Origin of the sequence: Streptomyces sp. NPDC012825 (assembly GCF_042900925.1) — a bacterium.
Classification (GTDB): Bacteria; Actinomycetota; Actinomycetes; order Streptomycetales; family Streptomycetaceae; genus Streptomyces.
Map to the genome: position 1 here is coordinate 55,884 of NZ_JBIBBZ010000010.1, position 185,156 is coordinate 241,039.

General features: G+C 73.6%; 182 protein-coding genes, 1 tRNA gene and 1 pseudogene (1 of these 184 only partly in view). 67 read left to right on the forward strand and 117 right to left on the reverse strand.

Annotated features, from left to right (window positions below; genetic code table 11):
- The 4 genes in view from ACFY7E_RS21200 to ACFY7E_RS21215 are tightly spaced (at most 60 nt apart) and all read right to left on the reverse strand, a layout consistent with a single transcriptional unit that may run on beyond the window.
- Positions 1 to 462 carry the start of a 3-hydroxyacyl-CoA dehydrogenase NAD-binding domain-containing protein gene (locus ACFY7E_RS21200; protein WP_389487016.1) on the reverse strand. 1,713 nt of this gene lie to the left of the window's left edge, so the window shows 462 of its 2,175 coding nt (coding positions 1-462); it begins with the start codon at positions 460 to 462; the stop codon falls past the left edge of the window.
- A 39-nt stretch (positions 463 to 501) separates the two neighbouring features.
- Positions 502 to 1,716, reverse strand: a complete 1,215-nt coding sequence (locus ACFY7E_RS21205) for an acetyl-CoA C-acetyltransferase (RefSeq protein WP_389487018.1) — start codon at positions 1,714 to 1,716, stop codon at positions 502 to 504.
- A gap of 60 nt (positions 1,717 to 1,776) precedes the next feature.
- The gene (locus ACFY7E_RS21210; RefSeq protein ID WP_062751281.1) at positions 1,777 to 2,919 is read right to left on the reverse strand and encodes an acyl-CoA dehydrogenase family protein; all 1,143 of its coding nucleotides are present in this window, start codon (positions 2,917 to 2,919) and stop codon (positions 1,777 to 1,779) included.
- Positions 2,916 to 4,064, reverse strand: a complete 1,149-nt coding sequence (locus ACFY7E_RS21215) for a CaiB/BaiF CoA transferase family protein (protein WP_389487021.1) — start codon at positions 4,062 to 4,064, stop codon at positions 2,916 to 2,918. The genes ACFY7E_RS21210 and ACFY7E_RS21215 overlap by 4 nt, the downstream gene beginning before the upstream one ends.
- Positions 4,065 to 4,278: 214 nt before the next feature.
- On the opposite strand from ACFY7E_RS21215, the gene ACFY7E_RS21220 reads away from it, so the two are divergent.
- Positions 4,279 to 5,502: a saccharopine dehydrogenase family protein gene (locus tag ACFY7E_RS21220; protein WP_389487023.1), complete on the forward strand. Its 1,224-nt coding sequence runs from the start codon at positions 4,279 to 4,281 to the stop codon at positions 5,500 to 5,502.
- A 76-nt stretch (positions 5,503 to 5,578) separates the two neighbouring features.
- On the opposite strand, the gene ACFY7E_RS21225 is transcribed toward ACFY7E_RS21220, so the two are convergent.
- The gene (locus tag ACFY7E_RS21225) at positions 5,579 to 6,292 is read right to left on the reverse strand and encodes an endonuclease V (protein ID WP_389487025.1); all 714 of its coding nucleotides are present in this window, start codon (positions 6,290 to 6,292) and stop codon (positions 5,579 to 5,581) included.
- Positions 6,293 to 6,383: 91 nt separating this feature from the next.
- On the opposite strand from ACFY7E_RS21225, the gene ACFY7E_RS21230 reads away from it, so the two are divergent.
- Positions 6,384 to 6,683, forward strand: coding sequence for a YciI family protein (locus tag ACFY7E_RS21230; protein WP_389487027.1), 300 nt, complete (start codon positions 6,384 to 6,386; stop codon positions 6,681 to 6,683).
- A 122-nt stretch (positions 6,684 to 6,805) separates the two neighbouring features.
- On the opposite strand, the gene ACFY7E_RS21235 is transcribed toward ACFY7E_RS21230, so the two are convergent.
- The 3 genes from ACFY7E_RS21235 to ACFY7E_RS21245 form a co-directional block, all read right to left on the reverse strand.
- Positions 6,806 to 8,215, reverse strand: coding sequence for an oxygenase MpaB family protein (locus ACFY7E_RS21235; RefSeq protein WP_389487320.1), 1,410 nt, complete (start codon positions 8,213 to 8,215; stop codon positions 6,806 to 6,808).
- 83 nt (positions 8,216 to 8,298) lie between these two features.
- Positions 8,299 to 9,081: a polyprenyl diphosphate synthase gene (gene uppS, locus ACFY7E_RS21240; RefSeq protein WP_389487322.1), complete on the reverse strand. Its 783-nt coding sequence runs from the start codon at positions 9,079 to 9,081 to the stop codon at positions 8,299 to 8,301.
- 224 nt (positions 9,082 to 9,305) lie between these two features.
- Entirely contained in the window at positions 9,306 to 10,514 is a 1,209-nt protein-coding gene (locus ACFY7E_RS21245; RefSeq protein WP_389487029.1) for a WD40/YVTN/BNR-like repeat-containing protein, read from the reverse strand.
- A gap of 430 nt (positions 10,515 to 10,944) precedes the next feature.
- Between ACFY7E_RS21245 and ACFY7E_RS21250 the strand changes: the two genes are divergently transcribed.
- The 3 genes from ACFY7E_RS21250 (at position 10,945) to ACFY7E_RS21260 (ending at position 14,661) form a co-directional block, all read left to right on the forward strand.
- Complete coding sequence (locus tag ACFY7E_RS21250; RefSeq protein ID WP_383441382.1) at positions 10,945 to 11,361, forward strand: SsgA family sporulation/cell division regulator; 417 nt, start codon at positions 10,945 to 10,947, stop codon at positions 11,359 to 11,361.
- A 304-nt stretch (positions 11,362 to 11,665) separates the two neighbouring features.
- The gene (locus tag ACFY7E_RS21255; RefSeq protein WP_389487032.1) at positions 11,666 to 13,309 is read left to right on the forward strand and encodes an ABC-F family ATP-binding cassette domain-containing protein; all 1,644 of its coding nucleotides are present in this window, start codon (positions 11,666 to 11,668) and stop codon (positions 13,307 to 13,309) included.
- Positions 13,310 to 13,686: 377 nt separating this feature from the next.
- Complete coding sequence (locus tag ACFY7E_RS21260; protein WP_389487034.1) at positions 13,687 to 14,661, forward strand: acyl-ACP desaturase; 975 nt, start codon at positions 13,687 to 13,689, stop codon at positions 14,659 to 14,661.
- Between the two features lie 57 nt (positions 14,662 to 14,718).
- Here the strand turns inward: ACFY7E_RS21260 and ACFY7E_RS21265 are convergent, their stop codons facing one another.
- Entirely contained in the window at positions 14,719 to 14,976 is a 258-nt protein-coding gene (locus tag ACFY7E_RS21265) for a WhiB family transcriptional regulator (RefSeq protein ID WP_389487036.1), read from the reverse strand.
- Between the two features lie 260 nt (positions 14,977 to 15,236).
- On the opposite strand from ACFY7E_RS21265, the gene ACFY7E_RS21270 reads away from it, so the two are divergent.
- From ACFY7E_RS21270 to ACFY7E_RS21280, 3 genes are all read left to right on the forward strand, one after another.
- A complete protein-coding gene (locus ACFY7E_RS21270; protein WP_389487038.1) occupies positions 15,237 to 16,076 on the forward strand; it encodes a hypothetical protein in 840 nt (279 codons plus the stop codon).
- 311 nt (positions 16,077 to 16,387) lie between these two features.
- Positions 16,388 to 17,179, forward strand: a complete 792-nt coding sequence (locus tag ACFY7E_RS21275; RefSeq protein WP_389487040.1) for an IclR family transcriptional regulator — start codon at positions 16,388 to 16,390, stop codon at positions 17,177 to 17,179.
- Between the two features lie 70 nt (positions 17,180 to 17,249).
- Complete coding sequence (locus tag ACFY7E_RS21280) at positions 17,250 to 17,915, forward strand: TetR/AcrR family transcriptional regulator (RefSeq protein ID WP_389487042.1); 666 nt, start codon at positions 17,250 to 17,252, stop codon at positions 17,913 to 17,915.
- A 33-nt stretch (positions 17,916 to 17,948) separates the two neighbouring features.
- Here ACFY7E_RS21280 and ACFY7E_RS21285 read toward each other — a convergent pair whose 3' ends face one another.
- On the reverse strand, positions 17,949 to 18,833 hold the full coding sequence (locus ACFY7E_RS21285) for an alpha/beta hydrolase (RefSeq protein WP_389487044.1): 885 nt from the start codon (positions 18,831 to 18,833) through the stop codon (positions 17,949 to 17,951).
- A 557-nt stretch (positions 18,834 to 19,390) separates the two neighbouring features.
- Here ACFY7E_RS21285 and ACFY7E_RS21290 point away from each other — a divergent pair.
- Both ACFY7E_RS21290 and ACFY7E_RS21295 read left to right on the forward strand, forming a co-directional pair.
- Entirely contained in the window at positions 19,391 to 19,585 is a 195-nt protein-coding gene (locus ACFY7E_RS21290; RefSeq protein WP_383441390.1) for a hypothetical protein, read from the forward strand.
- A 115-nt stretch (positions 19,586 to 19,700) separates the two neighbouring features.
- On the forward strand, positions 19,701 to 21,794 hold the full coding sequence (locus ACFY7E_RS21295) for an MDR family MFS transporter (protein ID WP_389487046.1): 2,094 nt from the start codon (positions 19,701 to 19,703) through the stop codon (positions 21,792 to 21,794).
- 77 nt (positions 21,795 to 21,871) lie between these two features.
- Here the strand turns inward: ACFY7E_RS21295 and ACFY7E_RS21300 are convergent, their stop codons facing one another.
- Entirely contained in the window at positions 21,872 to 22,321 is a 450-nt protein-coding gene (locus ACFY7E_RS21300) for a YchJ family protein (protein ID WP_389487048.1), read from the reverse strand.
- A gap of 89 nt (positions 22,322 to 22,410) precedes the next feature.
- On the opposite strand from ACFY7E_RS21300, the gene ACFY7E_RS21305 reads away from it, so the two are divergent.
- Complete coding sequence (locus ACFY7E_RS21305; protein WP_389487050.1) at positions 22,411 to 23,772, forward strand: 6-phospho-beta-glucosidase; 1,362 nt, start codon at positions 22,411 to 22,413, stop codon at positions 23,770 to 23,772.
- A 100-nt stretch (positions 23,773 to 23,872) separates the two neighbouring features.
- Here ACFY7E_RS21305 and ACFY7E_RS21310 read toward each other — a convergent pair whose 3' ends face one another.
- From ACFY7E_RS21310 to ACFY7E_RS21320, 3 genes are read right to left on the reverse strand one after another with little or no spacing between them, the layout of a single operon-like run.
- A complete protein-coding gene (locus tag ACFY7E_RS21310) occupies positions 23,873 to 24,691 on the reverse strand; it encodes an SAM-dependent methyltransferase (protein WP_389487052.1) in 819 nt (272 codons plus the stop codon).
- A 43-nt stretch (positions 24,692 to 24,734) separates the two neighbouring features.
- Positions 24,735 to 25,001 (reverse strand): DUF397 domain-containing protein, encoded by a 267-nt coding sequence (locus ACFY7E_RS21315; protein ID WP_383441360.1) that lies wholly within the window; start codon positions 24,999 to 25,001, stop codon positions 24,735 to 24,737.
- Positions 25,002 to 25,877: a helix-turn-helix transcriptional regulator gene (locus ACFY7E_RS21320; protein WP_389487054.1), complete on the reverse strand. Its 876-nt coding sequence runs from the start codon at positions 25,875 to 25,877 to the stop codon at positions 25,002 to 25,004. It lies immediately after the preceding gene.
- Positions 25,878 to 26,141: 264 nt separating this feature from the next.
- Here ACFY7E_RS21320 and ACFY7E_RS21325 point away from each other — a divergent pair, with 264 nt between their 5' ends.
- The 3 genes from ACFY7E_RS21325 to ACFY7E_RS21335 all read left to right on the forward strand — a co-directional run bounded on the left by ACFY7E_RS21325 (position 26,142) and on the right by ACFY7E_RS21335 (position 27,855).
- Positions 26,142 to 26,579: an ATP-binding protein gene (locus ACFY7E_RS21325; RefSeq protein ID WP_389487056.1), complete on the forward strand. Its 438-nt coding sequence runs from the start codon at positions 26,142 to 26,144 to the stop codon at positions 26,577 to 26,579.
- A gap of 77 nt (positions 26,580 to 26,656) precedes the next feature.
- The gene (locus ACFY7E_RS21330) at positions 26,657 to 27,109 is read left to right on the forward strand and encodes a hypothetical protein (RefSeq protein ID WP_389487324.1); all 453 of its coding nucleotides are present in this window, start codon (positions 26,657 to 26,659) and stop codon (positions 27,107 to 27,109) included.
- A gap of 35 nt (positions 27,110 to 27,144) precedes the next feature.
- Complete coding sequence (locus ACFY7E_RS21335) at positions 27,145 to 27,855, forward strand: class I SAM-dependent DNA methyltransferase (RefSeq protein WP_389487058.1); 711 nt, start codon at positions 27,145 to 27,147, stop codon at positions 27,853 to 27,855.
- A gap of 67 nt (positions 27,856 to 27,922) precedes the next feature.
- On the opposite strand, the gene ACFY7E_RS21340 is transcribed toward ACFY7E_RS21335, so the two are convergent.
- The 7 genes from ACFY7E_RS21340 to ACFY7E_RS21370 form a co-directional block, all read right to left on the reverse strand.
- A tRNA-Leu gene (locus ACFY7E_RS21340) sits at positions 27,923 to 28,007 on the reverse strand.
- 323 nt (positions 28,008 to 28,330) lie between these two features.
- Positions 28,331 to 28,987: a class F sortase gene (locus tag ACFY7E_RS21345; RefSeq protein ID WP_389487060.1), complete on the reverse strand. Its 657-nt coding sequence runs from the start codon at positions 28,985 to 28,987 to the stop codon at positions 28,331 to 28,333.
- A gap of 103 nt (positions 28,988 to 29,090) precedes the next feature.
- Positions 29,091 to 29,765 carry a hypothetical protein gene (locus ACFY7E_RS21350; RefSeq protein ID WP_389487062.1) on the reverse strand — a complete coding sequence of 225 codons (675 nt, stop codon included), beginning with the start codon at positions 29,763 to 29,765 and terminating at the stop codon, positions 29,091 to 29,093.
- Between the two features lie 157 nt (positions 29,766 to 29,922).
- Entirely contained in the window at positions 29,923 to 30,891 is a 969-nt protein-coding gene (locus tag ACFY7E_RS21355; protein ID WP_389487064.1) for a beta-ketoacyl-ACP synthase III, read from the reverse strand.
- Positions 30,892 to 31,128: 237 nt separating this feature from the next.
- The gene (locus ACFY7E_RS21360; RefSeq protein ID WP_389487066.1) at positions 31,129 to 31,512 is read right to left on the reverse strand and encodes a (2Fe-2S) ferredoxin domain-containing protein; all 384 of its coding nucleotides are present in this window, start codon (positions 31,510 to 31,512) and stop codon (positions 31,129 to 31,131) included.
- Entirely contained in the window at positions 31,509 to 32,030 is a 522-nt protein-coding gene (locus tag ACFY7E_RS21365; protein ID WP_389487068.1) for an isochorismatase family protein, read from the reverse strand. The genes ACFY7E_RS21360 and ACFY7E_RS21365 overlap by 4 nt, the downstream gene beginning before the upstream one ends.
- Positions 32,031 to 32,113: 83 nt before the next feature.
- Positions 32,114 to 33,154, reverse strand: a complete 1,041-nt coding sequence (locus ACFY7E_RS21370) for a bile acid:sodium symporter family protein (protein WP_389487070.1) — start codon at positions 33,152 to 33,154, stop codon at positions 32,114 to 32,116.
- 159 nt (positions 33,155 to 33,313) lie between these two features.
- Between ACFY7E_RS21370 and ACFY7E_RS21375 the strand changes: the two genes are divergently transcribed.
- From ACFY7E_RS21375 to ACFY7E_RS21385, 3 genes are all read left to right on the forward strand, one after another.
- Positions 33,314 to 34,180 carry a LysR substrate-binding domain-containing protein gene (locus ACFY7E_RS21375; RefSeq protein ID WP_389487072.1) on the forward strand — a complete coding sequence of 289 codons (867 nt, stop codon included), beginning with the start codon at positions 33,314 to 33,316 and terminating at the stop codon, positions 34,178 to 34,180.
- Between the two features lie 285 nt (positions 34,181 to 34,465).
- On the forward strand, positions 34,466 to 36,289 hold the full coding sequence (locus tag ACFY7E_RS21380) for an AMP-dependent synthetase/ligase (RefSeq protein ID WP_389487074.1): 1,824 nt from the start codon (positions 34,466 to 34,468) through the stop codon (positions 36,287 to 36,289).
- 159 nt (positions 36,290 to 36,448) lie between these two features.
- Positions 36,449 to 37,243 carry an aldo/keto reductase gene (locus tag ACFY7E_RS21385; RefSeq protein ID WP_389487326.1) on the forward strand — a complete coding sequence of 265 codons (795 nt, stop codon included), beginning with the start codon at positions 36,449 to 36,451 and terminating at the stop codon, positions 37,241 to 37,243.
- 85 nt (positions 37,244 to 37,328) lie between these two features.
- On the opposite strand, the gene ACFY7E_RS21390 is transcribed toward ACFY7E_RS21385, so the two are convergent.
- Positions 37,329 to 37,634, reverse strand: coding sequence for a 4a-hydroxytetrahydrobiopterin dehydratase (locus ACFY7E_RS21390; protein ID WP_383440901.1), 306 nt, complete (start codon positions 37,632 to 37,634; stop codon positions 37,329 to 37,331).
- Between the two features lie 102 nt (positions 37,635 to 37,736).
- On the opposite strand from ACFY7E_RS21390, the gene ACFY7E_RS21395 reads away from it, so the two are divergent.
- A complete protein-coding gene (locus ACFY7E_RS21395) occupies positions 37,737 to 38,561 on the forward strand; it encodes a helix-turn-helix domain-containing protein (protein WP_389487077.1) in 825 nt (274 codons plus the stop codon).
- On the opposite strand, the gene ACFY7E_RS21400 is transcribed toward ACFY7E_RS21395, so the two are convergent.
- The 6 genes from ACFY7E_RS21400 to ACFY7E_RS21425 form a co-directional block, all read right to left on the reverse strand.
- Positions 38,551 to 38,967, reverse strand: a complete 417-nt coding sequence (locus ACFY7E_RS21400; protein WP_389487079.1) for a hypothetical protein — start codon at positions 38,965 to 38,967, stop codon at positions 38,551 to 38,553. The genes ACFY7E_RS21395 and ACFY7E_RS21400 overlap by 11 nt on opposite strands.
- Positions 38,968 to 39,154: 187 nt before the next feature.
- The gene (locus ACFY7E_RS21405; protein ID WP_383440907.1) at positions 39,155 to 39,325 is read right to left on the reverse strand and encodes a hypothetical protein; all 171 of its coding nucleotides are present in this window, start codon (positions 39,323 to 39,325) and stop codon (positions 39,155 to 39,157) included.
- A 61-nt stretch (positions 39,326 to 39,386) separates the two neighbouring features.
- Complete coding sequence (locus tag ACFY7E_RS21410) at positions 39,387 to 39,767, reverse strand: hypothetical protein (protein ID WP_389487081.1); 381 nt, start codon at positions 39,765 to 39,767, stop codon at positions 39,387 to 39,389.
- Between the two features lie 508 nt (positions 39,768 to 40,275).
- A complete protein-coding gene (locus ACFY7E_RS21415; protein ID WP_389487083.1) occupies positions 40,276 to 41,745 on the reverse strand; it encodes an amino acid permease in 1,470 nt (489 codons plus the stop codon).
- Positions 41,746 to 41,812: 67 nt separating this feature from the next.
- Positions 41,813 to 43,966, reverse strand: coding sequence for an alkaline phosphatase family protein (locus tag ACFY7E_RS21420; protein ID WP_389487328.1), 2,154 nt, complete (start codon positions 43,964 to 43,966; stop codon positions 41,813 to 41,815).
- 274 nt (positions 43,967 to 44,240) lie between these two features.
- Positions 44,241 to 44,645, reverse strand: a complete 405-nt coding sequence (locus tag ACFY7E_RS21425; RefSeq protein ID WP_383440915.1) for a recombinase family protein — start codon at positions 44,643 to 44,645, stop codon at positions 44,241 to 44,243.
- 116 nt (positions 44,646 to 44,761) lie between these two features.
- Between ACFY7E_RS21425 and ACFY7E_RS21430 the strand changes: the two genes are divergently transcribed.
- Positions 44,762 to 45,541, forward strand: a complete 780-nt coding sequence (locus ACFY7E_RS21430) for an MBL fold metallo-hydrolase (protein ID WP_389487085.1) — start codon at positions 44,762 to 44,764, stop codon at positions 45,539 to 45,541.
- Positions 45,538 to 46,257: a DedA family protein gene (locus ACFY7E_RS21435; RefSeq protein ID WP_389487087.1), complete on the forward strand. Its 720-nt coding sequence runs from the start codon at positions 45,538 to 45,540 to the stop codon at positions 46,255 to 46,257. The genes ACFY7E_RS21430 and ACFY7E_RS21435 overlap by 4 nt, the downstream gene beginning before the upstream one ends.
- Here the strand turns inward: ACFY7E_RS21435 and ACFY7E_RS21440 are convergent.
- From ACFY7E_RS21440 to ACFY7E_RS21450, 3 genes are all read right to left on the reverse strand, one after another.
- Complete coding sequence (locus ACFY7E_RS21440) at positions 46,237 to 47,259, reverse strand: MBL fold metallo-hydrolase (RefSeq protein ID WP_389487089.1); 1,023 nt, start codon at positions 47,257 to 47,259, stop codon at positions 46,237 to 46,239. The genes ACFY7E_RS21435 and ACFY7E_RS21440 overlap by 21 nt on opposite strands.
- A gap of 64 nt (positions 47,260 to 47,323) precedes the next feature.
- Entirely contained in the window at positions 47,324 to 48,556 is a 1,233-nt protein-coding gene (locus tag ACFY7E_RS21445; protein ID WP_389487091.1) for an aminotransferase class I/II-fold pyridoxal phosphate-dependent enzyme, read from the reverse strand.
- Between the two features lie 128 nt (positions 48,557 to 48,684).
- Entirely contained in the window at positions 48,685 to 49,893 is a 1,209-nt protein-coding gene (locus ACFY7E_RS21450; RefSeq protein WP_389487093.1) for a sulfite oxidase, read from the reverse strand.
- A gap of 198 nt (positions 49,894 to 50,091) precedes the next feature.
- Here ACFY7E_RS21450 and ACFY7E_RS21455 point away from each other — a divergent pair, with 198 nt between their 5' ends.
- The 3 genes from ACFY7E_RS21455 to ACFY7E_RS21465 all read left to right on the forward strand — a co-directional run bounded on the left by ACFY7E_RS21455 (position 50,092) and on the right by ACFY7E_RS21465 (position 52,118).
- Entirely contained in the window at positions 50,092 to 50,709 is a 618-nt protein-coding gene (locus ACFY7E_RS21455; RefSeq protein ID WP_389487095.1) for a GNAT family N-acetyltransferase, read from the forward strand.
- Positions 50,710 to 50,798: 89 nt separating this feature from the next.
- Complete coding sequence (locus tag ACFY7E_RS21460) at positions 50,799 to 51,635, forward strand: methyltransferase domain-containing protein (protein WP_389487097.1); 837 nt, start codon at positions 50,799 to 50,801, stop codon at positions 51,633 to 51,635.
- Between the two features lie 150 nt (positions 51,636 to 51,785).
- A complete protein-coding gene (locus ACFY7E_RS21465) occupies positions 51,786 to 52,118 on the forward strand; it encodes a DUF6204 family protein (protein ID WP_389487099.1) in 333 nt (110 codons plus the stop codon).
- A gap of 135 nt (positions 52,119 to 52,253) precedes the next feature.
- On the opposite strand, the gene ACFY7E_RS21470 is transcribed toward ACFY7E_RS21465, so the two are convergent.
- Entirely contained in the window at positions 52,254 to 52,616 is a 363-nt protein-coding gene (locus tag ACFY7E_RS21470; protein WP_389487101.1) for a hypothetical protein, read from the reverse strand.
- Positions 52,617 to 52,871: 255 nt separating this feature from the next.
- Here ACFY7E_RS21470 and ACFY7E_RS21475 point away from each other — a divergent pair, with 255 nt between their 5' ends.
- The gene (locus ACFY7E_RS21475; RefSeq protein WP_383440935.1) at positions 52,872 to 53,627 is read left to right on the forward strand and encodes a GntR family transcriptional regulator; all 756 of its coding nucleotides are present in this window, start codon (positions 52,872 to 52,874) and stop codon (positions 53,625 to 53,627) included.
- 90 nt (positions 53,628 to 53,717) lie between these two features.
- On the forward strand, positions 53,718 to 54,818 hold the full coding sequence (locus tag ACFY7E_RS21480; RefSeq protein WP_389487103.1) for an adenosine deaminase: 1,101 nt from the start codon (positions 53,718 to 53,720) through the stop codon (positions 54,816 to 54,818).
- 99 nt (positions 54,819 to 54,917) lie between these two features.
- Here ACFY7E_RS21480 and ACFY7E_RS21485 read toward each other — a convergent pair whose 3' ends face one another.
- Positions 54,918 to 55,784, reverse strand: coding sequence for a D-alanyl-D-alanine carboxypeptidase family protein (locus tag ACFY7E_RS21485; RefSeq protein ID WP_389487330.1), 867 nt, complete (start codon positions 55,782 to 55,784; stop codon positions 54,918 to 54,920).
- A gap of 182 nt (positions 55,785 to 55,966) precedes the next feature.
- Positions 55,967 to 56,707, reverse strand: a complete 741-nt coding sequence (locus ACFY7E_RS21490; RefSeq protein WP_389487105.1) for a class I SAM-dependent methyltransferase — start codon at positions 56,705 to 56,707, stop codon at positions 55,967 to 55,969.
- 234 nt (positions 56,708 to 56,941) lie between these two features.
- Between ACFY7E_RS21490 and ACFY7E_RS21495 the strand changes: the two genes are divergently transcribed.
- Positions 56,942 to 57,211 (forward strand): hypothetical protein, encoded by a 270-nt coding sequence (locus ACFY7E_RS21495; RefSeq protein ID WP_389487107.1) that lies wholly within the window; start codon positions 56,942 to 56,944, stop codon positions 57,209 to 57,211.
- On the opposite strand, the gene ACFY7E_RS21500 is transcribed toward ACFY7E_RS21495, so the two are convergent.
- The 4 genes from ACFY7E_RS21500 to ACFY7E_RS21515 are packed head-to-tail and all read right to left on the reverse strand — an operon-like array spanning position 57,201 to position 62,410.
- Positions 57,201 to 58,202 carry an LD-carboxypeptidase gene (locus tag ACFY7E_RS21500; protein ID WP_389487109.1) on the reverse strand — a complete coding sequence of 334 codons (1,002 nt, stop codon included), beginning with the start codon at positions 58,200 to 58,202 and terminating at the stop codon, positions 57,201 to 57,203. The genes ACFY7E_RS21495 and ACFY7E_RS21500 overlap by 11 nt on opposite strands.
- Positions 58,199 to 60,196, reverse strand: coding sequence for an LpqB family beta-propeller domain-containing protein (locus ACFY7E_RS21505; protein WP_389487111.1), 1,998 nt, complete (start codon positions 60,194 to 60,196; stop codon positions 58,199 to 58,201). The genes ACFY7E_RS21500 and ACFY7E_RS21505 overlap by 4 nt, the downstream gene beginning before the upstream one ends.
- A gap of 53 nt (positions 60,197 to 60,249) precedes the next feature.
- The gene (locus ACFY7E_RS21510) at positions 60,250 to 61,584 is read right to left on the reverse strand and encodes a M20/M25/M40 family metallo-hydrolase (protein ID WP_389487113.1); all 1,335 of its coding nucleotides are present in this window, start codon (positions 61,582 to 61,584) and stop codon (positions 60,250 to 60,252) included.
- Positions 61,577 to 62,410 carry a M55 family metallopeptidase gene (locus tag ACFY7E_RS21515; protein WP_389487115.1) on the reverse strand — a complete coding sequence of 278 codons (834 nt, stop codon included), beginning with the start codon at positions 62,408 to 62,410 and terminating at the stop codon, positions 61,577 to 61,579. Before ACFY7E_RS21515 ends, ACFY7E_RS21510 begins: the two co-directional genes overlap by 8 nt.
- A gap of 181 nt (positions 62,411 to 62,591) precedes the next feature.
- Between ACFY7E_RS21515 and ACFY7E_RS21520 the strand changes: the two genes are divergently transcribed.
- Positions 62,592 to 63,752, forward strand: coding sequence for a hypothetical protein (locus ACFY7E_RS21520; RefSeq protein WP_389487117.1), 1,161 nt, complete (start codon positions 62,592 to 62,594; stop codon positions 63,750 to 63,752).
- A gap of 30 nt (positions 63,753 to 63,782) precedes the next feature.
- Here ACFY7E_RS21520 and ACFY7E_RS21525 read toward each other — a convergent pair whose 3' ends face one another.
- Together ACFY7E_RS21525 and ACFY7E_RS21530 are read right to left on the reverse strand one after the other, a co-directional pair.
- Positions 63,783 to 66,320, reverse strand: coding sequence for an MFS transporter (locus ACFY7E_RS21525; protein WP_389487119.1), 2,538 nt, complete (start codon positions 66,318 to 66,320; stop codon positions 63,783 to 63,785).
- Positions 66,321 to 66,520: 200 nt separating this feature from the next.
- Entirely contained in the window at positions 66,521 to 66,994 is a 474-nt protein-coding gene (locus ACFY7E_RS21530; RefSeq protein ID WP_389487121.1) for an SRPBCC family protein, read from the reverse strand.
- Between the two features lie 147 nt (positions 66,995 to 67,141).
- Between ACFY7E_RS21530 and ACFY7E_RS21535 the strand changes: the two genes are divergently transcribed.
- The gene (locus ACFY7E_RS21535; protein ID WP_389487123.1) at positions 67,142 to 68,182 is read left to right on the forward strand and encodes an Rv2578c family radical SAM protein; all 1,041 of its coding nucleotides are present in this window, start codon (positions 67,142 to 67,144) and stop codon (positions 68,180 to 68,182) included.
- A 189-nt stretch (positions 68,183 to 68,371) separates the two neighbouring features.
- Positions 68,372 to 70,000 (forward strand): alpha/beta hydrolase, encoded by a 1,629-nt coding sequence (locus ACFY7E_RS21540; protein ID WP_389487125.1) that lies wholly within the window; start codon positions 68,372 to 68,374, stop codon positions 69,998 to 70,000.
- Positions 70,001 to 70,080: 80 nt separating this feature from the next.
- Here ACFY7E_RS21540 and ACFY7E_RS21545 read toward each other — a convergent pair whose 3' ends face one another.
- Positions 70,081 to 70,719, reverse strand: coding sequence for a HEAT repeat domain-containing protein (locus ACFY7E_RS21545; protein ID WP_389487127.1), 639 nt, complete (start codon positions 70,717 to 70,719; stop codon positions 70,081 to 70,083).
- A 329-nt stretch (positions 70,720 to 71,048) separates the two neighbouring features.
- On the opposite strand from ACFY7E_RS21545, the gene ACFY7E_RS21550 reads away from it, so the two are divergent.
- The 9 genes from ACFY7E_RS21550 (at position 71,049) to pssA (ending at position 81,982) form a co-directional block, all read left to right on the forward strand.
- On the forward strand, positions 71,049 to 72,830 hold the full coding sequence (locus tag ACFY7E_RS21550; RefSeq protein ID WP_389487129.1) for a 3-hydroxyacyl-CoA dehydrogenase family protein: 1,782 nt from the start codon (positions 71,049 to 71,051) through the stop codon (positions 72,828 to 72,830).
- Positions 72,831 to 72,945: 115 nt separating this feature from the next.
- The gene (locus ACFY7E_RS21555; RefSeq protein ID WP_389487131.1) at positions 72,946 to 73,797 is read left to right on the forward strand and encodes a TetR family transcriptional regulator; all 852 of its coding nucleotides are present in this window, start codon (positions 72,946 to 72,948) and stop codon (positions 73,795 to 73,797) included.
- A gap of 429 nt (positions 73,798 to 74,226) precedes the next feature.
- Positions 74,227 to 75,564, forward strand: a complete 1,338-nt coding sequence (gene ccrA, locus ACFY7E_RS21560) for a crotonyl-CoA carboxylase/reductase (protein ID WP_383443376.1) — start codon at positions 74,227 to 74,229, stop codon at positions 75,562 to 75,564.
- 15 nt (positions 75,565 to 75,579) lie between these two features.
- On the forward strand, positions 75,580 to 77,592 hold the full coding sequence (locus ACFY7E_RS21565) for a protein meaA (protein WP_389487133.1): 2,013 nt from the start codon (positions 75,580 to 75,582) through the stop codon (positions 77,590 to 77,592).
- Positions 77,589 to 78,563 carry an HpcH/HpaI aldolase/citrate lyase family protein gene (locus ACFY7E_RS21570; RefSeq protein ID WP_383443382.1) on the forward strand — a complete coding sequence of 325 codons (975 nt, stop codon included), beginning with the start codon at positions 77,589 to 77,591 and terminating at the stop codon, positions 78,561 to 78,563. The genes ACFY7E_RS21565 and ACFY7E_RS21570 overlap by 4 nt, the downstream gene beginning before the upstream one ends.
- A 5-nt stretch (positions 78,564 to 78,568) precedes the next feature.
- The gene (locus ACFY7E_RS21575) at positions 78,569 to 79,093 is read left to right on the forward strand and encodes a MaoC family dehydratase (RefSeq protein ID WP_389487135.1); all 525 of its coding nucleotides are present in this window, start codon (positions 78,569 to 78,571) and stop codon (positions 79,091 to 79,093) included.
- 2 nt (positions 79,094 to 79,095) lie between these two features.
- A complete protein-coding gene (locus tag ACFY7E_RS21580) occupies positions 79,096 to 80,301 on the forward strand; it encodes an acyl-CoA dehydrogenase family protein (RefSeq protein WP_383159886.1) in 1,206 nt (401 codons plus the stop codon).
- A gap of 168 nt (positions 80,302 to 80,469) precedes the next feature.
- Entirely contained in the window at positions 80,470 to 81,126 is a 657-nt protein-coding gene (locus tag ACFY7E_RS21585) for a phosphatidylserine decarboxylase (RefSeq protein ID WP_389487138.1), read from the forward strand.
- Positions 81,119 to 81,982 carry a CDP-diacylglycerol--serine O-phosphatidyltransferase gene (gene pssA, locus ACFY7E_RS21590; RefSeq protein WP_389487140.1) on the forward strand — a complete coding sequence of 288 codons (864 nt, stop codon included), beginning with the start codon at positions 81,119 to 81,121 and terminating at the stop codon, positions 81,980 to 81,982. Before ACFY7E_RS21585 ends, pssA begins: the two co-directional genes overlap by 8 nt.
- Before the next feature lie 64 nt (positions 81,983 to 82,046).
- On the opposite strand, the gene ACFY7E_RS21595 is transcribed toward pssA, so the two are convergent.
- Together ACFY7E_RS21595 and ACFY7E_RS21600 are read right to left on the reverse strand one after the other, a co-directional pair.
- The gene (locus tag ACFY7E_RS21595; protein ID WP_389487332.1) at positions 82,047 to 82,538 is read right to left on the reverse strand and encodes a GNAT family N-acetyltransferase; all 492 of its coding nucleotides are present in this window, start codon (positions 82,536 to 82,538) and stop codon (positions 82,047 to 82,049) included.
- A 102-nt stretch (positions 82,539 to 82,640) separates the two neighbouring features.
- Positions 82,641 to 83,066: pseudogene (locus tag ACFY7E_RS21600) on the reverse strand (GNAT family N-acetyltransferase); the annotation flags it as partial.
- Positions 83,067 to 83,135: 69 nt separating this feature from the next.
- Between ACFY7E_RS21600 and ACFY7E_RS21605 the strand changes: the two are divergent.
- Complete coding sequence (locus ACFY7E_RS21605) at positions 83,136 to 83,969, forward strand: NAD-dependent epimerase/dehydratase family protein (protein WP_389487142.1); 834 nt, start codon at positions 83,136 to 83,138, stop codon at positions 83,967 to 83,969.
- A gap of 5 nt (positions 83,970 to 83,974) precedes the next feature.
- Here the strand turns inward: ACFY7E_RS21605 and ACFY7E_RS21610 are convergent, their stop codons facing one another.
- The 5 genes from ACFY7E_RS21610 to ACFY7E_RS21630 are packed head-to-tail and all read right to left on the reverse strand — an operon-like array spanning position 83,975 to position 88,946.
- Positions 83,975 to 85,240, reverse strand: a complete 1,266-nt coding sequence (locus ACFY7E_RS21610) for an ABC transporter substrate-binding protein (protein ID WP_389487144.1) — start codon at positions 85,238 to 85,240, stop codon at positions 83,975 to 83,977.
- Entirely contained in the window at positions 85,237 to 86,358 is a 1,122-nt protein-coding gene (locus ACFY7E_RS21615) for a branched-chain amino acid ABC transporter permease (protein ID WP_389487145.1), read from the reverse strand. The genes ACFY7E_RS21610 and ACFY7E_RS21615 overlap by 4 nt, the downstream gene beginning before the upstream one ends.
- Positions 86,351 to 87,241, reverse strand: a complete 891-nt coding sequence (locus ACFY7E_RS21620) for a branched-chain amino acid ABC transporter permease (protein WP_383441144.1) — start codon at positions 87,239 to 87,241, stop codon at positions 86,351 to 86,353. Before ACFY7E_RS21620 ends, ACFY7E_RS21615 begins: the two co-directional genes overlap by 8 nt.
- Positions 87,238 to 88,131 carry an ABC transporter ATP-binding protein gene (locus ACFY7E_RS21625; RefSeq protein ID WP_389487147.1) on the reverse strand — a complete coding sequence of 298 codons (894 nt, stop codon included), beginning with the start codon at positions 88,129 to 88,131 and terminating at the stop codon, positions 87,238 to 87,240. Before ACFY7E_RS21625 ends, ACFY7E_RS21620 begins: the two co-directional genes overlap by 4 nt.
- Positions 88,128 to 88,946, reverse strand: a complete 819-nt coding sequence (locus tag ACFY7E_RS21630; RefSeq protein ID WP_389487149.1) for an ABC transporter ATP-binding protein — start codon at positions 88,944 to 88,946, stop codon at positions 88,128 to 88,130. Before ACFY7E_RS21630 ends, ACFY7E_RS21625 begins: the two co-directional genes overlap by 4 nt.
- 198 nt (positions 88,947 to 89,144) lie before the next feature.
- On the opposite strand from ACFY7E_RS21630, the gene ACFY7E_RS21635 reads away from it, so the two are divergent.
- The gene (locus ACFY7E_RS21635) at positions 89,145 to 90,344 is read left to right on the forward strand and encodes a PucR family transcriptional regulator (RefSeq protein ID WP_389487151.1); all 1,200 of its coding nucleotides are present in this window, start codon (positions 89,145 to 89,147) and stop codon (positions 90,342 to 90,344) included.
- 241 nt (positions 90,345 to 90,585) lie between these two features.
- On the opposite strand, the gene ACFY7E_RS21640 is transcribed toward ACFY7E_RS21635, so the two are convergent.
- The 7 genes from ACFY7E_RS21640 to ACFY7E_RS21670 form a co-directional block, all read right to left on the reverse strand.
- The gene (locus ACFY7E_RS21640) at positions 90,586 to 91,734 is read right to left on the reverse strand and encodes a glycerate kinase (protein ID WP_389487153.1); all 1,149 of its coding nucleotides are present in this window, start codon (positions 91,732 to 91,734) and stop codon (positions 90,586 to 90,588) included.
- A 168-nt stretch (positions 91,735 to 91,902) separates the two neighbouring features.
- Positions 91,903 to 92,106 carry a type II toxin-antitoxin system VapB family antitoxin gene (locus ACFY7E_RS21645; RefSeq protein WP_389487155.1) on the reverse strand — a complete coding sequence of 68 codons (204 nt, stop codon included), beginning with the start codon at positions 92,104 to 92,106 and terminating at the stop codon, positions 91,903 to 91,905.
- Between the two features lie 40 nt (positions 92,107 to 92,146).
- On the reverse strand, positions 92,147 to 92,647 hold the full coding sequence (locus ACFY7E_RS21650; protein WP_389487157.1) for a methylated-DNA--[protein]-cysteine S-methyltransferase: 501 nt from the start codon (positions 92,645 to 92,647) through the stop codon (positions 92,147 to 92,149).
- A gap of 13 nt (positions 92,648 to 92,660) precedes the next feature.
- Positions 92,661 to 94,136, reverse strand: a complete 1,476-nt coding sequence (locus ACFY7E_RS21655; protein WP_389487159.1) for an AlkA N-terminal domain-containing protein — start codon at positions 94,134 to 94,136, stop codon at positions 92,661 to 92,663.
- Between the two features lie 77 nt (positions 94,137 to 94,213).
- Complete coding sequence (locus tag ACFY7E_RS21660) at positions 94,214 to 94,834, reverse strand: L-threonylcarbamoyladenylate synthase (protein ID WP_389487161.1); 621 nt, start codon at positions 94,832 to 94,834, stop codon at positions 94,214 to 94,216.
- 10 nt (positions 94,835 to 94,844) lie between these two features.
- Positions 94,845 to 96,263 carry a phytoene desaturase family protein gene (locus ACFY7E_RS21665; RefSeq protein ID WP_389487334.1) on the reverse strand — a complete coding sequence of 473 codons (1,419 nt, stop codon included), beginning with the start codon at positions 96,261 to 96,263 and terminating at the stop codon, positions 94,845 to 94,847.
- Positions 96,264 to 96,343: 80 nt separating this feature from the next.
- Positions 96,344 to 97,180, reverse strand: a complete 837-nt coding sequence (locus ACFY7E_RS21670; RefSeq protein WP_389487163.1) for an inositol monophosphatase family protein — start codon at positions 97,178 to 97,180, stop codon at positions 96,344 to 96,346.
- Positions 97,181 to 97,374: 194 nt separating this feature from the next.
- Between ACFY7E_RS21670 and ACFY7E_RS21675 the strand changes: the two genes are divergently transcribed.
- Complete coding sequence (locus tag ACFY7E_RS21675) at positions 97,375 to 97,671, forward strand: hypothetical protein (protein WP_389487165.1); 297 nt, start codon at positions 97,375 to 97,377, stop codon at positions 97,669 to 97,671.
- An 85-nt stretch (positions 97,672 to 97,756) separates the two neighbouring features.
- On the opposite strand, the gene ACFY7E_RS21680 is transcribed toward ACFY7E_RS21675, so the two are convergent.
- Positions 97,757 to 98,119, reverse strand: coding sequence for an STAS domain-containing protein (locus ACFY7E_RS21680; protein WP_383441166.1), 363 nt, complete (start codon positions 98,117 to 98,119; stop codon positions 97,757 to 97,759).
- A gap of 171 nt (positions 98,120 to 98,290) precedes the next feature.
- Here ACFY7E_RS21680 and ACFY7E_RS21685 point away from each other — a divergent pair, with 171 nt between their 5' ends.
- The 3 genes from ACFY7E_RS21685 (at position 98,291) to ACFY7E_RS21695 (ending at position 101,112) form a co-directional block, all read left to right on the forward strand.
- The gene (locus tag ACFY7E_RS21685; RefSeq protein ID WP_389487167.1) at positions 98,291 to 98,755 is read left to right on the forward strand and encodes an ATP-binding protein; all 465 of its coding nucleotides are present in this window, start codon (positions 98,291 to 98,293) and stop codon (positions 98,753 to 98,755) included.
- A gap of 372 nt (positions 98,756 to 99,127) precedes the next feature.
- Complete coding sequence (locus ACFY7E_RS21690) at positions 99,128 to 100,192, forward strand: lipoate--protein ligase family protein (protein ID WP_389487169.1); 1,065 nt, start codon at positions 99,128 to 99,130, stop codon at positions 100,190 to 100,192.
- A 176-nt stretch (positions 100,193 to 100,368) separates the two neighbouring features.
- The gene (locus ACFY7E_RS21695; protein ID WP_389487170.1) at positions 100,369 to 101,112 is read left to right on the forward strand and encodes a serine protease; all 744 of its coding nucleotides are present in this window, start codon (positions 100,369 to 100,371) and stop codon (positions 101,110 to 101,112) included.
- A 122-nt stretch (positions 101,113 to 101,234) separates the two neighbouring features.
- Here the strand turns inward: ACFY7E_RS21695 and ACFY7E_RS21700 are convergent, their stop codons facing one another.
- The 7 genes from ACFY7E_RS21700 to ACFY7E_RS21730 form a co-directional block, all read right to left on the reverse strand.
- Positions 101,235 to 102,236, reverse strand: a complete 1,002-nt coding sequence (locus ACFY7E_RS21700) for a TIGR03842 family LLM class F420-dependent oxidoreductase (RefSeq protein WP_389487172.1) — start codon at positions 102,234 to 102,236, stop codon at positions 101,235 to 101,237.
- Between the two features lie 11 nt (positions 102,237 to 102,247).
- On the reverse strand, positions 102,248 to 103,651 hold the full coding sequence (gene hydA, locus ACFY7E_RS21705; protein ID WP_389487174.1) for a dihydropyrimidinase: 1,404 nt from the start codon (positions 103,649 to 103,651) through the stop codon (positions 102,248 to 102,250).
- A 37-nt stretch (positions 103,652 to 103,688) separates the two neighbouring features.
- Entirely contained in the window at positions 103,689 to 104,969 is a 1,281-nt protein-coding gene (locus tag ACFY7E_RS21710; protein ID WP_389487176.1) for an aspartate aminotransferase family protein, read from the reverse strand.
- Positions 104,966 to 105,808: a nitrilase-related carbon-nitrogen hydrolase gene (locus ACFY7E_RS21715; RefSeq protein ID WP_389487178.1), complete on the reverse strand. Its 843-nt coding sequence runs from the start codon at positions 105,806 to 105,808 to the stop codon at positions 104,966 to 104,968. Before ACFY7E_RS21715 ends, ACFY7E_RS21710 begins: the two co-directional genes overlap by 4 nt.
- A 218-nt stretch (positions 105,809 to 106,026) precedes the next feature.
- On the reverse strand, positions 106,027 to 107,553 hold the full coding sequence (locus tag ACFY7E_RS21720) for a UL36 very large tegument protein (protein WP_389487180.1): 1,527 nt from the start codon (positions 107,551 to 107,553) through the stop codon (positions 106,027 to 106,029).
- Positions 107,554 to 107,666: 113 nt separating this feature from the next.
- Positions 107,667 to 108,050, reverse strand: a complete 384-nt coding sequence (locus tag ACFY7E_RS21725) for a PPOX class F420-dependent oxidoreductase (protein ID WP_389487182.1) — start codon at positions 108,048 to 108,050, stop codon at positions 107,667 to 107,669.
- Between the two features lie 32 nt (positions 108,051 to 108,082).
- On the reverse strand, positions 108,083 to 108,334 hold the full coding sequence (locus ACFY7E_RS21730; RefSeq protein ID WP_376236035.1) for a helix-turn-helix domain-containing protein: 252 nt from the start codon (positions 108,332 to 108,334) through the stop codon (positions 108,083 to 108,085).
- A 32-nt stretch (positions 108,335 to 108,366) separates the two neighbouring features.
- Between ACFY7E_RS21730 and map the strand changes: the two genes are divergently transcribed.
- A complete protein-coding gene (map, locus tag ACFY7E_RS21735) occupies positions 108,367 to 109,134 on the forward strand; it encodes a type I methionyl aminopeptidase (RefSeq protein WP_389487184.1) in 768 nt (255 codons plus the stop codon).
- A 7-nt stretch (positions 109,135 to 109,141) separates the two neighbouring features.
- Here the strand turns inward: map and ggt are convergent, their stop codons facing one another.
- The gene (ggt, locus tag ACFY7E_RS21740) at positions 109,142 to 110,965 is read right to left on the reverse strand and encodes a gamma-glutamyltransferase (RefSeq protein ID WP_389487186.1); all 1,824 of its coding nucleotides are present in this window, start codon (positions 110,963 to 110,965) and stop codon (positions 109,142 to 109,144) included.
- Between the two features lie 116 nt (positions 110,966 to 111,081).
- Between ggt and ACFY7E_RS21745 the strand changes: the two genes are divergently transcribed.
- The 3 genes from ACFY7E_RS21745 to ACFY7E_RS21755 all read left to right on the forward strand — a co-directional run bounded on the left by ACFY7E_RS21745 (position 111,082) and on the right by ACFY7E_RS21755 (position 114,913).
- Positions 111,082 to 111,834 (forward strand): hypothetical protein, encoded by a 753-nt coding sequence (locus ACFY7E_RS21745; RefSeq protein ID WP_389487188.1) that lies wholly within the window; start codon positions 111,082 to 111,084, stop codon positions 111,832 to 111,834.
- 145 nt (positions 111,835 to 111,979) lie between these two features.
- Entirely contained in the window at positions 111,980 to 113,239 is a 1,260-nt protein-coding gene (locus ACFY7E_RS21750; protein ID WP_389487190.1) for a hypothetical protein, read from the forward strand.
- 105 nt (positions 113,240 to 113,344) lie between these two features.
- Entirely contained in the window at positions 113,345 to 114,913 is a 1,569-nt protein-coding gene (locus ACFY7E_RS21755; protein WP_389487192.1) for an alpha/beta fold hydrolase, read from the forward strand.
- A gap of 37 nt (positions 114,914 to 114,950) precedes the next feature.
- Here ACFY7E_RS21755 and ACFY7E_RS21760 read toward each other — a convergent pair whose 3' ends face one another.
- The 18 genes from ACFY7E_RS21760 to ACFY7E_RS21845 form a co-directional block, all read right to left on the reverse strand.
- Positions 114,951 to 115,811, reverse strand: coding sequence for an amino acid ABC transporter permease (locus tag ACFY7E_RS21760; RefSeq protein ID WP_389487194.1), 861 nt, complete (start codon positions 115,809 to 115,811; stop codon positions 114,951 to 114,953).
- Positions 115,808 to 116,452 (reverse strand): amino acid ABC transporter permease, encoded by a 645-nt coding sequence (locus ACFY7E_RS21765; protein WP_389487196.1) that lies wholly within the window; start codon positions 116,450 to 116,452, stop codon positions 115,808 to 115,810. Before ACFY7E_RS21765 ends, ACFY7E_RS21760 begins: the two co-directional genes overlap by 4 nt.
- Positions 116,440 to 117,390 (reverse strand): glutamate ABC transporter substrate-binding protein, encoded by a 951-nt coding sequence (locus ACFY7E_RS21770; protein WP_389487198.1) that lies wholly within the window; start codon positions 117,388 to 117,390, stop codon positions 116,440 to 116,442. The genes ACFY7E_RS21765 and ACFY7E_RS21770 overlap by 13 nt, the downstream gene beginning before the upstream one ends.
- A 13-nt stretch (positions 117,391 to 117,403) precedes the next feature.
- Entirely contained in the window at positions 117,404 to 118,150 is a 747-nt protein-coding gene (locus ACFY7E_RS21775; protein ID WP_389487200.1) for an amino acid ABC transporter ATP-binding protein, read from the reverse strand.
- Between the two features lie 137 nt (positions 118,151 to 118,287).
- Positions 118,288 to 118,731, reverse strand: coding sequence for a DUF6278 family protein (locus ACFY7E_RS21780; protein WP_389487202.1), 444 nt, complete (start codon positions 118,729 to 118,731; stop codon positions 118,288 to 118,290).
- Positions 118,732 to 118,813: 82 nt separating this feature from the next.
- On the reverse strand, positions 118,814 to 119,593 hold the full coding sequence (locus tag ACFY7E_RS21785; RefSeq protein WP_383444481.1) for an exodeoxyribonuclease III: 780 nt from the start codon (positions 119,591 to 119,593) through the stop codon (positions 118,814 to 118,816).
- Between the two features lie 47 nt (positions 119,594 to 119,640).
- Entirely contained in the window at positions 119,641 to 120,273 is a 633-nt protein-coding gene (locus ACFY7E_RS21790) for an MBL fold metallo-hydrolase (RefSeq protein WP_389487204.1), read from the reverse strand.
- A 9-nt stretch (positions 120,274 to 120,282) separates the two neighbouring features.
- Positions 120,283 to 121,542: an alpha/beta fold hydrolase gene (locus tag ACFY7E_RS21795; protein WP_389487206.1), complete on the reverse strand. Its 1,260-nt coding sequence runs from the start codon at positions 121,540 to 121,542 to the stop codon at positions 120,283 to 120,285.
- 181 nt (positions 121,543 to 121,723) lie between these two features.
- Positions 121,724 to 123,631, reverse strand: coding sequence for an FG-GAP-like repeat-containing protein (locus ACFY7E_RS21800; protein WP_389487208.1), 1,908 nt, complete (start codon positions 123,629 to 123,631; stop codon positions 121,724 to 121,726).
- Positions 123,632 to 123,757: 126 nt separating this feature from the next.
- The gene (locus tag ACFY7E_RS21805; RefSeq protein WP_389487210.1) at positions 123,758 to 124,597 is read right to left on the reverse strand and encodes an alpha/beta fold hydrolase; all 840 of its coding nucleotides are present in this window, start codon (positions 124,595 to 124,597) and stop codon (positions 123,758 to 123,760) included.
- Between the two features lie 157 nt (positions 124,598 to 124,754).
- Complete coding sequence (locus ACFY7E_RS21810; RefSeq protein WP_389487212.1) at positions 124,755 to 125,786, reverse strand: DUF389 domain-containing protein; 1,032 nt, start codon at positions 125,784 to 125,786, stop codon at positions 124,755 to 124,757.
- Between the two features lie 80 nt (positions 125,787 to 125,866).
- Positions 125,867 to 126,220: an SHOCT domain-containing protein gene (locus ACFY7E_RS21815; RefSeq protein ID WP_389487214.1), complete on the reverse strand. Its 354-nt coding sequence runs from the start codon at positions 126,218 to 126,220 to the stop codon at positions 125,867 to 125,869.
- A 35-nt stretch (positions 126,221 to 126,255) separates the two neighbouring features.
- Positions 126,256 to 126,696: a DUF6325 family protein gene (locus ACFY7E_RS21820; RefSeq protein ID WP_389487216.1), complete on the reverse strand. Its 441-nt coding sequence runs from the start codon at positions 126,694 to 126,696 to the stop codon at positions 126,256 to 126,258.
- 94 nt (positions 126,697 to 126,790) lie between these two features.
- On the reverse strand, positions 126,791 to 127,681 hold the full coding sequence (locus tag ACFY7E_RS21825) for an aldo/keto reductase (RefSeq protein WP_389487218.1): 891 nt from the start codon (positions 127,679 to 127,681) through the stop codon (positions 126,791 to 126,793).
- 63 nt (positions 127,682 to 127,744) lie between these two features.
- Positions 127,745 to 128,152, reverse strand: a complete 408-nt coding sequence (locus tag ACFY7E_RS21830) for a PRC-barrel domain-containing protein (RefSeq protein WP_389487220.1) — start codon at positions 128,150 to 128,152, stop codon at positions 127,745 to 127,747.
- The gene (locus ACFY7E_RS21835; protein WP_389487222.1) at positions 128,139 to 128,585 is read right to left on the reverse strand and encodes a hypothetical protein; all 447 of its coding nucleotides are present in this window, start codon (positions 128,583 to 128,585) and stop codon (positions 128,139 to 128,141) included. The genes ACFY7E_RS21830 and ACFY7E_RS21835 overlap by 14 nt, the downstream gene beginning before the upstream one ends.
- Positions 128,585 to 129,598 carry a divalent metal cation transporter gene (locus ACFY7E_RS21840; RefSeq protein ID WP_389487224.1) on the reverse strand — a complete coding sequence of 338 codons (1,014 nt, stop codon included), beginning with the start codon at positions 129,596 to 129,598 and terminating at the stop codon, positions 128,585 to 128,587. The genes ACFY7E_RS21835 and ACFY7E_RS21840 overlap by 1 nt, the downstream gene beginning before the upstream one ends.
- Complete coding sequence (locus ACFY7E_RS21845) at positions 129,595 to 129,759, reverse strand: hypothetical protein (RefSeq protein ID WP_389487226.1); 165 nt, start codon at positions 129,757 to 129,759, stop codon at positions 129,595 to 129,597. Before ACFY7E_RS21845 ends, ACFY7E_RS21840 begins: the two co-directional genes overlap by 4 nt.
- A gap of 648 nt (positions 129,760 to 130,407) precedes the next feature.
- Here ACFY7E_RS21845 and ACFY7E_RS21850 point away from each other — a divergent pair.
- Entirely contained in the window at positions 130,408 to 130,734 is a 327-nt protein-coding gene (locus ACFY7E_RS21850) for a plasmid stabilization protein (RefSeq protein WP_389487228.1), read from the forward strand.
- A 175-nt stretch (positions 130,735 to 130,909) separates the two neighbouring features.
- Here ACFY7E_RS21850 and ACFY7E_RS21855 read toward each other — a convergent pair whose 3' ends face one another.
- Positions 130,910 to 131,110, reverse strand: a complete 201-nt coding sequence (locus tag ACFY7E_RS21855; RefSeq protein WP_389487230.1) for an antitoxin — start codon at positions 131,108 to 131,110, stop codon at positions 130,910 to 130,912.
- Positions 131,111 to 131,312: 202 nt separating this feature from the next.
- Between ACFY7E_RS21855 and ACFY7E_RS21860 the strand changes: the two genes are divergently transcribed.
- Entirely contained in the window at positions 131,313 to 131,582 is a 270-nt protein-coding gene (locus tag ACFY7E_RS21860; protein WP_389487232.1) for a GlsB/YeaQ/YmgE family stress response membrane protein, read from the forward strand.
- Positions 131,583 to 131,659: 77 nt separating this feature from the next.
- On the opposite strand, the gene ACFY7E_RS21865 is transcribed toward ACFY7E_RS21860, so the two are convergent.
- The 6 genes from ACFY7E_RS21865 to ACFY7E_RS21890 all read right to left on the reverse strand — a co-directional run bounded on the left by ACFY7E_RS21865 (position 131,660) and on the right by ACFY7E_RS21890 (position 137,157).
- A complete protein-coding gene (locus tag ACFY7E_RS21865; protein ID WP_389487234.1) occupies positions 131,660 to 132,262 on the reverse strand; it encodes a TIGR00730 family Rossman fold protein in 603 nt (200 codons plus the stop codon).
- 124 nt (positions 132,263 to 132,386) lie between these two features.
- Entirely contained in the window at positions 132,387 to 132,968 is a 582-nt protein-coding gene (locus ACFY7E_RS21870; protein WP_389487235.1) for a hypothetical protein, read from the reverse strand.
- Complete coding sequence (locus ACFY7E_RS21875; RefSeq protein WP_383444589.1) at positions 132,965 to 134,140, reverse strand: ROK family glucokinase; 1,176 nt, start codon at positions 134,138 to 134,140, stop codon at positions 132,965 to 132,967. The genes ACFY7E_RS21870 and ACFY7E_RS21875 overlap by 4 nt, the downstream gene beginning before the upstream one ends.
- Before the next feature lie 139 nt (positions 134,141 to 134,279).
- A complete protein-coding gene (locus tag ACFY7E_RS21880) occupies positions 134,280 to 135,092 on the reverse strand; it encodes an ATP-binding cassette domain-containing protein (protein ID WP_389487238.1) in 813 nt (270 codons plus the stop codon).
- On the reverse strand, positions 135,089 to 136,141 hold the full coding sequence (locus ACFY7E_RS21885; RefSeq protein WP_389487240.1) for an ABC transporter permease: 1,053 nt from the start codon (positions 136,139 to 136,141) through the stop codon (positions 135,089 to 135,091). Before ACFY7E_RS21885 ends, ACFY7E_RS21880 begins: the two co-directional genes overlap by 4 nt.
- Complete coding sequence (locus ACFY7E_RS21890) at positions 136,138 to 137,157, reverse strand: sugar ABC transporter substrate-binding protein (RefSeq protein WP_389487242.1); 1,020 nt, start codon at positions 137,155 to 137,157, stop codon at positions 136,138 to 136,140. The genes ACFY7E_RS21885 and ACFY7E_RS21890 overlap by 4 nt, the downstream gene beginning before the upstream one ends.
- A gap of 252 nt (positions 137,158 to 137,409) precedes the next feature.
- On the opposite strand from ACFY7E_RS21890, the gene ACFY7E_RS21895 reads away from it, so the two are divergent.
- Positions 137,410 to 138,405 carry a Gfo/Idh/MocA family oxidoreductase gene (locus ACFY7E_RS21895; RefSeq protein ID WP_389487244.1) on the forward strand — a complete coding sequence of 332 codons (996 nt, stop codon included), beginning with the start codon at positions 137,410 to 137,412 and terminating at the stop codon, positions 138,403 to 138,405.
- Between the two features lie 86 nt (positions 138,406 to 138,491).
- On the opposite strand, the gene ACFY7E_RS21900 is transcribed toward ACFY7E_RS21895, so the two are convergent.
- Positions 138,492 to 139,427: a DMT family transporter gene (locus ACFY7E_RS21900; RefSeq protein ID WP_389487246.1), complete on the reverse strand. Its 936-nt coding sequence runs from the start codon at positions 139,425 to 139,427 to the stop codon at positions 138,492 to 138,494.
- 234 nt (positions 139,428 to 139,661) lie between these two features.
- Here ACFY7E_RS21900 and ACFY7E_RS21905 point away from each other — a divergent pair, with 234 nt between their 5' ends.
- Positions 139,662 to 140,402, forward strand: a complete 741-nt coding sequence (locus ACFY7E_RS21905; RefSeq protein WP_389487248.1) for an SDR family NAD(P)-dependent oxidoreductase — start codon at positions 139,662 to 139,664, stop codon at positions 140,400 to 140,402.
- Between the two features lie 191 nt (positions 140,403 to 140,593).
- On the opposite strand, the gene alc is transcribed toward ACFY7E_RS21905, so the two are convergent.
- Both alc and allB read right to left on the reverse strand, forming a co-directional pair.
- A complete protein-coding gene (alc, locus tag ACFY7E_RS21910) occupies positions 140,594 to 141,712 on the reverse strand; it encodes an allantoicase (protein WP_351974168.1) in 1,119 nt (372 codons plus the stop codon).
- A gap of 3 nt (positions 141,713 to 141,715) precedes the next feature.
- Positions 141,716 to 143,050, reverse strand: coding sequence for an allantoinase AllB (gene allB / locus ACFY7E_RS21915; RefSeq protein WP_389487251.1), 1,335 nt, complete (start codon positions 143,048 to 143,050; stop codon positions 141,716 to 141,718).
- Positions 143,051 to 143,408: 358 nt separating this feature from the next.
- Here allB and ACFY7E_RS21920 point away from each other — a divergent pair, with 358 nt between their 5' ends.
- Positions 143,409 to 144,215, forward strand: coding sequence for an IclR family transcriptional regulator (locus tag ACFY7E_RS21920; RefSeq protein WP_383444611.1), 807 nt, complete (start codon positions 143,409 to 143,411; stop codon positions 144,213 to 144,215).
- 59 nt (positions 144,216 to 144,274) lie between these two features.
- Here ACFY7E_RS21920 and ACFY7E_RS21925 read toward each other — a convergent pair whose 3' ends face one another.
- Positions 144,275 to 144,955, reverse strand: coding sequence for an ABC transporter ATP-binding protein (locus tag ACFY7E_RS21925; RefSeq protein WP_389487253.1), 681 nt, complete (start codon positions 144,953 to 144,955; stop codon positions 144,275 to 144,277).
- Between the two features lie 35 nt (positions 144,956 to 144,990).
- A complete protein-coding gene (locus tag ACFY7E_RS21930) occupies positions 144,991 to 146,070 on the reverse strand; it encodes an ABC transporter permease (RefSeq protein ID WP_389487255.1) in 1,080 nt (359 codons plus the stop codon).
- A gap of 112 nt (positions 146,071 to 146,182) precedes the next feature.
- On the opposite strand from ACFY7E_RS21930, the gene ACFY7E_RS21935 reads away from it, so the two are divergent.
- Positions 146,183 to 147,409, forward strand: coding sequence for a histidine kinase (locus ACFY7E_RS21935; RefSeq protein WP_389487257.1), 1,227 nt, complete (start codon positions 146,183 to 146,185; stop codon positions 147,407 to 147,409).
- A complete protein-coding gene (locus tag ACFY7E_RS21940) occupies positions 147,406 to 148,032 on the forward strand; it encodes a response regulator (RefSeq protein WP_389487259.1) in 627 nt (208 codons plus the stop codon). The genes ACFY7E_RS21935 and ACFY7E_RS21940 overlap by 4 nt, the downstream gene beginning before the upstream one ends.
- Before the next feature lie 33 nt (positions 148,033 to 148,065).
- Here the strand turns inward: ACFY7E_RS21940 and ACFY7E_RS21945 are convergent, their stop codons facing one another.
- Positions 148,066 to 148,392 carry a DUF5955 family protein gene (locus ACFY7E_RS21945; protein ID WP_389487261.1) on the reverse strand — a complete coding sequence of 109 codons (327 nt, stop codon included), beginning with the start codon at positions 148,390 to 148,392 and terminating at the stop codon, positions 148,066 to 148,068.
- A 195-nt stretch (positions 148,393 to 148,587) separates the two neighbouring features.
- Here ACFY7E_RS21945 and ACFY7E_RS21950 point away from each other — a divergent pair, with 195 nt between their 5' ends.
- Both ACFY7E_RS21950 and aceB read left to right on the forward strand, forming a co-directional pair.
- Positions 148,588 to 149,226 (forward strand): NTP transferase domain-containing protein, encoded by a 639-nt coding sequence (locus tag ACFY7E_RS21950; protein ID WP_389487263.1) that lies wholly within the window; start codon positions 148,588 to 148,590, stop codon positions 149,224 to 149,226.
- A gap of 298 nt (positions 149,227 to 149,524) precedes the next feature.
- Positions 149,525 to 151,147, forward strand: a complete 1,623-nt coding sequence (gene aceB / locus ACFY7E_RS21955) for a malate synthase A (protein ID WP_389487265.1) — start codon at positions 149,525 to 149,527, stop codon at positions 151,145 to 151,147.
- Positions 151,148 to 151,339: 192 nt separating this feature from the next.
- Here the strand turns inward: aceB and ACFY7E_RS21960 are convergent, their stop codons facing one another.
- Positions 151,340 to 153,136: a hypothetical protein gene (locus tag ACFY7E_RS21960; protein WP_389487267.1), complete on the reverse strand. Its 1,797-nt coding sequence runs from the start codon at positions 153,134 to 153,136 to the stop codon at positions 151,340 to 151,342.
- A 112-nt stretch (positions 153,137 to 153,248) separates the two neighbouring features.
- Positions 153,249 to 154,220: a fibronectin type III domain-containing protein gene (locus tag ACFY7E_RS21965; protein WP_389487269.1), complete on the reverse strand. Its 972-nt coding sequence runs from the start codon at positions 154,218 to 154,220 to the stop codon at positions 153,249 to 153,251.
- Between the two features lie 192 nt (positions 154,221 to 154,412).
- On the opposite strand from ACFY7E_RS21965, the gene ACFY7E_RS21970 reads away from it, so the two are divergent.
- Positions 154,413 to 155,078: a hypothetical protein gene (locus ACFY7E_RS21970; protein WP_389487271.1), complete on the forward strand. Its 666-nt coding sequence runs from the start codon at positions 154,413 to 154,415 to the stop codon at positions 155,076 to 155,078.
- A gap of 85 nt (positions 155,079 to 155,163) precedes the next feature.
- On the opposite strand, the gene ACFY7E_RS21975 is transcribed toward ACFY7E_RS21970, so the two are convergent.
- The 9 genes from ACFY7E_RS21975 to ACFY7E_RS22015 form a co-directional block, all read right to left on the reverse strand.
- On the reverse strand, positions 155,164 to 155,805 hold the full coding sequence (locus tag ACFY7E_RS21975; RefSeq protein ID WP_389487336.1) for an aspartate/glutamate racemase family protein: 642 nt from the start codon (positions 155,803 to 155,805) through the stop codon (positions 155,164 to 155,166).
- Between the two features lie 131 nt (positions 155,806 to 155,936).
- A complete protein-coding gene (locus ACFY7E_RS21980; protein ID WP_389487338.1) occupies positions 155,937 to 157,286 on the reverse strand; it encodes a nucleobase:cation symporter-2 family protein in 1,350 nt (449 codons plus the stop codon).
- A 456-nt stretch (positions 157,287 to 157,742) separates the two neighbouring features.
- Positions 157,743 to 159,134, reverse strand: a complete 1,392-nt coding sequence (locus ACFY7E_RS21985; RefSeq protein WP_389487273.1) for an 8-oxoguanine deaminase — start codon at positions 159,132 to 159,134, stop codon at positions 157,743 to 157,745.
- 48 nt (positions 159,135 to 159,182) lie between these two features.
- A complete protein-coding gene (locus ACFY7E_RS21990) occupies positions 159,183 to 160,589 on the reverse strand; it encodes a nucleobase:cation symporter-2 family protein (protein ID WP_389487275.1) in 1,407 nt (468 codons plus the stop codon).
- A 74-nt stretch (positions 160,590 to 160,663) separates the two neighbouring features.
- Positions 160,664 to 161,587, reverse strand: coding sequence for a factor-independent urate hydroxylase (gene pucL, locus ACFY7E_RS21995; RefSeq protein ID WP_383443783.1), 924 nt, complete (start codon positions 161,585 to 161,587; stop codon positions 160,664 to 160,666).
- A 5-nt stretch (positions 161,588 to 161,592) separates the two neighbouring features.
- On the reverse strand, positions 161,593 to 161,997 hold the full coding sequence (gene uraH / locus ACFY7E_RS22000; protein ID WP_356548900.1) for a hydroxyisourate hydrolase: 405 nt from the start codon (positions 161,995 to 161,997) through the stop codon (positions 161,593 to 161,595).
- 80 nt (positions 161,998 to 162,077) lie between these two features.
- A complete protein-coding gene (gene uraD, locus ACFY7E_RS22005) occupies positions 162,078 to 162,584 on the reverse strand; it encodes a 2-oxo-4-hydroxy-4-carboxy-5-ureidoimidazoline decarboxylase (protein ID WP_389487278.1) in 507 nt (168 codons plus the stop codon).
- 155 nt (positions 162,585 to 162,739) lie between these two features.
- Entirely contained in the window at positions 162,740 to 163,078 is a 339-nt protein-coding gene (locus tag ACFY7E_RS22010; protein WP_389487340.1) for a helix-turn-helix domain-containing protein, read from the reverse strand.
- Between the two features lie 44 nt (positions 163,079 to 163,122).
- Entirely contained in the window at positions 163,123 to 163,374 is a 252-nt protein-coding gene (locus tag ACFY7E_RS22015) for a hypothetical protein (protein WP_062756771.1), read from the reverse strand.
- A gap of 142 nt (positions 163,375 to 163,516) precedes the next feature.
- Here ACFY7E_RS22015 and ACFY7E_RS22020 point away from each other — a divergent pair, with 142 nt between their 5' ends.
- The 3 genes from ACFY7E_RS22020 (at position 163,517) to ACFY7E_RS22030 (ending at position 166,935) form a co-directional block, all read left to right on the forward strand.
- Positions 163,517 to 164,350: a TIM barrel protein gene (locus ACFY7E_RS22020; protein WP_389487280.1), complete on the forward strand. Its 834-nt coding sequence runs from the start codon at positions 163,517 to 163,519 to the stop codon at positions 164,348 to 164,350.
- Between the two features lie 48 nt (positions 164,351 to 164,398).
- Positions 164,399 to 165,289 (forward strand): 2-hydroxy-3-oxopropionate reductase, encoded by an 891-nt coding sequence (locus ACFY7E_RS22025; protein ID WP_389487282.1) that lies wholly within the window; start codon positions 164,399 to 164,401, stop codon positions 165,287 to 165,289.
- Positions 165,290 to 165,480: 191 nt separating this feature from the next.
- Positions 165,481 to 166,935 carry a catalase gene (locus ACFY7E_RS22030; RefSeq protein ID WP_389487284.1) on the forward strand — a complete coding sequence of 485 codons (1,455 nt, stop codon included), beginning with the start codon at positions 165,481 to 165,483 and terminating at the stop codon, positions 166,933 to 166,935.
- A gap of 298 nt (positions 166,936 to 167,233) precedes the next feature.
- Here the strand turns inward: ACFY7E_RS22030 and ACFY7E_RS22035 are convergent, their stop codons facing one another.
- Positions 167,234 to 168,601 carry an MFS transporter gene (locus ACFY7E_RS22035; protein WP_389487286.1) on the reverse strand — a complete coding sequence of 456 codons (1,368 nt, stop codon included), beginning with the start codon at positions 168,599 to 168,601 and terminating at the stop codon, positions 167,234 to 167,236.
- Between the two features lie 95 nt (positions 168,602 to 168,696).
- Between ACFY7E_RS22035 and ACFY7E_RS22040 the strand changes: the two genes are divergently transcribed.
- Entirely contained in the window at positions 168,697 to 169,707 is a 1,011-nt protein-coding gene (locus tag ACFY7E_RS22040; RefSeq protein ID WP_389487288.1) for an ArsR family transcriptional regulator, read from the forward strand.
- A gap of 60 nt (positions 169,708 to 169,767) precedes the next feature.
- Here the strand turns inward: ACFY7E_RS22040 and gcl are convergent, their stop codons facing one another.
- Positions 169,768 to 171,555, reverse strand: a complete 1,788-nt coding sequence (gene gcl, locus ACFY7E_RS22045; protein WP_389487290.1) for a glyoxylate carboligase — start codon at positions 171,553 to 171,555, stop codon at positions 169,768 to 169,770.
- 276 nt (positions 171,556 to 171,831) lie between these two features.
- Here gcl and ACFY7E_RS22050 point away from each other — a divergent pair, with 276 nt between their 5' ends.
- Together ACFY7E_RS22050 and ACFY7E_RS22055 are read left to right on the forward strand one after the other, a co-directional pair.
- Entirely contained in the window at positions 171,832 to 172,674 is an 843-nt protein-coding gene (locus ACFY7E_RS22050) for a hypothetical protein (RefSeq protein ID WP_389487292.1), read from the forward strand.
- 174 nt (positions 172,675 to 172,848) lie between these two features.
- Complete coding sequence (locus ACFY7E_RS22055; RefSeq protein WP_389487294.1) at positions 172,849 to 173,637, forward strand: TIGR04222 domain-containing membrane protein; 789 nt, start codon at positions 172,849 to 172,851, stop codon at positions 173,635 to 173,637.
- 23 nt (positions 173,638 to 173,660) lie between these two features.
- Here the strand turns inward: ACFY7E_RS22055 and ACFY7E_RS22060 are convergent, their stop codons facing one another.
- Both ACFY7E_RS22060 and ACFY7E_RS22065 read right to left on the reverse strand, forming a co-directional pair.
- Complete coding sequence (locus ACFY7E_RS22060) at positions 173,661 to 175,286, reverse strand: AMP-binding protein (protein ID WP_389487296.1); 1,626 nt, start codon at positions 175,284 to 175,286, stop codon at positions 173,661 to 173,663.
- On the reverse strand, positions 175,283 to 176,968 hold the full coding sequence (locus ACFY7E_RS22065; RefSeq protein WP_389487298.1) for an AMP-binding protein: 1,686 nt from the start codon (positions 176,966 to 176,968) through the stop codon (positions 175,283 to 175,285). The genes ACFY7E_RS22060 and ACFY7E_RS22065 overlap by 4 nt, the downstream gene beginning before the upstream one ends.
- Positions 176,969 to 177,089: 121 nt before the next feature.
- On the opposite strand from ACFY7E_RS22065, the gene ACFY7E_RS22070 reads away from it, so the two are divergent.
- Positions 177,090 to 177,908, forward strand: coding sequence for a response regulator transcription factor (locus ACFY7E_RS22070; protein ID WP_389487300.1), 819 nt, complete (start codon positions 177,090 to 177,092; stop codon positions 177,906 to 177,908).
- Positions 177,909 to 177,936: 28 nt separating this feature from the next.
- Here the strand turns inward: ACFY7E_RS22070 and ACFY7E_RS22075 are convergent, their stop codons facing one another.
- The 3 genes from ACFY7E_RS22075 to ACFY7E_RS22085 all read right to left on the reverse strand — a co-directional run bounded on the left by ACFY7E_RS22075 (position 177,937) and on the right by ACFY7E_RS22085 (position 179,482).
- Positions 177,937 to 178,719: a TSUP family transporter gene (locus ACFY7E_RS22075; protein ID WP_389487302.1), complete on the reverse strand. Its 783-nt coding sequence runs from the start codon at positions 178,717 to 178,719 to the stop codon at positions 177,937 to 177,939.
- Between the two features lie 86 nt (positions 178,720 to 178,805).
- On the reverse strand, positions 178,806 to 179,192 hold the full coding sequence (locus tag ACFY7E_RS22080; RefSeq protein ID WP_062751568.1) for a VOC family protein: 387 nt from the start codon (positions 179,190 to 179,192) through the stop codon (positions 178,806 to 178,808).
- Positions 179,189 to 179,482 carry an ArsR/SmtB family transcription factor gene (locus tag ACFY7E_RS22085; protein ID WP_389487304.1) on the reverse strand — a complete coding sequence of 98 codons (294 nt, stop codon included), beginning with the start codon at positions 179,480 to 179,482 and terminating at the stop codon, positions 179,189 to 179,191. The genes ACFY7E_RS22080 and ACFY7E_RS22085 overlap by 4 nt, the downstream gene beginning before the upstream one ends.
- Before the next feature lie 174 nt (positions 179,483 to 179,656).
- On the opposite strand from ACFY7E_RS22085, the gene ACFY7E_RS22090 reads away from it, so the two are divergent.
- Entirely contained in the window at positions 179,657 to 180,943 is a 1,287-nt protein-coding gene (locus tag ACFY7E_RS22090; protein ID WP_389487342.1) for a radical SAM protein, read from the forward strand.
- A gap of 141 nt (positions 180,944 to 181,084) precedes the next feature.
- On the opposite strand, the gene ACFY7E_RS22095 is transcribed toward ACFY7E_RS22090, so the two are convergent.
- The 4 genes from ACFY7E_RS22095 to ACFY7E_RS22110 all read right to left on the reverse strand — a co-directional run bounded on the left by ACFY7E_RS22095 (position 181,085) and on the right by ACFY7E_RS22110 (position 184,111).
- Positions 181,085 to 181,291 carry a cold-shock protein gene (locus tag ACFY7E_RS22095; protein WP_389487306.1) on the reverse strand — a complete coding sequence of 69 codons (207 nt, stop codon included), beginning with the start codon at positions 181,289 to 181,291 and terminating at the stop codon, positions 181,085 to 181,087.
- Positions 181,292 to 181,501: 210 nt separating this feature from the next.
- A complete protein-coding gene (locus ACFY7E_RS22100; RefSeq protein ID WP_389487308.1) occupies positions 181,502 to 182,122 on the reverse strand; it encodes a TetR family transcriptional regulator in 621 nt (206 codons plus the stop codon).
- Positions 182,123 to 182,190: 68 nt separating this feature from the next.
- Entirely contained in the window at positions 182,191 to 183,147 is a 957-nt protein-coding gene (locus ACFY7E_RS22105) for an NAD-dependent epimerase/dehydratase family protein (protein WP_389487310.1), read from the reverse strand.
- 13 nt (positions 183,148 to 183,160) lie between these two features.
- A complete protein-coding gene (locus tag ACFY7E_RS22110) occupies positions 183,161 to 184,111 on the reverse strand; it encodes a ScbA/BarX family gamma-butyrolactone biosynthesis protein (protein ID WP_389487312.1) in 951 nt (316 codons plus the stop codon).
- Positions 184,112 to 184,240: 129 nt separating this feature from the next.
- On the opposite strand from ACFY7E_RS22110, the gene ACFY7E_RS22115 reads away from it, so the two are divergent.
- Positions 184,241 to 184,921 (forward strand): ScbR family autoregulator-binding transcription factor, encoded by a 681-nt coding sequence (locus ACFY7E_RS22115; protein ID WP_389487314.1) that lies wholly within the window; start codon positions 184,241 to 184,243, stop codon positions 184,919 to 184,921.
- Positions 184,922 to 185,156 lie beyond the last annotated feature (235 nt).

The window sequence follows — 185,156 nt, forward strand, 5'->3', positions numbered from 1 at the left end:
GACGCCGCCACCGCCCGGCAGCAGGCCGAGGGTGACCTCGGGCAGGCCGATCTTGGAGCCGGAGGCGTCGAGGGCGATCCGGTGGTGGGAGGCGAGGGCGATCTCGTAGCCGCCGCCGAGCGCGGCGCCGTTGATCGCGGCCACGACCGGCTTGCCGATCGTCTCGATGCGGCGCAGGGCGTTCTTCATCGCCAGGGCGCCCTCGAAGATGTCCCGGGCGTGCTCGGGGCCCGCCTGGATCATGTCCTTGAGGTCGCCGCCGGCGAAGAAGGTCTTCTTCGCGGAGGTGTAGACGATGCCCCGGATGGAGTCCTTCTCGGCCTCCACGCGGTCGGCGATGGCGGTGATGGAGGCCCGGAAGGCCTGGTTCATGGTGTTGGCGGACTGGTTCGGGTCGTCCAGGACGAGGGTGACGATCCCGGTCTCGTCCTGCTCCCAGCGGATGGTGGTGCTCTCGCTCATGCTGATGCTTCTCCGTAAGAAGGGGTTCGGACGGGACGGTCAGACGCGCTCGACGACGGTGGCGATGCCCATGCCGCCGCCCACGCACAGGGTGGCCATGCCGTAGCGCTTGTCCTGGCGCTCCAGCTCGTCGACGAGGGTGCCCAGGATCATCGCGCCGGTGGCGCCGAGCGGGTGGCCGAGCGCGATGGCGCCGCCGTTGACGTTGACCTTGTCCAGCGAGATGCCCATGTCCTTGACGAAGCGCAGGACGACGGCGGCGAAGGCCTCGTTGATCTCGACCAGGTCGATGTCGTCCATGGTCAGACCGGCCTTGGCGAGCGCCTTGCGGGCGGCCGGGGCCGGGCCGGTGAGCATGATGGTGGGCTCGGAGCCGGAGACGGCCACCGAGACGATCCGGGCGCGCGGCGTCAGCCCGTACCGCTCGCCGATCTCCTTCGAGCCGACGGCGACGAGGGCGGCGCCGTCGACGATGCCGGAGGAGTTGCCCGCGTGGTGGACGTGGTCGATCTCCTCGACCCAGTGGTACTTCTGCAGCGCCACCGCGTCGAAGCCGCCCAGCTCGCCGATGTCCGCGAAGGACGGCTTGAGCTTCGCCAGGGAGTCGGCGGTGGTGCCGGGGCGCAGGAACTCGTCGTGGTCGAGGACCGTGAGGCCCGCGCGGTCCCTGACGGGGACGACGGAGCGGGCGAACCGGCCGCTCTTCCACGCCTCGGCGGCGCGCTCCTGGGAGAGGGCCGCGTACTCGTCCACGTCGCGGCGGGAGAAGCCCTCGATGGTGGCGATGAGGTCGGCGCCGATGCCCTGGGGGACGAAGTTGGTCTCCAGGTTGGTCATCGGGTCGGCGAACCAGGCGCCGCCGTCGGAGCCCATCGGCACGCGGGACATGGACTCCACGCCGCCGGCCAGGACGAGGTCCTCCCAGCCGGAGCGGACCTTCATGGCGGCCATGTTGACCGCTTCGAGGCCCGAGGCGCAGAAGCGGTTCTCCTGGACGCCGGCGACGGTGTCGGGCAGTCCGGCGGCGACGGCCGCGGTGCGGGCGATGTCGGAGCCCTGGTCGCCGACCGGGGCGACGACGCCGAGGACGATGTCGTCGACGGCGGCCGGGTCGAGGCCGGGGTTGCGGCTCTGGATCTCCTTGATCAGGCCGACGACCAGGTCGATCGGCTTGGTGCCGTGCAGGGAGCCGGTGGCCTTGCCGCGACCGCGCGGGGTGCGGATCGCGTCGTACACGTACGCTTCGGTGCTCACGGGAAGCCTTTCGCGATGAGGGTGGGAGGGGTTGCGCCGGGGGTGTCGCGGAGGGGGAGGTCAGCCGAGGAGGGAACGGCCGATGATCTCCTTCATGATCTCGGTGGTGCCGCCGTAGATGGTCTGGATGCGGCCGTCGGTGTAGGCCCTGGCGACCGGGAATTCAGTCATGTAGCCGTACCCGCCGTGCAGTTGCAGACAGCGGTCGGCGACCTTCTTCTGGAGTTCGGTCGCCCACCACTTGGCCATCGAGGCGTCCACGGCGTCGAGCGCGCCGTTGGCGTGCTCCTCGATGCAGCGGTCCAGGAAGGCCCGGGTGACGGCGCACTCGGTGGCCATCTCCGCGATCTCGAAGCGGATGTGCTGGAGCCGGGAGAGCGGGCGGCCGAAGGCCTCGCGCTCCTTGACGTAGGTGGTGGTGATCTCCAGGAGGTGTTCGGCGGCGGCGATGCCGGCGACGGCGATGGCCATCCGCTCCTGGGCGAGGTTGGTCATCAGGTGGATGAAGGCGCCGTTGAGCTCGCCGAGCAGGTTCTCCTTGGGGACGCGGACGTCGTGGAAGAACAGCTCGGCGGTGTCCTGGGACTTCTGGCCGATCTTGTCGAGGTTCCGGCCGCGCTCGAAGCCCTCCGCGCCCCGCTCCACGACGAGGAGGGAGAGGCCGTGGGCGCCGCCCTCGGGGGTGGTGCGGGCGACGACGACCACGAGGTCGGCCAGGATGCCGTTGGAGATGAAGGTCTTGGAGCCGTTGAGGACCCAGTGGTCGCCGCGGTCCTCTGCGGTGGTGCGGATGCCCTGGAGGTCGGAGCCCGCGCCCGGCTCGGTCATGGCGATGGCGGTGATGGTCTCGCCGGAGCAGAAGCCGGGCAGCCAGCGCCGCTTCTGCTCGTCGGTGGCGAGGGAGGTGAGGTACGGGCCGATGATGTCGTTGTGCAGGCCGAGGGCGAGCCCGGGGGTGCCGGCCCGGGTGAACTCCTCGGCCAGGACGGCGCCGTAGCGGAAGTCGGGGTTGCCGCCGCCCCCGTACTCCTCGTCGACGGCGATGCCGAGCAGGCCCTGCCGTCCGGCGGCGAGCCAGGCCTCGCGGGAGACGATGCCGTCCTTCTCCCACTGCTCGTAGTGGGGCAGCACCTCCTTCTCCAGGAAGGTGCGCACGACCGCCCGGAAGGCTTCGTGGTCCTCGGTGTAGATCCGACGCTTCATGCGGAAGTCTCCTGGGGGTGCAGGGAGGGTACGGCCCAGTCGCGGGCGACCTCGGCGGTGTCGGCACCGGGCAGGGCGGGGCCCGTGCGCAGGGTGCCGGGGGTGACGGAGAAGCGGGGCGCGGGGGCCGGCTGTACCTGCCCGCCGTGCTCGGTGAAGGTGCCGCGGGCGGCCAGGTGCGGATGGGACGGGGCCTCGTCCAGGGAGAGGACGGGGGCCACGCAGGCGTCGGAGCCGTCGAAGACGTCGGTCCACTCCTGCCGGGTCCGGCTCAGGAACGCCTCGGCGACGGCCTCGCGCAGCTCGGGCCAGCGGGTGAGGTCGTAGCGGCCGGCGGCGGCCTCCTCGCCGATCCCGAGGAGGCGGACGAACTCGGCGTAGAACCGCTCCTCCAGGGCGCCGACCGCCATGTGGCCGCCGTCGGAGGTCGCGTAGACGCCGTAGAAGGGGCAGCCGCCGTCGAGCAGGTTGGTGCCGCGCCGGTCCTGCCAGCTCCCGGCGGCCAGCATGCCCCGGATCATGGTGGTGAGGTGGGCGGTGCCGTCGACGATCGCGGCGTCCACGACCTGGCCCTCGCCGTGGGCGCGGGCGTGCTGGAGCGCGGCGAGGACGCCGACGACCAGGTAGAGCGAGCCGCCCGCGTAGTCCCCGAGCAGGTTGGCGGGGACGGCCGGCGGGCCCTCCGGGTCCGGGCCGATCATGCCGAGCGCGCCGGTGATCGCGATGTAGCCGATGTCGTGGCCGGCGGTCGGGGCGAGCGGTCCGTCCTGGCCCCAGCCGGTCATCCGGCCGTAGACCAGGCGCGGGTTGCGGGCGAGGCAGGCGTCCGGGCCGACGCCGAGGCGCTCGGCCACGCCGGGACGGTAGCCCTCGATCAGCACGTCCGCGCGCTCGACCAGGTCGAGGACGGTCGCGGGGCCGTCCGCGGCCTTGAGGTCGACCAGGACCGAGCGCTTGTTGCGGTTGGTGAGGTCGCGGGCGGGGTCGATGCCGAGGCCGGGACCGCCGGGGCGGTCGATCCGGACCACGTCCGCGCCGAGGTCGGCGAGCAGCATCGCGGCGAAGGGGCCGGGGCCGATGCCGGCCAGTTCCACCACGCGCACCCCGGCGAGGGGGCCTGTGCGGGCGGTGTGCGTCGTGCTCATCGAACCCCCGGAAGTATGTGACACCAATGATGTAACACCAGTGATGCTAGGAACGTGTTCCACTCGGCACAAGCCCCCCGGCCGAGCAAGCGCTTGGAAAATCCGGAGGACGCCCCTCGGGCACGGGCCGGGGAGAGCGGGAGCGGGGCTTCCGCTATCCTCCGCCGACGACAACCGCGCACGGCGGCGCGGTCCGGCCGAAGCGAGGGGCTGCATGGACACAGGGGCGGGCGTGGGGAGCGGGGCGGCGACGGGCCCGGAGCGCGGGGGCAGGCCGTACGACGTGGTCCTCTTCGGGGCCACCGGGTTCGTGGGCGGGCTGACCGCGGAGTACCTGGCCGAGCACGCCCCCGCCGGGTGCCGCTGGGCACTCGCGGGACGCAGCCTCGGCAGGCTGGAGGCGCTGCGGGACCGGCTGGCCGCGGACCGGCCGCACCTGGCCGGCCTCCCGCTGGTCGTGGCGGACTCCGCCGATCCGGCCTCGCTGCGCGAACTGGCGGAATCCGCACGGGTGGTGGCGACGACGGTCGGCCCCTACGTCTGGTACGGCGAGGAGCTCGTCGCCGCCTGCGCGGAGGCCGGCACGGACTGTCTGGACCTGACGGGCGAGGCCGAGTTCGTGGACCTCGTGTACGTACGGCACGACGCGCGCGCCCGGGAGACCGGCGCCCGGATCGTGCACGCCTGCGGCTTCGACTCCGTCCCGCACGACCTGGGCGTGCACTTCACCGTGGGGCAGCTCCCGGAGGGCGTGCCGCTGCGGGTGGACGGCTTCGTGCGGGCCGGGGCCGCGTTCTCCGGCGGCACCTTCGCCTCCGCGCTGACCGCGCTCGGCCGGGGCCGGGAGGTCCTGCGGGCCGCGCGCGAACGGCGCCTGCACGAGCCCCGGTCGGTGGGCCGCCGGTCGCGCGCTCCGCTCGGCGGGCCCCGGTTCAGCCGGGAGACGGGCACGTGGGCGCTGCCGCTGCCGACGCTCGACCCGCAGGTCGTGGCGCGCTCGGCGGCGGCCCTCGACCGGTACGGGCCGGACTTCCGCTACCGGCACTACGCCTCCGTGAAGACGCTCCCGATGGCGCTCGGCGGCGTCGCCGCCGTCGGCGCGAGCGTGGTCGCCGCCCAACTCCCGCCCGTACGGAGCTGGCTGATGGAGCGTTACAGCGCCGGGGAGGGCCCGACGGCCGAGCGGCGCGCCCGCAGCTGGTTCTCCGTGCGGTTCGTGGGCGAAGGCGGCGGGCGACGGGTCTTCACCGAGGTGTCGGGCGGCGACCCGGGGTACGACGAGACGGCCAAGATGCTCGCCGAGTCGGCCCTCTGCCTCGCCTTCGACCCGCTGCCGAGGACCGCGGGCCAGGTGACGACGGCGACCGCGATGGGCGACGCCCTGACCGCCCGGCTGCGGGAGGCGGGCATCCGCTTCCGGGTGGCGCACCGGGGTTAGGGCGCGCGCCGGAGGCCCCGACAGCGCCCGGGGCCGTACGGGTGCGGATGGGGGTCGTCACCCCCCGTCCGTACCCCTACTCAGGCGGATCCGGGCGTTCCTCCCCGAGCGCCTCCCCCAGCGCGCGGCGGCAGAGGGCGTCGGCGCGGCGGGTGGTCTCCGGGAGCCGGTAGCGCGGGGTGAGGTGGAGGGTGTGGGCGCAGGCGCCGGTCAGGGAGATCCGGTGGCCGACGGAGACGAAGACCGGCTTGACCCCGGCCCGGGTCCGCACGGCCCGCCCCACCTCCTCCCCGTCGGCGAGCAGCGGGGACGAGTCGCCGCGCGCGGGGCCCGGCTGCTCGTACGCGAAGGTGAAGGGGTTCTTGGCGACGCCGACGGACGGCCGTCCGGTGAGTACGCCGAGGTGGCCGGCGAGGCCGAAGCGGCGGGGGTGGGCGAGGCCGTAGCCGTCGCAGACCAGGAGGCCGGGGTCGGCGGTCAGGGCGTCGAGCGCGGCGAGCACGGTCGGGATCTCCCGGAAGGCGAGGAGGCCGGGGACGTACGGGAACGAGACCCGGCCGACCGCCGTCGCCTCCTCCACGACCTCCAGGGAGCGCGCGTCGAGCACGACGGCCGCGGCGGCGACGAGGTCCCGCTCGTCGTCGTAGGCCACGTCGAGCCCCGTGACGTGGCCCTCGCCGACCGCCGGCCCCTCCTCGTCCCGCACCAGCCGCCCCCTCAGCTCGCGCTGGACGGCGAGGGCGGTGGTCTCGTCGGCGGGCCAGCCCGCCGGAATCTCGATGATCGTCATGATGCGGGCCACCCTACGGCCGGCCGGGTGTCCGTTCCGAAGGCCGGAACGGACACCCGGCCGGTCCCGCGGCGCCGGTAGCCTGGCGATCATGTTCGTACTGGAATTGACCTACACCGCACCCGTCGAGCGGGTGGACGCGCTGCTCGACGCCCACGTCGAGTGGCTCGACGCGCAGTACGCCGCCGGCGTGTTCCTCGCGTCCGGCCGGAAGAACCCCCGGGACGGCGGGGTGATCCTGGCCGCCGGGGTCGACCGCGCGGAGATCGAGAGGATCGCGGCGGCCGACCCGTTCAGCGCCGAGGGCGTGTGTGCGTACCGGATCACGGAGTTCTGCGCGACCAAGACGGTCGACGGGATCGCCGCGTACCGGGAGGAGCTGCCCTCCTGAGGCGTGTCCGGCCGGGCGCGTGGCTCCTCTCCCCCCGGAATCCCCCGGAATCGCCCGGGATCGCCCGGGATCGCCCGGGATCGCCCGGCCGGGCGGAGCCGTGGACCGCGCCGGCCGGGCGGTCACGCGTCGGCGAGGAGGGGGTCGTAGGGGGTGGTGCGGCGGCGGCCGGACATGAAGGACAGGAAGTCGTTGACGAAGGCGCTGCGGCCGTAGGTCCCGCCCGCGTCGGCGGCGTCGCGGTGGAAGGCCGTCCGGAACAGCGCCCGGTATTCGTCCGCGTCGATGGTCTGGTCACCGTTCTTGTCGGTGGCGTCGAAGAGGACCTCGGCGACCCTGATCAGCGCGGGTCCGGCCAGGGAGGGCACGGCGGCGGCGTACTCGTGGGCGCTGACGCGGCCGTCGCCGTCGGCGTCGAGGGCGCTCTGGAGCTCGCGCCACCAGCCGGCGTAGGCCTCGTAGAGCCTGGTCTCCTCGGGTTCGTCCAGGTCGAGACGGGTGGAGAGTTCGCGTGCCATGGCGGCGAGGTCGGGCCAGTCCAGATAGCCGTCCCCGGTCTGGTCGAGGACCTCGGTGAAGAACTCCCGCGCGCCGCGCTCCGTCCCGCCGCCCGGGGCGGGCTCGGGCTCCGGCGGCATCGGGGTGATGAGCCGGATGAGGGCGCCGGCCCGCTTCATCTGATCGCGCAGGGCGCCGACCGTCCGCGCGCGGGGGTCGTCGCTGTCCGGGGAGAGCGTGAGCAGCCCGAGGACGTCCTCGGCCCTGAGCCAGCCCTCGGGCAGGAACCGGGCCAGGCCGGCGGCGAGATAGGTGCCCTGCATGACGGTCTGCACCCCCGCGATCTCGGGCAGTCCGGCCCGTCGGCGGAACGGCTCCGGCAGGGAGGCCACGGTGATCGCTCCGACGACCGGCCCCGCGACGGCCCGGCCGGTCGCCCACAGGGCGGGAAAGCCGCTCAGGACGGGCGGCGCGGGGAGGTGGTCGAAGAGCTTGTAGAGGATGATGCGCATCGCCTCGGTGTTCTCCAGCTCCTCGGCGACCACCCGGTCGTAGTAGGGCCAGAACGCGTCGAGGGTGCTCGGCAGGTGGCTCGCGTCTTCTCCCATGGCGGCGTGGAAGGCCCGGAACTCGGCGTACAGCCGCTCCATGATCCTCTGTTCGAGGGGCTGTCCACTGAGCCGGCACATGGTGACGGTGCTTTCGAACAGGGTCGCCACCACCCAGGCGCGCGCGCCGGGATCCATGGCGTCGTAGGGCCGGTCGTGCGGGTCGGTGCCGTGCAGCCGTGCGTGCAGCCGGTTGAGGCGCGCCGCTTCCCGCTGCCGGGTGTGGTCGTCGGTCCCGAACATGCGCTGCAGGCTGGTGAGGGTGTTGCGGAGCCGCCGCCAGGGGTGGGCGACGAAGGTGGAGCTGTCGATCAGGGCGGCGCCCACCTGCGGGTGCGCGGCCTCCAGTACGGTGGCCCGGATCATGGCGAGGGCCCAGCGCGGGTCGTTGAAGAACCCGTGGAACTGCGAGCCGGGCCCGAACAGGGGCTCCTCCTCGGGGTCGCCGTTCCCGTCGTGACGGCCGCCGGTACCGGTGGTCGTCGTGGAGCGGTGGTCGTCTGCGGTCGTCACGATTCGGGTTCTCCGTTCCGGGACGGCGGCACGGCGCCGAAGCGGCGTTCGCGCTGCCGGTAGGCGTGCAGGCACCGGAGGAAGTCCGGTGCGCGGAAGTCGGGCCACAGCACCGGGGGGAAGACCCACTCGGCGTAGGCGACCTGCCAGAGCATGAAGTTGGAGATGCGCTGTTCCCCGGAGGTGCGGATGACCAGGTCCACGTCCGGGGTGTCGGGGAAGGGCAGGTGCGCGGCGAAGCTCTCCTCGGTCACGGCTCCGGCCGGCACGCCGCTGCGGATCAGCGACCGGGCGGCCTCGACGATGTCCTGGCGGCCGCCGTGGTCGAAGGCGACGGTCAGCGTCATCTGCCGGTTCCGGCCGGTCAGCGTCGTCAGGTCGGCGATGTCCCCGGCCAGGCCGGAGGGGATGCGGGGGTCGGTCATGCCGAGGAAGCGGCAGCGGATGCCCCGCGCGTGCAGCAGCGGGGCGTGTTTGCGCACCACCCGGCGCACCAGGTGCATCAGGAACTCGACCTCGGTGTCCGGGCGGCGCCAGTTCTCGGTGGAGAAGGCGAACAGGCTCAGCCAGCCCACCCCGGCCGAGCGCGCCGCCTCGATGACGTCGATCACCGTCGTCTCCGCGGCACGGTGACCCGACGTGCGCGGCAGGGACCGCTGCGCCGCCCACCGGCCGTTCCCGTCCATCACGCACGCGACGTGGTGCGGCACCTCGCCCCGCGCCCCGGACGGCCCAACGCCCCGGGGAGCGGCGAGAGGGAAGGCGGACCCCTCGTTCATGGACTGTCCTGTCGTCACGCCCACCCCTTCGGCGTCCGGGACGGACGCCGTCCCACGACGGAGGCCCCGGCTCCGCGGGGCCTCCGTGCAACGATCACCAACGGCAGACTGACAGCGCCCGGCCCCGGGCGCGCCGCACATCCGGCGGGTTCACCCTTGGCACTCGCGTCCGAACCCTCGTGAAGAACCTTCGGGTACGAAGCCCCGCGTCCGAACCGGAGCGTCTACGGCCGGTGGCGCGTCAGGTGCGCGACGCGGCCCTGCTCGCCGGAGGCCCAGCAGGAGCCGTCCGGGGCGCAGTCGACCGTGTCGTACGAGCCGGTGTCGACCGTGCGCCAGGTGCGGCCGCCGTCGGTGGTGAGGTCCGTGCCGGTGGGGCCCACGGCGAGCGCGGACGTCCTGGTGTGCGGGAGCCAGGCGACGCCCGAGCGGTAGGCGGGCGGCGGCGCGGCCGAGGGGCGCCAGGTGCGGCCTCCGTCGGCGGTGCCGGCGGCGGCCTCGGGGGACGGCTGGTCCTTGCGGTAGTCGCCGCCGACGGCGATGCCGTGCGCGCGGTCGCGGAAGGCGAGTCCGAAGACGCCCCTGGCCGGGTCACCGGCCGGGATCGGCGAGGCGGTGGCGGTCCAGGTCAGGCCCCGGTCGGCGGAGTGCAGCACGCGCGCCGTGGCCGCGCCGCCCGTCGCGAGCCACACGTCCCGGGGCCCGGCCGACACCAGGCACTGGCCGCTCGCCGCGAAGCCCGCCTCGCCGGGGAGCGCGTCCGGCATCCCCCGGTCCGGCAGGACCCGCCAGGACCGGCCGCCGTCGCGGGTCGAGAGGATGCGGTGCTTCCCGCCGACCGGGTCGCTCATCGCGAGGCCGTTGCGGCGATCGAAGAAGGTGATGCAGTCGTAGAAGGCGCGCGGGTCGGTGTTGCGGAAGGACTCGGTCCAGGTGGCGCCGCCGTCCTCGGTGCGCAGCACCCGCGAGGCCTCGCCCTCCCCGATGGCGAGGACGACGGCCCGGCGGGCGCCGAAGGCCTCCACATCGCGGAACTCCAGCTCGCCCGCGCCGGGCGGCGATACGTTTCGCCAGCTCCGGCCCCCGTCGGTGGTGCGCAGCACCGTGCCCCGGGAGCCCGCGACCCAGGCGGTGCGGCGGTCGACCGCCGCGAGCCCCCGGAAGCGGGCGTCGGTGCCGGTCGGCGCGAGCCGCCAGCCGAGCGCCGGCGCGGGCCGCCGGTCGGCGGTGGGCGTCGACTGCCGGTCGGTCGCCGGCACGGGCTGCCGACCGGTCTTCGGCACGTGCTGCCGGTCGCCCGCCGACGCGGTCCGTACGTCGGTCGCGGCCGTGGGGGTCTCCCCGGCCCGCGCCGGGACGGCCAGAGTCAGCGCGAGCGCCGCCCCGACCAGTCCCGCCGACATCGTTCGTCTCGTCTTCCCCATGGACGTCATGGCGCCGGAAGCTAGTGCCCCCGTCCGCCCGCCGTCCAGGGGGCGTCCCCGGCCGGGCCCTCCCGGGCCGGCGGCAGGGTCGGCCGCACGGACGGGCGTACGCCCGGGGGACGCGGACCGCTCGCCGGTCGGAGGCGCGCGGTGGGCGACGGACGGGCGTATGCCGGGGACGCGGCCGGGCCTCCGGATTCCCGCCGTACCGTGACCTTCCGGGCCCTCACGTCGAATCGCCCGGAGAATTTTCCGGACAGAGTTGGGGCACGGGCAAGAGGCCCCGACCTGCCCGGACGCCCTCCCGGCGGGCCCGGTGACGCAGCTCACGTGGATCCGGAGTGCACGTTCCGGCCGCCTCCCCCGTCTTGCCGGGTGTCAGGAGCCCCGCTGTCGGGGAGACGCACAGGATCCGAAACCCGCGCGAGAGGAGCCGGTCTTGTCCGCCGTCATCGAGCAGGCCGTCCAGGCCCGTCTGGTCGCATCCGCTCCCCGGATGGAGACCGTCCCCGCCACCCTGCGGTACGACCGCGAGGATCCGTACGCCGTCAGCATGGCCTTCCCCCCTCCCGCGACCCTCGAGGGCGTCGAGGTCTCCTGGGCCTTCGCGCGCGAGCTGCTCGTCCAGGGGGTCGAGCGCCCGGCCGGGGTCGGGGACGTACGGCTGCGCCCGTACGGGTACGACCGGACCGTGGTCGAGTTCCACGCCCCGGAGGGGGTCGCCATGGTCCACGTCCGGACCTCGGAGCTGCGCCGCTTCCTGGAGCGCTCGCAGCACCTGGTGCCGGAGGGACGCGAGCACCAGTACCTGGACTGGGACCAGCACCTGACGGAGCTGCTCCGCGAGCGCCCGTGACCCCTGCCGCCGGACCGCCCTCCGTCCCGTCGGCGGACCGTCCGCCGCCCCGCCGCCGCACCGCCCGTTAAATCGTTTGCCGCCCTCCCGGTCGGGCCCGTACCGTCGTCGTCGACCTTGTCGTCACCCGATCGGAGAAGGACGTTGCTCGTCTGAGGTTGCGAGACACCGCGCCGCGCGTGCCCTCTGTGCCGCGTGTGCCGTTCTCGACCTCGGCGTACGAGCCGTTCTCCCACAGCCCGCGCCCCGGTGTCTCCACGCGTTGCATCCCGTCACGCCCGCGCTCGCGCAACCGGAGGCCTTCATGGCGCATCACCCCACTTTCCTCACCTGTTCCTCGCTCTCCTTCTCCTGGCCGGACGGCACCGAGGTCTTCGACGACTTCCGGCTCGCGGTCGGCCCCGGCCGCACCGGGCTCGTCGGGCTCAACGGCTCCGGCAAGTCCACGCTCCTCAAGCTGCTCGCGGGCGAGCTGACGCCCTCCTCCGGCACGGTCCGGGTCACGGGCGAACTCGGCCACCTGCCGCAGAACCTGGTCCTGGACACCTCGCGCCGGGTCGACGAGATCCTCGGCATCGACGCGAAGCGGGCCGCCCTGCACGCCATCGAGGGGGGTGACCCGGCCGAGGAGCACTTCGCCGCCCTCGCCGACGACTGGGACGTCGAGGAGCGGGCCCGGGCCACCCTCGACCAGCTCGGGCTCGGCGGCATCGGCCTGGACCGGACCGTCGGCGAGATCTCGGGCGGCGAGTCCGTGCTGCTGCGCCTCGCCGCGCTGCTGCTCGCCCGGCCCGACGTCCTGCTGCTCGACGAGCCGACCAACAACCTGGACCTGCACGCCCGCGCGCGCCTCTACGAGGCGGTGGAGAAGTGGACCGGGGTCCTGGTCGTGGTCAGCCACGACCGCGAACTCCTGGAGCGGGTCGACCAGATCGCCGATCTGCGCGACGGCGAGGTCGCCTGGTACGGCGGCTCCTGGTCGGACTACGAGGCGGCGCTCGCCGCCGAACAGGAGGCGGCGGAGCGGATGGTACGGGTCGCCGAGGCCGACGTGCAGCGGCAGAAGCGGGAACTGGCCGACACCCGGGTGAAGTCGGCGCGCCGGAAGCGGTACGGGCAGAAGAGCTTCGAGAACAAGGTCGCCTCCAAACTGGTGGCGAACAGCCAGAAGCGCAGTGCCCAGGTCACGGCCGGCAAGCAGCACACGCTCCACAGCGAGCGCCTCTCGGAGGCCCGGGAGCGGCTCGACGCGGCCGTGGAGGCGGTGCGGGACGACGACGAGATCCGGGTCGAACTGCCGCGCACCTCGGTGCCGCCGGGCCGCGAGGTGCTGCACCTGCGGGACCTGGAGCTGCGGTACGGGGCCCGCGTCGAGGGCGCGTTCGAGCTGCGGGGTCCGGAGCGGATCGCCCTCGTGGGGCGGAACGGCGCCGGGAAGACGACGCTGCTCCGGACGATCGCCGGGGAGCTCGAACCGCCGGCCGGCGAGGTGGACGCGCGGGTGCCGCTGCGCTTCCTGCCGCAGCGGCTCGACGTCCTCGACGACGGGCTGAGCGTGGTGGAGAACGTGGCCCGCTTCGCGCCCGCCGCGACGGCGAACGCGATCAGGGCCCGGCTCGCCCGGTTCCTGTTCCGGGGGACGCGGGCCGACCGGGCCGTGGGCACCCTCTCGGGCGGGGAGCGGTTCCGGGCGACGCTCGCGGCGCTGCTCCTCGCGGAGCCGGCCCCGCAGCTGCTGATGCTGGACGAGCCGACGAACAACCTGGACATGGCGTCGGTGCGGAAGCTGACGGCGGCCCTCGACGCCTACGAGGGGGCGCTGGTCGTGGCGAGCCACGACGTGGCGTTCCTGGAGTCGATCGGGATCACCCGCTGGCTGCTGCTCGACGGCGAGCTGCGCCCGACGACCGCCGAGGAGGTCCGGGAAGCGGCCGGGGACAGGCCCTGACGGGCCCGCACACCGCAGACGCCGAAGCTTCCTGCCGCGTCGGACGCCCGGGGGCGCGCACGCCCTCGCCGCCGGGCGTCCCCTCGGCCGACCGTCCGCCCCGCGAGGCACCTCGTCGCCGGACAAACGGAATCGACACCCAGTGCGGCCGGACACTCACGACACGTAGTCGATCGGGTGTCCGGCAGATGCCGCACCTGACGTGACCTGCGTCTCCGACGCCTCACCCGAGCAGGGAGCATAACGGAACGTAACCGGACAACGCCGGGGACGGGGTTGGTGGACGCCTTACGGAGCCTTAACCTACGGTTTCGTAACCTACGAAGGCGTAGGTACATCCGTACGCCTTTCCGTCCCCTCCGTCCCCAGGAGTTCCCTTGACGCTCACCTCTCCCCACCTCGGCAGCTCGGCAGAGTGGACCGACGCGCGGCTCCTCCACGCCCTGGAAGAGGTCGTGGAGAAGGAGCTCAACCGGCACCTGAAGGTCACCAAGGACTGGATGCCGCACGAGTACGTGCCCTGGTCCGACGGCCGGAACTTCCCGGGCTTCTTCGAGGACGGCGAGGCCTGGGACCCGCAGCAGTCGAAGGTGACCGAGATCGGCCGGATCGCGCTCGTGGTCAACCTGCTCACCGAGGACAACCTGCCGAGCTACCACCACGAGATCGCCAGCCTCTTCGGCCGCGACGGCGCCTGGGGCACCTGGGTGCACCGCTGGACCGCCGAGGAGGGCCGGCACGGCATCGTGATGCGCGACTACCTGCTCGCCTCGCGCGCCGTCGACCCGGACAAGCTGGAGCAGTTCCGGATGGCGCACATGAGCGAGGGCTTCGAGTCCGACAACCGGCACTCGATGCTGCACTCCGTGGCGTACGTCGCCTTCCAGGAGCTCGCCACCCGCATCTCGCACCGCAACACCGGCCACCAGTCCGGCGACCCGGTCTGCGACCGGATGCTCGCCCGCATCGCCACCGACGAGAACCTGCACATGGTCTTCTACCGCAACCTCCTGGGCGCGGCCTTCGAACTCGCCCCGGACCTGACCATGCAGGCCGTGCGGGACGTCGTGATCAACTTCCGGATGCCCGGACACGGCATGCCCGGCTTCGAGCGGGCGGCGGCGCAGATGGCGATCGGCGAGATCTACAACATGCGCATCCACCACGACGACGTGCTCCAGCCCGTGCTGCGCTTCCTCAAGGTGCTCCAGATCGACGGCCTGGGGCCGGAGGGCCTGCGCGCCCAGGAGGAGCTGGGCCTGTACATGAACGGCCTGGACGGCGAGGCGAGCAAGTTCGACGAGAAGCTCGCGGCCCGCAAGGCCCGGCTCGCGGCCCGCGCGGCGGGCTGACGGCGGACCCGGCCGGCCGAGCCGCCGCGCGGCGGGCGGACGGTCCGCCGCGCGCGCTCAGGCCCGGTCGCGCTTCAGCCGGAACCGCTCCTTCTCCGAGAGCCCGCCCCACACGCCGAACCGCTCGTCGTGCGCGAGGGCGTACTCCAGGCAGGCCACCCGCCCCTCGCAGGCCCCGCAGAGCTGCTTCGCCTCGCGGGTGGAGGAGCCGGGGGCCGGGAAGAAGAACTCCGGGCCGGCCTGGGCGCACAGCGCGTTCTCCTGCCAGGTCATGTCGGGCTCCGGTGCGGTCAGTACGCTCGTGTGGGTCTGCATGCCGTACACGGTGCCGGAGCGTCGTAAACGAGCCATCAACGTTCGATCAATGCGGCGCGCCGAAAGGGTTCGTCAGGTGTCCCCGCAGGAGCGAGGATCACCGCATGACGACCAGAGAGGGCCATGCCGCGTAGGGCCTGTCCGACCCTGATCCACCGGACAGGCCCTAGGCCGCCCGCTCCGCTCTCCCGCGCTCGCGCGCCACCGGACCCCGCTCCCCCGCAGCGCCCGACCCCGCGACCGCCCATCGAGGAGAGCCCGTGCACGAGATCGCCCTCGTCCCCCACGCCCGTCTGCCCCGCGCGTACCACGACCGCCACGTCCTGGGCAGTACCGTCGACGCCTCCGGCGCCGCCTACTGGCTGCTCGCCGAGCGTGCCCCGGGGCGAGGGGCCGGCGCCGAACCCTACGACGCCCTGGTCGTGTCCGTGACCGACGGGGCCGTCGAGACCACGGAACTGAGCGGCGTACGAGCCCGGTGGCCCGAGCTGGACCGGCTGCCGGACGGCAGGTTCGTCGTCGCCTCCGCACGCTGCGACGGGGACGACGGAAGTCAGGTGCAGGTCTTCGACGGGCTCGGCCGTGAGTACGGGGCCTTCTCCGTCGGGGACGCGATCCAGCACCTGCTCGTGGACGAGGCCGGTGACCTCTGGGTCGGGCACTTCGACGAGAACCCCCTGGGCATCCGCCGCTGGAGCGCGACGGGGGAGCTCCTGTGGGCCTCCGAGGACGATCCCGGCGCCGGGTGGATCCTGGACTGCTACGCCCTGAACGTGTCCGGCACCGCCGTCTGGGCCTGTCCGTACGTCGACTTCCCGCTCCTCGAGATCAGGCCCGGCCAGGACGTGAGGAGACGGACCGGCATCGTCGGGGGAGCCGACTCCCTGGCCGTCCACGGGGAGCGGGTCGCCTTCCTGGACCACGGCCGGATCGTCCACGGGGGGATGACGGGGAGTTCCGTGGAACGGAGGGACGTCGCCCTGCTCACGCGCCCGGAGGGCGGCCCCGTCGGCCGCCGCCGGGTCGCCTCCCGGGGAAGCAGGATCTACGTCGGATACGGCCCCCTCGTCGAGTGGGGCGTGTTCGACCTCGGCGGATGACGCCCGTGGACGCGGGCCGGGTCGGTGCGGTGGGGTGCGGTGCGGTGGCGGCGGGTGAGCCCGAGCGGCACGGGGGCCGACGCGCGTGCGTCGCGTCGTACGGCGTCCGTTCGTCACGGATCCCGCTCCCTCCTGCTCGGCGCCGCGGCTGCGGGTGTCGGCCGGAACCTTGCCACGGAGCCCCTCCCCAACCTGCTTCCCACCACGTGGGATTGCTTGTGAACGGAGTGTTTCCGACCTTGCCGGACCGCTGATTCGGCTCCCGCCATGTGGGAGCGTGGGAGCCCGATCACCCAGGGGGAGCGAACCCTATGACGACCGAGGCCGGCATCGTCCGACCCCCGGCGGGCGCCCAGGCGGTCCGCCGCGCACTGGACGTGCTGCACTGCTTCCACGACAACGGGCCCGATCTGAGCGCCTCCGACCTCGCGCGACGGCTCGGGCTCTCCACCTCCACGGCGCACCGGCTCGCCCGGACGCTGCTCGGCGCGGGCTTCCTCGAACAGGACGCCGGGACGGCCCGCTACCGGCTCGGCCCGGCGATGACGGAGCTGGGCCGCCTCTCGTACCACCAGCGGGGGCTGCACCTGGCCGCGCCCGAGCTGTCCGACCTCGCCGAACGGACGGGCGCGACGGCCGACTTGGCGCTGCGCAGCGGTCCGCACGTCGTGGTCGTGGCGGGCGGTTCGGTGACCCCGAAGGCGGGTCTGCGCAGGCCGCTGCACTCGACGGCGCCCGGGAAGGTGCTCCTCGCGTGGCCGAGGGCGGGCGGGGTCGGGCCGCGTTCCCTGCCGCCGCTGTACGCGTCCACCGAGCGGACCGCCGTCGAACCGGCCGTGCTCGCGGCCGAGTTGGAGCGCGTACGGGAGGCGGGGTACGCGCTCGACGACGGCGAGTCGGCCCACGGGGTCCGGACCGTGGCCGTGCCGGTCCTGGAGCGTGCGGGTCACGCGCGGTTCGCGCTCGCGCTCCGGGGAGCCCCCGCGCTGATCACGGACGAGCGGCTCGACCGGTACCTGGCGCAGGCGCGGGCGACGGCGCGCGCCCTGGAGGTGCTGCTGCTCGCCCCGGCGGAGCGGCGCGGCCTCGACGAAGGAGCGTGAGGGACGGGACGGGGCGGGCCGGGGCGGTGACGAGAAGCCCGCACGGTCGTGCGTTCAGTACGATGGAGGCATGAGCGGCAGCACCGGCGGTACGGGGACGAAGACGGACGGGCGCGTCGAGCGCGGCAACCAGACCCGGCGCCTCGTGCTCGGCCGGACGATGGACATCGCCTCGGTCGAGGGCCTCGACGGTCTGTCCCTGGGCCGGATCGCGACCGAGCTGAAGCTGAGCAAGAGCGGTGTCTTCGCCCTCTTCGGCTCCAAGGAGGAGCTCCAGCTCGCCACCGTCAGGGCCGCCGTCTCCGTCTTCTCCCACCGGGTCGTCACCCCCCTGCGGGACGTGCCGCCGGGGATCGTGCGGGTGCGCGAGCTGTGCGGGAACTGGCTCGCCTACTCCTCGGAGCGGGTCTTCGCGGGCGGCTGCTTCTTCTACGCGGTCTCCGCCGAGTTCGACGCCCGTACGGGTCCGGTTCACGACGCCGTCGCCGGGGCCCGCCACGACTGGGCCGCGTACGTGGAGCGGACGCTGTCGGAGGCGTGCGCCACCGGGGAACTCGTGGCGGACCTGGACGCGGAGCAGGTGGCCTTCGAGGTGATCGCCCTGATGGAGGCGGCCAACGCGCACTCGGTGCTGTTCGACGACCCCCGGGCGTACGACCGCGCCGAGCGGGGGATCACGGCGCGGCTGCGCGCCGTGGCCACGGACCGGGGCCGGGAGGCCCTGGACGCCGCGTAGCCCCCCCGGAACCCGACCACCGGTCCGACCGGCTCAGCCGGTCGCCACCCGCTCCCCCGGCGCCTCGGCCACCGGTGCCGTCACGAACTCCACGGCCTCGGCGACGACGTCCGGGTCCTTCAGGATGCGCCGATGGCCGAGGCCCCGGGTGACGACGAGCCGGGCGCGGTCGCCGTGGGCGCGCACGAGCCGGCGCGACTGGGAGGGGGACACCATGTCGTCCTCCTCGTCGTGGAGGAGCAGGACGGGCGCGCCGAGCGTTCCGGGCTCGCGGTCGGCCTCCAGCTGGTGCCAGAGGCCGGGCTCGCCGGGTGCGAGCCGGCGCTCGACGTGGTCGCGCAGGGCCCGGACCACCCGCTCGTCCACACCGAGGCGGCTCCGGAAGCCCGCCGTGAGGTACGTGAAGGAGCCGACCGGGCCGATACCGACGAAGCGGGCCGTGCGCACGCCGTCCCGCAGGGCGAAGAGGGAGGCGAGGGCGCCGAAGGAGTGGGCGACGACGGCGTCGAAGTCGCCGTGCCGGGCGTGCAGCCGCCGGATGATCTCCCGGTACTCGACGACGTTCGACGCCCGGCCCGGGGAGTCGCCGTGGCCGGGCGCGTCGAAGGCGACCGGGCTGTAGCCGCGCGCGACCAGCGCCTCCGCGAAGGCGGCGAGACGGGAGGCGCGCGAGGACCAGCCGTGGACGAGCAGGACGGGCCGCCGGCCGTCGCCCCAGGTGTAGGTGACGACGTCCTTGCCCCGGACGTGGAGGCGCCCGACGCGGGCGGCGGCCATGACCGCCAGTTCCTCGGGCTTCGGCCGGGCCCGGCCGAGCGGGCGGACGAAGAGGTGGAAGGCCAGACGACCGGCCGGGCCGGGGGCGACGCGGGCGGTGGCGTTCAGGAAGGTGCGGACGAGCGGAGCCATCGGATGCATGCCGGATCTCCTCGGTGACCTGGGCATGAAAAAATGCTAGCACGACCGTTCGTGTTGTTTCATGGGCGTGTTGTTCCGTGGCTGCGGTGTTCCACGGACCGGAGAACGGACGGAAGAAGGGGACGGGGAGCGGGGGCGCGAGCACATACCCCACCCACTGCGAAAGAGTCCGGGCCGACGAGTGAGATCCTTCACATTGCGCCGGGAGTCGATCAACCTCCTCGCGCCTCTCCCGGCCCCCGCGTCCGGCGCACACGCCGCCGATACGCAGAGAAGGTGCGCAAACCGCCGTCGGCCACGGGCCCCCGCACCTGCGGGAACGCCCCGTGGAAGATCGTCCCCCGCGGCCGGTCCGCTCCCCCGCCGCCGGCACGCCCCGCCGGCGCCGCTCCCGGCCGTCGCGGTCCTGCGACGACTCCGTGCCCGAACCCCCGATGCCATCCGGTACGTATGGGGGAGAGACTCTTCCGTACGCTTCCCGGACCCACTAGGACTGACCCGTGATCACCTCGCCCTCGCGCCTCGTCCCCGTTCCGATCCCCGACCGCGTGGCCGCGATGATCGGCGCCTGTCTGCCGCTGCACGTCCTCCAGGCCGAGGTCGACGCGGACTCCGCGGCGCGCGAGGTGTACCGGTTCCGGGGGCCGCTCTGCGCGGAGGACCGGGCGGACCGCGAGCACGCCCTCGCGGCGCTCGCGCGGGCCAACAAGATCCTCGCCAAGCACCACCCCGAGCTGCCCGTCACCCCCTGACGGAGCCCCGAGGGGCCCTAGGGGCCCGGGGGGCCCCGGCCGGTCCGTGACGGGGCGACACCTGTCCGGCCGTCCCCCGCATGCGTGGGGGCGGGGCCGGTGTGACGCTGCGAGGGTGACCACGACCAGCGACGCAGCGCCCGCGCCCCCGGCCGCCACCGAACCGCCCGTGCTCGACGGACGCCGCCGCAACATCGTCTTCGGCACGATCATGCTGGGCGTCCTCCTCGCCGCTCTCGACCAGACGATCGTCGGCACCGCCCTGCCCACGATCGTCGCGGACCTGGGCGGCGCCGCCCACATGTCGTGGGTGGTCACCTCGTACCTGCTCGCCGAGACCGTCGCGACCGTCCTCGTCGGCAAGTTCGGCGACCTCTTCGGCCGCAAGGTGATCTTCCAGGTCTCCGCCGTCGTCTTCATCACCGGCTCGTTCCTCTGCGGACTCGCCACCAACATGACGCTCCTCATCGTCTGGCGCGGCCTCCAGGGCATCGGCGCCGGCGGTCTGATGGTCACCTCGATGGCGCTCATCGCGGACGTGATCCCGCTGCGCGAACGCGGCAAGTACCAGGGCGCGATCGGGGCCGTGTTCGGCGTCTCCACCGTCATCGGACCGCTGCTCGGCGGCCTGTTCACCGATCATCTCAGCTGGCGCTGGGCGTTCTACGTCAACGTCCCCGTCGCGATCCTGGTCGTGGTCGCCGCCGCCCGTACGATCCCCTCCGTCCGCTCGGCGAGCAAGCCGGTCATCGACTACGCCGGGATCGCGCTCGTCGCCGCCGGCTCCAGCGCCCTGATCCTGGCCACGAGCTGGGGCGGGAACGAGTACGCCTGGGGCTCCGGCGTCATCGTCGGGCTCTTCGCGGGCGGGATCGTCGCCCTGGCCCTGTTCTGCCTGGTGGAGACCCGGGCGGCCGAACCGATGCTGCCCATGCGCCTCTTCGGGAACCCCGTCTTCACGGTCTGCTCCGTGCTCAGCTTCGTGGTCGGCTTCGCCATGCTCGGCGCGATGACCTTCCTGCCGACCTACCTCCAGTACGTCGACGGGGACTCGGCGACCGTCTCCGGCATCCGCACCCTGCCCATGGTCGTCGGTCTGCTCATCGCGTCGGTCTTCAGCGGCAACGTGGTCAGCAAGACCGGCCACTACCGGGTCTTCCCCATCGCCGGCTGCCTGGTGATGGGCGTCGGGCTCTATCTGCTCTCGCTGATGGAGCCGGGGACGAGCACCTGGCTCGCGTCCCTCTACATGTTCGTCCTCGGCGTCGGCATCGGCCTGTGCATGCAGGTCCTGACCATCGTCGTGCAGAACACCGTCGACTACGCCGACCTGGGCACCGCCACCTCGGGCGTCACCTTCTTCCGTACGCTCGGCAGCTCCTTCGGCACGGCGGTCTTCGGCACGATCTACGCCAACTCGCTGGGCCCCCACCTCGCGGCCGGGGTCGGACAGGCCTCCGCCGTCGCCGGAGGCCTCGGGCTCGATCCGGCCGCCGTCGGGCGGGCCGCGCAGAGCCCGGCCGGGGTGCACGGCCTGCCGGACGCGGTCGCGGAGCCGATCGTGGACGCCTATGCCGACACCCTCCACACCGTCTTCCTGTGGACCGTGCCCGTCGCCGCCGTCGGCTTCCTCGTGGCGCTCTTCCTCAAGCAGGTGAAGCTGCGGGACTCGGCGCGCGCCGCCGCCCCCGACATGGGCGAGGGCTTCGCCTCCCCCACCACGTCCGGCGACTCGGCCAAGCTCCTCGAACTGTCCGTCGGGCGGATCCTGCGCCGCACCGGCCCGGACGCGGTCCGGCGGATCGTCGACGCGTCCGACACCCGGCTCGACCCGGCGGGCGCGTGGGCGGTGATGCAGGTCGAGCTGTTCACCCGGACCGTCGGGCACGCGAGCCTCGGCCTGGTCGCGGCCGGGCGGCGGGTGCCGCCCGAGGTGCTCCTGCCGGTCTTCGACCGGATGATCGAGGAGGGCTTCCTCACCCGCGACGGCAATCTGTTCTCCCACACCCCGGCGGGGAAGCGGGAGGCGGACGTCATCACGCACGCGTGGGGGTCCTGGCTCGCCGACCGCGTCGAGCGGGAGCGCGGCCGGCCCAGCGGACCCGAGCTGCGGGTGGCGACGGACGCCATCGCGAAGAAGATCGTCGCGGAGGACCTGGCGAGCGGCATCCCGCGCTCGGGGTCGCGCGTGGTGGCGGGGGCCCGCTGAGGCCCGCCGGGCACGGGGGGCCCGCCGGGCACGGGGCCGCGCGGTGTCCGCCCGGCGAGCGGTCGCCCGGTGGCCGGCTACTCGGCGACGTCCCCGTCCACGTACACCCACGCCCCCTCGTGACGGGCGAAACGGCTGCGCTCGCTCAGCGCGCCCGGCTCGCCGCCGTGGACGTAGCGGGCCGTGAAGGCGACGGTGCCGTGCCGGTGGAAGGCGGTGCCCTCGGTGGTCCCCTCGACGTCCAGACCGGTCCAGCGGAGCCCGGGGTCGAAGTCGACCTCGCCCGGCCGTGTCTCCGGTGCCCAGGTGCGCAGCAGATAGGCCTCGTCGCGGACGACGAAGGCGCTGTAGCGGGAGCGCATCAGGAGCTCGGCGGTGGGCGCCGTGCCGCCCGTACCCGTGTGGAAGCGGCCGCAGCACGCGCCGTACGCGGCGCCGAGGCCGCAGGGGCAGGGCGTCTCCGGGGTGACGGCGGGGGCGGTGGGAGCGGCCGGGGCGGTGCGGGGGCGGACCTTGCGTCGGGACATGGCGCCATTGTCCCCCGGCCGCCGTCCCCGCCCGCTCCCCGGCCCGTGTGCGGAGGCTTCCGGCGGGAGCGCCCGAGTAGCGTACGGGCATGAAACTGACGATTCTCGGAGGCGGCGGATTCCGGGTGCCGCTGGTGTACGGCGCCCTGCTCGGCGACCACGCCGAGGGGCGGGTCACCCGGGTCACCCTCCACGACCTCGACGAGGGGCGGCTCTCCGCCGTCGCCCGGGTCCTCGCGGACCAGGCCGAGGGGGTGCCGGACGCGCCGGAGGTGACGGCGACGACGGACCTGGACGAGGCGCTGCGCGGGGCGGACTTCGTGTTCTCGGCGATCCGGGTCGGCGGTCTGGAGGGCAGGGCGGCGGACGAGCGGATCGCGCTGGCCGAAGGGGTGCTCGGGCAGGAGACGGTGGGGGCGGGCGGGATCGCGTACGGTCTGCGGACCGTGCCCGTCGCGACGCACATCGCCCGGCGGGTCGCGGAACTCGCCCCGGACGCCTGGGTCATCAACTTCACCAACCCGGCGGGCCTGGTCACGGAGGCGATGTCCCGGGTCCTCGGCGACCGGGTCGTCGGCATCTGCGACTCCCCCGTGGGCCTGGGCCGGCGGGTCGCCCGGATCCTGGGCGCGGACCCGGACGAGGCCTGGATCGACTACGTGGGCCTCAACCACCTGGGCTGGCTGCGGGGGCTGCGGATCGGCGGCCGGGACGAGCTGCCGCGGCTGCTCGCCGACGAGGAGGCGCTCGGCTCCTTCGAGGAGGGGAGGCTCTTCGGCCCGGAGTGGCTGCGCTCGCTCGGCGCGGTTCCCAACGAGTACCTGCACTACTACTACTTCAACCGGGAGGCGGTGCACGCCTACCGGACCGCCGAACGGACGCGCGGCGCGTACCTGCGCGACCAGCAGGGCGCCTTCTACGAGGAGATGGGCAAGCCGGACACGCCCGCCCTGGCCGCCTGGCACCGCACGCTCGCGGACCGGGAGGCCACCTACATGGCCGCCAACCGGGAGGCCGCCGGGGTCGGGGAGCGCGACGAGGAGGACCTGGAGTCGGGCGGCTACGAGAAGGTGGCGCTGGCCCTCATGCGGGCGGTCGCGCGCGACGAGCGGACGACGCTGATCCTCGACGTGCGCAACGGCACGACGCTCTCCGCGCTCGACGCGGACGCGGTGATCGAGGTGCCCTGCCTGGTCGACGCGAACGGCGCCCGGCCGGTGGCGGTGGCCCCGCTGCCGTACCACGCCGTCGGTCTGGTGACGTCCGTGAAGGCGGTGGAGCGGGAGGTGCTCGCGGCGGCGGAGAGCGGCTCCTGGGAGACGGCGGTCAAGGCCTTCGCGCTGCACCCGCTGGTGGACTCGGTCGCGGTGGCCCGCCGGCTCGTGGAGGGGTACACGGCGGCGCACCCGGGGCTCGCGTACCTGCGGCGCCGGACCGGCCGTACCGCGTGAGCGGTGCCGGGCCGCCGCCACCGGAGGGCGGACACGGGTCGGCCCCGTGGACCGGTGGGGTCCGCGGGGCCGCCGTTCGCGCCGTTCGTGAGGCGTCGGGTCAGGGCTTGCGGGCCACGCCGGCCCAGCCCGGGATGGGCTCGTCGCCCTGGACGGGGACGGGCTCGCCCAGCTCCGGGTGCCATTCGGCGGTGAGCGCGACGCCCGGCTCGACGAACTCCAGGCCGTCGAAGAACGCGGCCAGCTCGTCGCGCGAGCGGGGCCGCAGGGTCAGCCCGCGCGCCTTGTACAGGGCGGCCGCCTGCGCCGCTCCCTCGGGGTTGAAGTCCCCGGTGACGTGGGAGAGGACGAGGTAGCTGCCCGGCGCGAGCTTGTCGACGAGCTTGGAGACCAGGTCGTACGCGCCGTCCCCGTCCCCGACGAAGTGCAGCAGGGCGAGCATCGACAGGGCGATGGGTCGGTCGAAGTCAAGGACCTTCCCGGCCCTTTCGAGGATGAGGTCGGGCTCGCGGGCGTCCGCCTGGATGTACTCGGTGGCCCCCTGGGGGGTCGAGCGCAGCAGGGCGGCCGCGTGCGCGAGCACGATCGGGTCGTTGTCGCAGTAGACGACGCGGGACTCCGGCGCGGCCTCCTGCGCGATCTGGTGCAGGTTGGGCTCGGTCGGGATGCCCGTGCCGATGTCCAGGTACTGGCGGACGCCGTGGGCGCTGAGCCAGCGGATGGCGCGGTGCATGAAGGCCCGGTTGACGCGGGCCATGTCCCGGCCCCGGGCGTCGACGGTGAGGAGCTGACGGGCCATCGCCTCGTCGACCGGGTAGTTGTCCTTGCCGCCCAGGAACCAGTCGTACATGCGTGCCGGATGCGGCTTGCTGGTGTCGATGCGTATCTCGGTCCGCGGGACTGCGGGGTCCTGGGTCATCGGCTCTCCTGGTCGGGATGAACGAGTGGCGCTACAGCAAGAGTTACGCGACGGTAGGGGCGGGAAGGAAGGGCTGGGCGAGCAGAAAGTCGGCCTGACCGGATTTCGCTCCCCGGATGAAGGCCTCGATCTCTCCGTGGGTGTAGATGAGCGCCGGTCCCTCAGGGTCTGCGGACTGTCGCACGGCGACCCTGCCGTCGGCCAGTCTCATGGCCTCCACGCAGTTGCCCCCGTTCCCGCCGCTCCAGGGCTTGTGCCATCCCTCGGCACCGAGCTCCGCGGCGGGCATGCCGTTGTATATGCGATCCATTCACAGCTCCTTGCGGAGATTCCGGAGAATCTCCTTCGTGCGTTGTGCAGTCGCGGCCTGAGCCGCCATGCGGTCCATGACCTCGAGGTGGGACGCCACCTCGGGACGCGCGTCGAGGTAGACGGCGCCGGTCAGGTACTCGCTGTAGACCATGTCCGGGAGTTCGGGCACGGCGAAGCGGAAGAGGACGAACGGTCCGTAGGTGCCGGGGTGGTGGCCGGACGCGAACTCCGCGATCTGCAGGGTGACGTTCGGCAGCTCGGACGCTTCGAGCAGCCGGTCGAGCTGGTCGCGCATCACCTCGGGCCCGTCACCGACCGGTCGGCGGAACACCGTCTCGTCCATGATCACCCAGAACTTGGGGGCGTCGTCCCTCAGCAGCAGGGACTGGCGCTCCATCCGCAGGGCCACATGCCGCTCGGTGTCCTCTTCCCCGACGGCGTCGCTGCCGCCTCCGACCGCCCCGCTGCGCAGAATGGCACGGGCGTACTCCGCGGTCTGGAGCAGACCGGGGACGAACTGGGGCTCGTACGCCCGGATGAGGCTCGCGGCCCCCTCCAGGCTGACGTACATGGAGAACCAGCCGGGCAGCACGTCGTGGAACCGCTGCCACCAGCCGGGAAGGTTGGCCTCCTCGGTGAGGGCGACGAAGCCCTCGGCCTCGGAGTCCGTGATCCCGTACTCCTTGAGCAGGAGCTGGACGTAGGGGATCTTCAGCGCGACCTCGGCGGTCTCCATCCGCCGGACGGTGGCCGGGGCCACCCGGAGGATCTTCGCGGCCTCTTCCCGCTTCATGCCGGCCCGCTCGCGCAGGTCCTGCAACCGCTTTCCGAGGACGACCTGTCCCACCGTGGGGGCGGACCGCGGCTCGCTCACTCCCAGACCTCCCCGACGCGCTGTTTTCGACGAGTGTGCCACGAAGCCGGGCAGGAGAGAACACGGCACTCTGCAATTTTCAGAGTGCCACTTGCCAAGTGTCCGAGGCAGGAGGACAGTGGTCCGGTGAACCAGTACACGCTGCCGTCGTGCGCCCCCGCGCCCCGGCGCCGGCGCCGTACGGCAAGTCCTGCCTACTGTTGTGAGGAACCGGTCGTGGCTTCTGGTAACGCGCAGCCTTCAGGTCTCATGAGTCCCCGCGTCATGGCCCAGCGCCCACAGCCCCAGACCGATACCGGCGCCGTGCGGCGCTTCGCCTTCGAGCTCCCGGCCCTCACGGCATCGGTCTCGCGGGCCCGGCGCCTCGCGGAGGAACGGCTCATCATCTGGGGCTGCGGCCCCGGGATACGCGACACCGTCTCCCTGATCGTCTCGGAGCTGGTCACCAACGCCGTCGTGCACACCGCCAGCGGCCGGTTCGTCTGCGAGCTCCGCGAGGGCGAGGAGAAGCTGCGGATAGCGGTGCGGGACGAGGGCGGCCCGGCGGGGCCGCGGATCCGCGACTGCGGCGAGGACGAGCGCGGCCGGGGACTGATCATCGTCGACGCGCTGTGCAGCGCCTGGGGCGCCGAGCGCACCGGCCACGGCACGTCGCAGACCGTCTGGGCCGAGCTGGACCACGGCACGGGGGAAGCGTGCTGAGGTCGATGGCGGACCGCATGCTGCCGCGGGCCCGCCGCCACTCCGGGCTCGGCCTGGTCCCGGCCGCCGGCCGCCCCCTGGAACTCCGGCTCGAACGGGACGGCCGCCGCGCCCCGGACGCCCCCTCCCGCGGGGTCCCGGCGGACCCCGCCCGCTCCCGCCGGCCGGACGCCACCACCCGGCTCGCCGTCCCCGCCGACCTGCGCCCCGGACTCGGCCGCGACGCCGTCGGGGTCCCGGCCCGCTTCGGCTTCAAGATCCTCTCCCGGCTGCCCGCCAACGGCTGCGTCTACGCCGACGCCGACTGGTGGTGGTGGCTCGTCCCGGCCGGCTCCGACCTGGACCTGGTCTGGCCGCTGCCCGCCTGCTACGCCCCGGGCGCGGTCATCCCGGACCGCCGGCCCCGGCTGATCCACCACCCCGACGGCACCTCGCCCTATACGCCGCCGATCCCCCTGTACCTGCTGACCTGCCAGCTGACGGGCATCGCCCCGGCCTGGTCGGCGGCCTCGGTGCGCAGCGCGCTCTGACGCGCACGGGCCGTGAAGCCATAGGGTCGGGGGTCATGTTCACTCCGCAGGGCCCCACTCTCCGCGAACTGACCGTCCAGGCGCTCTCCTCGGTCGAGCACGGCTACGACCTGCTCGCGGGCAAGTTCGACGCGACCCCCTTCCGCACCTCCGACCGGCTCCTGGACGCGGTGGCCCGCACCCTGGAACCCCTGGGCCCGTTCGACTCCGGCCTCGACGTCTGCTGCGGCACCGGCGCGGGACTCGGCGTCCTCCGCGCGGTCGGCGCGGGCCGGGTGACGGGGGTCGACTTCAGTACGGGCATGCTGGCCGAGGCCCGCCGCGCCCATCCCGACGCCGACCTGGTCCGCGCCGACGCCCTGGACCTGCCCTTCGGACCCGTCTTCGACCTGGCGGTGAGCTTCGGCGCCTTCGGCCACTTCCTGCCGGAGGAGCAGCGCGTCCTCTTCGGCCGGGTCCACGCCTCCCTCCGCCCGGGCGGGGTCTTCGCCTTCCCCCTTCCGGCCCCGCCGCGCGTCGGCTCGCGCCCCTACTGGACCCTGTGGGGCTTCGACACGGCGATGCGGGTCAGGAACGCCCTCCGGCGCCCGCCCTTCGTCATGTACTACCGCACCTTCCGCCTCGCGGACGTCCGCGCCCGGCTGGAGGCGGCCGGCTTCGACGTCACCCACCTCCCGGTCGAGCCCCTGGGCCGCCGGAAGGACGGCAGCCCGGTGTGCCGACTGGTGGTGGCGCGGAAAAGCTGAGGGGCCGGGGCACGGCCGCATACGAGAAGTGCCGGTCGATGCGAGATCGACCGGCACTTCTTCCGTGTGTCCGAGGGGGGACTTGAACCCCCACGCCCGATAAAGGGCACTAGCACCTCAAGCTAGCGCGTCTGCCATTCCGCCACCCGGACCGGGTGTTTGTCGTTCCGGGGTTTCCCCCGCGGCGACAGAGATAACTCTACCAGGGGTTTCAGGCGTCTTTCACCAGCGTTTTCCGTGGTCAGTGGGGTGTGGCGGCCCCGTCGACCCCGCTCCGGTCCGAGTTGTCCGGACATGCGCGCGGTGGGTGCTTCCGCCCGTACGGAGAGTGGTACGGGGATGTGGGAGCCCGACGCCCCCCGACGCCGGCTCCGTGGGAGCCACCTTGGCGACCGTCCGCGGTCCAGGCCAATGCCGCGGGGGCAGTCCGTCAGGTCGGTCCGGGCGCTCCTTGCGAGGGCGACGGCGACCGGGGTCAGCGGACTCCGGTCAGACGGGCCGAGACCACCACGTTGTCCTCGTAGCCGCCCTTCTCCGTGAAGGCGCCGCCGCAGGTGATCAGGCGCAGCTCGGGCCGGCCGGAGTCGGCGTAGACCCGCCGGGCGGGGAAGCCCTCCTTGGGGACGGCCTCGACCCCGTACACGGTGAAGACGGCGGTCCTGCCGTCGCGGCGGAGGACCTCGACGCGGCTGCCCCTGCCGACGGCGCCGAGGTCGTAGAAGACGGCCGGTCCCGCCGGGGTGTCGACGTGGCCGACGACGACGGCGGTGCCGCGCTCGCCGGGGGTGACCGCCCCGGTGAACCAGCCCGCGAGCCGGTCGTCCTCCGGCGGCGGGGCCTCGATCCAGCCGTCGGCGTCGAGGCCGACCCGCGTGACGGGCGCGTCGACGCGGACGGCCGGGACGCGGACGCGGACCGGGGGCGAGGCGGGCAGCGGGCCGGGTACGGACGCGGGGGCGAGGACGGCGGCTTCGGCGCGGGCGGCGCCGGGGGCGGCCGCGGCCGGGGGCTGCGGCGGTCCCGCCGCCCGCAGCTCCTCCGCACCGCCGCGCACGAGGTGCACCCCCACGAGGAGGACGACCGCGACGACGCCCCAGGCGCCGTGCCGGCCCGTACCGTCCGCTCGCCCCACGTCCGTTCTCCTCCACGACGGTCGCGCATGGCGCCCCTCCGCCCCGGTCCTCGTCACACCGGGGCGGAGGGGCCGTTCGGGCCCCCTTCTTCGGTACCGGCCGTCAGAGGCGGCCGTCGGCGGGGCGGCGGCGGGTCAGGACGACGGCGGAGCCGAGCGCGCCGACGATGAGCAGGACGCCCGTCACCACCTCGGCCGTGCCGAGCCCGCCGGTCTCCGCGCCGGAGGCGGCGGTCCCGTAACCGGCCTTCACGCCCTTCTGGGCGCCGGTGTGGGTGTCGGGGTGGGTATTGCCGCCGGAGTCGTGCCCGCCGGTGCCTCCGGCCTCGGTGGGGTCGACGGGTTCGACGGGTTCGACGGGTTCGACGGGTTCGACGGGTTCGACGGGAAGAGCGGGGTCGGCGGGGTCGGCGTCGTGTTGCCGGGTGCCGCCCCCGGCGACGGTCAGGGTGGTGGTGCCGCGTTCGCCCTTGCAGTCGAAGGTGATCTCGTACTGGGCGCCCGCCCTGGCCCCGGCGTCCACGGTCGCGGTGCCCGGGCGGCCCTCTTCGAGGGTCACGGTGTCGAACACGCCGGAGGTGACCGTCACGGACGGCTCCTCGCACCCCTCGGACGTGAGGGTGACGGTGCCGCCGGGGGCCACCGTCGCCGGGGTGGCGGAGAAGCCGAACGACGTGATGGTGCCGTCGTCCTCGACCGCCAGGGCCGCCGGGCCCGCCGTCATCACGGCGGCGGCGCCGAGCAGGGCGGCGGAAGCGGCACCACGTATCGCACGCATGACGTTCCTCCAGATCGCGGGAGGGCCCGGACGCGGAGCGGTTCCGCCTCCGGAAACACGACCCTCACCGCGTTCGAAGCTAGGTCCGCCTCCGGCCCGCCGCCACCGGGCTCCGCCGAACGGGGCACGCGCCCCGGAGCGCCGTTCGCGGGATCCGCTACGGGACCCGGATCACCTGGCCCGCGTACGAGAGGTTGCCGCCGAAGCCGAAGAGCAGGACCGGGGCCCCGGAGGGCAGCTCGCCGCGCTCGACCAGCTTGGACAGGGCCAGCGGGATGGAGGCGGCGGAGGTGTTGCCGGAGTCGACGACGTCCCGGGCCACGACCGCGTTGACGGCGCCGATCTTCGCGGCGAGCGGCTCGATGATGCGCAGGTTGGCCTGGTGCAGGACCACGCCCGCGAGCTCCTCGGGGGTGACGCCGGAGCGCTCGCAGGTCTTGCGGGCGAGGGCGGGGAGCTGCTGGGTGGCCCAGCGGTAGACGCTCTGGCCCTCCTGGGCGAAGCGGGGCGGGGTGCCCTCGATGCGGACGGCGTGGCCCATCTCCGGGACCGAGCCCCACAGGACGGGGCCGATGCCCGTGGCGGGCCCGTCCTCGTCCCCGCCGTCGGTGGGCTCGACGGCCTCGACGATCGCGGCGCCCGCGCCGTCGCCGACGAGGACGCAGGTGGTGCGGTCCGCCCAGTCGGTCACCTCGGTCATCTTGTCGGCGCCGATCACCAGGACGCGGCGGGCGCCGCCCGCCCGTACGGCGTGGTCGGCGGTGGCCAGGGCGTGGGTGAAGCCGGCGCAGACCACGTTGAGGTCGAGGGTGGCGGGCCCGGTCATGCCGAGGCGGGCGGCGACGCGGGCGGCCGTGTTCGGCGAGCGGTCGATCGCGGTGGAGGTGGCGACGAGGACCATGTCGACGTCGTCGGGGACGAGGCCGGCGGCGGCCAGGGCCTTGCCCGCGGCGTGCGCGGCGAGTTCGTCCACGGGCTCGTCGGGACCCGCGACGTGCCGGGTGCGGATGCCGACCCGGCTGGTGATCCACGCGTCGTCGGTGTCGACGAGTTCGGCGAGGTCGTGGTTGGTCAGCACCTTGGCGGGCTGGTAGTGCCCGAGCGCGGCAATGCGAGTGCCCGTCATGCTCAGGGTCCCCCTAGGTGGTTCGTTCGTCCGGCAGGACCACCCAGTCTTGCCAGCGACTGACGGGTAACCGGTGGCGTGAACCACCAACGTTCACCCGTACCGCTTGGCCGACCGTGACAAGGGCCCGTGGGGGGCACGGCTCGCGTCGCACCGCGCCCCCCACGGGTTTCCGTACGGGTTCCGTACGGGTTCCGTACGGGTTCCGTACGGGTTCCGCACGGGCCCGGGCGCGGCTCAGTTCTTCGGCGGGTCGACCAGGTGGAGGGCCAGGGTCGCCGGGAGCGGGGCGATGCCGGGGCCGCCGGCCTCCGCCCAGGCGAGGATGTCGTCGAGGCAGTCGTCGTCCAGGGTGAAGCCGACCCACGCGGCCCGTCCGCCGCGCCGCCGGCCCTCGGTGGAGGGCTGCACCACGACGATGTTGGCCTGGGCGCAGGGACCGAGGCAGTCGCTGGTGCGGACGGCCAGCCGGCCGCCGGAGGCCGCGGCGGCCTCGCGGAGTCGGGCGAGCTGGGCCTCGTGGTCGGTGCCGGGGTTCTTGCGGGCGTCGCCGCAGCAGCAGCCCCGGCAGACGACGAGGGAGCAGGGGCGGGCTCCGTACCGTATCGGCACCGGGGTCACTCCGGGCCGTCCAGGGTGATCGCGGCGACGGGGGCGACCGTGCCGAGGCGGGGGAAGTCGAGGGCGACGGAGGCGCGGTGCTCGTCGGCGGTGAGGGCGGACATGGCGTCCTCGGCGAAGACGAGGTCGTAGCCGAGGTCGCAGGCGGCGCGGGCGGTGGACTCGACGCCGAGGTTGGTGGCGATGCCGCCCAGGACGAGGGTGGTGGCGCCGAGGCCGGAGAGCAGTTCGTGGAGGCCGGTGTCCTGGAAGCCGCCGATGGTGCGCTTGACGACGACCGGGTCGCCGTCCCGGACGAGGTCGGGGACGAGTTCGCTGCCGGGTGGCTGGGCGGCGGTGTTCGGGCGCTCGACGCGGAGGTGGACGACGGGCGCGCCGGCGTCCCGGAACGTGTCGGCGAGCCGGGCGGAGGCGGCGAGGACGTCGCTGCCGGGGCGGGGGGCGAGGGGCAGTGCGACGATGCGCTCCATGAGGTCGACGAGGACGAGCGCGGTGCGGCCGGGATCGAGTGCGGGCATGGAAGCACCGTAGCGTCCCCGATGATCACCGGGGACGGCTCGGGGGTGTGATCCGGCCCCGGCCCCGGTCGGCCGGACGGGCCCTACGGGACCCGCTCGGCGGGGAGGGGGCGGACGGGGGGCTCCGGGGTGGCCGCCTCCCCGTCCCGGGCGCGGCGTTTCGCGACGACCGCGCAGACCATCAGCTGCATCTGGTGGAAGAGCATCAGCGGGAGGACGGCCAGGGAGGCCTGGGGGCCGAAGAGGACGCTGGCCATCGGGAGTCCGGCCGCCAGGCTCTTCTTCGAGCCGGCGAACTGGATCGCGATCCGGTCGGCCCGGTCGAAGCCGAGGCGCCCGGCCCCGTACCAGGTCGCCGTCAGCATCACCGCGAGCAGGACGGCCTCGACGGCGAGCAGCAGGCCGAGCCGGGCGGGGGTCACCAGGTGCCAGACGCCGGCGACCACGCCCTGGCTGAAGGCGGTGTAGACGACGAGCAGGATCGAGCACCGGTCCACGTGTCCGAGGACCTTCTTGCGGCGGACCAGGAAGCCGCCGACCCGGCGGCGCAGGAACTGGCCCGCGAGGAACGGCACGAGGAGCTGGAGGACGATCCTCAGGATCCCGTCGGCGGAGAGGCCGCCCGTACCGCCGCCGAGGAGCGCCGCCGCGAGCAGCGGCGTCAGGACGATGCCGGCGAGCGAGGAGAACGAGCCGGCGCAGATCGCGGCGGGCACGTTGCCGCGGGCGATGGAGGTGAAGGCGATGGAGGACTGGATGGTGGACGGCACCAGGCAGAGGAAGAGCAGCCCGCTGTAGAGCTGGGGCGTGAGCACGGCGGGGACGAGTCCGCGCGCGGCGAGGCCGAGGAGCGGGAAGAGCAGGAAGGTGCAGCCGAGGACGGTGAGGTGGAGCCGCCAGTGCCTCAGGCCGTCGAGGGCCTCGCGGGTGGAGAGCCGGGCCCCGTAGAGGAAGAAGAGGAGGGCCACGGCCCCGGTCGAGGCCCCTTCCACGACGGTCGCGGCGGTCCCGGAGGCGGGCAGGAGCGCGGCGAGGACGACCGTGCCGAGCAGCGCCAGGACGTACCCGTCGACGGGCGGCCGGGAGAGGAGGCGGAGGGCGCGGCCGGTGGTACGGGGGGTCATGGGCTCCACTGTCTGTGCGCTGCGGCGGACGGGGCGCGGGTACGCGTGCGGATGCGGGCGCGTACGCGTACGGGCGCGTCCATCCTGCTCCACGGCCCGGTGATCGGGAATCCCGTACAGCGCTCTGACTGTCATCGCGCATCGCGATAACCTCGGCCCGTGTACGAGCCCACCCAGCTGCGCACCTTCCTCGCCGTGGCCCAGACGCTGAGCTTCACGCGGGCCGCGGACCGGCTCGGGCTGCGCCAGTCGACCGTCAGCCAGCACGTGCGGCGCCTGGAGTCGGCGACCGGGCGGCCGCTCTTCACCCGGGACACGCACCGCGTGGAGCTGACCGAGGACGGCGAGGCGATGCTCGGCTTCGCGCGGACGATCCTCCAGGCGCACGAGCGGGCGGCGGCGTTCTTCGGCGGGACGCGGCTGCGCGGGCGGCTGCGGTTCGGGGCGTCGGAGGACTTCGTGACGACCCGGCTGCCGGAGATCCTGGAGTCCTTCCGGCGCGCGCACCCCGAGGTCGACCTGGAGCTGACGGTCGGGCTCTCGGGGACGCTCCAGGCCCGGCTGGCGGCCGGCCGGCTCGATCTGATCCTGGCCAAGCGGCGGGGCACGGAGAGCGGGGGCCGGCTGGTCTGGGAGGACTCCCTGGTCTGGATCGGCTCGCCGGGGCTGCGGCTCGAACCGGACCGGCCGGTGCCGCTCATCCTGTACCCGCCGCCGGGGATCACCCGGGCGCGCGCCCTGGAGGCCCTGGAGGCGCAGGGCCGGGCGTGGCGGATCGCCTGTACGAGTTCCAGTCTGAGCGCGAACGTGGCGGCGGCCCGGGCGGGGCTCGGGGTGATGGCGCACACCCGCGGCCTGGTGCCGCCGGGGCTCGTGCCGGTGCCGGCCCGGGCGGGTCTCCCGGACCTCGGCGAGGTGGGCTTCGTGCTGCGGAAGGGGCGCCGGGGCGGGGAGACGCAGGAGGCGGCCGACGCGCTCGCGGAGGCGATCCTGGCGGGCGGCGACCGGCTGCACCGCCCCCGCTGACGGTGCCGCCGGTTCCGTGCGGGCGCGCCGCGCGAGCGGTCCGCCGTGGGCGGCCCGTACAGATTCCGTGGAGATTGGCGCCCGGCGGGCGTACCGTCCGGTACGCAATCCCCCCACCGGACCTCCGACTTGACCCCTCCACCCATTCTGACCTGTGCGAACGGTGGATGTCCCGGCTTGGTGAAGGTCCTCCCGCCGGGCAGGCGGGTGGGGTACCGTCGCCCGCGCCGTACGGAGAGCGACCAACGGGCTTTTCCAGCCATCGAGCCGTCGAGGAGCAGGTCAGTGCGCGAGTTCACCGTGCCGCCCGTCGAGGCGGCGCCTCAGGTGGGTGGTCTGGCGGACGCCGTGTTCGCGCACGCCCTGGCCGACCCGGACAGGGTCGCTTTCGGCCGCAAGGGCCCGGACGGGGAGTGGCGGGACGTGACGGCGGCCCGGTTCCGGGACGAGGTCGTGGGCCTCGCGAAGGGGCTGGTCGCGGAGGGCGTGCGGTTCGGCGACCGGGTCGCGATCATGGCCCGCACCCGGTACGAGTGGACGCTCTTCGACTTCGCCCTGTGGACGCTGGGCGCGCAGCCCGTGCCGGTCTACCCCACCTCCTCCGCCGACCAGGTCCTCTGGATGCTGCACGACGCCGAGGTCACGGCGTGCGTGGTGGAGCACGAGGACCACGCCATGACGATCGGCTCGGTGATCGACCGGCTGCCCCTGCTGCGGCGGCTGTGGCAGCTGGACGCGGGCGCGGTGGCGGAGGTGACGGCGGCGGGGGCCGGCATCGACGAGGAGGTCGTGCACCGGCACCGGCGGGCGGTGACCCCCGAGACGGTGGCGACGGTCGTCTACACGTCGGGGACGACCGGCCGGCCCAAGGGCTGCGTGATCACCCACTCCCACCTCATGTTCGAGACGGACATGGTGACGGGCCGCTGGGAGCCGGTGTTCCGCTCCCGGCCGGGGGAACAGGCCTCGACGCTGCTGTTCCTGCCGCTGGCCCACGTCTTCGGGCGGATGGTGGAGGTCGCGGCGGTCCGGGGCGGGGTGAAGCTGGGGCACCAGCCCGTGATGGCGGCGGCCGACCTGCTCCCCGACCTGGCGGCCTTCCGGCCGAGTTTCGTCCTGGCCGTGCCGTACGTCTTCGAGAAGGTCTTCCACGCGGCCCGGCGCAGGGTGGAGAGCGAGGGCAGGGCGGGCCCCTTCGACAAGGCGGTGGAGGTGGCGGTGGCGTACGCGGAGGCGCTGGAGCAGAAGGCGTTCGGGCGCGGGCCGGGACCGTCGGCGGCGCTGCGCGTGCAGCACCGGTTCTTCGAGAGGACGGTGTACGGGAAGGTCCGCGGGGCCCTGGGCGGGCGGGTCCGGCACGCGATGTCGGGCGGTTCGGCCATGGACCGCCGGCTGGGCCTCTTCTTCGCGGGGGCGGGGGTCACGGTCTTCGAGGGGTACGGGCTCACCGAGTCCTCGGCGGCCGCCACGGCGAATCCGCCGGAGCGGATCAAGTACGGCACGGTCGGGCAGCCGGTGCCGGGGACGACCGTGCACATCGCGGAGGACGGGGAGGTGTGGCTGCGCGGCGGCCAGGTCTTCTCCGGCTACCTCAACGACCCGGAGGCGACCGCCGCCGTCCTCGACGACGGCTGGCTGGCCACCGGGGACATCGGCAGCCTCGACGAGGACGGCTATCTGACGATCACCGGGCGGAAGAAGGAGATCCTGGTGACCTCGGGCGGCAAGAGCGTCTCCCCCGGGGCCCTGGAGGAGCGGGTGCGGGCGCATCCGCTGATCGCCCAGTGCATCGTCGTCGGCGACGACCGGCCGTACGTCGCGGCCCTGGTGACGCTCGACCGGGAGGCGGTGGAGCACTGGCTCGCGATCCAGGGGCGGCCGCCGCTCTCCCCGGCCGAGCTGGTGCGCGACCCTGCCCTGGAGACGGAGATCCGGCGGGGCGTGGTCGCGGCGAACACGCTGGTCTCGCAGGCCGAGTCGATCCGGACCTTCCGCATCCTGGCGCACCCCTTCAGCGAGGAGCACGGGCTGCTCACCCCCTCCCTGAAGCTGAAGCGGAGGGCGATCGAGCGGGCGTACGCGACGGAGGTCGCGGCGCTGTACGGCTGAGGCGGGACCCCGGACGACCGGAACGCGCGTCGCGGAATGCGGGACGGCCCGTGATCGTTGACGCTGGGAGTACCCCGTACGACCACACGACGTAAGGATCTCCCTCACGTGAGCACGGACAGCAAGGTTCCCCAGGTCACCCTGAACAACGGCGTGTCGATGCCGCAGCTGGGCTTCGGCGTCTGGCAGGTGCCGGACGCCGAGGCGGAGAAGGCCGTGGCGACCGCCCTGGAGGCCGGCTACCGCTCGATCGACACCGCCGCGATCTACGAGAACGAGCGGGGCACCGGCCGCGCCGTCACCGCGTCCGGGATCGCCCGCGAGGACCTGTTCGTCACCACCAAGCTGTGGAACAGCGAGCAGGGTCACGACGCGACGCTGCGCGCCTTCGACGCCTCCCTCGACAAGCTGGGCCTCGACCACGTCGACCTGTACCTGATCCACTGGCCGGTGCCGGAGAAGGACGCGTACGTCGACACGTACCGGGCGTTCGAGAAGATCCTCGCGGACGGGCGCGCCAGGGCGATCGGCGTGTCGAACTTCCTCCCGGAGCACCTGGAGCGGCTGATCGGCGAGACGTCGGTCGTGCCCGCCGTCAATCAGATCGAGCTGCACCCGCAGCTCTCCCAGCGGGCCTCGCGCGAGGCGCACGCCCGGTACGGCATCGCGACCGAGGCGTGGTCGCCGCTCGGCCAGGGCAGGGGACTCCTGGAGGTCCCGGCGATCGTCGCGATCGCGCAGAAGCACGGCCGGACCCCGGCCCAGGTGGTGCTGCGCTGGCACCTCCAGCTGGGGAACGTGGTGATCCCCAAGTCGGTCACCCCCTCGCGCATCCGCGAGAACATCGACGTCTTCGGCTTCGAGCTGGACGACGAGGACCTGGCCGGGATCGCCGCCCTCGACGAGAACCGCCGCCTCGGCCCGGACCCGGCGGAGTTCAACGTCGGCGCCTGACCGTCCGTACGGAGGACACCGGGGGCGCCGGGGCCGTGTCGACGGCCCCGGCGCCCCCGGTGCGTAGGGCGGGGCGGGGGTCGGCTCAGCGGGCGCCGTGGCCGGGGGCGATCCGCTCGACGCGTTCGGCGAGTTCGAAGTCCTTCTCGGTGAGGGCGCCGCCCGCCGAGTGGGTGTGGACGGAGAGGGCGACGGAGTCGTAGCCGAGCGTCAGGTCGGAGTGGTGGTCCAGCTCCTGCTGGATCCGCGCCACGTGGACGACGAGGGCGGTCGCCGCGAAGTGGTCGCCGAGCCGGTAGGCGCGGGTGAGGCGGTCGCCTTCGACGGACCAGCCGGGGAGTTCCCTCAGACGGTCCTCGATCTCCTTCTGGGACAGCGGTTCCGTGGGCACGGCGGTGCTCCCTCCGGTGGGGTGGCGGGCGGGCGGTGGTGAAGGTGCGCGGGGGTTCCCGGGAAAGGTACCCGGCCCGCCCCTCTGGGATACCGTCTGGCCATGACGACCGTCGTGAACGACACGGGAGTGGGGCCGCTGCTGCGCGGATGGCGGGAGCGGCGCCGGTTGAGCCAGTTGGAACTGGCGCTGCGGGCGGGCTCGTCGGCGCGGCACATCTCGTTCGTGGAGACGGGGCGCTCCCGGCCGAGCGAGGAGATGGTCCTGCGGCTCGCCGAACACCTGGAGGTGCCGGTGCGGGAGCGGAACGCGCTGCTGCTGTCCGCCGGTTACGCCCCCCGGTACGCGGAGACGCCGCTCGACGCCCCGCGCCTGGAGGCGCTCCGGGAGGGCGTCGAGCGGCTGCTGCGGGGGTACGAGCCGTATCCGGCGCTCGTGGTGGACGGCTCGTACACGGTGGTGGCGGCCAACCGGGGCGTCGGGCTGCTGCTCGGCGGGCTGCCCGAGCACCTGCTGACCCCGCCGCTGAACACGATGCGGATCGCCCTGCACCCGGAGGGGCTGGCGTCCCGGATCAGGAACCTGCGGGAGTGGCGGGCCCATCTGCTGGCCCAGATGGAGCGTCAGATCGGGCTCGTCCGTTCGGAGTCGCTGCGCGCGCTGTACGAGGAGGTGGCGGCCTATCCGCCGCCCGCCGGCGCGGGGAGCGGGCCGGAGGAGGCGGAGGAGGAGTCGTATCCGTACTTCGCGCTGCCGATGCGGATCGAGCACGACGGGCGGGTGCTGTCGTTCGTGTCGTCGATCTCGACGTTCAACACCCCGATGGACGTGACGGTCGCCGAGCTGGCCATCGAGACGCTGATCCCGGCCGATCCGGAGACGGCCGCGTACCTGCGGTCGCTCGCGGAGGCGCCTTCTAGCGGCTGACGGCCCGCAGCGCGGTCCACTGGAGCACCGCGAACCCGGCGACGGTGACCGCCTGGAGCGGTGTCCACACCAGGCCGGCGGTGGTCGGCTCCAGCCGGGTGAGCAGGGCGACGAGGCTCAGGGCGGCCCACAGCAGGTTCGCGTCGACGACGAGCTTCACGGCGGGTGCCGGGGGCTGCGGGCGGCTCGCGAGCCAGGCGACCCCGGCGGCGAACACGCTCAGGAACAGGCCGAGTTCGAACAGCAGGTCCGCGTCGATCCCGAGGAGTTCGCCGAGGGGCCGGGAGGCGGCGGCATAGGCGACGCCGTTGGCCCCGGTGACGACGGCGTCGAGGGCGAGGAAGCGGCGCAGCGCCGTGTGGGGGCGGGTGGTGCGGGCGAGTCCGGCGAGCAGGGCCTGGGACATGGCGGATCACCTTCCGGGAGGCGTTCGTGCTGGTGGTGGGCCCGGAGCCCGGACGGAGTGCGCCGCCCGGGTTCCGGTGTCCACGAGCATGCCGGGCGGCGGGGGGCGGGTCGATGACGCGGGAGGTAATGCCGGGGGGCCGGGGGCTCCGGATCGGATCCCCCTTGAGCCCCGGGTCCCCCCGGACTCAGCGGACGGGTTCGTTCCGGGACGTGGGCGGTTCCGGGGCGGGGGCGGGTGCCGGTTCCGGGGCGGCGGCCGGAGCGCCGGTCTCGGGTGCGGCGCGGTCGGCACGCCGGGTACGGGAGGCCTCGGCGCGCAGCAGGGCGTGGAGGACGGCGAACGGGTCGACGGGCATGGCGGAGCTCCTCGCGGTGCGAAGGGTGATGTCGGAGGTACTGCCGGGAGGCGAGGGCCTCTCAGCAGCGCATCACCACGCACCGGAGCGGATCCCCGCGCGGAGCGGGTACGGAGGAGGGGACCGGGTTCCGGCGGCGGTCCCGGCGCCCGTGGGGCCCGCGCCGGGGTCCGGCGGGACGCGGGCGCGCGCGGCGCCGTCCCGTACGGGCGGGGAGCGCGGCCTCGGTGGCGGCCTGGTCGTGGGTCTCGCCGCCCGGGTCGGAGGCCGGGGCGGCGGCCGCGCGGGGCTGGGCGGCCCCGGGGAGCAGGGCCGCGGTCCCGGTCCCGAGCAGGGCGGCCAGGACGAGGAGGAGGACGACGAGCCGGCGGTGCCCGTCCGGGCGTGTCCGGCGCCCCGCGGGGGCGGCGGGCGCTGCGGACGGCTCGGGCGCGGGGCTCACGAAGATGCGTACTGCCCCGCCGCGGCCCCGGCGCGGCGCATCGGGCCCGAGATCCGCCCGGCCGGCCTAGGGCGTGTGTCGAAAGTCCCGTCTGCCCGAAGGGCAGGCCCGGCGGTGTCCGGTGCGTGCGATCGCAAGGCGGAGGGTCGCCCCGATACTGGTTGTACCGGGGCGACCCCGACGACGCGGCGAGCGTGCGTGCCGGGCGCCGCCGGGCAGGCGGGACTTTCGACACACGCCCTAGGGCCTGTCCGGTGGGTCAGGGTCGGGTAGGACGCGGCGTCTGGTGCATGGGGTCTCCCCAGGCCCGCAAGGGCCTGGGGGAAGCATCGCAAGGCGCCGGAGCGGCTCGATAGCGGAGCTGTCGGGACGTTTCGGCAACGCGGCGAGGTGCCGTGCCGGATGCCGCGGCCCCGGCCATGATCCACCGGACAGGCCCCAGGGGGTGCCTCGTCGATCACGCCGGATCGGGCAGCGGCGTCGGGCTCCGGGATTCACCGCCCGGCGGTCACGTCCCGGACGGGTCGTCGGCGGCCGCCGCGCGGTGTTCGCGGGCCGCCCTCCAGGCGTACACGAGGACGCCGGCGAAGAGGAAGAGGACGCCCTGGTAGACGGCGGCGTGGCCGGAGCCGGCGACCAGCCAGAGGGAGAAGCCGAAGGCGGCGAGGGTGAGGACGGCGTCGCGGACCAGACGGGGCCGGTTGACCCGGTCGGACCGCCCGGAGAGCAGGAAGTAGAGCTGCGCGGCGGTGGAGAGCAGGTAGGGCACGGTGGCGGTGAAGGTGGTGACGAGGACGAGGGTCTCGAAGACGCCGCCGGTGCCGGCCGTGTAGTTGTAGACGGTCAGGAGCGAGGCGAGGACGGCGGTCACGAGGACTCCGGCGGTCGGGACGCCGCGCCGCTTCCGGGCGAAGACCTTCGGGAAGAGTCCGTCGCGGGCCGCGGCGTACGGGGTCTGGGCGCTGAGCAGCGTCCAGCCGTTGAGGGCGCCGACCATGGAGACGAGGGCCATGCAGGCGACGGCGCTGCCGCCCCAGGAGCCGCCGAACACGAGGTTGACGGAGTCCGTGAAGGGGGCGGTGGAGGCGACCAGCCGCTCGTGCGGGACGGTGCCGAAGACGGACAGGGTGGTGAGGAGGTAGAGCGCGGCGGCGGCGAGGGTGCCGAGGACCGTGGCGCGGCCGACGTTGCGGCGCGGGTCGCGGACCTCGCCCGCGCTGACGGCGGCCGACTCGACGCCGAGGTAGCTGAAGAGCAGGATCGCGGCGGAGGCGGAGACGGCTCCGAGGGCGCCGTCCCCGCTCGCCCGGAAGGGGCCGAGGTTGGCGCTGTCGAAGGAGAGGAGGCCGCCGACGGCGACGAGGAGCAGCGGCAGGAACTTGAGCACGGTCGCCACGAGTTGGACGGCGCCCACGTAGCGGGTGCCGGCGAGGTTGGCGAGGGCCGGGAGCCACTGGAGGAGGAGCGCGGCGGCGATGGTGGCGGGCTTCGAGCCGTGGAGGGGGACCAGGACGTCGAGGTAGCCGACGGCGGCGACGGCGAGGGCGGCGTTGGAGACCCAGGTGGTGATCCAGTACGACCAGGCCGTCAGGAATCCGGCGAAGTCGCCGAAGGCCTCGCGGGCGTACACGTAGGGTCCGCCGGTCCTGGGGAGGCGGTGGGCGAGGCGGCCGAAGACGAGGGCGAGGGTGATCGCGCCGAGGGTGAGGACGCCGAAGGCGACCAGGCTGATGGTGCCGTAGGGAGCGACGGAGGCGGGGAGCAGGAAGATCCCGCCGCCGATGATGTTGCCCATGACCAGGGCGGTCGCGACCGGGAGGCCGAAACGCCGGGTGTGCTTGTCCGCGGGCGCGGCGCCGGTTCCGGGGGCGGAAGCGGTGCCGGGGGCGGGGACGGGGCTCGCCCCGGAGGCGGGGGCGGGACCGGTACCGGGGCCGGTCCGGGGTGGCCGCTGCGGAGTGGTGGGGGCCGTGCTCATGGGGGTGGTGCGCCTTCCGTCGTACAGATCCCGGACATGGTCCGGTAACGACGAACACGTGTCCAAATCAGCGCTTTTCGTCCTGTACGACCGGGTCACCAACCGGAAGATGTGGTTCCGATCGGTCCGGGAACGGCGAAATCTCCACCGGAACCTGTGGCCCCGAGGCCTCCCGCAGCCAGCGGCGCAGCACCCGGTGCACCTGCTCGGCTCCGACCAGCTCCTCCCCCTCCCCGACCGGCGGCGAGAGGTCCGGGGGCGACAGCAGGAAGGCTTCCGACTGCTCGCCGCCGAGGCCGCCGTGCGAGCCGATCTGCTCCTCGAAGGCGTGCACGGCGCCGGTCGCGGGGTCGTACATGGAGTTGACCATGATGTCCGCGACGTGCGGGAAGCCGTCCGTGCGCCGCACGGCCCGCGCCGCGCCCGGTCCGAACACGGCCAGCGGCCCGTCGTCGGTCAGGTCGGCGACCGGGACCTCGGTCCCGTCGCCGGCCAGGACCACCGAGCCGTGCTCGGCGCTCGCCACGAGGAGGAAGCCGACGCCCGGATGGTGGGCGAGGGTGCGGAGCAGGGCCGGGTGGCGCCGGTCCATCTCCTCCCGGGTCATCCGGTGCGGCACGTCGGGGAAGGAGACGAGACCGAGGTTGCCGGAGGCGAGGACCACCGGTTCGGAGGGCTTGGCGGGCAGCTCCCGCGCCGTCTCGTCGCTCTCGTCGACCGGCCGGTGCAGCGCGCTGCGCAGCGCGTCCCTGGCCGCGTCCCGCGCCTCCGAACCGCTGCGGGTGCGCCGCACCCGGCGCGGCACGGGCAGCCCGCACCCGGCCCTGACCAGGTCCTTGAGCGTCAGGCCGTACACCGACTCGAAGGTGTCGCCGGGGCTCTGCCCGTGGTCGGAGAGGAGCACGATCCGGTACGGGCGCGGGGCGTGCTCGGCGACGTCCGCGATCAGCGCGACCGCGCGGTCGAGGCTGCGCAGGACCTGGCGGGCGTCCCGGCCGTGCGGGCCGGAGTGGTGGGCCACCTCGTCGTACGCCACGAGGTCGGCGTAGACGGCGGTCCGGCCCGCCAGCATGTCCCCCATCACGGCCGCGACCACCACGTCCCGCTCCACGACCGTCGCGAAGGCGCGGACGAGGGGGTACGTGCCGCCGCGCGAGATCCTCGGCGTCTCGCGGCGCAGCCACGCCCGCGCCGACTGGCACGTCTCGCGGACGCACTCGGTGACGAACGACCCGGCGGTGCGGACCGCGTTGGCCGGGTCGGAGAAGTACGCGAAGTAGCCGGCCCGGGAGCGGTTGCGCCGGCCGCGCCGGGCGGCCACCGACAGGACGAGGGCGACCTGCTCGGCGCCGCCGCTGAAGAGGTTCCCCCGGGAGGCCCCGTCGAAGGCGAGGAGCCCGGCGTCGCCGGCGCGGCGCACCGCCCGCCGCTGGAGCTCGACGGCGCTCGCGGGGCGGTTCGACACCATGACCCGGCCGGTGTCCTTCTCGTACCAGCGGAAGGCGGGCACGTCCTCGTTGGAGCCGTGCAGGATGCCGAGCTGGCTGGCGCCGGTCTGGCTTGACCAGTCGGTGCGCCAGGGGGTGAGCCGGTGGCCGGCCTCCAGCAGGGCCGCGACGGTCGGCATGAGCCCGCCGGCGACGGCGTCGCGCAGCACGCGGTGGCCGACGCCGTCGAGCTGGAGGAAGACCGTGCCGGGGGTGGCCTCCGCCGAGTCGCCGGGGCCGCGGGGCCGGGTGCGGCCGGTGAGCCGGTAGAGGCGGCGCCGGTAGGCGTCGTCGTCGCGGACGGCGAGGGCCGTGGAGGTGCCGGAGGCGACGGCGGACAGGACGGCCGCGACCACGACGGCGGTCTCGGGGTCGGCGGCGGCGTCCCCCTCGGGGGTCAGCCGGAGCGCGACGAGCAGCAGCGAGCCGTTGAGGAAGAAGCCGAGCAGACCGAGGACGAGGGCCGGGACGAGCAGCAGGGCCCGGACGAGGAGCGGCCACACGAGCGCGCCGAGCAGACCGAAGGCGCCCGTCGCCCAGGCGGCGGTGATCGCGGTGCGGGTGAGGCTGTCCCCGTCGGGGGACTGGAGCTGGAAGTCGGGGAGCAGTCCCGCGAGGAGGAGCAGGGTGAGTGTGGACACCGCCCAGACCCCGATCACGCGCCCCAGCGCGCCCCCGGCGGCACGCCAGCCCCTCAGGGACCGCCAGTCCCGCAGGGGCCGCCGGCCCTTCATGGACGGCTGTCCCGTCCCGGACGGCTGTCCCGTCCCGGACCGCCGGTGGTCGGCGCCGCCCCCTCGCCCGTCACCCACGCACGCCTCGCCTTTCGTCCGCCTCGCCTTTCGGCCGTTTCCCGCCCCAAGCGTGTCACAACGCCCTTGGCGGGACCGGAGGAGGAGGGAGGAGGAGCGACGCCCCTCGGGAGCCGTCGTACCCGGCGGCGGGCGCCGGAACCAGGAGGCGGCGGAGGTCTGGATCAGGAGACGCCCGGATCAGGACGAGCCGGGATCAGGAGCCGTCGTACCCGGCGGTGGGCATCGAGAGCCGCCGGTGCACCCCGGCCTTGGCCGCCGTGTCGTACACCGGTTCGTCGCAGCGGACCGTCTCCAGGCGCACCCCGCGCCGCTCGCACTCGGCGCGGAAGCCGGGCACCGAGGTCAGCGCGCGGGCGAGGACCCGTTCGCTGGCCGCGACGAAGAGGTCGACCGCGCCGGCCTCCACGTCCGCCCACAGCGCCTCGTGGTCGGGCCGGATGCCGTAGAACAGCAGCTGGCGGGCGATCACATACCCCTTGTCCTCGGCCCAGCGCGCGCACACCGCGTGCTGGCCGCGCGTGTCGACGAGGAAGGGTTCGCTGTCGAGCTCTTCGAGCGGGGTGAGGCTGGCGATCGCCGCCACCCGAACGTCGTCCATGGAGGGACCCTACTGCGGGAAGCCGCGGTCGAACATCCTCCGGTGTCCGCTCCGGACATCTACCCTCGGTACGGGGGTACGGAGAGTCCGAAGGCGCGGAACGGACGGAAGGCGGCATGCCGGTGGAGGTCACCTGGTGGGGTCACGCGACCTGCACGGTCGAGGACTCCGGGGTCCGCTTCCTCACCGATCCGCTGTTCGCGCGGCGGCTCGCCCATCTGCGGCGCCGGCGCGGCGCCCCGCCGCCGCCCGGGGCCGCCGCCGCCGAGGCCGTCCTCGTCTCGCACCTGCACTCCGACCACCTCCACCTGCCGTCCCTCGCGCGGCTCGCGCCCGGGACGCGGCTCCTGGTGCCGCGCGGGGCCCCCGCCGCCGTGCCGGGCCTGCGCCGGCTCGCGCGCTCCGGGCTGCGGCTCACCGAGGTGGAGGCGGGCGACGCGGTGACGGTGGAGGGCGTGACGGTACGGGCCGTCCCCGCGCTCCACGACGGGCGGCGGCTGCCCGTGGGGCCGCACCGGGCGCCGGCGCTCGGCTACGTCGTCGAGGGCGAGGCGCGGACGTACTTCGCCGGGGACACCGGTCTCTTCGACGGCATGGCGGAGGCGGTGGGCCCGGTGGACGTGGCGCTGTTGCCGGTCGGCGGCTGGGGGCCGTACCTGGGGCCCGGTCACCTGGACGCGGGCCGCGCCGCCGAGGCGCTCGCGGAGCTGTCCCCGGCGGCGGCGGTGCCGGTGCACTACGGCACGTACTGGCCGATCGGGCTCGACGGGGTCCGGCCGCACGAGTTCCACTCCCCCGGGGACGAGTTCGTCCGGCACGCGGCGCGTCTGGCGCCGAAGGTGGCGGTGCACCTGCTCGGGCACGGCGAGCGGGTGCGGCCGGAGATCGCCCGGTGATCGACGGGATCGCCCGGTTCGTCGCGGTGGTGCGCGAGCTGCCGTCGGAGTCCACGCAGCAGGCGGTCGGCTATCCCTCGCTGTTCCTGCTCGTGGCGCTCGGCGCGCTGCTGCCGGTGGTGCCGACGGGCGCGATCGTCAGCTCGGCGGCGGTGGTGGCGTTCCACCGGACCTCGCCGCTGTCGCTGCTCCTCGTCTTCCTGGTGGCGGCGTCCGCCGCGTGCCTCGGGGACGCGGCGCTGTACTGGCTGGGGCGGCGCGGAGTGCACTCCGACAAGGGCTCGCGGTGGCTGGCCGCCCTGGAGAACCGGGTCACGCCGGAGCGGCTCGCGCACGCGCGGGAGCGGCTCGACACTCACCAGGTGTCGGTGCTCGTCCTGTCCCGGCTCGTGCCGGCGGGCCGGATCCCGGTGATGCTGGCGTGCCTGCTCGCGGAGATGCCGCTGCGCCGCTTCGTCCGGGGGGACGTGGCGGCCTGTCTGGCGTGGGCGGCGACGTACCAGCTGATCGGGATCCTGGGCGGTTCGCTCTTCCCGGAGCCGTGGCAGGGGGTCGTGGCGGCAGTGGTCCTGACGGTGCTGGTCAGCGCGGCCCCGGCGCTGTGGCGGCGGGTGCGGGGGGCGCGGCCCGGGTCCCCGGCGGCGGGCGGCGCGGGCCCGGGCTCCGGCACGGGGGTTCCCGAAGGGCCGGGCGGGTCACGGCACGAGCACCCGTGAGCCGCCGATCGGCAGGTCCCACAGGTCCTCGCGGGCGAGTCCGGCCCGCTGCCAGGCGGCTCTGACCCGGGTGAGCGGTTCGAGGACGGGCTCGGAGGAGAGGACGAAGGTGGCCCAGTGCATGGGCGCCATCCGCTTGGCCCCCAGGTCGCGGTGGGCCCGGACGGCCTCCTCGGGGTCGGTGTGGACGTCGCGGAGCCACCAGCGCGGTTCGTAGGCGCCGATCGGGAGCAGTGCCAGGTCGATGCCGGGGTGGCGGCGGCCGATCTCGGCGAACCAGTGGCCGTATCCGGTGTCCCCGGCGAAGTACACGCGGTGTCCGGAGCGGTCGGTGAGCACCCAGCCGCCCCACAGGGAGCGGCAGGTGTCCAGGAGGGTGCGCTTGGACCAGTGGTGGGCGGGGACGAAGTCGAAGCGCACGCCGTCGAGTTCGGCCGCCTCCCACCAGTCGAGTTCGGTGACCCGGCTGAACCGGCGGCGGGTGAACCAGCGGCCGAGGCCGGCCGGGACGAAGACGGGGGTGTCGCGGGGCAACCGCTTCAGGGTGGGGGCGTCGAGGTGGTCGAAGTGGTTGTGGCTGATGACGACGGCGTCGACGGGCGGCAGGTCCTCCCAGCGGACCCCGACGGGGGTGAGCCGGGCGGGGGTGCCGAGGATGCGGCGGGACCAGACCGGGTCGGTGAGGACGGTGAGGCCGCCGACGCGCACCACCCAGCTGGCGTGCCCGGCCCAGGTGACGGCGAGGGTGTCGGGTCCCGCGGGCGGCAGCGGGCCGGGTTCGAAGGGGAGCAGGGGGGTGTCGCGGAGGCCCTCGGGCCGGGGGCGCACGGCCCCTTCGCGGGCGAGGCGGGCCATGGCCAGGACGCCGGGCAGGGGCACGGTGAGCCGGTCGGCGAAGGTGCGGGGCCAGTCGTGCCGCAGCCGGCCGACGGGCTGGAGGGCGGGCGCGGGGGCCGTGGCGCGTTCGGTTTCGTACGGGGCGGCTGCCGTCCGTTCGGTCATCTGCGGGCTCCGTTCCGCTCGGCGCTTCATGGCGGGCTCGTGGGGCGTCGGCGCGCGGCCGGGGTCACCGGAGTTCCTCCAGCGCGGCGCCGAAGTCCGCGAGGGCCCGGGCCACCCGGGGAAGCTCCGGAGGGTCTTCGGCCCCGAGGGCCTCGGTCCGCTCCTCCCCCGTGGTTCCCAGGAACATGCGCGTGCCGAAGCGGACCCGCAGGGCGCCGAGTTCGTCGCCGAAGCGGTGGCCGCCGGCCGCCGGGGCGCCGAGCCGTCCGGTGAGGAGGGTCTCCAGTTCCAGGGAGTCGGTGACGCCCCGGGCGGCGAGGCCGGCCCGCAGCGGTCCGAGGTCGGCGTAGAGGTGGCGGCCGGCCTGCGGGGGCAGGGAGAGCGCCCCGGCGGCGAGGACCGCGTGGTGCGCGGCCCGGGCGAGACGCCCGTGGACGGCGGCGGCGCGGCGGGCCGGCGCGGTGACGTCCTCGGGTTCGTCGAGGGCGTGGGCGACGGCGGGGGCCAGGGGGCCGGGGACGACGGAGCCGAGGGCGGTGAGGACGTCGAGGACGCGGGCACGGGGGTCGGTCCAGCGGTCGGCGCGGGAGGGGTCGGTGGGCGGGAAGCGGGCGACGGCGCAGGGCCAGGCGGCGGGGGTGAGGGCGCCGCCGAGGTCGCTGAGGACGGTGACGTCGTCCGGGCACATCTCGGCGGGGCTGACGAGCACGGTGTCGTGCGGGTCGTGGCGGGTGTCGCGCCAGGTCTCGTCGCTGACGACGTGGAGGCCCTCGGCGACGGCGGCCTCGCAGGCCTCGCGGACGAGTTCGGGCGGGGCGACGGTGCCGGTGGGGTCGTCGGCGACGGAGAGCAGCAGGACGCGGGGGTGGCCGCCCTCGGCGCGGATCCGCCGGACGGTCTCCAGGAGGGCGTACGGGTCGGGGACGCCGCCGCACTCGGCGGGGGTGGGCACGTGGTACGCGGGGCGGCCGAGGAGCCGGGCCTGCGGGGCCCACCAGGCGGGGCAGGGCCGGGGCAGCAGGAGGTCGCCGCCGTGGGCGGCCATCAGGGCCAGGAGGAGGGCGGGGGCGCCGGGGGCGGCGACCACGTCCTCGGGGTGGGTGCGCAGGCCCCGGCGCCACCAGTGTCCGGCGGCGGCCTCGCGCAGGACGGGGCCGCCGCCGGGCGGCTCGGGGCCGGTGCGTCCGGCGGCGGCGGAGAGGAGGCCGGCGAGCACGGGCGGGACGGGCAGGCCGGTGTCGGGGGCGGGGGGACCGTAGCGCACCGGGCCGCGCCCTTCCGGAGCCTTCTGCGGCATGACCCGTACCTCCTGAGCGCACGGGGGCGCCGGGCACGGCACCCTCGTGCCCTTTATACGGAGTCTCGGGCGGTTCCGCCGCTTCTGGGGTCGGCCCGGAGGACGGTGCGGACGTCTCCCCGGGCGGCTCAGACGACGGTGACGGGGTGGCGCACGGCCGCGTCGAAGAGGTAGCCCTGGGTGTTGTGGACGGCCCGTTCGGGCTGGACGTTGCCGGCGGCGTCGGTGGTGCGGGAGAGCAGGGTGACCTGTCCGGCGCGGTGCGGGCGCCAGGGGGCGCTCCAGCGGACCCAGCCGTCGCGCCGGGGCGCGTCGTGGAGCTGGGCCGGACGCCAGCGGGCGCCGCCGTCGGTGGAGACCTCCACCTTCCGCACGGGGGCGAGGGCGGACCAGGCGCGGCCGGTGAGCCGGTGGACGCGGCCGGCCTCCAGGACGGCTCCGGAGGGGAGCTGGTAGCCGGACTTGAGGACCTGACGGCCGAGCGGGGCGCTGCCGCCCCCGGGGTGGGCGTCGCCGAAGAGCCGGTACCAGTCGGTGGACCAGGGCGAGGTCAGCGGGCGGGTGGAGACCTCGATGTCGCCGAGCCACTTGATGGAGGCGATGCCTATCCAGGAGGGCACGACGAGCCGGACGGGGTGTCCGTGGTCGTACGGGAGGGGCTCGCCGTTCATCTCGTACGCGAGGATCACGTCGTCCAGGGCCTTGGCGAGCGGCAGCGGGCGGCGCACCCGGCCGTAGTCGATGCCGCCGGAGACGTACGGGTCGTCGAGGCCGCGCGGCTGGACGGCGACGGCGTCGCGGGCGATCCCGGCGCGCCGGAGCACGTCGGCGAGGCGGACGCCGCGCCAGCGGGCGGCTCCGACGGCGCCCAGGGTCCAGGCGGTGCCGGTGACGGCCTCGCCCTGCTGGCTCGCGTAGAAGCTGCGGCCGTTGCCGGCGCATTCGACGAGGGCCGTCCGGGTGACGGACGGCAGGTCGCGCAGCTGCCCGTAGGTGAAGTGGACGGGGCGGCCGCCGTGGAGGCCGTCGCCCCAGAGCGTCAGGCGCCAGTCGCGGGCGTCGAGGACGGGGGTGGAGGTGTGGTTGCGGACGAAGAAGCGGTCGGCGGGGGTGAGGTGTCCGGTGTCCGCGAAGGCGTCGAACCGTGCCTCGGCGTTGGTGCCCCGGACGGTGAAGTGCTCGGCGGGGAGCGGCTTGACGATCCCGGGCGCGGTGGGACCCGCGGTCGCCGCCCGTGCGGGGGCCGCGGCGGCGAGGCCGCCGAGGGCGGACACCGCCGGGCTCGCGGCGAGCAGCTTCAGCAGGGAGCGTCGGGCGGGCGCGGGCGAGTACGGCACGGGTCTCCTCGGCGGACGGAAGGGGGGAACGGCCGAACGGGCGGCGCGCCGATCCTAGGGGCGCGGGGCGCGTTCGGACGGCCCGTTCACAGGCCTGTCACAGAGGCTTCGCGGGGCCTGGCAGACGTGAGGTCGCCCTCCGGTCGGAGCCGGAAAATGCGAGGCCGGCGGAAGGGTGCCCGGCGCAGAATGCACGGCATGCCGATACGTGAAGCGCTTCCCGGGGACGCGGCCGCCCTCGCCGCCGTACACGTGCTGTCCTGGCGGGCCGCCTACCGCGAACTGCTCCCCGGCCCGTACCTGGAGGGCCTGGACGTGGAGGAGCGCGCCGCCACCTGGCACGCCCGCCTGACGGCCCCGGACCGGCCCACCGTGCTGCTGGCGACGGACGGGGAGGGGGACGTCGGGGGCGGGGAGGGGGCTGCCGGGGACGGGGAGGGGGGCGTCGGGGGCGGGGAGGAGGCTGCCGGGGACGGGAAGAGGCGCGTCGGGGGCGGGCGGCCGGTCGCCTTCGCCTGCTTCCGTCCCTGGCCGGGCGAGGGGTTCGACCCCGCGCCCACGGCCGAGCTGGCGGCGCTGTACGCCCTGCCGGAGGTCTGGGGCACGGGGATCGGCCGGGCGCTCCTGTCCGTGACCACCGGGGCGCTCGTCGAGGCCGGTTTCCGTTCGGCGGCGCTGTGGGTGTTCGCGGGGAACGGGCGGGCCCGACGGTTCTACGAGGCGGCGGGCTGGCGGGCGGACGGCAAGGCCGTACGGGAGGAGACGGGCGGCCGGGTCCTGGAGGAACTCCGTTACCGAAGAGATCTGTTGAGGTAAGAGGATGTCCATATAGTAAGACACGGGTCTCACAGTTCGACATGGCGGCATACGGTGAGGGCACGCACCCACACCGAGGGAGTCGGTCCATGACGCACGCCTCCGCCCCGTCCACGGCCCACGAGACCGCCGTCTACACCCACGGCCACCACGAGTCGGTCCTGCGCTCGCACAGCTGGCGGACCGCCGCCAACTCCGCGGCCTACCTGCTGCCCGAACTGCGGGCGGGACTGGACGTCCTGGACGTGGGGTGCGGGCCCGGCACCATCACCGCCGACCTGGCCGCGCTGGTCGCACCGGGCCGCGTGACCGGGGTCGACGCCGCCGAGGACGTACTGACCGGGGCCCGCGCCGTCGCGGACGAACGCGGCCTGGACAACGTCCGGTTCGCCGTGGCCGACGTGCACGCCCTGGACTTCCCCGACGACTCCTTCGACGTCGTCCACGCCCACCAGGTGCTCCAGCACGTCGGGGACCCGGTCCGGGCGCTGCGCGAGATGCGGCGGGTGTGCCGCCCCGGCGGGATCGTCGCGGCCCGGGACAGCGACTACGGAGCCTTCGCCTGGTTCCCCGAAGTGCCCGTCCTGGACGGGTGGCTGGAGCTGTACCACCGGGTCGCGCGCGCCAACGGCGGCGAACCGGACGCGGGCCGGCGCCTGTACTCCTGGGCCCGGCGGGCCGGCTTCACGGACGTCACGGCGACCGCCGGCACCTGGTGCTTCGCCACCCCGGAGGAACGGGCCTGGTGGAGCGGCCTGTGGGCGGACCGCACGACCGCCTCCGGCTACGCCGCCCTGGCCGTCTCCGGCGGCCACGCGACCGCCGGCGAGCTGGCGGCGATCGGCGAGGCCTGGCGGGAGTGGGGCGGCCGGGAGGACGCCTGGTTCATGGTCCCTCACGGCGAGATCCTGTGCCGGGTGCCCTGACCGCCGCTCCGGGACCCGGGGCCGGAGGACGGCCAGGGGCCGGGCGGATATTCCGGGCGGCGCGGGTGCCCGGCGTCGTACGGTGACGGGTCGGCGCGCCGCCGTGGCGTGCCGGGAGCGGTGGCACCAGTGGCACAGGGAGTACGAGGAATGGGCACGCAGCACACCTACCGGGTCATCGTGCGCGGCACGTTCGACGGTCTGTCGGAGGAGAGCCGGTCCCGGCTGCTCGCCGAGGCGGACGACCACGGCCTGACGGCGATGCAGTTCACGGAGGAGGGCTCGCTGGCCTACGACCGGACGCTGAAGCACTTCTCGTACCGCCTGGTCGTCGTCTCGGCCGCCGAGGACGGCGAGGAGATGGCGGGCGCGCTCGCGGAGGAGCGGGTGGAGACGGCCCTCGGGGAGCTGGGCCACGGGTACAAGGGGCTGCGCTCGACCGTGACGGACCTCGACACGATGAAGATCAACTACAAGCGCTGAATCCCGGGCCGGGCGGAAGTCGCGGCCTCCGGGGCCGTGATCGGAGGTACGGGTCGGCGTCTCCGGAGGACGGGTGCGGGGCCGAGGGGCCCGGGTGCGGACCCGGCCCGAGTCCGGGTCCGGGTCCGGCACCCGTCAGCGCCGGGCCGTGCGGACGCGGAGCGGGCAGGTCTCGCCCCTGCGGACGACTCCGATCATGACGGTGGTCCGCCGGTCGAGGCCCGCGCCCGCCGCCGGGTACTGGGTGCAGACCTGCCGGCGCGAGGGCCGGAGCACCCGCCGGTCCCGTCCGCTCACGTCGTGGACGTCGAGCCGGGTCCGGCGGTCGAGACGGGTGAAGACCCGCCACAGGCCCAGGCCCAGGAAGTCCGGCACCGTCCGTTTCTCCGTGTCGTCCCCGGTCCCGGTCCCGGCCCGGGAGGTCTCCTCCGCCGAGGTCGCGGCGACGGCCGCGAGCGCGAGGAGCGCGCCCGCGCCGACGACGGCGGCCCGCCTCACTTCCGCCTCCGGGCGGGCACGGAGGCCCCGCCGGAGCGGGACGCTCCCGCGCCCGTCGCCGGCTCCCTGCCCTGGGGATCCTCGGGACTCATCGATTCAGGGCCTCTCCTCGTCGTACCGCCGTGCCGGGCGCCGCCGTGGGACCAGAATGAGGGGACGGGCGCCCCGCCGTGACGGTGGGAAGAGCCGTACGGGTGACTTGTCAGACAACGTAATCCGGTTACGGTGGTGCCGAGAACGGGAAGAGGAGGGGCCGTGGCGGTGAGCGGACAGCGGCGGCGGCCGGTCGTGGCGCTCTACGAGCGGATCGCGGACGCCGTCCACGACGGCACGTATCCCCCGGGCTCCACGCTCCCCTCCGAGCCGAAGCTCGCCGCCGAGCTGGGCGTGAGCCGGCCCGCCCTGCGCGAGGCGCTGCTGCTGCTCCAGGAGGACGGCGTCCTCACCGTGCGGCGCGGGGTCGGCCGGACCGTGAACGACCGCCCGCCCCGGCGCGGCTTCGAGCAGGTCCAGCCGCTGGAGGAGCTGATCGGCGGGGGCACCCCGCTCCGCGTGCGGGCGCTGCTGCGGACGGTCGAGGAGCCCACCGACTTCACCACCCAGCACCTGCTCGCCCCGGCCCGCGCCGAGCTGCGGTTCTGGGAGTCCGTGCTGTTCGGGGAGGGTGCGACGGCGGCCCTGAGCCACGAGTGGGCGGCGGCCGACGACCTCCTCGACCGGGTGCACCCCGACTTCGCACGGGCCCTGCGGGAGGCGGACGGCGACGGACGCCCCGCCGCCTCCATGCTCTCGGTCCTGCTCGGGGCCTCCCGCGAGACGGCCCTGAGCGCGCACAGCGGCATCACGGCGACGCTGCTCGGGCGGCGGCGCGGGGAGCAGCTGGGGCGTCCCGCCGACACCCCCGCCGTCCTGGTCACCCAGGTCGTACGGGTCGGCGAGGTCCCGGTCCTGGCCGCCAAGCACATGCTGCCGACGGGCGCGCCCGCGCTGCCGGTGCTCCAGTCCCACTGAGCGGCCCGCCGGCCCCGGCCGGGCTCCGCCGCGAGCCCTGTCGGCGGCGTCACAGCACGCCCCGCTCTCCGTGGCGTACACTTCCCCGCCATGCACTTGTCTGACAACCTCACCGCGTCCGTCGCCGCCTCCGTCGCCCCCTCCGTCTCCGACTGGATCCGGCGGGCCCCCAAGGCCGTCCTCCACGACCACCTCGACGGCGGGCTGCGTCCCGCGACCATCGTCGAGCTGGCGCGGGAGTGCGGATACACCGCGCTGCCGACCGAGGACCCGGCCGAGCTCGCGGTCTGGTTCCGGGACGCCGCCGACTCCGGCTCGCTGGAGCGGTACCTGGAGACCTTCGCCCACACCTGCGCGGTGATGCAGACCCGCGGGGCGCTGGTGCGCATCGCGGCCGAGTGCGCCGAGGACCTGGCGGCGGACGGCGTGGTCTACGCCGAGGTCCGCTACGCGCCCGAGCAGCACCTGGAGGGCGGCCTCACCCTCGACGAGGTCGTCGAGGCGGTCAACGACGGCTTCCGCGAGGGCGAGCGCCGTTCCGGCGGCCGCATCACCGTCCGTACCCTGCTCACCGGCATGCGCCACACGGACCGCTCCCTGGAGATCGCGCGGCTCACGGTCGCGCACCGGGACAACGGCGTGGCGGGCTTCGACATCGCGGGCGGCGAGATCGGCAACCCGCCGGCCCGCCACCTCCCCGCCTTCCAGCACCTGAAGCGGGAGAACTGCCACTTCACCATCCACGCGGGCGAGGCCGTCGGCGCGGAGTCGATCCACGAGGCCGTGCAGGTCTGCGGCACCGAGCGGATCGGCCACGGCGTGCGGATCACGGACGACATAGCCGAGGACGGCACGCTGGGCCGGCTCGCCTCGTACGTCCGGGACAACCGGATCGCCCTGGAGGTCTGCCCGACCTCCAACCTTCAGACGGGCGCGGCGAAGGACTACGCCACGCACCCGATCGACGAGCTGCGCCGCCTGGGCTTCCGGATCACGCTCAACACGGACAACCGCCTGGTCTCCGGCACCACCATGAGCGAGGAGTTCCAGCACATGGCGGACGCCTTCGGCTACGGCCCGGAGGTCTTCGAGGAGTTCACGGTCGCCGCCCTGGAGGCCGCGTTCCTGCCGCTGCCGGAGCGGCGGCGGCTGATCGACGAGATCGTGCGCCCGGGGTACGCGGCGCTCTGAGACGTGCCCGGAGGGGCGGGGGGGGGGGGGGGGGGGGGGGGGCCCCCGCCCCCCCCCCCCCCCCCCTCCGGTCTTCCCGGAACTACTTCGCGGACCGGGTCACTTCGCGAAGCCGTAGTCCAGCAGCTTCTTGACGTCGGCCGCGCGGGTCGTCTCGGACGAGGAGGCGAGGACCGTGCCGATGACCGTCTTGCCGTTGCGGGTGGCCGCGAAGACGAGGCAGTACTTGGCCTGCGGGCCCGAACCGGTCTTCACGCCGATCGCGCCGCTGTACGTGCTCAGGAGCTTGTTGGTGTTGGTCCACGTCATGTACCGGTAGCCACCGGTCCTCGTGGTCACCTTCTGCTTCGTGGTCTTCGTCGCGACGACGGTGCGGAACGCGGAGTTCTTCATCGCGCTGCTCGCGAGCTTGGTCAGGTCGCGCGGGGTCGAGTAGTTCTGCCCGTTGCTTATGCCGTCGAACGAGTCGAAGTGGGTGTTCTTCAGGCCGAGGTTCTTGGCCTCGGTGTTCATCTTGCCGATGAACGACTTGACCCGGGCCGCGCGGGTGGTGCCGGTGCCGAACTTGTCGGCGAGGGCGTAGGCGGCGTCGCAGCCCGACGGCAGCATGAGGCCGTAGAGGAGCTGACGGACGGTCACCTTGTCGCCGACGATGAGCCGGGCCGAGGAGGCGTTCTTGGAGACGATGTAGTCGCTGTAGGCCTTGTCGATCGTGACCTTGGCGTCGAGGTTGAGGCCCTTCTGGGCGAGCACCACCTTCGCGGTCATGATCTTCGTGGTGGAGCCGGTCGACCGGCGGGTGTCCGCGGTCTTCCCGTACAGCGCCGCGCCCGTCCCGTTGTTCATGACGAAGCCGCCCAGGGCGGTGATCGCGGGGGCGGCCGGCGCGGCGTGCGCCTGACCGGCGAAGAGGCCGCCGGCCAGGACGGCCGAGGCCGTGAACGCGACGGTCACGGCGCTGCGCACCCCGAGTGTGGGAGTCTTCAAAGTCTTCTGCCCTTGGATCGATGCCTTCCGGGTCCGCACGGACCCGGCGCACGCAAGACGCGCGAGAGGGCCCGGGGGATGTACGTCCGGGGCCGTGATCTTCCTCGCATTCCGGCGTCGCCCCCACGGGTCGGGGGGGGGCGGCGCCGGAGCGGTCGGGGTCAGGCGCGGCAGCGCAGCATCGTCAGCGGCGGGTTGGCGTCGTGGTCGGCCCAGAACTCCTCGCTGTACTCGCGCACTCCGGCCTCGGAGATCTCCAGGGGCACCCAGGTGATCCCGTCGAACCCGGCCGCCCGCAGGCTCTTCTCCAGGACCTCGCGGCCGGGCGGGTTCGCCTCGAACGAGATCGGCGGGTCGAGGAGTGCGGTGAGCCTCTCGCGCGGCCCGATCTCGGTCTCCTCGCCGAGCGATTCGCACAGGAAGCCGTACTTGGCCAGGGACGGCCCGCCGAAGCGGAAGTCCGGGTTCTGGGTGAAGACGAAGAACTCGGCCCCCTCCACGACGCTGCGGTGGATGTTCCGGCACATGCGCTCGATGGTGGCGACGCTGTCGGCGTAGTTGAAGAGCTGGACCGCGACCGCGATGTCGAAGGGCTCGTCGAAGGCGCGCAGTTCCGCGACGTCACCCACCTCGTAGCGGGCGCCCAGCGGTGCGGCGTCCTCCAGGGCGCGGGCCGCGTCGACCATCGCGCCGGAGATGTCGACGCCGAGGACGTCGGAGGCGCCGCGGCGCATGAACTCCCGGCTGTAGAAGCCGGTTCCGGAGGCCAGGTCGAGGACCGACCGGCCCTTCACGTCCCCGACGAGGGCGAGGAACGCGGGCACCTCCCCGTAGCGCGCGAGGGGGAGGCCCTTGAACCCCTCGAACGCCTCGCCTATCCCGTCGTACAACTGACCGCTCATCGTGCCGTTCCCCTCGTCGTGGCGTCGGCCTTCTGGCAGACCGCGGCCCCTGACGGGAAGTCTCTCCCCGGCCGTCCGGGGGGCCGTACTGGCGGAAGCCACGAAGATGGCGGGGTCGTCTCGTAGACCGATCCGCCGGAACCCGGCGGGCCCGCCGCCCGGTCGCCCGGCCCGGGAAGCGGGACCGGGGCGGTCGTCGGCGGCGGGCGTCAAGGCCGGCAGTCAAGGATCACCGTGGAGGGGCGGCAGGTGTTCCGGGAGGACGACGGCGACACCGTCCACGCGTTCACCGCCACCGACGGCGTGACCCGCCACATCCTCGGGCACGACAAGGGGAGGACCGTCCGGATCGCCTACGGTCCGCGAAATCCCGCGTACGCCGTCGTCTGCCCTCCGACGGGTACCGGGGTGCTGATGGTCGTCGTGTCGCTGGTCTCCGCCGCCGTCGCGGGGCTCATGGACTACTGGACGTACCAGCTCGTACTCCCCGCCTTCACGGACTGACCCCCGGGGCCGGCGTCCGCGGCCGTGGTCCTCGACGCAGGGCCGGTACGTCGAGGGTGAGCGTCCCCGCGTCCGCGTCGAGCACCGCCGGCACACCGAGCGGCACGGTGAGCGCGGTCGGACCGTGCCCGAAGCCCAGCTCCTCCACGACCGGCACCCCGAGGCCGCCGAGCCGGTCGGCGAGCACCGCCCGCACCTCCTCGTACGGGCCGCACTCCGCCCAGGAGCCGAGCGCGATGCCCGCGACCCCGTCGAGCCAGCCGGACCGCAGGAGTTGGGTGAGGATCCGGTCGAGGCGGTACGGCTCCTCCCCCACGTCCTCCAGGACGAGCAGCCCGCCGCGCGCCGAGGGCCGGGCGTGCGGGGTGCCGAGGTCGGCGGCGAGGAGGCTGACACAGCCGCCGAGGGTCACGCCCCGGGCGCGGCCCGGCACCAGCGCCCGCGCCGTCTCCAGGCCCAGGGTCCGCACCGACTCGGGCTCGAACAGGGTGGCCCGCAGCGACTCCCGCGTGCGCGGGTCCGACAGGAAGGTGCCCGCCGCGGTCATCGGCCCGTGCAGGGTGGCGAAGCCCGCGCGGACGGCGAAGGCCTCGTGCAGGGCGGTGACGTCGCTGTAGCCGACGAAGACCTTGGGCCCGGCCGCCCGGACGGCCGCCCAGTCGACGAGGTCCACCATGCGCTGGGCCCCGTACCCGCCGCGCGCGCAGATCACGGCGGAGACCGAGGGGTCGCACCACGCCCCGGTCAGGTCCCGGGCCCGCGCCCGGTCCGCGCCCGCGAGGTGGCCGAGGGCGGGGTGGACGTCCAGGACGTGCGGGGCGACCACCGGCTCCAGGTCCCAGCCGCGCAGCACGTCGAGCCCCGCCCGCAGCCGCTCCCCGGACACGGGTCCGCTGGGGGCGACGACCGCGACCCGCGCCCCGGGCCGGAGCCGGGCGGGCCGCTCCAGAGGAGCGGCGGCGAGCGGCTCCCGCGCCGCGCGGCCGGTCACGTGCGGTACTCCAGGGCCGGGACGTCCGTACGGTCGAAGCCGAACACCTCCGCGTACAGGGACAGTTCGGCCTCCAGGGCGCGGACCAGGGTGGCGGCCCCGCGGAAGCCGTGGCCCTCCCCCTCGAAGGCGAGGTAGGCGTGCGGGACGCCCCGGCCGGCCGTGCGGGAGAGGAAGCGCTCGGCCTGCGCGGGCGGGCAGATGACGTCGTCCAGGCCCTGGAGCAGCAGGAAGGGGGCCGTGATCCGGTCGACGTGCTCGACGGGCGAGCGCTCCTCGTACCGGCCCGGGACCCGGTCGAGGGGGCCGACCAGTCCGTGGAGGTACTGGGACTCCAGGTCGTGGGTCTCGCCGGTGGCCCAGCTCCGCAGGTCGAGGACGGGGTAGGCGATCGTGCCGCAGGCGTACACGTCCGTGTCGGTGAGGGAGGCGGCGGCCGTCCGGCCGCCGGCGCTGCCGCCGCACACGGCGAGCCGCGCCGGGTCGGCCGTGCCCTCGGCGGCGAGCGCCGTCGCGACGGCCGCGCAGTCCTCGACGTCGACGACGCCCCACCGTTCGCGCAGCCGCTCCCGGTACTCCCGGCCGTAGCCGGTCGAGCCGCCGTAGTCGACCTCGGCGACGCCGATGCCCCGCGAGGTGAAGTAGGCGATCTCCAGGTCGAGGACGAGCGGGGCGTGCCCGGTGGGCCCGCCGTGGGCCCGGATCACGTAGGGGGGCCGTTCCCCCTCGGGGCCGGTGATGCCGGGATGGCGGGGCGGGTACACCTGGGCGTGGATCTCCCGGCCGCCGGGCCCGGTGAAGGTGCGGACGCGGGGCTCGGGGTAGTACGCGGGGTCGACGGCGTCGGTGTGCGCGGCGCCGACCACCCGGGCGCGGCCGGTGCGGGTGTCGAGCTCGACGACCTCGTAGGAGCTGCGCGGTCCGGCGGCGACGCCGACCACCCGGGTGCCGTGGACGGCGAGGGAGGGGGCCCACTCGGTCCAGGGGCCGACGGCGTCGACGAGGTCGCCGCGCTCGGGGTCGAGGATGCCGAGGGAGGTGGTGCCGACGCCGTGGACGACGGCGACGAGTCCGTTCTCCAGGGGCGCGAACCAGGTGAGCCCGATCTTCCAGAGCGGGCCGCCGAACTCCTCGGGGCAGGGGCGGAGCGGGACCGGTTCGGACAGGGCGCCGTCGTCGCCGACCGCGGCCCGGTAGAGGTTCCACCAGCCGGTGCGGTCGCTGACGAGGAGCAGCCGGCCCGCCGCGTCCCAGTCGACCTGCGGGATCGACTCGGCCGGTCCGCCGGCGACGGTCCTGGCGTCCCGGAGGGTGCCGTCGGGGGCGACCTCGGCGAGCAGGACCTCGGTGCCGTCCCACGGCATCCGGGGGTGGTCCCAGCCGATCCAGGCCGCCCGGGTCCCGTCCGGGGAGAGCCGGGGCCCGGTCACGAACCGGTGCCGCTCGCCGGTGAGTTCGCGCACCGCCGTGCGGTCCCCGGCGGCCGAGCCGTCGAGCGGCACGGCGGCGGGCACCCGGCGCACGTCGGTCGGCGCGGGCCCGGTGAACTCCTCCAGGACGCACCACACCTCGCCCCGGTCCGGGTGGACCACCGGGTCGACCCAGCGCAGACCGCCGCCGACGGCGGAGACGGGGGTGAGCGGCCGGGGCTCCGCGCCGGGCCCGGCGTCGGGCTCGTACGCGTACAGCCGCTGGTCGGGGAAGTGGCAGAACACCACGACCGGTCCGTCCCCGGGGCGGTCGGCCGCCGCCCAGGGCCGTCCGCCGTACTCGACGACCCGGCTGCGGACGTTCCACGGGGCGGGCAGCACGGTCTCCTCCGTGCCGTCGGCGCGCCGCCGCACGAGGGTCCTGCGGCCGTCCTCGGCGGGCCGGGGCGCAATCCACCACAGCTCGTCGCCGACGGCGCCGGGATACTCGGGCCGTCCGTCGTGCGCGGCGGCGAGCGCCGCGTCGACGGGCGAGGGCCAGCTGCCGTGGGCGGCCGTGCGCATGATCTCCGCTCCCCCTGTCACAGGTTCGTTCCCCCTCCGTGTTCCTACGTGCCCTAGGCGGTCTTCAGATAGTGGTCGAGCACCCGTACCCCGAAGTGGAGGGCGTCCACGGGGACGCGCTCGTCGACGCCGTGGAAGAGCGCCGCGTAGTCGAGGCCCGGGGGCAGCTTCAACGGCGAGAAGCCGTAGCCGGTGATGCCGAGCCGGGAGAACTGCTTGGCGTCGGTGCCGCCGGACATGGTGAACGGCACGACGTGCCCGTCCGGGTCGAAGCGCTCGACGGCGGCCCGCAGTCCGGCGAAGGTCGGGGAGTCGACGGGGGCCTCCAGGGGCACCTCGCGGTGGTGGAACTCCCACTCCACGTCGGGTCCGGTGAGCCGGTCCATCGTCTCGGCGAACTCCTCCTCGCCGCCCGGCAGCGTCCGCCCGTCCACGTACGCGACGGCGGTGCCCGGGATGACGTTGACCTTGTAACCGGCCTCCAGCATGGTCGGGTTGGCGCTGTTGCGGACGGTCGGCGCGACGAGGGCGGCGGCGGGGCCGAGCTTGTCGAGGAGGAGGTCCGTGTCGAAGTCGGGGGCGTGGGTGTCGACCTCGATCCCGTACAGCGCGGCCAGTTCGGTGAGGGCGGCGCGGACGGTGGTGGTGAGCCGGACCGGCCAGGTGTGGGCGCCGATCCGGGCGACGGCGGCGGCGAGGCGGGTGACGGCGTTGGCCGTGTTCACCTTGGAGCCGTGGCCGGCGCGGCCGTGGGCGGTGAGCCTGAGCCAGGCGGTGCCCCGCTCCCCCGCCGCGATCGGGTAGAGGGTGGTGCCGGGCTCCGGGTGGAAGCTGAACGCCCCGGACTCGCTGATGCCCTCCGTACAGCCCTCGAAGAGCGCCGCGTGGCGGTCGGCTAGGAAGCCGGAGCCGTCGGCGGCGCTGTCCTCCTCGTCGGCGGTGTAGGCGAGGACGACGTCCCGGCGCGGCCGGACGCCCTGCCGGGCCCAGGAGCGGACGACGGCCAGGACCATCGCGTCCATGTTCTTCATGTCGACGGCGCCGCGCCCCCACACGAGCCCGTCCCGGACCTCTCCGGAGAAAGGGTGGACGGTCCACTCGGCGGGGTCGGCGGGCACCACGTCGAGGTGGCCGTGGACGAGGAGCGCGGGGGCCGCGGGGTCGGTGCCGGGGATGCGCGCCACGACGTTGGTGCGGCCGGTCGTGCGCTCCAGGAGGGTGGGCTCGATCCCGGTGGCGGCGAGCCGCTCGGCGACGTACTCGGCGGCGGGGCGCTCGCGGCAGTCGCCGCCGCCCCGGTTGGTGGTGTCGATGCGGATGAGCTCGGAGGTGAAGGTGACCACCTCGTCGAGCGCCGTCGCGTCCGGTTCCCGGACCTCCTCAGCCATACTGCTCCTCCACCGCGGCGGAGACGATGGTCGTGACCGCCTTGAACGTACGGATTGCCTCGTACATGGTCCCGCTCGTGTAGGCGACGCGCCGCTCCCCGCTGCGCGCCACGCCGGGAACCACCGTGGCGGCGGCGCCCAGGTGCTCGGCGTCGAACTCGACCTCCACGGTGAAGGGCCCGCCCCGGACCGGCTCGTGCCGCACGGCGAGGGCGGCGGCGGCCTCCGCCGCGGCGCGGATGTCGGCGGCGGTCCTGGCCGGGGGGCGGCACACCGCCGCGTACCGCGAGACGTGGTCCTTGACGGCGACCTTCAGCGCCTCGGGGGCGTAGCCGAGGGCGTCCTCGCAGGTCAGGTCGTCGCCGGTGACGAGGACGACGGGGACGCCGTACTCCGCCACCACCCGGGCGTTGAGCAGGCCCTCGCTCGCCCGCTCGCCGTTGAGCCGGACGCCGGTGATGGAGTTGGCGAGATAGGTGTGGGCGAGGACCCCCTCGGCGCCCGCGCCCGTGTGGTAGCCGACGAAGGCGACGCCGTCGACGTCGCCGTGCTGGACGCCCTCGACCATGGAGAGGGACTTGTGCCGGCCGGTGAGCATCTCGGCCCGCTCGTCGAGCCGCTCCAGGAGCAGGTTCCGCATGCTCCAGTGCGCCTCGTTGATCAGGACCTCGTCGGCGCCGCCGTCGAAGAAGCCGAGCACCGCCGCGTTCACGTCGGACGTGAACATCGAGCGGCACCGCTCCCACTCGGGCGTGCCGGGCAGCACGTCGGCGGGCCAGGTCACGCCCGTCGCGCCCTCCATGTCGGCGCTGATGAGGATCTTCATGCCTGGCACCGTACGCGCCACCCGGCAGGCGTACCACCCCTGTGGAAAACCACCGTTGCCATGGAGCAACGGCATGGACCGGACGACGGACCGACCAGGTCTCGAAACGGACGAAACATCGCCAAGAGGCCTGTATAGGCTGTCGGTCGCAGTTGTCGTACCCGACCTTCGGAGAACCCCGGTGACCATCGCCTTCACCCCGTCCGAAACCGCGTCCGCCGAAGGGGCCGCCGGGCCCGTGATGGCGGAGGAGCCCGAGTTCTGGGAGCCCCCGGCCCCGGAGCCCCGGGACGAGCACGACGCACAGCACACCGGGGACCGGGAGGAGGAGGATCAGGACCCCGGAGAGGTCGATCCCGTCGTCGTACGCGACGCGCGCGACTTCGGTGTCTACGCCCGTACCGGCGGCTGGGCCTTCGCGCTCAAGGTGGCGCGGAGCGTGCGGCCCGGCGGGCAGGCCGCCGAGGGGACGGCCCGGGCGAAGGTCTCCGCGAAGGCCTTCGCGGAGCTCGCGGGGTGCTCGCCCGAGCGGGTCATGCGCCACTACAGGGCCTGGGACATGGCGGCCGACGACGGCCTGGTCCCGCAGTTCGAGGTCCTCGTCCCCGGCGAGGACGTCGAGCTGCCCGACGCGGACGTCTGGATCTCGTACTACTCCTCCCGCAACGGCGCGGCCTCGGTGCGCGGGCAGGCGATCAGCGCGGCGGCCGAGGCCGAGGGGATCCGGCCGACGAAGGCCCTGGAGGTCGCGGAGAACCCGACGGCGCTGCGGGCGGCGATCCTCGCCGACCCCGGGACGGCGGAGGCGGCGCGCGGCGCGCTGCTCGACCGGATGAAGGAGGACCCGGCCCTCCAGACGGAGATGGCCCGCGCGTTCGTGCGCACCGACGACCTGAAGAAGGCGGTGGCGAGCGAGTCCAAGGCGGCCGACCGCATCGGGTACGTGCGCCAGATCGTGGAGAAGGGGCAGATCAGGACGCCCGCCGGGCAGACCGTGGAGGCGCCGCCCGAGCTGCGGGCCGAGGCCGAGCGGCACCTGTCGCTCCTCGACGAGCTGGACGACTCGGAGGAGACCGGCGAGTGGGCCGGCGAGGCGTACGACACGGTCAAGGGGCTCGTCGCCAAGGCCGTCGAGGAGGACCCCGCGCTGCGGGTCCAGGAGCGGCGGACGAAGTTCTACAGCAGCCTGCAGAAGGCGACGAAGGTCTTCGAGGAGCTGACGCTGGACGAGGTCCTGGAGGAGGAGGTCTTCGAGGACGACATGCTCCAGCGCCTCGAAGCCCTCCAGGAGGCGATCGGCTCCTGCATCAGCGCGCTGCGCAGGGCGTCGACCACCTCCTGAACCTCTCCCGGGGGTCCCCGGGAGGGGGCCTCAGTCCTGGTGGCCGAGCTGGAGGTCGCGCTCGGTGCGGCCCCCGCCGGCCACCTGGAGGACGGTCGCGACGGGCGGGTACCCGGCGGCGATGACCGTGTACTCGCCGGAGGACAGGTCGATGAAGCGGAAGGTCCCGTCGGCCCCGGTGGTGAGGGTGTCGACGACGTTCCCCGCCGCGTCGAGCAGGGTGACCCGGGCTTCCTCGACGGGGCGCCCGCCGCCCGCCCGCACCGTCCCGCGCAGCACGGCCCCGCCGGCGAGCTCGATGTCCTGGCGGGTCTCGCGGGAGGCCTGGACGCTCACCGGGAGCGCGGCGGGCCGGAAGGCGGGGGCGCTGGCGGCGAGCGTGTACTCGCCCGCGACCAGTTCGGTGATGACGTACCCGCCCTCGCGTCCGCTGCGGGTGGAGGCGACGACCTCGCCGCGCACGTCGGTGAGGGTGACGGCCGCGTCCCGCACGGGCGTGCCGTCGGCGGTGACGACGCTGCCCGCGAGCCGCCCGGCGCCGCCGAGGACGACGTCGAGCTCCACCGGACGGTCCCCGACGGTGACGGAGACGGCCTGCGGCTGGTGCCCGCCGGCCGCCGCGATCAGGACGTAGGCGCCCCCGCCGGGCACGCTCAGCGCGTACCGGCCGTCCTCGCCGCTCGCGCCGCGGCCGATCTGCCGCCCCTGGACGTCGATGAGGGTGAGGGCGGCCCGGGGGACGCGGCTGCCGTCGTGGTGCTGGACCGTGCCGCAGACGGGGAGTCCGGAGTGCGGGGCTCCCCGGTCCGACGGGGCGGCGGAGTACGGGGGAACGGCGGGGGCGGGCTCGGGGGCGGTGTGCCGGGCCTGCGGGACCGCCCGGGTGCCGGGGTCGGCGGCCTCGGTGGTGGGGGTGTGGTGGGACACCAGCGGTTTCTCCTTGAGGAAGAAGGCGAGGACGAGGCCGAGCACGAGGACCGGCACGAGGTAGAGGAAGATGCGCGGCATCGCGTCCGCGTACGCCTGCACGTACGCGTCGCGCAGGGCGGGCGGCAGGGTGTGCACCGTCTGCGGGGTGATCGACTCGGCCGGGAGCGGGGTGGCGGAGCCGTCCCGCGGCAGGACGCCGGCGAGCCGGTCGCCGAGGGCGTCGTCGAGCCGGGAGGCGAAGAGGGTGCCGAAGACCGCGGCGCCGACGCTGCCGCCGATCTGGCGGAAGTAGGTGTGGGCGCTGGTGGCGGTGCCGAGGTCGGCGGGGCGCACGGAGTTCTGCACGGCGAGCACGAGGACCGGCATGACCAGGCCGATGCCGGTGCCGAGGACGGCCTGCCAGAGGCTGTACTGGAGGCGCGGGGTGTCGGTGTCCATGTGGGAGAGCAGCCACATGCCGAGGACGGAGAGGGCCCCGCCGGCCACCGGGTAGGCCTTGTAGCGGCCGGTGCGGCTGATGAGCCGGCCCGAGACGACGGAGGCGACGACGATGCCGCCCATGAGCGGCAGCATCAGGAGGCCGGACTCGGTGGCGGTGGCGCCCTCGACCATCTGGAGGAAGCTGGGCAGGTAGCCGGCGGCGCCGAAGAGCGCGATGCCGACGACGGCGCCGACGAGGGCGGTGACGGTGAAGACGGAGTCGCGGAAGAGCCGGAGCGGGATGAGGGGTTCGGGCGCGAAGTGCTCGACGACCAGGAAGAGCAGGATGGTTCCCGCGGCGCCGCAGGCGAGGGCGAGGACGACCCGGGAGCCCCAGGCGTACTCGGTGCCGCCCCAACTGGTCAGCAGGACCAGGCAGGTGGAGGCGGCGGCGAGGAGCAGGGCGCCGAGGACGTCGAAGCGCGCGCGTGCGGCGGGCTTGGGGAGCTTGAGGACGGTGGCGACGACGGCGAGGGTGACGAGCCCGAACGGCACGTTGAAGTAGAAGCACCAGCGCCAGGAGACGTGGTCGGTGAAGAAGCCGCCGAGCAGCGGTCCGGCGACGGAGGCGAGGCCGAAGGCGGCGCCGATCATGCCCATGTACCGGCCGCGTTCGCGGGGCGGGACGATGTCGGCGATGATCGCCTGGACGCCGATCATGAGGCCGCCCGCCCCGATGCCCTGGACCGCGCGGAAGGCGATGAGCTGGTCCATCGTCCGGGACCAGCCGGCGAGGCCGGAGCCGATGACGAAGACGACGATGGCGAAGAGGAAGACGCCCTTGCGGCCGAGGAGGTCGCCGAGCTTGCCGTAGACCGGCAGGCCGATGGTGGAGGTCAGCAGGTAGGCGGTGATCGCCCAGGACATCCGGTCCAGGCCCTGGAGTTCGCCGACGATCTTCGGCAGGGCGGTGGCGACGATCATCTGCTCCAGGGCGGCGAGGAGCAGCGCGAGCATGAGGCCGAAGAAGACGAGCCGGACGCGGCGGGGGTCGAGGGCGGCCGGTCCGGCGCCGGGCGACGAGGGGGGTTCGTGGGACGGGGCGAACGGCTCCGCACCTCCGGCACCGCCGACGCCCACGGCATTCTCGGTGTTCTTCACCACGGTGACCGCACCCACGTGTCTGCTCCCCTCGTCACGGCGTCTGCGCCACGCCATTCTTCGCATCGGGCGCGAAGGGGGAGCAAGTCGGGCGGTACGGGGGGTCAGGGGCGTTCCGGGCGGTGAACGACCCTGGTGGACGGCGCACTTGGGGCGCTTATCAGCGCGTTTACGAGCGGGCCCGCGCCCCCGGCGCGCGCGGGCGCGGTCACGGGAGGCGCGGGCGATCCACTCGAATCGGTGAACGCCCCCGTGCGTTACTTCTCGACCTCGGACTCCTCGATCTCGGTCTTCTCGACCTCGGCCGCCAGCCTGGCGAGGACGAGGTCGTAGATCCGGCCGAGCCCCTTGGGCGCGAAGGTCTTCTCGAAGAAGCCGCCGATGCCGCCGGCGCCGTTCCAGACCGTGGTGACGACCGCGCGGGACCTGCCCTCGCCGGCGGGGGTGACGGTCCAGGTGGTGACCATGGAGGAGTTGCGGTCCTTCTCGACGAGCTGCCCGTCGGTGGGCTCGCCCACCTCCAGGAGGCAGTCGCGGACGCGCTTGCTGGTGGCCTGGAGCTTCCAGTGGACGAGGGTGCCCTCGCCGTCGCCGCCCTCGCGCACCTCGTACTCGCTGAACTGCTCGGGGAGCAGCTTCGCGCGGGTGCCGCTGTAGTCGGCGAGGGCGTCGAACACCGTCTCGGCGTCCGCGGCGATGATCCGTTCCGTCGTGGCCTCGACCTGCGCCATTGACTTCCTCCAGCTCGTGGTTCCTCGGGGTTGCGGGCCAAGCGAACCACGTGCGCTCCGGGGCGCGAAATCCGGGTTGAGGCGATCAAGGGAACAAGTGTTCTATTCTGAGCGAACGGCCGGATCCGAGTGATCGAGGAGGCGTTCATGCACCGGGACGACCCGGACGAAACCCCTGCGAACCCCTCCGTTCCCGCCGACCTCTCCCTGTTCGGTACGGACGCGGTCACCACCCGGACCTTCGACTCCCCCGAGCTCCGGGGCGTCACCTTCCACGAGGTGCGGGCCCGGTCGGTCCTGGACCGGGTCCCCGGCGCCTCCCGGATGCCGTTCGAGTGGACGGTCAACCCCTACCGGGGCTGCACGCACGCGTGCGTGTACTGCTTCGCCCGCAGGTCCCACGCCCACCTCGGTCTCGACACCGGCCCCGACTTCGACTCCCGGATCGTCGTCAAGGTCAACGCCCCGGAACTGCTCGCCCGCCAGCTCGCCTCGCCCCGCTGGCAGGGCGCGCACATCGCCGTGGGCACCAACGTCGACTGCTACCAGCGGGCGGAGGGGCGGTACGGCCTGATGCCGGGGATCCTCACCGCCCTGCGCGACCGCGCCAACCCCTTCTCGATCCTCACCAAGGGCACCCTGATCCTGCGCGACCTGGAGCTGCTGACCCAGGCTGCCCGGGTCACCGAGGTCGGCGCCTCCGTCTCCGTCGGCTTCACCGACCGGGAGCTGTGGCGCACGGTCGAGCCCGGCGCCCCCTCCCCGCAGAGCCGCCTCGACGTCGTCCGCGCGCTCGTCCGGAACGGCGTCGACTGCGGGGTCCTGATGGCCCCCGTGGTGCCCTTCCTGAGCGACCGGCCCGAGCAGCTGCGCGCGACGGTCCGGGCGGTGGCCGAGGCCGGGGCGAGTTCGGTCACCCCGCTCGTCCTGCACCTGCGGCCGGGCGCCCGCGAGTGGTTCGCGGAGTGGCTGGGGCGCCACCACCCGGACCTGGTGCGGCGGTACGGGCGGTTGTACGCGGACGGAGCCTACGCGCCGACCTGGTACCAGCGTCGGATCACCCGTCAGGTGCACGAGTTCGCGGCCGAGTTCGGCATGGGGCCCGCCGGGCACGGCGGGACGCGCCGGATCGCCGTACCGGAGGAGGCGGACGCCTCGGACGGGCCGGAGCGGCTCACCTTCCTCTGAGAACTTCCTTCGAGGACTTTCCCCGAGGACTTCGTCCGAGAACCGGGAATCGGGAATCGGGAATCAGGGCCCCGGCGGCCGGGCGGATCATCGGACCGGCCCGTCTGACACGCCGTCCGGTCCCCTCCTTTCGGGTCAACTCCGGGCGGAACGGGTCCCGCCGGGGCCCGTTCGAGGCACAAAGGCCCTATGACCCCACGCGCAGGAATGCTGATCGCCGCTGGAGCTCTGGTGGCCGGGACGGTCACCGCGCTGCCCGCCGCGACCGCGGACGCCGCCGACCCGGCCCCCCGCCCGCTCCCCCGGCTCGCCTGGACCGACTGCGCCACCCAGGCGTACCCGAGGCTCCAGTGCGCCACCCTGGAGGTGCCGCTCGACCACGACGACCCGGGCGGGCGGCGGATCACGCTCGCCCTGACCCGGGTCCCGCACACCGCGGAGACCTTCCAGGGGCCGCTGCTCGTGAACCCGGGCGGGCCCGGCGGCAGCGGGCGCGGCATGGCGGGGTACGTGGCGGCGTCGCTGCCCCCGGCGGTGGCCGCCCAGTACGACGTGATCGGCTTCGACCCGCGCGGGGTCGGGAAGAGCGAACCCGCGCTCGACTGCCTGCCCGGCCACTTCGACCCGGTCCGCCCCGACTCGGTGCCGCGCGGCTCCCGGGCCGAGCGGACGGGGATCGAGCGGGCGCGGGCCTTCGCGCGGGCCTGCGGCGAGAAGTACGCCGACGTGCTGCCGTACATCGACACCGTGAGCGCGGCGAAGGACCTGGACGCGATCCGGGACGCGCTCGGCGCGCCGAGGCTCAACTACCTCGGCTACTCGTACGGCACCTATCTGGGCGCCGTGTACGCGCGGCTCTTCCCCGACCGGGTGCGGCGCATGGCGCTCGACTCCGTCGTCAACCCGCACGGGGTCTGGTACGAGAGCAACGTCGCCCAGAACTCCGCCTTCGACGCGCGCCACAAGGACTTCATGGCGTGGGTGGCCCGGTACGACGCCACGTACCGACTCGGCACCGACCCGGCGGCGGTCGAGGCCGCCTGGTACCGGATGCGCGACGCGGTGCGCGCGGAGCCGGCCGGCGGGAGGGTCGGGCCGGGCGAGCTGGAGGACACCTTCCTGCCCGGCGGGTACTACGACGGCTACTGGCCCAGGCTCGCGAGCGCCTTCTCCGCGTACGTCGACGAGGGGGACTCCGGGCCGCTGGTCGAGGCGTACGAGCGGTACGGGGAGGCCGACGCGGCCGCCGACAACGGCTACTCGGTCTACGCGGCCGTGCAGTGCCGGGACGCGGCCTGGCCGCGCGACTGGAACGTCTGGCGCAAGGACGCGTGGAAGACGCACACCAAGGCGCCGTTCTCCACCTGGAACAACACCTGGTACAACGCGCCGTGCGCGTTCTGGCCGGTGGATTCCCTGGCCCCGACGGACGTCCGCAACGACCGGCTGCCGCCGGTCCTCGTCCTCCAGGCGACGGACGACGCGGCGACGCCGTACGAGGGCGCGGTGGCCGCGCACCGGCTGCTGCGCCGCTCCAGCCTGGTCGTGGAGGAGGGCGGCGGCAACCACGGCGTGACGCTCGCCGGGAACGACTGCCTCGACGAGCACCTGGCCGCCTACCTGGCCACGGGGAAGGTCCCGCGCGGCGAGGACGGCGCCGAGGCGGACGCGGTCTGCGCCGCGCTCCCGGAGCCGGAGCCCGAGCCCGTCGTCACGAACGGGTCGAAGCCCCCGGAGAAGAGCGGCACGCGCGCGGGGGCCGGGCGGGCGGTACCGGCCGGCACCACCCTGCACGGCCTCCTCGGGCACGTGCGCTGAACGGCCGTACGCGCCGGATGGCCGTACGCGCCGGACGACCTGACACGTCGAACGGCCGTACGCGCCGAACTCCCCTTCCCTCAGGCGCGTTCGGCCGCGTGCTCCGGGCCGAGCAGGCCCAGTGAGCGCGCGGCCGCCGCGCCGAGGCGCGGGTGCGGCAGGGCGGCCTCCAGGGCGGGGCGGGCCCGGGGGTCGCCGAGGGCGCCGAGGCCCTCGACGCACGCGAGGCCGACCCGCCAGTGGGGGTCGTCGGCCGGGAGGCGCCGTTCGAGGACGGTGATCAGGGCCGGTACGGACTCGGGGGCGCGCAGTTCGGCGAGCAGCCGGACCGGCAGCAGGGCGTAGGCGGCCCGGAGTTCGTTGGTGGCGAGGGCGGCGGCCGCGCGGGCGGTACGGGGGTCGCCGAGCCGGGCCAGGGCGTGGGCGGCGGTGACGCAGCGCTCGGGGTCGCGGTGGTTGAGGAGGAGGACGAGGGCCTCGAAGGCGCGCCGGTCGCCGGCGACGCCGAGGGCGTAGGCGGCGACCTCGCGGGCCCAGAGCGGCTGTCCGGGCGCGGCGAGGAGGCGGTGCAGTTCCTCGGGGTCGCCGGGCAGCTCCCCGGGGTCGCCGGTCTCCACGAGCCGGCCGAATGCCGCCGGGACTTTCCCGGTGCCCTTTTCGATCTCGTCGCGCAATCGATCGATCATCGAGCAGAATTCCGGATCCTCGGCGTATTCCATGAATCCGAGCCTATCCGCGACCCAGATCACATTTTCCCAACTTCCCGGGACTGGCGCGCTCGTTACCCGCCGGTTAGTCTCGGGTGAGCGGGTCAACCCCCGCTTCTCACAACGGCCTGGTGACGCAGCCGTGGTGAGCGTACGTCGGTTCGGCAGTTTCGACGCGGCTCCGGGACAGAGCCCGTCTCCCCTTTCTCCACCGGGCGCCGCCCCTTTCCGCGGGCTCCTTCCCGTGTGTTTCCCGCGATTCGCCCCGCGCTCGCGCAATTCGGCGGCACCACCCGCACGCACTGCCCTCAGTCGTCACTCTTCCTCTCTGGAGTCCCCTGATGGACACCCCTCTCTCCACCATCGCCGTCGTCGGTCTCGGCACCATGGGCGCGGGCATCGCCGACGTCCTCGCCCGGGCCGGCCGCGAGGTCATCGGCATCGACGTCAGCGACACCGCCGCCGCCCGGGCCGTCGCCGCCCTGGAGGCCTCCACAGCCCGCGCCGTGGCCCGCGAGCGGATCACCGAGGAGGAGCGGCAGGACGTCCTGGCCCGCTTCCGCACCTTCTCCGACCTCCAGGCGGCCGCCGGGGCCGACCTGGTGATCGAGGTCGTGCCGGAGTCGTACGAGGCGAAGCAGGAGGTCTTCCGGGCCCTGGACGGCATCGTCCGGCCCGACGCGATCCTGGCCACCGGCACCAACGCGCTCTCCGTCACCCGGCTCGCGGCCGACTCGGCCCACCCCGAGCGGGTCCTCGGCCTGCACTTCTTCACCCCGGTCCAGGCCATGAAGCTGGTCGAGGTGGTCTCCTCGGTGCTGACCGACCCGCGGGCCGTCGACGCCGTCACCCGGCTCGCCCAGGACCTCGGCAAGGAGCCGGTGGCGGTCGGGGACCGGGCCGGCTTCATCGCGGACGGGCTGCTCTTCGGCTACCTGAACCAGGCCGCCGCCATGTACGAGGCCAAGTACGCCTCCCGCGAGGACATCGACGCGGCGATGAAGCTGGGCTGCGGCCTGCCGATGGGCCCGCTCGCGCTGCTCGACCTGATCGGCGTGGACACGGCCCGTACGGTCCTGGAGGCCATGTACGCCTCCTCGCACGACCGGCTGCACGCCCCGGCCCCGATCCTCAAGCAGCTCAGCGAGGCGGGCCTGACCGGCCGCAAGGCGGGCCGCGGCTTCTACACGTACGCGGCGCCGGGTTCCGACGAGGTGGTGCGCGACGCGCTGACCCCGCTGACCTCGGCGGAGGGCGGCGGCGGGCGCGAGGTCCGCTCGGTCGGCGTCGCCGGCTCGGGCACCATGGCCTCCGGCATCGCGGAGGTCTTCGCCAAGGCCGGGTACGAGGTCGTGCTCGCCGCCCGCTCCCAGGAGAAGGCGGACGCCGCCAAGGCCCGGATCGCCAAGTCCCTGGAGCGCTCGGTGTCCCGGGGCCGGATGACGGCCGAGGCCCGCGACACCGTGCTCGCCCTGATCACCCCGGCCGGCACGCTCGACGCCTTCGCCGAGGTCGACCTGGCGGTCGAGGCGGTCGCGGAGGACCTGGCGGTCAAGCAGGACCTGTTCGCGCGGCTCGACAAGATCTGCAGGCCGGGCGCGGTGCTCGCCACCACGACCTCCTCGCTGCCGGTCGTGGCCTGCGCCCGCGCCACCACGCGCCCGCAGGACGTCATCGGGATGCACTTCTTCAACCCGGCGCCCGCGATGAAGCTGGTGGAGATCGTCCGCACGGTCCTGACCGGCGACGACGTCCACGCCACCGTCCGCGAGGTCACCGCGAAGATCCGCAAGCATCCGGTGGACTGCGGCGACCGGGCCGGCTTCATCGTGAACGCGCTGCTCTTCCCGTACCTGAACAACGCGGTCAAGATGGTCCAGGAGCACTACGCGACCCTGGACGACATCGACGCGGCCATGAAGCTGGGCGGCGGCTACCCGATGGGCCCGTTCGAACTGCTCGACGTGGTCGGCCTGGACGTCTCGCTCGCGATCGAGCAGGTCCTGCACCGCGAGTTCCGCGACCCCGGCCTGGCCCCCGCCCCGCTCCTGGAGCACCTGGTGGCGGCCGGCTGCCTCGGCCGCAAGACGGGTCGCGGCTTCCGCGAATATGCCCGACGCTGAGCCCCGCACCCCCGGTTGGGGCGGGCTCCTGAGCCCCTCGGGCACCCCCGGTGCCCCGGGGGGCTCCCCGCCCCCACCTGGGCACACTTCCCCTCCGATGCAGTACGTTCGGACCATGTCCAAGGCCGCGAAGTCACCCCGTGCCACCTCCCCGTCCGACGCTCCGGAGAGCGCGGCGGGCACCCGTGCCGCCGCCCAGCGGCTCAAGATGCGCCGGGAGCTCGCCACCGCCGCGATGGAACTCTTCGCGACCAAGGGGTACGAGGCCACCACGGTGGACGAGATCGCGGCCACGGCCGGGGTCGCGCGGCGGACCTTCTTCCGGCACTTCCGGTCCAAGGAAGAGGCGATCTTCCCCGACCACGACGACACCCTGGTGCGGGCGGAGGCGGTGCTGAACGCCGCGCCGCCGCACGAGCACCCGCTCGACACGGTGTGCCGGGGCATCAAGGAGGTCATGAAGATGTACGCGGGGTCCCCCGCGGTCTCCGTGGAGCGCTACCGGCTCACCCGCGAGGTGCCGACCCTGCGGGAGCGGGAGATCGCCTCGGTGGCCCGCTACGAGCGCCTCTTCACCCGCTACCTCCTCGGGCACTTCGACGAGCGCGACCACCACGACGGCAACGACGACCCGCTGCTCGCCGAGGTGGCCGCCTCCGCGGTCGTCACCGCCCACAACCACGTGCTGCGCCGCTGGCTGCGGGCGGGCGGGCGGGGCGACGTGGAGGCCCAGCTCGACCACGCCTTCGCGATCGTCCGGGAGACCTTCGGATCGGGCATAGGCGCCGGCCGCCCGGCCCCGTCCGCCGCCTCCCCCGCCCCCTCCTCCGCCTCGGAGACGCGGGAGGAGAGCGCCCCCGCCGTCCGGGCCTCCACCACCGGCGACGTGGTGGTCGCCGTGGCGCGCACCGACGCGCCCCTCGACGAGGTCATGCGGACCATCCAGAAGGCGCTCGGCACCGCCTGAGGCCTCTCCACCCCCTCCGAGCGCTTCCTCGCCGCGTGGGCCGTCCCCGGGATCCGGGAACGGCCCACGCGGCGTTTGCCCAGGTCGGAGCAGTTTGAGGGGCCGATTCGATCGATCATCGCTCATGTGTGACCGGCAGATTGCATCTGAGTGAAATTGTTGGCACCCAGTGCCTTGTCAGGTGACACGGCGTGCCATACGTTGATGGTGTCCGGGCGGCCGGCGCGCAGAGACCAACCTCGTGCGCCGGCTGTCCCCACAAGCCGACGGCTCGTGCGCCCGGACGCCTGCGTCACAGGCAATCCCGCGCCCGACCGGCGCCGCGCCACCGCACCACCCAGCCGAACCGACGGCACACCTCCACAGCAGCACCTCACCGCCGTAACCCTCAGGCGTCCTCCCCCGGACGCTCACCGCCGGAGGCAACCCGTGAAGGAAATCCTGGACGCGATCCAGTCCCCGGACTCCACGTCCGCCGACTTCGCGAACATCAAGCTCCCCGAGTCGTACCGCGCCGTCACCGTCCACAAGGACGAGGCGGAGATGTTCACCGGACTCGCCAGCCGCGACAAGGACCCGCGCAAGTCGCTCCACCTCGACCAGGTCCCGCTGCCCGAGCTCGGCCCGGGCGAGGCGCTCGTCGCCGTCATGGCCTCCTCGGTCAACTACAACTCGGTCTGGACCTCGATCTTCGAGCCGGTCTCGACCTTCGGCTTCCTGGAGCGCTACGGGCGCCTCTCCGAGCTCACCAAGCGCCACGACCTGCCGTACCACGTCATCGGCTCCGACCTCGCGGGCGTCGTCCTGCGCACCGGTCCGGGCGTCAACTCCTGGAAGCCCGGCGACGAGGTCGTCGCGCACTGCCTCTCGGTCGAGCTGGAGTCCTCGGACGGCCACAACGACACGATGCTCGACCCCGAGCAGCGCATCTGGGGCTTCGAGACCAACTTCGGCGGCCTGGCGGAGATCGCCCTCGTCAAGTCCAACCAGCTGATGCCGAAGCCGGACCACCTGAGCTGGGAGGAGGCGGCGGCCCCGGGCCTCGTCAACTCCACCGCCTACCGCCAGCTGGTCTCCCGCAACGGCGCCGGCATGAAGCAGGGCGACAACGTCCTCATCTGGGGCGCCAGCGGCGGCCTCGGCTCGTACGCCACGCAGTTCGCCCTGGCCGGCGGCGCCAACCCGATCTGCGTCGTCTCCTCCCCCGAGAAGGCCGACATCTGCCGGTCCATGGGCGCCGAGGCGGTCATCGACCGCAACGCCGAGGGCTACAAGTTCTGGAAGGACGAGAACACCCAGGACCCGAAGGAGTGGAAGCGCTTCGGCAAGCGCATCCGCGAGCTCACCGGCGGCGAGGACATCGACATCGTCTTCGAGCACCCGGGCCGCGAGACCTTCGGCGCCTCCGTGTACGTCACCCGCAAGGGCGGCACCATCACCACCTGCGCCTCCACCTCCGGCTACATGCACCAGTACGACAACCGCTACCTGTGGATGTCGCTCAAGCGGATCATCGGCTCGCACTTCGCGAACTACCGCGAGGCGTGGGAGGCCAACCGCCTGATCGCCAAGGGCAAGATCCACCCGACCCTGTCGAAGGTCTACTCCCTGGAGGAGACCGGCCAGGCCGCCTACGACGTCCACCGCAACCTCCACCAGGGCAAGGTCGGCGTCCTCGCCCTCTCGCCCGAGGAGGGCCTGGGCGTGCGCGACCCGGAGCTGCGGGCCCGGCACATCGACGCCATCAACCGCTTCCGCAACATCTGACACCCGGGACGACAGATGACTGAGCGCCAGAAGGACCGGCCGTGGCTCATGCGGACGTACGCCGGTCACTCGACCGCCGAGGCGTCCAACGAGCTGTACCGGCGCAACCTCGCCAAGGGCCAGACCGGCCTCTCGGTCGCCTTCGACCTGCCGACGCAGACCGGGTACGACCCCGACCACGTCCTCGCCCGCGGCGAGGTCGGCCGGGTCGGCGTCCCCGTCTCGCACCTCGGCGACATGCGCCGGCTGTTCCAGGACATCCCCCTGGAGCAGATGAACACCTCGATGACGATCAACGCCACGGCGATGTGGCTCCTGGCGCTCTACCAGGTGGTCGCGGAGGAGCAGGGCGCGGACGTCACCGGGCTCCAGGGCACCACCCAGAACGACATCGTGAAGGAGTACCTGTCGCGCGGGACGCACGTCTTCCCGCCCGGCCCCTCCCTCCGCCTCACCACGGACATGATCACCTACACGGTGAACAACATCCCGAAGTGGAACCCGATCAACATCTGCAGCTACCACCTGCAGGAGGTCGGAGCCACCCCGGTCCAGGAGATCTCGTACGCGATGTCCACCGCCGTCGCGGTGCTCGACGCGGTCCGGGACTCCGGCCAGGTGCCGGAGGACCGCTTCGGCGAAGTGGTCGCCCGCATCTCGTTCTTCGTGAACGCGGGCGTCCGCTTCGTCGAGGAGATGTGCAAGATGCGCGCCTTCGGGCGCATCTGGGACAAGATCACCCACGAGCGGTACGGCATCGAGAACGCCAAGCAGCGCCGGTTCCGCTACGGCGTCCAGGTCAACTCGCTCGGCCTGACCGAGGCCCAGCCGGAGAACAACGTCCAGCGGATCGTCCTGGAGATGCTGGCCGTCACCCTCTCCAAGGACGCCCGCGCGCGGGCCGTCCAGCTCCCCGCCTGGAACGAGGCCCTCGGGCTGCCCCGGCCCTGGGACCAGCAGTGGTCGCTCCGCATCCAGCAGGTGCTCGCCCACGAGTCCGACCTGCTGGAGTACGAGGACATCTTCGCCGGCTCGCACGTGATCGAGGCCAAGGTGGACGCCCTCGTCGAGGAGTGCCTGGCCGAGATCGACCGGATCCAGGAGATGGGCGGCGCGATGGCCGCCGTCGAGTCCGGCTACCTCAAGTCGCAGCTCGTCTCCTCGCACGCCGAGCGGCGCGCCCGGATCGAGGCCGGCGAGGAGAAGATCGTCGGCGTCAACATCTTCCAGGGCACCGAGGAGAACCCCCTCACCGCCGACCTGGACACCGCGATCATGACGGTGGACCCGGCGAACGAGGCGCGGGTGGTCGCCGCCCTCCACGAGTGGCGCGACAACCGCGACGAGGCCCGCGCCCAGGAGTCCCTGGCGGCGCTGAAGGCGGTGGCGGCCGGTGACGGCAACCTCTTCGCCGCCACCCTGGAGTGCGCGCGTGCGGGCGTCACCACCGGGGAGTGGTCCTGGGCGCTGCGGGACGTCTTCGGCGAGTTCCGCGCCCCGACGGGCGTCTCCTCCGCCCCGGTCGCGGTGACGGCCGAGGCGGGCACGCCGCTGGCCCTCGTACGGGAGAAGGTGGCGCGGACCGCCGGGGAGCTGAACGCCGGACGGCTGCGGCTGCTCGTCGGCAAGCCCGGTCTGGACGGGCACTCCAACGGGGCCGAGCAGATCGCCGTACGCGCGCGCGACGCCGGCTTCGAGGTGGTCTACCAGGGGATCCGGCTGACCCCGGAGCAGATCGTCGACGCGGCCCTGGCCGAGGACGTGCACTGCGTGGGCCTGTCGATCCTCTCCGGCTCGCACGCCGAGCTGGTCCCGGACGTCCTGGAGCGCCTCCGCGAGGCGGGCGCGGCCGACATCCCGGTCATCGTCGGCGGGATCATCCCGAACGCCGACGCCGCAGAACTGAGGCGCGCGGGTGTGGCCGCCGTCTTCACACCGAAGGACTTCGGTATCACGGAGATCATCGGCCGTATCGTCGACGAGATCCGGAAAGCGAACAAGCTCGATCCCCTGGAGGTCCCCGCATGACCAGCCCCGCGTCCCCCGTGAACCGGCTGCGCCCCCGCCGTTCCTGCCTGGCGGTCCCCGGCTCCAACCCGCGCTTCCTGGAGAAGGCCCAGGGCCTCGCCGCCGACCAGGTCTTCCTGGACCTGGAGGACGCCTGCGCCCCGCTGGCCAAGCCCGACGCCCGGCACACCATCGTGAAGTTCCTGAACGAGGGCGACTGGACCGGCAAGACGCGCGTGGTCCGCGTGAACGACTGGACGACCCACTGGACGTACCGGGACGTCGTCACGGTCGTCGAGGGCGCCGGCCAGAACCTCGACTGCATCATGCTGCCGAAGGTCCAGGACGCGCAGCAGATCGTCGCGCTCGACCTGCTGCTCACCCAGATCGAGAAGACGATGGGCTTCGAGGTCGGCAGGATCGGCATCGAGGCGCAGATCGAGAACGCGCAGGGCCTGACCAACGTCAACGCCATCGCGCAGGCCTCCCAGCGCGTCGAGACGATCATCTTCGGCCCGGCCGACTTCATGGCCTCCATCAACATGAAGTCGCTGGTCGTGGGCGAGCAGCCGCCCGGCTACCCGGCGGACGCCTACCACCACATCCTGATGAGCATCCTGATGGCCGCCCGCGCCAACGACCTCCAGGCGATCGACGGCCCCTACCTCCAGATCCGCAACCAGGAGGGCTACAAGGCCGTCGCGCAGCGCGCCGCCGCCCTCGGCTTCGACGGCAAGTGGGTGCTGCACCCGGACCAGGTCGCCGCCGCGAACGAGATCTTCTCGCCCTCGCAGGAGGACTACGACCACGCCGAGCTGATCCTCGACGCGTACGACTACTACACGTCCGAGGCCGGCGGGAAGAAGGGCTCCGCGATGCTCGGCGACGAGATGATCGACGAGGCCTCCCGCAAGATGGCCCTGGTCATCTCCGGCAAGGGCCGCGCCGCCGGCATGCGGCGCACCGGCAAGTTCGAGATCCCGGAGGCCTGATCCCCATGCAGTTCGGCCGCACGTACGAGGAGTTCGAGGTCGGTGCCGTCTACAAGCACTGGCCCGGGAAGACGGTCACGGAGTACGACGACCACCTCTTCTGTCTGCTCACGATGAACCACCATCCGCTGCACATGGACGTGAACTACGCCGAGAACACGACGGACTTCGGCAAGAACGTCGTCGTCGGCAACTACGTCTACTCGCTGCTGCTCGGCATGTCCGTGCCGGACGTCTCCGGCAAGGCCATCGCCAACCTGGAGATCGAGTCGCTGCGGCACGTGGCGCCGACCTTCCACGGCGACACGATCTACGGCGAGACGACGGTCCTCGACAAGACCCCGTCGAAGTCGAAGAACGACCGCGGCATCGTGTACGTGGAGACCAAGGGCTACAAGCAGGACGGCACCCTGGTGTGCGTCTTCCGCCGCAAGGTGATGGTCCCCACCGAGACGTACATCAAGGAGCGCGGCGGGGAGCAGCCCGGCCGCCCCACGCTCGTCGAGCCCTCCAAGAAGACGGAGAAGTAGTCATGGCGCGACTCGCCCAGACCCACGGTCTGACCGACGTCCAGCAGGAGATCCTCGCCACCGTCCGGGACTTCGTCGACAAGGAGATCATCCCGGTCGCGACGGACCTGGAGCACCGCGACGAGTACCCCCAGCAGATCGTGGACGGGCTCAAGGAGCTCGGCGTCTTCGGCCTGATGATCCCCGAGGAGTACGGGGGCCTGGGCGAGTCGCTGCTCACCTACGCGCTGTGCGTGGAGGAGATCGCCCGCGGCTGGATGTCGGTCTCCGGCATCATCAACACCCACTTCATCGTGGCGTACATGCTCAAGCAGCACGGCACGCAGGAGCAGAAGGAGCACTTCCTCCCGCGGATGGCGGCCGGCGAGACGCGCGGCGCGTTCTCGATGTCGGAGCCGGCCCTCGGCTCGGACGTGTCGGCCATCACGTCGAAGGCGGTGAAGGACGGCGACGAGTACGTCCTCAACGGCCAGAAGATGTGGCTGACGAACGGCGGCACCTCGTCGCTGGTGGCCGTCCTGGTCCGTAGTGACGAAGGACACCCCGAGGGCACCGCCCCCCACAAGTCGATGACGACCTTCCTCGTGGAGAAGGAACCCGGCTTCGGAGAGGTCCGTCCGGGCCTCACCATCCCCGGGAAGATCGACAAGATGGGCTACAAGGGCGTCGACACGACCGAGCTCATCATGGACGGACTGCGCATTCCGGCCAATCGTGTACTCGGCGGGGAAACCGGCCGAGGGTTTTACCAAATGATGGACGGTGTCGAGGTCGGGCGCGTGAACGTGGCGGCCCGTGGTTGCGGCGTCGCTCAGCGTGCATTTGAGCTGGGTGTCTCGTATGCCCAGCAGCGTCACACTTTCGGCAAGGCCATCGCCCAGCACCAGGCGATCCAGTTCAAGCTGGCCGAAATGGCTACCAAGGTCGAGGCCGCTCATGCGATGATGGTCAACGCAGCACGCAAAAAGGACTCCGGGGAACGAAACGACCTCGAAGCAGGGATGGCGAAGTACCTCGCCTCCGAGTACTGCAAGGAGGTCGTCGAGGACGCCTTCCGTATCCACGGTGGATACGGGTTCTCGAAGGAGTACGAGATCGAGCGCCTCTACCGCGAGGCGCCGATGCTGCTCATCGGCGAAGGTACCGCCGAGATCCAGAAAATGATCATTGGTCGTCGGCTGCTCGAGGAGTACCGATTCCAGGGATGATTGTCGCTTTTGAGCCGGTAAGGCCGCGAAGAAGATCACACCCTGTGTTCGTCTTCCGGCCTCCGACTCGGTTCCTGGCTTGCCCAGTTGCGCCCCGCAACCGATAGCATCGCCGGAAAGCCGCCGTCCCCGTTGCCTGCGCGGCATCATCCGCTACGAAGGTCATCCATGCCCCACAGCCAAACCTCTGCACACCGCGACAGCCTCAAGGGCGTACGCCTCGCGCGCGGAGCATCGCCGTGGCTCCTGCCGACCGTCGCCACCGCGGCGCTCAGCCTCGTGCGCGCCCGCACGTCGCGGCGCGCCGCGGCCATCGCCGTGCCGACCACCGCTCTCGCGGCCGGCATGCTGTGGTTCTTCCGCGACCCCGAGCGCGAGATCGCTCGGGGCCGGGTCGTCTCCCCCGCCGACGGCGTGGTGCAGAGCATCATGCCGTGGAAGGACGGGCGCACCCGGGTCGCCATCTTCATGAGCCCCCTGAACGTCCACGTCAACCGCGCGCCGCTGGCCGGCACGGTGACGTCCGTGGAGCACGTCCCCGGTGGGTTCGTCCCGGCGTTCAACAAGGAGAGCGAGAACAACGAGCGCGTCGTCTGGCACTTCGACACCGAGCTCGGCGACATCGAGATGGTCCAGATCGCGGGTGCCGTCGCCCGGCGCATCGTGCCGTACGTCCCGCAGGGGACGAAGGTGGAGCAGGGCGAGCGCATCGGCCTGATCCGCTTCGGCTCGCGCGTCGACATCTACCTCCCCGAGGGCGTCGAGGTCGCGGTCGAGGTCGGGCAGGTCACCACGGCGGGGGTGACTCGCATTGACCGTGATTGATCCCGACGCACGGGCGGGCGACTGGGCCGCCGGCGCCGAGACGGACGCCGAAGACGCCGAGGAGATGCCGCTGTCGCTGAGGCTGTCCATAGCGGACGCCCTCACGCTCGGTAACGCCACGTGCGGATTCATGGCGGTGTACTTCACCACCACCGGCATCCTCATCCCGCACCTGACGGGCAGCACCGAGACCGGCATGGCGCGCAACAGCGCCGCCACCGCCGTGATCCTGATGCTGTGCGCGGCGATCTTCGACCTCTTCGACGGGATCGTGGCGCGCAAGCTCCGCTCGTCCCCGATGGGCGCCGAGCTCGACAACCTGTCGGACCTGATCAGCTTCGGTCTGGCCCCGGCCTACTTCGTGCTCGTGTACGGGATGGTCGCGGACGACGCGCAGCAGAAGGTCTCGGCGGTGGCCGCGATCGTGGTGCTGCTCGCGGTGGTCCTCAGGCTCGCGAGATTCTCCTGCGTGACCATGAAGGACGGCATGTTCCAGGGCATGCCGAGCCCCTTCGGCGCGCTGACGGTGGTCTCGATCGTGCTCCTGGAGCTGCCGTTCGTCCCGACGCTCCTCGCGATCATCGGGGTCGCCTGGCTGATGGTGAGCCGGGTCGAGTACCCGAAGCCGCGCGGTGTGCTCGCGGTGGCGATGCTCTCCTGGATCGTCGGCGCGATGGGCATGCTGGCGGCCTGGGCGTTCGACGCCCCGGGCGGTCAGTTCCTGCTCCAGACCGGCTGCGCGCTTCAGGTCGTGATGGGCGCCGTGATCCCCCTCTTCGCGACGGCCCGCCGGGTGAACACCTTCCGCGGCAACCGGCGCGAGAGCCGGGAGGCGCGGGCGGCGCAGCTGCCGTAGGCGGCGGACGGCGTACGGAAGGGCCCCGGGAGGCGAACAGCCCCCCGGGGCCCTTTCGCGTGCCCTAACCGAGCCGCTTGTAGTACAGCGTGGTCGCGCGCAGGACCCCGGCGGGGTCGGCGGCGAAGTCCGGGATCGTCCCGGCGGCCGTCCAGCCCGCGCCCCGGTAGAGGCGCTCGGCCGGGCTGCCGGTCTGCGTGTCCAGGACCAGCAGGGTCAGGCCGGTGGCGGCGGCGTGCGCCTCGGCCGTGGCGAGCAGCCGCCGACCGAGGCCCCGGCCCCGGGCGGAGCGGTGGACCAGAAGCCGGGCGATCTCGCCCCGGTGCCGGCCGTTGGCGGCGCCGGCGCGGACGAGGGTGACGGCCCCGGTGGGGCGCCCCGCGCCGTCCAGGGCCGCCCAGACGTCCCGTACGCCCTCCTCGGCCTCTCCGGCGGCCCGGAGCCACCAGGAGGCCGCCCCGGCGGTGTTCAGGGGGGCCGTGAAGCCGACGGAGGCCCCGTCGTCCACGGCGTCCACGAGGAGCGCGGCGAGGCCGCCGGGGGCGTGGGCGCGCACGGCGTCGGGGGTGAGGAGCTCGACGCGGTCGGCCGCGAGCGGCTTCTCCAGGCAGAGGAGGCCGGGGCGGGGGTCCCAGGAGGGGACGGTCTCGAAGCCGAGGCTCAGGTAGAGGGCGAGCGGCTCCCGCCGCCGGTCCCAGACCGTGAGGCGCACCGAGGACGCCCCGAGGGCGGCGGCCCGGTGCAGGGCCTCGGCCACGAGGGCCCTCGCCAGGCCCTTCCGGCGGGCCCCGGGCGCGACCCAGAGGCGCTTGACCTCGGGCGCGCGTCCCTCGCGGGAGGCCTTCAGGACGACGCAGCCGGCCGGTCCGTCCCCGCCGGGCGGGGTGGCCAGCAGGACCGTGTCGGCGGCGAACGCGGCGGCCGGGTCCTCGGCCTCCCCGCGGTATACGGCCGGGAGCTCGGCGACCGTCGCCACGGGCGTCCCCTTCACCTCCTGGTTGTCCAGGTGGTAGGCGCCCACCAGGTCGGCGAGGTGCGGGTGGGAGCGGTTCTCCTCGATGAGTGGAGCGGGGTACGTCTTCATGCGCCGAGCTTCACACCGGCGTGTTTCCGGGAGATGACGATCTTCCCGGGGGCTTCTAGGGTGGCGCCCATGCGTGTACTGGTCGCGGGCGCCACGGGCGCCGTGGGTCGTCAGCTCGTGCCGCGCCTGGAGGCGGCGGGCCACGAGGTCGTGGGAATCTCCCGGCGCGGTCCGCGCCCGGTGGACGTGCTGGACGCGGAGGCGGTGCGGCGGGCGGTGGCCGCGATCGCGCCGGACGCGGTGGTGCACCAGCTCACCGACCTGGGCGGGGCGGACGGGGCCGCGAACAACCTGGTCCGGGTCGAGGGGACCCGGAACCTGGTGGACGCGGCGCGGGACGCCGGGGTCGGGCGGATCGTGGCGCAGTCGATCTCCTGGGCGTACGCGCCCGGGGACGCGCCCGCCGACGAGTCCGTGCCGCTCGACCCGACGGAGGAGCTCCCCCGGGCCCGGGTCGTCGCCGGGGTGCGCGCCCTGGAGACGGCGGTGGCCGGGCTGCCGGAGGCGGTGGTCCTGCGGTACGGGATCCTCTACGGGCCCGGCACCTGGTACGCGCCGGGCGGCGCCGTCGCCGCCGCGCTCGCCGGGGACCCGGGGGCGCGGTTCCTGGGCAGCACGGCGGCCGACGGTTCGGTCAGCTCCTTCGTGCACGTCGGGGACGCCGCCGAGGCGGCCGTACGGGCCCTGGAGTGGCCCCCGGGCGCGTACAACGTGGTGGACGACGAGCCCGCGCCCGGCCATGTCTGGCTGCCGGTCCTGGCGACGGCCCTGGGCGTCCCGGCGCCCGGCCGGACGGAGGGGCGGGCGCCGTGGGCCCGGGGCGCGGTGAACGGCCGGGCCCGTGCGCTCGGCTGGGCCCCGGCCCGCCCGTCCTGGCGGACGGGCTTCGCGGACCGGGGCTGACGCCCCTACGGGGTGTAGGCCTTCGCCGCGTCCGAGACGAAGGGCTGCCGGACCGTGCGCATGCCGCCGGGCACGGACTTGTCGGGCTGGACGATGACGGACTCGCGGGACGAGGGCGCCTCCGGATCGCCGAGGTCGTGGGTCATGCCGAAGCCCGCGTCGTGGGCGGTCAGGGTGAGCAGGGCCTTTCCGACGCCCTCGCGGGTGAGGTCCTTGGCGGCGCAGGCCTTCTTCAGGGCCTCGCCGAAGACGCTCGCGGCGGTCCAGCCGGCGACGACGCCGTTGTCGAGGGCCTCGCCCGGGTGGGCGGCCCGGTAGTCCGCCACCAGCTTCTTCGCGACGGGGGTGTCCGCGCCGACGGGGAGGCTCGGGGAGGCGAACCAGTACATCTTCTCCAGGGCGGGTCCGGCCTGGGTGCCGAGGAGCTGCGGGGCGAAGGCCGAGTTGTTGCCGACGACCGGGACCTTCAGGCCGGTGGCGGCGGCGACGCCGACGAGGGAGGCGGCCTGGCGGGGGCCCGCGCTGATCACGACGGCCTTGACCCCGGCCTGCTTGAGCGCGGCGACCTGCGCGGACATGTCGTTGTCGGTGGGCTTGATCTTCTGCTCGACGACGGTCAGGCCGGCCTTCTCCGCCGCGTACTTCGAGCCCTTGAGGGCGTTCTCGCCGTAGTCGCCCTCGAAGTAGACGTGGCCGAGCCTGTCGCCGGCCCTGAGCCCCTTCTCGGTGAGGAGGAAGTCGACGGCGTTGATCGTCTCGACGTCGTACGTGGAGCCCAGGACGCGGATGTACGGGGAGCCGAGCAGCGAGGCAGACCAGGCCTGCGGGAGGACGAGGCCCTTGTCCCGGGTGTCGACGCGCTGCTTGACGGCGGCGACGAACGGGGAGCCGATGAACTGGGCGTAGCCGACGACCGCGGGCTCCAGCTCGGTGTAGGCGGCGAGCGCCTTCTGCGGGTCGTAGCCGTGGTCGCGGACCGTGAGCTCCAGCTGCCGGCCGCAGATCCCGCCGGCGGCGTTGACCTGCTTCACGTACAGCTGCTGGGCCTGGGTGACGCTCTTGCCGAGGGTGGCGTACACACCGGTCATGTCGGTGAGCGCGCCGAGCGCGATCGTCTCGTCGGTGACGCCCTTTCCGGTCTTCACCCCGCCCGCGCCGGTCTGCTTCCCGTCGCCGGTCTTCGCCTTGGAGCTGCATCCGGCGGCGGTGAGGGCGACCAGTGCGGCGAGCGCGGCGGCCAGGCCCCGCACGGCCTGTCGTCTGTGGTTCATCGTGTCTCCCCTGGGGGTTCGGTGGACGTGGGGGTCGTGGAGGTCGTGGGGCTCGCGGAGGCCGTGGCGCCCGCGGGCGTCCGGGCGGCGAGGCGGGCCAGGCCGCCGGGCAGGAACAGGACCACCGCGACGACGGCGGCGCCGTACAGGTAGCGGGCGGCCTCCCCCGGCGCGATCCCGCCCGTCCCGGGAGCGGAGACCAGGGGCAGGGCGTCGCTGTAGCGGGTGAGGAGCTGGGGCAGGAGGGAGACGAAGACGGCTCCGGCGACCGCTCCGGCGACCGAGCCGAGGCCGCCGATGACGATCATGGCCAGGTACTCCAGGGAGAGCGCCATGCCGAAGTACTCGGGGACGGTCCGCTGGAAGACCAGGGCGAGCAGGACGCCGGCCAGGCCCGCGTACATGGAGGACAGGACGAAGACGGCGGCGCGGTGGCGGGCCACCGGGACGCCCATGACGCCGGCGGCGATCCGGTGGTCGCGGATGGCGTTCATGGCGCGTCCGGGGCGGCCCCGGAGGACTCCCCTGGCGAAGAGCACCCCGCCGAGGAGCAGCGCGAGCCCGAGGTACCAGAGCTTCTCGACGGCCCCGAAGGGGACCTGGGCGACGAGCAGTTCGGTGTCGTCGAAGGTCAGGCCGAGGAGGGAGAGCGGGGGGACGGCGCGGCCGTTGTAGCCGCCGGTGAGGTCGTGGGCGTTGAAGAGGACGTGCTGGCCGATGAAGATCAGCGCGAGGGTGGCGATGCCGAGGTACGCGCCGTGCAGCCGTCCCGCGATGGGGCTGAACACTCCGCCGGCCAGGCCCGCGAGGGCCACCGCGAGGACGGCGGCGAGCCAGCCGGGCAGGCCGAGACCGGCGAGGCCGTCGGCGCCGTCCCCGGCGAGGGCGCAGTAGCCGTAGGCGCCGACGGCGAGGAAGAAGGCGTGTCCCATGGAGAGCTGGCCGGTGGCGCCGGTCAGCAGGTTGATGCCGAGGGCGCCGAGGGCGGCGGCCATGGCGAACAGGCCGGCCTGGAGCCAGAAGCGGTCCAGGTAGAAGGGCAGGGCGAGCAGGACGAGGCCGGCGGCGGTCCCCGCGTACACCGCGGGGCGGGCCCGGAGGCCGGGGAGTTCAGACACGGGCGAGTTCCTTCGTGCCGAAGAGGCCGGACGGGCGGATCAGGAGCACCGCGACCATGACGAGGTACGGGGCGAGGTCGCCGATCCCCCGGCCGAGGAACGCCAGGTCGCCCTGGTAGCCGGTGGCGAGGGACTCGGTGACGCCGACGAGGAGGCCGCCGACGAGGGCGCCCGTGGTCGAGTCGAGGCCGCCGAGGATCGCGGCCGGGAAGGCCTTGAGGGCGGCGAGCGAGGTGGCCCGTTCCAGGCCGGGGGTCGGGAAGACGGTGAGGAAGAGCGCGGCGACGGCGGCGAGGCCGCCCGCGACCGCCCAGGCGCCGAGCGAGACCCGGCCGAGCCGGATGCCCATGAGGGCGGCGGTCTCCTGGTTCTCGGCGGCGGCCCGCATGGCGACGCCCCAGGAGGTGTACCGGAAGGCGAGCAGGAAGGCGGTGATGAGGAGGGCCGCCGCGAGGAGGGCGGCGATCCGGGTCTGGGCGATCGTGACCGGTCCCGCGGTGACGACGGCGTCGCCCCAGGGGTCCCCGAGGGCGAGGATGTCGGTGCCGATCCGGCGGGTCAGCTCGGTGGCGAGCAGGATGTCGACGCCGATGGTGACGATGGCGAGGACGCTGTGGTCGGAGCCCCGGTGGCGGCGCATGACGAGGAACTCGACGGCCGCGCCGACCACCGCCGCGCCCGCGATCCCGGCGAGCAGGGCGGGCCAGAAGCCGATGTCGTCGTGGAGGACGGCGGTGACGTAGCCGCCGGCCAGGAGGAGGGAGGCGTGGGCGAAGTTGACGACCTCCGTGGCGCGGAAGATGACGACGAAGCCGAGGGCGATGAGGGCGTAGATCGAGCCCAGCGAGACGCCGTTGATCAGGAACTCGGCGAAGGTGCTCACGCGGCGGACTCCTCTCCGAGGTAGGCGCGGACGACCGCCGGGTCGTTCTGCACGTCGGCGGGTGCCCCGTCGGCGATCCGGCGGCCGAAGTCGAGGACGGTGACGGAGTCGGCGAGCCGCATCACCAGGCCCATGTCGTGCTCGACGAGCAGGACCGAGATGCCGAGGCCGTCGCGGACCCCGGCGATGACGGAGGCGGTGCGGCGCCGCTCGTCGGCGGTCATCCCGGCGACGGGCTCGTCGAGGAGCAGGAGCGTGGGCTCCGTGCAGAGGGCTCGGGCGAGTTCGGCGAGCTTCTGCTGTCCGTACGGGAGGGAGCCGGCGGGCCGGTCGAGCTGCCGTTCCAGGCCGACGAAGGCGGCGATCTCCCGGACCCTGGCCCGGTGCCGGGCCTCCTCGCGGGCGGCGGAGGGGAGCCGGAGCCCGGCGGCGAGGAAGCCGGTGCGGGTGAGCCGGTGGCGGCCGAGCATCAGGCTGTCCTCGACGGTGGCGCGGGGCGGCAGGGCCAGGTTCTGGAAGATCCGGCCGACGCCGAGGTCCGCGATCCGGTGCGGGGGCAGGCCGGTCAGTTCGCGCTCCCCGAGGCGGACGGAGCCGGAGGTGGCGCGGTAGACGCCGGAGAGGACGTTGAAGCAGGTGGACTTGCCGGCGCCGTTGGGGCCGATGAGGGCGTGGACGGTGCCGGGCCGGACGGTGAAGCCGACGGCGTCGAGGGCGGTGAGCCCGGCGAACCGGACGGTCAGGTCGCGGACGTGGAGGGCGGGGACGTCGGGGTCGGGGGCTTTGGAGGCGGGCGCGTCGGGCGCGGATGCGTCGGGCGCGGCGCCGGGGGCCGGGGTGGATTCCGGGCCGGGTCCCGCCGGTGGGGGCTGCGGTGGCTGCGGTCTCATCGGGGCTCCTCCCAGCGGGCCAGGACCGGGTGGGCGGTGGCGGCGCGGGCCGCGTCGGCGGCGGCGTCCTCGTCGACCACACCCAGGTAGCGGCGGCGCACCTCGTCGGAGGCGGCGAGTTCGGCGGCGGGGCCGGAGAGGGTGACCTCGCCGACCTCCAGGACGTACGCGAGGGAGGCGAGCCGCAGCGCGAGCGCCGCGTTCTGCTCGACCAGGAGCACCGCCGTCCCCTGGGTGTTGATCTCGCGGACGGCGTCCGCGATCCGGGCCGCCATCAGCGGGGCGAGGCCGAGGGAGGGCTCGTCCAGGAGGAGCAGGCCCGGCGCGGCCATCAGGGCGCGCCCGACGGCGAGCATCTGCTGCTCGCCGCCGGAGAGCAGTCCGGCCGGCTGGCGGGCGCGCTCGGCGAGGACCGGGAAGAGCTCGTGGACCCGGCGGAGGGCGGCGGCCCGGGAGGCCCGGCCGCCGCGCCGGCCGAGCGCGCCGGCCCGCAGGTTGTCCTCGACCGTCATCCGGGCGAAGACCTGGCGGCCCTCGGGCACCTGGGAGACGCCGGCGGCGACGACCCGGTCGGGCGGCAGTCCGTCGAGCGGCCGGCCGTCGCGGCGCACCGTGCCGGAGACCACGGCGCCGCCGTGGAACCGCAGGGTGCGCGAGACGGCCCGCAGCAGGGTGGACTTGCCGGCCCCGTTGCCGCCGAGGACGGTGACGACGGCGCCCGCGGGCACGGTCAGCGACACCCGTCGCAGCGCGCGCACCGGTCCGTATCCCGCCGTCAGGTCCGTGACCTCCAGGGCGGGTGCGGTACCTCCCATGGCTCCCCTTTCCCGGGCCGCCCACGTCGGCCCGGCCGTTCGGTGGCGCTCACCCCAGCACCGCGGCGGACCGCGCGTCCACGCCCGGCGGCCGAATCGCTGCCGGTGCCCAGCGGGCGCGGCGGAGGGCTGTGCACGGGCACAACAGTGCGCGTCAGGGGGTGTGCGCAGGGGGCCGGGCCGGGAGATCCTCCCGGCATGGGACGGCGCAGACGGCGGACCGGTGACGACTGGAAGGTGCTCGCGCGGGCGTGCACGGAGCTTCTGGAGCGGGTGCCGGAGCTGGTGGACGAGCATCTGAGGGAACTCCACGCGTACGAGCCCGCCTACGGGCGGATCCTGCCGTACGACCAGCACTGGCAGGAGGCCCACGAGGCGATGCGGATCGGGATCGAGATGATCTCGGCGCCCCGGAACTCGCCCCGGCGGGACCTGGAGCACGCCGACGGGATGGGCCGGCGGCGGGCCGCGCAGGGCATGCCGCTCGAACTGGTCGTGCACGCCTACCGGCACGCCGGGCACCTGGTGTGGGACGCGCTGATCGAGGGCGCGGGGTCGGACGCGGCGCGGCTCGCGGCCCTGATGCAGTCGGCGACGACGGTGTGGTCGGCGGTGGACGCGCAGGCGGACACGGCGTCGGAGGCGTACCGGGAGACGGAGCTGGAGCTGCGCAGCCGTACGGACGAGCAGTTGCAGGCGCTCCTGGACGCGCTGCTCCAGGGGCAGCGCTCCCCCGAGCTGGTGGCGCGGGCGGCGGCGGGCCTGGACCTGCCGGAGCAGGGGCGTTACGCGGTGGTGGTGCTGCGCTACGACCGGCGGGAGGAGCGGGAGGCGTTCCACCGGCAGGTGCAGGGCGAGGGGGTGCGGTTCCTGTGGCGGATGGGCGCGGACTGCGAGCTGGGGGTGGCGGCGCTCGCCGGTGACACCGGTCTGGACGCGCTGTCGGAGCTGCTCGACGGGCGGTGTCCGGGGCCGGGCGGGATCAGTCCGGTGGTGGTGGGCCTGACCGAGCTGGGCCGGGCGCGCCGCCTCGCGGAGCTGGCGCTGCGCACGTGTCCGCCGGGCAGCCGGCGGATCGTGCGCCTCGACCGGCGGATGACGGGCGCGCTGGTGGTGGGCCAGCCGGAGATGGCGAGCCTGCTGGTCTCGGACGTCCTGGGCGGTCTCCTGGAGCTGGATCCGGCGGACCGGGCGGTGCTCCTGGAGACGCTGGACGCGTGGCTGGAGTGCGAGGGGTCGGCGGGGCGGGCGGCCGGGCGCCTGTACTGCCACCGCAACACGGTCTTCAACCGGTTGCGGCGGCTCGAACAGCTGACGTCGCGGTCGCTCTCCCGCCCGCGGGACCTCACGGAGATGACGCTGGCACTGGACGCGTTCCGGCTGACGGGTCCGGGGTGACCGGGGCCGTACCTCTCCCTGGCCGGCGGGCCGGTCCGACGGGTCCCGGCCGGTGGGCCGGGCCGACAAATCCCGGCTGACGGGCCGGGCCGACGGACCGGAACGGCGGATCCTGCCTGACGGGCCGGTCCGGCGGATCCCGGCCGACGGGCCTGGCCGGTGAACCCCGGCCGACGGTCCGGTCCGGCGGACCCCGGCGCCCGCCCCGCCCCGCCCCGTTCCGGTTCCTCCGGCCCCGGGGTCAGCCCAGGAAGTCCCGGGCGATGTTCGCCGCCGCTTCCTCCAGGAGCGGGCCCGCGTTCGCCATGGACTTCGCGGGGTCCGGCTCCAGGTCGGCGAGGGGGTAGGCGCGGCGGATGCCGGCCTTCCCCAGGGCCTCGGCGGGGAGGGCGAGGCGGCCGCAGACCGCGACGACCTCCTTGCCGGCCGCGCGGGCCGCGGCGGCGACGCCCGCCGGGGCCTTGCCGTGGAGGGTCTGCTCGTCGAGGGAGCCCTCGCCGGTGACGACGAGGGTGGCGCGCTCCAGGGCGGGGGCGAAGCCGAGGACCTCCAGCATCAGCTCGATGCCGGGGCGGAAGCTCGCGCCCAGGATGAGGGCGCCGTAACCGATGCCGCCCGCGCCGCCCGCGCCGGGCGCGAGGGCGGCCTCGGCCGCCTTGGGGCCGACGGCCTTCTCCAGGACGGTGGCGAAGTGGGCGAGGGCCGCGTCGAGGGTCCGGACGTCGTCCGGGGTGGCGCCCTTCTGCGGGCCGTAGACGGCGGGGGCGCCCTTGGGGCCGGTGAGCGGGTTGTCGACGTCGCTCGCGAGGATCAGGTCGACCTCGGCGAAGCGGGGGTCGAGGCCGGTGAGGTCGGCCGTGGCCAGGTCCGCGAGGGCCGCGCCGCCGGGGCCGACGGGCTCGCCGGCCGCGTCGAGGAAGCGGGCGCCGAGCGCGGCGAGCATGCCGGCGCCGCCGTCGGTGGTGGCGCTGCCGCCGACGCCGAAGACGACGGTGGTCGCACCGGCGTCCAGGGCGGCGCGGAGCAGCTCGCCGGAGCCGTACGTGGTCGCGGTGAGCGGGGCGAACACGCCGGCGGGGAGGAGCTGGAGGCCGGAGGCCTCCGCCATCTCGACGACCGCGGTGGCGCCGCGCAGCGCGAACGCGGCGGTGACCGGTTCGCCGACCGGTCCCGTCACCGTCACCTCGTGGCGCTCGAATCCGGCCGCGACGGCCGCCGCGACGGTGCCGTCGCCGCCGTCCGCGACCGGCAGCGTCTCCACCTGGAGATCGGGGACGACCCGTCGCAGACCTGCCGTGACCCGCTGCGCGACCTCCACGGCCGTGAGCGAACCCTTGAACTTGTCGGCCGCCACGAGCACACGAGCGACCGTTGCTGCTCCGTCCGTCACCTTGCATCCCTTGCTTTCGAACGTGCAGTCGCGCCGACGCCGACCCTATCCGGACCGCCGGACGGCGTGCCACCCCCTGATATGGCGCACCACCGCCTGATATGCGGATATTCCGCACCGTAGCGGGGTCGTACGCGTACGGAACCGGGCGGGAGCGGCCCGGTGGGCTCAGCCCTGCTGGGGTTCCGGCGGGACGATCTCGCCGGTGCGCACCGGTTCGTCGCGGCCGGCGGTCCGGGCCTCGGTGCGGTGGCCGCGGGCGATGTAGTCGCGGACGACCGCCTCGACGGCGTCCTGGGGGTTGTCGACGCCCGCCAGGACCATGACTTCCACGACGAGTTCGGCGTCGAGCGCGATGTTCACCTTGGCCATGCCGGGAACCTAGCACCCCGGTCGGGAGGGGGCGCCGGGTTCAGAAAAGGAGGTCGGGTCCCGCCTGGCCCGACTCGAAGGCCAGGAGCCGCTGCTTGCGGTCGAGGCCGCCGCCGTAGCCGGTGAGGCCGCCGCCGGTGCCGATCACCCGGTGGCAGGGGACGACGATGCTGACGGGGTTCTTGCCGTTGGCGAGGCCGACGGCGCGGGAGGCGCCGGGGCTCCCCAGCTCCTCGGCGAGTTCGCCGTACGTCCGGGTCTCCCCGTACGGGATGAGGCTCAGCCGCTCCCAGACGCGCAGCTGGAAGGGGGTGCCGACCAGGTGCAGGGGCAGGTCGAACGCGGTGAGTTCGCCGGCGAAGTAGGCGTCGAGCTGGCGGATCGCCTCTCCGAAGGGGCGCGGGTCGGGTGCGCCGAAGGTCTCCTCGGGCGGGCGGTGGCGCTGGCCGGTCATGTGGATACGGCTGAGGACGCCGTCGACGGCGACGAGGGTCAGCGGCTCGTACGGGCTGTCGACGACGGTGTGCCGGACGGTGGGCACGGGGTGACCTTCCTCAGGAGGGCAGGTGGTTGATCGGGTGGGAGTCGGTCGCCCAGAGGTACTGGACGGCGTAGGCGCGCCAGGGGCGCCAGTGCGCGGCGCGGGCGGTCAGCGCGGCCGGGGTGGAGGGCAGGCCGAGGCCTTCGGCGGCGCGGCGGACGCCGAGGTCGCCGGGGAGGAAGGCGTCGGGGTCGCCGAGGGCCCGCATGGCGATGATCCCGGTGGTCCAGGGGCCGAAGCCGGGCAGGGCGAGCAGCCGGGCGCGGACCTCCTCGCGGTCGTCGGCGGGGTCGAGGGGCAGCGAGCCGTCGGCGAGGGCCCGGACCAGGGTGAGGAGGGTGGTGCGGCGGCTGCGGGGCAGGGCCAGGGTCTCGGGGTCGAGGGCGGCGAGCGCCCCGGGCTCCGGGAAGAGGTGGGTGAGGCCGCCCTCGGGGTCGTCGACCGGGGTGCCGTGGGCGGCGACGAGCCGGGCGGCGTGGGTGCGGGCGGCGGCGGTGGAGACCTGCTGGCCGAGGACGGCCCGTACGGCGAACTCGGCGGGGTCGGCGGAGCCGGGCACCCGGCGGCCGGGGGCCGCGTCGACGAGCGGGGCGAGCAGCGGGTCGGCGCGCAGCCGTTCGTCGACGGCGACGGGGTCGGCGTCGAGGTCGAGGAGCCGGCGGCAGCGGCTGATCGCGCCGGTGAGGTCGCGCGGGTCGGTGAGGGAGAGCCGGCAGGCGATGTGGTCGGCGCGCGGGGCGAGGGCGACGACGCCGTGCCCGTACGGGAGGTTCAGGGTCCGGCGGTAGGCGCCGTCCCGCCACTCCTCGACGCCGGGGACGGCGGTGGCGGCGAGGTGGCCGAAGAGGTTGGAGGGTTCGAGGGGGGCGCGGAACGGCAGCCGGAGGGTGATCGCGCCGGAGGCGGGGGCCCGCCCGGCGGCCGGGCGGGCGGCGCGGGCGCGCAGCTCGCCGGGGGCGAGGGCGAAGACCTCGCGGACGGTCTCGTTGAAGGTGCGGATGGAGGAGAACCCGGCGGCGAAGGCGACCTCCCCGAGCGGCATGGGGGTCGTCTCGATGAGGACCCGGGCGGTCTGGGCGCGCTGGGCGCGGGCCAGGGCGAGGGGTCCGGCGCCGAGTTCGGCGAGGAGCTGGCGTTCGATCTGGCGGGTGGACCAGCCGAGCCGCCGGGCGAGCCCGGGGACGCCCTCGCGGTCGACGACGCCGTCCTGGATGAGCCGCATCGCGCGGGCGACGGCGTCGGCCCGGACGTTCCACTGGGGCGAGCCGGGGCTGGTGTCGGGCCGGCACCGCTTGCAGGCCCGGAAACCGGCGCGCTGGCAGGAGGCGGCGCTGGGGTGGAACTCCATGTTCTCGGGCTTGGGCGGGACGACCGGGCAGCTGGGCCGGCAGTAGATCCGGGTGGTGCGGACCGCGGTGAAGAACACGCCGTCGAAGCGGGCGTCCTTCGACCGGACGGCCCGCACGCAGCGCTCGGTGTCGGTGTGCATGGGTCCATGGTCGGGGGCGGACGGCGCCGGGGCTGGCGGAAAAACGACATGGCCGTCCGGCCCCGTTCGGTGGGCCCCTACTCGAAGCGGGTGGTGTCGCCCGCTCCCCGGCGGACGATCTCGGGCTCGCCGCCGGAGAAGTCGACGACGGTGGTGGGCTCGGTGCCGCAGTCGCCGGAGTCGAGGACCGCGTCGACCTGGTGGTCGAGCCGCTCCTTGATCTCCCAGCCCTGGGTCAGCGGCTCGTCCTCGTCGGGCAGCAGCAGGGTGCTGGAGAGCAGCGGCTCGCCGAGCTCGGCGAGGAGGGCCTGGGTGGCGACGTGGTCGGGGATGCGGACGCCGACCGTCTTCTTCTTGGGGTGGAGGAGCTGGCGCGGCACCTCCTTGGTGCCGGGCAGGATGAAGGTGTACGGGCCGGGGGTGGCCGCCTTGACGGCGCGGAAGACGTCGTTGTCGATGTGCACGAGCTGCCCGAGCTGGGCGAAGTCCCTGCACATGAGGGTGAAGTGGTGCCGGTCGTCGAGGTCGCGGATCGCCCGGATGCGGCCGATGCCGTCACGGCTGCCCATGCGGGTGCCGAGCGCGTAGCAGGAGTCCGTCGGGTACGCGACGAGCGCCCCGTTCCGGATGCTGTCGGCCACCGTGGAGATGGTGCGCGGCTGCGGGTTGTCGGGGTGCACGTCGAAGTACTTGGCCATGGGGGCCAGTCTAATTTTCGCGGGCGGAGGCGCGCAGCCGTCGCCACACCGCCTTCGCCGCGTTGTGGCCGGACATGCCGTGCACGCCGGGGCCGGGCGGGGTGGCGGAGGAGCAGAGGAAGACCGCGGGGTGCGGTGTGGCGTAGGGGCGCGGCGAGAGGGTGGGGCGCAGCAGGAGCTGGAGGCCGCGGGCGGCGCCGCAGGCGATGTCGCCGCCGACGTAGTTGGCGTTGTGCGCGACGAGTTCGGCCGGGCCGGCGGTGGCGCGGGCCAGGACGCGGTCGCGGAAGCCGGGGGCGAAGCGCTCGATCTGGCGCTCGATCGCCCCGGTGAGGTCGCCGCGCCAGCCGTTGGGCACGTGCCCGTACGCCCAGAAGACGTGCTTGCCCTCCGGCGCGCGGGAGGGGTCGACGAGGCTGGGCTGGGCGGTGATGAGGAAGGGGACGTCGGGGGCGGTGCCGGAGGAGGCCTGGTCCAGGGCGGTGCCGATCTCCCCGGCGGTGGGACCGATCTGGACGGTGCCGGCGCGCCGGGGCTCCTCGGCGGTCCACGGCACGGGTCCGTCGAGCGCGTAGTCGACCTTGAAGGCGGCGGCGCCGTACGCGTAGCGGTCGTAGTGGCCGCCGAGGCCGGCGATCCGGGCGAGGGCGGTGGGCGAGGTGTCGAAGACGTAGGCGCGGGCCGGCGGCAGGTCGTCGAGGCGCTTGACCTCGAAGTCGGTGTGGACGGCGCCGCCGAGGTCCTTCAGGTACGCGGCGAGGGCGTCGGAGATGGACTGCGAGCCGCCCCGGGGCAGCGGCCAGCCGCCGGCGTGGGCGGCGAGCGCGAAGACGAGGCCGACGGCGCCGGTGGCGGGGCCGCCGAGCGGGGCCATGACGTGGCCGACGAGTCCGGCGAAGAGCGCGCGGGCCTTCTCGTCGCGGAAGCGGCGCATCAGCCAGGTGGAGGGCGGGAGGCCGGCGAGGCCGAAGCGGGCGAGGGTGACCGGGTCGCGTGGCAGCGCGGTGAGCGGCAGCTGCATGAAGTCCGCCGCCAGGGTGTCCCACCTGCCGAGGAAGGGGGCGACGAGCCTGCGGTACGCCCCGGCGTCGCGCGGCCCGAAGGAGGCGGCGGTCTCGGCGACGGAGCGGGCGAGGACGGCGGCGGTGCCGTCGTCCCAGGGGTGGGCCATGGGCAGTTCGGGGTGGAGCCATTCCAGGCCGTACCGGTCGAGCGGCATGGTCTTGAAGACGGGCGAGCCGGCGCCGAGGGGGTGCACGGCGGAGCAGGGGTCGTGCCGGAAGCCGGGAAGGGTGAGCTCCTCGGTCCTGGCGCCGCCGCCGATGGTGGACTTCGCCTCGAAGACGGCCACGGAGAGGCCCCTGCGGGCCAGTTCGACGGCGGCGGTCAGTCCGTTGGGGCCCGCCCCCACGACGGCGGCGTCGAGCATCGGCGTCCTGTTCGTCACCTGCGGGCTCCTTCGTCAGCCGGTGGCCGGGTTCTCAGGATAGGCGGCGGGGCACGGCGGCCTCACCGTCCCCGGAGGAGGGTCAGGATCCGCTCGGCGGTCGCCGCGTCCCGGGCCGCCGTGAACGGCAGCGCGTTGTCCCCGGCGACGCGGAACGGCTCCCCGGCGATCGTGGTGTCCGTGCCGCCCGCCTCGGCGACCAGGAGGAGTCCGGCCGCGTGGTCCCACGCGTACTCCCAGGAGAAGGCGACTCCGGAGAGCGCCCCGCGCGCCACGGCGAGGTACTCGAGGCCGGCGGAGCCGCAGGGGCGGGGGCGGACGCCGTCGGTGTCCAGGCCGAGCAGGGCGTGCTTCTGCTCCGGGGTGGTGTAGTCGGGGTGCGAGGAGGCGACCTCCAGGACCTCGCCGGGCGCGGGCGAACCGGCGCGCAGCGGCTCGCCGTTCAGTGTGGCGCCGCGGCCGCGCACCGCGACGGCCATCTGCTCCAGGGCGGGCGCGTACGTCCAGGAGGCGAGGACCTCGCCGTGCCGGGCGAGGGCGACGAGGGTGCAGAAGGCGGGGTCGCCGTGGACGAACTGGCGGGTGCCGTCGACGGGGTCGACGATCCACACGGGCGCGTCGCCGCCCAGTGCGCCGTAGACCGCCGGGTCGGCGTGGACGGCCTCCTCGCCGACGACCACGGAGCCGGGCAGGAGCGCGGTGAGGGAGGCGGTGAGGTGGGCCTCGGCGGCCCGGTCGGCGACGGTGACCAGATCGTGCGGGCCGTTCTTCTCGACGATCTCGTGGGCGGCGAGCTGCCGGAAGCGCGGCATGATCTCGGCGGCGGCGGCCTTGCGGACCGCCTCCTCCACCTCGGTCGTACCGCCGGCGAGGACGTGCGCAAGGAAGTCTTCGATCATGTGTCCAGCCAAGCACGCCGCTCTGACAAACGGTACGGCGCGTCCGTCACCGGCCGTTTCCCCCGGGAGCACCCTCCGGACGGGTTCGCTCCTCCCCGGCCTCGACCCGGCCCCGGCCCCCGGCCCCCGGCCCCCGGCTCCGGTGTCCCGCGGTTCCCGTCCCGTTGTCGGTGCCGCCTGGGAGGGTGGCGGGCATGAACGGTGACGAGCAGCTGCTGCGCGGCCGGGTCTACGGCCACGACCACGACGACCCCGACCCGGGCCCCAGACCGGAGCGGACCTACGCCGAGCTGGTCGGCGGCCCGCTGGACGGCCTCCTGCTGGACATCCACGGCCGGCGGACCGAGGAGGCCGACGACGGCGTCGCCCTGGCCACCGAGCTGTCGAGGTGGCCCGGCGGGCGGGCGCTGTACGACCCGCGACCCGGCGAGCCGCGCGAGCCCGGCCCGGGTGTCGTCCGCCGCTTCTACCACACCGGCGACACCCCCTGACCGGTGCTTTCCGCGGGTGCCCGGGCGCGGCGCTCGTACGGCGCGGGGCGGCCGCCCGGGGCGCGCCCGCCCCCTCGTGTCCGTGTCAGGCGTTCAGGGCCTCTTCGACGGTGGGGTGGCAGGGAATGACGGCGTCCACGCCGATCAGGGCCAGGACGCGCCGGACGTTGTCCGCGGGGGCGGCGATGCGCAGCCGGCCCCGGGCGTCGCTCACCTGCTGGTGGACGGCGAGGAGCGTGTTGATGCCGCTGGAGTCCAGGAAGGTCACGCCGCTCATGTCCGCCACGACCGGCAGCACCGGCTCGCCGGCGGGCAGCAGGGCCTCGCGCAGGACGTCCTTCTCGTCGTAGTCGATCTCGCCGGACAGGGTGGCGACACGGACGCCGTCGACCACACGGTGCGCTGCGGACAGCCGGGCGGGCCGGTCCGCCTTGTCGTTGCTGGTCATCGTCTCCTCAACAGCGCCTAAGCTGGCCCCTCGGCAGGGGCGTGCGCGGACGATTCTGCCCCACCTGCCCGGTCCGGCCACACCCGGACGGCGGTGTGGGCCGGGATCCGCCGCATAGGGATCAGCCGGGCGGGTAATCGCGCCGCGTGGACGGGAACGAGGACGAGGCCAGTGGGACCCCATGCCGATGGTGACGACGACGCCCAGCCCCCTGCGGACGGGTTCCTGATGCGCGCCGGCTACGCGCTCGACGGCGGCAGCGGCTGCATCTCCGACGCCCGCCGGCACACCGCCGCCTTCCTGGACAGGGCTCGCGCCGAGCACGATCTGTCGGTGTCGGAGCGGGCGCGGGACCTGACCGCCCTGGTGGTCAGCGAGCTGGTCACCAACGCCTACAAGTACGCCCCCGGCCCCGTACTGATGGAGCTGCGCATCAGTACGAGCAGCGTGGACGTCGTGGTGTGGGACAGCGACCCGGTGATCCCCGCGACCCTGGCGGCCGATCCGGGCCGGGTCGGCCAGCACGGCATGGAGATCGTCAAGGCGGTCACGACGGACCTGTTCATCGAGCAGGAGGCCGTCGGCAAGCGCATCACGGCCCGCATCGCCCTGTCCGACTCCCCCACCCCCGCCTAGGGCCCGGAGCCGGTGCTCACCCCTGTCCGATCAGGTGCGGACAGGCAGGTGTGAGCCCCGGATTACGGGGCATGCGGAGGTTGAGCGCATGGGACCGCTCCGGATGAAGCAGGGCTCGCCGGTTCTCCCCCCTCCGGCAGGCCCTGGGGTGGACGAACGGCCCGCACCATTGGGTGATGGTGCGGGCCGTTCGGCATGCGCCCTGCGGCGGCGGGTTCGGCGGAGCAAATGCCCTGGACTCCTCCCGCACGCGACGCACACGTAGACCCGTCGGTCATGACCTACAGTGCGATGCACGGTATGCACAGGTCTGTCCGAGTCACGGGTCCCGCAGGCCCGGGATCCCGTCACACGCCGGAAGGGAACGAAGCGGTGCACGGTGAGTACAAGGCGCCCGGCGGCAAGCTCGTCGTCGTCGATCTGGACGTCGAAGACGGTGTGCTCCGCGACGTGCGGGTCGCCGGGGACTTCTTCCTGGAGCCCGACGAGGCGATCCTCGCGATCAACGGCGCCCTGGAGGGTGCCCCCTCCTCGACGGACGCCACGGGCCTCGCGGCCCGGATCACGGCGGCCCTGCCCGAGTCGACCGTGATGTTCGGCCTGACCGCGGAAGGGGTCGGCACCGCCGTCCGGCGGGCCCTGGCCCACGCGACCGAGTGGAGCGACTACGACTGGCGGCTGGTGCACGAGGCGCCCCGGGCCCCGGCCCTGCACATGGCGCTGGACGAGGTGCTCACCGCCGAGGTGGCCGCCGGGCGGCGGGCTCCCACCCTGCGGGTCTGGGAGTGGGCCTCGCCCGCCGTGGTGATCGGCAGCTTCCAGTCGCTGCGGAACGAGGTGGACCCCGAAGGGGCGGCGAAGCACGGCATGACCGTGGTGCGCCGCATCTCCGGCGGTGGTGCCATGTTCGTGGAACCCCGGAGCACGATCACCTACTCCCTGTCCGTGCCGGAGTCCCTGGTGTCGGGGCTCTCCTTCGCCGACAGCTACGCCTACCTCGACGACTGGGTCCTGGGCGCGCTCGGCGACATGGGGATCAAGGCGTGGTACCAGCCCCTCAACGACATCGCCACCGAGGCCGGGAAGGTCGCGGGCGCCGCCCAGAAGCGGGTGGTCGGCCCGGACGGCGGGCCCGGGGCCGTCCTGCACCACGTGACCATGTCGTACGACATCGACGCCGACAAGATGCTGGAGGTCCTGCGCATCGGCCGGGAGAAGATGTCCGACAAGGGCACGAAGAGCGCCGGGAAGCGCGTGGACCCCCTGCGCCGGCAGACCGGCCTCGCCCGGGAGCAGGTGATCGAGCACATGATCGCCTCCTTCCGCGACCGCTACGGACTGACCGCCGGGGAGGTCACGGCGGAGGAGCTGCGCCGGGCGGAGGAACTGGTGCGGACGAAGTTCGGCACGGAGGAGTGGACGGCCCGGGTGCCGTAGCCCGCTCCGTACGCACACCGCCGGGCTTCACTCGAACGCCACTCCGGTCACCGTGCCCGGGTGACCGGAGCCCGTCCGGTTCGTTGATGCCGACGCGGGCCGGTGGGTGTGCGGAGGAAACGTCTCTGCACAGCGACGGCCCCGAGGAAGACGGTGTCGAGGATGCGGAGTTCCCCATGGGATGGACGCGGAAGCCGACGGCCGCGGTCGTGGGCGCGGTGATGGGCGCGAGCCCGCTCGGGATCGCGCCGGCGCACGCGGTCGTCGGCGGCCAGGAGGCCCGGCCGCACCAGTACCCGTTCATGGCGGGGCTCGTGGACCTGAGGGAGCGCCGGGTGATGTGCGGCGGGGCGCTGATCGGCGACCGGTACGTACTGACCGCCGCGCACTGCCTGACGGGCTCGTACGGCAGCAGGGCACGGGTGGGGGTGCTGCTCGGCGACCACGACCTGGCCACCGGGGACGACAGCCCGAACGCGCTCCTCGCGGCCCCGGCCCGGCTCCTGACGCACCCGGAGTACGACCCGGAGACCCAGCGGAACGACATCGCGCTCGTCCGGCCGGCCGAACCGGTCGCGTTCGGCCGGCCGGACGAGCGCCCGGTCGCCCTCCCCGCCGCGTCCGCGCACGGCACCTTCGACCACACGCGGGTCGAGGCCCCGGGCTGGGGCGCCACCTCGTTCGGCGGGCCCGCCTCCGAGGTCCTGCGGACGGTGACCCTCGGCACCATGAGCAACCGCACGTGCGTCTCCCGGGGCGTGTACGGGGTGACGCCCGCCCAGCTCTGCACGTACGCCCCCGGCCGCGACACCTGCCAGTACGACTCCGGCGGCCCCCTCGTCCACACGACGGGACGGCAGCCGTACCTGGTGGGCCTGGTCTCCTACGGGCGGCGCTGCGCCACGGCACCCCCGCCGTGAACACCCGCGTCCGGTCGTACCTCACCTGGATCGAACGGGTCACCGGACTCCCGGCCCGCGCCTCGTGAGGCCCGTGTACGGGAGCAGGGGTGAAGTCGTACGCGGTCCGGCGGGAGCGTGGGTCACGGGGCGAGCGCCGGGACGATCTCGGAGCCGTACGCGTCGATCGTGGACTCCTTGGCGTCGTGCATCGCGTACACCGCGAACTGGTCCACGCCGAGGTCCTTGAGCCGTCGCAGCTTCTCGATGTGGGCCGCGGCGGGGCCGAGGAGGCAGAAGCGGTCGACGATCTCGTCGGGGACGAAGTCGGTGGAGGGGTTGTCGGCGCGGCCGTGGTGGGAGTAGTCGTAGCCGTGCCGGTTCTCGATGTACGCGGTGAGTTCCTCCGGGACCATGTCGGAGTGTTCGCCGTACTTGGCGACCAGGTCGGCGACGTGGTTGCCGACCATGCCGCCGAACCAGCGGCACTGGTCGCGGGCGTGGGCGAGGTCGTCGCCGACGTAGGCGGGGGCGGCGACGCAGATGGTCAGGGCGTCGGGGTCGCGGCCCGCGTCGGTCGCGGCCTGCCGGACCGCCTTGACCATCCACTCGGTGAGGAAGGGGTCGGCGAGCTGGAGGATGAAGCCGTCGGCCTTCTGCCCGGCGAGGGCGAGGGCCTTGGGGCCGTACGCCGCCATCCACACCGGCAGCCTGCCGTTCTTGATCCAGGGGATGCGGATCGGGTTGCCGTCGATCTCGGCCTCGCGGCCCTCCGCCAGGTCGCGGATGACGTCGATGGCCTCGCCCAGGCGGGCCAGGGTATTGGGCCTGCGGCCCGCGACGCGCATGGCGGAGTCGCCGCGGCCGATGCCGCAGACGGTCCGGTTGCCGAACATGTCGTTGAGGGTGGCGAAGGTGGAGGCCGTCACCTCCCAGGTGCGGGTGCCCGGGTTGGTGACCATGGGGCCGACGTGCAGCTTGGTGGTGTGCTCCAGGATCTGGCTGTAGACGACGAAGGGTTCCTGCCACAGCACGGCGGAGTCGAAGGTCCAGCCGTAGCGGAAGCCGTTGCGTTCCGCCCGGCGCATCAGGCCGACGACCTGCGAGGCGGGCGGGTCGGTCTGCAGGACGAGTCCGAAGTCCAAGGCAGGGTCTCCTAGTTCAGGTATTGACAGGTGGAGCGGGGGGTGAAGGCCCCGTGCCCGGCGCGGCCGACGTACTTGCGCCGGTCGATGACGGGCTCGCCGCGCGAGAGGACCGTCTCGACCCGGCCGGTGACGGTCCTCCCCTCGTACGCCGAGTAGTCGACGTTCATGTGGTGGGTCTCCGCCGACAACACCTGCGTCGCGTGCGGGTCGTAGATGACGACGTCGGCGTCCGCGCCCGGGGCGATGGTGCCCTTCTGCGGGTAGAGGCCGAACATCCGGGCCGGAGTCGCGCAGGCGATCTCGATCCAGCGGCGGCGCGAGATGTGCCCGTCCACGACCGCCTGGTGGAGCAGGTCCATGCGGTTCTCCACCCCGGGAAGGCCATTGGGGATCTTCGAGAAGTCGCCCCGGCCGAGGTCCTTCTGCCCGGTGAAGCAGAAGGGGCAGTGGTCGGTGGAGACCACCTGGAGGTCGTTGGTGCGCAACCCCCGCCACAGCGCCGCCTGGTGCTCCTTCGGCCGCAGGGGCGTGCTGCACACGTACTTGGCGCCCTCGAAGCCCGGCTCCGCGAGGTTGTCGGTGGACAGGAAGAGGTACTGGGGGCAGGTCTCGCCGAAGACCGGGAGCCCCATGTCCCGGGCCGCCGCCAGCTCCGCCACCGCCTCCTGCGCCGACACGTGCACGACGTACAGCGGGGAGCCCGCGACCCGGGCGAGCTGGATCGCCCGGTGGGTGGCCTCCGCCTCCAGGAGGGCCTTGCGGACCTCGCCGTGGTGGCGGGGGTCGGTCTCGCCGCGGGCGAGGGCCTGTTCGACGAGGACGTCGATGGCGATGCCGTTCTCGGCGTGCATCATGATCAGCCCGCCGTTCTCGGCGGAGCGCTGCATGGCGCGCAGGATCTGCCCGTCGTCGCTGTAGAAGACACCGGGGTACGCCATGAAGAGCTTGAAGGAGGAGATCCCCTCCTGGACGAGCCGGTCCATCTCCTTGAGCGTGTGCGCGTTGACGTCGGAGAGGATCATGTGGAAGGCGTAGTCGATCGCGCAGACGCCGTCGGCCTTGGCGTACCAGGTGTCGAGTCCCTCGCGCAGGGTGTGGCCCACGCTCTGGACGGCGAAGTCCACGATGGTGGTGGTGCCGCCCCAGGCGGCGGCGCGGGTGCCGGTCTCGAAGGTGTCGGAGGCGGAGGTGCCGCCGAAGGGCAGCTCCATGTGGGTGTGGACGTCGACGCCGCCCGGGATGACGTAGCGGTCGGTGGCGTCGACGGTCCGGTCGGCGGTCCAGCCGGCCGCCGCGTCCGAGCCGTGGGCCGCGAGGGCGGCCACACGGCCGTCCTCGATCAGCACGTCGGCGTGGACCTCGTCGGCGGCGGTGACGACCAGACCGCCCCGGATGAGGGTACGGGTGCTCACGGGGATCTCCTGCGGGAAGGAGCGGGGACTGCCGGGACTACAGCCTCCGGAGGGCCGCTTCCAGGAGGGCGGCGCCCTCCTCGGCCTCGGCGACGGTGAGGGAGAGCGGCGGGGCGATGCGCAGGGTGCTGGTGCTGTGCCCACCGCCCTTGCCGATGAGCAGGCCGTTCTCGCGGGCCGCCTCCAGGACGGCGGCGGCCGCGTCCGGGTTCGCGCGGTCGGTGCCCGGTTCGGTGAGTTCGACACCGATCATGAGACCCCGGCCGCGCACCTCCCGTACGGCGGGGACGCCCGCGCAGGCGGCCCTGATCCGTTCGATCAGGAGGCCGCCGACCCGGCGCGCGTTGCCCTGGAGGTCGTGCTCCAGGAGGTACGAGAGGTTGGCGAGGCCGGCGGCCATGGTGACGGGCGAACCGCCGAAGGTGGAGATGGAGTTGGCGTCGAGGCAGTTCATGACCTCGGCGCGGGCGACGACCCCGCCGATCGACATGCCGTTGCCGATGCCCTTGGCGAAGGTCAGGATGTCGGGCGGCCCGGCCTGGCCGTGGGCCTGCCAGCCCCAGAAGTGCTCGCCGGTGCGGCCCCAGCCGGTCTGCACCTCGTCCGCGATCCACAGGATGCCGTGCCGGTCCAGGACGCGGCGGAAGGCGGCGTACAGGCCGTCGGGCGGGGAGGTGAAGCCGCCGACGCCCTGGATCGGCTCCGCGATGAGGGCGGCGACGTTCCGGGTGTGCCCGAGGAGGTCTTCGAGGTCGGCGACGCAGGCCTCGGTGAACCGCTCGTCGGTGTACTCGGCGTAGGGGCCGCGGGTGCGGACGCCGCCGTGCACGTAGAGCGTCTGGAGCGGGGAGAGGCCGGTGGGCGACCAGGCGCGGTTGCCGGTGATGCCGACGGTGGAGAAGGAGCGGCCGTGGTAGCTGTTGCGCATCGCCAGGATCTGGTTCGAGCCGCGGTACGCGGTGGCCAGGAGGAGGGCGGTGTCGTTGGCCTCGGTGCCGGAGGTGGTGAAGAAGACGCGGGCGTCGGGGATGCCAGAGAGCCCGGCGATCCGCTCGGCCAGCTCCACCATGGGCCGGTTGAGGTAGAGCGTCGAGGAGTGGATGATCCGTCCGGCCTGCTCGGCGACGGCCTTGGTGACCTCGGGCAGGGCGTGGGCGGTCATGGTGGTGAGGATGCCGCCGAAGAAGTCGAGGTACCTGCGGCCCTCGGCGTCCCAGACGTGGCGGCCCTCGCCGTGGGTGATCTCGATCGGGTCGCGGTAGTAGAGGGCGACCCAGTCGGGGATGACGGCCCGGTGCCGGTCGTACAGGTCGTTCACGGCTTCACCAGCCCGTCGTACGCGTCGGGACGGCGGTCCCGGTAGAAGGCCCACTGCTGCCTGACCTGCTCGATGAGTCCGAAGTCGAGGTCGCGGACGACGAGTTCCTCGGCCTTGTCGGAGGCGACGTCGCCGACGAAGCGGCCGCGCGGGTCGACGAAGTAGCTCGTGCCGTAGAAGTCGTTGTCACCGTACTCCTCGACGCCGACGCGGTTGATGGCGGCGACGAAGTACTCGTTGGCGACGGCGGCGGCCGGCTGCTCCAGCTGCCAGAGGTGGGCGGAGAGGCCGCGGTGGGTGGCGGACGGGTTGTAGACCAACTGGGCTCCGTTGAGGCCGAGTTCGCGCCAGCCCTCCGGGAAGTGGCGGTCGTAGCAGATGTAGACGCCGACCTTGCCGACGGCGGTGTCGAAGACCGGCCAGCCGGCGTTCCCCGGGCGGAAGTAGTACTTCTCCCAGAAGCCCTCGACCTGGGGGATGTGGTGCTTGCGGTACTTGCCGAGGTAGCTGCCGTCGGCGTCGATCACGGCGGCGGTGTTGTAGTAGAAGCCCTCGCCCTCGACCTCGAAGACGGGGACCACGATCACCATCCCGGTCTCGCGGGCGAGGTCCCGCATCCGGCTGACGGTCGGGCCGTCGGGGACGGGCTCGGCCCAGCGGTAGTGCTCGGCCTCCTGCACCTGGCAGAAGTAGGGGGCGTTGAACACCTCCTGGAAGCCGATCACCTCGGCACCCTGCCGGGCGGCCTCCCGGGCGTGCTCCTCGTGTTTGGCGATCATGGATTCGGTGTCGCCGGTCCAGGTCGCCTGGACGAGCGCGGCGCGTACGACGTCGGACATGAGCTGCTCCTTCGGCACGGCGTCAGAGAGCCTCTACGCACGTAGACGCGGTGCGTAGGAGGAGAACGTAAGCCCCGTCACATCCCGGAGCAAGACCGCCGCCGCGAACCGGCCGGGTCGATCATGTTTCATACCCGAGTGGTCCACATCGGACACGTACCGACACGTGGGGACACGTACGGGCAGGACCGCCGACCCGGATCCGGTGGCCGGGCGCCTCAGACGCCCGCCAGGCCCGCCACGCGGAGGGCGTGGAGGAGGTCGCGCTCGCGGGCGGAGGACACCGAGCGGGCCGCGTCGAGGAGTTGGGGGACGAGGCCGCGCGGGTCGGCGCCCGCGAGGCGGGCCGCGTCCTCGGGGGCGCGGACGCGGACGAAGGCGGTCAGGAGGGCGTGGGCCTCGCGGTGGTGCTCCTCGGCGCGCAGGGCGGCACAGGCCCCGGCCAGCTCCTCGACCGGGCGGGCCACTCCCTGGCGGAGGAGCTGCTCGCAGTCGGCCGTCCGGCCCGCGTCCGCGAGGACGCCGGCGACGGCGGCGAGCCGGTCGGGCGGCAGCGAGGCGGCCTCCCAGAGCAGGGTGGACCAGTCGGCGCCGAGTCCGGCCCGGTGCAGCTCGTCGGCGAGGGCGGGCAGCCGGGCGGGCGGGCCGGCCAGCGCCTCGCAGAGCAGGGCGTGGGCCTCGCCGCCGCGGCCCCGGGCACGGAGCCTCCGGAGGGCGTGGACGGCGTTCGCCGCGGCGCGGGCGGCCTCGGCGGGGTCCTCCCACGGGCCCTCGACGGGCCGCCCGGCCGGCCCGTCGGGCCCGGCGCCCCCGAAGCGGGCGCCCCGGGGCGCCGGGCCCGCCTCCGGAAGGAGGGGTACGGGGACGGCCGCCGCCTCCCCCGCCTCGTCGCCCTCCTCCAGCCAGGCGTACCGGGCGCCCCGGGGCCGACGCCCGACCTTCACGGCCCGGTCCGGTTTGACGGGGGAGCCGGGAGCGGAGGGTGTGGGGGGCGGGGGTGTGGGGGCCGAGGGCGCGGGCGGGCCGGGTGTCGCGGGACGGTCGGGTGTCGCGGGCGAGGCCGGAGCGGGGCCCGCCGGAGCACGGCTTACCGGAGTGTGGCCCGCCGGAACGGGACCTGCCGGAGTACGGCCCATCGGAGCGGGGCCTACCGAAGTACGGTCCGCCGGAGTGAGGCCCATCGAAGCAGGGCCCACCGAAACACGATCCGCCGGAGCGAGGCCCGCCCCCACCGGCCCCCCGCCCCACTCCCCCACCCCCGCCAGCCGGGCGGTGAGTTCCGCGACACGGGCGGCGGCCCTGGCCCCGTCGTCACGGGTGCGGGCGAGGTCGCGTTCCAGGCGGGCGGCCTCCTCCGGGCCGGGACCCGGGACCGCGCCGAGCCGTTCGCCCAAGGCGCGGGCGCGGGAGTCGGCGTACCGGCGTGCGCGCTCCATCGACTCCCGGCGTTCGGCGAGCATCTCCGCCGCGCCGGGCCGGCTGTCGTGGGCGCCCGCCGCCGCCACGTACAGCGCGCGACCCCGGGCCGCGAAGGGACCGTCGGCCGCCTCCCCGGCGTCCCGGAGCAGGGACGAGACGACGTCCCAGGGCAGCAGCTCCCTACCGTCCAAGCAGGCCCGCAGCCCCTCCGGATCACGGGCGGCGAAGACCCCGTACCAGCCGGCGTCCGGCCGCAGGCGGGCCGTGAGTCCCGCCAGCCAGCGGGTGAACCCGGCCGCTTCCACCGCTTGCCGAGTCGTCGTCATGCGTCACGCACCTGCCCCGCGGTCGACTGGGACCGTACGGTCCGCGGGTATTGGACCGCAGTCGTGTTACGGGACGACTACGGTCCGTTTTCGTGCGGATGCCCGCCCCGCCCTCACGGGAAGCGCACGACGATCCCGGTGTGCGGGCGCTTGCCGAGCCGGAAGACCGTGGCGGGCACGTCGAGGAACCAGAACTGCCAGGTGTACTTGCGCAGGAGCAGCTTCCGGACGCGGCGCAGCTCCTCCCCCGTCACGAGGCGGGCCTCGCCGGTCACGCGCTCGGCGTCCTCGGGGACGTCGCCGCGCACGTCGCAGACGGCGGCCACGACCCGGGGGTCGTTCCGCAGGCGCTTGACCTTCCAGGAGTCGGTGCGGGTCCAGGCGTACAGCTCGGAGCCCTCCACCGCGTACCAGACGGGCGTCGCGACCCCCGTGCCGTTCTTGCGGAAGGTGGTCAGACTGACGTAGCGGCCGCGCCGCAGCTCCTCGGGAATCATGCCCGGAGCCTAAGGCCGGGGGCCCCGGCCGTTCAGACGGGGACCGGGACGCAGTGCGTCACCAGCTCGTCCATGGAGAGGTCGAGGACTCCGGCGAGGGCCGCGACGGTGAAGAAGGCCGGGGTCGGGGCCCGGCCGGTCTCGATCTTGCGGAGGGTCTCGGCGGAGAGGCCGGCGGCCGCCGCGATCTCGGCCATGGACCGCTCGCCACGCGCCGCGCGCAGGAGCAGGCCCAGGCGCTCGCCGCGCTCGCGCTCTTCGGGGGTCAGGGGTGTGCGCACCATGACGCCATTCTAATACCGGTATAGTAATTGGCATGGTGGAGATCAAGACGAACGAGTCCCTGGCGGCCATGCGCGAGAGCGGACGGGTGGTGGCCCGCGCCCTGGCGGCCGTGCGGGAGAAGGCCGCGCCCGGCGTCCGGCTGACGGAGCTCGACCGGGTCGCGCGCGAGGTGCTGGCCGAGGCGGGCGCCGACTCGCCCTTCCTCGGCTACCGCCCGGAGTGGGCGCCGGTGCCGTTCCCGGCGGTGGTGTGCGTCTCGGTGAACGACGCGATCGTGCACGGCGTCCCGGACGACACCCGGCTCGCGCCGGGCGACCTGGTGTCGGCGGACTGCGGGGCGCTGCTCGGCGGCTGGGCGGGCGACTCGGCCGTCAGCTTCACGGTCGGCCGGGCCCGGCCCGAGGACGCCCGGCTGATCGCCACGGCGGAGGAGGCCCTGGAGGCCGGGATCGCGGCGGCCGTCGTCGGCAACCGGATCGGGGACGTGGCGCACGCGATCGGCCGGGTCTGCCGGGCCGCCGGGTACGGCATCCCGGACGGCTTCGGCGGGCACGGGATCGGCCGCACCATGCACGAGGACCCGGGCGTCCCCAACGAGGGACGCCCGGGCCGGGGCATGAAGCTGCGCCACGGGATGACGCTGGCGATCGAGCCGATGCTGATCGGCGGCGGCACGGACGACCACTACACGGCGCGGGACGGCTGGACGATGCGTACGGTCGACGGCTCGCGGGCCGCCCACGCCGAGCACACGGTGGCGATCACGGACGACGGCCCGCGCGTCCTGACGGCGCTGTAGCCGCCGGTCACCGTCCCGCCGGCCGGACCACCATCGCGGAGCCGCCGCCCCGGCGGACCTTCTCCGCGGCGGCCGTCCAGCGGCCGTCCGGCAGGCGCTGGACGCCGGTCGCGGCGCCGATCTCCGGGTTCTGCCGGAAGCCGTGCCCGAGCGCCTCCAGTTCCGCGCGGACGGGGCTGTTCCACAGGGCGGGTTCGAGCTCGGTGGTGGCCTGGTTGCGCTGGCTGGCGCGCGGCGCGGCGATCGCCTCGACGAGCGGCAGGTCCCGGTCGACGACCCCGGTGAGGGTCTGGAGGACGGTGGTGATGATGGTGGCGCCGCCCGGGGAGCCGAGGGCGAGGACGGGCCTGTCGTGCCGGTCGAGGACGATCGTCGGGGAGATCGAGGAGCGCGGCCGCTTGCCGGGGCCGGGCAGGTTCGGGTCGTGCACCGCCGGGTTCGCCGGGGCGAAGGAGAAGTCGGTCAGCTCGTTGTTGAGCAGGAAGCCCCGGCCGGGCACGGTGATCCCGCTGCCTCCGGTGGACTCGATGGTGAGGGTGTACGCGACGACGTTGCCCCACTTGTCGGCCACCGTCAGATGCGTGGTGTTCTCGCCCTCGTACGTGGTCGGTGCGGCGGTCCCGCCGGGCGCGCACGGCGCCGGGTCGCGGGGGTCGCCGGGCGCGAGCGGGCTGGTCAGGGCGGCGTCGTCGCGGATCAGGCAGGCGCGGGAGTCCGCGAACCGCTGGGAGAGCAGGCCGCGCGTCGGCACGGACTCGAAGGCCGGGTCCCCGACCCAGCGGCCCCGGTCGGCGAAGGCGATGCGACTGGCCTCGATGAACCGGTGCAGGTAGCGGGTCTGCGAGGCGCGGGAGAGGTCGGTGTCCTCCAGGATGTTGAGCGCCTCCCCGACGCTGGTGCCGCCGGAGGAGGAGGGGGCCATGCCGTAGACGTCGAGCCCCCGGTACGCGACCTTCGTCGGCGCGCGGAACACGGTCCGGTACGCGGCCAGGTCGCGTTCCGTCAGGTCGCCGGAGCGGACCTTCCGGGTGGCGCCGGGGCGGACGGGGGGCTGGCGGACGGTGTGGACGATGTCCCGGGCGAGCGGCCCCCTGTAGAGCGCGCCGACGCCCTCGCGGCCGAGCTTCTCGTACGTACGGGCGAGGTCGGGGTTCGTGAAGCGGGAGCCGACCACGGGCAGTTGCCCGCCGGGCAGGAAGACGTCGGCGGTGGCCGGGAAGTCGCGGAAGCGGGCCTCGTTGGCGGCCGTCTGGGAGCGGAAGGTCTCGTCGACGGTGAAGCCCTCGCGGGCGAGGCGTTCGGCGGGTTCGAGCAGGGTGGAGAGCCGCTTGCTGCCCCAGGCGTCGAGGGCGGACTCCCAGGTCGCCGGGGTGCCGGGGGTCCCGACACCGCGACCGCTGGTCATGCCCTCCTCGAAGGGGATGGGGGCGCCGTTCTCCACGAAGAGGTTCGCGTCGGCGGACCGGGGCGCGGTCTCGCGGCCGTCGACGGTGTGCACGCTGCGGCTCTTGGCGTCGTAGTAGACGAGGTAACCGCCGCCCCCGATGCCGGCCGAGTAGGGCTCGGTGACGCCGAGCGCGGCGGCGACGGCGACGGCGGCGTCGACCGCGTTGCCGCCCTTGCGGAGGACCTCGATCCCGGCGGCCGAGGCGTCGGCGTCGACACTGGCGACGGCGCCGCCGTAGCCGGTCGCGACGGGCTCCTTGAGGGGTGGCTTCGCCGCCTCGACTGGCGGTTTCGCCACCGCCGTCGGCGGCGCGGCGGCGCCCATCGAGAGGACCGTCGCCGTGACGGCGAGAACGGAGACCTTGCCAGCGGCGGAGCGACGCATTCGTACCTCCAGTCAACAACCGTCCGCGCAGCGTAACTTCCTCCGCCCCCTTCCGTCAGGAACGCCTCGAACGGAAAGCCGAACCGAAAGCCGAACGGCCGCTAGCATGCGCGCCCATGAACGAAGACGTGCGCAACATCGTGCTCGGGGTGCTCGCCACCGGTGTCAGTGCCTCCCTCGGCTGGCTCGGCCGCACGTACGGGTGGCGGCGGAGGCTCCGCCGCAAGCAGGCGTTCTTCGGCCTCCCCGGGGGCTCGGAGTGCCTGCTCGTGGTCAACAGGGAGTCCGGCGGGGACAACGTGGTGCACCGCCACGACGTCTTCGCGATGCTCGAACTCTCCGCGCTCATCAAGGACTGCGGCGCGCAGGCCCGCATCCTGCCGCACGACCGGGCCCACCAGGGCTTCGGCGACCGCACCGAGTTCTGCGTGGGGGGCCCGTACTCGAACAGACGCATGGCCGCCCACCTCTCGACCCTGCTGCCGGGCGTGAGGATGAACGTGGACGTCGAGCCGCCCGAGCTCCGGAGCGTGATCACGATCGGCGCCGAACGTCACCTCCTGGAGAAGGGGGTGGCGGAGTACGTGATCCTGGCCCGGCTCACGGCCGGGGAGGACCGCCGGCCGGTCTTCCTCTTCTGCGGCCAGCGGGCGATCACCAACCAGGCGGCGACCCGCTATCTGGCCCGCCACCACGAGGCCCTGGCCCGCCGTCACCGCGACGGCTCGTTCGTGCTGCTCCTGAAGGTGGTCAACTCGGAGGCGTACGGCCCCGACGTGGTGGAGCTGGTGGCCGACGTGACGCGCGCGGCCCGCACCGCTCCCCCGGCTCCCGAGCCCTCCGCCGCCGAACCGGCGGCGACGGCCTGACCGAGGAGGCCGACGGGGCTGCCGGGAGGGGCCCGACGGGGTGAAGACGTCACCATCATGACAGGTCAGAGGCGTTTTTCGTAGGACGGAACGCACAGTTCGCGAGCCTTGTCCGGTCCCTCCCCCGGCTCCCGGAATCACCGTCATGAATCGCTCCGGGAACATCAGTCAGAACATCGATCAGGACACGGTCCCGCGGGCGAGGACGATGCTGCTCGGGTCGGGCCGGCTCAGCCTGCCCCAGGAGGTCGAGGCGTACCGGGTCCTCGCGAAGGTGAGCCCGGCGGCGTATCTGCCGAAGCTCGTCCGGGCGTTGATCTCGTACGGGTACGAGGTGGGGCGCAGGCGCGGCCCGGAGCGGAGGCTGGTGCTGCACGCGGAGGCCGCCGACGCGGCCCGGCGCATCGGCGTCGGCCACCCGGGGAGGACGCAGGCGCTCTGCGACGCCCTGGGGGCGTACGGGCACGCGCTCTTCGTGCTGGGACGGCGGACCGAGGGGCTGGCCGCCTGCGAGGAGATGACCGAGGCCGGGCGGGCCGGCTTCGAGCGGGGGCAGGTGGCACATCCGGCTTACGGCAGCGACCGGTCGGCGGTCGTACTGGCCGAGGAGGGCCGCCACGGGGAGGCGGCGGACCTCCGGATGCGGGGCGTCCGCGCGGAGACGGAGGTCTCCTTCTGGTCGACGGTCGAGCGGGCGGCGGAACCGGAGGCGGCCGGCCGGGGCGAGGAGGCGGTGGCGGTCTTCACCGGGCTCGTGGACGACACGCGGCGGGAGACGGAGGGCGACTCCGCCGCGCCGGCCCACCTGGTGTGGGAACTCGTGCACCGCTCCCGGATGCTGGACGCCGCCGGACGGCACGGGGAGGCCGGCGCGGACCGGCGGGAGGCCCTGTCGGTCCTCGACCGGCTCGCGGAGTCCGGCGAGCCCAGGAGCTGGGGCAACATCCTCCACCGGTGGACCACCCTGTACGCCCTGTCGGCCCGGACGGTGGAGCCTCCCGCGTCGCCGGAGGCGCCGATGCCGGCGTTCGGCACCCACCTCCACCACTGGTCGCCGGACACGCGCGAGGCCTATTTCGACGGCATCCCCGCTCTGGAGGCCGAGGCCGCGCGCCTGTCGGCGGCGGGGCACCTCCACGAACTCGTGGCCGTGCACCAGCGGCTGACCGTGCGGTCCGCACTCCTCCGCGAGAACCGCGCCCATCGGTTCGAGGAGCCGCTCCGCCCCCTCTTCGACGAGGAGGTCGCCCTCGCCCGGCGCTCGGCGGAAGGGCTCCCCCGGGCCCTGACCGACCGGGCGACGTTCCTCGTCGCGGCCCGGCGGTACGAGGAGGCGCGAGCGGACTTCGCGGAGGCCGTGGGCCTGCTCGAGGCCGACCGGACGCCAATCGTTACCGCCACGTAACTTACTGGGGAGTTACCTCGGGTAAGCCGCCGCGGTTACCGTCGGGTCACTTTCACTGCCCCCCATCGCCGACCACCCCTCGGCGTCTCCAGTGAGGAGTGCCCCGTGCGCACATCCCTTGCCCTCGCCGTCTCGGCCACGCTCGTGGCCGGGACGGCCCTCGGGCTCGCCCCCGCCGCCCAGGCGGCTCCGGTCGCGGAGACCGCCGACGCGGCCGGCATCCGCTTCGTCGACATCCCCGGCGAGGGCGGCACCGTCCTCAAGGCGAACGTCCTCACCCCCGCCGGGTCCGTCCCCGGCGCCCGCCACCCCCTGATCGTGCTGCCCACCAGCTGGGCCATGCCCCAGATCGAGTACCTCGCCCCGGCGCAGAAGCTCGCCGACTCCGGTTACGTCGTGGTGAGTTACAACTCGCGCGGCTTCTGGCAGTCCGGCGGGGAGATCGAGACCGCGGGCCCCGAGGACGTCGCCGACGCCTCCAAGGTGATCGACTGGGCCCTGGCCAACACCGCCGCCGACCCCGACCGGGTGGGCATGGGAGGCGTCTCGTACGGCGCCGGGATCAGCCTGCTCGCCGCCGCGCACGACCCGAGGGTCAAGGCCGTCACCGCGCTCAGCGGCTGGGCCGACCTCATCGAGTCCATCTACAGCGGCCGGACCCAGCACCTCCAGGCCGCCGCCCTGCTCGGCGGCGCCGGGGCCCTCACCGGCCGCCCGGGGCCCGAACTCAAGGAAGTGCTGGGCGACTTCCTCTCCTCCAACCTGGCCAAGGAGGGAGACATGATCGCCTGGGGCGCCAAGCGCTCCCCGGTGACGTACCTGGACCGGATCAACGCCAACGGCGCCGCGATCATGCTCGGCAACGCCTGGGGCGACACCATCTTCCCGCCCAACCAGTACGCGAGCTTCTACGAGAGGCTCACCGGCCCCAAGCGTCTGGAGTTCCGTCCCGGCGACCACGCCACCGCCGAGCTCACCGGCCTCTTCGGACTGCCCAACGACACCTGGACCAACGCCCGGCGCTGGTTCGACCGCCACCTCAAGGGCGCCGACAACGGCATCGACCGCGAGCAGCCCGTCCAGCTCAAGTCCCGCTCTTCAAACGGCTACGAGGGCTACCCGGACTGGAAGTCCGTGCACGCGGACCAGCGCAAGTTCGACCTCGGCGGCACGCAGCGGGTGTGGGCGAACGTCGACTCGGGCGCCAACGGCGGGGTCACCCTGCTCAGCAACGCCCTGGACCAGTTCCTCCGCACCCCGCCCGTCGTCTCCGTGCCCCTCCTCCCCCGCTCCTTCGCCGGCGTCTGGCAGTCCGAGCGGTACGACGCCCCGCAGCGGGTGCGCGGCACGGTGGAGGTGCACACCACGGTCGCCTCCACGAAGGAGAGCGGCACCCTCGTCGCGTACCTGTACGACGTGGGCCCGCTCGGCGTCGGCAAACTGGTCACCAACGCCCCGTACACCTTCCACGGCAAGGCCCCGGGACAGCCGTTCGCCGTCGACCTGGAGCTGTTCTCCACGGCGTACGACGTGCCCGCCGGGCACCGGCTCGCGCTGGTCGTCGACACCGTCGACCCGCTCTACATCGAGCACAACCCGACCGGCGCGCAGCTGACCTTCTCCTCCCCGGCCGCCGACCCGTCGTACGTGTCGGTGCCGCTGCGGAAGGGGTGATCTCCGGCTGCCGCCGGGCGGGTGCGGCCCGTGCCCGCTACCGCCGTCCCGGCGGCGGCCCTCCCGGTCCGGCCGGAGCGACGTCCGCGGCCTTCGCCTTCGGGTCGCGGCGCTCCCGCCGGGCCACCCAGGTGGCGAACCAGGAGAGCAGCATGCACATCCCGATGTAGATCGGTGAGACGACGAGCACGACGGGGATGAACGGCAGGTCGTAGTCGAGGTTGGACGCGATCAGCTTGCCCGCGTGCAGGAACTCCTCGTAGGTGATGAGGAATCCGAGCGAGGTGTCCTTCAGGGCCACCACCAACTGGCTGATGATGGCGGGCAGCATCGCGCGGACGGCCTGGGGCACCAGGACGTGGGTCATCACCTGCGTCTTGCGCATGCCGAGCGCGTACGCGGCCTCCCCCTGGCCGCGCGCCACGGCGTGGACGCCGGTGCGGAACACCTCGGCGAGCACGGAGCCGTTGTAGAGGGTCAGTCCGGCGACCAGGGCGGGCAGCGGCTGCACCTTCAGCGCCACGAAGACGAAGAAGATCATCACGAGGACGGGCATGGCGCGGAAGAACTCCACGAAGAGGGTGGAGATCCAGCGCAGGACGCGGTGTTCGGAGAGGCGGCCGCAGGCCAGGACGGCGCCGAGGGCGAGCGAGAGGACCGACGCGCAGGCGAAGGCCTTCAGGGTGTTGCCGAGCCCCCTGAGCAGCAGCTCCTGGATGCCCTCGTAGAGGAAGGGCGACCACTTGGCGGAGGTGAACTGGTCGGTGTCGAAGAGGAGATACAGGATCCAGCCGGCCAGGGCGGCGAGCACGACGGTGGAGGCGACGCCGTAGAGGAGGTGGCGCCGCCGGGCGCTCGGCCCGGGGACGTCGTAGAGGGCGGTGGACTCGACGGTCATCGGGCGACTCCCCAGCGCTTCTCCATGATGTGGAAGAGGGCGCTGATGGTGAGGGTGATGATCAGGTATCCGACGGCGATCCAGACGAAGGTCCAGACGATGTTGTAGCCGAGCTCGCTCAGCGTCTTGTAGGTGCCGAGGAGTTCGGTGACGCTGAACGCCCCCGCGATGGCCGAGTTCTTGGCGAGGGCGATCAGGGTCGAGCCGATGGGCGGGATGACGGTGCGGAAGGCCTGCGGCAGGACGACCGTGCCGAGGGTCTGGGTGAAGGTCATGCCCAGACTGCGGGCCGCCTCGCCCTGGCCGCGCGGCACGGTGTTGATGCCGGAGCGCAGCACCTCGCAGACGAAGGCCGAGGTGTAGCAGCCGAGGGCGAGGACCGCGAACAGCTGGAAGGGCAGGACGAGTCCGAAGCGCGGAAGGCCCAGCATGACCGCGAAGAAGAGCAGGGTCAGCGGGGTGTTGCGCAGGACGGTCACCCAGACCGTGCCGAAGACCCGGAAGGAGCCGACGGGCGCGACGCGGAAGGAGGCCATGACGAAGCCCAGGACGAGGGCGAGCGCCGAGGCGTAGACGGTGAGTTCGACGGTGCCGAGGAAACCCTTTCCGTAGAGCGAGAAGTTGTCGGTCAGGACGTCCATGTCCGGGACCCTCCTCCGGGTCGGCCCGCCGGATAGCGGTCGATGGCGGGCGGCGGCGGGGCGGGGACCCCGGAGAGGCCGAGGGTGGCGTCGTACGCCTTCTTCCAGTCGCCGTTCTTCTCGTGGGCGGCGACGGCGTCGTCCAGGGCGAACCGCAGGGCGTCGTCGCCGCGCGGGACGCCGATGCCGTACGGCTCCTCCGAGAACGGCTTCCCGACCACCTTCAGTTCGTCGGGGACCTTGGCGGCGTAGCCCATGAGGATCGTGTCGTCGGTGGTGACCGCGTCGACCTGGTAGGTCAGCAGGTTGTCCACGCAGGCGGAGTACGTGTCGTACGCGACGAGTTCGGCCTCCGGGTGGTCCTTCTCGATCCGCTGGTACGGGGTGGAGCCGGCGGCCGAGCAGACCCGCTTGCCGTCCAGGTCCCCGGGCCCGTGGATGTCGTCCTCGTCGGTGCGGACCAGGAGGGACTGGCCGGCCCGGTAGTAGGGCCCTGCGAAGCCGACGAGCTTCTTGCGGTTGTCGTTGATGGTGTACGTGCCGACGTAGTAGTCGATCTGGCCGTTCTGCAGGGCGGTCTCGCGGTTGGCGGAGGCGATCGTGCGGAACTCGACGCGGGCCGGGTCGAAGCCGAGGGAGGCCGCCATCATCTTGGCGATCTCGATGTCGAAGCCGGAGTAGCGGCCGGAGGCGGGGTCCTTCTCGCCCATGTACGGTTGGTCCTCCTTGGCCCCGACGACGAGCCGGCCGCGTTTCTTCGCCCGGTTCCAGGTGGCGGAGCCCGGCAGGGAGAAGTCCGATCTCACCTGATAGACCGGGAGTCGGTCGGGCCGCGGGCCCTTGACGGGCGGGCTGCCCTCACGGCCGCAGCCGCCGAGCGCCGCCGTCGCGGCGAGCAGCAGGGCGAGCACGGCCGGGGTCCGGTGCGTACGCTGCATGGTTCCCGTCCGGTCAGTGCTTGAGGATCTTGGAGAGGAAGTCCTTGGCCCGTTCGCTGCGCGGGGCGGTGAAGAACTCCTCCGGCGTGCGGTCCTCGACGATCCTCCCGTCGGCCATGAAGACGACCCGGTTGGCGGCGGAGCGCGCGAAGCCCATCTCGTGGGTGACGACCACCATCGTCATGCCCTCCCGGGCCAGTTGGCGCATGACCTCCAGGACCTCGTTGATCATCTCGGGGTCGAGCGCGGAGGTCGGCTCGTCGAAGAGGAGCGCCTTGGGGTCCATGGCGAGGGCGCGGGCGATGGCCACGCGCTGCTGCTGGCCGCCGGAGAGCTGGGCCGGGAACTTGTCGGCGTGCGCGGCGAGTCCGACCCGGTCGAGGAGTTCGCGCGAACGCCGGTCGGCCTCCTCCTTCTTGCGCCTGCGGACCTTGATCTGCGCGAGGGAGACGTTCGCGAGGACGGTCTTGTGCGCGAAGAGGTTGAAGGACTGGAAGACCATGCCGACCTCGGCCCGCAGCCGGGCGAGTTCCTTGCCCTCCTCGGGGAGCGGCTGTCCGTCGATGAGGATCTCGCCCGACTCGACGCTCTCCAGGCGGTTCATCGCCCGGCAGAGGGTGGACTTTCCGGAGCCGGAGGGGCCGATCACGACGACCACCTCCCCGCGGCCGACGGTGAGGTCGATGGACTGGAGGACGTGCAACGTGCCGAAGTGCTTGTTGACGCCACGCAGTTCGATCAGCGGATCGACGACGGCCATACGCTGCCCTGCCCATTTCTCAGCGGTGTCGCGGTCAGCGCAAACTATCCACCCCAAAAAGGACTTCGAGGACGACACGCATGAAACGGGAATAAGCCGTATTTACTGCGGAAGGGTGGCGGGCGGAGGGGACCGCGTCAGTACTCGGCGGCCTCCGCGTACACCTGGGAGAGCTGCGGCGCGCCCGTCATCGCCCAGTCGAGACCGGCCTCGACGGCCTGGATCTCCCGGCCGGAGGCGAGCTGCACCACCGGGCCGCCGCCGGGCCGCATCTGCCAGCGGGCCGCCGGGACGTTCCGGACGATCACCGTGCCGAGGTAGAGCCCGGCGTCGTTCCCGAACCAGGGCAGTTCCTCCGGGTCGTCCCGCCAGCGGGGCGGCAGCTGGTCGAGCGCCTGGAGCGAGCCCGGGGTGTCGTCGAGCACCACCCCGGCCTCCGCGACCCGGGCGCGCAGCAGCTCGCACTCGGCGAACAGCTCGGCCATCCCGTCCGGAGCGCGACCGGAGGCGGCGGCCGGCGGGGAGGCCGGGGAGCCGGGGCGGTGCCGCTTGCGCCAACTGTCCAGAAACGGAATGTTCATCCGAACAGCCTCGCACCGGCACCTCCCGGTCCACCACTCGGCGCGCGGAGATCGTTTCCGGCCGGCCGCCCCGCCGTGGCGGCTACACGTCGAGGTCGACGACGACGGGGGCGTGGTCCGAGGCGCCCTTCCCCTTGCGCTCCTCGCGGTCCACGTAGCTGTCCGTGACCGCCTCGGCGAAGGACTTGTTGCCGTAGACCAGGTCGATGCGCATGCCCTTGTTCTTCGGGAAGCCGAGCTGGCGGTAGTCCCAGTAGGTGAAGGGATGGTCGTACTTGAGGGGGCGCGGGACCACGTCGCGCAGGCCGGTCTCGCGCAGGGCCGCGAGCGCGGCCCGCTCCGGCTCCGTCACGTGCGTGGCGCCCTCGAAGACGGTGAGGTCCCAGACGTCCTCGTCGGCCGGCGCGATGTTGTAGTCGCCGAGGACCGCGAAGGGGCGGTCCGCCGCCGCGTCCTGCGCGACGGCCGCCCTGAGCGCCTCCAGCCAGCGCAGCTTGTAGGCGTAGTGCTCGTGGGCGACCTCGCGGCCGTTCGGCACGTAGACCGACCAGACGCGGACCGGGCCGCAGGTCGCGGAGACCGCCCGGGGCTCCTGCGCCCCGTCGTACTCCGGGCCGCCGGGCAGGCCCGTGACCACGTCGTCGAGGCCGACCCGGGAGAGCAGTGCGACGCCGTTCCACCGGCCGGTGGCGTTGACCGCCGACTCGTAGCCCAGTTCGCGCAGTTCCTCCGTGGGGAACTGCTCGGCGGTGCACTTGGTCTCCTGGATGCACAGCACGTCGGTGCCGCTGCTCTCCAGCCAGGCCAGGAGACGGGGCAGCCGGGCGGTGATCGAGTTGACGTTCCAGGTGGCGATGCGCATGGGCGCCAGCCTACTGGCGGGCACCGACAACGGCCGGTCGCCGGCGCTCAGAGCTCGGTGGAGTTCCCGGGGGCGAGCCGGGAGTGGTCGGTGCCCCCGAGTTCCCCGATCTGACGGTCGTAGAGGGGCCGTGCGAGGTCGGTGAGCAGGGCGTCGTGGATGTCGTACGCCCGGCGCGGCTTCAGCTCGCGCACGTAGTCGATGACCTCGGAGATCTTGTTCCAGGGGGCCATGACGGGCAGCAGCAGCGTGTCGACGGGGTGGTCCGGCACGGTGAGCGCGTCGCCGGGGTGGAAGACGGAGCCGTCGACGAGGTAGCCCACGTTGGTGATGCGCGGGATGTCCGGGTGGATCACCGCGTGCAGCTCGCCGTGGACCTGGACGTCGAACCCGGCGGCCGTGAAGGCGTCGCCGTGGCCGACGGTGTGGACCCGGCCGGGGAAGGCCGCCGAGATCCGTTCGGCGACGCTGCGCAGCGTCCAGATCTCGGCGGCCGGGTCGGCCTCCAGGGCGGCCCGCAGCCTGCCCTCGTCGAAGTGGTCGGCGTGCTCGTGGGTGACGAGCAGCGCGTCGGCGCCGAGGGCCGCGTCCTCCTCGGTGAACCCGCCGGGATCGAGGACGAGCGTCCTTCCGTCCTTCTCCAGCCGGACGCAGGCGTGGGACTTCTTCGTCAGCTTCACGCCACCAGGCTACGCCGGGGGCGTGGTCTCCTCCGCGATGACGCGGGTGACGACGCGCAGGGCGCTCTCGGCGGCCGGGAGGCCGCAGTACACGCCCGCGTGGAGCACGACCTCGCGGATCTCGTCGGGCGAGAGGCCGTTGCGGAGGGCGGCCCGGGTGTGGTCCGCGAGGGCCTCACGGTGGCCCCCGGCGAGGAGGGCGGTGAGGGTGACGGCGCTGCGCACGCGCCGGTCGAGGCCCTCACGGCTCCAGACCTCGCCCCACTCGTAACGGTTGACGAGCCCCTGGAGGGTCCCCTCGGGGTCCTCGGCGAGCGCCCGGTCCACCTGGGCGTCGCCGAGCACCTCGCGGCGCAGCCCGAGCCCCTTCTCGTACGGGTCGGGGCGCCCGTCCCCGGCGGGCTCGGGGGCCGGGGCGGGGGCCGCGGGCTCGGCGGCGGGCGCCGGTCCCGCGGGGTGCGGGGGCACGGTCAGGGTGCCGCTGGTGTCGTGGGCCGTCCCGGCGAAGTGGTCGAGGAGCAGGTCGGTGACGGCGGCGGGCTGCTCGACGGGGGCGAGGTGGGAGGCGCCGGGGACGACGGCGAGCCGGGCGTCGGCGATGCCGGCGACGAGGGTGCGGGCCTCGGCGGGCCCGGTGACCTGGTCCTCGGAGCCGACGAGGACGAGCGCGGGGACGCCGATGCGGCCGAGGGCCTCGCGGACGTCGAAGACGGCGAGGGCCTCGCAGGCGGCGATGTAGCAGGCGGGGTCGGTCGTACGGACCATCTGCACGGCCCAGTCGACGATGGCGGGCTGGGCGCCGGCGAAGAGCGGGGTGAACCACTGCTCGGGGGCGGTGCGGGCCATCGGCTCCAGACCGTTGGCCCGGACGATGACGCCCCGCTGCCGGAACTCGTCGGCGGTGCCGAACCGGGGCGAGGTGGCGACCAGGGCCAGCGAGGCGACCCGGTGGGGCGCCCGCAGCGCGAGGTCGAGCCCGACGGCCCCGCCGAGGGAACAGCCCGCGTAGCCGAAGCGCTGGATCCCGAGCGCGTCGAGGGTGGCCAGCAGCCGGTCGCCCAGCTCGGCGACGGAGCTGAAGGGCTGCGCGGGCGCGCCGCCGTGCCCGGGGAGGTCGAAGCGTACGATCCGCCAGTCCCGCGCGAGCTCGGGGATCTGCCGGTCCCACATGTGGAAGGTGGTCCCCAGGGAGGGCCCCAGGACCAGGACCGGCGCGTCCTCGCGCCCGTCGACGCGGTGCTGCAGGGTGTTCGGTGATGTCTCGCTCACCCGCTAGACCCTCTCATCCCTCACGATCCCTCACGTCGCCGGGTCGAACCTAGCGGCTCCGGGCCCCGGCCGGGGGCGGTTCCGGAATCGGCCGCCCTGTGGAGCCGGCAGCCCTTCTCCGGCTCCGGCCGGGCCGGCGTCGGTCCGCTGTGGACCGACCGACGCCGGATGTCCGGTCGGTTCAGCCGATGGCGGTGATCGTGTCCCATCCGCTGTTGCCGACCACGGCGGTCATCCTGCCGGCGGGGTTGCCGTAGAAGCCGAGGGTGCCGTCGCCGTTGGTGGTCCACATGTCGGCGTTGCCGTCGAGGTCGGCGTCGGCGGCCCCGGCGATCAGGGGCCGGCCGGTCGTGGTGAACCCGCTGCCGATCTGCGTCCGCGTGCCGAACGTGGTGCTTCCGTCGTAGCGGTAGAGGAGACCGTCCCGGGTGTCACGGACGAGCAGATCGGGGTGGCCGTCCTTGTCGAGGTCGCCGGGCGCGGCGATGGTCATGGGCGACCAGCCGCCGTTGCCGATCTCGACGCGGGGCCACACGGCCGGTGAGACGGCCGCGGCCGAGTCGTTCTCGTACAGCCACAGTTTGCCGACGGCGGAGACGACGACGTCCGCGTCGCCGTCGCCGTTCACGTCCCCGGCGGTGACGACCTGGGCGTCGGTCGGGAGACCGTCGGCGACGACGGTGGCGGGAGCGAGGCGGGTGCCGACGAAACGGCTCGGGTAGATCCTCAGCTGGGTGCCGACGCGTGCCACGACGTCTTCCAGGCCGTCCCGGGTGAAGTCCCCCCGGTGGCCGATGGACGCGCCGGACCAGCCGCTGTTGCCGATGACCTCGGAGTTCGTCGTGGCGCCGTTCGCCGTGTACGGGGCTACGCCGCCCTTTCCGTTGCCGTGGTAGAGGTGCAGCCGGCCGGCGCTGTCGACGGCCAGCAGGTCGGGCCTGCCGTCACCGCTCAGGTCGCCGGGCGCGCGGTCGCCGCCCAGGCGGGCGATCACCGGGGCGTGGTCGGACCAGCCGTTCACCGGTTCGTTCGCCACGTTCTTCGAGGTGTCCATGCGGCTCTCGTCGATGTCGCACGAAGAGAACGCGCTGCCCTCGGTCCGCCGGGTGACGAAGAGGTGGTCGTACTCGTGCCAGGTGTGGTACCCGCCCTTGACGGACCAGCCGTGGTGGGTGGTTCCGTCGACGCAGTTCTCGTAGACGTCGGTCAGGGGCTTCAGGAGCTGCTCGTCGCGTTCCTTGGTCGCGTCCACCGACGACCTGACGTGGACCTGCTCGGTGGGCCGGTTGAAGTCGCCGCCCAGCACGGTGAACCGGAGGCCGTGCTGGTTCCTGAAGTTCTCGACGAACGCCTTGACGTTGGCGACCTGGCCTTCGACCCGGGGGTCGTCCAGGCCGTTGCTGGCGATGATGTGCGTGTTGCACACCCCCACCGGCTTGCCCGTCAGCGCCACGCACTGGACGGGAAGCACCAGTTGGTCCTTGAGCGGCGTCGTCACGGGAACCGAGTTCTTGGAGCCGGCCGCGGCGGTCGTGCCCTTGACCGCGATCAGATTGCCCAGCCGCCCCTTCGTACCCCCGCCGAAGGCTTCACCCCTGCACGCGCTGCCCCACAGGTCGGCGTCGGAGTTCTCTTTGGTGTCGGTGTCGTCTCCTCGTCTGGCCGGTGCGAAGGAGAAGCTCCACGTCTCTCCGGTTTTCGCGAGTTCCTTCTCGAGTTCGGCCTGGTGGGTCCCCGGCCCCAGGTTCCCGGGGAGGCCCTCCGGCGTGCCGCAGACCTCCTGGAGGACGACGGCGTCCGCGTTCCGCTCCTTGATCAGCCTCGCGATCTCCTGTGCCTTGAGCACGTTCTGATCGATCACCTCGCCCGCCGGACCCGTGACGAGTCGGCGGTAGGGGCAGTAGCCTTCCGACCCTCTGGCCGCACCGGCTTCGCCGCATATGTTCCAGGAGACGACGGTCAGGTCCGGCGGAGCGGCGCTCCACGGAGTGTCCGCCGCCGTTGCCGTCGCCGTTGCCGTCGCCGCGGGGAGACCGAGCAGCGCCATGCCGCCGATCAGTGCTCCCGCCAGGAGCTTGGTGAGTTTCATCGTGTCCGTCCGTCGGGCGTCCGGACGTCACCCCCGACGGTGCCGGGTGTGACACGTCTCGGACGCCGGCATGTCGATTACGGGACGGAGACTCGCACATGGATCGAAAGGTTGCGCGGGGGGACTTCAGCCCTCCAGGAACTCCAGCAGCACCCGGTTCCACTCCGCCGCGTGGCTGACGTTCACGCCGTGCGGGCCGCCCGGGACCAGGTGGACCCGGCTGTGGGGCAGCGCCTTGTGGGTGCGGGCGCCGGAGCCCTCGAACGGGACCGTGGCGTCGCTGTCCCCGTGCAGGACCAGAGTGGGCAGCGTGCCGAACTTCTCCAGGTCGTCGCGGAAGTCGGTGGTGGCGAAGAGCGTCATGCAGGTCAGGGCGGCCTTCTCGTCCGCCTGGTCGCACAGGGCGCGGGCCTCGCGGAGCTGCTCCTCGGTGACCTTCGGTTCGCCGTCCGCCGAGAAGAAGTCCCGTGTGAACCCGTCGTAGAACGCGTCCTGGTCCTTGGTGAGCGAGGCGCCCATCCCGGCCGCCTCCTCCTTGGTCAGGGGCCCCTCGGGGTTGTCGGAGGTCCGGAGCATGTAGGGCGTCACCGCGGAGGCGAGTACGACGCTGCGCAGCCGGTCCGTACCGTACGAGGCGACGTAGCGCGCCACCTCGCCCCCGCCCATCGAGAAGCCGACCAGCGTGACGTCGCGCAGGTCCAGCTCGGTCAGCAGGGCGTTCAGATCGTCGGCCAGGGTGTCGTACGTGTAGTCCGGGACGGGCTTGTCGCTGCGGCCGAACCCCCTGCGGTCGTAGGCGACGACGCGGTACCCCGCCTCGGTCAGGGCCGGCACCTGGTACTTCCACGACTCGCCCGACAGCGGCCAGCCGTGGATCAGGACGACCGGTCGCCCCGGCCCGCCGGTGTCGTCCACGTGCAGCGCGGTGTCGCGGAACAGTCCGTGGTGGGCGGTGATCTCGGCCATGAGCGTTTCCTCCCGGAATGCGGTAGAGGTCACCCCTCCTACCCGCCCTTCCCCGTCCGACGCGCGCGCCGCCCGCCGTTCCTCCGGAAGGGGCGCCCGGACGGAGCCGGAAGGCGACGGCCGGTACGGCGTGGGCGGGGCGTTCCGGTCGGTGGTCTCAGTCGGTACGCGTCTTCTCCACCGTGCAGGTGGTGGTGCCCGCGGGGCACCAGTGGGTGCGGCCGCCGACCAGGCGCAGTTGGAGGTCGGCGTCGCTCATGCCCGCCCGGTCCGGAGCGGCGCGCAGGGCGGTGGGCGCCGGCTGGGGCGGCAGGCCGAGGACGTCGACGAGGAGGACGCCGTTGCGGGCATCGACGGAGGCGATCTGCCAGGCGCCGGCCGACGCCCAGCGGTCGGCGACGGGCCGGGCGTCGGCAGCCAGGGAACGGTCGCGGGCCACGGAGAGCGTTCCCGTGGTCAGCGGGACCGCGACGAGCAGCACCACGGCCGCGACCGCGACGAGGGTGCGGCCGTGGAAGGCGCCCACGGCCGGCCCCGCCGTGCGCGCGGCGTCGCGGACCCGGTAGGCGAGGAAGACCAGCGTGCCGGTCGCCACGATCGCGGCGACGTCGGTGGCGAACAGCAGCGCGGACTCACCGGCGTCGTGGTAGCGGTGCACCGCGATCAGCAGGCCGGTGACGGCCGGCGGCGGCACGAGCGAGGTGGCGATGGCGACACCGGGCAGGGCGTCGGAGATGTCGGTGCGCACCAGGGCGAACGCGCCGACGGTCCCGGTCGCCAGGGCGGCGAACAGGTCGATCAGCCGCGGGCTGATCCGGGAGGCCACCTGGCTGTTGGAGGCGAAGGCGTCCGGGGGAGAGACGATCCAGCCCAGCAGCATCCCGACGCACACCACCGCCACCGCACCGCCCAGCACCAGCAGGGCGCTGCGCACGACGTGCGGCCGGTCGGCCAGGAACAGGGCCGGCGCGGTTCCGAGGATCGGCGTCATCAGCGGTGCGACGATCATCGCGCCGATCACGGTGGCGGTGGAGTCCCCGACCACGCCGGCGCCCGCGATGACGGACGCCAGCACGAGCAGCACCCAGAAGCGGGACGCGCTCGGGCTGCGCCAAGCGCCTTCGATGAACAGCGAGTCCGCCATGCGCCGGGCGGCGGTCGCGTCGACGCCGTTCAGGACGCCACTCAAAGGGAACCGCCCTTCCTGGAGCGTTGGTGGGCCGGCGGGGCCGCCGCCCCGGGGCCGTCGGGAGTCGCGGGCGCGGGCCGTCAGGAGTTCAGTACGCGGGCCTTCTCGGTGGCGAACTCCTCGTCCGTGAGGAGTCCCCGCACCTTGAGGTCGGCGAGTGCCGTGAGCCGGGCGACGCGGTCGGTGGAAGCGGGGGCCTGTGCCGGTGCGCTCGGGGACGGCGCCGGCGGGGGCGCCTGGGTCGCCGCGCGTGCGGGGGCACGGTCGGCGAGCGCCTGCTCCTGGGCCTGCGCCGCGAGCTGCTCCTGCGCCTGGCGCTCGGCGGCGCCTCGCTGCATGCGCTGGGTGACGGCGTTCGCGGTGCCGGTGATCACGGCGGTGCGCGCCATCGTGCCCAGCAGGCCGGGTCGTCCCATGCGTCGGGGCAGCGGCATGATCGTTCCTCTCCGTCAGTTCCCGTCAGTTCCCGTCAGTTCCCGTCGAGGGCAGTGACGGCCCGCTCGACGTCCTCCCGGGGAATGCGCTCCAGGAGGACCAGACGTCCGGCGGACTTCCCGATCGCGTCGGCCAGACGGGCGGCCCAGGTGTTCTCCCGGACCACGACGGCCGCCGACGAGTCGTACGGCAGCCCCTCGGCGACGGTCCGCAGGTCCTCGTCGCCGAGCAGGTCGGCAGGGGCGTCGGCCACGCGCTCGAACGCGTCGCCGAGCTCCTCGTCGCCGAGTTCGACGACCGTGACCGGACCGTCGGAGTCCTTCCGTACGAAGGTCAGGTCCAGGACGCGGACGGTGCCCGCCTTCTGGAGGTCCCTCAGGGCGGGGGCGATCTCGCCGTTGAAGCGGTTGCCCTCGAAGGCGACGACGGCGACGTCCACCGGGCCGGCCGGTTCGGCGTGGAGAGCAGGAGCCATGGTGACGATCTCCACAAAAGCGACTTCTAGGTGGAATGCGATCCTAAGAGGTCACACCGGGGCCGCATCTCGGCAGCGGCGGACCGGGCACCGGTCAGGGGCGGTCGTCCCGCCGGTCGGGCGCGGCCGCGCGGTCGAGGCGCCGGCGCTGGGAGTCGGTGAGCCGGAGGTCCGCCGCGGCGAGGTTCTCCTCCAGATGGACGGGCGAGGCGGTTCCGGGGATCGGCAGGAGGACCGGGGAACGGGCGAGCAGCCAGGCCAGCAGGACCTGGGGGACGGTGGCGCCGAGTTCGGCGGCGACGGCGCCGACCGCGGAGGACCGGCCGGAGTCGGCCGCCGCGGCGACGGGACGCCAGGGCAGGAAGGCGATGCCGGCGGCCTCGCACGCCTCCAGAACCGGCTCGTGCTCTCGCTCGAAGAGGTTGTAGCGGTTCTGCACGCTCGCGATCGCAGCGGTCCGCCGGGCCTCGGCGAGCTGCGCGGTGGTGACCTCGGACAGCCCGATGTGCCCGATCTTTCCTTCCCGTTGGAGCTCGCCGAGCGCGCCGACCTGGTCGGCGACCGGGACCCCCGGGTCGATCCGGTGCAGTTGCAGCAGGCCGACGCGTTCGGTCCGGAGCCGGCGCAGTCCCTGTTCGACCTGCGCGCGCAGGCTCTCCGGCCGCGCGTCGTGCGCCCACCCGTCCGGCCCGGACCGGACGACTCCGACCTTGGTGGTGACCAGCAGCCCGTCCGGGTACGGGTACAGGGCCTCGGCCAGGAGTTCCTCGTTGGCGCCCCATCCGTACATGTGGGCGGTGTCGATCAGGGTGACGCCCAGTTCGACGGCGCGCCGGGCGACCGCGACGGCGGCCTCCCGCCCGGGTCCGGGACCGGTCGGCAGCCGCATGGCACCGAACCCGAGCCGGGCGACCCGGTGTTCACCCCCGACGGAGAACGTGTTCGGTGTGTTCGTCGTGCCCGGTGTCGCCGGTTTCCCCCTCATCGGCCCGACGATACCCGCGCCCGGCCCCCGGACCGTACGGACGGGGGACGGACGGGGCTCGGTCTACGGTGCCGCGGGCCCGGGCGGCCGCGTGGAGTTCCAGTCGTCGTGGGCGTCGGTCAGCGGGACCAGTTCCGTGCCGGGCACGGCGAGCCGTACGGTTCCCGGGTCGCCGAGCCGGTCGGGCGGCTCGTGGCCGGCCACGGCCGGCCAGGGCGCCCAGCGGGCGTTGCGGGCGGCCCACCGGGCCAGGCGCGTCAGCGGCCAGGGCCCGTCGACGGGCCGGTGGTCGTAGGCGATCAGCCGGCCGCGGGCGCGGGTGGCCACGACGAGGCCCTCGACCTTCAGGACGGTGGCCGCCGGGCCCGCGTCCGGGGCCGGGTGCTCGCGCAGCCGTACGTCGCTGACGTGCCCGATCTCCCGGCCGTCGCGGTCCCGGACGCGGGCTCCCATGAGATCAGCCAGACGCATGGCCGGCCCCCGGAAGTCGTCCGACGACGTTCTCGCGCGTCCGGTCCTCCAGCGCGTGCACCCCGACGTCCTCCTCCGGCAGTTCGACGCGGACCACCGCCCCGATGCCGGTGACGCGGCCGAAGTCCAGCCGGGCCGGGCCCTCCCCCTCGCCGACGCTCAGGCGCCGCCGCACCGCGGCGAGCCACCGGGCCGTCTTCCCGCCCAGACGCGGTGCGAGCGCGGCCGGTCCGACGAGGACGGCGGTGACCCGAGGGGGGCCGTCGGGGTCCGGCACCAGTTCCAGGTCGTCGACCTTGCACACCGGCCAGTCGTCCCCGTCGACGACCTGCCGGTCCAGGAGGTGGAAACGGGCGCTGTACGCGCGTCCCGCCCGCCGCTCCCCCGCCCCGGGCCGGATCTCCTCCCGCGCGTTCTCGTCCTCGTCCGGCATCACAGACCTGCCTTCGTCGCGATCATCAGCGGAATGGCGGCCACCGCCGCCACCAGGACGACGACGAGGTACAGGCCGCCCATGAGGTTGGCGAACCCGCCGTTCCTCGCCTCGCCCATGTACTCGGGGTCGTTGGCCACCACGAGGACGGGCAGATAGGTCAGCGGCAGCGCGACCGCCGCGAAGACCAGGGAGTACTCGGTGACCATGACCGGGTCGACCCCGGTGAGGACCAGCGCCGTGCCCGCCAGCAGGGCCACGATCACCACGGCGTGGAACCGCGACGCCTTCCGGGGGGCGGCCGTCTTGCCCCAGGTCCAGCCGAAGTACTGCGCCACGGTGCAGCCCGAGGACAGCGCCGTCTCCAGGGCCGCGCCGAACGTCGCCGCGAAGACGCCGATCAGGACGAGGCCGAGCCCCAGCTCCCCGAGCGCGTACCCCACCGGGAGCACCACCTGGGACATGTGGTCCACCGCGATCCCCGCCGGGTGCAGCAGCAGCGCCGCCGCCGCCGTCATGATCGACAGGGCGAGGAGGCCGCCGAGGGGGAAGCCGAGGAAGACGTTGATCCGGGCCGTGAGCAGGTCCTTGGGCTTCCACTTCTCCTCGGTGCCGCCGGAGGAGAAGAAGAACACCTCGTACGGGGTCATGGCGCTCGCGAACAGGGCGATGGCGTAGTAGAAGTACGTCGGCAGGCCCTCGCCGCCGGGCACCTCCGGGTGCGTCACCTGTTCGAGGACGGAGCCCCAGGACGGGTCGAGCCGGAAGACGGCGACCACGAAGACCACCAGGGCGAGGCCGGCCAGGCCGAAGGTGGGGCGTCCGGCCACGGCGGCGGCCCGGCCGGCCGTCTCCGCGTACACGCAGATGCCGACGACGCCGACGAGGAGGACCCAGACCAGGGAGAAGCCGAACCGGGCGCCCACGAGGGAGGAGGCGACGAGGTCGCCGATGTCCACGAAGCCGCCGATGGCGGTAAGGATGCCGAGGGTGACGGCCAGGAGGCGTTTCACGACGACATCTCCTCCTCGAAGTCCTCCAGCCGCCCGGCCGCCTCGCGCAGGTCCCCGGTGTGCTCCGCCAGTTCGCGCACCTCGCCGCGGCGGGCTCCGATGCGTACCTCCGCCAGCGCGTCCGCCGCGTCGTCGAGGAGGGTGCCGAGGCGTTCGCGCACGGCGTCGGCCGCCTCCCGGCGGCTGCCGGGACTCGAACGTCCCCTGGGCGGCGAGCAGGTCGGTCTCCGCCTCGCCGAGCAGCACCGACACGTACGGGCCGGTCAGCCGGCCCTTTCCGGCCGCCTCCACCGCGAGACGGGCGGTGGACACCGCCGAAGCCCGGCCTCCGCGGTGTTGGCCGCCTTGTGCCGGTAGTCCTCGTCCGAACGGGAGGATCCCGCGCACCCGGCCACCGCCGTCACGGCCACGAGCGCCAGCGCCCCGGCGGCCCCCGGCCGCCGCCCCCGCGCCGGCCGGCTCACCGGCCCCTCAGCACGAAGTAGGCTCCCACGGCGAGCAGCAGCCCGAGCTGTGCCCACGCCGCGAGCAGCACCAGACCCTGATCCACAGGAACCGCCCCACCACAGACGAAGGAGCCGATCTTGTACCCGTACGCGAGGAGGGAAACGTGTCGTCGCCCGCGGCCCCTCGTGTTCGTGACGGCGGGGCTCGCCGCTTCTCGTTCGGTCGCGGTCCGTTCGCGCGGTCCCGGCACTTCGCGTGGGATGGGAGCGGTGCCGAGTGAGGCACCGGCCACCGGGTAACCGGACGGGCATGCGCGGCCGGACGGGCCGCTCCCCGTGGAACCCCACAGAGAAGGACACGCGATGCCGGCAGGATCGAACGCGAAGCGCGAGCGCCAGTACGAGCACATCAAGGAGAGCGCCGAGAAGCGCGGCACCCCCGAGAAGCGGGCGAAGGAGATCGCCGCGCGCACCGTGAACAAGGAGCGGGCCCGCTCCGGCGAGTCCGCGACCGCGAGCAGGACCTCCACGCAGGACAGGAAGTCGGCTTCGCAGCGCGGCGGCGAGCGCTCGCACGGCGGCTCCCAGGGGCCGACGAAGGACCAGCTCTACGCGGAGGCGAAGAAGCGCGGGGTCGAGGGCCGTTCCTCCATGAACAAGCAGGAGCTCAAGAAGGCCCTGGGCCGCTGAGCCCAGTCTCCCGGGAAAGCGGGCGGGCCGGCTTCTCGCAGGCGGAGGACCGTGCGCGGTACGCCTTCCCGGAACGGGCCGGTCTTCCCGCCCCTTTCCCGCCCTCACGCCGAACGGCGCGGCCCCCGTCCCGGAGGACGGGGGCCGCGCCGTGGTTCGGACGCCCGGGGCGCCGCTACCGCTGTCCGGGCTCCCGGCGGTCGTCGCCGTACGAACGGCGGACCGTGTCGGCCGCCCTGTCCGTCTGGGCGTCGTACTTGTTCCCGGTGCGCTCGTCGACCAGCCGCTCCGCGCGGTCCACGCCGCGGTCCGCCTGGTCCGGGTGATCCTTCGCCATCTTCTTGACCTTGTCGGCCATGTCGCCCAGCTTGCCCATGAGTTTCCTCCCGGGGGTGCGTGCTCGTGCGTCGTACGAGGTCCCGCCTACCCCGCCGACACGCTCCGATGCACCTCTTCCGCCCTTTTCGACGGTTTCGGCGGTCGGCTCCACGATCTGGAACACGGCGGGTTTAAAGAAGCCGGAACGGCGCAGAAGCAGTGTTGACACGGACTTTATATCGGCAGGTAGGAGACACATCATGGGCATCATCGCGTGGATTCTCATCGGCCTGATCGCCGGTTTCATCGCCAAGGCGCTCATGCCGGGCAAGGACCCGGGTGGCGTCATCATCACCATCCTGATCGGCATCGCGGGCGGCCTCCTGGGCGGATGGCTCGGCAAGGTCATATTCGGCGTCGACTCCGTCGACGGCTTCTTCGAGATCTCCACCTGGATCGCGGCCATCATCGGCTCCGTCATCCTCCTGGCCCTCTACCGACTCATCACCGGTAACCGACGACACGCCTGATCGCGTCTCCCCGTCCACTTCGCGGACGAAACGGCCCCGCCCTTCACCGAAGGGCGGGGCCGTGGCCGTGCCCGGTCTCAGTCGAGGCCGGGGACCGGATCTACGTCCCGGCCGCCGTGCGCGGGCCGGTGGGGGTCGCGCAGGCGCCGCTCCAGTGCCTCCAAAAGGCCGGGCAGGTCGGGGGCGACGGCGAGGTCGTCGAGGGTGGACGCGGCGAGGAACCCCGTGGCGGAGATGCCGCGCAGGGCGCCGAGCAGCGGCGTCCAGAAGCCGCCGGCGTCGAGGAGGCCGACGGGCTTGGCGTGGAAACCGAGCTGGCGCCACGACCACACCTCGAAGATCTCCTCCAGGGTGCCGAGCCCGCCGGGCAGGGCGGCGAAGGCGTCCGCGCGGTCGGCCATGATCGCCTTGCGCTCGTGCATCGTGTCGCAGACCACCAGCTCCGTCACCCCCTCGTGCGCCCACTCCCGTTCGATCATGCTGCGCGGGATGACGCCGACGACCTCGCCGCCCGCCTTCAGGGCCGCGTCCGCCACGACGCCCATCAGCCCCGTACGGCCGCCGCCGTAGACCAGGCCGATTCCGCGCCGGGCCAGGTCGGCGCCCACCTCGGCGGCCAGTTCGGCGTACGCCGGGTCGTGTCCGTCGGACGAGGCGAGGAAGACGGCGAGACGGCGCATGGGGACCTCCGGGGGCGGCTGCGGCGGCGGGCGGTCCGGTCTACCACGGACGTCCCCGCTCCGACCAGGCGCTTTCGCGCTTCCCCCGGTTTCGGGCTTCCCGCGGTTTCGGGGGCTCGTCGGCTCAGGGGCTCGTCGCCGAGACCGCGTACACCCGGGGGAAGGCCGGTTCCGTGAGGTCGACCGTGATGTCCGTGGTGGGACGGGGTTCCTCGCGGGTGACGGTGGTGCCCGACCAGGCCGGGTCGTTCGGGAAGGTCCAGGCCGCGATGGAGCGGTCGCGTTCGCCGATGGTGATCCGGCCCGGGGTGAGCCGGGAGCGGGCGGCGCCGGACTCGGCGAGGAAGGTGTCGAGCCCTGCGGCGGTCGTGGTGAACCGGACGTACAGCCTGCTGGTCTTCCAGTTGCTGGTCTCGTAGTAGGCGACGTCCCAGGCCCCGGAGGGGATCGGGACCTCGAAGACCCGGCGCTTCATCTGGGAGGGCCAGTTGTCCTGGAGGCCCGCCGCCGAGGACTCGCGTTCCTTGTCGCGTCCGCTGTCGCGGCTCTGCCCGGCGGAGATGACGAGGTAGCCGGCCGGGATGCCGACGAGGAGCACGATGATGACGGCCGTCAGCCAGCGGCGGCGGATCATGTGCCGGTGGTCCTCGGGCATCCTGTCCCTCGGTGCGCGGGGCGGGGCGGTCGGCAGCCGGGTCGGGGTCATGAGGGCGGGTCCTCGGGGGTGCGGGCGGCCCGGGCCGAGGTCCCGCTGCGCAGGGCCTGGGCGTAGCGCTCGTACCGTTCGTACCGTTCGACGCGGCGCCGGTTGGCGCGGCGGAAGCGGCGGGCGACGAGCCGGGCGAGGTCGGCGGCGCCGACCATGCCGGCCTCGGGGCCGAGCTGGGCGCGGACGAGCCGGGCCTCGGGGCGGTAGCCGCGGCCGGTGAGGTGGCGGCGGAAGGAGTCCCGGGCGGGGCCGATGAGCAGGTCGTCGGCGGCGGAGACGCCTCCGCCGATGACGAAGCAGGAGGGGTCGAGGGCGGCGGCGAGGTTGGCGATGCCGACGCCGAGCCACTGGCCGATGTCCTGGAACAGCTCGACGCACATGGCGTCGCCCTCGCGGGCGAGCTCGGTGATGAGCGGGCCGGTGATGTCGGGGACGTGGCCCTTGACCCGCTCGATGATGTTGTACGCGACCGGGGAGTCGGCGGCGGCCAGCTCGCGGGCCTCGCGGACCAGCGCGTTGCCCGAGCTGTACTGCTCCCAGCAGCCGCGGTTGCCGCAGGGGCAGCGGTGGCCGCCGGGGACGACCTGCATGTGGCCGAACTCGCCTGCGACGCCGTACTTGCCCCGCTTGACCTGGCCGTCCTCCAGGATGGCGCCGCCGATGCCGGTGCCGAGGGTGATCATGACGAGGTGGTCCTCGCCGCGTCCGGCGCCGAAGCGCCACTCGGCCCAGGCGGCGGTGTTGGCGTCGTTGTCGACCATGACGGGGACGGCGAGGCGGCCCTGGAGGGAGTCGCGGAGGGGTTCGTTGCGCCAGGCCAGGTGGGGGGCGAAGAGGACGCGGGCCCGGTCGGCGTCGACCCAGCCGGCCGCGCCGATGCCGACGGCGTGCACGTCGTGCCGGTCGGAGAGGTCCAGGACCAGTTCGACGATGGTGTCCTCGACGACCTTGGGGCTCTTGGACTTGTCCGGGGTCTCCGTGCGGAGCTTCTCCAGGATGTTGCCGTCGGCGTCGACGACTCCGGCCATCACCTTCGTGCCACCGATGTCGATGCCGACGGTCGGCACCCGGGGGGCCGTCAGGTGGGAGCGCCGTTCCCGGGTCCCCACGGTCCGCAGCACGGTGCCGCGGGCGGAGCCGCGGTGGGCGAGGTCACGGTAGGTACTCATCGGCTCCGATTCTGCCAGGTGGGGTGTGCGGGGGCCGGGACGCCGCGAAGGGCCGTTCACCCGCGGAGGGCCGGGTGCGGCACGCGGCGGGGCGGGTTCGACCCGCGGGGGCCGGGGGTCGGCACGCGGCGGGGCGGGGCTACGTCGCGGAGGGGCGCTCCAGTTCGTGGCGGAGGTCCTCCAGCTCGCTGCCGCCGGCCATCTGCCGGGTCAGCTCGTCCAGGGTGACGGAGTCCTTGGTGTGGCTGCCGGCCATGACGCCCCGCTTGAGGAGGACGAAGCGGTCGCCGACCAGGTGGGCGTGGTGGGGGTTGTGGGTGATGAGGACCACCCCGAGGCCCTGGTCGCGGGCGGCGGCCACGTACTTCAGGACGACCCCGGACTGCTTGACGCCGAGGGCGGCGGTCGGTTCGTCGAGGACGAGGACCTTGGCGCCGAAGTGGACGGCGCGGGCGATGGCCACGCACTGGCGCTCGCCGCCGGAGAGGGTGCCGATGGGCTGGTCGACGTCGCGCAGGTCGATGCCCATGCGGAGCAGGGCCTCGCGGGTGGTGGCGCGCATGAGGCCGGCGTCGAGCCGCTTGAGCGGCCCCTTGCCCCTCGTCGGCTCGGAGCCGAGGAAGAAGTTCCGCCAGACCGGCATGAGCGGGACCACGGCGAGGTCCTGGTAGACGGTGGCGATGCCCCGGTCGAGGGCGTCGCGCGGGTTGGCGAGCGCGACCTCCTCGCCCTCGATGCGGAAGGTGCCGGCGTCGTGCCGGTGCAGTCCGGCGACGATCTTGATGAGGGTGGACTTGCCGGCGCCGTTGTCGCCGAGGACGCAGGTGATCTCGCCCGCGCGGACCTCCAGGGAGACGCCTTCGAGGGCGCGGATGTTGCCGTAGTACTTGCTGACGTCGTCGAGCTCGACGAGGGGCGCGGTCGCGGTCGTCCCCGGGGTGCCGGTCGTCACTTGGTGGCCTCCACGCGCTTGCGGATCCAGGCGTTCAGGAGGGTCGCGAGCAGCAGCATCGCGCCCAGGAAGAACTTGAACCAGTCCGGGTTCCACTCGGCGTACACGATGCCCTTGCTGGTCATGCCGAAGATCAGGGCGCCGACCGCGGAGCCGATGGCCGAGCCGTACCCGCCGGTGATCAGGCAGCCTCCGATGACGGCCGCGATGATGTAGATCAGCTCGTTGCCGACGCCCTCGCCGGACTGGACGACGTCGAAGGAGAAGAGCAGGTGCTGGCCGGAGATCCAGGCGCAGAGGGCCACGCCCGCGTAGAGGCCGATCTTGGTGCGGTGGACGGGGACGCCGACCGCGCGGGCCGCGTCGGCGCCGCCGCCGACGGCGAAGATCCAGTTGCCGAAGCGGGTCCGGAGCAGGATCCAGGTGGCGAGCGCGACCAGGCCGAACCACCACAGGACGGTGACCTTGAACTCGACTCCGCCGAGGGTGAGCTGCGAGGCGAAGAGCTTGCGGGCGGAGGGGAAGCCCTCCATGTCGGCGATGGTCTTGGTGGAGACGGTGCCGCTGATCAGCTTGGTGAGGCCGAGGTTCAGGCCGGTCAGCATGAGGAAGGTGCCGAGCGTGATGATGAAGCTGGGCAGTTCGGTGCGGGTGAGCATGACGCCGTTGAAGACGCCGATCGCCAGGGTGACGAGCAGCGAGACGCCGACGCCGACCCAGACGTTCGCCGTCATCCGGTAGCTGAACATCGAGGAGACCAGCGCGGAGCTGGTGACCATGACGCCGGCGGAGAGGTCGAATTCGCCGCCGATCATGAGCAGGGCGACGGGGACGGCCATGATGCCGATGGTGGAGGCCGCGTAGAGGACGGTGCCGAGGCTGGAGGGGCGCAGGAAGCTGTCGGCGAAGAGCGCGAAGAAGACGAAGACGGCGGCGGCGCCGACGACCGAGCCCAGTTCGGGGCGGGCGAGCAGCTTCTTCAGCGGGGTCGTGCGCAGGAGGCGCTCGTCGACGTGGTCGATGCCGGACGGCGGGGCGGTGGAGCTCATCGGGTGCCCCGATCCGCGTAGGCGACGAGGTCGGCGGCGTTCTCCTCGGTGATGATCTGGGGGCCGGTGAGGACCGGCTTGCCGCCGCCGAGGACGTCGGCGTTGTAGCGGTACAGCCAGAGCAGGTCGACGGCCTCGTACCCCTGGAGGTAGGGCTGCTGGTCGACGGCGAAGCCGAGGGTGCCGGTCTTGAGTGCGGTGGCGACCTTGGCGTTGAGGTCGAAGGTGTCGATCTCGGCCTTGCTGCCGGCGCTCTTCGCGGCCTGGACGGCGGTGTCGGCGAAGGGGGCGCCGAGGGTGACGACGGCGTCGACGTCCTTGTCGGACTGGAGCTTGGCCTCGATGGAGGCCTTCACGTCGGGCATGTTGGTGCCGTCGACGTACAGGTTGACGAGTTCGCCGCCGAAGGTCTTCTTCGCTCCGGCGCAGCGCTGTTCGTGGCCGATGTTGCCCTGCTCGTGCAGGACGCAGAGCGCCTTCTTCTTCCCGCGCCTGTCGAGCTCCTCGCCGACGGCCTCGCCGGCGACGGTCTCGTCCTGGCCGATGTGGGTGAGGGCTCCGTAGGCCTTGGACTGTTCGGCGCCGGAGTTCACGGTGATCACCGGGATGCCGGCCTCGACGGCCTTCGCGACGGCGGCCTTCATGGCGTCGGGCTTGGCGAGGGTGACGATCAGGCCGTCGACGCCCTTGGCGATGTACGAGTCGACGAGCTGCGCCTGCTGCTGGGCCTCGTCGTCGTGGGCGTAGAGGAAGTTGATGTTGTCCTTGACGGCGGCCTGCTGGGCGCCCTTCTGGACGATGTCCCAGAAGGTGTCGCCGTCACCCGAGTGGGTCACCATCGCGAAGGTCCAGCGGGGGGTGTCGACGGCCGCCCTGCCCTGGGCCTGCGCGGCCTTGCGGGCGTCCTCCGCCCGCTTGCCGCCGGTACTGCTGCATCCGGCGAGCGCCGTGGTCAGCGCGAGTGCGAGCACGGCGCCGACAGCGGCGCGTACCCCTCCTGTCCGAAGCCTGGTCACGAGGCCGTGCCCTCCTTTGTGTCCTTTGCGTGCGTTGCAGGCGTGCATTGCAGTATCGGTCATGCGGGTCGGGCGGCTCGCCGCGGGGCACGGCGCCGGGGCCGCCGGGTCGCCCGCCGCGGGGCACGGAGGGGGAGCGTAGTCCCGGGGCGCGGGGGCGGGAAGCCGATGGCGGGAGGATGCGGGAAGGCGGCACGTCCTGTCGTCCTGACCTGCCTTGACAGGGGATGCGGGCGACACCACGGTGGGGCCATGCGCATCGGACTCATCGGTACGGGACGGATCGGGAGCTTCCACGCGGGGGTGCTGGCCCGGCACCCGGAGGTCGGGGCCCTGGTCGTCGCGGACGCGGAGCCCGCGCGGGCGGCGGGGGTGGCGGAGGCGCTGGGGGCGGAGGCCGTGCCGGACGTGGCCGCGCTGTTCGGGAGCTCCCCGGACGCGGTGGTGATCGCCTCGGCGACGGCGGCGCACGCGGAGCTGATCGCCCGCGCCGCCGGGGCGGGCCTGCCGGCCTTCTGCGAGAAGCCGATCGCGCTCGACGTGCCGGGGACGCTGGCCGCGCTCGACGCGGTGGCGGCGGCGGGCACGGAGCTCCAGCTCGGGTTCATGCGCCGTTTCGACGCGGGGTACCGGGCGGCCCGCGAGGCGGTCCGGTCGGGGCGGCTCGGCCGGCTGCACACCGTACGGGCGGTGACCTCCGACCCGGAGCCGCCGCCCGCCGCGTACCTGCCGCTCTCCGGGGGTCTCTTCCGCGACTGCCTGGTGCACGACTTCGACGCGGTGCGCTGGGTGACGGGGCGCGAGGTCGTCGAGGTGTACGCGACGGGCTCGGACGCGGGCCCGGCGATGTTCCGGGAGGCGGGGGACGTGTCCTCGGCCGCCGCGCTCCTCACCCTGGACGACGGGACGCTGGTGACGGCGACCGCGACCCGGTGCAACGGCGCCGGGTACGACGTGCGGATGGAGCTGGCGGGCGAACGGGGCCAGCTCGGGGTGGGCCTGGACGACCGCACCCCGCTCACCTCCGTGGAGCCTCAGGGGCCGCCCGCGCCGGAGAAGCCGTGGCCCGGCTTCCTGGAGCGGTTCGCCCCGGCGTACGAGGCGGAGCTGGACGCCTTCGTACGGCTGGTGCGCGGCGCGGCGCCCAATCCGTGCGACGGGCGGGAGGCCCTGGCGGCGCTGCGCGTCGCGGAGGCGTGCGAGCGCTCGCGGCGGGAGGGGCGGCCGGTGCGGGTGGAGGCCTCCTGACCGGCACCCCGGTCCCTCGGGGCTCGCCGCGCGGACCGTGCCCCGGGCCGGGGCACGGCGTCTCCGTACCGCTTTCGGAGCCCGGCTCAGGTACGGGCGGTCCCGTCGGCGGCGCGGCGTCCCCAGGCGGTGCCCGCGAGGACGAGGGCCGCGCCCGCGAGGCCGAGGGCGCCGGGGCGGTCGCCGGCCAGGGCGATGCCCGCGGCGGCGGCCCAGAGGGGTTCGGTGCCGAGGAGGAGGCTGACCCGGGACGGCGAGGTGCGGCGGACCGCCCACATCTGCACGAAGAAGGCGAAGAGCGTGCAGAAGACGGAGAGGAAGAGCAGCCCGGCCCACGCGCGCGGGCCGAGGTCGAGGGCCGTGGCCCAGGGGGAGGCGCCGGTGCCGGGGAAGGCGGCGATGACGGCGAACACGGCGACGGCGGAGCCGAGCTGGACGGTGGTGAGGGAGAGCGAGTCGGCCGTGCGGACCGCCTTGATCCGGGACATGGCCAGGACGTGGACGGTACGGGCGAGGGCGGCGAGCAGCATGAGCAGGTCGCCGGTCGAGGGGGTGGTGAAGCCGCCGCTCTGGGTGAGCAGGACGACGCCCGTGACGGAGAGTCCGGCGGCGGCGAGGAAGGCGCGCGTCGGCCGGGTCCGGGTGACGGCGGCCTCGGCGAGCGGGGTGAAGATCATGGTGAGGCTGATGATCAGGCCCGCGTTGGTGGCGGAGGTGTGGACGACGCCGTAGGTCTCCAGGAGGAAGATCCCGCCGAGGATCAGCCCGAGGGTGCCGGCGCCGCGCCACTGGGCGGCGGTCAGGGCGCGGAGCCTGCTCCACCCGGCGGCGACGAGGACGGGCAGCACCACCGCGAACCGCAGGACGAGGACGGCGATCACGGTGTGGGTGGTGGTGATGCCCTTGGCCGCGAGGTAGCTGGCGCCCCAGAAGACGGCGACGAGCAGGACGGGCAGGTCGGTGAGCCAGGCCCGGCGCGGGGCGCCGAGGGGCAGGGGTGCGGCGAACGACGGAGCCGACATCGGGCCGTTTCTCCAACTCTCTGGGCGGGGTGGAGACTTCGGCGGCTCGCACGCGGGGGATCACCGTACCCGCAGCGGCCCGTGGTGGCTACACCTTTCGGCGGCCGGGTGACTCGGCGGTCTCGGTGGCCGCCGTCGGTGCCGGGAGTCGAGGTCCGATTGCCGCCAGCGTCCGTCCGCACCCCCGACTTTCATTGAACCCGCAACCGGTTACTCCTGAGGAAGAGGTGCGGGATGTCCACGATGAACGGCAAGGCGGTCCTGGTGACGGGCGGCAGCAGGGGGATCGGCGCGGCGACGGCGGTGCGGCTCGCGCGGGAGGGCGCGGACGTGGCCTTCACCTACGTACGGGACGAGGCGCGGGCCGCGGAGGTCGCGGCGCGGATCGGGGCGGCGGGCCGGAAGGCGCTGCCGCTGCGGGCCGACGCGGCCGATCCGGGGGACGCGGCGGGCGCGGTGGCATGGGCGGCGGACGCCCTGGGCCGGCTCGACGTCCTGGTGAACAACGCGGGCATCGGGGTCCTCGGCCCGCTGGAGTCGCTGTCCCTCGCGGACGTGGACCGGGTCCTCGCGGTGAACGTCCGGGCGGTCTTCCTCGCCTCCCGGGCGGCGGCGGGCCGGCTGCCCGACGGCGGCCGGATCGTCACGATCGGCAGCTGCGTGACGCAGCGGGTGCCGGGCCCCGGCGCGACCCTCTACACGATGAGCAAGACCGCCCTGACGGGCCTCACCAAGGCACTCGCCCGCGAACTGGGCGGGCGCGGCATCACGGCGAACCTGGTCCACCCCGGCCCCGTCGACACCGACATGAACCCGGCGGACGGCCCGTTCGCCCAGGGCCAGACGGCCCTCACGGCCCTCGGCCGTTTCGGCACCCCGGACGAGGTGGCGTCGATGGTCGCCTTCCTGGCGGGCCCGGAGGCGCGGTACGTGACGGGGGCGGAGTTCTCGGTGGACGGGGGGCACGCGGCGTAGCCCCGGGCGGGCGGCCCCGGCACCGCGGGGCCCGCAGAATGTGCGAGGGCGCACCGGTGCTGTCGGGCCGGTGCGCCCTCGGGGGCCGGGCGGGGTGTCGTGTCCCGCTCGGGTCGTGGGGGCCGGGCGGGTCGCCCGGCCGGGAGGGCGGGGTCCGGGGGCGTCTCGTCGGCGGGCCGCCCCCGGGGAGGTCAGCCGCCCAGCTCCTGGTGGCGGGCGGTCAGCCGCGCCGTACCGGCCTCCGTGAGGGAGCCGAAGAGACGGAGGCGGGAGATGCCGCCGTCGGGGTAGATGTCGATCCGGACGCGGGAGCCGACCGCCGGGGCGTCCAGGACGAAGCGGTGGTTGGTGTCGGGCTGGAGGCGGGTCCGGGGCAGGACCTCGGTCCACTCCTCCGAGCCCTCGGCCGCGACGGAGAGGGCGGCCCAGCCCGCGCTGTTGCCCTTGAGGTAGGCGGTGTCGATCTCGACGGCGCGGATCTCGGACTCGGCGACCAGGGCGTAGCGGATCCAGTCGTTGCCCTTGTCGCGGCGGCGACGGGTCTCCCAGCCGTCGTCCATCTTGTGGGAGCGGCCCGGCTGGATGGTGTTGGTGGCCGGGGAGTAGAAGCGGTCGGAGGCGTCCTCCACCTGGCCGCCGTTCTCCAGGGCCGCGAGGTCGAAGGTGCCGAGGACGCCCAGCCACACCGGGTCGGGGGCGACCTCGCCGTACACGCGGAGGCGGGCGATGCCGCCGTCGGGGTGCTGGTTGACGCGCAGGTGCGTGAAGCGCTGCTCGACGTCGACGGCGAAGCCGTTGGCGGCGTGGCCGCCGACGGCGGTGCGCGGGACGAGCACGGTCCACTTCACGTCGTCGGCGAGGAGGTCCTCGGGCGAGGGCGAGCCGGCCACGGAGGCGGCCTCGACGGAGACGGCCTGCGGGTAGTTGCCGCGGAAGTGGGCGGTGTCGAGGACGATGCCGCGGATCACGCCGGGGGCGCCGAGCCGTACGAGGGCCCAGTCGTGGTCGTCCTCGGTGGGGTGCGGCTGCTGTGCGGAGACTCCGCGGCGGCGGCGGGTCTCCCAGCCGTCCATGATCTTGCCCTTGTGGCCGAAGTGCTCGGGGTCGAACTCGGCGGCACCGGGCTTGAGCAGGTTCTCGCGCTCGGCGAAGAACTCGTCGTTGGCGGCGATCACGCCCGCGCCCAGGCGCCGGTCCGCGAGGTCCGCGTACTGGGTGAAGGGGAAGTCGGCCGTGCGGTAGTCGGCGTACGGGTCGCCGCCGCCGTAGGGGCTGGCGTCGCCGGTGAAGGAGGGTATGCCGGTGCTCACGGGTCAGTTGTTCCTTTCGAGGAGGCGGCCGGAGGGCTCGGCGAGGACACCGCGGTCGACGATCCGCTCGCCGCGCAGCCAGGTGGAGGTGACGACTCCGTGCAGGGTCCGGCCCGCGTAGGCGGTGATCCGGTTGCGGTGCTGGAGCTCGGCCGGGTCGACGGTGAAGGTGGCCTCGGGGTCGAGGACGGCGAAGTCGGCGTCGCGGCCGGCCTCGATGGCGCCCTTGCGGTCGAGTCCGGCGAGCCGGGCGGGGGCCTCGGACATCCAGCGGACGACGTCCGTCAGGTCGTGGCCGCGGCGGCGGGCCTCGGTCCAGATGGCGGGCAGGCCGAGCTGGAGGGAGGAGATCCCGCCCCACGCGGAGGCGAAGTCGGGGGTCTTGAGGTCGGCGGTGGACGGCGAGTGGTCGGACACGATGCAGTCGATCGTGCCGTCCGCGAGTCCCTGCCACAGCGCGTCCTGGTTGGCGGCCTCGCGGATCGGCGGGCAGCACTTGAACTCGGTGGCGCCGTCCGGGATCTCCTCGGCGGTGAGGGTGAGGAAGTGCGGGCAGGACTCGACGGTGACCTTCACGCCCTCGACCCGGGCGGCGGCGATGGCCGGAAGGGCGTCGGAGGAGGAGAGGTGCAGGACGTGGACGCGGGCGTTGAGCCGGCGGGCCTGGTTGATCAGGTTCTCGATGGCCGTGTTCTCGGCGTCCCGGGGCCGGGAGGCGAGGAAGTCGGCGTACGCGCCGCCCGACCGCTGGGGCGCGGCGGCGAGGTGGTGCGGGTCCTCGGCGTGCACGATCATCAGGCCGTCGAAGCCGGCGACCTCGGCGAGGGAGGTCGCCAGCTGCTCCTGGTCGAGCTCGGGGAACTCCTCGACGCCGGAGGGCGACAGGAAGCACTTGAAGCCGAAGACGCCGGCGTCGTGCAGCGGCCGCAGGTCCTTGACGTTGTCGGGCAGGGCGCCGCCCCAGAAGCCGACGTCGATGTGGGCCTTGCTCCGGGCGACGCCCTGCTTGACGCGCAGGTTCTCCACGGTGGTGGTCGGCGGCAGCGAGTTGAGCGGCATGTCGAGGAGGGTGGTGATGCCGCCGGCGGCGGCCGCGCGGGTGGCGGTCCAGAAGCCCTCCCACTCGGTGCGGCCGGGGTCGTTCACGTGCACGTGGGTGTCGACGAGTCCGGGCAGGACCACGTCGTCGCCGACGTCCTCCAGCCGGGCGCCGGCCGGTACCTCGGCGTCGTACGGCAGCACGGCCGCGATCGTCCCGCCGGAGACGGCGATCGACGCCGGGCGCGTCCCCCCGGGGGTGATGACGCGCGTCGAGCGCAGGACCAGGTCGATGTCCACCCGTACCCCTTCTTCCACTGCTCCTGGGAGGAGCCGTCCCTGCTCGGGGCGGACTCCGCGGAGAAATTCAACGAACTGTTGAAGGAGTCTTCACTTCCGGACGACATGTCGTCAAGTGCACACTTCCAGCATCGGTGGTCACTGAACCCACCTTGGACGTTTCCACGAAGTGGAATGTAAATTTCGTACAGTAGAACGTAGCTCCGCACAGGCAGGGTGGCCCCGGACCGTTCCGGGCCTCCGCCGACACCGGACAAACACCCCCTGACCGGCGTCGACGCCGGGACCGGGGCCGTGTGCCCCGACAGGTGGCCCGGTAGGCTGCTGCCTTGCCCGCCCGCCCCGAAAGGACCGTGACGTGCCGACGTCCAGCGCCAGCACCACCGACGCCGCCAAACCCGCCGCGAGCGGGGGCGTCCAGTCCCTCGAGCGCGCCTTCGACCTCCTGGAGCGGATGGCCGACGCCGGGGGCGAGGTCGGGCTGAGCGAGCTCTCCGCCAGCAGCGGGCTGCCGCTCCCCACCATCCACCGTCTGATGCGCACCCTGGTCGCCTGCGGCTACGTGCGCCAGCAGCCCAACCGGCGGTACGCGCTCGGCCCCCGGCTCATCCGGCTCGGCGAGTCCGCCGCCCGCCTCCTCGGCACCTGGGCCCGGCCGTACCTCGCCCGGCTCGTCGAGGAGACCGGCGAGACCGCGAACATGGCGCTGCTCGACGGCGACGAGATCGTGTACGTGGCGCAGGTGCCGTCCAAGCACTCGATGCGCATGTTCACCGAGGTCGGCCGGCGGGTCCTGCCGCACTCGACCGGCGTCGGCAAGGCGCTCCTCGCGCACACCCCGCCGGAGGAGGTGCGCGCGCTGCTGGCCCGTACCGGCATGCCGGCCGCGACCGAGAAGACCATCACCACGCCCGAGGGCTTCCTCGACGCGCTCGTCGCGGTCCGCGAGGCGGGGTACGCGATCGACGACAACGAGCAGGAGATAGGGGTCCGCTGCCTCGCGGTCTCCGTGCCGGACTCCCCCACCGCCGCGGCCATCTCCATCTCGGGCCCGGCCGGCCGGGTCACCGAGGCGGCCACGGAGAAGATCGTCCCGCTCCTCCAGGAGGTGGCGCGCGACCTGTCGGCGGCGCTGGTGAACACGGCGGGGAACGGCCAGGCCTGAACGGCGCGAGGGCGCCCGGAACCGAGGGGTTCCGGGCGCCCTCGCGCATGCCGGGGGGATCACACCGGCACGGCCTCCGTCAGGCGCCCGTCCAGGACCGTGACCGTGCGGTCCGTCCGGGACAGGTGGGTCCGGTCGTGGGTGACCAGGACCGTCGCCGTGCCCCGCTCCCCCGTCAGCCGGGCGAGCAGGTCCATGACCGCCGCCCCGCGCTCGTGGTCGAGGGCGCTGGTCGGTTCGTCGACCAGGAGGACGGACGGCTCGTTCACCAGGGCCCGCGCGATGTTGACGCGCTGCCGCTGGCCGCCCGACAGCTGGTGCGGCCGGCGTCCGGCCACGTCCGCGAGGCCCACCGCGTCGAGCAGTTCCAGGGCCCGGCCCCGTGCCGCCTTCGGGGAGCGGCCCGACAGGTGGGCCATCACCTGCAACTGCTCCGCCGCGCTCAGCGAGGGCAGCAGGTTGGGCTGCTGGAAGACGATCCCGATGTGCTCGCGCCGCAGCTCCGCCCTGGCGGCCGGGGTGAGCGCGCCCGTGTCCGTACCGGCGACGACGACCCGTCCCCGGTCCGGGGTGACGAGGGTGGCGGCCACCGCGAGCAGGCTGGACTTGCCGGAGCCGGAGGGGCCGACGACCGCCGTGAGCGTCCCGGCGGGGACGGTGAGGGAGACGGCGTCGAGGGCGGTGAGCCGGCCGTCGCCGTCGGGGTAGGTGAGGGTGACGCCGTCGAGGACGAGGCTCATCGGGTGCTCCGTGCTCCGGTGGGTGGCGGGGCGGCTCACCGGGCGCTGCCCAGGGCCGTGAGGGGGTCGACGGCGGTGATCCGCCGGATGGACAGGGCCGCGCCGAGCAGGCCGAGCACGACGATGACGGCGGCCGGGCCGAGGACGGTGAGCGGCTCCAGGACGAAGGGCACGCCCCCGCCGCCGACCAGGGCGCCGATGCCGACCGCGAGCGCGGTGCCGAGCAGGGTCCCGGCGGTCAGCATGAGGACGGCCTGCCCGAGGGCGTCCTTCAGGAGGTACGGGGTGGAGGCGCCGAGCGCCTTGAGGACGGCGACGTCACCGGCGCGCTGGATGGTCCAGACGGTGAAGAAGGCGCCGATGACCAGGGCGGAGATGGCGAAGAGGAAGCCCCGCATGAGCTGGAGGGAGCCGTTCTCGGCCTGGTGGGACCCGATGGCGGTGAGGGCGTCGTCGACGGTCCGCGCCTCGGTGCCGACGGCCCGGTCGCCGGCCGCCCAGTCGGCCCCGTCCCCCCCGCGCAGGGCGACGACGGTGGCCTGCTCCCGCGCGGTGGTGCCGGTGTGCCCGATCCGCTGCCAGTCGTCGAGGGAGGTCCACACCACGGGCGTGTGGCTGTACGAGGCGTCGCCGGAGACCGCCGCGACGGCGACCTCCACGGGGCCGAGGCGGACCGTGCCGCCGGCGCCCACGCCCAGCTCCTCGGCCGCCGACTCCGACAGGACCGCCCGCCCCGTGCCGACCGCGCCGGGCGCGAGCCCCGCGCCCGGTTCCGTACCGAAGGCGGAGACGGCGGCCGTGCGGTCGCCGGCGGTCGCGTCGAGGGTGCGGATGCCGAGCGGCTCCGCGCCCGTCACCCCGGGCCGCCGCGCCCACGCCCGCCACTGGTCCTCCGTCACCGTCGAGTCGGTGAAGGAGACCGTCCGCCCGGACGGCGGCGCCGCGAAGGCCAGCCGGTCGGCGGGCAGGCCGGTGATCGCGGAGACGTTCTCCCGCGCGAGCCCGGCGGTCAGCCCGGACAACAGTCCCACGAGCAGGGTGATCAGCACGATCACCGTACCCATGAGGGTGAACCGCCCCTTGGCGGATCTCAGGTCTCTCCATGCCACGAACATGGGGTCCAGCGTGGTCCGCGCGCCCCCTCGCGGGCATCGCGCGGCGGATGGCTCCGGGATCGAACTTTCGGTTGAGTCCGGATCGTCCCCCGCTGTCTACCCTGGAGGGATCATGCCTCCCCATTCCTCCCCCCACCCCGCCCGGCGTACCCTCACCCCCGCCCCGTTCGTGCTGCGCCTCTGTCTGCACCTGCTCATGGCGGGCCTGCTCGTCCTGGCGGCCGTCCGGGCGCACTCGGTCGCCGGGACGATGGCGGCGGCGGTGACGGGGGCGGTCTACGCGGCGGGCTCGCACCTGCCTCCGGTACGGAGCTCCCGGCGGGCGGCCGCCGTCTGGCTGGGGGTCCTGGGGGCGGCCTGGCTGGTGATGCTCTGCCTGACGGCGGAGGCGCTCTGGGTGGCGTTCCCGCTGTACTTCCTCCAGCTGCACCTGCTGCCCGCCCGCTGGTCGCTGCCGGCGGTGGCGCTCACGGCGGGCGCGGCGATCCTGTCGTACGTGGGGCACGGCGCCGCGCTCAATCCGGGGGTCTTCATCGGGCCGCTGCTCGGCGCGGCCGTCGCGGTGGCGACGGTCCTCGGCTACCAGGCCCTCTACCGGGAGAGCGAGCGGCGGCGCCGGCTCATCGAGGAACTGATCGGGGCGCGGGCGGAGCTGGCGGCGGCGGAGCGGCACGCCGGGACGCTGGCCGAGCGGGAGCGGCTCGCGCGGGAGATCCACGACACGCTCGCGCAGGGCCTGTCCTCGATCCAGCTGCTGCTGCGGGCGGCCGAGCGGGCGCTGCCGCCGGACTCGCCCGCCGCCGGGCACATCGAGCGGGCGCGCCGGGCCGCGCAGGACAACCTGACGGAGGCGCGGCGCTTCGTGCGGGCCCTGACGCCGTCGGACCTGGAGCACGGGTCCCTGGCGGCGGCCCTGGAGCGCCTGTGCGAACCGGGGGCGGGGGCGGGTCCGTACGGGCCGGGGGCGGGGCCCCGGGTCCGGTTCTCGGTGAGCGGGACGCCGGTGGAGCTGCCGACCCCGTACGAGGTGGCGCTGCTGCGGATCGCGCAGTCGGCCCTCGCGAACACGGTGCGGCACGCCTCGGCCTCGCGCGCGGAGATCACCCTGTCGTTCATGGACGCGTCGGTGACCCTGGACGTGGTCGACGACGGGAAGGGCTTCGAGCCCGGTTCCGTACGGCTCTCGTCCGAGGGCGGTTTCGGGCTTCCGGCGATGCGGTCGCGGGCGGAGTCGCTCGGCGGCACGTTCACCGTGGAGTCCGCGCCGGGCCAGGGCACCGCCGTCGCCGTCTCACTGCCCCTGCCCGACGGGGGTTCTCCCTCCGGAGGTTCCGCATGACCATCCGTCTCCTGCTCGCCGACGACCATCCGGTGGTGCGGGCGGGCCTGCGCGCGGTCCTGGACACCGAGCCGGACTTCGCGGTCGTCGCGGAGGCCGCCAGCGCCGAGCGCGCGGTGGAGCTGGCCGCCGCCGGGGGCGTGGACGTGGTCCTGATGGACCTCCAGTTCGGCGCGGGGATGCACGGCTCGGAGGCGACGGCGGCGATCACGGCGGCGCCGGGCGGGCCGAAGGTGCTGGTCCTGACGACGTACGACACGGACGCGGACATCCTGGCGGCGGTGGAGGCGGGCGCCTCCGGCTACCTCCTGAAGGACGCGCCGCCGGAGGAGCTGGCGGCGGCGGTGCGGACGGCGGCGGCCGGGCAGTCGGCCCTCGCACCGGCGGTGGCGCACCGGCTGATGGACCGGATGCGGACCCCGGCGGAGGCGCTGACCAAGCGGGAGCTGGAGGTGCTCCAGCTGGTCGGCGAGGGTCTGTCGAACGCGCAGATCAGCAAGGCGCTGTTCCTGAGCCAGGCGACGGTGAAGTCCCATCTGGTGCACGTCTTCGCGAAGCTGGGTGTGGACTCCCGCACGGCGGCGGTGGCGACGGCGACGGCCCGGCGGCTGATCAGGCGGTGACTTCCCGGTTTCCCACGGGTGCTTGACGGGCCCTCAGCCGCCGGCGCTCCGCTCCGGTGGCGCGCCGAAGAGTTCGACGGCGCGGCGGACCCCGGCGAGGGCACCGGCGAGCGCGCTGACGGAGCCGACGCAGCCCGCGACGATCAGCAGGGAGCGGCGCAGCCGCCGTACCTCCGGAGCGCCGCCGAGCGCCATGGCGTCGAGCGCCGCGAGCTCCCCCTCCGCGATCTCGCGGTCGGCGAACTCGGCGCGGTGCGAGGCCAGTTCGCGCCTGAGCCGGGACACGGCCGAGCGCAGTTCGGCCACCCTGGGGTCCACGCCCTCGATGCCCACCGGCCTCTGCTCCACGCTTCGCAACATGGCTCTCCCCCTCGCACGACACTGTGCGCAGAACTCCACACCCCGAGCACGCGGAACGCTCCCGACCGGTCCTCCGGGGACGGTCGGGCGCCGCGAGTCGGGCCAGTTAACTCCTTCGCCACCCCGCCGCGCCACCCCCCGCAAGGCTGATTCGGACGACAGCGTGTTTCCGTCCGAATGCGGTATGCAGTCTCCATGACGACTCCGGACGACCGAACCGCCCCGTTCACCTCCGACCGCTCCCCCGTCGTGGCCGGCCTGCTGCTCGCCGCCGGGGGCGGGCGGCGGCTCGGGGGCCGGCCCAAGGCGCTCCTCACCCACCGGGGCCGTCCCCTGGTGGAGCACGCGGTGGGGGTGCTGCGCGCGGCCGGGTGCGAGGTGGTGCACGTGGTGCTCGGGGCGTCGGCCGACGCCGTGCGGGAGCGGGCGGAGCTGCCCGGATGCGTCCTGGTGGACAACCCGGAGTGGGCGGCGGGGATGGGCTCCTCGCTGCGGGTCGGGCTCGCGTCGCTCGCCGCCGATCCGCGCGGGGTGGACGCGGCGCTCGTGTCCCTGGTCGACCAGCCCGGGATCGGGGCGGAGGCGGTGGCCCGGGTCCGGGCGGCGTACGGCTCGCGGGACTCGCTCGCGGCGGCCTCGTACGACGGGCGGCGGGGGCATCCGGTGCTGTTCGGCGCCGGGCGCTGGGCGGGGATCGCGGAGACGGCGGTGGGCGACCGGGGCGCGCGGGGCTATCTGGCGGCGCACCGGGACGCGATCACGCCGGTGGACTGTTCGGACGTGGCCGAGCCCTACGACATCGACACCGAGGCGGACCTGTACCGCCTGGAGTGAGCGGCCCGGAGCGGGGGAGGCGACGTGTGCGGCCGGAAGCGAGCGCCCCGGCTACCGGACGACCCGGAGTGAGCGGCCTGGCACTGAGCGCCGCGTTCTGTCGATCCGGAGAATCTCGACATCAACAAACCATTGAACTTCCACCATGAGGAAACTAGTATCCACTGTTCAGAAGCGCCTGTCAGTTCAGCAGGCGCTCGCGGCCGTATCTCGGCTTCGGTGGCACTCCGTGCCCTCCCGTGACGCCCGGCGGCCGCCTGGCACCGCCCGCGAAGTCCGCTGAAGGAAGTGACAGTTCATGTCCGCACCAGCGCCGTCCCCCCTGGCCGTCGTCGATGCCGAGCCCCTGCCGCGCCAGGAAGAGGTGCTCACCGAGGCCGCTCTGGCCTTCGTCGCCGAACTGCACCGGCGGTTCACCCCGCGCAGGGACGAGCTCCTCGCCCGCCGGGCGGAGCGCCGCGCCGAGATCGCCCGCACGTCCACCCTGGACTTCCTGCCGGAGACCGCCGCGATCCGCGCCGACGACTCCTGGAAGGTCGCGCCGGCCCCGGCGGCCCTGAACGACCGCCGGGTCGAGATCACCGGCCCCACCGACCGCAAGATGACGATCAACGCGCTCAACTCCGGCGCGCGGGTGTGGCTCGCCGACTTCGAGGACGCCTCGGCGCCGACCTGGGAGAACGTGGTCCTGGGCCAGCTCAACCTGATCGACGCGTACACCCGGAACATCGACTTCACGGACCCGCGCTCCGGCAAGTCGTACGCCCTCAAGCCCGCCGACGAGCTGGCCACGGTCGTCATGCGGCCGCGCGGCTGGCACCTGGAGGAGCGTCACCTCACCTTCGAGGGACGGCCGGTGCCCGGCGCGCTCGTCGACTTCGGCCTGTACTTCTTCCACAACGCCCAGCGCCTGATCGACCTCGGCAAGGGCCCGTACTTCTACCTGCCGAAGACGGAGTCGCACCTGGAGGCCCGCCTCTGGAACGAGATCTTCGTCTTCGCCCAGGAGTACGTCGGCATCCCGCGGGGCACCGTCCGCGCCACGGTCCTCATCGAGACCATCACGGCCGCGTACGAGATGGAGGAGATCCTCTACGAGCTCCGCGAGCACGCCGCGGGCCTGAACGCGGGCCGCTGGGACTACCTCTTCTCCATCGTCAAGAACTTCCGTGACGGCGGCGCCAAGTTCGTCCTGCCGGACCGCAACGCGGTCACGATGACGGCCCCGTTCATGCGCGCGTACACCGAACTCCTCGTGCGCACCTGCCACAAGCGCGGCGCGCACGCGATCGGCGGCATGGCGGCCTTCATCCCGTCCCGCAAGGACGCCGAGGTCAACAAGGTCGCGTTCGAGAAGGTCAAGGCCGACAAGGACCGCGAGGCCGGCGACGGCTTCGACGGCTCCTGGGTCGCCCACCCCGACCTGGTGCCGATCGCGATGGCCTCCTTCGACGCCGTCCTCGGCGAGAAGCCGAACCAGAAGGACCGCCTGCGCGAGGACGTCTCCGTCGCGGCCGGCGACCTGATCGCGATCGACTCGCTCGACGCGAAGCCCACCTACGACGGCCTGCGCAACGCCGTCCAGGTCGGCATCCGCTACATCGAGGCGTGGCTGCGCGGCCTCGGCGCCGTCGCCATCTTCAACCTGATGGAGGACGCGGCCACCGCCGAGATCTCCCGCTCCCAGATCTGGCAGTGGATCAACGCGGGCGTCGTCTTCGAGAACGGCGAGGCGGCCACCCCGGAGCTGGCCCGCAAGGTCGCCGCCGAGGAACTGGCCGCGATCCGCGCCGAGACCGGCGAGGAGGCCTTCGCGGCCGGAAAGTGGCAGCAGGCCCACGACCTGCTCCTCCACGTCTCCCTCGACGCGGACTACGCCGACTTCCTGACCCTTCCCGCGTACGAGCGGCTGGTCGGCTGACTCGATCCGTACGGTCGCCCCGTACCGCTGATCCGGCTGCCCGCACAGTCGTCGGACGGCGTTCCGGACAGGCTCCGCCCCTGGTGTCGCACAGCACCGGGAGCGGGGCCCGTCCCTTTTTCCGGGGTCACGGCTTTCACGTCGTCATGGCTTTCCGTCCTCATGGCTTTCCGTCGTCACGGCTTTCCGTCGTCACGGCAGGGCGATGCCGAGCGGGCCGAGGACGTGTTCCGTCTCGTGCCGGTCCGCCCCGGCCATCGCGCGGACCAGGGCGGCGGAGCCGCCGGGCCAGGCGGCGGCCGTTTCGTCGAAGGCGGCGCGGCGGGACTCCAGGGGGCCCTTCTTGGCGGGCAGCCCGTCGAGGACGTGCAGGGCCCGGGCCGAGGCCGGCACCTGGACCGGGTCGGCCTCCTCGCCCCGGTCCTCCAGGGCCCGGAGGGCGTACGCGCCGAGCACCGGGTCGCGGAGGGCGGCGCGCAGCGCCCCGGGCGGGGCGGTGGTGGTGTCCAGGACGGTGAAGAGCCGCCGGGTGACGGCCGCTTCGGAGGTGCCGGCGTGGACGGTGCCGAGGGCGTCGAACAGCTCGGTCCAGGCGTGGGCGGTGTCCACGCGCGCGTGGAGCCAGTCGGCGAGCACGCGCGCGGCGACGGGCGCGGACCAGCCCCCGGCGGCGGCGACCAGGGCGGGCGCGGACCAGGCGGCGGCGTCGGCGGCGTCGGGCGCGGCGACCCCGCGCACGCCGAGCAGGTAGCGCACGGCGCCGGCGCCGCGCGGGGTGAGGCCGAAGGCGTCGCCGCTCCGGAAGACCAGGCCGGTGGCGGCGAGCCGGTCGAGGACGGCGGCCAGGTCCCGGGCGGGTCCTTCGAGCCGGGCGCGGTCGGCCTCGTTCAGGCCCGGCGTGCCCAGGAGCCGGACGAGCTCCGGCACGGGCGGGACGGCGTACGCGCCGGGCGCGCCGTCCAGCACCGCGACGGGCAGGTCCTCCAGGGCCGGGTCGACGGTCCAGTCCTCGTACTCGGCGGCCTTGCGGGCGACGGACTCGGCGGAGCAGCCGCGCTGGTAGACCACGTAGAGCAGGTGCGGCGCCTCGCCCCCGTACGGTTCGTACTCCTCCTCCGCGAGCTCCTCGACGGCGGTGAGGAGGGTGTTCGCGTCGTCCTCGACGGGGCCGGGCCCGATCGCGGGCGGCGGGGGCACGGGGACGGCGGGGTCGCCGTGGTGGTCGAGGTGCTCGTCGAGGAGGGCGTCGGCCAGGACGAGGTGGGGGAAGGCGTCGGGGCCGGGGGCGTAGTGCGCGTACGGCCCGGCGAGCTGCGCGGCGAGGCCGGCGGCGGTCCACCGGTCCTGGAGGGCGGCGGCCACCCGCCCGATGCCGGTCGCGACGGCGTGGTCCGTGAGCAGCGGCCCGACGGGCGGCGGCGCCTCGGCGTCCCGTACGTACGCGCGCGTGAGGGCCTCGGTGAGCAGGACGTCGGCGAGGGCGGTCCGCCCCATGAGGTCGGCCCGGCGCGCGCCCTCGGGGAGGGGCGCGCCGTCGAGGGCGGCGAGCCTGCGCCGTACGTCCTCGGGGTCGGAGAGGTCGGCGCCGCAGGTCCGCAGGAGGGAGGCGTACCAGCGGTGCCAGGTGAGGTTGCCGGGGTCCTTCATGGCCCGTTCGAAGTCGGGCGCGGCCTCCGCGACCACTCCGGCGATCCGCTCGGCGCAGTCCCCGTCGAAACGCGCGGCGAGCGCCCCGAGCACGGCCGGGTGGAGCGCGAGCTCGCCGGGCGGCGCGTACACGAACGTCGGCAGGTCCTCCACGAGGAGCTGCCGGGTCAGCTCGGGCGTCGGCTCGGGCAGCCCCGTCCCCCGGTCGGCCCCCCGCAGCGCGAGGAGCCCGAGCACCGCCTCGGCGGCACGCGCGAACGCGGGGTCGTGGTGCTCGGGCGCTCCGTCGACGAGTTCGAGGAACCTGTCGAGTCCGGTGTTGGTGAGAACGGTCTCGGCCACGCTTCCCAGGGTAGTTCCGGGTGGCCGGTTCCGGGCTGCAAGGGGCAGGGGCCAGGTGTGTCGCCGCAGTTCGGAGCGGGGGTCTCGGGGGCGGGGGTCTCGGGGGCGGGGGTCAGCGCACGGTCACCGTCCTCGGTGCCGAGAAGTCGCCCCAGGTGCCGTCGGGGAGCCGGGCGCGGAGGGTGAGCGTGTAGCGGGTGCCCGGGGGGTCGGTGACCGGGAAGGTGTAGGTGGCGCGGCCGGAGGGCGGCTCGGCGCCCCAGACGATGGTGGTGGCGAAACGGCCGTTGAGGTGGAGTTCGTGGTGGGTGACCGGGGCGCCCGTCTTCGGCGGGGTCCAGGCGAGGGTGATCTCGCCGCCCTTCGCGGCGGTGGCGGTGAGGTCGGTGGGGGCGGTGTTCGGGGGCGCGCCCGGGGCCGGGGCGGTGGTGAGGTCGACCGCGTTGCTGTCCGGGGAGGAGTTCTCGGCGGCGTCGCGGGCGCGGACGGTGAACGCGTAGGCGGTGCCGGGACGCAGGCCGGTGAGGCGGGCGTCGGTGGCGGTGCCCGGGACCGTGTGGACGCGGGTGTCGGCCTGGTAGACGTCGTACGCGGTGACCCGGGTGTCGTCCCGGGCCGGGGACCAGCGGAGGGCGGCGGCGCGGCTGCCGTCGGGGGTGACGCGGAGGCCGGACGGGGCGGTGGGGGGCGTGCGGTCCTCGACGGCGGCCGGGAGCGTGGTGGCGGCGACGGTGGCGCTGGGGGGCGAGGCGTTGCCGGCGGCGTCGCGGGCGCGGACGGTGAAGCGGTGGGGGGTGGCCGGGGCCAGGCCGACGACGTCGGTCATGAGGGTGGTGGCGGGGAGGTCCTTGACCTTGCGGCCGTCGAGGTGGACCTCGTAGCCGGTGACGGCGCGGTCGTCGGTGGCGGCGCTCCACATGACGTGGACGGTGGTCGAGCTGCCCGAGGTGGCGGTGACGCCGGTGGGCGCGGTGGGGGCCCTGGTGTCCTTCGCCTCGGCTCCGGCGGCGGAGCAGGCGGTGAGGACGAGCGCGAGGAGCGCGGTCAGGGCGGGCAAGCGGCGTGGGGGGAACGGGCGTTGCATGGTACGGCCTCCGTCCGTCGGAAAGGTCCAGACCTATATCGCACAGTCGGGGCGGGCTCGACAAGGGGGTGCCGGAAGGAACGTCGGAGGGGGCCTCGAACGGGACCCGGGAGGGGACCTTGGGCGGGGCGTTGTCAGTGGGGTGCGCTTCACTGGAATCGTCACTCTCCGTAGTCGAGTTCTGGGGGAAACATGACGGACCGTACGACCTACGTGTCGCTCGCCGGGGTGCGCCGGCGGAACTGGACCGACGCGATGGTCCGGGACCTGCTCGGCACGCCCGACGTGCAGGGACGCGACCCGCGCCGCTGGTCCCTCGCGCCGGTGCGGCTCTATCTGCTCGCCCGGGTGGAGGCCGTGGAGCGGACGCCCGAGTTCGCCGAGGCCTCGGAGCTCTCACGGGCCCGCTCCTCGGCCGCCGGGGCGTACGCCGAGCGGCGGCGGGCCGCCGTCCTGACCGCGATCCGCGCGGAACCGATCGAGGTGCCCCGGCTGCCCGGCCCCGAACTGGAGCGCCGCGCCGCCCGCCACCGGCACCTGCTGGGAGCCCGCAGCCCGGGAACGCCCGGACCGGACGGCGGGGGCGGGGGCGGGGCGCGAACGGCCGGAGCGCCCGGACCGGACGGCAAGGGCACGGCGCGGACGGCGGGGGCGCCCGCCGGGTCGCTCGTCCGGTGGCAGGTGAGCTATCTGCGGCACGCACTCTCGCGGTACGAAGCACTGCTCGACGGCCTGTACGGCGAGACCGGACGCGGCGAGGCCGAACGGCTGCTGCGCAGGCGCCTGTACGAGGCGATCGGCGCGGCGTACCCGTCCCTGGCCCGGGAGTGCCGGCGCCGGATCGCGGTGGAGGAGTGAGCGGGGGTGCCGGGTCCGGGGCCATCGGGTCCGGAGTCGCCGGTACCGTCCCTTCCCGGACCGTCCGGTCCCGCGTCTCCGCCCGTCACTCCGTCAGCAGGCGGGCGAGTGAGCGGCAGGCCGCCGGGACGGGGGCGACGATCCGGACGGCGCAGCGGGTCCGGAGTTCCTCGGCCGCCTCGCCGAGCGGGCCGCCGCCGATGACGACGGCGCGGGCCCCGTCCCGTTCGGCGCAGGCGCGGACCGCCCGTTCCAGGCGGTCGAGGAGGACCACCGGGTCGGCGGAGAGGTGTTCGGGGGTGCCCGCGGTGAGTCGCAGGCCCGTGTACCGCTCGGAGAGGCCGAGTTCCGCGACCCGTGCGGTGATGGCGTCGGCCAGGAGCGGGGTGGTGGTGGCGACGCCGAAGGGGGTGCCGTCGGCGGCGGCCTCCAGGAGCGCCGCCTCGCCGAGGCCGGCCACGGGGAGTCCGGTCGCCGCGCGCAGGGCGTCCAGGCCCGGGTCCCCGAAGGCGGCGACGAGGAGGGCGGCGCAGTCGCCCCCGGCGGTGGCGGCGGCTCCCGCGGCGAGAACCTCGGGGGCGGCGGCGCGCAGTGCGGCCGGGTCGGTGAGCATGCGCGGGCCCCGGGCCACGGTCACGCCCCGGACGGGGCGGGCGGGTCCCAGGGTCCGCCGGGCGATGGCGGTCATCATCGCGGTGGTGGCGGCGGAGGTGTTGGGGTTGATCAGGACGACGGTCCCGGTGCCGGTGCCGGCTCCTGTGGGATCGCCGGCCGTTCCCGGGCCCGTCGCACGCGCGGCGGCCCCGGGCCCCGCGGCGTGGGCGGGGGCCGGGGCGGCCGGTGGGGCGGGACGGTGGTTCAGTGGACGTGCGCCGCCTTCGCGGTGCGGCTGCCGGAGATCTCCTCGCCGGGTTCCATCGGCGCGGTGACCTCGTCGTCGTCCCGGCGCCGGCCCAGGTGGTTGAAGACCACGTTGAGCAGGACGGCGGCGACGCAGCCGGTGGAGATGCCGGAGTCCAGGATGATCTTCGCGGTCTCCGGGAAGGCGTGGTAGAACTCCGGCGCCGTGATCGGGATGATGCCGACGGCCAGCGAGACGGCCACGATCAGGACGTTGTTGTCCTTCTCCAGGCCGGCCTTGACGAGGGTCTGGATGCCGCTGGCGGCGACCGAGCCGAAGAGGACGACGCCCGCGCCGCCGAGGACCGGGCGGGGCACGACCGAGATGAGCGAGGCGGCGACCGGCGAGAGGCCCATGAGGACCAGGAAGCCGCCGCCGCAGGCGACGACGAAGCGGCTGCGGATCCGGGTCATGGCGACCAGGCCGATGTTCTGGGCGAAGGCGCTGCACATGAAGCCGTTGAACAGGGGGCTGATCGCGGAGCCGAGGGTGTCGGCGCGCAGTCCGGCGGCGATGGTCTTCTCGTCGGCGGGCCGCTCGACGATCTCGCCGAGCGCCAGCATGTCGGCGGTCGACTCGGTCATGGAGACCAGCATGACCACGCACATGGAGATGATCGCGGCGAGGGCGAACTGCGGGGCGCCGAAGTGGAAGGGGGACGGGAAGCCGACGATGTCCGCCTCGGTCACCGGGGAGAAGTCGGTGACGCCGAAGGGGATGGCGATGAGGGTGCCGATGACGAGGCCGACCAGGACGGCGACCTGCTTGAGGAAGCCGCGGGTGAAGCGGCGCAGGAGCAGGACGACGACGAGGGTGATGCCGGCGAGGGAGAGGAAGGTCGTCGAACCGTAGTCCTTCGCCTGGGGGTTGGGTCCCTGGGCCCAGCCGAACGCGACCGGGAGGAGGGACACGCCTATGAGGGTGATGACGGTGCCGGTGACGACCGGCGGGAAGAACCTCACGAGCCGGGAGAACCAGGGCGCGGCGAGGAAGCCGAGGAGTCCGGCGACGATGATCGCGCCGAAGATCACGGGGAGCGCGTCGGCCTTGTTCTCGGTGGTGTCGACGATGGCGAGCATCGGGGCGACGCCGGCGAAGGTGACGCCGTTGACGAACGGCAGGCGGGCGCCGATCTTCCAGACGCCCAGCGTCTGGAGGAAGGTGGCGAGGCCTGCGGTGAAGAGGCTGGCGCCGGTGAGGAAGGTGAGTTCGGTGCCGGAGAGGCCGACGGCCGCTCCGACGATCAGGGGCGGGGCGACGACGCCCGCGTACATGGCCGCCACGTGCTGGAGGCCACTGGTGAGCATCTTCACGGGGGGCAGCGTCTCGTCGACCGGATGCTTCTCGCGGTCTTCGGGGGCGGAGCCTGCGTCTTGTGCATTGCGAACCTGGGGCTTGGCTGCCACGGCGGTTCCTCCGGTCGGTTACACGTCGGCGGTGACGCGGGTGTCTGGGAGGTGGTGCGATGCGGTGCGGGTGCGGGAGGTGCGGCTCGTCGCGGGGTGGGGCTCCGGCGGGCGGGGCCCCGGGGTGGAGTCACGGGAGGCGGAGTCCGGCGGGCGGGGGCTCCGGGGGGTGGTGCTGCCGCGGGGGGTGCGGCACGTGGGCGGGGCGCCCGGTGGGGGTGCGGGCGGTTCACCGTTCCGGGAGGTGCCGTAGGTCTTCTGCGTACGGCACCTCCCGGTCCGGCTGCCGCGGATCCCGCTCGGATCCGCGGCGACCGGCCGAGGGCCGTCCCCCTCGGCCGGACTCCGTGGGGAGGGTCAGGCCCGGGCCGCGATGCGGGCCAGGCGCTGCGCCTCCGTGCGCGCGTCGCGCGCGATGGTGTCCTCGTCGACGGTGAGCAGCCGGTCGTTCTCGACGATCTGCCGGCCGTTGACGAAGGAGGCCGTGACCGGGGCCGCCGCGCCGAAGACGATGGCGGTGACCGGGTCGGCGATCGTGGAGTGGCCGAGGCCGTCGATCTTCCAGAGGACGAAGTCGGCGAGCTTGCCCGCCTCCAGGGAGCCGATGTTGTCGGCGCGGCCGAGGACCTGCGCACCGCCGTAGGTGCCGAGGCGCAGGGCCTGGCGGGCGTTGAGCGCGGCCTCGCGGTGGGCGCCGAGGCGGTTGATGAGGAGCGCGTTGCGCAGCTCGGTGTGGAGCTCGCCGGACTCGTTGGAGGCGGTGCCGTCGACGCCGAGGCCGACGGGGACGCCCGCCGCGAGCATGTCCGGTACGCGGGCGATGCCGGCGGCGAGGCGCGCGTTGGAGGACGGGCAGTGCGCCACGCCCGTCTTCGTGCGGGCGAAGGCGGCGATGTCGGAGTCGTTCATGTGGACGCAGTGCGCCATCCACACGTCCTCGCCGAGGAAGCCGGTGGACTCGAAGTAGTCCGTCGGGCCCATGCCGAAGAGCTCCTGGCAGAACTTCTCCTCCTCCACGGTCTCCGAGCCGTGGGTGTGCATGCGCACGCCCAGGCGGCGGCCGAGCGCCGCGCCCTCGCGGAGCAGCTCGGTGGAGATGGAGAAGGGGGAACAGGGGGCGACGGCGACCTGGGTCATCGCGTCGAAGGAGGCGTCGTGGTAGCGCTTCACCGTCTCCTCGGTCGCGGCGAGCGCGCCCTCGGTGGTCTCGACGGCGAAGTCCGGCGGCAGGCCGCCGTCCTTCTCGCTGCGGTCCATGGAGCCGCGGGCGAGGGTGAAGCGGACGCCCATCTCGGAGGCGGCGCCGATGATGGCGCCGGAGAGGTCGCCGGAGTTCACCGGGTAGACGTAGTGGTGGTCCATGGCGGTGGTGACGCCGCCGCGGGCCATCATCGCCAGCGACCCCTGGGCCGCGGCGCGCACCATCTGCTCGTCGATCCGCGCCCAGGTCGGGTAGAGCGCGACCAGCCAGTTGAAGAGGTTGTGGTCGGTGGCCAGGCCCCGGGTGATCCACTGGTAGAAGTGGTGGTGGGTGTTGACCAGGCCGGGCGTGACCAGGTGACCGGTGGCGTCGATGCGCCGGACCACGTTCTCCAGACCCTCGGGGGCCTTGCCGGCGCCGATGGACTCGATCTTGTTGTCGGCGACGACGAGGTAACCGGAGGCGTACTCGGTGTCGTTCGCGTCGACGGTCGCGATCGCCGCGTTCTCGACGACGATCCGCTGGGGGGCTGCCGAAGGTGCTGCCATGGCGGTGCTTCCTTCATTCCTCGGGGGTGGTGTGGGCACGGCAGGACCCTAGGAGGATTTGAGTGCCGGGGCCGCCTGACGGCTCCGGGTGCCGAGATGGTGGAAGAACAGGTTGAGCAGGACGGCGACGAGCGCGCCCGCGCTGATGCCGGAGCCGAGGACGGTCTGCGCCCAGGCCGGGAAGCCGGCGTAGAAGGTGGGGGCGGCGAGCGGGATGATGCCCGCTCCGAGCGCGACGGCCACCAGGATGATGTTGGAGCTGTCGTCGAGTCCGGCTTCCGAGAGGGTGCGGATGCCGCTGACCGCGATCGAGCCGAAGAGGACGATGCCGGCGCCGCCGAGGACGGGCATCGGGACCGTGGAGACGACCGCGCCGAGGACCGGGAAGGCGCCGAGGACGAGCAGGGCGCCGCCGGCGGCGGCGACCACGTACCGGGAGCGGACCCGGGTCAGCGAGACGACGCCGACGTTCTGGGCGAAGGCCGAGGTCGGGAAGCCGCCGAAGACGGGGCCGAGGAGGGTGGCGACGCCGTCGGTGCGCAGGCCGCGGGTGATGGTCCGGCCGTCGGTGCGCCGCTCGCAGATCTCGCCCAGGGCGAGCATGCCGGCGCTGGACTCCGTCATCAGGACCAGCATGACGATGCACAGGGAGAGGATCGCGGCGGGCTGGAACTCGGGGGCGCCGAAGGCGAAGGGCGCGGGCAGGGCCGCGACGGGCGCCTCGCGCAGGGCGCCGAAGTCGGCCATCCCGAAGGGGATCGCGGCGAGGGTGCCGATGAAGAGGCCGAGGAGCAGGGCGATCTGCTTGACGAAGCCCTTGCCGAAGCGCTGGAAGAGCAGGATGACGACGAGGGTGAACCCGGCGAGGGCCAGGTACCTCATGGCGCCGAAGTCGGCGGCGGTCCGGTCGCCGCCCTGGGCCCAGGCGACGGGCACGGGCATCAGGGTGACCCCGATGAGGGTGATGACGACGCCGGTGACGAGCGGCGGGAAGAAGCGCAGGAGCCGGCCGAAGAAGGGGCCGACGGCGAGGCAGAAGACTCCGGCGACCATCACCGCGCCGTAGATGGCGGGCAGTTGGTGTCCGGGTGCGCTGGTCTCGGCGATGGCGAGCATCGGGGCGATGCCGGCGGACGAGGCCGCGTTGACGAACGGGAGCCGGTTTCCGGCGAACCGTCCGGCGCCGAGGGTCTGCAGGACGGTCGCACAGCCGGCGATCAGCAGACTGGCCGCGATGAGCCGGGTCATTCCGGCCGCGTCCAGGCCGACGGCCTGGCCGATGATGAGCGGAGGGGTGACGACGCCGGCGTACATGGCGGCGATGTGCTGGAGCGCCGCGGGGACGAGCCGCGAGACGGGGAGCTTCTCGTCCACCGGGTGGCAGGGGGCCGGGGCGGGCGAGGGGGTGGAACACGGGCCTTCGGCGGTTGCCGGCCCCTGTGCGGGCTGTGCCATGGGAAGGTTCCCTCCGGTCTGGTGCGGCCCCCGCCCGACTGCGGGCGGGCGGGGGCCGTTCACTCAGATGCCGCTTAGAGGTTGGTCATGTCGACCGGGATCTGCGCCGTGGCTCCGTCACGCAGGACGGTGGCCTCGATGAGGCCGTACATGCGGTCGGCGGCGTAGTAGACCTCGTTGTCGTTCTTCAGGCCGAAGGGCTCGAGGTCGACCAGGAAGTGGTGCTTGTTCGGGAGCGAGAAGCGGACCTCGTCGATCTCCGAGCGGTGGTTGATGATCCGGGTGGCCATCTGGTACAGCGTCTGCTGGAGGGAGTACGAGTAGGTCTCCGCGAAGGCCTCGAGCATGTGCTTCTTGGTCTGCTCGTAGGACCGCTCCCAGTTGGGCATGCGCTGGTCGTCGTCGGTCCAGTTGAACCGCCACCGGCCGGACACCTGGGTGGCCAGGATGCGGTCGTACGCCTCCTGGAGCGTCGTGTACTGGTCCTTGATGTAGCCCCAGAACTCCGAGTTGGTGGAGTTCATGACGACGAGGTCCTTGAGGCCGGAGATGACCTCCCACTTCTCGCCGTCGTAGGTGATCTGGGTGACGCGGGTCTCCTGGCCCTTGCGGGCGAAGGAGTGGTTGACCTCGTCGGAGCCGATGAACTTGGAGTTGGCGTCCGAGGAGGCGATGCGCTCCCAGGAGTACTCCTCGATCCGGATCCGGGCCTGCTTGATCGGCTCCTGGCTCGTCACGAAGTGGCGGGCGAGGTGGATGCCGAACTGCTCGGCGGACTCGATGCCGTACTCCTTGGCGAACGCGAAGACGGTGTTCTTCGTCGTGTCGGTGGGGAGGCAGTTGGCGTTGGAGCCGGTGAGGTGGACGTCGCTGAGGTCGCCGGAGAGGGCGACGGAGACGTTCAGGTCCTTGATGTGGTGGGTGGCGCCGTCCCGCGTGATCTTGACGACGCGGTTCTCTGCTTTGCCGTACTGGTTCTGGCCGAGAATCGTGGGCATGTCTGCTAGCTCCCTCGGTATACGGAGTAGCCGAACGGGTTGAGCAGCAGCGGTACGTGGTAGTGCTCGCCCGGGGTGACGGCGAACGTGATCGCCACCTCCGGGAAGAACGCACCGCTGTCCCTTACGCGGGGGGCGTCCTGCTGCGCCTCGGCTTGCTTCTTCGCACTGTGCTTGGTCGAGAAGTACGCCTCGGTCTCGAAGTCGAGGCGTACGTGGGTGGTGCCCTCCGGCAGGGCCGGCAGGTCCTTGCAGCGCCCGTCCGCGTCGGTGGCGGAACCGCCGAGCGCGGTCCACTCCGCGTCGGAGCCGGCGCGGGCCGCGAGGGCGATGGCGACGCCCTCGGCGGGGCGGCCGATGCTGGTGTCCAGGATGTGGGTGGACACCGAGGCCGTGGTGTCGGTGCTCATTGCGGAGCTCTCTTCCTCTTACGAGTCCTCTGCGGGGCTCTCACGAGCCCTGCGTGGGGGTCACAAGCCCTCTGCGGGGCTTACGGGCCCTCCACGAGGCGGGTCAGCCGGATGCGGTTGATCTTGCCCAGTTCGGTGCGGACGATCTCCCGCTCCGCCTCGGGCGAGTTGCCGATCCGCTCGCGGACCGCGTCGCGCATCTGCTCGCCGCTCTTGCCGGTGGCGCAGATGAGGAAGACATGCCCGAACGTGTCCTGGTAGGCCAGGTTGAGTTCGAGCATCTCGGCCTTGAGCTCCTCGGAGGCGCCGGCCATCCCGCTCTGCTCGCGGGAGGAGGTCGGGTCCCCGGCCTTCGGACGACCGATCGGCGGGTGCCCCGCCATCGCCTCGGCCAGGTCCTCCGCGGTCAGCTCGGCCATGGCGGCGTCACTGGCGAGGAAGAGGGCTTCGGCGGTGGTGTACGGGCGCTGGGCGAGGACCTTGCTCCCCCACGCCGAGCTGGAACACACCTCGTGGAGCGCGGCGAGGGCCTCGCTGTCCGCCGAGGTGTTGAACCGGGCCAGGCCCGGTGTCGTACCTGAAGTCACGGGAAGCCTCCGTGGCTGTTTTTCGCTGTGCGTCGGACGGGCTGCGGATAGCTAACGCCCTCCGCAACACAACGTCAACACTTTGTTGAAAAGTCGGTGACACAAAAGCCGTCGTCCCGACATGCGGACGACGGCCTGTGGACACGCGTGATCAACTAGTCGGCCTTGACGGTCTTTTCCCTGTTCAGGGCGGTCTCGCGGTTCAGGTAGTTGTACACGGTGAAACGGCTGACGCCGAGCGCCCCCGCCACCGTCTCCACCCCGTGGCGCACGGAGAAGGCCCCGCGCGCCTCCAGGAGCCGGACGATCTCCTGCTTGGACTTGCGGTCGAGCTCCGCGAGCGGCGTCCCGTGCCGGCGCTCCATCGCGGCCAGGATGTGGTCCAGGGAGTCCGAGAGCTGCGGGAGGCGCACGGCGAGCACGTCCTCGCCCTCCCAGGACAGGACGACGTCGTCGGCCCCCGCCAGCTCGGGGCCGAGCAGCTCGGCGCCCATGGCGTCGACCAGGGGCTTCACCGCGGCGACCAAGGGGTGTTCGTTCACTTCTCGCCCCCCTCGATCACGTTGACCTGGAGCGAGACGCGCGTGGCGCCGGCCGCGAGCGACTCGCGGAGCAGCGCGTCGACGGCGGTGAGGACCGCGTCGGCGCCGCCCTCCGCCGTGTTGCCGAAGGGGCCGACGTCGACCGCGTCCAGGTCGGCCGACTGGATGACCTCACGGGCCACGACCGCGTGCGCCGGGGCCTCGTCGAGGTCGAACGGCTCGGTCGTGAACTCCACTCTCAAACGCACCATGGCCCCAAGTTACGGCCCTTCCGGGGGCTCGCGGGAGTCCCGGACCTGCGGGGACCTCTTGACAAGCACGGCGACCTGCTTGCAACATTCCGTCAGACAGAAACTTACTTCCGCAATACGGAAGGAGCGCCTACCCCTCATGGGATACACCGATCAGCGCTTCGATGTGAACCTGTCGATCCTCTTCACGGAACTCCCGCTCCTGGAGCGCCCCGCGGCCGCCGCCGCGGCGGGCTTCACCGCGGTCGAGCTGTGGTGGCCCTGGATCGACACCGCCACCCCCGAGCAGAGCGAGCTCGACGCCCTCAAGAAGGCCCTCGAGGACGCCGGCACCCAGCTGGTGGGACTGAACTTCTACGCCGGGCAGCTCCCCGGCCCGGACCGCGGGGCCCTCTCCGTACCGGGTGAGGAGTCGGACCGCTTCCGCGCCAACATCGACGTGGCCGCCGGCTTCGCCGCCTCGGTCGGCTGCAAGGCGCTCAACGCGCTCTACGGCAACCGCGTCGAGGGCGTGGACCCGCAGATCCAGGACTCCCTCGCCCTGGAGAACCTGGTCCTGGCCGCCCGGGCCGCCGACCGCGTCGGCGCGATCCTCCTGGTCGAGACCCTCAACAAGCCGGAGTCGCCGCTCTACCCGCTGGTGAGCGCCCCCTCGGCGATCGAGGTCGTGGACAAGGTCAACGCGGCCACCGGCCTCGGCAACGCCAAGTTCCTCCTCGACATCTACCACCTGTCGATGAACGGCGAGGACGTGAGCGCGGTCATCGCGCAGTACGCGGACAAGACCGGTCACGTGCAGATCGCGGACAACCCGGGCCGCGGCGCGCCGGGCACCGGCGACCTGCCCCTGGAGCAGCTCCTCGACGAGCTGAAGAAGGCCGGTTACGACGGCTGGGTCGGCCTGGAGTACAAGGCCGCCGACGCCGCCGCGTCCTTCGAGTGGCTCCCGGCCGAGGCCCGCGCGGCCCGCTGACCAGCGCCCCCTCCCCCGTACCACCAGAATTTCCCGAGAGGCACCCTCATGAGCACCCTCCCCAAGATCGCGTGGATCGGCCTCGGCATCATGGGCTCCCCCATGTCCGAGAACCTGATCAAGGCCGGCTACTCGGTCACCGGCTTCACCCTGGAGCAGGACAAGCTGGACCGCCTCGCCAAGGCCGGCGGCGGCGCCGCGGGCTCGATCGCCGAGGCCGTCAAGGACGCCGACGTCGTCATCACGATGGTGCCCGCCTCCCCGCAGGTCGAGGCGATCTCCTACGGCCCCGAGGGCATCCTGGAGAACGCGAAGCAGGGCGCGCTGATCATCGACATGTCGTCGATCACCCCGCAGACCTCGGTCGACCTCGCCAAGAACGCCGCCGAGAAGGGGATCCGCGTCATCGACGCCCCGGTCTCCGGCGGCGAGGCCGGCGCCATCGAGGCCGTGCTCTCGATCATGGTCGGCGGCGAGCAGGCCGACTTCGACGAGGCCCTGCCGATCCTGGAGGCCCTCGGCAAGACCATCGTGCTGTGCGGCCCGCACGGCTCCGGCCAGACGGTGAAGGCCGCCAACCAGCTCATCGTGGCGGTCAACATCCAGGCCTGCGCCGAGGCCGTGGTCTTCCTGGAGAAGTCCGGTGTGAACCTCCAGGCGGCCCTCGACGTCCTCAACGGCGGTCTGGCCGGCTCGACCGTGCTGACCCGCAAGAAGGACAACTTCCTGAACCGGGACTTCAAGCCGGGCTTCCGCATCGACCTGCACCACAAGGACATGGGCATCGTCACCGACGCCGCCCGCAACGTGGGTGCCGCCCTCCCGGTCGGCGCGGTCGTCGCCCAGCTCGTCGCCTCCCTGCGCGCGCAGGGCGACGGCGGCCTGGACCACTCGGCCCTGCTGCGCGCCGTCGAGCGCCTCTCCGGCCAGCAGGTCTGATTCCGCCCCCGCTTCCCCGGGGCCCCCGATTTCCGGTCGGCGGCGGCGCTGACAACTGTCCTGTCGCGCCCAGGCGCCGCCGCCGACCGGAACACCACACTTCGTTTTCAACAAACTGTTGACGTTTTTCGGAGGGCGTACCTACGCTCCTGGCACCGTCACACAGTGCAGCTCCCGTACGGAAGGTCACGATGTCGAAGCGCGTGCTTACGACCGAGTCCGGCGCCCCCGTCGCCGACAACCAGAACTCCGCCACCGCCGGCGTCGGTGGCCCTCTCCTCCTCCAGGACCAGCACCTGCTGGAGAAGCTCGCGCGCTTCAACCGTGAGCGGATCCCGGAGCGCGTGGTGCACGCCCGCGGTTCCGGCGCGTACGGGTACTTCGAGGTCACCGACGACGTCACCGGCTTCACGAGCGCCGCCTTCCTCTCCGAGGTCGGCAAGCGGACCGAGACCTTCATCCGCTTCTCCACCGTGGCCGACTCGCTCGGCGGCGCGGACGCGGTCCGCGACCCCCGCGGCTTCGCGCTGAAGTTCTACACCGAAGAGGGCAACTACGACCTCGTCGGCAACAACACCCCGGTGTTCTTCATCAAGGACCCGATCAAGTTCCCCGACTTCATCCACTCGCAGAAGCGCGACCCGTTCACGGGCAGGCAGGAGCCGGACAACGTCTGGGACTTCTGGGCGCACTCCCCCGAGTCCACCCACCAGATCACCTGGCTCTTCGGCGACCGCGGCATCCCCGCCTCGTACCGCCACATGCACGGCTTCGGCTCGCACACCTACCAGTGGACCAACGAGGCGGGCGAGGCCTTCTTCGTCAAGTACCACTTCAAGACGAACCAGGGCATCCGCAGCCTCTCCGCCGAGCAGGCCGCCGAGCTGGTCGGCAAGGACGGCAACTCGCACCAGACCGACCTGCTCCAGGCGATCGAGCGGGGCGTCAACCCCTCCTGGACCCTCTACGTCCAGATCATGCCGGCGGCCGAGGCGGCGGACTACCGCTTCAACCCGTTCGACCTCACCAAGGTGTGGCCGCACGCCGACTACCCGCTCCAGCGGGTGGGCCGCCTGGTCCTCGACCGCAACCCGGACAACGTCTTCGCCGAGGTCGAGCAGGCCGCGTTCTCCCCGAACAACTTCGTCCCGGGCATCGGCCCCTCGCCGGACAAGATGCTCCAGGGCCGCCTCTTCGCCTACGCGGACGCCCACCGCTACCGCCTCGGCGTGAACCACACCCTGCTGCCGGTGAACGCCCCCAGGGCGACCACGGCGCAGAACTACGGCCGGGACGGCCTCATGGCCACCCGCAACGGCTCGCGCCACGACAAGAACTACGAGCCCAACTCGTACCAGGGCCCGGCCCAGACCGACGCCGCGCTCTCCGCGCCGCTCGCGATCCACGGCTGGACCGGCACCCACGAGACGCCCGCGCACGTCAAGGACGACGACTTCTTCCAGGCCGGTGAGCTCTACCGCCTGATGTCCGAGGACGAGAAGGGCCGTCTGGTCGCCAACATCGCCGGCAGCCTCTCCCAGGTGTCGCGCGAGGACGTCATCGAGAAGAACATCGCGCACTTCGCCGCCGCCGACGCGGACTACGGCAAGCGCGTGGCCGACGCGGTCGCCGCCCTGCGCGACTGATCCACGGCGGCACCCAGACTGCGTACGGCACTTGACGGGAGGTCAGCGCCGTACGCGGTCCGGATCACCGGCCCGAATGAGGGGTGGCCGGTGGACCGGACAGCGTGAGGACCGCGGCGGCTTCGAGCCAGTGCGGTGGTAAGGGCGACGGCCCCCTTCCTGACCTGAAGGAAGGGACGGCCGCCCCGCCCGTCGGTGCCGCCGCGGTCCCAACGCCCCCTTCGTGCAGGGGGATCCCGAGACTCCGCCCGGCGGCGCGAACGTCCTGTCGCGCCAGCCTCGCACCGTCGGGCGGTCATCAGACGGAAGAGCGCGGAACCAGGTTTACGGTCCCTGGTTCCGCGCTCTTCTTCGTTTCCCTCCGGTCGGCCCGCGCCAGGAGGAACGTCACCGCGAGCGAGACCAGGGCGAGGAGCACCATCCCGGTCCGCGGCGAGGTGTACTGGGCGAGGGCGCCGGCCAGGGCCGCGCTCACCCCCTGGAACGCGAGCATCCCCGAGGAGTGCAGGCCCAGTGCGTGGCCGCCGAACTCCTCCGGCACCAGGCCCATCAGCCGCTCCTGGTGCAGCAGGGTCGCCCCGTACCCCACCCCCGACACGGTCACGGCGGCGAGCGCGAACGGCAGCACGGGGTCGAGGGCGAAGAGGAGGAACGGGGCGGCGAGCAGCGCCTGGAGCGGGAAGCGGAGCCGGCCGCGCAGCCGCGCGGGCAGGAAACGGCCGACGACGGCGTCCCCCACCAGCATCCCGAACGCCCCGCAGACGAAGAGGAGTCCGGCGCGCTCGGGGGCGTACGGCACGAACAGCGACTCGCAGCCCACGACCAGCCCGTTGGGCACCCACAGGGCGAGGTAGCAGCGGCGGCGGGCGGGGACGGACAGGAGCAGGGCGTTGGCACGCCGGGTCGCGGCGACCGAGGGCCGTCCCCCGGCGCGCGGCGGACGCGCCCCGAGGCCGAGGCGGGCCAGGAGGGCGGCGGCGAGGTAGAGCCCGGCGCCGGCGAGGACCGCGCCGCGCGGCGAGAGCAGGGCGACGAGGAGCCCGCCGGCCGCGAAGCCGCCGATCTGGCAGGCGCCGGTGGCCATGTTCGTCGCCGAGCGGCCGAGGAGGTACTGCTCGCGCGGCAGGATCTCGTTCAGGAGGCCGTACAGCACTCCGCCGCCCAGTGAGGCCGCGAGCCCCTCGGCGAAGAGGACCGCGAAGACCGCCCAGGCGGGCAGGGCGGGGATCGCGAGGACGGCCGTGCCCGCGGCGAAGAGGAGGGCGATCCCGGAGAGCGCGGCGCGCGGCGGCAGCCGGTCGGCGGCGGAGAGCAGCGTGGTCGCGCCGAGGAGCTGGGCGAGCGAGGGCCCGAAGAGGGCGAGGGCGGAGAGGAACGGCGAGCCGGTGGTGCGCAGGACGAGGGTGGCGAGCCCGAGCCCGGCCACCGTCTGCGCGGCGGTGTGGGCGGAGCCGGTGAGGAGGAGCGGGGCGAACTCGGGGGTGCGGAGGAGGGCGCGGTAGCGGGGGGCGTGGCCGGAGTCTTGGCGGGGGTCTTGGCGGGGGTCTTGGCGGGAGCCTTGGCGGGGGTCGTGTCCGGAGTCGTGGCGGGAGTCTTGGCCCGAGTCGCGGCCGGAGACGCGGCCGGACTCGTGAGGGGGATCGTGACGGGAACGGTGGCGGGGCATGCGGGGAGTCTCGGGGGCGCTCGGCGCATGCCGTTACGGTTTCGCACGGGGGCGAAACGAACGCGTCCGGAGAGAGGACGGGGGAGGGTGGCGGAATGGGCTGGTGGCGGATCGGAACCGACTCCCTCGCGGGCGGCCGCTTCGTGGTGTCGCCGCTGGCCGAGACGGTCGCCGCGCTCAAGATCCTGCACGCGGCCGCCGCGAGCCACCCGGGCGAACGGGCCTGGCTGGCCGCGTCGTCGCCCGCCTACCGGGCGCGCCTGGCGGCCGAGCCGCTCGACGCCCTGCTCGTACGGGCCGCGATCGGCCCCACCTGGAACGCGGACTTCCTGACGCCGACGCCGCTGGGCGAGGGCGAGCGGCCCTTCGAGGAGGAGGTGGAGGCCGTCCGCGCCGTCGACCCGGCCGACGCGGTGCCGCAGCTGGCCGTCGCGCTCGGCGGTCCCGTGCCGGAACCGCTGCGTTCGGCGCGGGACCTGCCCGGACGGCTGGCGGAGCTCCTGACGTGGGTGTGGCGGGAGACGGTCCTGCCGGAGTGGCCACGGCGGCGGCGGATCCTGGAAGCCGATGTGACGGCGCGGACCGCCCAGTTGGGGCGCGGCGGCTGGGCGGCGGCCCTGGACGGGCTGTGCCCGGGGAGGACGCGCTGGCTGGGCGACGGCCGCCTCCAGGTCAACGCCCGCGCCTACCCGCCGCGTTCGGTCGACGGGGGCCGGCTGCTCTTCGTGCCGGTGACCCCGGCGACGGGCTGGGTGTCCTGGGAGGGCGTGGAGCGGTTCGCGGTGGTGTACCCCTGCGCGGGCGTCCTGGCGGACGCCTCCGGCCCGGTCGTGCCGCGGGCGCTCGGCGCGCTCCTCGGACCGGCGCGGGCGGACGTGCTCGTACGCCTGGAGAACCCGCTGTCCACCAGCCAGTTGGTGGCCCTGACCGGACAGGGGCTCGGCTCGGTGGGCCGGCACCTGAAGGTGCTGCGGGAGGCGGGCCTCGTCCGGCGCGGGCGGGCCGGCCGGTCGGTGCTGTACGCGTGGACGGAGGCGGGCGCGGTGCTCGTACGGGCCCAAGAGGTACGCGCCCAAGAGGTACGGGCACGGGGCGCCGGGACGTGAGACGGCCCCCGTCCCGGTGCTCATCGGGACGGGGGCCTCGCCACGGGGGCGGGGAGCCGATCAGACCTGGAGGGCCCTGATCGCGGTCGGCGCGTGACCGGGCTCGGTGGCCAGGTCCTCGAACTCGGTGACGTCGCTCATGTCGACCGTCTTGCTCATCGCGATGTTGGTGATGCGCTCCAGGATCGCCTCGACGACGACCGGGACCCGGTGCTCGACGGCCAGCTTCTTGGCCTGCTCCAGGGCCTCGCCCAGCTTGTCCGGGTCCTCGACGCGGATCGCCTTGACGCCCAGGCCCTCGGCGACCTTGACGTGGTCCACGCCGTAGACGCCGAGCTCCGGGGTGTTGATGTTCTCGAACTCCAGGTTGACCTCGAAGTTGATGCCGAGGCCGCCCTGCGCCTGCCGGATGAGACCCAGGTAGGCGTTGTTCACGAGGACGTGGACGTAGGGGACCTTGTGCTGGGCGGCGACCGCCAGCTCCTCGATCATGAACTGGAAGTCGTAGTCGCCGGAGAGCGCGACGACCGGGGTGTCCGGGTCGGCGGTGGCGGCGCCGATGGCGGCCGGGATGGTCCAGCCGAGCGGGCCGGCCTGGCCGCAGTTGATCCAGTGGCGCGGCTTGTAGACGTGCAGGAACTGCGCGGCGGCGATCTGGGAGAGGCCGATGGTGGTGACGTACCGGGTCTCCGGGCCGAAGGCCTTGTTCATCTCCTGGTACACGCGCTGCGGCTTCATCGGGATGTCGTCGAAGTGCGTGCGGCGCTGGAGGGTGGCCTTGCGCTCCTGCGCGGAGGCGGCCCAGGCGGTGAAGTCGGGCAGCCGGCCGGCGGCCTTCCACTCCTTGGCGATCTCCAGGAAGAGCTCCAGGGCGGCCTTGGCGTCGGAGGCGATGCCGTAGTCCGGGGCGAAGATCTTGCCGAGCTGGGTGGGCTCGATGTCGACGTGGACGAACTTCCGGCCCTTGGTGTAGGCGTCCAGGTTGTAGCCGGTGTGGCGGTTGGCCCAGCGGTTGCCGATGCCGAGGACGAAGTCCGACTCCAGGAAGGTCGCGTTGCCGTAGCGGTGCGCGGTCTGGACGCCGACCATGCCGGCGGCCAGCTCGTGGTCGTCCGGGATGGTGCCCCAGCCCATGAGGGTGGAGATGACCGGGATGCCGGTCAGCTCGGCGAACTCGACGAGCAGGTCGGGGGCGTCGGCGTTGATGATGCCGCCGCCGGCGACGATCAGCGGGCGCTCGGACTCCAGGAGGAAGGACAGCGCCTTCTCGGCCTGGGCGCGGGTGGCGCGCGGCTTGTAGACCGGCAGCGGCTCGTACGTCTCCGGGTCGAACTCGATCTCGGTCAGCTGGACGTCGATCGGCAGGTCGATGAGGACCGGGCCGGGACGGCCGGAGCGCATCAGGTGGAAGGCCTGCTGGAAGACGCCGGGGACCTGCGCGGCCTCCAGGACGGTGGTGGCCGCCTTGGTGACCGGCTTGGCGATGCTGGCGATGTCGACGGCCTGGAAGTCCTCCTTGTGGAGCTTCGAGACCGGGGCCTGGCCGGTGATGCAGAGGATCGGGATCGAGTCGGCGATCGCCGAGTACAGGCCGGTGATCATGTCGGTGCCGGCGGGTCCGGACGTACCGATGCAGACGCCGATGTTGCCGGCCTTGGCACGGGTGTAGCCCTCGGCCATGTGGGACGCGCCCTCGACGTGGCGGGCGAGCGTGTGGCCGACGCCGCCCACGTTCTTGAGCTCGCGGTAGAAGGGGTTGATCGCCGCGCCGGGGACGCCGAACGCCTGGGTGACGCCTTCGCGCTTGAGGATCTCAACGGCCGCTGCGGCGGCGGTCATACGAGGCATGGGAGTGCTCCTGCTTCGGCCGGGCGGAACCAGGTGCGCTCCCCTCGACTCGGGGACTTGCCACCTGTTTCCGTAATACGGAAAAGCTGTTCTGCTATGTGGAAGCAATGTAGGTCGGGTGGCGAAGAACCGTCAAGGGAGGTCCGCGTGCCGGAACGGTTCGGGGACGGTTCGGGGAGGGTTCGGGGGTGGTTCGGGGTGCCGGAAGTGGCCGAACACCCTCCCCCGGGGCGGCGGGTGGGTGGACGATGGGAGCGAACGACAGGGGGTTGGATCGTGGGCGATTCGGTACCGGTGCGCTGCCCGGAATGCCTGAGCACGCAGGCGTACGCGGCACCCGTCTTCCCCTGCGCGTGCGGGAGCCCCGTGGCCCCGCCGGTGGTGGCGGGCGCGGTGGCGGAGCCGATCACGCACCGGAACTGGACGGACGAGTGGGTCACCGTCCGCTGCGGCGCCTGCGGCCGCGAGGACGACTGGCCCCACCCGGAGCTCGGCTGCCCGTGCGGCGCGGTCCTGCGGGTGCCGGTCCGGACGGCGGACACGGCACGCCCCACGGGCGGACCCGCCGACCGCCCCGGCGGAAGCACGACCGGCGCCGACCGCACGCCTTCCGACCACACACCTTCCGACCGCACACATTCCGCGCGTACGCATTCCAGCGATACGGCCTCCGGGGACACGGCCTCCGGCGATACGGCCCCCAACGGCCCGGCCGGCGCGGACCGCGGCGCCCTCGGCCGGGCCGCCTTCCGGCCCGTGACGATCCGGACCGGGCGGGACGCGGTGGCCGCGGCCGCCGGGTACCTGCGCTGGCTCGGCTTCCGGGAGGTCGTCCAGCCCGAGGAGCGGCCCGCGTCCGGGGTGGACCTGCGGGCCCCCGGGCTCGTCGCCCAGGTGGACCCGAGCACCCGCCCCACCGGGCTGCGGGCGGTCGAGTGCCTCTGGCTCAACGGTCTGAGCGCCTCGGCCGCGAGCGTGTTCTTCTCGCTCGCCGGCTACACCCCGGAGGCCCGTTCGCGCGCCGCCGAGGTCGGCCTCCCGCTCTTCGTCCTCGACCTGACCGGCACCCCGCAGCCGGTCAACCGCGCCGCCGACGAACTGGCCGCCGACGGCGCCTGACCCCGCGCCCGGCTCCACCCCCGCACGCGCGCTCACCTCCGCGCCCGCCCCCGGCGCCCGCGTCCGGTGAAGCGCGCCCCCGTCCTCCCCCGCAACACCTCGGCATCCGAAATCGGCCATTCACGCGTGAGGAACACCCTCCGCCGGGCACAACTCCCTTGGGGGGTGGGCTTCATGCCGACGGGGTTGTGGTGGTTCATCGGAGCGGCCTGGGCCGAACTGCTGCTAGCCGCCGCGCTGTTGCGAACGTGCAGCAGGGAGAGCGGGAGGCCGGACGGGGAGGCCGTGCCGACGCCGCAGGCGCTCGCGCTGCTGCGGGGCGGGCGGCGGGCCGCCGTCACCGTGGCGCTCGTGGCCCTGCACCAGCGCGGAGCGGTCGCGGCGGGCCGCAAACATACGATTCGGGCCAACGGCGGGCCGGGCCGGACCCGCGACCCCGTGCAGCTCGGGGTGCACGGGGCCCTCCGCCGGGCCCTCGCCCTGGAGGAGATCGCGCAGCGCCCCGAGGCGCGGCGGGCCGTGGACGCGCTGAGCGGCGAGCTGCGCGGGGCCGGGCTGCTGCGGCCGGTCGCGCAGCTGTGGGTGGTGCGGGCGCTGCTCGGCTGCGTCGTCCTGACGGTCCTCGTGGGACCGTTCGCGACCGGGGCGCCCGGCGCGGCCCTGCCGGAGGTCCTCGCGGTCGGACTGCCTCCGGTCCTCGGGGCGGGGGCGGTGCTGCTGCGGCTGCCCGTCACGACCGGCGCGGCACGGCGGCTGCTCGCCGGGCTGCGGGAGCGGTACCCGCTGCCGTCCCACCGGCGGGAGGTGACGGACGGAGGCCTCGTCCAGCTGTACGTGGCGTTGTACGGGGACCCGGCGCTCGCCCTGTTCCTGCCCCGCTTCTCCCGGGACGGCGGGCTGCTCGACCGGCCCGGGGACGCGGACCGGAACCGGCAGCCGCCGGGCGGCGCCGCCCGCCTCTGAGAGCCGCGCCGCACCGCCCCGCGTCACGCCGTGGCGGCAGTCGCCCCCCGGCCCCCGGCATACCGCTCCCGCAGCTCCACCTTCCGCACCTTCCCGCTCACCGTCATGGGGAACTCCGCGAGGATCTCCACCCGGCGCGGGACCTTGTAGTGGGCGAGGCGGTCGCGGCAGAAGGCCGTGATCTCCTCCGGGGTGGGCGGGTCGGCCGGGTCGCGCGGGATCACGCAGGCGAGGATCTCCTCGCCGTACCGCTCGTCGGGGACGCCGACCACCTGGACGTCCGCGATCTTGGCGTGGCCGTGGAGGAACTCCTCGATCTCGCGCGGGTAGACGTTCTCCCCGCCCCGGATGATCATGTCCTTGATGCGGCCGACGATCCGCACGTAGCCGTCGTCGCGCATCACCGCCAGGTCGCCCGTGTGCATCCAGCGGCCCGGGTCGATCACGTCGGCGGTCTTCTCCGGCTCGTCCCAGTAGCCGAGCATCACGCCGTAGCCTCGGGTGCACAGCTCCCCCGCCGTGCCGCGCTCCACGGTCAGTCCGCTCGCCGGGTCGACGACCTTCACCTCGACGTGCGGCAGGACCCGGCCGACGGTGCCGGTGCGGCGCTCCAGGTCGTCGTCGCGGCGGGTCTGGGTGGAGACGGGCGAGGTCTCGGTCATGCCGTAGCAGATCGACACCTCCGCCATGTTCATCTCGGCGACCACCCGCTTCATCACCTCCACCGGGCACGGCGAGCCCGCCATGATCCCGGTGCGGAGGGTGGACAGGTCGTACGTCGCGAAGTCGGGGAGGTTCAGCTCCGCGATGAACATCGTCGGCACCCCGTACAGCGAGGTGCAGCGCTCCTCCTGGACCGCCCGGAGGGTGGCGGCGGGGTCGAAGGAGGGCGCGGGGATCACCATGCAGGCGCCGTGCGAGGTGGCCGCCAGGTTGCCCATGACCATGCCGAAGCAGTGGTAGAACGGGACGGGGATGCAGATCCTGTCCTGCTCGCTGTAGGCGATCATCTCCCCGACGAAGTAACCGTTGTTGAGGATGTTGTGGTGGGAGAGCGTGGCACCCTTGGGGAAGCCCGTGGTCCCCGAGGTGTACTGGATGTTGACGGGTTCGTCGCAGGAGAGCGGCTCCGGGCGCAGCTCTCCCGGCGTACGGGTGAGGAACGCGTCCCAGCTCGCGTCCCCGAAGTACACCGCCTCGCGCAACTCCCGGCATTCTCCGCGTACCTGCTCGACCATCGCCCGGTAGTCGCTCGCCTTGTGGGTGAGCGAGGCGAAGAGCAGGGAGACCCCGGCCTGGTTCAGCACGTACGCCAACTCGTGGGCGCGGTAGGCCGGGTTGACGGTGACCATGACGGCGCCGACGCGGGCGGTGGCGTACTGGACGAGGACCCATTCGGCGCAGTTCACCGCCCAGACGCCGACCCGGTCGCCCTTGCGGACGCCGCTGCCGAGCAGCGAACCGGCGAGCCGGTCCACGTCGGCGCCGAACTCCGCGTACGTCCAGCGGCGTCCGGTGGGGACGTCGACGAGCGCCTCGCGGTCGGGCCAGGCGGCGACGGCCCGGTCCAGGTCGGCGCCGATGGTGTCGCCGAGGAGCGGGGTGGTGGAGGTGCCGTGGGCGTACGAGAGTTGCGCGGGCGCGCTCACGAGAGGTCCCCCTCCGCGTACTCGGTGCCGCCGCCCTCGGCGGTGAGGCGGCGCAGTTCCACCCGCCGGATCTTGCCGGACACGGTCTTGGGCAGGTCGGCGAACTCGATGCGCCGGATCCGTTTGTACGGGGCGAGGACCGCGCGCGAGTGCGCGAAGAGGACCTTCGCGGTCTCCGGACCCGGCTCCCAGCCCGCCGCGAGGACCACGTACGCCTTGGGGACGGCGAGCCGCAGCGGGTCGGGGGCGGGGACGACGGCGGCCTCGGCGACGGCCTCGTGCTCCAGGAGCGCGCTCTCCAGCTCGAAGGGGCTGATCTTGTAGTCGGAGGCCTTGAAGACGTCGTCGGCCCGGCCGATGTAGGTGATGTACCCGTCCTCGTCCCGCGCGCCGATGTCGCCGGTGCGGTAGTAACCGCCGGCCGTCGCCTCCGCCGTGCGCTCCGGGTCGCCGTGGTAGCCGGTCATCAGGCCCACCGGGCGGGCGGACAGGTCGAGGCAGATCTCGCCCTCGTCGGCGGCCGGGCGGCCGGTCACCGGGTCGACCAGGGTGACCCGGTAGCCGGGGCTCGGGCGGCCCATGGAGCCCTCCTTGAGCCGCTGGCCGGGGCTGTTGGAGACCTGGACGGCGGTCTCGGTCTGGCCGAAGCCGTCCCGGACGGTGGTGCCCCAGGCGCGCCGGACGGCCTCGATGACCTCGGGGTTGAGCGGTTCGCCGGCGGCCACGACCTCGCGGGGCGGGGTCTTCAGCTGCCCCAGGTCGGCCTGGATCAGCATCCGCCACACGGTCGGCGGAGCACAGAAGCTGGTGACCCCGTTCCGCTCCATCTCGTCCATGAGGCGGGCCGGGTCGAAGCGCGTGTAGTTGTGGACGAAGACGGTCGCCTCGGCGTTCCAGGGCGCGAAGAGGTTGGACCAGGCGTGCTTGGCCCAGCCGGGCGACGAGATGTTGAGGTGCACGTCGCCGGGCTTGAGCCCGATCCAGTACATGGTGGCGAGGTGGCCCACCGGGTACGAGGTGTGGGTGTGCTCGACCAGCTTGGGGCGGGCGGTCGTGCCGGAGGTGAAGTACAGCATCAGGGTGTCGTCGGCGAGCGTGTCGCCGTCCGGCTCGAAGTCGGCGGCCTCGCGGGCGGCGAGCTCGTACTCCAGCCACTCCCCCGCCCCGTCGCCGCCGCCGCCGACCGCGATCCGGGTGTAGTCGCCGGGGACGCCGTCGAACTTGGCGGTGTCCCCGGCGCGCACCAGGACGTGGCGGGCGCGGCCCCGGTCGACGCGGTCGCGCAGGTCGGCGGGGCCGAGGAGCGGGGTGGCGGGGATGACGACGGCCCGCAGCTTCATCGCGGCGAGGACGGTCTCCCACAGCTCGACCTGGTTGCCCAGCATGACGACGATCCGGTCCCCGGCGCGCACGCCCAGGGACCGCAGCCGGTTCGCGACCCGGTTCGAGCGGGCGGACATCTCCGCGAAGGACACCTTCGCCTCGGAGCCGTCCTCCTCGACGATGTGGAGGGCCGTGCGGTCGTTGCCCTCCGCGACGACGTCGAACCACTCGAGCGCCCAGTTGAACCGCTCGGGCCGGGGCCAGACGAAGCCCGCGCGGGCCGCCTCGTAGTCCTCCCGGTGCTCCAGGAGGAAGTCCCGGGCGGCCCGGAACTCCTCGGTAGCGCTGGTTGCCGTCATGTGTCCTCCTCGTTGCGGGACCGGTCCCGTACATCGTGTAATCGGTGACCCGGGTCTCACCACCCCCGTTCGGGGGTGAACCGGCGGACGACGAGGGCCGGCGGCCACGAAGGAGAGCACGGTGCGCGAGCGCGTCGAATCGTCGGTGGAGCTGCGCGGGGCGCTGCTGAGGCTGCGCCGCGCCACCGGGCTCCCGGTGGTCTTCGGGGGGCTGCTGCACGAGACGCGGGGGCTGCGGATCGGCGAGCTGAACGGCGCGGTGACGCCGGCCCTGCACGGGCTCGCGATCTCGGCGGGCTCCGGTCTGGGCGGGAAGTGCCTGGCGCTCGGGCGGCCGTGCGCGGTGACGGACTACCCCTCCGCGCGGCACATCACCCACGAGTACGACGGCCCGGTGTCGGCGGAGGGGCTGCGGTCGGTGATCGCGGTGCCGGTCGTCGTGCGCCGGAAGGTGCGCGGCGTGCTGTACGGGGCGCTGCGCGACGCGCTGCCGGTCGGCGAGCGGGTCTTCGACGCGGCGGTCGCGGCGGCCCGGGACCTGGAGCAGGCGTTGGCGGTACGGGACGAGGTCCGGGAACTCCTGGCCCCGCCGCCGTCCGGGCCCTCCTGGGAGGAGGTCCGGCAGGCGTACGGCGAACTGCGCGAACTGGCGCCGAAGGTCGCGGACCCGGAACTGCGGGAACGCCTCCTCGCGGTCTGCGGCCGCCTGGAGACGGCCGCCGGCTCCCCCGCCTCCCTCCCGGGCGCGACCCTGACCCCGCGCGAGACGGACGTCCTGGCGGCGGTCGCCTCGGGCGCCACGAACGCGACGGCGGCCACCCGCCTCGGCCTGCGCCCCGAGACGGTGAAGGGCTACCTGCGCTCGGCGATGCGGAAACTGGGGGCGCACACCCGCATGGAGGCGGTGGTGGCGGCCCGGCGGGCGGGGGTGTTGCCGTAGGGCCGCGCGTGCGACCCGTGGGGCTCGTTCAGAGCAGCGCCTGAGCCGCGTACAGCGCCCCGAGGGTCGTCGCCAGGGTGCCCAGGAGGAGGCGGAGGGCGGTTTCCGGGAGGCGGGGTTGCAGGCGGGCGCCGAGGTAGCCGCCGATCAGGCCGCCCAGGCCGCAGGCGAGGCCCAGGGCCCAGTCCGGGGCGGCGGCCTCGGTGGTGGTGAGGGAGAGCAGGGCGAAGGTGGCGGCTCCGACGACGGAGGTCGTGAAGGTGGCGGCGAGGGCCGCCGGGGCCACGCGGGCGACGGGGACGCCCCGGCCCGCCAGGACCGGGCCGAGGAGGGAGCCGCCGCCGATGCCGTAGATCCCGCCCACCACCCCGACGGCCAGGGCGAGACCGGTGACGGTGCGGGGCGAGGGCTCGGTGGCGGGCCGTCTCCGGGCGGGGCGCAGGGTGCGGACGCACAGCCACACGCCCAGGGGCAGCAGCAGCGCGGCGATGAGGACGCGGAAGACCGTGGGGCCCGGGAGGGCGAAGACGCGGACGACGGCGCCGATCACCACCCCGGGGAGCGTGCCCGCCACCAGGCGCCGGACGAGCGGTCCGCGCAGGGCGCCGGTCCTGCCGTGGCGCCACAGGGCGCCGGGGCCGGCGACCACGTTGAACAGCAGGTTCGTCGGGGTGACGGAGGGGTTCGGCACGGCGAGGACGCTGAGCTGGACCGGGAGCAGGAACACCGCCCCCGACACTCCGGCCGGCGCGGTCACGACGGAGATCAGCAGTCCGGCGGCCGTCCCGCCCAGCAGCGTCGTCCAGTCCACCGCGCCCCCCCGCTCCGAGATCGTCCGGACAGTATCGCGGTGCCGGGCGGGGCGGCGGCCCCGTCGCCCCGCCCGGCGTCCGGGCCTCAGACGCGCTGGGCGATCTGGATCAGGTTGCCGCAGGTGTCGTCCAGGACGGCGGTGACGACCGGGCCCATGTCCACGGGTTCCTGGGTGAAGCGGACCCCGAGGCCGCTCAGCCGGGCGAACTCGGCGCGCACGTCCTCCACGGCGAAGGAGGTGGCCGGGATGCCGTCCTCCACCAGGGCGTCCTTGTACGGCTTGACGGCCGGGTGGGCGTCGGGCTCCAGGACCAGTTCGGTGCCGTCGGGGTCCTCCGGCGAGACCACGGTCAGCCAGCGGTGCTCCCCGATCGGGACCTCCTCCTTCTTCACGAAGCCCAGCACGTCGGTGTAGAAGCGCAGGGCCTTGTCCTGGTCGTCGACGAAGACGCTGGACAGGTGGATCCTCATGGTGCGTTCTCCGGCTTCTCCGGCCCGAGCCATCGCGTCGCGATGCGCTCCAGCGGTTCGGTGTTCAGGTCGTGGAACTTGTAGCGCCCCTCGCGCCGCGTGACGACGAGGCCCGCGGCTTCGAGGACGGCGAGGTGCTGGCTGACCGCCTGCCGGGACATGCCGAGGCCGTGCCGGTTGGCCAGCCGGGCGCAGATCTCGAACAGGGACTGGCCGTTCCGTTCGACGAGCCCGTCGAGGATGAGCCGGCGGGTGGGGTCGGCCAGCGCCTTGAACACGTCGTCCGTCACCCCGCCAGCATAGGCAAGTCCTCACTTGCCCATCAAGCCGGGAGGGCCCGGTCGCCCCCACACCGGTACGCGCGCGTAGCGTGGGGTACACGTCGGCTCCATAAGCCCCTCACCTCCGGAGACCCGCCTGTGTCCAGCGTCGCGCCCACCCGCACGTCCGTCGTGGAGTCCCTCATGGAGCGCTTCCCGGGGATTCCCCGGGAGGCCGTGTTCAAGGAGGACCTGTTGCGCGGCGGGGTCGCCTTCGACCCCGCCGCCCTGTCCGGCAACGAAGGGGGCGAGGTGAAGCCGAAGTCGTACTTCATCTTCTCCTTCGACCACCGGACGCTGCCGGAGCTCGGGGAGGCGGCCCTCAACCGCCCGCCGGAGGAGATCGTGCTGACCGGCGGCCCGTACGGGCTGCGCCGCACGGTGGTGTCGGTGCGGGTCAACCCGTCCTCCCCGTACTGGGTCGCGCCGGACGCCGACGGGGCGCTCGCGCTGTTCCTGGACGGGGCGCGGATCGCGGACGTCGGCCTGCCGCCGATGCCGGAGTACTACCGGCACCCGCTGTCGAACGGGAAGTCCGTGATGGAGGTGGCGCCGACGATCCAGTGGGGCTACCTGATCTACCTGACGGTCTTCCGGGTCTGCCAGTACTTCGGCGCCAAGGAGGAGTGCCAGTACTGCGACATCAACCACAACTGGCGCCAGCACAAGGCGGCGGGCCGCCCGTACACCGGGGTGAAGCCGGTGGACGAGGTGCTTGAGGCCCTGGAGATCATCGACCGGCACGACACGGCCCGCGCGTCGACCGCGTACACCCTGACCGGCGGGGCCGTCACCTCGCAGGTCGGCGGGAAGGACGAGGCCGACTTCTACGGGCAGTACGCGCAGGCCATCGAGGAGCGCTTCCCCGGTCGCTGGATCGGCAAGGTCGTCGCGCAGGCCCTGCCCAAGGCGGACGTGCAGCGCTTCCACGACCACGGCATCCGGATCTACCACCCGAACTACGAGGTGTGGGACCGGCGCCTGTTCGAGCTGTACTGCCCCGGCAAGGAGCGCTACATCGGCCGGGACGAGTGGCACCGGCGCATCCTGGACTCGGCGGAGGTCTTCGGGCCGCGCAACGTCATCCCCAACTTCGTCGCCGGGGTCGAGATGGCGCGCCCCTCGGGCTTCCTGACCGTGGACGAGGCCATCGCCTCCACCCGGGAGGGCCTGCGGTTCTTCATGTCGCGCGGGATCACGCCCCGGTTCACCACCTGGTGCCCGGAGCCGACGACGCCGCTGGGGCGCGAGAACCCGGACGGCGCCCCGCTCGAGTACCACCTGCGGCTCCTGGAGGCGTACACGGAGACGCTCCGGGAGAACGGCCTGACCGCCCCGCCCGGCTACGGCCCGGCCGGTCCCGGCCGCGCGGTGTTCTCGGTCAGCTCCTTCATGGACGCGCTGACGCCGGAGCCCGGCGCGGAGGACTGAGGAGGCCCCGAGAGACGAAGAGGGCCGGACGGGGGCGTTCTCCCGGCCCGTGCGCGCACCCGTTCGGGTGCGTACGGGAGGGGGACAGGGCTTCGGCGCGGTGCCGCCGGCCCGGGGGGCCGCCCCGGGGCGCGGTGGGCGTCAGACGCGCAGTTCCTTCGCCTCGAAGCGGCCGTCCCCGAGGACCAGGACGAAGGTGACCTGTTGCCCTTCCGAGACGGTCCGGCTCTCGTCCTCGATGTCCTCCGCGCTGAACCAGACCTGGTCCTCGGAGCCGACGGGGACGACGAACCCGTATCCCCCGAGACGGTTGAAGGACTGCACGAAACCCTTGCTCCTGCCTTCCACGGCGGCCTCCTCCTCGGCGTCGGCGACGCGGGCGGGGGGGCTGTTCCGGCCGGGTGCGGCCGGGTCCGCGTCTCAGGGGAGGTGTACCCCGTCCGCCCGCGCTTCGCTCGTCGGCCGGCGGGCCGTGCGCGGAGCGCTCCGAGGGCCTAGTAGAATATTCAACAGAGGTCCGGTGCCGAAGATCCCCCGTGTTCGGCACCGGGCCTCGCCCTACGTCCGGTCCGGGACGGGCCCGCCCCGGACGCCGCCCGGGTACGCGATCCTCGCCGTGATCCTGGCGATGCGCGCCGCCGTCTCCGCGGGGGAGGCCACCGGCTGGACGATGTGGCTGACGGTGAGCCGCACGACCGTCTCGACGGCGAGGCCGCGCGACTCCTCGTCCACCTCGGGCCAGGCCTCGATCGCGTACGCGTCGAGCATCGCCATCGCCGTGCCGAAGACCGGCTCCGTACGGGTGGTGAGGTAGGCGAGGAGGTCGTCCTCGCCGCCCCGCGCCGCGACCAGGACGCTCTTGATGAGGGGGTTGTCCACGGTCTGCTGGAGCGTGTAACCGACGCCGGCCGCCGCCGCTGCCTCCAACTCGCCCCGGTGGGCGTCGAGTTCACGCTCGATGCCGATCAGGAAGCCCTCCAGTTCGCGCTGGACCAGGGCGTCGCCGATGGCCTCCTTCGCACCGAACTCGTTGTAGAGGGTCTGGCGGCTGATGCCGGCGGCCCGCGCGATGGAGGTCATGCGCAGCCCGTTCCAGCCCTCGGCGGCGACGAGGCGGTAGGCGGCGTCGAGCACCTGCTCGCGCAGCAGGGACCGGACGCTCTCGCGGAAACGTGTCATCGTGGCCCACCCTATCCACCGGGAACCGCCCGGAGGAGGGGTGTGCGAGGGGTCTCCGGCGGCTCCGGTCAGGAAGGACCGAGGTGGCTCCGGTACCACTCCGCGTGGCGCGTGAACCCCTCGGCGAAGGGCGGCCCCGGGTCGCGGCCCAGCTCCCGCCAGGGGCGGTCGTCGGCGAACCAGTGGTCGGTGGCGAGCATGTCGAGGTGGTGGAGCGCGAAGGGGTGGTCCGCGAGGAGGCGGCGCGCCTCGGCGATGTCCACCGCCGGGCCGCGGCGCGGCCCCGCCCGGTGGGCGAGCAGCGTCTCCCCCGCCGCGAGCAGGTCCGCGACCGGCACCGGCTCGGGGTGGTTCACGTAGTAGGGGCCGGGCCGGGTACGGGGCGAGAGCGCCGCGCCGAGCAGGACGTGCGCCAGGTCGTCCACGTCCACCAGGGAGTGGCGCGAGGTCCCGCCGTCGAGCGGGCCGGGCAGGGCGCCGAGGAGCCCGACGAGGCCCGGCAGCATCCGCCGGTCCCCGGCCCCGTACACGAGGTGGGGGCGCAGGACGGTCCCGCCGGCCTCCGTGACGTACCGCTCGCCCGCCGCGCGGGTGCGGCTGGTCGCCGAGACCGGGGCGACCGGCAGGGTGCCGGGGGCGGCGGCGCGGAAGGGGCCGCGGCCGTGGACGGAGGCCGTGCCCAGGGCGACGATCCTGCCCGCCCCGGCGCGCACGGCGGCGTCGACCAGGGACCGGGTGCCCTCGTCGTTGACGGCGCGGGCCGTCTCCTCGTCGACGCCGATCGCGGAGGCGCAGTGGATCAGCACGTCGACGCCCTCGCAGGCCCGGCGCAGGGAGGCGGGGTCCCGGAGGTCGCCCCGGACGGTCTCGACCTGCGGAGTCCCTTCCGGTCCGGCGGACGGTGGTGCGGGCGGACGGCGGGCGAGCAGGCGTACGTGCCCGGCCTCCGCCGTCGTCGTGGCGGCGGCCGCCACCCGGCCGCCGATGAAACCGGAGGCGCCGGTGATCAGGATGCGAAGGCCCATCGTCCGCTCCGGGTCAGTACGCCGACCGGGCGGCGGAGGCGAGTCCGGCCACCGCCGGCTCCCGGGACGGGGAGGTGAGCGTGCAGCGGAAGACGGGGGTGCCGTCCTGGTGGCCGGTGACCCGGACGGTGGCCGTCGGGGCGGAGGGGGCGGTCAGGACCTCGGCCTCGATCCAGCAGGGGTCGTCGAGTTCCACGTACCGGGAGAAGGAGAGCTCCATGGCGACGGGGAGGTAGGCGGTGCTGCCGGTCGCCAGCATCGCCGCCTGCCGGGCCGCTTCGAGGAGGAGCATCCCGGGGACGTGGTCGTTCGGGCGGCGGAAGAGCGTGGGGTGGTCGGTGTTGATCCGCAGCCGCCACCGGCCGGGGCGGTCGCCGGGGCCCAGGACGACGTCCCTGAGGGCCTCGCGGCCGACCAGGACCGGGTCCACTCCGGGTATCAGGGGGACCGGGCGGCCGAGGGCCGCCATCCGCGCGCCCCGCATCCGGCGGTACGCCGGGCCCGGGATGCAGCGCGCCGTGCTGTCACCGGTGGCGACCAGCTGGCCGTCCCGGGTCAGTACGACGCTGGTGCGCAGACCGCGCACCTTGCCCGCGCGCCTTTCGAGTGCGGGGAAGGAGATCTCGGCGACGAGGTCCGACGAGGGGCCGTCGACGGTGAGCGCCTCGGGGTCGGCCGTGTAGTTGAGTTCCCACATGACGAACTGATCCTCCACGGGTACCCCCAGTTCGGCGTGAAGGACGAGCATGGTGGCCTGACGTATCGTCTCGGCCACCAGTACGGGGTCGTGCCGGTCACCTGCCACCGGGGAGAAGAAGGGATGCGAGGCGGACCAGCGAGCGGAGACGGAGTAACGGTTCTCCTCCCTCGGTACCCAGCCCGTGGGAATGATGTCGGCGGGGTCGGCCCGGTGGACGAACTCTCCCGGAACGGGTGTCGTTCCTCCACCGTGGTGCTGTTCCATGGCTTCCCCTCGCAGTTCTGCACACCCCTAACGGCAAATCCGTCCGGCGTAGGGTACGTAGAGCGCGGTTTTCTTTTCAATGCTTCACGTCACAGGTTGAGCACAGACAGCGAGACAGCGGGAGGCGCCTTGGCGCAGCAAGCGCGTGCAATCCGGACCCGGCGGACGATCCTGGAGTCGGCTGCCGCCGTCTTCGCCGAGCGCGGCTACGAGCGGACGACCATCGGGGAGATCCTGGTGCGCGCCGGGGTGACCAAGGGGGCGCTGTATTTCCACTTCGCCTCCAAGGAGGAGCTCGCCCTCGGTGTCCTGGACGCCCAGATGCTGGACGAGCCCCTCAACCCGCAGCCCATCAAACTCCAGGAGCTCGTCGACCAGGCCTTCCTTCTGACGCATCGGCTGCAGCGCGACCCGCTGGTGCGGGCGAGCGTCGCGCTGGCCCTGGACAGCGGCGCCACGGGGGTCGACCGGGCCGCCCCCTTCCGGGCCTGGATCGACCAGGTGGCGGAGATCCTCACCGTCGCGAAGGTGCGGGGGGAACTCCTCCTCCATGTGAGCGTGACGGACACGGCCGAACTCTTCGCGGGATCCTTCTCCGGAATTCAGGCGATGTCGCAGATCCTCTGCGACCGCAATGACCTGACCCATCGGGTTCTGGTGCTGCTCCGATATGTGCTGCCGACCATATGCACCCCGGCCGTGCTGATCCGCCTGGAGATGACCGAGGAGTACGCGCGGAGGCTCGCCGCCGAGTACGACGAGAAGCGGTTCGCCGAGGACGGCGAGAACCTCGTGGTGTCCTCCCACTGACAAACCCGGCCGCGCCGTTCTCCGAGCGCCCCGACGCGTCCAGCGTCGGGGCGCTCTGGCGTTTGTGGCACTGAGTGTGCTTTGCTGAGGGTACTCAGTGCCACAAGCGTCTAGGGGAGCTCCACATCATGGGCAAGGACTTCGACCTGTATCGGCCTTCCGAGGAGCACGACATGCTCCGGGAGTCGGTGCGTGCGCTGGCGGAGGCGAAGATCGCGCCGTTCGCGGCGGCGGT

Excerpts from the sequence above, each read along its gene's own strand:
- ACFY7E_RS21445 (WP_389487091.1), bottom strand. The coding sequence starts at position 48,556 with ATGCCGCAGAAGGCTCCGGAAGGGCGCGGCCCGGTGCGCTACGGTCCC.
- ACFY7E_RS21350 (WP_389487062.1), bottom strand. The coding sequence starts at position 29,765 with ATGCGTGCGATACGTGGTGCCGCTTCCGCCGCCCTGCTCGGCGCCGCC.
- ACFY7E_RS22105 (WP_389487310.1), bottom strand. The coding sequence starts at position 183,147 with ATGGGCCTTCGCATCCTGATCACCGGCGCCTCCGGTTTCATCGGCGGC.
- ACFY7E_RS21455 (WP_389487095.1), top strand. The coding sequence starts at position 50,092 with ATGCCGATACGTGAAGCGCTTCCCGGGGACGCGGCCGCCCTCGCCGCC.
- ACFY7E_RS21830 (WP_389487220.1), bottom strand. The coding sequence starts at position 128,152 with ATGCGTCTGGCTGATCTCATGGGAGCCCGCGTCCGGGACCGCGACGGC.
- ACFY7E_RS21395 (WP_389487077.1), top strand. The coding sequence starts at position 37,737 with ATGACGACCGTCGTGAACGACACGGGAGTGGGGCCGCTGCTGCGCGGA.
- ACFY7E_RS21720 (WP_389487180.1), bottom strand. The coding sequence starts at position 107,553 with ATGACGACGACTCGGCAAGCGGTGGAAGCGGCCGGGTTCACCCGCTGG.
- ACFY7E_RS21480 (WP_389487103.1), top strand. The coding sequence starts at position 53,718 with ATGCACTTGTCTGACAACCTCACCGCGTCCGTCGCCGCCTCCGTCGCC.
- ACFY7E_RS21750 (WP_389487190.1), top strand. The coding sequence starts at position 111,980 with ATGAATCGCTCCGGGAACATCAGTCAGAACATCGATCAGGACACGGTC.
- uppS (WP_389487322.1), bottom strand. The coding sequence starts at position 9,081 with ATGAACGAGGGGTCCGCCTTCCCTCTCGCCGCTCCCCGGGGCGTTGGG.
- ACFY7E_RS22030 (WP_389487284.1), top strand. The coding sequence starts at position 165,481 with ATGTCGAAGCGCGTGCTTACGACCGAGTCCGGCGCCCCCGTCGCCGAC.
- ACFY7E_RS21980 (WP_389487338.1), bottom strand. The coding sequence starts at position 157,286 with ATGCTCACCAGTGGCCTCCAGCACGTGGCGGCCATGTACGCGGGCGTC.
- ACFY7E_RS21805 (WP_389487210.1), bottom strand. The coding sequence starts at position 124,597 with ATGGCCGAGATCACCGCCCACCACGGACTGTTCCGCGACACCGCGCTG.
- ACFY7E_RS21680 (WP_383441166.1), bottom strand. The coding sequence starts at position 98,119 with ATGACCAGCAACGACAAGGCGGACCGGCCCGCCCGGCTGTCCGCAGCG.
- ACFY7E_RS21660 (WP_389487161.1), bottom strand. The coding sequence starts at position 94,834 with ATGGCCAAGTACTTCGACGTGCACCCCGACAACCCGCAGCCGCGCACC.
- ACFY7E_RS21430 (WP_389487085.1), top strand. The coding sequence starts at position 44,762 with ATGCCGGTGGAGGTCACCTGGTGGGGTCACGCGACCTGCACGGTCGAG.
- ACFY7E_RS21505 (WP_389487111.1), bottom strand. The coding sequence starts at position 60,196 with ATGCGCACGGCCGCCCACGGCAGCTGGCCCTCGCCCGTCGACGCGGCG.
- ACFY7E_RS21630 (WP_389487149.1), bottom strand. The coding sequence starts at position 88,946 with ATGGGAGGTACCGCACCCGCCCTGGAGGTCACGGACCTGACGGCGGGA.
- ACFY7E_RS21645 (WP_389487155.1), bottom strand. The coding sequence starts at position 92,106 with ATGGCCAAGGTGAACATCGCGCTCGACGCCGAACTCGTCGTGGAAGTC.
- ACFY7E_RS21785 (WP_383444481.1), bottom strand. The coding sequence starts at position 119,593 with ATGCGCATCGCCACCTGGAACGTCAACTCGATCACCGCCCGGCTGCCC.
- ACFY7E_RS21815 (WP_389487214.1), bottom strand. The coding sequence starts at position 126,220 with ATGCCGCTGCCCCGACGCATGGGACGACCCGGCCTGCTGGGCACGATG.
- ACFY7E_RS21525 (WP_389487119.1), bottom strand. The coding sequence starts at position 66,320 with ATGGCGTGGCGCAGACGCCGTGACGAGGGGAGCAGACACGTGGGTGCG.
- ACFY7E_RS21945 (WP_389487261.1), bottom strand. The coding sequence starts at position 148,392 with ATGTTGCGAAGCGTGGAGCAGAGGCCGGTGGGCATCGAGGGCGTGGAC.
- ACFY7E_RS21210 (WP_062751281.1), bottom strand. The coding sequence starts at position 2,919 with ATGAAGCGTCGGATCTACACCGAGGACCACGAAGCCTTCCGGGCGGTC.
- ACFY7E_RS21875 (WP_383444589.1), bottom strand. The coding sequence starts at position 134,140 with ATGAGTACCTACCGTGACCTCGCCCACCGCGGCTCCGCCCGCGGCACC.
- ACFY7E_RS21985 (WP_389487273.1), bottom strand. The coding sequence starts at position 159,134 with ATGGCAGCACCTTCGGCAGCCCCCCAGCGGATCGTCGTCGAGAACGCG.
- ACFY7E_RS21550 (WP_389487129.1), top strand. The coding sequence starts at position 71,049 with ATGGACACCCCTCTCTCCACCATCGCCGTCGTCGGTCTCGGCACCATG.
- ACFY7E_RS21965 (WP_389487269.1), bottom strand. The coding sequence starts at position 154,220 with ATGCAACGCCCGTTCCCCCCACGCCGCTTGCCCGCCCTGACCGCGCTC.
- ACFY7E_RS21835 (WP_389487222.1), bottom strand. The coding sequence starts at position 128,585 with ATGCCGGACGAGGACGAGAACGCGCGGGAGGAGATCCGGCCCGGGGCG.
- ACFY7E_RS21405 (WP_383440907.1), bottom strand. The coding sequence starts at position 39,325 with ATGCCCGTCGACCCGTTCGCCGTCCTCCACGCCCTGCTGCGCGCCGAG.
- ACFY7E_RS21760 (WP_389487194.1), bottom strand. The coding sequence starts at position 115,811 with ATGACCGTCGAGTCCACCGCCCTCTACGACGTCCCCGGGCCGAGCGCC.
- ACFY7E_RS22035 (WP_389487286.1), bottom strand. The coding sequence starts at position 168,601 with ATGCCCCGCCACCGTTCCCGTCACGATCCCCCTCACGAGTCCGGCCGC.
- ACFY7E_RS21335 (WP_389487058.1), top strand. The coding sequence starts at position 27,145 with ATGTTCACTCCGCAGGGCCCCACTCTCCGCGAACTGACCGTCCAGGCG.
- ACFY7E_RS21665 (WP_389487334.1), bottom strand. The coding sequence starts at position 96,263 with ATGCTCGACGCCGCCGTCGTGGGGGCGGGCCCCAACGGACTGACCGCC.
- ACFY7E_RS21695 (WP_389487170.1), top strand. The coding sequence starts at position 100,369 with ATGGGATGGACGCGGAAGCCGACGGCCGCGGTCGTGGGCGCGGTGATG.
- ACFY7E_RS21580 (WP_383159886.1), top strand. The coding sequence starts at position 79,096 with ATGGCGCGACTCGCCCAGACCCACGGTCTGACCGACGTCCAGCAGGAG.
- ACFY7E_RS21310 (WP_389487052.1), bottom strand. The coding sequence starts at position 24,691 with ATGACCCAGGACCCCGCAGTCCCGCGGACCGAGATACGCATCGACACC.
- ACFY7E_RS21420 (WP_389487328.1), bottom strand. The coding sequence starts at position 43,966 with ATGAAGGGCCGGCGGCCCCTGCGGGACTGGCGGTCCCTGAGGGGCTGG.
- ACFY7E_RS21990 (WP_389487275.1), bottom strand. The coding sequence starts at position 160,589 with ATGGCACAGCCCGCACAGGGGCCGGCAACCGCCGAAGGCCCGTGTTCC.
- ACFY7E_RS21290 (WP_383441390.1), top strand. The coding sequence starts at position 19,391 with ATGATCGGCGCCTGTCTGCCGCTGCACGTCCTCCAGGCCGAGGTCGAC.
- ACFY7E_RS21940 (WP_389487259.1), top strand. The coding sequence starts at position 147,406 with ATGACCATCCGTCTCCTGCTCGCCGACGACCATCCGGTGGTGCGGGCG.
- ACFY7E_RS21635 (WP_389487151.1), top strand. The coding sequence starts at position 89,145 with ATGGGACGGCGCAGACGGCGGACCGGTGACGACTGGAAGGTGCTCGCG.
- ACFY7E_RS21305 (WP_389487050.1), top strand. The coding sequence starts at position 22,411 with ATGAAACTGACGATTCTCGGAGGCGGCGGATTCCGGGTGCCGCTGGTG.
- ACFY7E_RS21745 (WP_389487188.1), top strand. The coding sequence starts at position 111,082 with ATGAACGAAGACGTGCGCAACATCGTGCTCGGGGTGCTCGCCACCGGT.
- ACFY7E_RS21425 (WP_383440915.1), bottom strand. The coding sequence starts at position 44,645 with ATGGACGACGTTCGGGTGGCGGCGATCGCCAGCCTCACCCCGCTCGAA.
- ACFY7E_RS22110 (WP_389487312.1), bottom strand. The coding sequence starts at position 184,111 with ATGGAACAGCACCACGGTGGAGGAACGACACCCGTTCCGGGAGAGTTC.
- ACFY7E_RS21900 (WP_389487246.1), bottom strand. The coding sequence starts at position 139,427 with ATGTCGGCTCCGTCGTTCGCCGCACCCCTGCCCCTCGGCGCCCCGCGC.
- ACFY7E_RS21765 (WP_389487196.1), bottom strand. The coding sequence starts at position 116,452 with ATGGACGTCCTGACCGACAACTTCTCGCTCTACGGAAAGGGTTTCCTC.
- ACFY7E_RS22100 (WP_389487308.1), bottom strand. The coding sequence starts at position 182,122 with ATGACACGTTTCCGCGAGAGCGTCCGGTCCCTGCTGCGCGAGCAGGTG.
- ACFY7E_RS21365 (WP_389487068.1), bottom strand. The coding sequence starts at position 32,030 with ATGCCCGCACTCGATCCCGGCCGCACCGCGCTCGTCCTCGTCGACCTC.
- ACFY7E_RS21255 (WP_389487032.1), top strand. The coding sequence starts at position 11,666 with ATGGCGCATCACCCCACTTTCCTCACCTGTTCCTCGCTCTCCTTCTCC.
- ACFY7E_RS21400 (WP_389487079.1), bottom strand. The coding sequence starts at position 38,967 with ATGTCCCAGGCCCTGCTCGCCGGACTCGCCCGCACCACCCGCCCCCAC.
- uraH (WP_356548900.1), bottom strand. The coding sequence starts at position 161,997 with ATGAGCACCGACACCACGGCCTCGGTGTCCACCCACATCCTGGACACC.
- ACFY7E_RS21510 (WP_389487113.1), bottom strand. The coding sequence starts at position 61,584 with ATGGCTGAGGAGGTCCGGGAACCGGACGCGACGGCGCTCGACGAGGTG.
- map (WP_389487184.1), top strand. The coding sequence starts at position 108,367 with ATGGTGGAGATCAAGACGAACGAGTCCCTGGCGGCCATGCGCGAGAGC.
- ACFY7E_RS21545 (WP_389487127.1), bottom strand. The coding sequence starts at position 70,719 with ATGGAATACGCCGAGGATCCGGAATTCTGCTCGATGATCGATCGATTG.
- ACFY7E_RS21315 (WP_383441360.1), bottom strand. The coding sequence starts at position 25,001 with ATGGATCGCATATACAACGGCATGCCCGCCGCGGAGCTCGGTGCCGAG.
- ACFY7E_RS22055 (WP_389487294.1), top strand. The coding sequence starts at position 172,849 with ATGCCGACGGGGTTGTGGTGGTTCATCGGAGCGGCCTGGGCCGAACTG.
- ACFY7E_RS21895 (WP_389487244.1), top strand. The coding sequence starts at position 137,410 with ATGCGCATCGGACTCATCGGTACGGGACGGATCGGGAGCTTCCACGCG.
- ACFY7E_RS21460 (WP_389487097.1), top strand. The coding sequence starts at position 50,799 with ATGACGCACGCCTCCGCCCCGTCCACGGCCCACGAGACCGCCGTCTAC.
- ACFY7E_RS21625 (WP_389487147.1), bottom strand. The coding sequence starts at position 88,131 with ATGAGACCGCAGCCACCGCAGCCCCCACCGGCGGGACCCGGCCCGGAA.
- ACFY7E_RS21855 (WP_389487230.1), bottom strand. The coding sequence starts at position 131,110 with ATGGGCAAGCTGGGCGACATGGCCGACAAGGTCAAGAAGATGGCGAAG.
- ACFY7E_RS21220 (WP_389487023.1), top strand. The coding sequence starts at position 4,279 with ATGGACACAGGGGCGGGCGTGGGGAGCGGGGCGGCGACGGGCCCGGAG.
- ACFY7E_RS21905 (WP_389487248.1), top strand. The coding sequence starts at position 139,662 with ATGTCCACGATGAACGGCAAGGCGGTCCTGGTGACGGGCGGCAGCAGG.
- ACFY7E_RS21370 (WP_389487070.1), bottom strand. The coding sequence starts at position 33,154 with ATGACCCCCCGTACCACCGGCCGCGCCCTCCGCCTCCTCTCCCGGCCG.
- ACFY7E_RS21570 (WP_383443382.1), top strand. The coding sequence starts at position 77,589 with ATGACCAGCCCCGCGTCCCCCGTGAACCGGCTGCGCCCCCGCCGTTCC.
- ACFY7E_RS21280 (WP_389487042.1), top strand. The coding sequence starts at position 17,250 with ATGAGCGGCAGCACCGGCGGTACGGGGACGAAGACGGACGGGCGCGTC.
- ACFY7E_RS22020 (WP_389487280.1), top strand. The coding sequence starts at position 163,517 with ATGGGATACACCGATCAGCGCTTCGATGTGAACCTGTCGATCCTCTTC.
- pucL (WP_383443783.1), bottom strand. The coding sequence starts at position 161,587 with ATGCCCACGATTCTCGGCCAGAACCAGTACGGCAAAGCAGAGAACCGC.
- ACFY7E_RS21325 (WP_389487056.1), top strand. The coding sequence starts at position 26,142 with ATGGCCCAGCGCCCACAGCCCCAGACCGATACCGGCGCCGTGCGGCGC.
- ACFY7E_RS21515 (WP_389487115.1), bottom strand. The coding sequence starts at position 62,410 with ATGAAGATCCTCATCAGCGCCGACATGGAGGGCGCGACGGGCGTGACC.
- ACFY7E_RS21300 (WP_389487048.1), bottom strand. The coding sequence starts at position 22,321 with ATGTCCCGACGCAAGGTCCGCCCCCGCACCGCCCCGGCCGCTCCCACC.
- ACFY7E_RS21775 (WP_389487200.1), bottom strand. The coding sequence starts at position 118,150 with ATGGCCGTCGTCGATCCGCTGATCGAACTGCGTGGCGTCAACAAGCAC.
- ACFY7E_RS21865 (WP_389487234.1), bottom strand. The coding sequence starts at position 132,262 with ATGCGCCGTCTCGCCGTCTTCCTCGCCTCGTCCGACGGACACGACCCG.
- ACFY7E_RS21970 (WP_389487271.1), top strand. The coding sequence starts at position 154,413 with ATGACGGACCGTACGACCTACGTGTCGCTCGCCGGGGTGCGCCGGCGG.
- ACFY7E_RS21555 (WP_389487131.1), top strand. The coding sequence starts at position 72,946 with ATGTCCAAGGCCGCGAAGTCACCCCGTGCCACCTCCCCGTCCGACGCT.
- gcl (WP_389487290.1), bottom strand. The coding sequence starts at position 171,555 with ATGCCTCGTATGACCGCCGCCGCAGCGGCCGTTGAGATCCTCAAGCGC.
- ACFY7E_RS21675 (WP_389487165.1), top strand. The coding sequence starts at position 97,375 with ATGAACGGTGACGAGCAGCTGCTGCGCGGCCGGGTCTACGGCCACGAC.
- ACFY7E_RS21950 (WP_389487263.1), top strand. The coding sequence starts at position 148,588 with ATGACGACTCCGGACGACCGAACCGCCCCGTTCACCTCCGACCGCTCC.
- ACFY7E_RS21860 (WP_389487232.1), top strand. The coding sequence starts at position 131,313 with ATGGGCATCATCGCGTGGATTCTCATCGGCCTGATCGCCGGTTTCATC.
- ACFY7E_RS22010 (WP_389487340.1), bottom strand. The coding sequence starts at position 163,078 with ATGGGCGCCGAGCTGCTCGGCCCCGAGCTGGCGGGGGCCGACGACGTC.
- ACFY7E_RS21605 (WP_389487142.1), top strand. The coding sequence starts at position 83,136 with ATGCGTGTACTGGTCGCGGGCGCCACGGGCGCCGTGGGTCGTCAGCTC.
- ACFY7E_RS21870 (WP_389487235.1), bottom strand. The coding sequence starts at position 132,968 with ATGACCCCGACCCGGCTGCCGACCGCCCCGCCCCGCGCACCGAGGGAC.
- ACFY7E_RS21655 (WP_389487159.1), bottom strand. The coding sequence starts at position 94,136 with ATGCACACCGACACCGAGCGCTGCGTGCGGGCCGTCCGGTCGAAGGAC.
- ACFY7E_RS21730 (WP_376236035.1), bottom strand. The coding sequence starts at position 108,334 with ATGGTGCGCACACCCCTGACCCCCGAAGAGCGCGAGCGCGGCGAGCGC.
- ACFY7E_RS22040 (WP_389487288.1), top strand. The coding sequence starts at position 168,697 with ATGGGCTGGTGGCGGATCGGAACCGACTCCCTCGCGGGCGGCCGCTTC.
- ACFY7E_RS21885 (WP_389487240.1), bottom strand. The coding sequence starts at position 136,141 with ATGAGCTCCACCGCCCCGCCGTCCGGCATCGACCACGTCGACGAGCGC.
- ACFY7E_RS21530 (WP_389487121.1), bottom strand. The coding sequence starts at position 66,994 with ATGGCGCAGGTCGAGGCCACGACGGAACGGATCATCGCCGCGGACGCC.
- ACFY7E_RS21225 (WP_389487025.1), bottom strand. The coding sequence starts at position 6,292 with ATGACGATCATCGAGATTCCGGCGGGCTGGCCCGCCGACGAGACCACC.
- ACFY7E_RS21670 (WP_389487163.1), bottom strand. The coding sequence starts at position 97,180 with ATGATCGAAGACTTCCTTGCGCACGTCCTCGCCGGCGGTACGACCGAG.
- ACFY7E_RS22080 (WP_062751568.1), bottom strand. The coding sequence starts at position 179,192 with ATGAGGATCCACCTGTCCAGCGTCTTCGTCGACGACCAGGACAAGGCC.
- ACFY7E_RS21415 (WP_389487083.1), bottom strand. The coding sequence starts at position 41,745 with ATGAGCACGGCCCCCACCACTCCGCAGCGGCCACCCCGGACCGGCCCC.
- ACFY7E_RS21245 (WP_389487029.1), bottom strand. The coding sequence starts at position 10,514 with ATGACGTCCATGGGGAAGACGAGACGAACGATGTCGGCGGGACTGGTC.
- ACFY7E_RS21935 (WP_389487257.1), top strand. The coding sequence starts at position 146,183 with ATGCCTCCCCATTCCTCCCCCCACCCCGCCCGGCGTACCCTCACCCCC.
- ACFY7E_RS21215 (WP_389487021.1), bottom strand. The coding sequence starts at position 4,064 with ATGAGCACGACGCACACCGCCCGCACAGGCCCCCTCGCCGGGGTGCGC.
- ggt (WP_389487186.1), bottom strand. The coding sequence starts at position 110,965 with ATGCGTCGCTCCGCCGCTGGCAAGGTCTCCGTTCTCGCCGTCACGGCG.
- ACFY7E_RS21230 (WP_389487027.1), top strand. The coding sequence starts at position 6,384 with ATGTTCGTACTGGAATTGACCTACACCGCACCCGTCGAGCGGGTGGAC.
- ACFY7E_RS21770 (WP_389487198.1), bottom strand. The coding sequence starts at position 117,390 with ATGCAGCGTACGCACCGGACCCCGGCCGTGCTCGCCCTGCTGCTCGCC.
- ACFY7E_RS21715 (WP_389487178.1), bottom strand. The coding sequence starts at position 105,808 with ATGTCCGACGTCGTACGCGCCGCGCTCGTCCAGGCGACCTGGACCGGC.
- ACFY7E_RS21535 (WP_389487123.1), top strand. The coding sequence starts at position 67,142 with ATGCACCGGGACGACCCGGACGAAACCCCTGCGAACCCCTCCGTTCCC.
- ACFY7E_RS21440 (WP_389487089.1), bottom strand. The coding sequence starts at position 47,259 with ATGACCGAACGGACGGCAGCCGCCCCGTACGAAACCGAACGCGCCACG.
- ACFY7E_RS21465 (WP_389487099.1), top strand. The coding sequence starts at position 51,786 with ATGGGCACGCAGCACACCTACCGGGTCATCGTGCGCGGCACGTTCGAC.
- ACFY7E_RS22090 (WP_389487342.1), top strand. The coding sequence starts at position 179,657 with ATGGAGCGCTTCCCGGGGATTCCCCGGGAGGCCGTGTTCAAGGAGGAC.
- ACFY7E_RS21585 (WP_389487138.1), top strand. The coding sequence starts at position 80,470 with ATGCCCCACAGCCAAACCTCTGCACACCGCGACAGCCTCAAGGGCGTA.
- ACFY7E_RS21930 (WP_389487255.1), bottom strand. The coding sequence starts at position 146,070 with ATGTTCGTGGCATGGAGAGACCTGAGATCCGCCAAGGGGCGGTTCACC.
- ACFY7E_RS21355 (WP_389487064.1), bottom strand. The coding sequence starts at position 30,891 with ATGACGGGCACTCGCATTGCCGCGCTCGGGCACTACCAGCCCGCCAAG.
- ACFY7E_RS21725 (WP_389487182.1), bottom strand. The coding sequence starts at position 108,050 with ATGATTCCCGAGGAGCTGCGGCGCGGCCGCTACGTCAGTCTGACCACC.
- ACFY7E_RS21820 (WP_389487216.1), bottom strand. The coding sequence starts at position 126,696 with ATGGCTCCTGCTCTCCACGCCGAACCGGCCGGCCCGGTGGACGTCGCC.
- ACFY7E_RS22065 (WP_389487298.1), bottom strand. The coding sequence starts at position 176,968 with ATGACGGCAACCAGCGCTACCGAGGAGTTCCGGGCCGCCCGGGACTTC.
- ACFY7E_RS21385 (WP_389487326.1), top strand. The coding sequence starts at position 36,449 with ATGCCGCAGCTGGGCTTCGGCGTCTGGCAGGTGCCGGACGCCGAGGCG.
- ACFY7E_RS21265 (WP_389487036.1), bottom strand. The coding sequence starts at position 14,976 with ATGCAGACCCACACGAGCGTACTGACCGCACCGGAGCCCGACATGACC.
- ACFY7E_RS21800 (WP_389487208.1), bottom strand. The coding sequence starts at position 123,631 with ATGAAACTCACCAAGCTCCTGGCGGGAGCACTGATCGGCGGCATGGCG.
- ACFY7E_RS21275 (WP_389487040.1), top strand. The coding sequence starts at position 16,388 with ATGACGACCGAGGCCGGCATCGTCCGACCCCCGGCGGGCGCCCAGGCG.
- ACFY7E_RS21850 (WP_389487228.1), top strand. The coding sequence starts at position 130,408 with ATGCCGGCAGGATCGAACGCGAAGCGCGAGCGCCAGTACGAGCACATC.
- ACFY7E_RS21490 (WP_389487105.1), bottom strand. The coding sequence starts at position 56,707 with ATGAGCGGTCAGTTGTACGACGGGATAGGCGAGGCGTTCGAGGGGTTC.
- ACFY7E_RS21780 (WP_389487202.1), bottom strand. The coding sequence starts at position 118,731 with ATGAACATTCCGTTTCTGGACAGTTGGCGCAAGCGGCACCGCCCCGGC.
- ACFY7E_RS21540 (WP_389487125.1), top strand. The coding sequence starts at position 68,372 with ATGACCCCACGCGCAGGAATGCTGATCGCCGCTGGAGCTCTGGTGGCC.
- ACFY7E_RS21610 (WP_389487144.1), bottom strand. The coding sequence starts at position 85,240 with ATGAACCACAGACGACAGGCCGTGCGGGGCCTGGCCGCCGCGCTCGCC.
- ACFY7E_RS21285 (WP_389487044.1), bottom strand. The coding sequence starts at position 18,833 with ATGCATCCGATGGCTCCGCTCGTCCGCACCTTCCTGAACGCCACCGCC.
- ACFY7E_RS21565 (WP_389487133.1), top strand. The coding sequence starts at position 75,580 with ATGACTGAGCGCCAGAAGGACCGGCCGTGGCTCATGCGGACGTACGCC.
- ACFY7E_RS21825 (WP_389487218.1), bottom strand. The coding sequence starts at position 127,681 with ATGAGGGGGAAACCGGCGACACCGGGCACGACGAACACACCGAACACG.
- aceB (WP_389487265.1), top strand. The coding sequence starts at position 149,525 with ATGTCCGCACCAGCGCCGTCCCCCCTGGCCGTCGTCGATGCCGAGCCC.
- ACFY7E_RS22025 (WP_389487282.1), top strand. The coding sequence starts at position 164,399 with ATGAGCACCCTCCCCAAGATCGCGTGGATCGGCCTCGGCATCATGGGC.
- ACFY7E_RS21925 (WP_389487253.1), bottom strand. The coding sequence starts at position 144,955 with ATGAGCCTCGTCCTCGACGGCGTCACCCTCACCTACCCCGACGGCGAC.
- ACFY7E_RS21575 (WP_389487135.1), top strand. The coding sequence starts at position 78,569 with ATGCAGTTCGGCCGCACGTACGAGGAGTTCGAGGTCGGTGCCGTCTAC.